At 59.9% G+C, this 230,686-nt stretch carries 172 protein-coding genes, 2 tRNA genes and 1 pseudogene (2 of these 175 running past the window's edge); 93 read left to right on the forward strand and 82 right to left on the reverse strand.

Going from position 1 to position 230,686, the window contains the following annotated elements; genetic code table 11:
* Both ACYQ6J_RS01525 and ACYQ6J_RS01530 read left to right on the forward strand, forming a co-directional pair.
* Positions 1-911, forward strand: the end of a protein-coding gene (locus tag ACYQ6J_RS01525; RefSeq protein ID WP_460182425.1) for a DUF1592 domain-containing protein. It extends 1,063 nt beyond the left edge of the window; only the last 911 of its 1,974 coding nucleotides appear in the window; its start codon lies off the left edge, out of view; the stop codon is at positions 909-911.
* A gap of 87 nt (positions 912-998) precedes the next feature.
* Positions 999-2,330 (forward strand): DUF1552 domain-containing protein, encoded by a 1,332-nt coding sequence (locus tag ACYQ6J_RS01530; protein WP_460182426.1) that lies wholly within the window; start codon positions 999-1,001, stop codon positions 2,328-2,330.
* A 13-nt stretch (positions 2,331-2,343) separates the two neighbouring features.
* Here ACYQ6J_RS01530 and ACYQ6J_RS01535 read toward each other — a convergent pair whose 3' ends face one another.
* The 6 genes from ACYQ6J_RS01535 to ACYQ6J_RS01560 all read right to left on the reverse strand — a co-directional run bounded on the left by ACYQ6J_RS01535 (position 2,344) and on the right by ACYQ6J_RS01560 (position 9,715).
* The gene (locus tag ACYQ6J_RS01535; protein WP_460182427.1) at positions 2,344-3,609 is read right to left on the reverse strand and encodes a 4Fe-4S dicluster domain-containing protein; all 1,266 of its coding nucleotides are present in this window, start codon (positions 3,607-3,609) and stop codon (positions 2,344-2,346) included.
* A gap of 121 nt (positions 3,610-3,730) precedes the next feature.
* A complete protein-coding gene (locus ACYQ6J_RS01540; RefSeq protein ID WP_460182428.1) occupies positions 3,731-5,104 on the reverse strand; it encodes an FAD-dependent oxidoreductase in 1,374 nt (457 codons plus the stop codon).
* Between the two features lie 199 nt (positions 5,105-5,303).
* Positions 5,304-6,065, reverse strand: a complete 762-nt coding sequence (locus tag ACYQ6J_RS01545; RefSeq protein WP_460182429.1) for a hypothetical protein — start codon at positions 6,063-6,065, stop codon at positions 5,304-5,306.
* 207 nt (positions 6,066-6,272) lie between these two features.
* Positions 6,273-7,175, reverse strand: a complete 903-nt coding sequence (gene rsmH / locus ACYQ6J_RS01550; RefSeq protein ID WP_460182430.1) for a 16S rRNA (cytosine(1402)-N(4))-methyltransferase RsmH — start codon at positions 7,173-7,175, stop codon at positions 6,273-6,275.
* A gap of 615 nt (positions 7,176-7,790) precedes the next feature.
* Entirely contained in the window at positions 7,791-8,246 is a 456-nt protein-coding gene (mraZ, locus tag ACYQ6J_RS01555) for a division/cell wall cluster transcriptional repressor MraZ (protein ID WP_460182431.1), read from the reverse strand.
* 308 nt (positions 8,247-8,554) lie between these two features.
* The gene (locus ACYQ6J_RS01560; RefSeq protein ID WP_460182432.1) at positions 8,555-9,715 is read right to left on the reverse strand and encodes a glycosyltransferase; all 1,161 of its coding nucleotides are present in this window, start codon (positions 9,713-9,715) and stop codon (positions 8,555-8,557) included.
* 478 nt (positions 9,716-10,193) lie between these two features.
* Here ACYQ6J_RS01560 and queA point away from each other — a divergent pair, with 478 nt between their 5' ends.
* From queA to ACYQ6J_RS01630, 14 genes are all read left to right on the forward strand, one after another.
* Positions 10,194-11,246, forward strand: a complete 1,053-nt coding sequence (gene queA, locus ACYQ6J_RS01565; RefSeq protein ID WP_460182433.1) for a tRNA preQ1(34) S-adenosylmethionine ribosyltransferase-isomerase QueA — start codon at positions 10,194-10,196, stop codon at positions 11,244-11,246.
* 103 nt (positions 11,247-11,349) lie between these two features.
* Complete coding sequence (locus ACYQ6J_RS01570) at positions 11,350-11,961, forward strand: phosphoesterase (protein WP_460182434.1); 612 nt, start codon at positions 11,350-11,352, stop codon at positions 11,959-11,961.
* Positions 11,962-12,028: 67 nt separating this feature from the next.
* Positions 12,029-13,225: a cysteine desulfurase family protein gene (locus ACYQ6J_RS01575; protein ID WP_460182435.1), complete on the forward strand. Its 1,197-nt coding sequence runs from the start codon at positions 12,029-12,031 to the stop codon at positions 13,223-13,225.
* Positions 13,226-13,484: 259 nt separating this feature from the next.
* Positions 13,485-14,303, forward strand: coding sequence for a DUF3047 domain-containing protein (locus ACYQ6J_RS01580; protein ID WP_460182436.1), 819 nt, complete (start codon positions 13,485-13,487; stop codon positions 14,301-14,303).
* Between the two features lie 138 nt (positions 14,304-14,441).
* A complete protein-coding gene (polA, locus tag ACYQ6J_RS01585) occupies positions 14,442-17,237 on the forward strand; it encodes a DNA polymerase I (protein ID WP_460182437.1) in 2,796 nt (931 codons plus the stop codon).
* Positions 17,238-17,362: 125 nt separating this feature from the next.
* Positions 17,363-17,962, forward strand: a complete 600-nt coding sequence (gene coaE / locus ACYQ6J_RS01590) for a dephospho-CoA kinase (RefSeq protein WP_460182438.1) — start codon at positions 17,363-17,365, stop codon at positions 17,960-17,962.
* 360 nt (positions 17,963-18,322) lie between these two features.
* Positions 18,323-19,804 (forward strand): transcription termination factor Rho, encoded by a 1,482-nt coding sequence (rho, locus tag ACYQ6J_RS01595; RefSeq protein WP_460182439.1) that lies wholly within the window; start codon positions 18,323-18,325, stop codon positions 19,802-19,804.
* 201 nt (positions 19,805-20,005) lie between these two features.
* Positions 20,006-20,554 (forward strand): 6,7-dimethyl-8-ribityllumazine synthase, encoded by a 549-nt coding sequence (ribH, locus tag ACYQ6J_RS01600; protein ID WP_460182440.1) that lies wholly within the window; start codon positions 20,006-20,008, stop codon positions 20,552-20,554.
* A 65-nt stretch (positions 20,555-20,619) separates the two neighbouring features.
* Positions 20,620-21,078 (forward strand): transcription antitermination factor NusB, encoded by a 459-nt coding sequence (gene nusB, locus ACYQ6J_RS01605; protein WP_460182441.1) that lies wholly within the window; start codon positions 20,620-20,622, stop codon positions 21,076-21,078.
* Positions 21,079-21,243: 165 nt separating this feature from the next.
* The gene (gene ftsY / locus ACYQ6J_RS01610; RefSeq protein ID WP_460182442.1) at positions 21,244-22,158 is read left to right on the forward strand and encodes a signal recognition particle-docking protein FtsY; all 915 of its coding nucleotides are present in this window, start codon (positions 21,244-21,246) and stop codon (positions 22,156-22,158) included.
* Between the two features lie 159 nt (positions 22,159-22,317).
* Positions 22,318-23,709 (forward strand): Gfo/Idh/MocA family protein, encoded by a 1,392-nt coding sequence (locus ACYQ6J_RS01615; protein WP_460182443.1) that lies wholly within the window; start codon positions 22,318-22,320, stop codon positions 23,707-23,709.
* 835 nt (positions 23,710-24,544) lie between these two features.
* The gene (locus ACYQ6J_RS01620) at positions 24,545-26,212 is read left to right on the forward strand and encodes a porin (protein WP_460182444.1); all 1,668 of its coding nucleotides are present in this window, start codon (positions 24,545-24,547) and stop codon (positions 26,210-26,212) included.
* Positions 26,213-26,502: 290 nt separating this feature from the next.
* Complete coding sequence (locus ACYQ6J_RS01625; protein WP_460182445.1) at positions 26,503-27,846, forward strand: porin; 1,344 nt, start codon at positions 26,503-26,505, stop codon at positions 27,844-27,846.
* Positions 27,847-28,042: 196 nt separating this feature from the next.
* Positions 28,043-28,390: a P-II family nitrogen regulator gene (locus tag ACYQ6J_RS01630; RefSeq protein ID WP_460182446.1), complete on the forward strand. Its 348-nt coding sequence runs from the start codon at positions 28,043-28,045 to the stop codon at positions 28,388-28,390.
* A 46-nt stretch (positions 28,391-28,436) separates the two neighbouring features.
* Here the strand turns inward: ACYQ6J_RS01630 and aroF are convergent, their stop codons facing one another.
* The 5 genes from aroF to ACYQ6J_RS01655 form a co-directional block, all read right to left on the reverse strand.
* A complete protein-coding gene (aroF, locus tag ACYQ6J_RS01635; RefSeq protein WP_460182447.1) occupies positions 28,437-29,492 on the reverse strand; it encodes a 3-deoxy-7-phosphoheptulonate synthase in 1,056 nt (351 codons plus the stop codon).
* Between the two features lie 337 nt (positions 29,493-29,829).
* Positions 29,830-30,861 carry an FAD-dependent thymidylate synthase gene (gene thyX, locus ACYQ6J_RS01640; protein WP_460182448.1) on the reverse strand — a complete coding sequence of 344 codons (1,032 nt, stop codon included), beginning with the start codon at positions 30,859-30,861 and terminating at the stop codon, positions 29,830-29,832.
* Positions 30,858-31,151 carry a hypothetical protein gene (locus ACYQ6J_RS01645; protein WP_460182449.1) on the reverse strand — a complete coding sequence of 98 codons (294 nt, stop codon included), beginning with the start codon at positions 31,149-31,151 and terminating at the stop codon, positions 30,858-30,860. Before ACYQ6J_RS01645 ends, thyX begins: the two co-directional genes overlap by 4 nt.
* A 197-nt stretch (positions 31,152-31,348) precedes the next feature.
* Complete coding sequence (locus ACYQ6J_RS01650; RefSeq protein ID WP_460182450.1) at positions 31,349-32,800, reverse strand: sulfatase; 1,452 nt, start codon at positions 32,798-32,800, stop codon at positions 31,349-31,351.
* Between the two features lie 77 nt (positions 32,801-32,877).
* The gene (locus ACYQ6J_RS01655) at positions 32,878-34,302 is read right to left on the reverse strand and encodes a BNR-4 repeat-containing protein (protein WP_460182451.1); all 1,425 of its coding nucleotides are present in this window, start codon (positions 34,300-34,302) and stop codon (positions 32,878-32,880) included.
* A 157-nt stretch (positions 34,303-34,459) separates the two neighbouring features.
* Between ACYQ6J_RS01655 and ACYQ6J_RS01660 the strand changes: the two genes are divergently transcribed.
* Positions 34,460-35,362: an endonuclease/exonuclease/phosphatase family protein gene (locus tag ACYQ6J_RS01660; protein WP_460182452.1), complete on the forward strand. Its 903-nt coding sequence runs from the start codon at positions 34,460-34,462 to the stop codon at positions 35,360-35,362.
* A gap of 92 nt (positions 35,363-35,454) precedes the next feature.
* Here the strand turns inward: ACYQ6J_RS01660 and ACYQ6J_RS01665 are convergent, their stop codons facing one another.
* The 3 genes from ACYQ6J_RS01665 to ACYQ6J_RS01675 form a co-directional block, all read right to left on the reverse strand.
* Positions 35,455-36,810 carry a BNR repeat-containing protein gene (locus ACYQ6J_RS01665; protein WP_460182453.1) on the reverse strand — a complete coding sequence of 452 codons (1,356 nt, stop codon included), beginning with the start codon at positions 36,808-36,810 and terminating at the stop codon, positions 35,455-35,457.
* A 97-nt stretch (positions 36,811-36,907) separates the two neighbouring features.
* The gene (locus tag ACYQ6J_RS01670; RefSeq protein WP_460182454.1) at positions 36,908-37,531 is read right to left on the reverse strand and encodes a D-sedoheptulose-7-phosphate isomerase; all 624 of its coding nucleotides are present in this window, start codon (positions 37,529-37,531) and stop codon (positions 36,908-36,910) included.
* 133 nt (positions 37,532-37,664) lie between these two features.
* Positions 37,665-38,045 carry a P-II family nitrogen regulator gene (locus tag ACYQ6J_RS01675; protein WP_460182455.1) on the reverse strand — a complete coding sequence of 127 codons (381 nt, stop codon included), beginning with the start codon at positions 38,043-38,045 and terminating at the stop codon, positions 37,665-37,667.
* A gap of 348 nt (positions 38,046-38,393) precedes the next feature.
* Between ACYQ6J_RS01675 and ACYQ6J_RS01680 the strand changes: the two genes are divergently transcribed.
* Positions 38,394-39,839: a sulfatase family protein gene (locus tag ACYQ6J_RS01680; RefSeq protein WP_460182456.1), complete on the forward strand. Its 1,446-nt coding sequence runs from the start codon at positions 38,394-38,396 to the stop codon at positions 39,837-39,839.
* 55 nt (positions 39,840-39,894) lie between these two features.
* On the opposite strand, the gene ACYQ6J_RS01685 is transcribed toward ACYQ6J_RS01680, so the two are convergent.
* The 3 genes from ACYQ6J_RS01685 to ACYQ6J_RS01695 all read right to left on the reverse strand — a co-directional run bounded on the left by ACYQ6J_RS01685 (position 39,895) and on the right by ACYQ6J_RS01695 (position 45,173).
* Positions 39,895-41,469 carry a right-handed parallel beta-helix repeat-containing protein gene (locus tag ACYQ6J_RS01685; RefSeq protein WP_460182457.1) on the reverse strand — a complete coding sequence of 525 codons (1,575 nt, stop codon included), beginning with the start codon at positions 41,467-41,469 and terminating at the stop codon, positions 39,895-39,897.
* A 63-nt stretch (positions 41,470-41,532) separates the two neighbouring features.
* Complete coding sequence (locus tag ACYQ6J_RS01690; RefSeq protein ID WP_460182458.1) at positions 41,533-43,311, reverse strand: M14 family metallopeptidase; 1,779 nt, start codon at positions 43,309-43,311, stop codon at positions 41,533-41,535.
* A 62-nt stretch (positions 43,312-43,373) separates the two neighbouring features.
* Positions 43,374-45,173, reverse strand: coding sequence for a M14 family metallopeptidase (locus ACYQ6J_RS01695; RefSeq protein ID WP_460182459.1), 1,800 nt, complete (start codon positions 45,171-45,173; stop codon positions 43,374-43,376).
* Positions 45,174-45,590: 417 nt separating this feature from the next.
* Between ACYQ6J_RS01695 and ACYQ6J_RS01700 the strand changes: the two genes are divergently transcribed.
* The 3 genes from ACYQ6J_RS01700 to ACYQ6J_RS01710 all read left to right on the forward strand — a co-directional run bounded on the left by ACYQ6J_RS01700 (position 45,591) and on the right by ACYQ6J_RS01710 (position 49,403).
* Positions 45,591-46,709, forward strand: coding sequence for a prepilin peptidase (locus ACYQ6J_RS01700; protein ID WP_460182460.1), 1,119 nt, complete (start codon positions 45,591-45,593; stop codon positions 46,707-46,709).
* 155 nt (positions 46,710-46,864) lie between these two features.
* Complete coding sequence (locus ACYQ6J_RS01705; RefSeq protein ID WP_460182461.1) at positions 46,865-47,773, forward strand: LOG family protein; 909 nt, start codon at positions 46,865-46,867, stop codon at positions 47,771-47,773.
* Between the two features lie 289 nt (positions 47,774-48,062).
* Positions 48,063-49,403: a TlpA family protein disulfide reductase gene (locus tag ACYQ6J_RS01710; protein ID WP_460182462.1), complete on the forward strand. Its 1,341-nt coding sequence runs from the start codon at positions 48,063-48,065 to the stop codon at positions 49,401-49,403.
* A gap of 121 nt (positions 49,404-49,524) precedes the next feature.
* Here the strand turns inward: ACYQ6J_RS01710 and ACYQ6J_RS01715 are convergent, their stop codons facing one another.
* Complete coding sequence (locus ACYQ6J_RS01715; RefSeq protein WP_460182463.1) at positions 49,525-51,045, reverse strand: outer membrane protein assembly factor BamB family protein; 1,521 nt, start codon at positions 51,043-51,045, stop codon at positions 49,525-49,527.
* A gap of 314 nt (positions 51,046-51,359) precedes the next feature.
* On the opposite strand from ACYQ6J_RS01715, the gene ACYQ6J_RS01720 reads away from it, so the two are divergent.
* The gene (locus ACYQ6J_RS01720; protein WP_460182464.1) at positions 51,360-55,391 is read left to right on the forward strand and encodes a hypothetical protein; all 4,032 of its coding nucleotides are present in this window, start codon (positions 51,360-51,362) and stop codon (positions 55,389-55,391) included.
* Positions 55,392-55,444: 53 nt separating this feature from the next.
* Complete coding sequence (locus ACYQ6J_RS01725; protein WP_460182465.1) at positions 55,445-56,314, forward strand: TrmH family RNA methyltransferase; 870 nt, start codon at positions 55,445-55,447, stop codon at positions 56,312-56,314.
* Here the strand turns inward: ACYQ6J_RS01725 and ACYQ6J_RS01730 are convergent.
* The 4 genes from ACYQ6J_RS01730 to ACYQ6J_RS01745 all read right to left on the reverse strand — a co-directional run bounded on the left by ACYQ6J_RS01730 (position 56,311) and on the right by ACYQ6J_RS01745 (position 62,694).
* The gene (locus ACYQ6J_RS01730; protein WP_460182466.1) at positions 56,311-57,312 is read right to left on the reverse strand and encodes a DMT family transporter; all 1,002 of its coding nucleotides are present in this window, start codon (positions 57,310-57,312) and stop codon (positions 56,311-56,313) included. The genes ACYQ6J_RS01725 and ACYQ6J_RS01730 overlap by 4 nt on opposite strands.
* Before the next feature lie 181 nt (positions 57,313-57,493).
* Positions 57,494-58,015, reverse strand: a complete 522-nt coding sequence (locus ACYQ6J_RS01735; RefSeq protein WP_460182467.1) for a hypothetical protein — start codon at positions 58,013-58,015, stop codon at positions 57,494-57,496.
* Positions 58,016-58,219: 204 nt separating this feature from the next.
* On the reverse strand, positions 58,220-59,578 hold the full coding sequence (locus ACYQ6J_RS01740; protein WP_460182468.1) for a nickel-dependent putative hexonate epimerase: 1,359 nt from the start codon (positions 59,576-59,578) through the stop codon (positions 58,220-58,222).
* A complete protein-coding gene (locus tag ACYQ6J_RS01745; RefSeq protein ID WP_460182469.1) occupies positions 59,575-62,694 on the reverse strand; it encodes a hypothetical protein in 3,120 nt (1,039 codons plus the stop codon). Before ACYQ6J_RS01745 ends, ACYQ6J_RS01740 begins: the two co-directional genes overlap by 4 nt.
* 322 nt (positions 62,695-63,016) lie before the next feature.
* Here ACYQ6J_RS01745 and ACYQ6J_RS01750 point away from each other — a divergent pair, with 322 nt between their 5' ends.
* A complete protein-coding gene (locus tag ACYQ6J_RS01750; protein ID WP_460182470.1) occupies positions 63,017-63,310 on the forward strand; it encodes a hypothetical protein in 294 nt (97 codons plus the stop codon).
* Between the two features lie 82 nt (positions 63,311-63,392).
* Here ACYQ6J_RS01750 and ACYQ6J_RS01755 read toward each other — a convergent pair whose 3' ends face one another.
* Together ACYQ6J_RS01755 and ACYQ6J_RS01760 are read right to left on the reverse strand one after the other, a co-directional pair.
* The gene (locus tag ACYQ6J_RS01755) at positions 63,393-64,658 is read right to left on the reverse strand and encodes a DegT/DnrJ/EryC1/StrS family aminotransferase (protein ID WP_460182471.1); all 1,266 of its coding nucleotides are present in this window, start codon (positions 64,656-64,658) and stop codon (positions 63,393-63,395) included.
* A gap of 575 nt (positions 64,659-65,233) precedes the next feature.
* Positions 65,234-67,057 (reverse strand): TIGR03960 family B12-binding radical SAM protein, encoded by a 1,824-nt coding sequence (locus ACYQ6J_RS01760; protein WP_460182472.1) that lies wholly within the window; start codon positions 67,055-67,057, stop codon positions 65,234-65,236.
* Between the two features lie 365 nt (positions 67,058-67,422).
* Here ACYQ6J_RS01760 and ACYQ6J_RS01765 point away from each other — a divergent pair, with 365 nt between their 5' ends.
* The 7 genes from ACYQ6J_RS01765 (at position 67,423) to ACYQ6J_RS01795 (ending at position 75,914) form a co-directional block, all read left to right on the forward strand.
* On the forward strand, positions 67,423-68,682 hold the full coding sequence (locus ACYQ6J_RS01765; RefSeq protein WP_460182473.1) for a protein-L-isoaspartate(D-aspartate) O-methyltransferase: 1,260 nt from the start codon (positions 67,423-67,425) through the stop codon (positions 68,680-68,682).
* A 346-nt stretch (positions 68,683-69,028) separates the two neighbouring features.
* Complete coding sequence (locus ACYQ6J_RS01770) at positions 69,029-69,787, forward strand: TIGR03000 domain-containing protein (RefSeq protein ID WP_460182474.1); 759 nt, start codon at positions 69,029-69,031, stop codon at positions 69,785-69,787.
* Between the two features lie 498 nt (positions 69,788-70,285).
* Positions 70,286-71,305 (forward strand): aspartate-semialdehyde dehydrogenase, encoded by a 1,020-nt coding sequence (locus tag ACYQ6J_RS01775; protein WP_460182475.1) that lies wholly within the window; start codon positions 70,286-70,288, stop codon positions 71,303-71,305.
* Between the two features lie 129 nt (positions 71,306-71,434).
* Positions 71,435-72,253 (forward strand): tRNA pseudouridine(38-40) synthase TruA, encoded by an 819-nt coding sequence (truA, locus tag ACYQ6J_RS01780; RefSeq protein WP_460182476.1) that lies wholly within the window; start codon positions 71,435-71,437, stop codon positions 72,251-72,253.
* A 163-nt stretch (positions 72,254-72,416) separates the two neighbouring features.
* Positions 72,417-73,601, forward strand: a complete 1,185-nt coding sequence (locus ACYQ6J_RS01785; protein ID WP_460182477.1) for a glycosyltransferase family 4 protein — start codon at positions 72,417-72,419, stop codon at positions 73,599-73,601.
* A gap of 308 nt (positions 73,602-73,909) precedes the next feature.
* Positions 73,910-74,788, forward strand: coding sequence for a serine/threonine protein kinase (locus tag ACYQ6J_RS01790; protein ID WP_460182478.1), 879 nt, complete (start codon positions 73,910-73,912; stop codon positions 74,786-74,788).
* Between the two features lie 109 nt (positions 74,789-74,897).
* The gene (locus tag ACYQ6J_RS01795; RefSeq protein ID WP_460182479.1) at positions 74,898-75,914 is read left to right on the forward strand and encodes an acetyl-CoA carboxylase carboxyltransferase subunit alpha; all 1,017 of its coding nucleotides are present in this window, start codon (positions 74,898-74,900) and stop codon (positions 75,912-75,914) included.
* A gap of 332 nt (positions 75,915-76,246) precedes the next feature.
* Here the strand turns inward: ACYQ6J_RS01795 and ACYQ6J_RS01800 are convergent, their stop codons facing one another.
* Entirely contained in the window at positions 76,247-76,927 is a 681-nt protein-coding gene (locus tag ACYQ6J_RS01800) for a CvpA family protein (RefSeq protein WP_460182480.1), read from the reverse strand.
* Between the two features lie 212 nt (positions 76,928-77,139).
* A complete protein-coding gene (dtd, locus tag ACYQ6J_RS01805) occupies positions 77,140-77,607 on the reverse strand; it encodes a D-aminoacyl-tRNA deacylase (protein ID WP_460182481.1) in 468 nt (155 codons plus the stop codon).
* A 280-nt stretch (positions 77,608-77,887) separates the two neighbouring features.
* Between dtd and pdxA the strand changes: the two genes are divergently transcribed.
* The 4 genes from pdxA to ACYQ6J_RS01825 all read left to right on the forward strand — a co-directional run bounded on the left by pdxA (position 77,888) and on the right by ACYQ6J_RS01825 (position 82,897).
* Positions 77,888-78,940 carry a 4-hydroxythreonine-4-phosphate dehydrogenase PdxA gene (gene pdxA, locus ACYQ6J_RS01810; RefSeq protein ID WP_460182482.1) on the forward strand — a complete coding sequence of 351 codons (1,053 nt, stop codon included), beginning with the start codon at positions 77,888-77,890 and terminating at the stop codon, positions 78,938-78,940.
* Positions 78,941-79,451: 511 nt separating this feature from the next.
* Entirely contained in the window at positions 79,452-80,552 is a 1,101-nt protein-coding gene (locus ACYQ6J_RS01815; RefSeq protein WP_460182483.1) for a hypothetical protein, read from the forward strand.
* A 183-nt stretch (positions 80,553-80,735) separates the two neighbouring features.
* Positions 80,736-81,596 carry a hypothetical protein gene (locus ACYQ6J_RS01820; RefSeq protein WP_460182484.1) on the forward strand — a complete coding sequence of 287 codons (861 nt, stop codon included), beginning with the start codon at positions 80,736-80,738 and terminating at the stop codon, positions 81,594-81,596.
* The gene (locus ACYQ6J_RS01825; protein ID WP_460182485.1) at positions 81,593-82,897 is read left to right on the forward strand and encodes a hypothetical protein; all 1,305 of its coding nucleotides are present in this window, start codon (positions 81,593-81,595) and stop codon (positions 82,895-82,897) included. The genes ACYQ6J_RS01820 and ACYQ6J_RS01825 overlap by 4 nt, the downstream gene beginning before the upstream one ends.
* Positions 82,898-82,980: 83 nt before the next feature.
* Here the strand turns inward: ACYQ6J_RS01825 and ACYQ6J_RS01830 are convergent, their stop codons facing one another.
* Together ACYQ6J_RS01830 and ACYQ6J_RS01835 are read right to left on the reverse strand one after the other, a co-directional pair.
* Entirely contained in the window at positions 82,981-85,524 is a 2,544-nt protein-coding gene (locus ACYQ6J_RS01830; protein WP_460182486.1) for a hypothetical protein, read from the reverse strand.
* A 44-nt stretch (positions 85,525-85,568) separates the two neighbouring features.
* Complete coding sequence (locus ACYQ6J_RS01835) at positions 85,569-88,895, reverse strand: GH116 family glycosyl-hydrolase (RefSeq protein ID WP_460182487.1); 3,327 nt, start codon at positions 88,893-88,895, stop codon at positions 85,569-85,571.
* A 232-nt stretch (positions 88,896-89,127) separates the two neighbouring features.
* On the opposite strand from ACYQ6J_RS01835, the gene ACYQ6J_RS01840 reads away from it, so the two are divergent.
* The gene (locus tag ACYQ6J_RS01840) at positions 89,128-89,400 is read left to right on the forward strand and encodes a LapA family protein (RefSeq protein ID WP_460182488.1); all 273 of its coding nucleotides are present in this window, start codon (positions 89,128-89,130) and stop codon (positions 89,398-89,400) included.
* Between the two features lie 33 nt (positions 89,401-89,433).
* On the opposite strand, the gene ACYQ6J_RS01845 is transcribed toward ACYQ6J_RS01840, so the two are convergent.
* The 3 genes from ACYQ6J_RS01845 to ACYQ6J_RS01855 all read right to left on the reverse strand — a co-directional run bounded on the left by ACYQ6J_RS01845 (position 89,434) and on the right by ACYQ6J_RS01855 (position 93,130).
* Positions 89,434-90,543, reverse strand: a complete 1,110-nt coding sequence (locus tag ACYQ6J_RS01845; RefSeq protein WP_460182489.1) for an ABC transporter permease — start codon at positions 90,541-90,543, stop codon at positions 89,434-89,436.
* Entirely contained in the window at positions 90,540-92,069 is a 1,530-nt protein-coding gene (locus tag ACYQ6J_RS01850; RefSeq protein ID WP_460182490.1) for a sugar ABC transporter ATP-binding protein, read from the reverse strand. The genes ACYQ6J_RS01845 and ACYQ6J_RS01850 overlap by 4 nt, the downstream gene beginning before the upstream one ends.
* Positions 92,070-92,140: 71 nt before the next feature.
* Positions 92,141-93,130, reverse strand: coding sequence for a substrate-binding domain-containing protein (locus ACYQ6J_RS01855; protein ID WP_460182491.1), 990 nt, complete (start codon positions 93,128-93,130; stop codon positions 92,141-92,143).
* Between the two features lie 268 nt (positions 93,131-93,398).
* Here ACYQ6J_RS01855 and ACYQ6J_RS01860 point away from each other — a divergent pair, with 268 nt between their 5' ends.
* The 3 genes from ACYQ6J_RS01860 (at position 93,399) to ACYQ6J_RS01870 (ending at position 97,980) form a co-directional block, all read left to right on the forward strand.
* Positions 93,399-94,481: an Sb-PDE family phosphodiesterase gene (locus ACYQ6J_RS01860; protein ID WP_460182492.1), complete on the forward strand. Its 1,083-nt coding sequence runs from the start codon at positions 93,399-93,401 to the stop codon at positions 94,479-94,481.
* 396 nt (positions 94,482-94,877) lie between these two features.
* Positions 94,878-97,268 carry a DEAD/DEAH box helicase gene (locus ACYQ6J_RS01865; protein ID WP_460182493.1) on the forward strand — a complete coding sequence of 797 codons (2,391 nt, stop codon included), beginning with the start codon at positions 94,878-94,880 and terminating at the stop codon, positions 97,266-97,268.
* A gap of 256 nt (positions 97,269-97,524) precedes the next feature.
* Positions 97,525-97,980: a peroxiredoxin gene (locus ACYQ6J_RS01870; RefSeq protein ID WP_460182494.1), complete on the forward strand. Its 456-nt coding sequence runs from the start codon at positions 97,525-97,527 to the stop codon at positions 97,978-97,980.
* A 21-nt stretch (positions 97,981-98,001) separates the two neighbouring features.
* Here ACYQ6J_RS01870 and ACYQ6J_RS01875 read toward each other — a convergent pair whose 3' ends face one another.
* Complete coding sequence (locus ACYQ6J_RS01875) at positions 98,002-99,492, reverse strand: sulfatase family protein (protein WP_460182495.1); 1,491 nt, start codon at positions 99,490-99,492, stop codon at positions 98,002-98,004.
* A gap of 304 nt (positions 99,493-99,796) precedes the next feature.
* Between ACYQ6J_RS01875 and ACYQ6J_RS01880 the strand changes: the two genes are divergently transcribed.
* Both ACYQ6J_RS01880 and ACYQ6J_RS01885 read left to right on the forward strand, forming a co-directional pair.
* Complete coding sequence (locus ACYQ6J_RS01880; RefSeq protein WP_460182496.1) at positions 99,797-101,218, forward strand: glucose-6-phosphate isomerase; 1,422 nt, start codon at positions 99,797-99,799, stop codon at positions 101,216-101,218.
* Positions 101,219-101,398: 180 nt separating this feature from the next.
* The gene (locus tag ACYQ6J_RS01885; RefSeq protein ID WP_460182497.1) at positions 101,399-102,085 is read left to right on the forward strand and encodes a metal-dependent hydrolase; all 687 of its coding nucleotides are present in this window, start codon (positions 101,399-101,401) and stop codon (positions 102,083-102,085) included.
* 48 nt (positions 102,086-102,133) lie between these two features.
* On the opposite strand, the gene ACYQ6J_RS01890 is transcribed toward ACYQ6J_RS01885, so the two are convergent.
* Positions 102,134-102,520, reverse strand: a complete 387-nt coding sequence (locus ACYQ6J_RS01890) for a Rieske (2Fe-2S) protein (RefSeq protein WP_460182498.1) — start codon at positions 102,518-102,520, stop codon at positions 102,134-102,136.
* Between the two features lie 205 nt (positions 102,521-102,725).
* Between ACYQ6J_RS01890 and ACYQ6J_RS01895 the strand changes: the two genes are divergently transcribed.
* Positions 102,726-103,517 (forward strand): HpcH/HpaI aldolase family protein, encoded by a 792-nt coding sequence (locus ACYQ6J_RS01895; protein WP_460182499.1) that lies wholly within the window; start codon positions 102,726-102,728, stop codon positions 103,515-103,517.
* Between the two features lie 64 nt (positions 103,518-103,581).
* Here the strand turns inward: ACYQ6J_RS01895 and ACYQ6J_RS01900 are convergent, their stop codons facing one another.
* From ACYQ6J_RS01900 to ACYQ6J_RS01915, 4 genes are all read right to left on the reverse strand, one after another.
* A complete protein-coding gene (locus ACYQ6J_RS01900) occupies positions 103,582-104,580 on the reverse strand; it encodes an ABC transporter ATP-binding protein (RefSeq protein WP_460182500.1) in 999 nt (332 codons plus the stop codon).
* A gap of 81 nt (positions 104,581-104,661) precedes the next feature.
* Entirely contained in the window at positions 104,662-106,875 is a 2,214-nt protein-coding gene (locus ACYQ6J_RS01905) for a hypothetical protein (protein ID WP_460182501.1), read from the reverse strand.
* 267 nt (positions 106,876-107,142) lie between these two features.
* Positions 107,143-107,493, reverse strand: a complete 351-nt coding sequence (locus ACYQ6J_RS01910) for a MazG nucleotide pyrophosphohydrolase domain-containing protein (protein ID WP_460182502.1) — start codon at positions 107,491-107,493, stop codon at positions 107,143-107,145.
* A 117-nt stretch (positions 107,494-107,610) separates the two neighbouring features.
* Positions 107,611-108,483, reverse strand: coding sequence for a Cof-type HAD-IIB family hydrolase (locus ACYQ6J_RS01915; RefSeq protein ID WP_460182503.1), 873 nt, complete (start codon positions 108,481-108,483; stop codon positions 107,611-107,613).
* A gap of 504 nt (positions 108,484-108,987) precedes the next feature.
* Here ACYQ6J_RS01915 and ACYQ6J_RS01920 point away from each other — a divergent pair.
* The 6 genes from ACYQ6J_RS01920 to prmC all read left to right on the forward strand — a co-directional run bounded on the left by ACYQ6J_RS01920 (position 108,988) and on the right by prmC (position 115,661).
* Positions 108,988-109,977, forward strand: coding sequence for a diacylglycerol/lipid kinase family protein (locus ACYQ6J_RS01920; RefSeq protein ID WP_460182504.1), 990 nt, complete (start codon positions 108,988-108,990; stop codon positions 109,975-109,977).
* A 147-nt stretch (positions 109,978-110,124) separates the two neighbouring features.
* The gene (gene kdsA / locus ACYQ6J_RS01925) at positions 110,125-110,970 is read left to right on the forward strand and encodes a 3-deoxy-8-phosphooctulonate synthase (protein WP_460182505.1); all 846 of its coding nucleotides are present in this window, start codon (positions 110,125-110,127) and stop codon (positions 110,968-110,970) included.
* A 170-nt stretch (positions 110,971-111,140) separates the two neighbouring features.
* Entirely contained in the window at positions 111,141-112,838 is a 1,698-nt protein-coding gene (locus tag ACYQ6J_RS01930; protein WP_460182506.1) for a tetratricopeptide repeat protein, read from the forward strand.
* A 348-nt stretch (positions 112,839-113,186) separates the two neighbouring features.
* Positions 113,187-113,450 carry a 50S ribosomal protein L31 gene (gene rpmE / locus ACYQ6J_RS01935; RefSeq protein ID WP_460182507.1) on the forward strand — a complete coding sequence of 88 codons (264 nt, stop codon included), beginning with the start codon at positions 113,187-113,189 and terminating at the stop codon, positions 113,448-113,450.
* Between the two features lie 154 nt (positions 113,451-113,604).
* Complete coding sequence (prfA, locus tag ACYQ6J_RS01940; protein WP_460182508.1) at positions 113,605-114,681, forward strand: peptide chain release factor 1; 1,077 nt, start codon at positions 113,605-113,607, stop codon at positions 114,679-114,681.
* A 101-nt stretch (positions 114,682-114,782) separates the two neighbouring features.
* Entirely contained in the window at positions 114,783-115,661 is an 879-nt protein-coding gene (gene prmC / locus ACYQ6J_RS01945) for a peptide chain release factor N(5)-glutamine methyltransferase (protein ID WP_460182509.1), read from the forward strand.
* Positions 115,662-115,776: 115 nt separating this feature from the next.
* Here the strand turns inward: prmC and ACYQ6J_RS01950 are convergent, their stop codons facing one another.
* A complete protein-coding gene (locus ACYQ6J_RS01950) occupies positions 115,777-116,790 on the reverse strand; it encodes a 3'-5' exoribonuclease YhaM family protein (RefSeq protein WP_460182510.1) in 1,014 nt (337 codons plus the stop codon).
* A 168-nt stretch (positions 116,791-116,958) separates the two neighbouring features.
* Here ACYQ6J_RS01950 and xerD point away from each other — a divergent pair, with 168 nt between their 5' ends.
* Positions 116,959-117,897 carry a site-specific tyrosine recombinase XerD gene (xerD, locus tag ACYQ6J_RS01955; RefSeq protein ID WP_460182511.1) on the forward strand — a complete coding sequence of 313 codons (939 nt, stop codon included), beginning with the start codon at positions 116,959-116,961 and terminating at the stop codon, positions 117,895-117,897.
* Positions 117,898-117,933: 36 nt separating this feature from the next.
* Here xerD and ACYQ6J_RS01960 read toward each other — a convergent pair whose 3' ends face one another.
* The 5 genes from ACYQ6J_RS01960 to ACYQ6J_RS01980 all read right to left on the reverse strand — a co-directional run bounded on the left by ACYQ6J_RS01960 (position 117,934) and on the right by ACYQ6J_RS01980 (position 124,272).
* The gene (locus tag ACYQ6J_RS01960; RefSeq protein ID WP_460182512.1) at positions 117,934-118,422 is read right to left on the reverse strand and encodes an ExbD/TolR family protein; all 489 of its coding nucleotides are present in this window, start codon (positions 118,420-118,422) and stop codon (positions 117,934-117,936) included.
* Positions 118,423-118,425: 3 nt separating this feature from the next.
* Positions 118,426-118,866, reverse strand: coding sequence for an ExbD/TolR family protein (locus ACYQ6J_RS01965; protein WP_460182513.1), 441 nt, complete (start codon positions 118,864-118,866; stop codon positions 118,426-118,428).
* An 88-nt stretch (positions 118,867-118,954) separates the two neighbouring features.
* Complete coding sequence (locus ACYQ6J_RS01970) at positions 118,955-119,800, reverse strand: MotA/TolQ/ExbB proton channel family protein (protein WP_460182514.1); 846 nt, start codon at positions 119,798-119,800, stop codon at positions 118,955-118,957.
* A 286-nt stretch (positions 119,801-120,086) separates the two neighbouring features.
* Positions 120,087-121,106 carry a tetratricopeptide repeat protein gene (locus ACYQ6J_RS01975; protein ID WP_460182515.1) on the reverse strand — a complete coding sequence of 340 codons (1,020 nt, stop codon included), beginning with the start codon at positions 121,104-121,106 and terminating at the stop codon, positions 120,087-120,089.
* Positions 121,107-121,191: 85 nt separating this feature from the next.
* Entirely contained in the window at positions 121,192-124,272 is a 3,081-nt protein-coding gene (locus tag ACYQ6J_RS01980) for a hypothetical protein (RefSeq protein ID WP_460182516.1), read from the reverse strand.
* A gap of 276 nt (positions 124,273-124,548) precedes the next feature.
* On the opposite strand from ACYQ6J_RS01980, the gene ACYQ6J_RS01985 reads away from it, so the two are divergent.
* Positions 124,549-125,577: a hypothetical protein gene (locus ACYQ6J_RS01985; RefSeq protein ID WP_460182517.1), complete on the forward strand. Its 1,029-nt coding sequence runs from the start codon at positions 124,549-124,551 to the stop codon at positions 125,575-125,577.
* A gap of 51 nt (positions 125,578-125,628) precedes the next feature.
* Here the strand turns inward: ACYQ6J_RS01985 and ACYQ6J_RS01990 are convergent, their stop codons facing one another.
* Positions 125,629-127,014 carry a Gfo/Idh/MocA family protein gene (locus ACYQ6J_RS01990; protein WP_460182518.1) on the reverse strand — a complete coding sequence of 462 codons (1,386 nt, stop codon included), beginning with the start codon at positions 127,012-127,014 and terminating at the stop codon, positions 125,629-125,631.
* 431 nt (positions 127,015-127,445) lie between these two features.
* On the opposite strand from ACYQ6J_RS01990, the gene ACYQ6J_RS01995 reads away from it, so the two are divergent.
* From ACYQ6J_RS01995 to ACYQ6J_RS02025, 7 genes are all read left to right on the forward strand, one after another.
* Positions 127,446-129,236: an arylsulfatase gene (locus ACYQ6J_RS01995; protein ID WP_460182519.1), complete on the forward strand. Its 1,791-nt coding sequence runs from the start codon at positions 127,446-127,448 to the stop codon at positions 129,234-129,236.
* Positions 129,237-129,400: 164 nt separating this feature from the next.
* Entirely contained in the window at positions 129,401-130,867 is a 1,467-nt protein-coding gene (locus ACYQ6J_RS02000; RefSeq protein ID WP_460182520.1) for a DUF4832 domain-containing protein, read from the forward strand.
* Between the two features lie 45 nt (positions 130,868-130,912).
* Positions 130,913-131,938: a creatininase family protein gene (locus tag ACYQ6J_RS02005; protein ID WP_460182521.1), complete on the forward strand. Its 1,026-nt coding sequence runs from the start codon at positions 130,913-130,915 to the stop codon at positions 131,936-131,938.
* A gap of 137 nt (positions 131,939-132,075) precedes the next feature.
* On the forward strand, positions 132,076-133,479 hold the full coding sequence (locus ACYQ6J_RS02010) for a hypothetical protein (protein ID WP_460182522.1): 1,404 nt from the start codon (positions 132,076-132,078) through the stop codon (positions 133,477-133,479).
* 587 nt (positions 133,480-134,066) lie between these two features.
* A complete protein-coding gene (locus ACYQ6J_RS02015) occupies positions 134,067-135,266 on the forward strand; it encodes a BBP7 family outer membrane beta-barrel protein (RefSeq protein WP_460182523.1) in 1,200 nt (399 codons plus the stop codon).
* Positions 135,267-135,759: 493 nt separating this feature from the next.
* Positions 135,760-136,299: a DUF2617 family protein gene (locus ACYQ6J_RS02020; protein WP_460182524.1), complete on the forward strand. Its 540-nt coding sequence runs from the start codon at positions 135,760-135,762 to the stop codon at positions 136,297-136,299.
* 185 nt (positions 136,300-136,484) lie between these two features.
* Positions 136,485-137,699 carry an argininosuccinate synthase gene (locus ACYQ6J_RS02025; RefSeq protein ID WP_460182525.1) on the forward strand — a complete coding sequence of 405 codons (1,215 nt, stop codon included), beginning with the start codon at positions 136,485-136,487 and terminating at the stop codon, positions 137,697-137,699.
* Between the two features lie 142 nt (positions 137,700-137,841).
* Here the strand turns inward: ACYQ6J_RS02025 and trpA are convergent, their stop codons facing one another.
* Complete coding sequence (trpA, locus tag ACYQ6J_RS02030) at positions 137,842-138,654, reverse strand: tryptophan synthase subunit alpha (protein WP_460182526.1); 813 nt, start codon at positions 138,652-138,654, stop codon at positions 137,842-137,844.
* Positions 138,655-138,734: 80 nt separating this feature from the next.
* Positions 138,735-139,937 carry a tryptophan synthase subunit beta gene (gene trpB, locus ACYQ6J_RS02035; RefSeq protein ID WP_460182527.1) on the reverse strand — a complete coding sequence of 401 codons (1,203 nt, stop codon included), beginning with the start codon at positions 139,935-139,937 and terminating at the stop codon, positions 138,735-138,737.
* A 489-nt stretch (positions 139,938-140,426) separates the two neighbouring features.
* Here trpB and ACYQ6J_RS02040 point away from each other — a divergent pair, with 489 nt between their 5' ends.
* A complete protein-coding gene (locus tag ACYQ6J_RS02040; RefSeq protein WP_460182528.1) occupies positions 140,427-140,699 on the forward strand; it encodes an SHOCT domain-containing protein in 273 nt (90 codons plus the stop codon).
* Between the two features lie 377 nt (positions 140,700-141,076).
* Positions 141,077-142,381 (forward strand): ATP-dependent Clp protease ATP-binding subunit ClpX, encoded by a 1,305-nt coding sequence (gene clpX, locus ACYQ6J_RS02045; protein ID WP_460182529.1) that lies wholly within the window; start codon positions 141,077-141,079, stop codon positions 142,379-142,381.
* A gap of 205 nt (positions 142,382-142,586) precedes the next feature.
* Here clpX and ACYQ6J_RS02050 read toward each other — a convergent pair whose 3' ends face one another.
* Positions 142,587-143,705, reverse strand: coding sequence for a pyridoxal phosphate-dependent aminotransferase (locus ACYQ6J_RS02050; RefSeq protein ID WP_460182530.1), 1,119 nt, complete (start codon positions 143,703-143,705; stop codon positions 142,587-142,589).
* A gap of 461 nt (positions 143,706-144,166) precedes the next feature.
* Here ACYQ6J_RS02050 and ACYQ6J_RS02055 point away from each other — a divergent pair, with 461 nt between their 5' ends.
* On the forward strand, positions 144,167-146,050 hold the full coding sequence (locus ACYQ6J_RS02055; RefSeq protein ID WP_460182531.1) for a sulfatase-like hydrolase/transferase: 1,884 nt from the start codon (positions 144,167-144,169) through the stop codon (positions 146,048-146,050).
* Between the two features lie 200 nt (positions 146,051-146,250).
* Here the strand turns inward: ACYQ6J_RS02055 and ACYQ6J_RS02060 are convergent, their stop codons facing one another.
* Positions 146,251-146,628, reverse strand: coding sequence for a zinc ribbon domain-containing protein (locus tag ACYQ6J_RS02060; RefSeq protein WP_460182532.1), 378 nt, complete (start codon positions 146,626-146,628; stop codon positions 146,251-146,253).
* A gap of 917 nt (positions 146,629-147,545) precedes the next feature.
* Between ACYQ6J_RS02060 and glgX the strand changes: the two genes are divergently transcribed.
* From glgX to ACYQ6J_RS02080, 4 genes are all read left to right on the forward strand, one after another.
* On the forward strand, positions 147,546-149,738 hold the full coding sequence (gene glgX, locus ACYQ6J_RS02065; protein WP_460182533.1) for a glycogen debranching protein GlgX: 2,193 nt from the start codon (positions 147,546-147,548) through the stop codon (positions 149,736-149,738).
* Between the two features lie 168 nt (positions 149,739-149,906).
* Entirely contained in the window at positions 149,907-150,704 is a 798-nt protein-coding gene (locus tag ACYQ6J_RS02070; RefSeq protein ID WP_460182534.1) for an alpha/beta fold hydrolase, read from the forward strand.
* A gap of 248 nt (positions 150,705-150,952) precedes the next feature.
* Positions 150,953-151,035: transfer RNA gene (locus ACYQ6J_RS02075), tRNA-Ser, on the forward strand.
* Positions 151,036-151,907: 872 nt separating this feature from the next.
* The gene (locus ACYQ6J_RS02080) at positions 151,908-152,984 is read left to right on the forward strand and encodes a hypothetical protein (protein WP_460182535.1); all 1,077 of its coding nucleotides are present in this window, start codon (positions 151,908-151,910) and stop codon (positions 152,982-152,984) included.
* A gap of 45 nt (positions 152,985-153,029) precedes the next feature.
* Here the strand turns inward: ACYQ6J_RS02080 and lpxA are convergent, their stop codons facing one another.
* Positions 153,030-153,908: an acyl-ACP--UDP-N-acetylglucosamine O-acyltransferase gene (gene lpxA / locus ACYQ6J_RS02085; protein ID WP_460182536.1), complete on the reverse strand. Its 879-nt coding sequence runs from the start codon at positions 153,906-153,908 to the stop codon at positions 153,030-153,032.
* A 325-nt stretch (positions 153,909-154,233) separates the two neighbouring features.
* Positions 154,234-154,304, reverse strand: a tRNA-Gln gene (locus tag ACYQ6J_RS02090).
* Between the two features lie 642 nt (positions 154,305-154,946).
* Here ACYQ6J_RS02090 and ACYQ6J_RS02095 point away from each other — a divergent pair.
* Positions 154,947-156,629, forward strand: a complete 1,683-nt coding sequence (locus ACYQ6J_RS02095) for a SpoIIE family protein phosphatase (protein WP_460182537.1) — start codon at positions 154,947-154,949, stop codon at positions 156,627-156,629.
* A 12-nt stretch (positions 156,630-156,641) separates the two neighbouring features.
* On the opposite strand, the gene ACYQ6J_RS02100 is transcribed toward ACYQ6J_RS02095, so the two are convergent.
* Positions 156,642-157,427, reverse strand: coding sequence for a 2-phosphosulfolactate phosphatase (locus ACYQ6J_RS02100; RefSeq protein ID WP_460182538.1), 786 nt, complete (start codon positions 157,425-157,427; stop codon positions 156,642-156,644).
* A 342-nt stretch (positions 157,428-157,769) separates the two neighbouring features.
* Here ACYQ6J_RS02100 and ubiE point away from each other — a divergent pair, with 342 nt between their 5' ends.
* The 5 genes from ubiE (at position 157,770) to recG (ending at position 163,487) form a co-directional block, all read left to right on the forward strand.
* Entirely contained in the window at positions 157,770-158,441 is a 672-nt protein-coding gene (gene ubiE, locus ACYQ6J_RS02105; RefSeq protein ID WP_460182539.1) for a bifunctional demethylmenaquinone methyltransferase/2-methoxy-6-polyprenyl-1,4-benzoquinol methylase UbiE, read from the forward strand.
* A complete protein-coding gene (locus ACYQ6J_RS02110; RefSeq protein ID WP_460182540.1) occupies positions 158,438-159,133 on the forward strand; it encodes a UbiX family flavin prenyltransferase in 696 nt (231 codons plus the stop codon). Before ubiE ends, ACYQ6J_RS02110 begins: the two co-directional genes overlap by 4 nt.
* An 83-nt stretch (positions 159,134-159,216) precedes the next feature.
* Complete coding sequence (locus ACYQ6J_RS02115; protein ID WP_460182541.1) at positions 159,217-160,146, forward strand: UbiA-like polyprenyltransferase; 930 nt, start codon at positions 159,217-159,219, stop codon at positions 160,144-160,146.
* A 53-nt stretch (positions 160,147-160,199) separates the two neighbouring features.
* The gene (gene mqnE / locus ACYQ6J_RS02120) at positions 160,200-161,360 is read left to right on the forward strand and encodes an aminofutalosine synthase MqnE (protein ID WP_460182542.1); all 1,161 of its coding nucleotides are present in this window, start codon (positions 160,200-160,202) and stop codon (positions 161,358-161,360) included.
* A 42-nt stretch (positions 161,361-161,402) separates the two neighbouring features.
* Positions 161,403-163,487: an ATP-dependent DNA helicase RecG gene (gene recG / locus ACYQ6J_RS02125; RefSeq protein WP_460182543.1), complete on the forward strand. Its 2,085-nt coding sequence runs from the start codon at positions 161,403-161,405 to the stop codon at positions 163,485-163,487.
* 92 nt (positions 163,488-163,579) lie between these two features.
* Here recG and rnhA read toward each other — a convergent pair whose 3' ends face one another.
* The 3 genes from rnhA to priA form a co-directional block, all read right to left on the reverse strand.
* Complete coding sequence (rnhA, locus tag ACYQ6J_RS02130) at positions 163,580-164,113, reverse strand: ribonuclease HI (RefSeq protein WP_460182544.1); 534 nt, start codon at positions 164,111-164,113, stop codon at positions 163,580-163,582.
* A gap of 172 nt (positions 164,114-164,285) precedes the next feature.
* Positions 164,286-166,067, reverse strand: coding sequence for a HAMP domain-containing sensor histidine kinase (locus ACYQ6J_RS02135; RefSeq protein ID WP_460182545.1), 1,782 nt, complete (start codon positions 166,065-166,067; stop codon positions 164,286-164,288).
* Between the two features lie 257 nt (positions 166,068-166,324).
* Positions 166,325-168,670, reverse strand: a complete 2,346-nt coding sequence (gene priA, locus ACYQ6J_RS02140; RefSeq protein ID WP_460182546.1) for a replication restart helicase PriA — start codon at positions 168,668-168,670, stop codon at positions 166,325-166,327.
* Between the two features lie 333 nt (positions 168,671-169,003).
* On the opposite strand from priA, the gene nadD reads away from it, so the two are divergent.
* Entirely contained in the window at positions 169,004-169,606 is a 603-nt protein-coding gene (nadD, locus tag ACYQ6J_RS02145) for a nicotinate-nucleotide adenylyltransferase (RefSeq protein WP_460182547.1), read from the forward strand.
* Positions 169,607-169,754: 148 nt separating this feature from the next.
* On the opposite strand, the gene ACYQ6J_RS02150 is transcribed toward nadD, so the two are convergent.
* Positions 169,755-169,970, reverse strand: a complete 216-nt coding sequence (locus tag ACYQ6J_RS02150) for a hypothetical protein (protein WP_460182548.1) — start codon at positions 169,968-169,970, stop codon at positions 169,755-169,757.
* 337 nt (positions 169,971-170,307) lie between these two features.
* Here ACYQ6J_RS02150 and ACYQ6J_RS02155 point away from each other — a divergent pair, with 337 nt between their 5' ends.
* The gene (locus ACYQ6J_RS02155; protein ID WP_460182549.1) at positions 170,308-171,231 is read left to right on the forward strand and encodes a sensor histidine kinase; all 924 of its coding nucleotides are present in this window, start codon (positions 170,308-170,310) and stop codon (positions 171,229-171,231) included.
* Positions 171,232-171,326: 95 nt separating this feature from the next.
* Here ACYQ6J_RS02155 and ACYQ6J_RS02160 read toward each other — a convergent pair whose 3' ends face one another.
* Together ACYQ6J_RS02160 and ACYQ6J_RS02165 are read right to left on the reverse strand one after the other, a co-directional pair.
* Positions 171,327-171,977 carry a hypothetical protein gene (locus ACYQ6J_RS02160; protein WP_460182550.1) on the reverse strand — a complete coding sequence of 217 codons (651 nt, stop codon included), beginning with the start codon at positions 171,975-171,977 and terminating at the stop codon, positions 171,327-171,329.
* A 229-nt stretch (positions 171,978-172,206) separates the two neighbouring features.
* Positions 172,207-172,662, reverse strand: a complete 456-nt coding sequence (locus ACYQ6J_RS02165; protein WP_460182551.1) for a hypothetical protein — start codon at positions 172,660-172,662, stop codon at positions 172,207-172,209.
* A gap of 769 nt (positions 172,663-173,431) precedes the next feature.
* Between ACYQ6J_RS02165 and ACYQ6J_RS02170 the strand changes: the two genes are divergently transcribed.
* Positions 173,432-175,822, forward strand: coding sequence for a VIT domain-containing protein (locus tag ACYQ6J_RS02170; protein WP_460182552.1), 2,391 nt, complete (start codon positions 173,432-173,434; stop codon positions 175,820-175,822).
* 185 nt (positions 175,823-176,007) lie between these two features.
* Here ACYQ6J_RS02170 and ACYQ6J_RS02175 read toward each other — a convergent pair whose 3' ends face one another.
* The gene (locus tag ACYQ6J_RS02175) at positions 176,008-176,670 is read right to left on the reverse strand and encodes a hypothetical protein (protein ID WP_460182553.1); all 663 of its coding nucleotides are present in this window, start codon (positions 176,668-176,670) and stop codon (positions 176,008-176,010) included.
* Between the two features lie 977 nt (positions 176,671-177,647).
* On the opposite strand from ACYQ6J_RS02175, the gene ACYQ6J_RS02180 reads away from it, so the two are divergent.
* The 3 genes from ACYQ6J_RS02180 to ACYQ6J_RS02190 all read left to right on the forward strand — a co-directional run bounded on the left by ACYQ6J_RS02180 (position 177,648) and on the right by ACYQ6J_RS02190 (position 182,011).
* Complete coding sequence (locus ACYQ6J_RS02180) at positions 177,648-179,048, forward strand: arylsulfatase (protein WP_460182554.1); 1,401 nt, start codon at positions 177,648-177,650, stop codon at positions 179,046-179,048.
* Positions 179,049-179,168: 120 nt separating this feature from the next.
* A complete protein-coding gene (locus ACYQ6J_RS02185; RefSeq protein WP_460182555.1) occupies positions 179,169-180,683 on the forward strand; it encodes a transglutaminase-like domain-containing protein in 1,515 nt (504 codons plus the stop codon).
* A 290-nt stretch (positions 180,684-180,973) separates the two neighbouring features.
* The gene (locus tag ACYQ6J_RS02190) at positions 180,974-182,011 is read left to right on the forward strand and encodes an alpha/beta fold hydrolase (protein ID WP_460182556.1); all 1,038 of its coding nucleotides are present in this window, start codon (positions 180,974-180,976) and stop codon (positions 182,009-182,011) included.
* 18 nt (positions 182,012-182,029) lie between these two features.
* Here the strand turns inward: ACYQ6J_RS02190 and ACYQ6J_RS02195 are convergent, their stop codons facing one another.
* From ACYQ6J_RS02195 to ACYQ6J_RS02220, 6 genes are all read right to left on the reverse strand, one after another.
* Positions 182,030-182,824 carry a LysM peptidoglycan-binding domain-containing protein gene (locus ACYQ6J_RS02195; RefSeq protein ID WP_460182557.1) on the reverse strand — a complete coding sequence of 265 codons (795 nt, stop codon included), beginning with the start codon at positions 182,822-182,824 and terminating at the stop codon, positions 182,030-182,032.
* 345 nt (positions 182,825-183,169) lie between these two features.
* Entirely contained in the window at positions 183,170-186,736 is a 3,567-nt protein-coding gene (gene secD, locus ACYQ6J_RS02200) for a protein translocase subunit SecD (RefSeq protein WP_460182558.1), read from the reverse strand.
* A 188-nt stretch (positions 186,737-186,924) separates the two neighbouring features.
* A complete protein-coding gene (gene yajC, locus ACYQ6J_RS02205) occupies positions 186,925-187,302 on the reverse strand; it encodes a preprotein translocase subunit YajC (RefSeq protein WP_460182559.1) in 378 nt (125 codons plus the stop codon).
* A gap of 338 nt (positions 187,303-187,640) precedes the next feature.
* Positions 187,641-189,149 (reverse strand): Gfo/Idh/MocA family protein, encoded by a 1,509-nt coding sequence (locus tag ACYQ6J_RS02210; protein ID WP_460182560.1) that lies wholly within the window; start codon positions 189,147-189,149, stop codon positions 187,641-187,643.
* Between the two features lie 246 nt (positions 189,150-189,395).
* Positions 189,396-190,463 (reverse strand): DNA polymerase III subunit delta, encoded by a 1,068-nt coding sequence (gene holA / locus ACYQ6J_RS02215; protein WP_460182561.1) that lies wholly within the window; start codon positions 190,461-190,463, stop codon positions 189,396-189,398.
* 84 nt (positions 190,464-190,547) lie between these two features.
* Positions 190,548-191,210: a bifunctional 4-hydroxy-2-oxoglutarate aldolase/2-dehydro-3-deoxy-phosphogluconate aldolase gene (locus ACYQ6J_RS02220; protein WP_460182562.1), complete on the reverse strand. Its 663-nt coding sequence runs from the start codon at positions 191,208-191,210 to the stop codon at positions 190,548-190,550.
* A 481-nt stretch (positions 191,211-191,691) separates the two neighbouring features.
* Here ACYQ6J_RS02220 and ACYQ6J_RS02225 point away from each other — a divergent pair, with 481 nt between their 5' ends.
* Positions 191,692-192,207: a hypothetical protein gene (locus tag ACYQ6J_RS02225; RefSeq protein ID WP_460182563.1), complete on the forward strand. Its 516-nt coding sequence runs from the start codon at positions 191,692-191,694 to the stop codon at positions 192,205-192,207.
* On the opposite strand, the gene glnD is transcribed toward ACYQ6J_RS02225, so the two are convergent.
* The 4 genes from glnD to ACYQ6J_RS02245 form a co-directional block, all read right to left on the reverse strand.
* Positions 192,188-194,734: a [protein-PII] uridylyltransferase gene (gene glnD / locus ACYQ6J_RS02230; protein WP_460182564.1), complete on the reverse strand. Its 2,547-nt coding sequence runs from the start codon at positions 194,732-194,734 to the stop codon at positions 192,188-192,190. The genes ACYQ6J_RS02225 and glnD overlap by 20 nt on opposite strands.
* A gap of 119 nt (positions 194,735-194,853) precedes the next feature.
* Positions 194,854-195,195 carry a P-II family nitrogen regulator gene (locus ACYQ6J_RS02235; RefSeq protein ID WP_460182565.1) on the reverse strand — a complete coding sequence of 114 codons (342 nt, stop codon included), beginning with the start codon at positions 195,193-195,195 and terminating at the stop codon, positions 194,854-194,856.
* A 189-nt stretch (positions 195,196-195,384) separates the two neighbouring features.
* The gene (locus ACYQ6J_RS02240) at positions 195,385-196,902 is read right to left on the reverse strand and encodes an ammonium transporter (RefSeq protein WP_460182566.1); all 1,518 of its coding nucleotides are present in this window, start codon (positions 196,900-196,902) and stop codon (positions 195,385-195,387) included.
* Positions 196,903-197,255: 353 nt separating this feature from the next.
* On the reverse strand, positions 197,256-197,843 hold the full coding sequence (locus tag ACYQ6J_RS02245; RefSeq protein WP_460182567.1) for a cob(I)yrinic acid a,c-diamide adenosyltransferase: 588 nt from the start codon (positions 197,841-197,843) through the stop codon (positions 197,256-197,258).
* 658 nt (positions 197,844-198,501) lie between these two features.
* Here ACYQ6J_RS02245 and ACYQ6J_RS02250 point away from each other — a divergent pair.
* The 4 genes and pseudogenes from ACYQ6J_RS02250 to ACYQ6J_RS02265 all read left to right on the forward strand — a co-directional run bounded on the left by ACYQ6J_RS02250 (position 198,502) and on the right by ACYQ6J_RS02265 (position 202,244).
* Entirely contained in the window at positions 198,502-199,344 is an 843-nt protein-coding gene (locus ACYQ6J_RS02250) for a glycosyltransferase family 2 protein (RefSeq protein ID WP_460182568.1), read from the forward strand.
* A pseudogene (locus ACYQ6J_RS02255) lies at positions 199,241-200,484 on the forward strand (IS256 family transposase). The gene ACYQ6J_RS02250 and the pseudogene ACYQ6J_RS02255 overlap by 104 nt, the downstream one beginning before the upstream one ends.
* Positions 200,485-200,803: 319 nt before the next feature.
* Positions 200,804-200,980, forward strand: coding sequence for a hypothetical protein (locus ACYQ6J_RS02260; protein WP_460182569.1), 177 nt, complete (start codon positions 200,804-200,806; stop codon positions 200,978-200,980).
* Positions 200,981-201,092: 112 nt separating this feature from the next.
* Positions 201,093-202,244, forward strand: coding sequence for a hypothetical protein (locus tag ACYQ6J_RS02265; protein ID WP_460182570.1), 1,152 nt, complete (start codon positions 201,093-201,095; stop codon positions 202,242-202,244).
* Positions 202,245-202,591: 347 nt separating this feature from the next.
* On the opposite strand, the gene ACYQ6J_RS02270 is transcribed toward ACYQ6J_RS02265, so the two are convergent.
* Positions 202,592-203,692, reverse strand: a complete 1,101-nt coding sequence (locus ACYQ6J_RS02270) for a DUF3179 domain-containing protein (RefSeq protein WP_460182571.1) — start codon at positions 203,690-203,692, stop codon at positions 202,592-202,594.
* 224 nt (positions 203,693-203,916) lie between these two features.
* Between ACYQ6J_RS02270 and ACYQ6J_RS02275 the strand changes: the two genes are divergently transcribed.
* A complete protein-coding gene (locus ACYQ6J_RS02275) occupies positions 203,917-204,447 on the forward strand; it encodes a carboxymuconolactone decarboxylase family protein (RefSeq protein ID WP_460182572.1) in 531 nt (176 codons plus the stop codon).
* A gap of 92 nt (positions 204,448-204,539) precedes the next feature.
* Here the strand turns inward: ACYQ6J_RS02275 and ACYQ6J_RS02280 are convergent, their stop codons facing one another.
* A complete protein-coding gene (locus tag ACYQ6J_RS02280; protein ID WP_460182573.1) occupies positions 204,540-204,983 on the reverse strand; it encodes a DsrE family protein in 444 nt (147 codons plus the stop codon).
* A 49-nt stretch (positions 204,984-205,032) separates the two neighbouring features.
* A complete protein-coding gene (locus tag ACYQ6J_RS02285; protein WP_460182574.1) occupies positions 205,033-205,620 on the reverse strand; it encodes a TetR/AcrR family transcriptional regulator in 588 nt (195 codons plus the stop codon).
* 133 nt (positions 205,621-205,753) lie between these two features.
* On the opposite strand from ACYQ6J_RS02285, the gene ACYQ6J_RS02290 reads away from it, so the two are divergent.
* The 9 genes from ACYQ6J_RS02290 to ACYQ6J_RS02330 all read left to right on the forward strand — a co-directional run bounded on the left by ACYQ6J_RS02290 (position 205,754) and on the right by ACYQ6J_RS02330 (position 214,504).
* A complete protein-coding gene (locus ACYQ6J_RS02290; protein WP_460182575.1) occupies positions 205,754-206,344 on the forward strand; it encodes a sigma-70 family RNA polymerase sigma factor in 591 nt (196 codons plus the stop codon).
* Between the two features lie 2 nt (positions 206,345-206,346).
* Positions 206,347-206,607, forward strand: a complete 261-nt coding sequence (locus tag ACYQ6J_RS02295; RefSeq protein WP_460182576.1) for a zf-HC2 domain-containing protein — start codon at positions 206,347-206,349, stop codon at positions 206,605-206,607.
* Between the two features lie 279 nt (positions 206,608-206,886).
* The gene (locus ACYQ6J_RS02300; protein ID WP_460182577.1) at positions 206,887-207,651 is read left to right on the forward strand and encodes a hypothetical protein; all 765 of its coding nucleotides are present in this window, start codon (positions 206,887-206,889) and stop codon (positions 207,649-207,651) included.
* A gap of 58 nt (positions 207,652-207,709) precedes the next feature.
* Positions 207,710-208,555 carry a DUF547 domain-containing protein gene (locus tag ACYQ6J_RS02305; protein WP_460182578.1) on the forward strand — a complete coding sequence of 282 codons (846 nt, stop codon included), beginning with the start codon at positions 207,710-207,712 and terminating at the stop codon, positions 208,553-208,555.
* Positions 208,552-209,319, forward strand: a complete 768-nt coding sequence (locus ACYQ6J_RS02310; RefSeq protein WP_460182579.1) for a TVP38/TMEM64 family protein — start codon at positions 208,552-208,554, stop codon at positions 209,317-209,319. The genes ACYQ6J_RS02305 and ACYQ6J_RS02310 overlap by 4 nt, the downstream gene beginning before the upstream one ends.
* 25 nt (positions 209,320-209,344) lie before the next feature.
* Positions 209,345-210,871: a mercuric reductase gene (locus tag ACYQ6J_RS02315; protein WP_460182580.1), complete on the forward strand. Its 1,527-nt coding sequence runs from the start codon at positions 209,345-209,347 to the stop codon at positions 210,869-210,871.
* A gap of 27 nt (positions 210,872-210,898) precedes the next feature.
* The gene (locus ACYQ6J_RS02320) at positions 210,899-212,071 is read left to right on the forward strand and encodes a methyltransferase domain-containing protein (RefSeq protein WP_460182581.1); all 1,173 of its coding nucleotides are present in this window, start codon (positions 210,899-210,901) and stop codon (positions 212,069-212,071) included.
* Positions 212,019-213,029: a radical SAM protein gene (locus tag ACYQ6J_RS02325; protein WP_460182582.1), complete on the forward strand. Its 1,011-nt coding sequence runs from the start codon at positions 212,019-212,021 to the stop codon at positions 213,027-213,029. Before ACYQ6J_RS02320 ends, ACYQ6J_RS02325 begins: the two co-directional genes overlap by 53 nt.
* Positions 213,030-213,112: 83 nt before the next feature.
* The gene (locus ACYQ6J_RS02330; RefSeq protein WP_460182583.1) at positions 213,113-214,504 is read left to right on the forward strand and encodes a TIGR04283 family arsenosugar biosynthesis glycosyltransferase; all 1,392 of its coding nucleotides are present in this window, start codon (positions 213,113-213,115) and stop codon (positions 214,502-214,504) included.
* Between the two features lie 259 nt (positions 214,505-214,763).
* Here the strand turns inward: ACYQ6J_RS02330 and ACYQ6J_RS02335 are convergent, their stop codons facing one another.
* The 4 genes from ACYQ6J_RS02335 to rny form a co-directional block, all read right to left on the reverse strand.
* Positions 214,764-215,414 carry a hypothetical protein gene (locus tag ACYQ6J_RS02335; protein WP_460182584.1) on the reverse strand — a complete coding sequence of 217 codons (651 nt, stop codon included), beginning with the start codon at positions 215,412-215,414 and terminating at the stop codon, positions 214,764-214,766.
* A gap of 74 nt (positions 215,415-215,488) precedes the next feature.
* The gene (locus tag ACYQ6J_RS02340) at positions 215,489-216,025 is read right to left on the reverse strand and encodes a DUF2752 domain-containing protein (protein WP_460182585.1); all 537 of its coding nucleotides are present in this window, start codon (positions 216,023-216,025) and stop codon (positions 215,489-215,491) included.
* Entirely contained in the window at positions 216,018-216,875 is an 858-nt protein-coding gene (locus tag ACYQ6J_RS02345; RefSeq protein WP_460182586.1) for a TIGR00282 family metallophosphoesterase, read from the reverse strand. The genes ACYQ6J_RS02340 and ACYQ6J_RS02345 overlap by 8 nt, the downstream gene beginning before the upstream one ends.
* A gap of 104 nt (positions 216,876-216,979) precedes the next feature.
* Positions 216,980-218,539 carry a ribonuclease Y gene (rny, locus tag ACYQ6J_RS02350; protein ID WP_460182587.1) on the reverse strand — a complete coding sequence of 520 codons (1,560 nt, stop codon included), beginning with the start codon at positions 218,537-218,539 and terminating at the stop codon, positions 216,980-216,982.
* 961 nt (positions 218,540-219,500) lie between these two features.
* On the opposite strand from rny, the gene tilS reads away from it, so the two are divergent.
* Positions 219,501-220,565 carry a tRNA lysidine(34) synthetase TilS gene (gene tilS, locus ACYQ6J_RS02355; RefSeq protein ID WP_460182588.1) on the forward strand — a complete coding sequence of 355 codons (1,065 nt, stop codon included), beginning with the start codon at positions 219,501-219,503 and terminating at the stop codon, positions 220,563-220,565.
* A gap of 37 nt (positions 220,566-220,602) precedes the next feature.
* Positions 220,603-220,815 (forward strand): FmdB family zinc ribbon protein, encoded by a 213-nt coding sequence (locus tag ACYQ6J_RS02360; protein ID WP_460182589.1) that lies wholly within the window; start codon positions 220,603-220,605, stop codon positions 220,813-220,815.
* Between the two features lie 98 nt (positions 220,816-220,913).
* On the opposite strand, the gene ACYQ6J_RS02365 is transcribed toward ACYQ6J_RS02360, so the two are convergent.
* From ACYQ6J_RS02365 to ACYQ6J_RS02395, 7 genes are all read right to left on the reverse strand, one after another.
* Positions 220,914-222,179 carry a hypothetical protein gene (locus tag ACYQ6J_RS02365; RefSeq protein ID WP_460182590.1) on the reverse strand — a complete coding sequence of 422 codons (1,266 nt, stop codon included), beginning with the start codon at positions 222,177-222,179 and terminating at the stop codon, positions 220,914-220,916.
* A complete protein-coding gene (gene guaB / locus ACYQ6J_RS02370; RefSeq protein ID WP_460182591.1) occupies positions 222,151-223,626 on the reverse strand; it encodes an IMP dehydrogenase in 1,476 nt (491 codons plus the stop codon). The genes ACYQ6J_RS02365 and guaB overlap by 29 nt, the downstream gene beginning before the upstream one ends.
* 185 nt (positions 223,627-223,811) lie before the next feature.
* Positions 223,812-224,705: a hypothetical protein gene (locus ACYQ6J_RS02375; RefSeq protein WP_460182592.1), complete on the reverse strand. Its 894-nt coding sequence runs from the start codon at positions 224,703-224,705 to the stop codon at positions 223,812-223,814.
* A 456-nt stretch (positions 224,706-225,161) separates the two neighbouring features.
* Positions 225,162-226,997: a CRTAC1 family protein gene (locus ACYQ6J_RS02380; protein ID WP_460182593.1), complete on the reverse strand. Its 1,836-nt coding sequence runs from the start codon at positions 226,995-226,997 to the stop codon at positions 225,162-225,164.
* 29 nt (positions 226,998-227,026) lie between these two features.
* Positions 227,027-229,885: a multiheme c-type cytochrome gene (locus ACYQ6J_RS02385; RefSeq protein ID WP_460182594.1), complete on the reverse strand. Its 2,859-nt coding sequence runs from the start codon at positions 229,883-229,885 to the stop codon at positions 227,027-227,029.
* A 389-nt stretch (positions 229,886-230,274) separates the two neighbouring features.
* Positions 230,275-230,505, reverse strand: coding sequence for a hypothetical protein (locus tag ACYQ6J_RS02390; RefSeq protein WP_460182595.1), 231 nt, complete (start codon positions 230,503-230,505; stop codon positions 230,275-230,277).
* A gap of 97 nt (positions 230,506-230,602) precedes the next feature.
* A protein-coding gene (locus ACYQ6J_RS02395; protein WP_460182596.1) for a hypothetical protein crosses the window boundary here: on the reverse strand, positions 230,603-230,686 show its 3' portion. Its footprint extends 75 nt past the window's final position; the window shows 84 of its 159 coding nt (coding positions 76-159); its start codon lies beyond the right edge, outside the window — the gene reads right to left on this strand; its stop codon occupies positions 230,603-230,605.

The following is a 230,686-nucleotide window of genomic DNA, read 5'->3' on the forward strand; positions in this document are numbered from 1 at the left end:
GGCTACAACTCCGCAACTTGGATCAGTTCCAGCCCGACTCGAATCGCTTTCCCGGCGTGGATGACTCCCTCAAAGCGGCGATGCGCACGGAGGCCGTCCTTCTTTTCGAAACGGTACTCCGCGATCAATTGCCTGCCATCCGTTTGTTGGACGCCGATTTTACCTTCGTCAATCGACGACTTGCTGAGCACTACGGTTTGCCGGGTGATTTCGACGAGACCTTCCAACGCGTTTCGCTCAAGAATTCCCATCGCGGGGGCGTGATTACGCTGGCAGGCGTGCTGGCGGTCACTTCGGTGCCGACGCGAACTTCGCCGGTAAAGCGGGGAAAGTGGATCATGGAAACGATTCTCGGCACGCCTCCCGCCGATCCGCCGCCGGGTGTTCCCCTGCTCCCCGACGACACGGAACCCAACGTGACCGGCACGCTGCGGGAGCGGACGGAGAGGCATCGAAAGGACCCCAATTGCGCGGTCTGCCACCAAGTCATGGACCCCCTCGGTTTTGCTCTCGAGCATTTCGACGCTGTGGGAAGGTGGCGGGACCAAGACGGCGGATTGCCCATCGACGCATCCGGAGAGCTCCCCGACGGCAGGAGTTTTCGAGACGCCGACGATCTCAAACAACTGCTCGCCCAAACATCCAACGCCGAATTCATTGGCTGTCTGACGGAAAAGCTCATGATTTACGCACTGGGCCGGGGAATGACGGACTCCGATCATTGTTGGGTGCGGCAGTTCGTCGCATCCTGCAACACCGAGACGGCAAGCATTCGAGAAATAATCTTGGCGATCGTGGAGAGTGACGCCTTCCAAAAGACCGTGACCGCCGGTTCGCCCGCCGATCCGGAAAAACAGCAAGCTTCGACGGTCTTCCGATCGACAACCGTCGCGGGATTTGCCAACCGCTAACGACCGTAGGAAACGCCAAACCGATCGGATCGTCAAGCTGTCAAAAAAGACTTTCCGAAAAACTCACATTGTCGGAGGGAAGTAAAGATGACGGGTCACCGGATTTCGCGTCGTACGATGCTGCGAGGATTGGGAACCGCAGCGGCCTTGCCGTGGTTGAGCGCGATGGCTCGGCCTGCCGCAGCAGCGTCACAATCCGCGCCTCTGCGCATGCTGTTCATGTACGTTCCGAACGGCGTCCGCATGCAAGCATGGCGCCCCACGCAAGAGGGTGCTTTGACCGAATTGCCCCCCATTCTTAAGCCGCTGGAGCCTCATCGCGAATATGCGTCGGTCTTGAGCGAACTGACGTTGAACGGAGCGCGTCCGTTGGGTGACGGACCGGGCGATCACGCACGCGCGGCAGCGGCATTCTTAACGGGGGCTCATCCTAAGAAGACGGGCGGCGCCGACATTCACAACGGCGTATCGGTCGATCAAGTTGCGGCAAAGACCTTGGGCAAAGAAACGCGATTCGCCTCCCTCGAATTGGGCGTCGATCCGAGTGCCCAAGCCGGAGCGTGCGATTCCGGATACAGTTGCGTCTATTCGTCCACGCTTTCCTGGCGATCCCCTTCCTCACCGTTAGCCAAAGAGACCAACCCTCGCGCCGTTTTCAATCGCCTCTTCGGCGACGCCCAAGCCCGGGATGCCGGAAACCAACCGCTTTTGGCGAGGAGAAAAAGCATCCTCGATTTCCTGGCCGACGACGCAGCATCGCTTCGGCGCGAACTCGGCCCCGGAGACCGCAGGAAACTGGATGAATACCTGTACGCGGTACGGCAGGTCGAGCAACGCCTCGAGCGTGTGGAAAAAGAGAATCGACTATTCGCCGCGGGCATCGAACCGCCGCCCGAAGTCAGTCGCCGTGCGTTCAGCGACCGTCTGAAGCTGTTGATGGACATGATCGTTCTGGCGCTGCAAACGGATTCCACTCGCGTGATCACGTGCATGTTCGCCAACGAGGGCAGTAACCGCAGTTATCCAGAGGTCGGCGCCACGGAAGGACATCACAGCCTCTCGCATCACGAAAGGAATCCCGCCAAACTCGATCTGATCCAAAAGATCGATACGTTCCACGTCGAGCATCTTCAGTATTTTCTGGACAAACTGTTCGCCGCCGAAGACGGTGAGGGGCGCCTGCTCGATCATTGCCTGATCGTCTATGGAAGCGGAATCAGCGACGGCAACCGCCACAATCATGACGATTTGCCGATCTTATTGGCGGGGAAGGGCGGGGGGCATCGTGGAGGCCGACACCTGGTTTACCCGAAGGAAACCCCGCTGGCGAATCTGTACCTGGCAGTCCTGAATCTGGCTGGGATACCGGAGACGAAGTTCGCTGACAGTACCGGTCCGCTGGAGGGACTCATCGGTTAACCGCCTCGCGGCGTCAAATCGACTGAGGACGCTGCCTAGAAGAAGAGATCACCGACGGCCCCGGCGGTCCATTCGGGATGCGGACCACTCGAATCGCCTTGCGCGGCGAGGTCGGACAAATCGCCTCGCATGCCCCGCAGCCGGGACAGCGATCCAAGTCCACTATCGGCAGCACCGAGTAGGTTTCCTCGTTGAATTCCAAGCGAATGGCTACATAGGGACAGTGACTCCGGCAAATACCACATTCGCGATCTTCGGCCAGCAAACAAAGGTCTTGATCCAATACGGCCTTGCCGATCAGGGTGACGGGTTTTTCCGTCAGGGAAAACGGGACCAACGCGCCGGAGGGACACACTTCGCCGCACCGATTGCACTCGGGCAGGCAATAATCGTTTGCGAACGTTACCTGGGGCGCGAGCCAAGTCGTCACCGGCCCTGAAAACAATTGCGGCCGAACGATTCCCGTGGGGCATGCCCGGGCGCAATTCCCGCAGCGGACGCAGAGCGAGAGGAATTTCCGATCATCGAGAAAAGCGCCCGGCGGTCGCAAGGGTGGGATTTGTGCGGTCCCAAATCGCGGCGAAACCCAGGACCAGGCCGCGCCGCCGACCAAGACCAACGCGGCACGGCGACCCAGACGAAGAGTCTCCGTCAACGATGCGGTCGAAGTCCCCCGGCATCCTAGCGGGGCATCGTCAATAGACGCCTTTGCGAACCGGCGCGACATCCAAACCGTCAGCCCCCGCCGCCCTGAGAAAAGAATCTCTTGCAACCCTCCCAGCGGGCAAATTCGGTTGCACCACAACCCCGGCAGAAAGAAGCTGATCACCACGGCGGCACCGATGCCCGATAGCCCGACCGCCCAATGCCCCGCTCCTGCGGCCCAACGCTGCCCCAATCCGCTGAACAACGCAAGGGGATCGAGCCACAGCAGGATCGGACTCCCCAACAGAGCGCCGCCGAGGGTCAGAAATACCAGGTCGCGTCCGAGGCGAGGAAAAGCGGGAGACCGCAGTCCCACCCGTTTCCCCAACCGGGTCGATAACTCGTTGCAACTTCCCAGAGGACAGGCCCACCGACAAAACCATCGCAGCCGAAAAGCGGAAACCACCGCTATGAGCAGGGCCGCTAAACCAAATAGCGATAAGCTGCCGGCGAAGAGCAAGCCAAAGATCGCCGCGTACGGACTCAATCCGGCGGGGAGCGCGGCAAGCGGAGAGTCTTGTGCAACTTCGCCTAAAAGGATGAACACCGCGGCGGCTAACAGAGTCAGACGCACCGCCCACCGCAAAACCTCCGAAGCGAGGGCGGACGAGCGTCGAAGCTTCGGCGAATCGTCGACTCGCTCACCGCTCATCTCAAGCCCTGGCAGCGCATCGACGCGTTCGAGGGACTGCGGTTCAACCAAGATAGGCGCCTTGTTCTCGCAATATCTTCTGGATCTTGGGCACTTCCGCGGCGCGGACCGGGCAGCGGTCTTGAACCGCCACCGCCGCGGCGACTCCCGCCGCGTGACCGGTGGCGAAGCAGTTGGGAATCAGGCGAACCAGATCCGCCATCTGCATTTCGGCGCTGATGCAGCGACCGCACGCCAGTACGTTGTCGACACCTTTCGGCACCAGCGCCCCGTACGGGACTTGCCATTCCCCGTGCTGGCCGTTGGTTGATCCGCCGACGGCCACGACATCGTCAAACCGCCGCCCGGCCCGCAAATCCGCGTAGCGCACCGTCGCCATTCCGTTCAGCACGCGGGTGATGCGAACTCCCAACTGGGGGGCCGTTTCCACCAAGTAAAGCGACTCGTAGCCCGGCGTCTGTCTCGCTCGCTGGATGTTTCGCCAAATGAACTTTCGATGGGAGAGTTCCATCCGAGTCAGCGTCCGCACGTCCAGTCCGTCCACCTCGGGACCGGTCAAATTGATCCAATTCACGCCGGGGGCGGGCGTCGGAGCGCCTAATCGCTTGGGCCGCTCCGATTCCGAAGTTCGAGACGGATCAACCCGATCCAAATTGCCCACCCGCGATACCAAGCCCACATTGTGGGATCGGTGTTCAAACTCCGCTCCCGCCGCGGCGAAGATGTCTCCGTCGCCCGTCGCATCGATCACCACATCGGCCAAAATCGCCAGACGACCGGACTTGCTTTCGAAAACCGCACCCCGAACGGCGTTTTTGTCCAGGATGGCATCGACGCCCCAAGCGTGCAGAAAGACCTCGACGCCCGCCTCTTCTATCATTTCGACCATCACGTACTTCAATGCCTCGGCGTCAACGGTGGGGTTCCGCCCGGGTTGGCGGTTGATGATGCCGCCGGGGAGTTTTTCCAACCGTTGCATCATCTCTTCCCCGATCCCCATGCACACCTGCTTGCCGCCCGAGACGATATGGCCCAAGACCAACAACACCAGGCCGCCCGTCCAAAGGCCGCCGAAATGCCCGTAGCGTTCCACGACTGTTACCGCGGCGCCTGCTCGTCGCGCGGCAATGGCAGCGGAAACACCTGCCGGGCCGCCCCCAACGACTAAGACCTGACACCGAGAGAGCAATTCCAGTTCTCTCTGAGGTTGAATCACGCGACCGTCGACGAAGCGCGCACTGTATTGCGTATCCTGAACTTTGTGGGGATGGATCACGCTGCTCGTAAAACCCGACGACTCGCCAACGGGCGCCGTCGCGGGGCTTTCGGATCGGGCAGTATGCCAGGCGCCCATCCCGCCCATCGCCCCCAAAGCCCCCATCGCCCGCAGCCAAGTTCGCCGATTCATGCCGCTCATGGGTCGCGCCTTTCGTCGTCTCGCTTCCGTAATACGGTGTCAGCTGTGAACAACGTCCGCATCATAGAATGCAAAAACCCCTCATTGCAAGCCAAGCGTGCAACGAGGGGTATGGAATCATTCCACTTGCCGAGCAGACCGCTGTGGGGCCGCCCACCGATCGTTCGAGCCTCCCCCCATGTGGAACGGCGGCAGCGATCTATTTCTGCATCGTAGGAGCGGTCGGCACACGATCCGGCAGCGCCGCGGCGGGCGTATATTGAAGCTCGGTCGGTTGCGACGCCTCGCCGCCCGCAAAGTCGTCCCGCGATACGGCCTCGCCGGTCCCCTCGCTAGCGTCCTGACCTACGGCGGGAGGATTGCCGGTTTGCCGTCGCTCCAATTCCTCCGCAAGCAACTCGACCTTGCGCAATGTCTCTTTCATGTTTTCGAAATCCAAAAGCAGGGGCGGTTCTCCCGGAAAAATCACCGCCGCCATGCCGGCGATGCGCCAACCGTCCGCCTCTTTTCGCAACATCCACATGATATCGTCCGACCGCGGTTTGCCGTCGGCCCCGAGGTCCGTCCACGTGCTCATCACACGAGCCCCATCCTCCGCCACGAATTCGACCTTGTCCGAGACCTCGTAGCGTGCCGTATCGCTGCCCACCGGCGCGAATTGGCGATTCAATTCTCCCGCCTGCTGCCTGGCCAATTCCGTGAACATGGCCACCACTTTTTCGTCGTCCCCCGTGCGAACGGCCTCCAAAAACACCTTCGTCGCGGACACCGGGTCGCCGGTATTGTCGGCAGCCGAGTCGGTCACGTTGGCGGTCGCCCCCGACTGCCGATCGCCCGCCTTACGGTTACCTTCTTCCGCCGGCTTTTCCGCATTCTGAGGTCCGCCGCAACCCGGCAACCCCATCCAGCAAGTCATCAGGAAAAAACCGCAGATCGCCCAACCCGCCGATAATCTCGTCATCTTGTCCTCCCTGACCGTCTCTGCCGCCCATCGAGGCGATATCTCTCACGATCTTTCGAGCAAAGGGTCATCCACGCAGAAAGCCGTCGGCCCTCGCGACCCGGACGGAGTTAGTGTCGCGATCCCTCCCAATTTCGTCAATACGAACATTCGCCGGTACCGCACTTGCCCCCCGTTTGCCGGTCCTCCGGACGGCGGGCCGAGCCGTCATGTCCGGGCGGCGGCACGCAGTTTTGCACTGCGACTGCGCGGATTGGCGGCCAACTCCTCTTCGGAAGGTGTGACGGGCTTCTTGGTGAGAGAAGAGTAACGCGGATCGTTGCGAAAGGCCTCTTTGACGATGCGGTCCTCGAGCGAGTGGAAACTGATGATAACGAGTCGCCCGCCGGGACGCAGAACGTCGGGCATCCGCTTCAAAGCCGACTCCAACGCCTCCAATTCTCTGTTTACGGCGATCCGCAATGCCTGAAATGTCCGAGTGGCGGAATCGATGCCGCCGAACCGCGGACGGGGTACCACGCGATGGATGATGGCCGTCAGTTCCGTCGCCGTCTTGATCTCTCGAAATCGGCGCTCTTCCGCAATCGCTCGGGCAATGCGTCGAGCAAAGCGTTCTTCACCGAAAGCATGAATCAAATCCGCCAAGGCTTTTTCGTTCAAGCGGTTGATCAGACGCCAAGCCGGTTCCCCCTCTTCCGGATTGAAACGCATGTCGAGCGGACCGTCCGAGGAAAAGCTGAACCCTCTGTCGCGGTCCGCAAGCTGATCGCTCGATAACCCTAAGTCCAAAACGATGCCGTCAACGCACTCCCAACCAAGCTCATCGAGCACTTCCGGCAGGTCGCGGAAGTCGGCCTGCACAATAAGGACCGATTCGCCGAAGCGGCGCCGCGCTCGCGCCACCGCGTAAGGATCGCGGTCCAGCGCCAACACCCTTCCGCCCGGTAACACAGCGCGGACCAGGGCCTCGGTGTGCCCTCCGCCTCCAAGCGTCCCATCCACGATGGTCTGCCCGGGTTGCGGGGCCATCCATCTCAAGACTTCACGCAGCATGACGGGCGTATGGCACGTCGCTGCGTCGGGAAGAGGGGCGTGACCTTCATGTTCCATGGCAGGTGTTCGAAACTCAGGACGGAATTGAGGCCGATCGCGTTCCGCCGTTCGGCCTTGCGAACGGCACATCGCGCTTACGACGTGCTCCGTGCCGCAACCGCACTCACGGTAACACGCTGTAGCGGGAAAGACAAAAAAAGACCCACCCTCGAACACATCCTATGTTCATACGAGGGTGGGTCTCTGAACCCCGCGCACCCATGCGCCTCTGGGGTTCGCGTGCCGCCTGAGACCACTTCCCTGTGATCCGTCGGTGAGGAATGCACCGGTACGTGGCAACCGGTAAGGAACGTCGATCGGTGGCCGCTAATCGACGTTCGCATCCACACGCAAGGCGACATGCACGGACGGACGTCGCTCTTTATCCGCTTTCCATCGCTTCCTGGAGTCACCGGCATTTTCGCCCGGGCACATCCAGCGGCGATGGTATTCGCAAACGTGATTCGTCTTCCTAGGCGAGCCTTCCCTTCCGGCAAATCGGCCAATAATCATCTTTGCAACTCGGAATCGCGCAGTCAAACGATTCCGCCAAACATACCCCTCTATCTTACTGGTATTCACCACCATTCATAGCGAATCGGTAATTGCACCAGTTACCACCATTTCGCGAGGTCAGATCGAACCACTGTCACGCAACGCCGCCTCAGCAACGCGCTCGTATTCCGCCCGATTCCGTTGCCAGTACTGTTCCCAGCGTTGTTTCCCCCAAATCTCAAGGTGGTCCATCGCGCCGATGACGACAATCTCGGATTCCATCCCCACCTCCTCCAACAACGATGCAGGCAACCGGATGCGACCCTGGCGATCGATTTCGCATTCCTCGCTGAGCGAGAAGAAAAGCCGGGTGAAGGCACGCACGTCGGCCTGTGTGGGCGACGCTTGCCGCACCCGCGCGGCGAATCCGTGAAACGCGCCCTCCGTGTAAACGGCCAAACAGCCGTCCAGGCCCAATGTTACGAACACTTTGCTGCCCGGTGGACAGCCCAAGGATTCGCGGTGAGATTTTGGCAGGGCAAGACGCAGTTTGGCGTCCAAGGACCGCAAAAACCTCCCGGTCAGCACCGCCATATGTCACCCACTTTTCTCCACAAATCCCCACCGGCATTCCAAGATATCCCCTTCCGGCATTCCGTCAAGACAGCATTCCGACGCAAAGAGACTTCCGACCTTTCCTGCGGACGGAAGTCTCTTTCAGATAATGAGAAACAGGATTTAGAAAAGCCGTAAATCGAAAAGAAACGGCCCTAGTGTGGCATCTCAAACGGCCGATAATTCACTGGAAGGTCAAATTGAGAAGTTTGGATAAAAATAAACGCGAAGTTCACGTGGACCGATCGCTGCTCGAAACACCATTTTGAGCCGATCAGCCCACCCCTTCAGAATGGACATGACCCAGTAAGGGTCTCCTCCCAAAGCGATTCGTACATCTCCACGACCCGATCCCACCGGAAGTGTTCCGCCACATGTCGGAAATTGCGGTTGCCTAGTTCTGCGGCATGATTCGGATCGGCAAGCATCCGCATGATGGCACGACTCAAAGCCGCAACATTTTCGGGCGGCACCATTTGCTCACGGCCGCAGTCGCCTAGCGTTTCTGCAACGCCTTCCACGTCGGTTGTCACGACGGGACACCCTGCCGCCATCGCCTCCAAGAGTGCGTTGGGCATCCCCTCCCAACGCGACGGCAAGACGAAAAGGTCCGTGGTCTTCAAAATCTCGGACACATCCGACCGATGCCCGAGCCAGGCAACGCGACCGTCGATTCCCAAGCGGTCGGCCATGTCCCGAAGGAGCGCCTTTTGCGGTCCATCGCCCACGATTTGGAGTGTGGTATCCGGAAACGCCCGCAACCACGTCGCGGCACTCTCCAAGAGCACGTCCACCCCCTTTTGCGGAACCAGTCGCCCGACAAAGGTCACGCATCGCATCTTTCTCACAACGTCTTCCGATCCCACACGGAAAGACTCAACGGGTTGTGGGCGGATTCGGCTTCTCGGGCAGTCGCTGTCCACTTCCACCCCGTTGGGAATCACGACGATTTTTCTCGGGGAAAGCAGCCCTGCGGTCGCGGAGAAGTCGGCAACGGAACGACTGACACACACGTAGCGGTCCACCCAACCCGATGTTGCCGCGTCCAGCAATAAATGCCATTTAGCCGACCGCTCCGCGACGCGAATCCCCGAAATCACGACAGGCACGCCCGCCACACGCCCGACAATTCGCCCGACAAAATTCGCGTGGAATAAAAACGTCTGTAAAATGTCGGGCCGAAAATGCCGTATCCGCTTAGACCAACCTATCAGCGCCTTGGACAAATCCCTTAGCCCCCGACAATCGAGGAAAAAAAGCGGGATACCCCGTTCGGCGATCCTCCGGACCAGTCGATCGTCGCCTCGCGGTCGCGGCGCCAACGAGACTACCGATAACCGAAAACGGAGGGAATCCACGCGGCAAGCCAGTTCCGATAGGCATTTCTCGGCACCGCCGACGTCGAGGTCCGTAATCCCGAGCATGACGCGAATCGGAGCACGAGCCATTCCACGCTTCCAATCTATTCATCGTGGGTTACCGTCCACCTCGGTACCAGTAACGGCCGGCGTCGGTAGGCTTCAAGCCTTCGCCATGCGTCTCATTCTATCACGACCGGTAACACTCAGACTCGGCGCGACCGTCGCCTTTGAGGTGCGACTGCATGCCTGGTAGCAGCGGCTACTTGCGGCATTTTCGCTTGGAATCGGCCGTAAACCCGTTCAACATGCTCACCAGGAGCGCCACTTTCTACCTCCCGTCGAAGGCGTCAAATCCGGGATCATGGACGCAACCGCCGAACCGCCGTAGAATCGGGTTTTGAAGCATTCTCTCAAAAGCAAAAAGGGCAAACCGCAAGCAGATTCCGCGTTCTCTTGCGGATCTGGGCAATTGCGTTTTGGGCGGGTCGGGCGGACTGGGAAGGGTGCATCGACACCAATTCCATAGCAATACTTTTTTGAAACGAAACCTCATGGACGCAGCGGCATGACGGATCTCTCGGCTTACGATTACACGCTGCCCAAGCATCTGATCGCGCAGAATCCGCTGCCCAATCGTGCTGACGCTCGACTGATGGTGGTTCGTCGACGAACGGACGAAATCGAGCACTATCACGTCCGCGATCTCCCGGAGTTGTTGAACGAAGGCGACGTCCTCGTCCTGAATGACACCCGGGTTATCCCCGCTCGACTGGTGGGATACCGTACCGAGACCGGCGGGCGATGGGAGGGCCTGTTTTTAGAATCCGACGGCACCGGAATCTGGCGCGTTTTGGCTCACACGCGCGGAAAACCGCAACCCGGCGAAACCATTCGGCTCATCAACGCGCAAGGCGAAGAGGACACGCTGCTGCGGTTGGTCGCCAAATTGCCGGCGGGATCCGGAGAATGGTTGGCGATTCCCGACTCCGATGAAGATGCCTTGGCCCTGCTGGACCGCGTTGGTCGCGTGCCGCTCCCGCCCTACATTCGCGACGGAGAAATGATCGAAACGGATCGGCAGCACTATCAAACCGTGTTCGCGCGAGTCCCCGGCGCCGTGGCCGCACCGACGGCAGGTTTGCACTTCACCAAGAAACTGCTGGACGAGATTCGCCGCAAAGGGATCGGGATCGAATACGTCACCCTCCATGTCGGTCTTGGGACCTTCCAACCCATCAAGCAAGAGCGCATCGAACAGCACCGAATGCACAGCGAGTGGGGACGGGTGACGACCGCTACGGCGGAAAGACTTCGCGAAGCGCAATCGCAGGGCCGCCGCATCATCGCGGTCGGCACGACCGTCGTCCGACTCTTGGAAACCGCTGCGGCGGATGGCGAATTGCAGCCTTATTCGGGAGAAACCGACCTTTTCATAAAACCTCCCTACCGATTCCGGGCGATCTCCGCGATGATGACGAATTTCCACCTCCCGAAGACGACCTTGCTGGTGCTTGTGCGGACGTTCGGGGGCGACGAGTTGATCCGCCGTGCGTATGAAGAGGCCGTCCGCGAAGAATACCGTTTTTACAGTTACGGCGATGCCATGCTCATCGTCTAGCCGAATCCCCGGGAGATCGGGCGCACAACGTCGAAAATGGAGAATAGTACCGACCGAGTCTATCAAGCTGGTACGAGCGGTTGGCCGCCCAAGGAGCACCACGGTGAGTCAAGTTTCCGAAGAGCGGGTATTGGTCATTCCTGCGGCGGTGTTCCGCGAGGTGGGACACTTTCAAGGCTTCTCCCGCGAAGTGGAACGCTACCTGCCTCTCCTTCTCGAACCGCGACACCTTTCTTTTCTCCCGCGGCACGAGGTGGAGAACGATCCAAGCTTCAAACAATTGATTCCCTACGTCGTTCTGACTCATGATACCGCCAAGTCGGTAAAAGTATTTCACTACACGCGAGGCAAAGGACAAGGCGAATCGCGACTTCATCTGAAACGGAGCATCGGTATCGGCGGACACATCGCCCAGGGCGACGCGAGCGTCGCGACGGATGCCGCCTTCGACGAAGGGCTGAAACGCGAACTCTTCGAAGAGGTAGCAATCGAAAGTCCGCTCACCATTACGCCGGTAGGCCTCATCAACGATGACGAGACCGACGTGGGGCGCGTACACCTGGGTGTCGTTTGCCTGGGTCGGCTTGAGGAGCCTAAGGTGAGCGCCCGCGAGGCCGATATCCTAAATTGCGGATTTGCCCCGCCGCACGAATTGCGAAACAATTGGGATGAATTCGAAAGTTGGTCGCAACTGGCCTTGGCCCACTTGTTCTGAATCGCACATGCGACCGCGACGGGGGCCGCAACGTTGCCGCGCGAACCTCGCTCCTTCCGCTCGCCCAATGACCGCCTCGCTACCCATCTACCTCGACAATCACTCGACCACGCGATGCGATCCGCGAGTCGTAGAGGCCATGTTGCCCTATTTCGGTGAATTGTTCGGTAACGCGGCGTCAACCACGCACTCGCACGGGGCCTTGGCGCGGCAAGCGGTCGACGACGCTCGCGAGCGAATCGCAGATGCATTGAAGACTCCTTCCCAGGCAATCTATTTCACCAGCGGCGCGACGGAGAGCAACAATCTTGCCATCCAGGGGTTCCTGCGTCGCCTGAAAAATCCGGGGCATATTATTACCACGGGCATCGAACACACGTCCGTACTCGAGCCTATTGCGGCCATGCGGTCCCTGGGCCACGAGGTGACGATACTTCCACCGACCCAACGCGATTCGCCCGACGCCGGAGTGATTTCGCCCGAAGCGTTTCGCGATGCAATTCGACCCAATACGGTGTTCGCCTCGGTCGGCCTGGCGAATAATGAGATCGGCGTCATTCAGCCCTTGCGGCAAATTGCCGAAGTCTGCCGCTCCCAAGGGATCGTTTTGCACACCGACGCGACGCAAGCGGTCGGCAAGATTCCCGTGGACGTCAGAGAACTGGACGTCGACCTCGTGAGTTTTTCCGCTCACAAACTCTACGGGCCGAAGGGCGTGGGGGTGCTTGTGGTAGCCAAGCGAACACCGCCCCTTCGCTTGGCTCCGGTGATTCTCGGGGGAGGGCACGAACGAGGGCTTCGCAGTGGAACGCTGAACGTGCCCGGCATTGTGGGATTGGCCGCCGCCGTCGAATTGTGTTGCCGCGATCTCGAGTCCGAATCGGATCGACTCCGCTCGCTCCGCGATCGCCTGTTCAACCTCTTGAAACAGGGGTTGGGCGATGAAATCACCCTCAATGGTCCCAGTTTGGAGCGACCCGGCTTACGTTTGCCGGGAAACCTCAACGTCCGCTTTCGGCGTGTGGATGGAGAAACCCTGCTCCTCCACCTCCCCCAACTCGCGATGAGCAGCGGTTCGGCTTGCAGTTCGGCAACCGCAAAACCCAGCCACGTCCTATTGGCGCTGGGCTTATCGGAACTGGAAGCCAGGGCATCGATCCGCATCGGCCTCGGTCGCTTCAACACGGAGGAGGACATCCAGACTGCCGCGACGGCCATCATCGCCGCCGCGAAAACCCTTGCGGACACCGCCGGAAATCCTTGACCGACCGGTTAAGACCGGGCTCGCCTTTTCCCGTCTCAGGGGAGGTGCCGTCGCCCGTTCGTCGTCGGCGAAACCGGCGATCAGGGGCTTGTTACCCTCGCGAAGCCTTCGGCAACGAGCGTTCTTTGTTTCGGAAGCCCTTGGCAAAGCGACTGATTGCGACGTCCCTGACCGAGTCGTACAATCACTAACGAAAGCCGAAGGAAGGCCCCAATATAACCCCGGCGCCCACCGGCGAACGTCGAAAAGGGGATCGGGCATGGAAAACACCGCGACAAGCCATGTCGGCAACCTGACTTCGGGTCCGCGAGGGCTGAATCGGCGGCAATGGCTGCTCACCCTGGCCTGGGCGTTAACGCCGAGCTCCTCGAACCATGCCCGAGCCTTGGCGTTCGCCGATTCCAAAGACTTGAGGTTCGACTTCAGCGGACCGCTTATGTCCAAACGCGGAGGGCGCACGGTGTGGCCCAATCCGTGGAGCGTATGGTCCGGGCTAAGAGGTCAGGCCACCCTTCGCATCGAGGACGGCCCGGCGGAAATCGGCCGGGTTGCCCATTTCCAAACCTTCGGCGGATCGGTCGTCCTGTATCGCGACATGCGAAGTCGTCCCGCCGATATCCGCGCCTTGCCTTGGCTGTCTTGGAATTGGGCCGCCGAAAAACTGCCCGCGGGTGGAAGCGTCTTTCGTGCTGATCGCAACGATCAAGTGCTGCAAGTGTACTTGGCCTTTCGCCGAAGCAACGGGTACGACATCCTCGGCTACGTTTGGGACACCGCGACCGACGAGCGAGCCGAATCCGTTTCCCGGCAGTCATTCCGCTCGGTTATCTTCGGCCGGATCGATGCCGCCGTCCGAGTCGTGCGAAAGGGCCCGACGGAAGGCTGGTTGCGGGAAATTCAAAACGTCGGCGAAGATCACGCCAAGTATTTTTCCGCCTCTCCGCCGACCTTGGCGGCGCTGGGGATCTGGTCCGACAGCGATCATACGGGATCTTCGTCGGATGGAAGGATCGGTCCGCTTGTTTTCTCGGCCGACAAACCGCAAGATAGTGTGACGGCGGAGCATACGCCGACCTGAGTGGCAACCGCGAACGTGAAGGACGCTTCCGGCTCGCGGCATACGCATTGGGAGGCGGGCCATTGACAGGATGCCGACCCCCAGTGACATTGAGCGACGATCGCCGTCTTGTCCAAAACGTAAGTAGGGTCTGACATTATGCCGAAGCCGCGTGCCGGCTCTCCCCGCGAAACGCCGTTGTTCACGCAAGAAATCCACGCGGACCCCGCCCCGAGCGACGCGGATCCCCCCGCGGGTCGCAAGGTTTTCGTCGTGGATGCCCACTCACTCATCCATCAACTTTTTCACGCGATTGCGCCCTTGACGGCCCCCGACGGTCGCCCCGTCAACGCCGTATTCGGATTCGTCCGCGATATCTTGAATCTTCTGCGGCAATACCGACCGGACTATCTGATTTGTGCGTTCGAATCGGCGGAACCCACGTTTCGAAAGGAGATGTACGCGGAATACAAGGCCCAAAGACCTCGTCTTGACGACGACCTCCGCTCCCAGTTCGAACTGATACGCCGGTTCATGGATGCTCTCGGAATTCTGTGTCTCGCCGTTCCCGGGTATGAAGCCGACGATATCTTGGCTACCATTGCTCGGCAAGTCGAGCGCGAGGGCGGCGAATGCGTGTTGGTGACAAGCGACAAAGACTGCCGCCAATTGCTCTCCGATAGGATTCGCTTGCTGAATCTTCGCAAGCGGACTTTTTTGGATGCGGCGGGCTTGGAGAACGAGTGGGGAATCCGACCCGATCAAGCTGCCGACTTTCAGATTCTGGTAGGCGATACCACGGACAACATCCCCGGGGTCCCCGGGGTGGGACCGAAAACGGCGGCCAAGTGGCTTCAGCAGTACGGCAGACTGGACGACATCCTAACTCAGGCCGATCAAATCCAACCCGAAAAACTTCGGCGCAGCCTGCTGGAAAGTCGCGATCGAATCCTGAGCGCTCGACCGCTGGTCAAATTGCGCACGGACGTACCGCTGTCCTTTTCATGGGATGAGGCGAGTCCCGGGCCGATCCAATCGGACGCCGTTCGGGGTTTGTGCGAGGAACTCGGCTTTCGCACGCTATTGCCCGAAATCGAACAATTGCCGGCCGCCGGCGGCCAAAGGCGGCAAACTCCCTCGATTGCCGTCAACGCCCACATCGTCGACGACCCTCGCAAGTTGCGGGAACTCGCGGACCGCTTGAAGGCGGCCCCGTGCATCTGTTTCGACACGGAAACGACCGACATTCGGCCCCGTTGGGCCTCGCTCGTGGGTATCGCCGTATCCCTGAATCGCGAGGCGGCCTACTACATTCCCGTACGTGGTCCCGAAGGAGCAAGGACGCTGCCTGAGGCGGAAGTCATCGCCGCGTTGCAACCTGTTTTGGAAGACGCCCAAATCGCCAAACTGGGGCAAAACCTGAAATACGACTCCATCGTCCTTCGCAACGTGAGCGTGTCGCTACGAGGAATCGAATTCGACACCCTCATCGCCGCCTACTTGTTGGATGCCGGTTCCCGCTCTCACAGCCTGGATGAACTCGCCAAGCGTTACTTGGACTACGAAACCACGAAAATCGACGAGTTGATCGGCAAAGGCAGGCAACAACGGCAAATCGACTCCGTCGAGGTTCCCCGAGTTGCGGCATATGCCGGTCAAGACGTCACGCTGCCGTGGCACCTTCGCGAGCGATTGGAACCTCAACTCCGGAACGAGGGCCTTCAGGGTATCTTCGAAGACCTGGAAATCCCGCTGATCTCCGTGCTCGCGGACATGGAGTATCGGGGCATTCGCATTAATACGGAGTATCTAAGCCGCCTAAGTCGGCAGTTCGCGCAGCGGATGGAGGAACTGGAACAGGAAATCCATCAGTTGGCCGGCACAACCTTCAACATCAGTTCTCCGAAGCAACTTCAAGAGGTGCTATTCGATCGCTTGCGTCTTCCCGCCGTCAAGCGGACCAAGACCGGCATGAGCACGGATTCGGAGGTTCTCGAGGAACTGGCGTCGCTCCATCCGCTGCCGCAAAAAATCCTCGAATTTCGTCAATATTCCAAACTCAAGGGCACGTACGTGGATGCCCTGCCTCAAATGGTTTGCCCCCGTACCGGTCGAATTCACGCATCATTCCACCAGGCCGTCACCGCCACCGGCAGACTAAGCTCCAGCGATCCCAATCTGCAAAATATTCCCATTCGGACCGAGGAAGGGCGAGCGATTCGCACCGCTTTTGTCGCGGACGAAGGCTGGGTCTTGCTTTCCGCCGACTACTCGCAAATCGAGTTGCGTATCTTGGCCCACCTCTCGAACGACGAGCAACTCTGCCGGGCCTTCAGCGAGGACCGAGACATCCATTCCGCCGTGGCGGCCGAAGTATTCGGTATTCCGCCGGACGCGGTCACTTCCGAGATGCGACGCCGGGCCAAGGCTGTCAACTTTGGAGTCATCTACGGCCAAACTCCCTTCGGATTGGCTAAACAGCTACGAATATCCCAAGACGAGGCGGCCCAGTTCATCGACTCCTATTTTGCCCGGTATCCGGGCATCAATCGATTCTTCGAAAAAGTCCTCGCCGATTGCCGTGAGCATGGGTTCGTTCAGACCATCCTGGGCCGAAAGCGGAAAGTCAGCGGAATCCGCGAGAACCCCAATCGGCAACGAAACCTACCCGAACGCACGGCGATCAACACCGTTATTCAAGGTTCCGCCGCCGATCTGATCAAAAAGGCCATGATTCAGGTACATGGCCGATTGCGAAAAGAGCGGCTTCAATCCGCGCTCTTAGTTCAAATTCACGACGAACTGTTACTGGAGTGCCCCGGCATCGAACTTCCGGTCGCAGCCGAACTACTGCGTGAAGAGATGCAGCATGCCTTCTCGTTGAACGTACCGCTGAAGGTGGACGTCCGAAGCGGTCCCAACTGGGGAGAATTGGAGACGTTGCCAACGAATTGAGCCGACGCTTTCAATCCGGTGGGCCGAGTTGAGCCGGGCAGACGTACGCCGGACCGCAGACCCGTTCGGGACGCGGATAAGTTGCTGGACAATGAATTCTCTTCCGAGGAATTGCGAGAAAAGACATGTGGATCATCGGCATCGTTGGGGGAATCTGTGCGGGCAAGACGGTCGTTGCCCATGAGTTCACCGTGCTGGGCGCCCGCCATTTCGACGCGGACAAGGTCGCCCATCGCCTCTTGACGAAACCGACGGTGGCTGAGGATCTAACCGCCATCTTCGGGCGGGAAATACTCTCTGCGGACGGAGGAATCGACCGAAGAAAGCTGGCGGAGATCGTCTTCCAAGAGGGCCCGAAAGCGGATCAAGCGCTGCGAAGACTGGAATCGGTCTTGCACCCTTTGGTCCTGGTCGAGTTCTACGCCGAGGCCCGCCAAGCGGCGAGAGAAGGAATTCCCGCCGTGGTCCTCGATGCGCCATTGCTCTTGGAGGCGAAATGGGCTAAACTATGCCATAGAATTATTTATGTTGACGCGTCTCCGACCGTTCGCGCGGAGCGTGCTCGTTTTCGCGGGTTCGACGCGGAAAGTCTTTCGCGGCGCGAGCGCCGACAGAAATCGCTGGAGTTCAAGCGACTTCGGGCCGATTTCATGATTGACAACGCTGCGTCGCGCGAACACGTACAGGCTCAAGTGAAACGGTTTTGGGGCCTGCTTTTCGGCTAGCTTCCCGCCTTCGGCTTACCGCTTGTTTGAGCAAGTAATCCTTCTCGTTGCAGGAATTGCGCGACTGTGGTACGACCCTCGCCCATTCGGGTCCGCACCCCAGAAGCCTTTCCGGGCGTCGAGTTGTGGTTTTCGGTCGTCCCTTGGCGGTGCGACCGCGCCGAAAGCGGTGCCCGGACGACGGGAACATGCCGATGTTCGGCGGACCGATACGATCCGAAAGCGGAATCGGCGCTCCCCCGCGGCGGGCTATCGCGCCGGCAGCGTCCCTATGTTCGAAACGCGTTGATACCGTTGAAATGCGCCCCCTCCACGGCACCGATCGCGTGCCCATCGTCGGCTTATCAGGAGCCTCGCCCCATGTCGCAATCGCACGACGCCAATCCGCATGATGCCGCATCCCCGCCCCCTCGGCGGTTCAATCGGGAGAGCGGCGACGGTTCTCCGCGCGGCGGATATCGCCCCCGCCGTCGCCCCGATAAGGAAAAGGAACCCCTTTCCATTGCGGAACAACTGGTCGAGGGTCGTCTCGACGCCGAGGATGACGACCGCGAACTGGAAAAAATCAAACAATCGGGCGACACGAATATCACCGTTCTACAACGGATGTCGATGGCCGAATTGATCGAGGAGGCTCGCAAGGACAACCTCACCGACATCGCCGGAATCAACCGCCAAGAGTTGATCTTTCGCATTCTCAAGGAGCGCATCAAACTCAGCGGATTGATGTACGGCGAAGGAACGCTCGAAATTCTCCCGGACGGTTTCGGCTTTCTTCGCAGCCCGGATTATCATTATCTTGCATGTCCCGATGATATTTATGTTTCTCCCAGTCAAATTCGTCGATTTGGACTGCGGACGGGCATGACCGTATCGGGACAGATTCGCCCTCCCAAGGAGAACGAGCGCTATTTCGCACTGTTGCGGGTGGAGGCGGTCAACTACGAAGATCCGAACTCCGCCGCAAAGAGGATCGCTTTCGACGACCTGACGCCGTGCCACCCCGATCAGCGGATCATGCTCGAGACGACGAGCGACGAGATCGAGTGCCGCGTCGTGGATCTGATTGCGCCGGTCGGTTTCGGCCAGCGAGGTCTCATCGTTAGCCCTCCGAGGGCCGGCAAAACGATCCTGCTGCAAAAAATGGCCAAGGCCGTCTTGCACAATTACCCGGACAGCTATGTCTTCATGCTTTTGATCGACGAGCGTCCGGAGGAAGTGACCGACATGGAGCGTCAGGTCAAAGGCTCCAACTGCGAAGTCATCAGTTCCACGTTCGACGAGGCCCCCGCGCGGCACATTCAAGTCTCCGAAATGGTGCTGGAAAAGGCCAAGCGAATGGTAGAGTACGGTCGCGACGTCGTGATCTTCCTGGATTCCATCACGCGATTGGCGCGAGCCTGGAACGCGGAATGCCCGCACTCCGGTAAGATCCTCAGCGGCGGCGTCGACGCCAACGCCCTCCAGCGGCCCAAGCGGTTCTTCGGCTCGGCACGCAAAATCGACGAAGGCGGATCCTTGACCATTGTCGCCACGGCCTTGATCGACACGGGCAGCAAAATGGACGAGGTGATCTTCGAGGAGTTCAAGGGCACGGGCAACATGGAAATCGTGTTGGACCGCAAGTTGGTGGATAAGCGGATCTGGCCCGCCATCGACATCAATCGTTCCGGCACGCGGCGTGAGGAGATGCTGCTGGATCGCGAGGAATACCGTAGGATTTGCGTCTTGCGCCGGGTGTTGAACGAGATGAACGCCCCGGACGCCATGGAGTTTTTGGTGGGACGCCTCGCCAAGACCAAGACCAACGCCGAATTCCTCATGAGCATGAACGTGCGATAAGCCGCCCCGACGGAGTTTCGTGGGCGTTCAACCCGATCTTAAGGCACGGCATGCCGCAATCCGATAGGTTGCACGCCCCCGCGACGCCGGCCATCACCGCGATTGCAACCGTCGGCGACCCGCTGTTGGGAAAAGCGAAGACTTCAAGGACCGGCGCGTGCATCGAGTGACCAACTCCTTAGCAGACATAAGAATCCGACCATGACAGGCCATACATCCAAGCCGACTTCGCACCGCGAATGGGAGACCCAAGCCTCTGCGGAATACGGCAAAATGGCGATCGTCGTCGCCCGTTTCAATGAGACCATCACCCGGGGCCTTTTGGACGGCGCCGTGGGCGTTTTGCGGCAAGCTGGGATGCAGCCCGACGATCTCCACGTCTTTTGGGTGCCGGGCGCTTTCGAGATCCCGACCGCCGCCGCCCTTGCCGCCCGATCCGGCGTCTACTCGGCGGTTCTATGCCTGGGTGCCGTGATTAAAGGCGAGACTTCGCACGATACGCACATCAATCGGGCGGTGAGTCTGTCGCTCGCGAATCTGGGAATGGAAACCGGCGTTCCGGTTCTCTTCGGGGTCTTGACATGCGAAACGTTGGATCAGGCGATCGCCCGTTCCGCCGCCGCCCCCGCGGTACATGGCAAGGACGGATCGGGTCCCAAGACCGGCAACAAGGGTGCCGAATGTGCGGAAGCGGCTTTACAAATGGTATCCATCCTCCGCCAAATGAGAGAGGTCGTGTCGTCCGCATGATAGAGGGTGTTGCAAGCTCGTTAGGATCCCCGCAAACAGTCCGGTGTCCCCATGGAGCGTAATCCGTGACGACTCGTCCCTCGCCTGATCGTCGCCAAGCCCGCGTCTTGGTCTTACAACTTCTGTTCCAAGACGACCTCAATCCCCGCAATAACCCGGCCAAGGGCGAGGAGATGCTCCAAACCGGTCTCCGCCAACCGGATCTGGTTCGGTTCGCGAAGGAACTTTTGGCCGGAGTGAGGCGTAACCGCCGGGAATTGGACGAGTGCTTGCAGAGAGTGGCGGAAAATTGGACGCTGGACCGCATGGCCGCCGTGGATAGGAACGTATTGCGACTGGGAGCGTTTGAATTGCTTCACACCGATACCCCGCCGGGCGTGGTCATCGATGAGGCCGTCGAACTGGCCAAGTCGTTTGGTACCGAACATTCCGGTGCTTTCGTCAACGGAATCCTCGATCGACTGCTCCGTGAATGCAAGACTGCCTCGGCCGGTCGCCGCGGGGTCCCGGAGGTTTCCCCTTGACGGGCTCGCCACCGGGTTCGGCATGACGCGGTCGCCCCATTGTGGTTACGATCTCCCCGGCGCGACCCGTCGAGACGGGATAGGATACCGCCGCCCGGCACACACGGCAGCGTTGTTTGTTGTTTCGCAACACGCGTCAAGGCACTGAGAAAGAGACGTCATATCATGGGACTCTTCGACAGGATCAAGCAAGGTCTCAAGAAAACCGCACAAATCCTGCAAACGGATATTCGCGATCTCTTCAAGGCGAAGGGGCGGTTGGTCGATCAGGCCTTCCTTGACGAGATATTCGAAGTTTTGGTCCGCACCGACATGGGGGTGCAAGCCTCGCGCCAAATCGTAGATCGCATCGCGGACAAGTATCGGAATCGCGTTATCGAGTGGGAAGACGCCGTCGCGGAGATCAAATCCCAATTGAAGGAACTTCTCCGGCAACCTGCCTCTCCGTTAAACTTGGCCGCCAACGGACTGACGGTCTTGATGGTCTGCGGGGTCAACGGTTGCGGCAAGACCACGACCATCGCCAAGCTGGCGCACATGCTGAAGGGTCAAGGCAAGAGAGTCGTACTGGGGGCGGCCGACACTTTCCGCGCCGCCGCCGTGCAACAACTTCGCACTTGGGCTGAACGGTTGGGCGTGGAAATCGTGACGGGAGCGGAAGGAAGCGATCCCGCCGCCGTGGGACACAGGGCGGTCGCCGCCGCGATCGAGCAGGCCGCCGACATTTGCATCGTAGACACTGCGGGAAGGCTTCAGACGCATCAGAACCTAATGCGAGAATTGTCGAAGATTCATCGCGTGTTGGGGAAACAAGTGGAGGGAGCCCCGCATGAAGTACTCCTGGTCCTCGATGCGACGACGGGGCAGAACGGCATCAGCCAGGCCAAACATTTCACCGACGCCGTGAACTGTACTGGCCTCGTGTTGGCCAAACTCGACGGCACGGCCAAGGGAGGCGTTGTGGTCGCCATCCGTCAGCAAGTCGGTCTCCCGGTAAAATTCGTCGGTGTCGGTGAACGCCCCGAAGACCTTCTTCCTTTCGATGCCGAAGTCTTCGTAAACGGGCTTTTCGACGAGTGAACTCTTCAGTGACCGCGGGCAGAATAATACCCCTTTTCCCGCTTGCGACGCTTGCAGACGGAACGCTCTTGTTGCAAAATACCAGCGGTGTGCAAATCGGGTCCCCGAGCGCCCCCGTGTCACGATTCGCGATTCCATGTCTCGAAAAGGAGAGGCTCCATGTCATCGTCGCAATTCTCGCGTCGTTCCATGCTCAAGGCGAGCGCCGCGTTGACCGTGCCGCTTTTTGTGTCGGGCAAAGTGTTGGGCTTGGAGGGCGGTGCACCGGCCTCGGAGCGTGTTAAGGTCGGCATCATAGGGTTGGGTGGACGCGCGCGCCAGATCGTCGCGGAATCCCAGGAATTGAAGAACCTGGAAATCGTCGACGTGAGCGATTGTTTCCGCCCTGCCGTAGACCGGTTTATCAGCGAGAAAGCCGCTGGTCGCAACTGGGCCGGATACGAAGATTTTCGCAAGATGATTGAGGAAAAGAAGCCGGACGGGGTGATGGTCGAAACCACGACCCACGCTCGCGCCTGGATCGCGGTCACCGCCATGCAGATGGGCATGGATGCCTATATCGAGAAGCCTATGTGCCTCACGATCCAGGAGGGACGGTACATGGTGAACGCAGCCCGCCGCTACAAGCGGGTGACGCAAGTCGGCACGCAGCAGCGCTCCATGCCGTACAACAACTGGGCCAGCGACTTGGTCAAGAATGGGGCCATCGGAAAGATTAAGACGGTGTTGGCTCCCAATTTCGTCGGGCCCGAGAAATGGCCGGGCAAACCGGAGATGCCTCTCCCTCAGGGCGGCAAAGACGGTTGGTGGGACGTGTGGACGAATCAAGCCGAGTTGCGCCCCTATCACCCCGAACTGCACCACGGTTGGGAACGTTGGTGGGATTACGACGGCGGCGGGCTGTGCTTCGGCGTCACCGGATGGGGTACGCACTCCTACGACCAGATTCAGCGCGCGTTGGGAACCGATGAGACCGGCCCTGTCGAGATGGTACTGGAAGAACCGGTGTACACCGGCCCGTGCGGACAATTCGAGCGGGTTCCGGAAGACGATCCTACCTACCTCGAATACCTGAATCAATTGGCGCGCCCGGTCGCCGGTCCACGGGCAAAAGTACGCATGTGGTACGCCAACGGTGTCGAATTGCGTTTGCACTTGGACGGCGATTGGGGTCCCGGCTTGGGCGCCATCTTCATCGGCGAAAACGGGAAGATCGAGATCAATCGCGACAAGATCGCCACGAATCCCAAAGAACTGCTTCAGCGCCCGGACAATCCCGGACCAATCACCCGACCCGAGACCGAATACCACATCGCCAACTGGCTGGATTGCATTAAGACTCGGGGCAAGTGCAACGCCGACATTGAATACGGGCTGCGATCCACGACGCTTTGCTATCTCGTGAATATCGTGCGCGAGGTGGGTGAGGTCGGATTCAGGCTGAAATGGGATCCGGCAACCGAAAAATTCACCAATCACGAAGGCGCCAACCAGTCCTCCTACATTACGCGTCAGCGACGAAAGGGTTACGAACTGCCGGCCCTAACGTGACCGGATCGGTGCCCCAGGCCTGCGAGGTCGCGATCGCAAGACCGTAACGGTTGCGACAACTATAGGGGTTTTGCCGCGACGACATGTTGAGCCGGATGGCCGAAGTCGGCTTTTGATGCGGCTCGGTTGTCTTCAATCAAACTGAGGCCCTCGTTTTCCCCCAAAAAATCGAGGGCCTTTTTCTATTCCGTACGGATCCGTCCGACAATCTTTCGTCGAGGAATCGCCCGAAAATCCGGCACAATCGATACGACCGGAGCGACGGACACCTCAAATACCATCGTAGCCGTCGTTGAAGGCGTTGCAGGCTGAATCCTCGCTATTCTCCTCACCGATACCAAAACTGATCCTTCCGTTATCTTGAGTGTTACCCGCACCGGGCATAAAGCCGAACAGTCGCATAGTTGCAACGGAAGGGGGCAACTTTCTGACATGGTACCGGGTTTGTTACCCAATTCCCATTTTCAGGACGTCCAGCATGAATCCCGCCGGAATTCCGCCCTCGCACAAGTTGCTTGCACTGACAATTGGATTCGCCTTGGGTATCGGGCTGATAGCGGTGCAGGATCGTCGACAGGCCATCCGATCCGCCGCAGTCGGCGCCGCTCTGCCGCATTCCACCGTTGCGAGTGCAGCAGTTCCTCAACGCGTTAAGGCCTCCAATGCCGCCGTTTCTTCCGGCAATCCGGAGTCTTCCGTCGGGATTCCCGAAACGCCACGCTCCAGTGACACCCAAGTCGGCCCTGTTACCTCCTTGTCCTCCGCCGACACGCCTCCAAGAGAAGAAAATCTCGTCGAAGGTATCGTCGCCGCCTTTCGCGAGGAAAACCCGAAGGTGAAGCTTCGACAACCAATGTCGCTGGAGCTTTCCACTCGCGATGAACGGTTCGGTCACGAATGGTACACCGAACCGGGATTCGAGAAACGCGATGTCGGCCAAGCCTCGACTGCATGGGGAGTTGCCGCTTCGGAATCAGCGGACGATCTCCAAACCGCGGCGTCCCGGTTGAGGACCGCTTTGGCAGGCAACATACCCTCCGATCTCGTGCAACAACCAAGTGCGATTCAACGGACGGCTTTTTGGGACGACCGCCCCGTCCTCTGGGCGCCCCAGAGCGAGGATCTTTCGGCCGATACGCCGGACGACGCCAAGACCGTCTCGCAGTTGCCCGTACGAACCATCTCTATGCCGGATCACATAAGCCCGACCCAAATCGCCTCCGCAACGCGAACCGCCGACTCGGTCTCGTCGGGTCTTGCCCCGATCCCCGAGAGCGGCTTGATGACGGAGACGGCGGTCCGGGAAGAACGGACGCAGCCCGTCGCGGCGGAAAGCTGCGCCGCTTGCCCGCGGGGCTTGTTCTCGGATTGGTTACCGTGTGATCCTTGCCGGTCGGATACTCCCTACGAACTGCCGACGCCCTCGTTCCTCGCCTGCCGCGGCATCGACTTCGGCGGATGGATCGAGGCCGGCGCCGCCGTCGTCGCCAATCGGCCCGTCGACCGCTACAACGGCGTCGTCACCTTCGCCGATCGCAACGCCGAACCCCAACTCAACCAACTCTGGTTCTTCCTCGATAAACCCGCCGACAATCAAGGCTGCGGTTGGGCCTGGGGCGGGCACGTCGATTTCCTCTACGGCACCGACGCCCGTTTCACCCAAGCCACCGACGGCCTCGAATCCGACTGGGGACAAACCAGCCGCTTCTATCAGGTCGCCCTCCCGCAGTTCTACGTCGATCTCGCCTACAACGACTGGAACCTCCGCATGGGACACTTCTACACCATCCTCGGTTACGAAGTCGTCCAAGCTCCCAAGAACTTCTTCTACACCCACGCCTATTCGCACCATTACGGTGAACCCTTCACCCACACCGGGCTTCTCCTTTCCCGCAAACTCAACGACCAGTGGGCTTTCTCCGCCGGTCTCCATCGCGGCAACGATCAATTCGACGACACCGACGGACAGGATGCCCTCGGCTTCCTCGGCGGCGTCAACTGGACCAGTCGCGATGAACGAGTGGCCCTCGCCTTCGCCCTCTCCGCCGACGAGTTCGGGCCCCAAACCCAGCGCGTCATCTTCTCCACCGTCGCCACCTGGAATATCAGTTCCCGCAGCCAGTACGTCTTCCAATGGGATTGGGGGAACGCCGAAGATGCCCAGGGCGTCGACAGCCAGTGGTACGGCATCAACCAATACTTCTTCTACACCATCAACCCCTGCTGGAAGTTCGGCTCACGCATCGAATGGTTCCGCGATACCGACGGTACCCGCGTCACCGGGATCGGCGATGGCAACCTCGTCGCCGGAGCCTCCTTCCCCGGCGATTTCTATGAAATCACCGTCGGACTCAACTGGTCCCCGCGACCCAACATCCTCGTCCGCCCCGAACTCCGTTGGGATTGGTACGAACCCAGAGGAAACGTCGCCACGCTGCCCTACGACTCCGGTGACCGCGACGATCAGTTCCTCTTCGGATGCGATTTCATCCTCACCTTCTGACGGGGGCGACTCGCTCGCTGCACGGGAAAATACCAAAGAGGCGCCATACAACAACCACAGTGCACCCGCAGCAGCATCGTTACACAACGCGTCTTATCTATCTTTACGCTTCTGACGAGGAAAATCAGTTTTCCTGATAAACCGCGAGGTCCTGGATGACCGATAGAACACAAGGAAGGGCATTTGCCCTTGCTGCGACTTATCCGGCACCGTGAGAGATCGCCGCTTCCCGTAGCAGCGCGGTCTGTATCACCGGCACAGAACGGTTCTTCAGGAAAGGGAGTCCCAGGATGTTTCTGAAGCACAACGCATGGAAGCTCGCCATGGCGGGCGTTTTCTTGGTCGGAACTGCCGCCCAGACCTTGGCCCAATCCGGCGGCGTCTATCCCACATCCTTTACCGGAAACTATTTCGGGGGTCAATCCGCGGCGGCTTGCGGTTGCGGAACCGCGGGCGGTTACAATGGATGCGACTCGTGCCGCGGCGGCTTTTTCTCGGATTGGTTACCGTGTGATCCTTGCCGGTCGGATACTCCCTACGAACTGCCGACGCCCTCGTTCCTCGCCTGCCGCGGCATCGACTTCGGCGGATGGATCGAGGCCGGCGCCGCCGTCGTCGCCAATCGGCCCGTCGACCGCTACAACGGCGTCGTCACCTTCGCCGACCGCAACGCCGAACCCCAACTCAACCAACTCTGGTTCTTCCTCGATAAACCCGCCGACAATCAAGGCTGCGGTTGGGCCTGGGGCGGGCACGTCGATTTCCTCTACGGCACCGACGCCCGTTTCACCCAAGCCACCGACGGCCTCGAATCCGACTGGGGACAAACCAGCCGCTTCTATCAGGTCGCCCTCCCGCAGTTCTACGTCGATCTCGCCTACAACGACTGGAACCTCCGCATGGGACACTTCTACACCATCCTCGGTTACGAAGTCGTCCAAGCTCCCAAGAACTTCTTCTACACCCACGCCTATTCGCACCATTACGGTGAACCCTTCACCCACACCGGGCTTCTCCTTTCCCGCAAACTCAACGACCAGTGGGCTTTCTCCGCCGGTCTCCATCGCGGCAACGATCAATTCGACGACACCGACGGACAGGATGCCCTCGGCTTCCTCGGCGGCGTCAACTGGACCAGTCGCGATGAACGAGTGGCCCTCGCCTTCGCCCTCTCCGCCGACGAGTTCGGGCCCCAAACCCAGCGCGTCATCTTCTCCACCGTCGCCACCTGGAATATCAGTTCCCGCAGCCAGTACGTCTTCCAATGGGATTGGGGGAACGCCGAAGATGCCCAGGGCGTCGACAGCCAGTGGTACGGCATCAACCAATACTTCTTCTACACCATCAACCCCTGCTGGAAGTTCGGCTCACGCATCGAATGGTTCCGCGATACCGACGGTACCCGCGTCACCGGGATCGGCGATGGCAACCTCGTCGCCGGAGCCTCCTTCCCCGGCGATTTCTATGAAATCACCGTCGGACTCAACTGGTCCCCGCGACCCAACATCCTCGTCCGCCCCGAACTCCGTTGGGATTGGTACGAACCCAGAGGAAACGTCGCCACGCTGCCCTACGACTCCGGTGACCGCGACGATCAGTTCCTCTTCGGATGCGATTTCATCCTCACCTTCTGAGAGGTTGACCGCGACAGGATAATCCCCGTCACGGTGCCAATCAGGTAAGCCATGATCAACGACGAGGGCCGACCCACGGGGCGGCCCTCGCTCGCTTTCTTAAGTGTGGCCTCGTCGCCGACTCGCCCGCCGCCTACTTGCGATTACCGCCACCGTGCGCTAATATCAATCCAAGAAAGGCACACGGGAATCGCGTATGAAACTCATCATCGCCATCATTCAGCCCCACCGCCTGGAGGCCGTCAAACAAGCCCTCGCGGAAGTCGAAGTCTTCCGCTTGACGGTGATGGACGTGCAGGGTTTTGGGCGGGAGCGCGTTCAGTCCGAAACGTACCGCTCGCAAGAGTTCGCGATTAACCTTGCGCGGAAAGTCCAAGTCATGATCGGCGTCAATGATGAATTCGTCGACCGGACCGTGGACGCCATCATCCGAGGCGCACGCTCTGGCAACGAGGGACAAATCGGCGACGGCAAAATTTTCATCCTGCCTCTCGAAGATTGCGTCCGCATTCGCACCGGCGAGCGAGGGGGCGAAGCGATCTAGTCCAACCGGTTTGATCCCGCAAGTTCGGCGAAACCACCGTGGGAGTTCATTGTGCCGGCGAAAGTTCGCGGGCGGGTTCCCACGCCGGATCGATCGTCCGCCCGACTGCGTCGGCGATTTTCCTACACAATGCCATCAATTCATCGAACTGCTCGAACGTCAGGGATTGGAAACCGTCGCTCATGGCGCGTTCCGGGGTAGGATGGACTTCCACGATCAGACCATCGGCCCCGGCGGCCACCGCAGCAGCGGCCATGCGTCCTACCAGAACGCTGTGTCCGGTGCCGTGGCTGGGATCGACGACCACCGGCAAGTGCGTTCGCTCGTGCAACCATACGACGGTGGCCAGCGACAGAGTGAAACGCGTATGCGTTTCGAAGGTGCGAATGCCGCGTTCGCAAAGAATGACGTTGTGATTCCCGGTGTTCAAAACATACTCAGCGGCCAGGAGCAATTCCTCCGCGGAAGCGGCAGGTCCTCTCTTAAGCAAGACGGGCTTGCCAGCTTGTCCTACCTCTTCGAGCAGGCGGTAGTTCTGCATGTTTCTCGCGCCGATTTGCAAGACGTCGGCATAGGCCGCCACGACCTCCACGTCGGCAGGCGTGATCACCTCCGTCACGATGGGCAAACCGGTCTCGGCCCTGGCGGCCGCTAGAATTTTCAGCCCGTCCTCTTTCAAACCCTGGAAAGCGTAGGGACTTGTTCGGGGCTTGAAGGCACCGCCCCGCAAGGCTGCTGCACCCGACGCCTTCACCGCCCGCGCGGTGGCCAAAGTCTGTTCCTCGTTCTCCACGGAACACGGACCGGCGATGACGCCGACGTGGGAATTGCCGAGGACCAACGGACCGACGCGAACCACCGTCCGGTCGGGGCGAACTTCCAGACTGGCGACCTTGTAGGGGGCCAAAATCGGGATGATCTCCGCGACGCCCGGGCACGACTCCAGCGATTGCCGATGTTCGTCGCGTTTGTTTCCGATCGCCGCGATGACCGTCCGCTCCGTCCCCATAATGACGTGAGGCTTCAAACCGAGCTCTCTCACTCGATTCACCACCCCGCGGATCTGTTCATCCGTAGCACCGTTTTTCATCACTACAATCATGACCGAATCCTCCACTTGGAACTGTGCCGCTGAAAAACGTCTTGCGGCGGCTACCGATACCCGACACGAAGTCCACTTACGACGAAAAAGCCCTGACAATCGGTCGCGATTGCCAGGGCTTTCAGGGTTTCGATCTGTCTTGCGTTATACTCTACAGACCGCCTCCCGCCCCGCAATCGCGGGGGCGATAAAACCCGAAATAGGCGGCCCACAGAAGATACATCGACAAAGCCTTTTGATTCAGATTTCCGAGTTCCGAACCTTCGATCGAACTCGATACATCAACTATCGAAAATATAAGCCCTCCCAATCACAAAATCAATCCCGCCAATCGAGTTTAACCGACGGCCGGGAAAACATCCGCTTGATCGCCGTTCTCCCGGACCAAACCCAAGAGTCGCAGTTTCTCGAGGCACTCCTCCCGTTCGCGACACCTCTCCAACCCCGCCCAACTGGGATCTTGCGCCGCCGCGAACGTCGTTAAGTCGACCGGAAATCGGCCTTGGGCGACCAACCTGCGGATCACCTCGACGTCCAACCGAGTCAGTAACACGGAATGCAACCGGTAGTCCCGGAACGCCTCCCAAGTGATCGGGAACAGCGGAGCCACGATCTCCTCCCCCAGGACCCGCGCGTATTGGCGAATCTCCAACTGCGCGGTGGGATCCAATCGCAACTCCAGAAAATGCAACAAGTTATGCAAATCAATCTTCCAATAGGCCTCGGTGTACGTGGACAGGGGCAAGTCCTTGCGGGCCTGTTCCCGGGCGACTCCCAAGGACAAACGGCGCTGATAGACCTCTCTCGCTCGGTCTTGCAGTTCCCGTTCCTCCGCAGACAGATCCGCCCCCAAGGCCTCCGGCAACTCACCCTGGCTTCCCTGTCGATTGACCTTCGATTGCATGCGCCACTGATCGGGGTCCGTACGATGAGCGGCGTCGATCGCCACGGAATAGCGAGTGCTGTATTCGTTCACCGAGGCCGTGCGATGCCGGATCCATTGTCGCCAGATGTCCATCGGCACCCGGACCAAAAATTTCAACTCCGCCATCTCAAAGGGCGTGGTGTGACGGTGCCGCATCAAGTAACGAATCAAGGTGCGATCGTCGGACACGCGTTTGGTGCCCTCGCCGTAACTCACCCGAGCGGCTTGCACTACCGCCGCGTCGCTCCCCATCACGTCCACCAGGCAGACGAATCCGTCGTCCAGCACGGGGAACTTTTTCCAGCGCAATGATTCCAAGGTTTCCACGTAGTTGGCCATGGCGGTTTTCAGTACCAAGGAGAGGGCGACCTGCCGATTGCCTGGAGATTTGCGGTGGCAACCGATGACTTCAAAAACCGGAACGCACGAAACGGCGCCCGTCACGTCTTTCCGCCGCCGCCTTGCAATTCCTGAAGGAGATTGGCCAAATAGGTTGGATTGTCGCTCTCGATGAGATGCTGAATCCGATCGGGCGGAACCGACAAGTTCTTCAGGGCGGTCGCCACTCGTACCCACAAACGATCTCGAGCCTTGCCCTCAGCCAGGTACAGATCGCCCACCAAGTCCCCCAACTTTTGGAGCATCAAGGTGTCGCGGTGCTCATAATACCGCCGGATGATACCCTGTTGATACTTGGTTCGCGCTTGTCCGGAAGCTGAAGCCTTCTTCGCCACGCCGCGTTCTCCCTAATCTTGCCCCGCTTCGACGATCATAGACCGGGAGTCTCCATCTGTCGAGGACGGGCACGGCACGTCCCCAGCGACCCGGGTGCAATGGATGAGCACCGTCCGACTGATGGGAAGATGGTAACCCGTAAGGGGAGAAAACGATCCGAACGCAGACCAAGGTCCTTACTTTTGGGATGCCTCATTCAGTTGGCTTGGGGGTGTGGAATCAGCTTTTTTAACTCGGCGCGGACGTCGGCATACCGTGGATCGCCGCCCAGATTGTGCATTTCCGCAGGGTCGTTGTCGTGGTCGTACAACTCCACACCGCGGGCGCCGCCGTCCCATTCCGTGTAGCGCCACCTCGCCGTGCGAACGCTATAGCCGTGAAAAACGTTCTTCCCGGCCCCGCGGGTAACTTGGGTCACCGCGAAAGGCTTGCCGGGGTGGTCCGGGTTTTCGAGCAAAGGTCTCATGCTCGTTCCGTCGAGGTGCGGCGGCATCGCAAGGCCGCACAGATCGACCAGGGTGGGATAGATATCCACCATCTCCACGATCCCGGCAGTAGCTTTGCCGGCGTCCTTCATCCCCGGCACCGCAACGATCAACGGCACCCTGGCTGACTCCTCAAAAAGAGAACGCTTTTGCCAGAGACCGTGCTCGTGCATGTGATAGCCGTGATCGCTCGTCATTACGATTACGGTATCGTCCGCCAAACCAAGGCGATCCAGCGAATCCAAAACCTTCCCGACTTGCGCATCCATGAAGGTGATGCTCGCCAGGTACGCCTGCACCGCCTGTCGTCTCAGGCCGTCGTCCATTTCACGTTCTTCGCGTTTGAGGGTAACCGCCGCCGCGGGTATGGTATCGAAATAACCGGGCGGAATTTGAGGCAACGGCACCTGATCCACCGGGTACATTTGAAAATAATGGTGCGGCGCAACATAGGGGGTGTGGGGGCGATAAAACCCCACCGCCAAGAAGAATCGCTCGGTTCGGTGCTCCTCCAGCAGTCGCACGGCCTCCGCCGCGCCAATCCCGTCCGTTTGTTCTTCGTCAACGCCGTCGGCGGAGAGCCAACTCAACGTGCCGCCGAACTGTCCCTTGACTAGGGTGAAGATTTTGTCCTCTTCGTCCTTGTCGCGACCTCGCGGGTTGACGACCACATCCCACGATTGCGGGTCGTCCATGCCGCTCGTGCCGATCTGTCCCGGGACCCCGTAATGGAACAGCTTTCCCACTCGGGCGACGAAATAGCCGTGTTTGCGGAAACACTCCGGCATCGTCACAACGTCGGGCACATTCTCGCGAAAATGAACGGCGTTATCGTAAACCCGCGTATGATCCGGGCGTAAGCCGGTCAAGAACGATGCACGACTCGGATTGCACAGGGGAAACTGCGTGTACGCGCGATCGAATTTCCTCCCTCGAGCGGCCAGACGATCGATATTCGGTGTTCGCACCATGGGATGTTGATAGCACGACAGGGCATTGTTCAAATCGTCGGCGATCAGAAACAAGACGTTGAATCGCCCCTTAGGAGAAGGCGTCTCCGCCGCCGCAGCGTTCGATGCCGCACACCCAATCCCAAATACGCTCACGAGTAATACCGCCACCGCAAGGTGAATCCGGACCGCCGCAATCCTCGGATGATCCATGGTCGTTTTCCTGATGCAAGAGAATTCCAGCCATTAACTCGGGCATCCCATCGAAAACGCCCGACTACATCGTCACCTCATTTTTCGAGGCCGTCGGGGCCTAAGCACGTCGGCGGCAAGACCTCCGGAAAGGCCTCGTCGCCCTCCATATCATAGGGCAACCGGAACACGGTGTCGCCGGCCTCGTTCGTAAAGTAAAGCCGGGATTCGGAAAAGTCATCCGGGTTCCCGTCCGCCCAGAGGGCGAAAAAGTCGGGCTGTGCGTTCACCGGTCGTCGTACATAGTTGTGATTGAACTCGCTCCGGCAGGTGACGTTCCGCTCCTTTTTCCAGTTTTCGCCTTCGTCCGTGCTGACCCAAATCGCAATCTCTCCGCCCGAGCCGATCGGCTGCGGACCTGGCTCCGTGGGACCGATCACCCGCCACATTCCGGGCCGAACGTCGATCATGCCCGTCGAGTAGTTGTGATTGGCGGACGTGATTTCATGGAATGCCCACTCGTCTCCCAGCCAATGCGCCACGGTCCACCAACGCGGATCGCCCTCCGGGCCGGGCTTGTAGCTCGCTGAAGTAATGTAAAGGATGACGGGCCGACCCTGCTCGTCCCAATCCAAATCGTGAATGTAGACCAGGCGCTTCTCGGCTTCGTAATCCCGAACCAAAGCGGGATTGTGCGGGTCGGAGAGGGGCAGCTCCAGAACCTCGCCGCGGACATTGCGCCACGTCCTTCCCATGTCGTCCGTGTGAATGTAATACAAGTTCGTGCGACGATCGACGTTTCCGCCCGGGTGATAATTGAAGGCCGTAAACACGGTCTTGCCGTTCTGCCAGCTTGTCTGGTAGTGCCCTCCCATGCCGGCGAACTTGCGATCGGGGGCCCAATCGCGACCGTCCGGGCTGGTGCTGAAGTAAAGCTCCCGCCCGTTCGTGTACTTGGTAAACAGATGCAAGAAACCTTCACCCTGAAACCATCGCGGTTGCGGATAGGTGATTTCTCGCTCGCTGATCAGCTCGAAATCTTCGATTGAATACGGTTCCTTGCTTCGATAAATAAAGCCGGGGCGAATCCGCCCCCGTCCGCTGATGAACACCCACAGGTGGCCGTCCCCGTCCACCCACAGCGCGGCGTTGTCGTGCGGATCATCGACGCCTTGCTTGTCGTGGACGATGGTAGGTTTAGGCACCGTCTTCCGCGTGTGATCGTAGTACGAAATCATGTTGAGGAGGTGACGTTTGCCTTCCTTGGCCCCTCCGTACACGAAAAAGGTCTTATTGACGGCGGGACAGAAAACCGCGATCGGTACGTGGTTGGCCGTGTACGTTCCCAACCCGCCGGAATACTTGTCGCCGTACTCCGTGAACTGCCCCAATGTGAACCAAATACCCCGGTAGCCGTTGTCCTTTTCGGAGGCCGCAGCGAAGGAGTCAACCGGGCACCACGCACCCGCCGGAAGTACCGCCACCATTAAAAGCATCGCAAGAAAACGGATTCGCGACCGCATCCTCTCGCTCCACGCTGGAAAACGGATCATTACCGGGCACCGTCTTTTCCCAAGCAACTCGTTGAGAAACGGCACCAGCCAACATATTATGAGAACTGATTCCGGCGTGCAAGAAAGTAACCACTTCCGACCGACTCACAGCGCAGAGGATGACGCCATGACGTTCCTGACACGATGCAAACCCTCGCTTGGGTTCGCCGCCATTGCGATGTTACTGATCTCGGCCGTTTCCACGACTCGGGGAGAGGAGTCACCGCTCCGCGCCAAGGTGCTGACATTCAACATTCGCTACGGCACGGCACCGGACGGACCGAATCACTGGTCCAACCGAAAGGATATGGTCATCGATCTCATCCGTCGCGGTGAGTACGACTTCGTCGGGCTTCAAGAGGCGCTGCGCTTTCAGATCGATGAGATTCGGCAAGCCATAGGACACCTCCAGGAAATCGGAGTCGGTCGTGAGGACGGAAAGCAAGCCGGCGAATATTCCGCGATTCTTTACGATAGTCGCCGATGGCGCGTCGTCGATCAGGGCACGTTTTGGCTCTCCGACACGCCGACGGTGCCGGGGTCGAAGACATGGGGCAACAACATTCCCCGAATCGTGACCTGGGCAAGATTCGCCGAATCATCGAGCGACCGGGAGTTGTACGTCTTCAATACCCATTTCGACCATCAATCCCAACCATCCCGTGAAAGAAGCGCCGACTTGCTCGCGCGTCGTCTTGCCCAACGCGAACCCATGCGTCCGGTCGTGGTGACGGGAGATTTCAACGCTGCGGAAGACAACCCCGCGATCAGGCTCCTGAAGGGGGAGACGGCAGGTTCTCCGATTCGGCTGCACGACACGTTTCGTCTTCTTCACCCTGACGCCAGAGACGTCGGCACGTTCCACGGGTTTCAAGGCGGCACGTCGGGCGGCAAGATCGATTACGTCTTCGTCGAGTCGGGAGCGAAAGTGCTACGGGCCGAAATACTCCACGACTCAAAGGACGGAAAATATCCGTCCGATCACTATCCCGTCATGGCCGAGATCGAGTGGCCCTTGACGACGAACTGATCCGGCGGCGAAAAGCTTACTCAACCAATCCCAAGGGCGGCGGATGGAGTCTTCTCCCTCGCCCGCCTCGTCGGGAATCGACGCTCCGGATACTATTCTGCGTTTCCCAGCAGAATCACCTCCAACCGCGACGGGGGAGGGTAGGGGGGATCGCGCGGGCGATCGCGGTTCGGCGGCAACGTCTCCCAGCGAAGGATGTAGCGCCCGCGCGGGGCGCTGCCCGCGTCGGACGCGATGCGAACCTGCATACCGGGGAAGGATGATTCCACCTTTCGCAAAGCGTCCGGCAATCCGGAGGTGATCCGGCGGACTTCTCGAACCGCCAAAGTCTCTTCATCCAGAAGCCACATCCCGCTGCCGTAACGGCTATGGTGGAATTCCTGCTGCAACAATCCGGGACCGTCCGGGCGTATCGGACCGGCGCTGATTTCACCGCCGATGGATCCGCCGCCGCTGAATTCCCAGCGGTAGTCCCAGTCGCTGAGGGCACGAATTTTCCATGCCCCCGCCTCCCAGCGTGCCGCGAAGATTTGGCTCCGCCCCGCATCGTCGTAGCGGTGGTAGGAAAGGATCGGTCTTCGCTCGTGATCGAAACCGACGTGATGCCCCATGTTGATCATCCCTCCGCCCACCGGCGTTCCATCGACGATGACATCCGGACTGTCGGGAGTGATCGGCAAGGCGATCGCTCGACCGGAAACGGTTTCCCAATGCTCCAAATCCGGGGATCGCGCGTAGCAAAGGGTGTGGTTCGTGGCGCAATCGGGGGTATCGCGCCACATCCAGCAGACATGCCACCAACCGTCCGGTCCGAGAATCGGTCCCGAGGGATAAGCGCTCTTTTCCTCGCCGCCGTCCCACATCGGTTCATCGAACAGACGCCGCCAGGTTTGAGATGCGGCCTCGTATACATTGAAAAACTGGCGCCCGCGCCCGCTGGCACCATCCCGGTAGAAAAAGATCAACGTGCCGTCAGGGCGGGAAATGAACCGCGGGTAGGTGCATCGCTGCTCGTCCCGCCCCACCATGCGGTGGATCGCCTGAAACGTGGTGATGTCGTCCGGTTCCGCGGTGCGAAAATACACCAAGGGTTGGACGTGCACGTTGCCTGCCAAGTGCAGTCGCCCGTCGGTATCCCGCGCCATCACGATTCCATTGTGGCTGTCCCAGCCCACTTTCGAATCCAGCTTTTGCCGGGTCCATACCTCTTGCGATAGCTCGCGCGAGGCCACCGTCATCACGCGGTCGGCGTCGTAATAGGCCACGTATTGACGCTGCCCGGCGGTGAGCAGGAAAAATCCCACGGGATGGCCCGCCCAAACGCGGTCCACTTCCCAGCGTCCCAAGACTCCGCTGCTCGTATCGGCATCGCTCTCAGCAACGATCGGACGGCACACGCCGCTGACGACCAGAATGACGGCGAGAATCAACAGACGGGAGAAAGTCATGGCCGGGACACCTTTTGCTTGGGAATGGCGGGGAGGGAGAAAGCCGCGGGGGACAACATGACAACGGAGGGGTGAACTACGGGGTTGATCGCACGGTCTACTCCGAAACCACACCCGCACTGTAAAGTCCTTGCCGATAAATTCGCGCCCGAACGTCATCGACAACCCAATGACACACGCAGGAGTGAATGCTTTCCACCATTTCCATGTCGTTGAGAGCCACGTGCAGGCCCTTTTTCTGTAAACGTTTCAAGGCCCCGCCGTCGAAACCGGTCATGCCGTAGGTATCCAAACCGTGCTCGTTGGCCCATTCGACGGCACGAATGATGTTCGGACTGTTTCCGGAACCGCTGATCGCGATCAGAAGGTCGCCGGCTTGGGCATAATTCGCCAGTTGCTGCACAAAGACCTGTTCATATCCCAGGTCGTTGGCCAAGGCCGTCAACCACGCCATGTTGGCCGTCAGACTGATGGAGCGGATCCTGCGCATGGAACCGCTCACCAGATCGCTTTCACGAATGACTCCCTTGGCCAGGTCCTGGGCCAGATGCGACCCCGTCGCCGCAGACCCGCCGTTACCGCAAACAAAGACGTTCCTCCCATGTTCCCAAGCCGAAACAATCATGCCGGAGAAGTCGTTCAACGCTCGTTCATCGAGCTTACGCAACTCGCTCGCCAATCGGTCCATGTACTCTTGCAAGCTGCAATGACCGCCCAACATACCAACCCGCCTTTCTCATCGACAAAAATCACGACCAACGTCTCACTTCGGCCAACTCTTTGCACGAGGACCGCGCCGGATTCGCAACACGCCTCATCCGACATTCGGCGACGATTCAGCTACGCGAAGACGGTTATCCGTCATCTTCCTTAGCGTGGGGGTGTTTCGGGTCCGCCGCGTCGGTCCCGCCGCATTCGGGCGCTGCGAGGTCGACGACGACCGCCTCGGAAGCCACGACGAAAACCTTACCGTCCCCCATTCGGCCGCTCCGGGCCTGCTGCACCACCATGCGCATCACCTCTTCCGCTCGCAAGTCATCGACCCATAACGTGATCTCCACCTTGGGCAGGAAGGCAAATGCGTAGACTCCGCCGCGATACTCCTCGAGGTAGTGCTTTTGCCGTCCGAATCCCTTCACCTCGCAAACCGTAATGGCTTCCACCGGAGCGTTTCTGAGCGATTCCAGAACCCGTTCCGCGACGAAGGGGCGAACAATGGCAACGATTTGCCTCATCGGCGTCGTTCTCTTTGAACCGACACGGCGGTCCGCTGCCGACCTTCTTGGCCGGCGGAGACGCAGCATCCGCAACTCGCGAAAGCCGACCGCGCCGTTCTTTTGATAATGTGACGCGAAACAACGCTCCAACATAATCGGTCTTCCGCACGGTAATCAACCACCATCACGGCGCCGCCAGCGAGCACGAGAGCTCCACGAACCGTCTTGTTTCCGGGCTGAGCGAGGTTCATACTGTGAAAAGCAAAGGCGGCTCTGGGGAATTACTTCCGGCGAACTCCGCCTAAATACGCAATCAAGCCCGCCCGCGGTGATTGATACATTTTTCTCGAAAAGGAGAATCCCACCATGTCGGCTTGGATGCGCACCTTGCCCTTGATTTCGACTTTGGTCGCGTGCCTGACCTGGACACCATTGGTTTTCGCGTCAGGAAATGAGCCGCCTGCCGAGGTTCCCAGTCAACATCGCCCTCCGAATCTTATCATCATTTTCGCGGATGACATGGGATACGGAGATATCGCCAGTTGGGGTCACCCCTCGATCAACACCCCCAACTTGGATCGGATGGCCGCCGAGGGACAAAAATGGACCAGCTTTTATGTGGCGGCATCGGTTTGTACTCCCAGTCGGGCGGGATTGATGACGGGCAGGCTTCCGATCCGCAGCGGTATGTGCTCCGACACCCGCCGGGTGCTCTTCCCCGACTCGGCCGGCGGTTTGCCCGACGATGAAATCACCGTGGCGGAGATTCTTTCCGGGCGGGGGTATGCCACCGCCTGCGTCGGAAAATGGCATCTCGGCCATCTTCCCGAATACATCCCGACGCGACAGGGGTTCGATCAATACTTCGGTCTCCCCTATTCCAACGACATGGATCGCGTCGCCTCGGCCCCGCCCGGTCGCAAAGCCTTCCTGGACCCTCAGGTCTCTTTCTGGAACGTGCCGTTGATGAGAAACACGGAAATCATCGAACGCCCCGCCGACCAGACGACGTTGACGCGGCGATACACCGAAGAAGCCGTGCGATTCATTCAGGCCAACCGTGATCGGCCGTTCTTTCTCTATCTCGCTCACACGATGCCTCATGTCCCCCTGTTTCGGTCTTCCGAATTCGTCAATCGCAGTCTACGCGGCCTGTACGGCGATGTGATCGAGGAGATCGATCGGTCCGTAGGGACGATATTGACAACTCTTCGCGAGGCGGAGTTGGCGGAGGATACGTGGGTCGTATTCACCTCGGACAACGGCCCGTGGCTCGTCTTCGAGGAACAAGGCGGTTCGGCCGGAGTCCTGCGGAACGGCAAGGGCAGCACTTGGGAAGGAGGTATGCGGGTGCCCTGCGTGATGTGGTGGCCCGGACGCATTCCCGCCGGTTCCGTCGTCCGCGAGATGGGCAGCACGCTCGACATTTTGCCCACCGCCGCACATTTGGCCGGGGCGGAGGTCCCGCGGGATCGCGTCTTGGACGGCTACGATATCAGCCCCGCCATGTTCGGGACCGGCCCCAGCCCGAGAACTCACATGTTCTTTTACCGCGGTACCCAACTCTACGCGGTACGCCAGGGACCGTACAAGGCGCACTTCATTACCGAAGAACCGTACGGCAGCAACACCAACCGGCAGGTCCACGAACCGCCGCTGCTGTTCAATTTGGAAATGGATCCTGGGGAGCAGAGGGACGTCGCTTCCGCGCACCCGGAGGTAATCGCGAGTATTCGGGAACTCGTCGCGCGGCATCAGGCGGAACTGCAACCGGGCAAGCCGCAACTCGACAAGACAATTTCCCGGCAATGAGTTTGGGTTGCCGTTGGAGCGTCAACGAAGCCGGTTTCAAGAGTCTGTGTGTCGTTTACTCGAAGATCGGTTGCGCGCCGAAGATCGGTTGTCGGCGGTCTGATCGCGCTTCACCCGATGCCGGATGCACGTAGCGCCACGCCGCCGGTTCCGCCTGCGATTCTTCACCCAAGAACGCCGGGATGACGATCTTGTCCGAAGGATAGGCGGGAAGGTCCGGCGGTACGGACCGGCGGATAAGACGAAAGTCGCCCCCCGCCGAATCGGCGAAAAGCGGCCACGCCCACGCAAAGGAGTTGTCCTCCCGGGATGCGAGGGAATCCCAGCGGACGGCGAAGCTTCCGGTAAACCAATTATCGACCGCCAGGCAACCGACAGGCTCGGCACCGCCCCGCATTGCGATCAAGCTTTGTCCGGACTGCCGCGAACCGCCGTCGCTGACCAGGTTTCCGATCATCCGGGCTTTGGCCTCGGGCGTGGAAAGCTCGATCACCGGCGAAATGAACGGCGTGACGATCGTGTTGAAATACAAGAAGAGCGTACCGTTCCGGCCTTTTCCGCCGTCTTGCCCAAAATGGATGACGCCCCGATTGCCGGAACATCGGGGGTTCTTCGCGATGATGTTCCCCCAAAGCACGGCATGGCTTTCCGGAATGGTCGTCTCCGCTGCGTCCACCAAGTCCAGTTCCCTGTTGGCGGAATCGTGGATGTAGCAGCATTCCACCCATGTGTGATGGGCACGACTCTTGACGTTGTGCCCGGTCAGACTCCCATAAATCTCACAGAAGCGTAAGCGAACGCTCGCCCCACCGAGGTAGAGATTGTGATTGTAGCCGGGATCCGCCGGATCACCGTTTCCATAAATAATGCATTTCTCGATCCTTTGATCCACGCCCGCTGCCGGCGAACCGTCACCGTTAGACATGATGCCCATGTCGTTTCCGTGGATGCGACAACCGCGGATGACCACGGAGTCGGCCTGATTGATGCGGACGCCGGCCCCGTTGTGCGAGTCATTATGGGCACCGAAGATCTCGAAGCCCTCCAGTACACACCCGTCCGCCTCGGGGTCGAACTGGAAGACGGCCCGCGGCGTCCTGCCTCGACCGCTGTAGTCGAAGCCCTTCCCCGAAACGCGAACTAAGCTCTGCGAGTTTCCGCCCACCGAAGCCGAAATAACCTGCGTCACTCCCCGAAACGTCAATCGCGGCTTCTTTACCAAGAGCGCCGTCGTCTCATACGGTTCTCCGCCTTCCCGCGGATAGACCAAGATCACGTCGCCCGGCGCGGCTGCCGCATAGGCATCCTCAATCCTGGCAAAGTCTTTGCCCGGCCCCACGGTGCGTTCAGCCGCCGCCGCCCAACAACCCGCTGCCAGGAACCCCCACAGCGCGGCTCGCTTCACAATTCGCAGGGATTGCAGAACACCGAACCCCGGAACGTCAGGCTCTCGCGTTCGTCGGCACGCCGGCGCAACCGATTGTCGCAACATATGCGGACTCCTCACGACCAACATCTTCGGGCGCACGGCGGCGACCGCCATCACAAGATCGAACCAAACGACCGACAGCGCTTCGCGGACCCAAGAGCCATCGGCTTGGTCGGCGCGGGAATCGCCGATGGGCGACACTCCTTTGACGCCTTCCCGGAGCGCCAATCCGCCCCGCCGCGAGACGACATCTTTGTATCGCCGTCAGCGAGACAAGTCCAGTTCTCGGCGGTCGATTCCGCCCTTGTGCGACTGTACGCGTACCGCCAGCGGCCCCCGACCTTGCAGATACCAACGGACATAGACAGCCGACATCCCCGGCACGAAATCGACCTTTAATTCACCCGGATTCTCCTTTTGTTCCCGGGCATTCTCAAAGAAGGGGCTATCGCTGATTAGTCCGAGGATGACCTTGTCGGCTCCCTCTATGGCTACTCGATCCGGCGGCGTGATTCGGCGCTGTCGATCTACGACTGAACGCGTCGGCATCAAACGCCGATTCTCGATGGCGGCGGTGATGCGCAAGATTCCGTTCGCTTCGCGCCGCACTTCCGTGTCTCCCACCCGCAACAAGGGCATCTGATCGGCATGATATAAGACGAAGGCCATATTCCGATGACATTCCTCCTCCAGCATGAACGCCGGAGGTTGGCGCCCCCAAGATTTCACCGCTCCGCCGACCTCGATCTTGCCGTATTGCGGATGGCGCACTTCTTTCCATGGCACATAACCTTGTCCCAGCAAGAGATACCGGTCGAATTCCCGCATCTGCTCCTCGCGCAAGTTGACCGTTCGATCCGTCGGGTCACCGAAGTAATTGCGCGGGGTGAACAATTCCGTGGTGAAACAGAAAATCCCTCGCATCTGATAGAGCCAATCCAACTCTCCGCCGTACACGGTGTACAAGTCTTTGTGAATGACCAAGTAACGATAGCCCGGCAGAATCTTCTCGCCCTTTTGCGCCAAGGCATCGAAGACCTCGATGTCGTCTCCCGGGTACGAATCTTCGGCGGAACCCGGTCCCCGCAAGATCATCCCACCGAAATTGTGAAAGGATTGAGCGCCCACGATATTCGGGTGTCGCAGAATGAACTCCGCCGCGGCGCGATTCTCCGGCAAAGCCAACGGATACAGGATCGCACCGCCTTGCACGTATTGCGGTTGCCACTGCCAGGGCCAATTGCGGTTGGGGTCGTAATTGCCGGGCGGATCCTCGTTGATCTTGCCATCTCCGTCGTTGTCGTAGCCCTCCGGTCCGAGAATGCGGTATTGCCCGGGTTCATCCGGTTCGGCCGGCACCATCCACTCCGAAAAGCGGGGATGCGGTTTGTATCGACCGTTGGGATCGGCGACCCGCATCAGTGTGATGTTGCCGTCGCCGTCCAAATCATCCCAACCGTCCTCGTCCACCGTGCCATCGCGGTCGTCGTCGAACGGGACTTGCCCGCCCCGCGGCGTATGCGTGGATTGCGGGGTATGAAGATGGGCGTCGCGACTATCCGGGCTCAACATCGGCATGATGTAAAACACGCGATCCTTCAACACACGCGTGATCTTCTCGTTCCGGCCGAAGGACTCCAACAGGAACCACGCGGTATAAAGGGCCACCTCCGTCCCCTGGATTTCGTTGGCGTGAATGCCGGCATCCAGCCAAAAGCCCGGCTTCGCGGAGTCGGAAACGTCGCCCTGCTCGGTAACAGTCAATAGCCACAGTTCACGCCCCTGGTACGATTGCCCTAGAGACTCCAATCGGCACAGCCCGGGATAGGTGTCCGCCATTTGCCGCAGCAATGCCGTGGCTTCCTCGTAATCGTGATAACGATTCCACGCGGTGGGGATGCGAGGCGAGACCGGAGTCCCCATGACCGGATAAGGAAGCTCTTCGGCGGGGCAGGGGAGAGACACGGCAAACGCCGCTAATAAAGCAAGACCGCCGACAAAACGTGTATCCGTGAAATAGGCTCCCGACAATAGTCTCGGCATTCGAGCGACTCCGTATGACATCACAAAAGTTGGGGAATAACTCTTTCGATGATCCAACGCCCTCATTCCGCGGGCAACTCCAGCGTTTTAGCCACCCGCCCAACCTGGGGGGCAGCGACCGTAACTTGCACTCGAAGGCGCGCGGAGTCATCTCGCCGCCGCAGAATCCATCGCAATTCCTTGCGACCGCCATGTCCGGGCAATGGTTCGATGAGAGTTTTGCGAAATCCTTGGACCAACTCCCAGCCCTCGCCCGACAACTCCACCCGCACAGGATACGGTTGCCGGTTGATCTCTCCCATCTTGGGCATGGTGGGCCATTCCCCCGTGTTTTCCACTTCCGCCGTAAGGCGAAACAGACCGCCGCCCAAAGGCTCCAGCGATGACCTCGAAATGCGGAGTCGCGGCAACGCCTCCACGACTCGGGCGAGAAATTGTTCGTGCTTTGTCGCCAGGTCTTCCACCGCCTCCGGAGGCGGATTCCATTGCAAAGTCGGAACGAAGCCGCCGATTTCGACACGGCGGCCGGGATAGTCGGGATGGTCGAAGCGATGCCAATTGACGAACGGGCGAACTCCTCTTGCCTCCCAATAAGCCAACACGTCCCTCGCAAACCGACCCCGTTGGTCCTCTTTTCCGTCAACCGCACCTTTCTTGTCCGATTCCGGCTGCTTATCCTCGCGGGAATCGCGCGAGCCATCCTCCGGGCTGGGATCAGTCGAAGTCTTGCCCTCTACGGTGGGGACCCACATCCTGGCCGCGAAGCTCCAGCGGCCTGCTCCAAAATATGCCCATGCGAAAAAGGAACCGCCTTCCGGTCGGGACTCCGCTCGATCCGAAAACCCCGTCGTATCTCTGTAAAACTTCGCCAAAGGATCGAAAAAGATTGCGTCCGACGCCAAGATTCTCTTTTTGATGCGGGCGGACTCGGCCGATGAATCCGGCGTCCAGGGCTTGAGTATGTTGTCGCACGTCCCAAGCACCATCACGGCGGCGATGTTCCCCTGACGCAGCAAGAGATCCGCCGCCGCTTGCGTTTCGGGTTCGCTCACCTGCCACGGGCCCGCTTCCGAGGCGAAAAAGGGATACTCGAACGGAAAATTGCGGTTGAAGGCCGTCCCGCCGGCGGGATCCTCGTTGACAACCCCGTCATGGTCGTTGTCGATTCCTTCGCTGACGACCCGATACCGGGTTCGGCCGACGTCGGCAGGTTCAAACGGCACCAGCACACGTTCATCCTGCGGGTGAGAAACCCATTCACCCTCAGAATCCACGATCCGCATCGTCAATATTTTGCCGTCGCCATCGACGTCCTCCGGGCCGTCTTCATCGACAAGCCCATCCCCGTCCTCGTCCCAGGGTCGTGCGTTTCGATTTCGCTCCCAAAGTGGGTTCTCCCAAATGCCCGCGTAGGCATCCGGGGAGGCGACCGGCAACAGATAGACGGTGCATCGTTCCAAAAGACTCTTCTTGCCGCCGCGGGATTCGGCATCGGCAATCAATCGCTCCGCCAGTCGCAAAGAGACCGCGACTGAGGAGAATTGCTCGGCATCCGCCCCGGCCACCAAAAGAATCGCCGGCTTGTCTTTGGCTCTCCCGGTTCCCAATTCCATCAACCAAATCGTGCGATCACCTTGCGTCTTCCCTAAGCTTGAAACCCGGCAAAAAGACGACGCCGCCCCAATTTCCTCGACGCGTCGGCAGACCTCGTTCCAGTCGGGAAACCCGGCGCGCGGGTCCCAGTCTTCCGCAAGCAACGGAAACGGTCCAATCGCACAGGCGACGCAAGACGCCGCAACCAAGAACGAGCAGCTTCGCCAAACCCGACTTCGGGCACTGTTTCCAGGTCTTTCGTAAATCAACGGCCTATCTCCGCTTGGTTTGCGATTTCAAAACAAGTTCCGCTCAGAAAAAACGGCTGTCGTCGCAACGGTCTTGTCAGAAATGCTGTTCCCGTCAAAACCTCTTCTAACCAAGATTAACACACGTCCCGGTCCGTGTAACCCAACTCGATTAGCTAATCCGCCAATTCCGCTGGGCCGCCGTGATCGTGATGGGCCACCAAGCTGTGCTCGAGAACCGAAGACGCGGAACAGCCGTTCCCACATCGCGAATGTGTCTTCCCGGCGGAGGCATCTCCCGGATGCCGCGATCGGATACCGGCGGTGACGGCGCTGCAGTACAATGGGTTGCTCCCTTGCCCTCGCCAGGCTGTGCGATAGGGCGATCATTTTCCCGAGAATTTACCGCAGTGTGAGGTTCGACCTCGCCGAAAGCTCGTGGCCGATCTGGGCGAAATCGTCATCTTGACTTGGTTTTTTGTAACGGGAAGCGTTCTCGGAAGCTTCCTGAACGTGGTAATTTACCGCCTTCCACGAGGATTGAGCCTCGTCCACCCGCCGTCACGCTGTCCGATCTGCTTGCACCCCATAAGGTGGCACGACAATATCCCGGTTTTCGGCTGGTTCCTGCTCCGAGGGCGATGCCGGGACTGCGGCGCTCCCATCGCAAAGCGTTATCCCCTGGTCGAGGCCTTGGCCGGTGTGGACGCATTGCTCATCGCGCTTAGCAGCGGAGAATGGCGCTGGGTGCCCATACTGGATTCTCTGCTCCAGATGGGGGTCGTCCATCCCGCTCTGATTCCAACCGGCGTCTACATCGGCGTGAGTCTTAGCTTGTTGGCCGCCGCCCTCATCCTTTTTGACGGCGGGCGCGTGCCCATGTCCTTTTGGACAACGGCCATTCTGCTTGTGATTGTGGGCAGCGTCGCCCCTCATCGCTCGGCGGATGACGCTGTAACCCCGGTACACGGCCCAATCTCGCGCCGATCGACGCCGGCATCACCCCAATTGACTACAAAGAGGCAGGTTGATCAGACCGAAAGCGTATCATCGAAAAAGAATCCTGACCGCTGGGCTGCCATTATACTAGCCATTGTAGGGGGATTAGGTTTAGATCTTTGGTTTGGTTTTACTGTGCAGAGAAGCACCAGCTCGCCTCTAAAACCCCACCGCGGATGGGCTGGTATTGTGCAGAAAGGCGGTAAGGCTCCCCGCTCAGAGAAGTCAGAAGAGCAAGATTTCGGTGCAGCCAATTCGGCCCCCGCCTCAAATCCCCCCCGTTCAGGCTGGGAGTATTCGTTTGCGTGCGGCATTTGCGGCTGGACCCTTGCCTCAACGACGGAAGTCGGAGTTTTCATCGCGTTTCTCGCGGCAGTGGCCGCCGGCGCAGTACTGCTCAGCAAACTATCCCCGCATCCGTCTTGGCGGCTTGGGACATTGTTGTGGCCCGACTCGGCGGAAGCGACGCCCAAAAACAACGGCATCCCGAAGCGAATTCGATCTATTCCAATGTTTGTTCTTTGGCTACTCTTCCTGGGCTGGGTTGTCATCCGATGATGTGTCGCATCCACCTTGCCCCGCGCTCCGATCGCCGTATGGTGACTTCGGAGTCCGCTGTGCCGAACACTGTAGTCCCCCCTGACGCGTGAGCTAAGCTTTGGCAGGGAGTGATACTGCGGCGACTTTGCCCCATAAGCCCACGTCACGAAAAGATGGAAGAACTCGAACGAGCAGCCAACCTGAAACGAATCCTGGAATCGCCCAGCTATCGGGTAGCGTATCAGGATCTGGATTTCCTCACCGACCCGAAGCTCCGCCCGACTCGCATGGAGTTGGAGTTGCTGAAGCCGGAACTGGCGTTCGAACGCCTGAACATCACCGCCACCATTGTCGTGTTCGGCGGGACCCGAATCGTAGAACGCGCCGAGGCTGAGCGACATCTTCGAGATATTGAGACAAGGCTCGAACGCGAACCCGGTAATCCCATCCTACAGCGGCAGGTGGTCGTCGCTAAAAGGCTCGTGGCCAAGAGCCATTATTACGACATCGCCAGGGAATTCGCCCATATCGTATCGCGAGCTTGCAACACCGAGGGGCGCTGCAATTACGTGATTTGCACGGGCGGCGGTCCCGGAATTATGGAGGCAGCCAATCGCGGCGCCTATGACGCGGGAGCCCCGTCCATCGGCTTGAACATTCGCCTGCCGCTCGAGCAACAACCCAATCCCTACATCACGCCGGAACTGTGTTTTCAATTTCGCTATTTCGCGCTACGCAAGTTTCACTTTCTCTTGCGAGCCAAGGCCCTGGTCGTATTCCCCGGCGGATTCGGCACGCTGGATGAACTGACCGACGCCCTGACTTTGCGCCAGACCAGGCGGATGCAACCGATCCCCATCATCATTTTCGGCAAAGAGTACTGGGAACGAGTCTTGGATTTCCAGTACCTCGCCGATGAGGGAGTGATCGACGACGCGGACCTCAATCTTTTCGAGTACGCCGAGACGGCTCAAGAGGCATGGGACAGTATCTGTCGCTTTCACGAGTCGGCCTCTCAATCGACGGTCCGACCCGGCATTCATTTGGACAACGGCGAAAGCCACCGTGGCAACGACCGTTGACCTGATCTCAGCGGCCCGATCGCCCGTCTCATCTAACCTCGCACTCGCGGTTCCCGAAGAACGCGGGGGCATTGCTCCCAGCGGACCGCTCCCATATCCTTCATCGTGGTGAGAGCAAGGCGTCGCGAAGCGCGCCGTCGACACGCAAGGCGATTCGGGCCGGCCGAACGCCGCTCAAGGGCCGATTTTCCATGACGATGGCAAGCGTCGCTGGAAGGATTCTCCAGGTCGCCGCGGACAGATGTTTCGTTCGTTGTTTTCGTTTCCAATTCAAAAAGAGAGGTGTCTCGTGAAAAGGCTGATTTTTAAGGGTGTTGCGGGCGTTCTCGGCCTGATCGGCTTGATGGCGATCTGTTGCCAATCTTCGCTGGCGGTCGAAGAAAACGACTCCGCAAAACCGGATGCCCAACAGGCAACCGCACAGGAGCCGATTCAAGTTCCGGATGGGGACTTCAATCAAATCACGGCTTTTCTTGAAAAACTGGCCCAGCAACCGGTTCCCACCAACCCACAGGAGGCCGTCGAGTTACGAAAATCTCAGGCAGCGGCGATGCGTACGGGGGCCGACAAGTTGCTGTCTCAGAAGTTGTCCGTCACCCAAACCGACGAAGCCTTTCAGTGGAAGTTCCGCGGCATACTCTTTGGATTGCAATCGGGAGACGCAAGCGTCCGGCAAGAGTTACCCCAACTTGCAGAAAGCTTGATCACCAGGGCATCCGAGCACCTCGGTTCGGCGTCGGAAGACGACCTTCCCGTTCTCGTGCAATGGGCGGTGATGGCGGTCCGGATTGCCGGTCCTGCCGTGGTCGAAAAGGCTCAAGACTTTTCCGCAAAGCTGCGGGAAAAGCAAAAGCCCGGGCTGTCGCTGCAATTGGATGCCGTTCTGCTGCCGATCCTCGCGCGATCGGATACCCGCGACGAATTGGCCCAGCGGATGGATAAGTTTTTCGGCGACGCAAAAAAGGCCCTGAGTCAGGAATCGCCGGAATTGGAGACCGTTCAAGCGGTGACATCGCTGTTGGGGCAATTGGAAGGCCTCGGCCTCAATGAAGCGGCGAGTCGGCATTACAAGGAAATCGGCGAGTTGCTTGTCAAATCCCCGGACGAGCAAATCGCTCGCCTCGGTCGTCGGCTGGAAGGGGTGGGACGCCGTCTGGGGTTGGTTGGCAACCAACTGGAATTGGTCGGCAAGACCGTTGACGGCAAGGATTTCGACTGGTCGCAGTATCGAGGCAAAGTGGTCCTGGTAGACTTCTTCGCCACGTGGTGCGGACCGTGTCGGGCCGAGATGCCGAATGTGAAGAAGAACTACGAGCTTTACCACGACAAGGGCTTCGACGTCGTCGCGATCAGCCTGGATCAAGATCGGCAGGCACTGGAATCCTATCTTGAGGATACCAAACTGCCGTGGACCGTCCTGCACAATCAAGACCCTGAAGCAAGCGGTCCGGCAAACCCGGCCGACTACTACGGGATCATGGCCATACCAACGGTCATGCTGGTGGACAAGGACGGCAAGGTGTTGACCTTCGATGCGAGGGGCGAGAAACTCGGCGAGCGTCTTGCGCAATTACTCGGTCCCGCCGAAAAGGCCGATGATTCGGCTCCCGAAGACTCGGCACATAATTGAGACGTCCGAAAAGGACGATGGAATCGGCATTCCTCAGCTTCACCTCGCACCGCGGTCCGCGGCCGTCGGTGCGAGGTGTCCCAATGCGTCGGCTCATCCCGAACGCCGATCCGGAAACAAATCAACGGAAGGGATTATCCACATCTGGAGCCGGAGGTGTGGTAGGAGGCGTGGTCGTTTTTTCCGCCGCCGTCGGTTTCTTCGTCGGTGGGGCCGGTTTTTCGATTTCCGTCACGATGGGGACGTGATACAGCGGTTGCTCCGACTCGATTTCGCGCAAGCACTGAATCAGACCGGACTTGTCGGCAAGATAAATCCGGTCGGTTTCGCCGTTGGTGATTTGGAAATCGAACTTCGCAATATCCAATTGCCCTAATAATGATCCGGTTTCCTTGTCGAGATACATCATTTGGCCCAACCCATCCCGGGCGTAGACGCGCTTGGCGCTTGCGGCGATGAACTTCGTCGGTCCGTCCGTGCGCCAAAGGATATCACCGGTATCGGCGTTGAGGCGGTATATGCCGCCGAAGCGCGTGGCCACATAAAGCGAATCCTCAATGAGCACTGGGGATTCTCCTATCGGCTCGCCCGTCGACAATCGCCAAAGCAGTTTTCCATCTCGTTCGTTCAGGCAGAAAATGTAGCCGTCGGCCGCGGCGGCCCAAAGTTTGCCGGGTATCCCCTTGGAGGCGTCGCCGAACCTCACGCAAGGAGGCGCCACAATCTCGGCCGTCGCACGCAATTGGTACACCAGCGAAAACTGATTCGCCGAGAAGAGATTGATTTCTCCGACAAACAACGAACCGCGATCGGTGGGCCAAGCAACCCTCTCGGATCCTTGATCGGAATAGGTAATTTTCGGCTCCACGAAGATACGCCCGAACGATTGAAGAAACAGGCCGCGATCATTGGTTTGCGCGAGGCGGAGGCCGGCGCCCGTCAATTCCGCTGCTGCGGCGTCTGCAACGGATTGGGCGGCCTGTTCGGCGACCGCAAGTTCCGTCGCATCAGCATCGGCGGCGGGACCCGCGGCAGGCTGGGCGGTCGTACTTGCCGCGGATGCTTCGGTCCGCGGGGCGTTCTCGGCGGCACCCGGTGCCGCTGCCACCGTCTTCCACGCGTACTCCCGCATTTCGGGGGTCGCCCATTCGAAGGCGTACGACTCCACTTTTCCGCCGACCAAGGGAACGTAGACTCGGCTCGGGCTGATGGCGGGCCCCGCGCCCGGCGCACCGTCCACCGTATGCGTCCATAGGATTTGACCGTTGTGACGATTCAGGACATAAATGGTACTACCGTTGGTGACGGCGATGAGATGAATGCCGGACGTCGGCTTCAGACTCATCAGTCGCGGATCGCCCACCTGAACGGTCCACAGTGTTTTTCCGGTCTCGGCATCGATGGCGGTCAAGACGGACCGACTGGAGAGGGCGAACACGGTACCTCGGTCTAGCAGAAGGTATTCCAACCGACCGGTTCCCGCGTCGACGCCGGCCACATTGAACCAAGGTGCGGCCAAACCGTGGGCCCGCGCCCGCGGTTCCGAAATCAAATCCGCCCCCGTCGCCGCCCGCGAAAACGGCCCGACTATCCCAATTACGGTCGCAATCAGCACGAATCGGCGGAGCTGAAGAATTGCCATCGAATCCTCGCACCCAATGCAGGACGTTCTCCGATCCGGACGGGCGCGAACACAACCGCCCGCGATCGTCCGAGTACCGGACCCAATACGCAATGATCCGGGAAACAGCCTAACCCTATGATAATTGAGAATTGCGGCGACTAGAAACCTTTTTCCTCTTTCTCGCCCGCCGAGCAAATTTTGGTACACTATCAGGCATCCTTTGCAAATCGCCGCCGCATCGGTCAGGCCGGGACACGAGCGCCTTGGGAATAGTGCGACACCAAGCTCGACGAAAATCTCATCAAATGAAGGGATTGACAGAAATAATTGACATGTCAACAGATCCGGAACAACATGCCCAAGCAAGGGAAGAGAATCTACCTCCTCCTGAGGAAGTCGTGCTGGGTTACCTCAACTACTCCGATGGAACGCGCGATCCGCGTTTTTTCGCCGCCATGAACCGCCTCTTCGTCCAGGTGTTCGGCGGGACCGGAGATTGCTATGGCAAGATAGGCGAGGCTGCCGGCGCGACGCCTTGGTCACCGATCGTCGGGCACTTGCGGGACGCCATCCCGGGGCTTCGGACGCGCGGAGAGGCCTTTTCCAACGTGGACCGCGCTCAATCCGCACTGGAAATGGTTTTCGACGGACTCATCCCCGCCTATTTGGACTTTCACGGGGATCTTCTAGGACGCGGATTCGCGACCTCGCTGTGCAGCCCCTTTCTGCTGGCTCGATTCTGCGAGGCGATCCTCCAATCGCGTGCCGAGGACGAAGAAGCCCCGCCCTCATCCACCATCCGCGCGGCGCTGGCCAAGGTCAATGATTACGTAGGATATCGCCCGACGGCGGTGTTGGAGGGCAACCGGGCGACGAAACCGTACGATCACGAGTACGTCTGTCCCATCCCTCTTTATGTGCGAGGCGCCGGTACGGCCTTCGGCAGGTATCATGCTCTTGTGGAACGTGCCGTGCAAATCCTCGACAACACCGACGTGGCTCTCCGCGAACGATTTTACTTTCAACTGGAAAACCTCGAGGAAATCGCGCTGGACCCACGCGGATTGGACCAAGAGCATCCCGCTTCTTTCCGCCCCAACTACCAGTTCGGCCTGTGGGATCCGCACAGTTTGAACGAACGGGGTTGCTACCGGAGGCTGATCCTGCACGATCTACCCCTGGAAATCGCACTGAGGTGGGCAACCCGTCCCAACCCGCCCGAGGATACCGACCTTTGGTTCGAAGCCGCCGCCGTGCTTGCCGGGACGATGCTGATGGGCGCGGCCGTCTGGGGACCGTACCCTGGGGCCTTGATGTCCACGACCAATATCTCTCGATTGCTCGCGCAGATCGCCGCCGCGCGCGACGACTTCTACCTTGAACTGCTGATGCACCGAACCAAGATGCATCCCTCGGCCTCGTCAAGCGAGTTCATGGCACAAGGACGTCCCTTCGAGGCCGTGCGGCAGTTTCTGAACACCACGTTGGCGGAGTACCGGTCATCGCAGGTGCACGCCTCCGGTTTGACTCGCATCATGGCCCAGTTGGGAGCGATTGACGCGGCCCGCACCGCCGCGTCGCGACTGCGATCCGCCACTGCCGGTTTGCGTGCCGAAATCACCATTGGGTTGGGATCAGCGGAATCATTCTTGCGAGAAAAGCAGCCTCGCGACTGCCTGACGGCATTGAACGAATCCGTGCGAAAGATCCGTTCCGCCGTGGAATGCGGAGCGTTGGGCGATCCGTGGAATATTCTGGGACTGGGCGGCCACTTCCCGATCTTCGAATGGAGCTTGGAAGGCCCCATCGACCCTCGTCTGACTCTCTTAATCTACCTCATGGATAGGGTCTTCAAGCTCTTCGCCTCCCTGCGGCGCTATGCCGCCGCGGCGGATGAAAGCGACATCGAGCAAGAGGTTACGCGACGAATGGAAGAGCTTGCGGAATGGTGGGACCAATTTGCCGCGGCCGAAGTCTCCGACCTGAACGGCTTTCGCGGGCAAGACGTTTGCGACGCCGCGCAACAGGTCGCGGAGGTAATCCACACATGGCGTGGAGAACGCCAGTCCGCCGGCGACGCCGCCTTCTGGAAACGCCACGTCTCCCGCATCCGATCCGCCGACAGCATCTCACTGTTGGTCGACACGCTGCTCGATCAAAACGATCGCGACGCCGCCAAGGCGCTGCTGGTACACTGGATCAGCCGCGCGAACGAATTGGGATTGCAAGGCACCCTCAATTCCTTCCCAGCGCTGGCCTACCGCTGGTTTCGGCCGCTGTGGCTGGCGGACGACCCAGCCACCGGAAACCGGCGCGAACGCTGGCTCGAAGTCCGCAAGTTCCTCGATTACCTGGAAGCCAACGCAGATGCACTGTGGGAGGTTCCATCGCTAAAGGAATTGCTGGGTACGACCGGCGAGGGCTTGTCCGACAACTCCGCCGCCACGGAGTCGCCGCATGAAGACTCTCTTTGGCAGGCCGCCTACGAAGGCGTCGTGTTCCGCGACAGTGCCGACGACGGTGTGGACGGTTTCTTGGAGGAAACCGGCGAACCGCTGGAAAACTTCGAATTGAGCAGAGTATCCGAAGATCTCCGCAATCGTATCGGCTTTCTGTTCACGGTTCTTATTCTAAGACAGTTGGCCGCGGCGGCGTTTCGCGGCTTGCAATACGAAGACTCCGAGGTCAGCGAGGTTTTCGTCGAGTGGTATCGACACGTCTTCCGTGTCGAAGAGTCGCTGCTCCGTCTGGCGGAGGACCTGCGGCGCTATCCCCTGGGAGAACCCGGCGCAACTCCGCAACGCCTGGCGGAATACGACAACCGACGCAGACTCCGCGATACACTGGTGGAGCGCGTCGCTTTAGCGGCAATCCAGGCCGGCGATACCCGCCGGTTTTTGGCGGCAGCCTTGCCGGAATCCCTGGGCGAGACCGTCGCCCTACGATTGGCAGGCGATTGGGCGTGGGAAGAGGCTTTCGTCGGCTTGTTGCGAACTCTGCTGCACAATCAACTGGAATCGCTGGAGTCGGCTTGGGCGGACTTTCTGATCTCGGTGCGGATCAGCGAACCCCTCTACACACCGGTCTGGCGCGGCGGCCATCCCCGGCAGTATGTTGCCGGAAAATCGCTTTATCGTTCCCTGGCGACGGCCTCTGCGATGGTATTACGTCGCGGGTTGGCCGCCCCCGCCTTGAGCGCTTTGAGCCTGCTGCGCGATACCGAGAAGCAAGTCGCCGGTCGCGGCGGTCGGGTGTCCGAAATGGAGCAAGTCATCCGTGCAATCACCGAGAGTGTCGCCAAGTCGCTCCTTATCGCCGGACGCGACGCGGACCTGGAAGCAAGCGCGGGCGGGAAACGCCGGCCCGGTCTATTCCAGTCGCTGTGGCGGGCCGCTTCACGCCTGCAACGGGCTTGGCCGGAACTCACCGCCGAGATCTATATCTCCGTCGTCGAAACCGTAGGATCCGTCAGGGATTGGGAGGAAATCACCCGATTCATTCGAACTTACGGCGGAGAAATCTTTACCCAAGAGTTCTTGGATTACAACCATTTGCGGGGACTCGCCCTAACGGGAGCCGACCGCTTCCTGCAAGAATTGGAGCGCAACGGAGACCGCAACGAATGGCGATTGGTGCGAGATATCCGAAAAGGGCAGATTGCAATCGCTAAGGCGGCGAAGAATTTGCAATTCATCGCCGAAATCATCCTCGAGAACTACGACGAATACGTAGACTATAACAGCCTCACCACGCATTCCGATTACGGCGAGAACCTGCATTGCCTCCTCGATTTCCTCGCCTTGAAGGAACGTTTCACACGCATGGAGTGGAATCTAACGCCCTACATGGTCTTCTACGACCAACTCCTGCAAAAGGGCTTGTGGCATCTCGCCGACCTTTGGGAGACGAGCGTGGTGGAAGAGACCGCGTCGGCGGTTTCGCAACTGCACGAGGCCTATCATCAACTGTCGCGACACCACGGTATGCATTTGCCCGTCTTGCAGGAGTTGCTTCGCGACGGCTTTCGCGGCATTCTTCTGCGACGCCGCATGGCCGCCCTGGTCCGGCAGGCCGTTCCATCTCAAGTCGCCGCACGGCGCCGCGAGTCGCTCGACGAGTTATGGCGGGTCATCGAGGAATACGGAGTTCGCCACACCGTCATGGGAGCATCGGCCCCGTCGTGGCTATTGGAGTTGGAGGAACATTTGAATCGGGCGGCGCATTTCAGCGACGAGATCGAAGGCGGATGGTTCCAACTGCTGGAGGAAAACGGCACCGGAGCGCGACACGTCCTCTCCGCCGACGAGATTTTGTCGGCGCTTGACGCCTGGGAAATCGGCAAGCGACGTCCGCGGCGGCGTTGAGGACCGATCGCGGATTCGAAGGCGGCCAATGCCTGAACTCGGAGGCGCGGTACGTGGCGGCACACGATCGGATCACAAGCCTTCACAACCCGAAGATCAAAGCCGTTCGCGCGTTACGCGACGGACGCAAGCGAGTCAAATCCGGTCGGATGATCGTCCACGGTCTGCGGGAGATTTCCCGCGCCGCTGCCTCCGGCGTCGCTTTCGATCAGGTGTTCTTTTGCCCGGCCTTGATGAACGATACGGCGCGGCGCCTGCTTAGAGAATTGGAAGCAAGCGGTGCGCCGCTGGTCGAGGTGACGCAACCGATCATCGAAGGATTGGCTTTCGGGGATCGCACGGAGGCCGTCGTGGCGGTCGCCGCGTCGCCGCGTCGCGATTTGAAAGACTTCAAAATAACTCGTCCGGGTGAACCTCCATTGATCGCGGTCGTTGAAGGCGTTGAAAAGCCGGGGAACTTGGGGGCGGTGATACGTTCGGCGGACGGTGCTGGGGCAGGGGGAGTCATTGCCGCGGACTTGCGGACCGATCTTTTCAACCCCAACGTGATCCGGGCCAGCCTCGGAACCGTCTTCGCGCTGCCGATCGCCGTCGCCTCGGGCGCCGAGACGCTCGATTGGCTCCGCTCGCGAGGAATCGCGGCCTACGCCGCCCGCGTAGATGCGGCAAAGGAATACTGGCAGGTCGATTTCACGGCACCCTGCGCCGTCGTCCTCGGTAACGAAGCAACGGGACTGAGCGGATGCTGGTCCGGACCGGGCGTGGAATCCGTGCGATTGCCCATGCTGGGATTGGCCGACAGCCTAAACGTCTCGGTTACCGCCGCGGTCTTGCTCTACGAGGCACGCCGACAAAGGAGTCGGGCGGAGATGCATCCTCCAAGTCGGCCCGACGGACGGCAGCGGTCCGCGGACGAATCTTAGCCGCGATCCGTGAAAAAGAGGGCGGCCAAAGTCAAGCCGAATCCCAGCAGAACGGGCGGATTGACTTTTTCTTGGAAGAGAATCCAACCCGCCAGCGCGGCAATCGCCACCTGCGACGCCGTGAGGATGTTGGCTCGTGCCACCGGCGTCAGTTGCAGCCCCTTGCTCAGCGACACGAATCCCAGCAAATTGAGGACGCCGGAAATCCCCATCCAGAAAAGATGTTCGCCGGGTGTCGCCGCCAAGACCGCCGTGCCGAATCTGGCCCAACTCAAAACACCGAGGCACACCGTGCCGCAACCCGTCACCACCAGCACCACGACCCAGACCGAGGTATCGCGTCTGGCGACGTGGCGTATGGCAATGGTCAGTAGGCCGTAGGTGATTCCCGCCACGCAAGCCACCAGCATGGCGACGACTACCCTCCAGGCGGGGGCGTGGATTCCCTGCAACCCGCCGCCGGCGCCGGCACGCAAGCACACGATTCCGGCGATCAGCAAGCCGATCCCCACCATGACCCGCCAAGTGAGAGACTCCCCCAGAAGGATCGCTCCCAGCAACGCGGCACTAATCAGGCTGACCGCCAGAGCGATGGGCAAAGCGATGGCCAAGCCCACGATCCCCATTGCCCACAGCAAGCCGACGTTGCCGATCAATTGGACCGCAATCCCCGCCGCAACCAAGATCATTAGGCTGCGGTGCGAGGGAATGCTTGCCCGACCGCGGAACCATTGGAACAACAGTAGCGGTCCCACAACGAGAACCGTTACCGTCTCTTTGACGAAGATCGTCCACATCGGATCGGTCGCGCGACTGGGATCCGCCAACATCCGCAGCGCAATGTTCGCTCCCGCATAAAAGAAGGCCGCCAAAAGACATAGAACCGAGCCTAGAATCCCGGCGGATCGAGCAACATGTGCGGTAGCATCCCGCCGTTCGCGTCGATCCGACGATTCCTCGGACTCGGTTAGGAGGGGCGTCTCAGCGGCAGGTTCCATACGCGGATCAAGGAAAGGGAAGCGGACCGAGGCAGTCTTACGGAGCCGAACAGGAATGGTGCGGTAGGCTCCGAGCCTTAGTCCGATTCACGATACTCGATGCACGCGGGGTTGGGTAGGATGGGTCAAAACGCTGGGCTTGAGTGGAATGCGCGCCGACATGGTTCCGGCAGGCAACCGGTCACGATCCTTCCGGGCGTTCATTCTCAGAACTGGTAAATTCGCTAATGGACAGATCGGTAATCCGAACCTCGCGCAACACCTGGCGTCCCAAGAGACGATTGACGCGCGTGACGACCTTTTTGCCGAGGTAATCCTCGTTCCTCCGTTCGGCGGCGGTACTCGACCGCACGGTCACCAGAAGCTCATCCTGAATGGTATGCCCCAAACGAGTCATGAAGGCGTCGAATTGTTGTTTCTCCGGGAAGACCGTGACCGCCTCCATCTTGAATTGAACGGCGGTGCTTACCCGAGTCACGGGATCGTAATCGAGTAACTTGATCCTGCCGAAATCAGCGACTCCGTCGCCTTTCCAAACCGCCGGCGAGCGGGAGGACGAGGCTTTTCCGAGTGAAATATTTCCGCTCAGGCGATCCAGCCAGCGAGTCCAGTGCCGTTCTCCGCTGAAAGATGCCAATCCGCCGATCAAGAAACAGGGGACGATGGCAACCAACACCAGCACCCCTTGCAACCAGCGGGACAAGACGCCGCGATTCCACCGATCGCGTCTGCGAAGGCACTCTGATCGCCCGGCAACGCGAGATGCCCGTTCATTCGGAGTGGGAGCAGAATTCGGCATCGAGCGAGCGCAATAAGGAGGAGAAAAGCTTGTCGATGGAGCGGCGCGCGCCGCTCCCCTAGCGCAAGTCTACTACATATCTCGCCCGCTGATGCCGGTTTTTCGCAGTTAACACTCGAATCCCGCAGGGCGCTCGTACAGTTTTTTCCGCGTACTCCATAATCCGGCCGACGGCGTGGGAATAAAGTAGACTTCCTCGCCGCTGGGGGTAGTATTCCACCCCTCTTTCATACGATCCGGCGGGTAGCGGCGGAGCGTTTCTCCAAGGTCGGCATAGCCGAAGTTAACGCCCTCGATCTCTTCTCGGGTGAGGTGCCCCGGCGCGTACGTGATTGTGAAGCGGCCTTCCGACGACCCGTGAATCAAATGAGCGGCGGCGTGGGCCAAGTCTTGCAAATCGGCGTTCTTGCGATACAGTTCCATGACGCGCGGGGTGCCGACGTATCCGTACTTGCGGATCAAACGATCGACCTCCTCCTGCTCGCCGAATCGTTTCAGGCCGGGCGCGATGATCACCAGTTCGCCGCCGTCCGCCATCACCATCCTTGTGCGGTAAACGGCCTTGTTCGCCACCCAGGTGCTGACGAACTCGTCCTCCTGCATCACGCACACGACCTTGGGAATCGGTTCTTCGAAAACCTTGATATTTTGCTCGCGGGATTGCCGTGCCGCCGCCGTGTACGTCTCCAAGTCGTCGCCCACATAAATTCCCGTGTGAACGAGACGATCTTCGGCGTTCCGGGCCATGACGATCTGAATGTAAAAATCGGGCAGATCGCTCAAAAAGTCCTGCTCGGCCTTGTTGTAACAGGCGCGAATCGGCGTCGTCAGCGTGCCCAAATTATTCTCGATGCCGCAGCAGGCCGCCGCGATGTGAGAAGCGCAAATCGTGGACTTGCCGGCCAATCCAATGAAATAGTTCTTGTTGTGGTTCGCGAATCCCAACACTTCGTGCGGGACCACGTGTCCCACGTTGATGACCAGGTCCCACGGTTCCTTCATCAGCATCGTATTCAGTTCGATGGGAATGGCCCAATCCGCCGCCCCGTGCGTGGCCTCGCGGACGAAATCGGCCGATATCTCTCCCACCGGCACCACCGTCTCGATCCAATGATGGGCGTGAATCCGCTCATTGGGAATCGAACCGAACATGAGGCGATTCTGCTGCGGCGTGTGCGGTTCGTGCTGCCCGAGCGTCGGAATTACGTGAACATCGCAATCCTTGTGCAAAATCTCGTACAGAATCTCGGTCATTCGGCCCGCACCGGAGTGCATTCGCGTGATGTCCGGGGGCAGCAACAATACCCGCTTTGGATGCGGACAAATCCGCGACTTGGCCTCGCTTACCGCTTGTTCCATCAACTCGCGGATCCGATTGGGGGTAATCTCTTCACTACGTTCGACAAACCAAGGCATCTTTTCGGCTTTCTCTTCCAAACGACCACGACTCACCGACGGGCGTCTCACGGTGCCGCCTCTTCCTGCGTTCCACCGCCGGAATCAGCGACGGTTCCTTTATTATGCAACTGCGTGCCCGACGCGGCGAGACGTCGCTTACCGGAAAAAAGGGGAGAACCTTCGCCCCCAACAGTCCGCTGCATCCATCCGACTACGACGAAAACGACCGATAAACCACCGGCCACGAGCCAACCATAGCCCCAGGCGCCCGCGTAGCCTACAATCACTTCGCGAGCGCCGGCGGGAATCCGGACCGTCAGTCGTCCCCGTTCGTCCGCGGTCGGCGCGGCCGGGCGTCCATCGATCCACACTCGCATGCGCGGCCGATGCAGATAATTGACCGTCACGTCACCGCCCTCAGTCAAGGCCGCGGTCTCAACAATGACCCGAGTCTCTTCGACGCGAACCGGAAGCGCGACTCTCGAACGCATGCTCTCCTTTCCCGCGGGGGATTCAAGACCACCGATCGATTCCAGTACGTCCCAGAGTGGAGTACCGAAAGCTCGAGGGGTCGCTCCATCAAGGGCGAAGATCGCCACGGATTCGTTGTGAAACACCGGATCAGCGTCGCGGAACCAATCCTGACCGCTCAAATCGCCGAAAAGCGTCTCGGTCTCTGCCCGCCGCGCTTCCCGCGAACCGCTCAAACATGGCTCCACTGCACAGCGATGCAGGACGAGATGGGTCACACCATACGCACGCAAGGCATCCGGAGGATTACGCCGGACTTGCATCTCGACTTCTCGGTTTTCCACCGTTTGGCGGACGAATTCGCCATACCCGTCGATCGATTCCAAGCGATAAACGATCGGAAAGTTCAGCCCCAATCCCCATACGAAATGATGCGCCGGAGAGCGGAAAGGGGATATCGGCGTGACGCGGGCAGGCTCCGTCCCCGGATGAAGAATCTCCGCCATACGCGGCGGCAACGCAACGTAATCGGTATCCCCAAACGTGTAGAACGTGGTATCCGCGTGGAGAACATGCCAAGTCAGGAGCAAGGAGGACGCGGCGAAGAGCGCCATCGCACGCCTTTGCGCCGCGAAAAAGGGCAGGGGGGCGGTCGCCGCTGCTTTCCGAGCGTAAGACAGGACCCCGACGGCACCGCTTTCATCTGCGAACGTGGACCCGTCGTCGTGTCGGCGGCGCGGTTCGTCCGATCGTTCGAACAAGAGTCGATGCACTACCCGCGCCCCAACGAAAAACATTGCCAAATGAAGCAACGGCAGATACTTGAAGGGATGGTAAACCGCGCCGAACACCGGCAGGCGGGACTGAAGCCACCAAAGGCCGCCTTCGTTGCCCATGGCCAACCACAGGGCCGCCAAACCGACCGGGACCCACGGGTCCGTCGACCATTTTCGACGAAAGCCGCGGGTACCCATCGCCGCCGCGGATGATAGGAGCCACGCGACGGCGAAGAGCGTGCCCGAGAAGTAGAAATGTCCCGCGTACTTCTTCGACGGGTCGGCCCAGTCGCTGGGACCGGGGCACGCGGCAAAAGGGTAGGGGAGGAGCATTGCGCCAACCGCATCTTCAATGCCATGGTCGGGTCCCGGTGGGCGATCCGCCGAGCGAACGGCGAGGAATTGCGGGATCAGAAGAGGCGCAGCGATCGCCAAGCCCAACAGCGTACCGCGGACAAGACGCATCGCCTCACGGGCGCCGATCAGACCCCGATAGCCGGCCCACGCCGCCCACAAGGCGAACAGCTCGATCGAGTACAGCCACATCTGGGCGTTGCCGGCATGAAAGAACAACCCCCAAACAATTGCCCAGCGCAAAACCCAAGTTCGCTCCAACAAAGAGTTTCGCGGAGGGCCTTCCATCTTTTGCCTCACCAGCGAATGAAGCATTCCGCCGATGCAGGGCAGATAAGTGAAGACCGGCGTCATGTAGTACCACGAGCGCCCGGCAATCAGAGCGAAGCCGCACAGCGCCCAGGACATCCCCGCCGCGGCCGCCACGGAAGGATGAATTCCATCACGCCGCAACACACAAAAGCAAGCCGCGAAACCGCACGCCAGATGGCCCCAACAAAACAGGTCGATCGCCCAAATGGGGCTACCGAAAAGGAGATCGGAAATCGCGTACGAGATCCATGTGCCGGGATAAGTCGCGGCGAACACGCCCAACTCGGCTATCGGCATGCCGAGGAAGACACGCGGCGTCCACTCCGGAAATTGTCCCGCCGACAAGGCCCGCCCCACAGACAAAATGCCGGGGAAGAAGATGGAAAAATTGTCATCGCGCAGGAAGTACCGCGGTTGTCGCCATTCGAGATAAACCGCCGCCGCCAATATCACGGCCAAACCCGCTGAGAAAAAGAACCAAGCACCACGTCTCGTGGAATGAACCGCATCGTTCCCGCCAAGACCGAGACGATCGCTTCCGCAGAGGATGTCCAGAAGCCGTTTTCGCCGCGAAGGATTCCGCAGTCGCCACGATGCAAAAAATACGCCGGCCGCCAGCCAGATCGCCGTAACCCAAGTGAACGGATGGCTCAGCCATTCGCGGAGCCACCACCTTGCAAAACTCCAATCGCCCGGGTAGTTGAGCAGGCCGTCAAACCACGGAAAGGCGGACCGCGTCGCGTGCACGAGTGCGCTCGCCCGAACGGTTTTCTCGGCGGAAGAAACCGACGGCGGCAACCGGGAACGCGTCGTTTCAGTGACCGTTTGGCCCTCTCCCGGCGGCAGGTGACGAATCGTGCCGCCGATCCGTACGTAGCCGCCGCGAAAAAAAGGGGCTGAGGCGTCCGTAATCTCAATCAGGAAGTCCCGAGCCCATCGCCGGGAGACAACCCAACGAATCTGTCGTCCCGCGGGCGGCGTTCTCCACCACGCGGCGTCGGCATCCTGCCCGCCCGCCGTTTTTCGCCACGAAGCCGGGAATACCTCTTCGGAGAATCCACTGCGATACACCTGAATCAAACGGACGCTCCGAATCGGTATATCGCGGTCGAAGGCTACCTCGACCTCGACGTCTTGTGCAGCGTTTCCCTTGGCGCCCCTAAAAGCCAGGACGCCGCCGATCCAGGCAAACAAGACGACTGCGACAGCCAGAGCGGGGAGGGGCAAGACCCGCCTGAAGTTCAATGCGGTAATGCGATGTCGGCGAGCCATTGCGATGAAATCCGGACTGCGAAGTATGCGACATCTCCCATGACCACACTCGCCCTCAAGCGATTGACCACGACGTTCCGCCGAATCGGCCGATCTTGCCCCGTTTCCAGCGGTACGGTGTTCCGGGGGAAGTTATGAACGCCCGGTCGACTATGCCTTTCCCAGAAAGACAAGGCTGTCGCACATACACGGACGGATTCACTTGATTTACAATAACGGATGAGAAACGTTGATCCAACGATCGGGGACCGAAGTATGTTCCAACCCATTCGGTAACCGTGGAGACTCCGGTGTCAAATCGTTTTCCTTTGTGAGGCCGACCGTGGATACCGTGCTTCTTGCCAATTTGGCGTCTTTGCTGATTTACGCCGAAGAATCGACCGGGGCCTCCGGTTCCGCTTGGGCGCCGGGCTACCTCGTGGTCATCCTGACCGTGCTATTGGCTCTGATGGTAGCCTTGGCTCCCAGTCGACGCCGCAGCGCGCCTCGCAACCTGGAGTTCGAGGGCACGACCTGGGGTAAGGTCCTGTCGGAAGAGGGACGGAAGAAGGAAGCGGCTCCAACCCCGCCGGGCGTCTTCAACCCCGCACAGGCGGCCAAGCAAGGTCGCAAGTAGGGCCGTCTCGCTGATTCGTGGAGAACGGCCTCTCGACAAATTGCACTGCCCCGAGGGTGGTGCCGCCGGGACCGACACGCCGTCACTCCGACAGCGGTGAGGAAACTCGATTGGCGGATCGGGACAAGAACACGGGCGCCGCCACTTGGTTACGGGATTGGGCCGAGCGGTAGAATTCCGCGATCCGCGCCACCACGACGTATTGCTCGTCCACCGTTAGCCCGGGGAATATCGGCAGGGCGAGCACCTCTCGGGCCGCCGCGAACGTCTCGGGCAGGTCGGTGGGAGCGTATCCCAAATGGCTGAAGCACGCTTGTTCGTGCAGTCCCAGCGGATAGTAGATCTCGGAACCGACTTTACGCTCGGAAAGATACTTCCGCAAGGCGTCGCGACGACCTTCCCGAACGCGGATTACGAACTGGTTCCAGACGTGCCTCCCTTGCGATGCGGTGACCGGTAACCCCACCGCGTTTTCCAAACCGAATTCCCGAAACAGTCCGCAATAGGTGTCAGCCTGCCGGGACCGTTCGGCCGTCCAGGCCTCCAGCAACTCGAATTTGATGTTCAGCACCGCCGCTTGAAAGGCGTCCATGCGACCGTTGATGCCGACGAGCGAGTGATAGTATCGCGGGTGCATGCCGTGAACGCGGAGAAGCCGCAGCGTTTCCGCCGTCTCCGCCGAGGAAGCGGTGACCATCCCCGCGTCCCCCATGGAGCCGAGGTTCTTCGTGGGATAGAAGCTGAAACAGCCGATGCAGCCCAGGCTCCCCACACGCCTTCCTTGGTACTCTGCGCCGATGGCTTGAGCGGCATCCTCCACCACGGCGATCTTGAATCGTTGCGCCAGCGAGAGGATCGGGCCCATATCGGCCGCTTGACCGAACAAGTGCACCGGCAGAACGGCCTTGGTGGCTCGATGGATCAATCGCGCGACTTCCAGCGGAGAGATGTTGAACGTCTTGGGGTCGATATCCGCGAAGACGGGGGTCGCGCCCAGTCGGGTCACGGCACTGGCGGTCGCAAAAAACGTAAAGCTGGGGACGATCACCTCATCGCCGGAACCGACGCCCAAGGCCATCAGCGCCAAAAGCAGGGCCTCGCTTCCCGAGGAACATGCGATTGCGTATGGGACTTGGCAATAGTCGGCCAAAGCTTGTTCCAACCGCTCGACTTCCGGTCCCAAGACGAACGCTCCCGAATCGCAGACATCCGCCAAAGCGGCCACGATACGATCTCGCAGCGGTTCGTGAATCCTCTTGAGATCGAGGAACGGCACCGGGCGTTCGAGATTTACGGAGCCGATTCTGGGAGGAAGAGAAGAACCCGGCACGCGAGATGATTCGTTCATTCCGGAAGCATCCATGCTGAAAGCACCTAGGCCGTCCGTGACCTGCTTTACACTGCGGCGGCAGGCCGATCACCGCAGCGTCGACACGCTAGAAACCTAAGGTCCGACGGAAAAACCGTCAAGACCAACTCCCAATTATCCACCGGCAAAGCGAAATTCTCGTGGACCAATGGCCTGCCGAGAAAAGAAAAAAGGGGGTTCCGACGAGCCACCTCCGCAGTGGCTTGGTCACGTGGCAAGGGCAAGGAAACCACGCGCCCAACGCTCCGCCGGAAACCCCACGGGCCAGCCTCATTCAAGCTATCCCTTCGTTTGCAAAACCTGTTCCTAAAACCTGGCCGGCCAGGAAACATAACGCAAAACCAAATTGGCAAACGATTTACAAATTCACGGCGGACCGGCGCCAAAGTGCCGACGGCGACGGTCGGAAAAATTGCTGTATCAAGCCGAGCCAAGATGAACGATTCGGCCGCAATTTGGCATGCCCCGTGGCAGGACAAGTGCGCTGAACTGCATCAGAATTGAACACTCTTTGGGGTTGGTGCAATCCACCTGAAAGACAGTATATGATGGGTCTAGTTTCCGTTGAGCACCGCGATGGCTTCATCCGAGGCCCGTTGGCGCTCCCGTTCCAGATAGCTGCGGCCTTGGCGAATTCCGATATGGTCCCAAGGCAACAAGGCTCCGGCGTCCCGCTCTCGATGCAAAATCTCAGCGACGTCCACTTCCGTTTCTCGAAGCACGCGCCACCACGTTTGGGAATCCAGTTGGTCGCTCCAGCCATCGAAGCGGCAACCCTGCCGCCAAGCTAGCTCAATGGCATCGGCCAAACGATGGTCGCCCCGGGCCATGACCCCCTCAAGCAGACTCGATTCCACCGGGTGGCATTTCACCTGAACGCTCCGCATGCGACGTCGCGTCTTCAAGAAGCGATGAGCCGACTCGAAGTAATCCCGAGTTTGCATGGCGTGCCATTGGCACGGCGTGTGCGGCTTGGGGACGAAGTTCGAGACGCTCGCCGTGACCTCCGCCGGTCTCCCTCGCACATCGCGACCGATACGCGAAATCTCCTCCGCCAATTCGATGATCCCCGCCAAATCCGCTTCCCTCTCGCCCGGCAGGCCGCACAAGAAGTACAACTTTACGCGGGAAAAACCTTGCTGAAAGGCACGCCGACAACCCTCCAAAAGATCGTCATTGCGGATTCGCTTATTGATTTGCCGGCGCATATCATCAAGCGCCGCCTCGGGTGCCATCGTCAGGCCCGAGTGCCTCTCGCTCGTCAGCAACTCCGTCAAGGTGCGGAGTTGCTCGTTCACCCGCAAGCTCGGCACCGAGATGGCAACGCCGTGCGGTACTAACGTATCTCGCAGGTTACGGATCAACAAATCGAACTGCGGGTAGTCGCTGGAGGACAGCGAGAGCAGAGAAATCTCGTTGATGCCGGTGTTTCGATATGCCTCCCATGCGGCCTCCACGATGGTTTCGGCGCGTCGGTAGCGCAACGGGCGTTTGATCGTGGTGCTTTGGCAAAATCGACATCGCCACGGGCATCCCCGCATGATCTCGATCGCGATTCGGTCTTGGACGACCTCCACATTCGGCACAATGGGTCGAGTAACAACGGGAAAGGCTTCCAGGTCGGCCAAGACGGCAGGGGAAACGACGCCGGCGACGGAATCATCGCTGGGTACGCGGACGACACCACCGTCCGGCGAGCCAGCGACTCGATAGCATCGCGGAACGTAGGCAAACGAGAATTCGCGCGCCATCACACGGAGCCAGTCTTCGCGGCGTCCCCCCTGTGACCGCAACTCCAGCCACCGCCGGCAGATCGCCGGCAGCGTCTCTTCCCCGTCGCCGATCACGAATACGTCGATGAATTCGCTCAATGGCTCGGGATTCTGTGCACACGGTCCGCCCGCCACGACCAGAGGGTCGCTTTCCTCTCGATCCCGTGAGCGGAGGGGAATCCGCCCCAAATCCAGGATCGTCAGCACATTGGTGTAACAGAGTTCATATTGCAGCGAAAAGCCGACGACATCGAACTCATTCAGAGGCGTAAAACTCTCTAAGGAGTAAAGCGGCAGACCCTCCCGACGCAAGGCCTCCTCCATGTCGCGCCACGGAGCAAATACCCGTTCGCAAACCCAGTCCGGCAACCGATTCACGGCCTGATACAAAACTTGCATGCCGTGATTGCTCATCCCGATCGCGTAGGTATCCGGCGAGGCGAAGCACAGCTTTCCGCGAACTTGCCGATGGTCCTTCGCCACCGCGTGCAGTTCCCCCCCGACGTACTGACCCGGAGTCTGAATTCGGGGCAAGATGCGGCGCAAAACGGCATCCTTGAGTTGCGTGTTCATCATGACCGCTGCACTCTCCTTGGAATCAAGCACAAAATCGCCCTCCGTCACGGAGCGGCAACTCCCTTCATTATTCGCCCGACTCGAACGCGAGAGAACACTTGCGCCGGCGTTTCAGCGGGGACTTCGACTCGGCTTGCTATCGCAAATCCGAATCGCCCAACGCCAATCAGGAGGGGCGGCAGCGAACGTTCTCGCCGCGCCAACGGGTGATTGGATTCGCGAAATCGACCCGGCTGTGTAGTAAAATCCAAGATGTCCTCCCGAACTCGGGATCGTCATGACCGGGTCACGTCGATCGGCGTTCATCCGGGTCATTCCGGGCTACGGAATCCGCTCGCCAATCGAAGCGGGGGAGTCGCAGCCTCCTTTCGGCAGCCTCAAAAGGAACCGCCGCCATGTCGCCTTTCAAGCGTGCTCGGTCGCGCGTTGCGAAGACCGCGACCCTTGTACTGCTGCTGGGGATGCTTACCGTGTCCGCTTCCGTCCAGACGGCACGGGCACAGGATATCATGACCGCCATGCGGGAAGAGATGGTGCGCCGGGACCTCATCGACTCCGGCATTCGCAATCCACGAGTCTTGGAGGCCATGCGGACCGTGCCGAGGCACGAGTTCGTGCCGCCCGCCCATCGCAGGTCGGCCTACTACGACATGGCGCTGCCGATCGGATTCGGACAGACGATCTCCGCCACCTTTATCGTGGCCTACATGACCGAGCAACTCGATCCACAGCCTCAGGACAAGGTTTTGGAAATCGGCACCGGAAGCGGCTATCAAGCCGCCGTGCTCAGCGGCTTGGTCCGCGAGGTTTATTCGATCGAAATCGTGGAACCTTTGGCGATCCAAGCGGCCGAAACACTTCGGCGACTCGGTTACAAGAATGTCTTCGTGAAGGCGGGGGACGGTTTCCTCGGTTGGCCCGAGCACGCCCCCTACGACAAAATCATTGTCACCTGTTCGCCGGAAGACATCCCTCAACCACTCGTGGATCAACTGAACGAGGGCGGGAGGATGGTGATTCCCCTCGGCGAACGATACCGCCAAACCCTCTACCTAATGCGAAAGACGAACGGTCGTATGGTTCAAGAGGCGTTGCGACCCACATTATTCGTGCCGATGACCGGAGAGGCCGAAGCTCGCCGGAAAATCCAGCCTGATCCGCGTAACCCGACAATCGTCAACGGGGACTTCGAAGAAGCTGCCAATGAGCGTCGGGAACCGGATGGATGGTACTATTTTCGGCAGTTTGAATTACGATCCGATAATTCCGCGCCGAGCGGCAAGAATTACGCGCACTTCAGCAACACGGTCCCAGGAAGGCCGGCGAGAGCTTTGCAAGGCTTCCCGTTGGATGGGCGTTACGTCCGACGCATCAACTTGAGCTTTTGGGTCCGAGGCGAAATGATCCGACCGGGCGCGACGCCGCAAGAGTCGGCGACCGTTACGATTACCTTCTATGATGCCCAGCGGGCAACGGTCGGGGAGTGGTCGATCGGGCCGCTCTTGGGCACGTTTCCGTGGCAGAAACGGACGGTCGTCGTGGAAGTCCCCCTCGCCGGTCGGGAAGCAATCCTCGGAATCGGCATGCTCGGCGCCGTCGGAACCGTATCCTTCGACGCGATCGAGATTACGCCCGTCACGCGATCGGGAAAGTAGGATTGTGCCGAAGCCGATGCCATCGGCCAATATCTCCCGCGATCGGCTCCGATGTTGTACAAAGATATGCAGCCAAGCGAGATTGATGCCGCGAGCGATGGTGGCGGGATTGGGGCGCGAGTCCGTCGTTACGCGGTCGCGGTGCAGAAGGCCTACGCCGCCAAGAGCTTCGTCTCGTACCCCTTTTTGCTGTTTGACAAACAAACAACCTTCCCAGGCCCTCCAGCCTACTTGATCGGAAAACCCTCGCGAAGCTATCGTAGATAAAAGACGCGGTTTCGTCCGGCATTATCACCCGGGTATTCCACCGGATGAGCGCAAGTCGCTAACCACAAGGAGACTCCCCATGCCGCGTAAGACTTTGTTGTTTTCAGTGCTCACGGGCGCCGTTGTGTCCCTCGCGTCGGTGTCCGATGCTCAGGGTTATTGGCACTGGCGCGTTTGGGATCCGTGCTGTCCGACGTACGTATCGGCTTGGACCTGCTGCGATCCGTGCTGGACTCCCTGCGATCCTTGCTGCGGACCGGTCGTGGGGGCTTGGTACGTGGGCATCCGCCCGGGTCCGATCCGCCGGTTGATCCTCGGTCCGTACCGTTGGTATCGGGCGCCGTATGTTGGGTGCTGTGACATCTGCGGATGCGACGTATGCGACTGCGAGCCTTCCTGGGGAACCGCTCCCAGCGGTCCGCAAATGCCGACGCCGGCACCGGCCCAGAATCCTCCCGCCCAGCCTTCCCCTCAACCGGCGCCGCCAAGCGCGCCGGGAGCACCGATGACGATTCCCGAGCCTCCCATGTCCTCTCCGGTCAATCCGACCAGCTACGAAGTGCCGACTCGCAACGACAGCGGTTTGCTGACAATCTACGTCCCGGCGGACGCTACGGTCACGATCAACGGTCTCCCGACCAAGAGCCTCGGTACGCGCCGTGAATACGTGTCTTACGGTCTGCAAAACGGGTTGCAGTATCGCTACACGGTCACCGCCGTGGTCGAACGCGACGGCAAGGCCTACGAGGAAACCCGTGAAGTAATTCTGACGGCGGGCGACAAGAAGGGCGTCGCGTTCTCCTTCCAACTGCCCACGGAAAACGTGGCGGGGATATAAAACGCCGCCCGCGCGACGACGGCGCTGGATTCCGTCGCTCGAATATCCGGTCCGGGCGAAGGCCTGGGCTGTCTTGGGCGGCAACCGCAATCACGCACGTACGGGGGCGACCGGGATGCCGGGTCGCCCCTCGCGTGTTTCTGAGGTAATCCGTCGGACTGGTATCCTTTGGGGCGTTTCTCGCCGGCGCTTCCACGCACGCGGGCAGGGGCGGCGTACAGCGGCAAGAAGGCGCCGGCGTTATACGCGTGGTTTTTCCCAATGCCGCGCGAACCAGTGGCGAGGGGTCGTTGTCTAAGCCCCCAATGCCCGATACACTTGCTGGATTCCGCAGCGGTAATTCCCTGCCGGATTACAAATTCTCGATCGTCCCTTGCCGAAGGACTGCGAAATCGCCGCTGGTCGGCAGGTCCCTTTCGGCCGCGTTGGTTTTGTTGGAGCCTCGCCCCCTAGAACCACGTCGATCCCACAGATTTGTGATATCTAGGAGTGTCGGTTATGTTTAAGTCGCTTGCCGTAGTCGGGGCCACAGGCGCCGTCGGCCGGATCATGTGTCGTTTGCTGGAATCGAGTTCCGTAGTTTTCGAGGAATACCGCTTCTTAGCTTCGGCGCGTTCCGTCGGACGAACGATTGAATTTCGCGGTCGCAATTATCCGGTCCTGGAGCTTAATCCGGAGAATCTGAAGGGCGTCGACTTGGTGGTTAGCAGCACGCCGGACGACGTCGCCCGAGACTTCATTCCCAAGGCGGTGGAGATGGGCTGCGTGGTCGTGGATGAGAGCGCTGCATGGAGGATGGATCCCAACGTCCCGCTGGTCATCCCTGAAGTCAACCCGCACGCCGCTTTTCGGCATCAAGGCATCATCGCCAGCCCGAATTGTTCTACAACGCAAATGGTTGTGGCCCTGAAACCCCTCCACGACTTCGGCCGCATTCGGCGCGTGATTGTCAGCACGTACCAAGCCGCTAGCGGGGCAGGGGTGGGGGGGACCCACGACTTGATCGAGGGCACCAAGGCCGCTCTCGAAGGCCGAGATTTCGCCTATACCACCTTTGCCCACCCCTTGGCCTTCAATTTGATTCCGCAAATCGGATCTCCCAAGCAGCAGGGCTACACCTCCGAAGAATTGAAGATGGTCTTCGAGACCCACAAGATTTTGGAAGACGATTCGATCCAAATCTGTCCTACGTGCGTTCGCGTTCCGGTCGCCAATTGCCATAGCGAGGCCATCTTGGTCGAAACCGAGAAAAAGATCACTGCGGAAAAGGCTCGTGAACTGTTCGCTGCCTTCCCCGGCATGGTGGTAGTGGATGATCTGAACGCTAAGCAATACCCCATGCCGAAGGACTGCTCCGATCGGGACGAAGTCTTCGTCGGCCGCATTCGCGAGGACATCTCCTCGTCCAACGGCATCACCTTTTGGTGCGTCAGCGACAACCTGCGAAAGGGAGCGGCCACGAACGCGGTGCAGATCGTCGAACTGCTGCGGCGGGGCGAGCCTTCCGGTAAGAAATAGCCGGGAACGAATCGCGCCGCGGAAACGTGGAACGAAAGAGCAGGGGAGGGCAATGACGTCGCGGCGGTCATCGGCTTTCGGTCGGCTTTTCAACGCGTCCGTCTTCCCGGCATTCACGCGAACGGCGGTATGCGCTGCATTCGATTGCGACTAGCGTATGACGGAACCGACTACGACGGATGGCAAAGCCAGAAGTCCGGACGCAGCATCCAAGATGCCGTGGAGGCGGCGGCGGCCCGATTGATCGGGCACCAAGTTCGCGTATTGGCAAGCGGCAGGACCGATGCCGGCGTCCACGCGCTGGGGCAGGTGGCGGCTTTTCGGACCGAGAAAACGTTTTCGCCGGAAGTTATCCGTAAGGCCCTAAACGCTCGGCTCCCGGACGATATCGTCATTCTCTCCGCCGAAGAGGTGTCGGCCGAATTCCACCCCATTCGCGACGCGAAGCGGAAGCATTACCGCTATCTTCTCTCGGATGCCGCGTTTCCAAATGTCTTCTTACGACGCTATGTCTGGCGTTATCCCCGCCCTCTGGACGCGACGGCCATGGAACGAGCGGCGGAAGCCCTTTGCGGCACCCACGATTTTTCCGCTTTCCAAAGCGCTGGGTCTCAGCGTGCCACGACGGTTCGCACTATTTACGATTTGCGCGTCGCTCGCAGTCGCTCCATCCCGCATCTCATCACCATCGACGTGACTGCGAACGGCTTTCTTTACAACATGATGCGCAACATCGTGGGCAGCTTGGTCGATGTGGGACGCGGCACCAGGCCCCCTTCCTGGATCGCCGAGGTTCTGGAACAGCGAGACCGAAGACGGGCGGGAGCAACGGCACCGCCCCACGGATTGTTCCTCATTTCGGTAACTTATCCCGACGACGCGGCGCCCGCCTGTGACGCGCACCTGCCCTGGAGCGGAGGCTCCTATCCGGAGTTTCCACTCGTATGAACCGGAAACAGGCCTGACTTGGCAACAGTCGGCGACCTCTTTCGGCCTGCGGCACGTAGTCGTCTTGAATCGGGGTCCGACTGTCGCTCAAGTCCTCGTTGCGACATCATAGACGAATATTCCGGCGGATACTTCGGTACCCGGTTCCAGATGAATCCCTCTCATGCGCCTCCTTCACGTCATCACTCGACTCATTCTCGGCGGTGCTCAAGAGAACACCGTATTGTGCTGTGAAGAGTTGCGCAATCGCTTTGGGGATGACGTCCTCTTGGTAACAGGACCGCCGTTGGGACCTGAAGGAAGTCTCTTGGCTCGGGCCCAGGCCGCGGGCATACCGACGGAAATCGTTCCCTCGTTACGGCGTGAGATTCACCCCTGGCGGGACACCTCGGCTTATTTCGCGCTACGCCGCATCATTAAACGATTTCGCCCCGACGTCGTCCACACTCACAGCGCCAAGGCCGGCATCCTGGGGCGCGTTGCCGCCTGGCAACTCGGCGTGCCCGCGGTCGTCCACACGGTCCACGGCGCGCCCTTTCATCCCTATCAAGTCGCTCCGGCGCGGTGGGTCTCCATCTTATGCGAGCGCTGGGCGGCGCGGCGGTGTCACGCCCTGATCGGCGTCGCAGATGCCATGATCGACCTGCTCGTCAATGCCGGCGTGGCCGAGCCAAACAAGTGCGTCACGATCTATAGCGGCATGGAGATCGAACCCTTTCTGCATGCCGACGAGCAACGCGCCGTTACTCGACGAGAATTGGGCTATTCCGATGAGCACTGCGTGGTCGGCAAAATCGCGCGGCTGTTCCATTTGAAAGGTCACCGCGACGTCATTGCCATGGCCCGTCGTCTGATACCCCGGAATCCCCACGTCCGTTTTCTTTGGGTCGGCGACGGCATTTTGCGCTCCGCCCTGGAGCGCGAAATCGCGGATGCCGGGCTGACGCCTTACTTTCGCCTTACCGGACTGGTCGATCCCGCCCGACTTCCCAACCTGTTGGGTGCCATGGACATCTTGGTCCATGCCAGCCTCCGCGAAGGCCTCGCCCGGGTTCTTCCCCAGGCCCTGTTGGCTGGGAAACCCGTCGTCAGCTACGACATCGACGGCGCCCGTGAGGTCTGCATCGACGATCAGACGGGCTTTCTCGTCCCGCCGCGGAATGTGGAGTCCCTCACACACGCGGTCCAGAAACTGATCGATTCACCTGATCTCCGCCGACGTCTGGGCAGGGCAGGGCAGGGGAGGTGCTCTCAACTATTCTCCCACGTCGCCATGACCGAACGGATTCGCTCCCTGTACTGCCGGGTGCTGACGGAGCGGCAAATCTCACCTACCGGCGGTTTATAGCACGGAATACGCGCGGAGCACGCCCCATCGTGCCGGTTCGCCCCGGAGTCCCTCAACTAAACTCAGATTGGAAGGCCAAACTAATTCTCGCGGAATTCACCTGCAGTCAGCGTGAAAACAAGACGTTGATGAACTTTCTCATTTCTACGATTGCGTTAGCTGTACCGCAAAAGCCTCGATTCGTCGTTGTGACGAATGGGGTTTTTCGGTAAGATAGACGATCCAAGCTGGTGCCGCGTCATTCTGATTACTGGAATTTCCCTCCTAAACGGGAATAGCACTCACGTCTCTGTCTGCGCAGGTTTGTTGTGAGCACGGGAATCGTCTTCATTGGCCGCTATCGGCTCATTAACCCCATCTATATGGGTGCTACTACCCAACTGTGGCAGGGCATCTATGACGGGACTGGGGAACAATTCGCCGTAAAATTTCTCCAGGAGAAATTCCGCAAGGATCGTGCCCAAATCGGATACCTCAAATGGGAGTACACGGTCGGCTCGCAGCTCAACGATGAGCACGTGATTCGCGTCGTGGAATTCGGCAATCATCGCGGTATCCCGTTTCTCGCCATGGAGTGGTTCCCGGGCAACAACATGAAAGTGCTCATCCGCCAGGGAATCGATACCTACGCCCATCTTGCAAAGCGAATCATATTCCAAGCAGTGGAGGCGGTCGCATACCTGCATCGGCAGGGTTACGTCCATCGCGACATCAAGCCCGAGAACTTTCTGGTGGGGCAGAGCGGCGAGGTCAAACTGATCGACTTCGCATTGTGTCGCCGGATCTCGAACCCTTTGGTTTGGCTGCTGTCGCCCAAGACCAAGATCCAGGGCACGTGCAGTTATATCTCGCCGGAGCAGATTCAAAATCGCCGCCTCGACGGCCGCGCCGACCTTTACAGCCTGGCTTGCACCATCTATGAACTCCTGAGCGGCAGGCCGCCCTTCACCGGGATCAATCAAACCGAACTGCTGAATCGACATCTCAAGGCCGCCCCACCGCCTATCGAATCGATCAACCCCAATATCACCCCGCAGTTTTCGCAACTCCTGCAACAGGCCCTGGCCAAACGCCCCGCCGATCGTTTTCGTAGCGTGGCGGAGTTCTACGGCCTGTTGCACGATGTGGAGATTTTCAAGGAGAAACCCGCAGGCGAGGTGTCTCCCTTGATGCTCCCGGGAACGTGAACATGGGACCGCGAAGAACGAATCGAAGTTTTTTTTAGTAAGGATGCTCGCCGCGAGAAAGCGTGGAGCGACTATCCCTCATAAACACCGACACGAGAGATCGTAGACCATGCCGGCAACGGACTATCGCTTGGCGTTCGAACGCCCGATTTACGAACTTGAGGCCCGCGTCGAAAAGTTGGAAAAGCTTTCTCAAGAGGACCCCCAAGTCCGCGAGGAACTCCAACAGAAGCGGATCGAGTTGGCGGAACTGAAAAAACGCATCTACGAGAACCTTAAACCCTGGGAGGTGGTGGAAGTCGCACGGCACCCGGAACGCCCGAAGACCGCGGACTACCTGCAAATGGTGTTCGAGGAATTCGTGGAATTGCACGGCGACAAATGCTACGGCGACGATCGGGCGGTGCGAACGGGCTGGGTCAAACTGGATGACTTCAAGGCCATGTTCGTGGGCCACGACAAAGGAAAAAACACCAAGGAGCGACTGGCCTGCAATTACGGTTGCGCTCATCCCGAAGGCTATCGCAAGGCCATGGCCAAGATGCGATTAGCCGCTAAGTTCTCGAAACCCATCATCTGCTTCATCGATACGCCGGGCGCCTATCCCGGTATCGCCGCCGAGGAGCGCGGCCAGGCTCAGGTCATCGCCGAGTCGATGTTCCTCATGTCCCAACTGCCGACACCGATCATTTGCGTCGTCATCGGCGAGGGCGGATCCGGCGGGGCCCTCGGCATCGGCGTCGGCGACCGGATTGCGATGTTGGAGCACGCCTATTATTCGGTCATCAGTCCGGAGGGCTGCGCAGGGATACTTTGGAAGGACCGCCAATACAAAGAGAACGCCGCCGAAGCCCTGAAGATGACCTCCAAGGACCTGATCCGACTCGGCATCATCGACGCGGTCATCTCCGAACCGCTCGGGGGCGCTCACCGCGACCCCTTCCAAACGGCGTCACGACTGAAGACCTATCTTCGCAACACGCTCAAGGAGTTGAGCGCTATCCCCATCCCCGAGTTGGTGCAGAGCCGCTACGAGAAGTTTCGCCGCATGGGGATCTTCCTGGAGGGCGGGGCGGAGATTCGCAACGGCGTGCCGGCCACGTGCGATCCCCCTGCCAACACGTAATGCGCTTGCGAACGCTTCGTTACCGGGCGGCGACGTTGGAACCCCGTTCCACGACGTCGTGACTCCTGGCTTTCCTGTCCTCGGCGCCCCTTCCCAAATCGCAGCAGGCGCCCGGCAAGCTCCCTCACGCGAGGCCCGTTTGCGACCGCGGACAACGATTCCGAGGACGCGCCGACAGGGATGCGACGACGAACCAAGACGGGACTCAAGGCAACGGAGACGGTTTCGATTCGCCCACCCGCAACGTCCGATAATGTTTCTTATGTTCGGTCAGAGGTCGAGGCTTTTCCGCGTTTCCCAAAGATCCGGCGACCGTGGTTCGGGAATCCCAATCATCGCTTCGGCAATCCCGGTGTTTCGGTCTCCGCGCCGATCTCGCGGGACCCATCGTCCCGAAATCCCTTGAGAATTTCCTGCGGCGCGCCGGAGAAGTCTGCCGGATCCGGCCAAGAGAAGTCGCCGGCGTCGAGGTCGGGCCATGCCTGCTTCATGGACCTCTCTCTTTGAAAATCCTCGAGGTACCCCCCTATCTGCCTGCGGACCTCCGGCGGCAGGACCGCGGATGCGCGTTCGATCAATCTCGCTAGCACCGGTCCCGACCTCGAAGACAGGACAACCTGCCGCAACCCCTCCGAGAGGGTGACTCCGAAGAACGCAACAATTCCTGCCAAGAACAGACCCTTGACTGCGCCGAAAACTGCTCCGAGTTGGCGATCGAAGTCCTTCAGCTTCATGCGATCGATCGCGGAAGAGACCCAACGAAACAGCAACCAGATGAGCAGCGCCGACGCCGCAAAGACGACAAACATGCCCAGGTATTGATTCCAAGGTGCCTGGGCGCTCAATCGCTCGCCGACCCTCGCCCCGAACCGCAGCGCGGCAACGGTTCCCAAGATGAGCGACGCCAGGGATGCCGCCTGCCACGCAAAGCCTCGCCACGCTCCCCGTATCATCGAAAAGCCGACGAGGATCAACACGATCAAATCGAATGTCGCAATGGGCAGGGTATTCACCCCGTGCTCCTTGTTATTGTCACTACTGCTGTCTTGCGTCCGTTCATACGACTCTCTGGCCGGATGAGAGTCGCTCGAATAACCGCCTATTCTTGTTTATTCGCTTCGCGATGACATTGCTTGGACGTCGACGCCGTCTTCCTCGCCCACCGGGCGTTCGGTCGGGCAGGGCGTGGGGCCAAGAAATTGTAGCTTTTGCCGGAATCCAACCCTCAGGTCCCGCGTCGCGGACGTCGCAATTCCTCCGAATCGAGCAGGATCGTCACGGGACCGTCATTCAGAAGTTCCACCTCCATATGCTGCCGAAAACGCCCCTCCGCCGTGGGCAGTCCCAGATTTCTCATGGCTTCGGTATATACCCGGTAAAGTCGCTCGGCCTGTTCGGGAGGAGCAGCATCGGTGAAACTCGGGCGGCGTCCTTTGCGGCAATCCGCCAACAAAGTGAACTGGCTAACGACCAAAACGGCCCCGCCGATTTCTCCCACAGCCAAATTCATCTTTCCTTCATGATCCTCGAAGATGCGAAGGCCGACCGTCTTTTGTGCGAGCAACTCGGCATCGCCGTCGTCGTCACTCTCGGCGACGCCGAGCAGGACCACCAGGCCGCGACCGATCTCGCCGACCACATCGCCGGCCACACGCACCCGGGCAAATCCGACCCGTTGTATGCACGCTTTCATTCCGCTGCTCCGGATTCATGCTCCAAGTTCACCGCATGCCGCGGGGCGATCCGACCATGCCGGGCGAGTCCCCAGGCATGCTAAGATGATAAGATTCCGATTCGCGGCGGAAAACGGCAAAACGTGGCGCGCAATACACTTTCGCCGGTCGCCGTGGCAGATCGCCCAAAACGGCGAAGAATCAAAAACCGATTTGCAACCGTCGGCGCCGGATTCCTACAATGAGTCACGAAGGGAAACACGGCGATCGCCCGTCCGACCGTTCGAGGGAGATTCCGTCATGACCGTCGCCAACGCCAAACCGCTCGTTGCCATCACACAGGGAGACCCCGCCGGTATCGGTCCTGAAATCATTGCCGCCGCCTGGCCTTCCCAGGAATTGCATCAGTGGTGCCGTCCGGTTGTGGTGGGATACGCGGACTATCTGCGGCGCGCCGCCGCCATTCGCAAACTGCAATTAGACGTGCGCGATGTCGCTAACATAGAGGACGCACATCCCTCGCCGTGCTGCATCCCCTGCCTAACTCTGGGCGACGGACACGCCCCGGACATCCCGCCCGGGCGAATCGATGCCCGCGCCGGAGAGGCTGCGCATTGGGCCATCCTCTTGGCCACGGAGTTGGCCCTGTCCGGCAAAGTGCAAGCCGTCGTCACCGCACCTATTAATAAAGAGGCGTTGCAAAAGGCGGGCCACAACTACCCGGGCCACACGGAGTTGTTCGCGGAATTGTGCCGCACGCGGGAATTCGCCATGCTGCTTTACTTGGCGCCGGGGGCCCCGCTGCGGAATCCCGTCGGGTTATCCGTTATTCACGTAACGTTGCACACGGCCCTGCGCAAGGTCTTCTCGGCGCTGACCGTCGATGAAATCCACAGCAAAATCCGGTTGGTCGACGGCTTCGTCACGCTGCTGAAAGAGGGCAAACCTCGCATCGGCGTGTGCGCTTTGAATCCGCACGGCGGCGAGGGAGGCCTGTTCGGCACGGAGGAGGCCACCATCATCGCGCCTGCCGTCCGTCGCGCGCAAAGCGAGGGAATCAACGCGGACGGCCCCTTGCCCGCGGATTCCGTGATGGTCCACGCTCGAGACGGGCGTTTCGACGCCGTCGTGGCGATGTATCACGACCAAGGTCACATCGCCCTGAAATTGCTGGGGATGAAACGAGCGGTCAATGTTACGGTCGGTTTGCCGATTGTTCGGACCAGCGTCGCCCACGGTACCGCGTTCGACATTGCTTGGAAAGGCATCGCCGATCCCGGCAGCCTGCTGGAAGCGACCCGCGTTGCCGCCTTGCTTGCCGCCAAGAGAACGACCTCGGCGCCTGCCGCTTAGCTTTCGGCGCGACAAAGCCTTCTCTTTACCCAGTCTGCTCCGATGACGGAAGTTCCGTCATCCACCGATCGTCTCACGCTCGCTATTCCTTTAGACCTTCCCGGGTTTTCGTGCGTTCGCACGAATGGCGGCACGTGGTGTCCGCGCTTTCCTTTTGCGGAAGTGTTGAGCGGGCGGCGGATTTTGACGGCACTTCCGCCCTAATTGTGACGATAAAAACCAATGCTCGGTCTATTCGGAGAAAACGCGAGCTTCCGCTTGGGTTTAGGATGCGCAGGTTGATGATTTTGCCGGATTTACCAAAGAATCGACGCAAAATCGGCCGACGATAACCCTGAAGGAGGCTAACGGCTCTCCCGCACCGGGTCCTTGGAGGTTCGGTCGCAAATGGTCTGGTGAGGTGTTCCCGGGTCGGTTCGGACGGAGAGACGGAGAAATACTGTCACCGGCGTTGGATGCGATGTCGCCGATGACTGCCCGCCGAGCGGATTCCATTTAGGGGGGATGTCTGATGAGATACGGAAGTTTGGTGTGCGTCGCTTTGCTGACCCTGGTGGGCTGCAAAGGTCCCTTTCAACAGAACCTGCCGCCGGCCCAACAATTGATGGAGCCGGGTCCCGGCGTCGGCGGTCCCGGCCCGGGAGTTCAAACGGCCTACATGCCCATGTTGGCGCCCGCGCAAGTGCCGGTGTCCCAGATTCTTTTCGCGGGTCCGGAGGGCATGCAAGTATCTTGGGATGTCACCGCTCCCGGAGCGTTCGATTCCGACCCGCTAATTTGCCCCGGACGGTACAACTTTCCGCAGGGTGCAATGTATCGCTTGAAGCTCACGAATATTCCGGGCCGCCCCGGCGTCGAGTTGTACCCGACTCTGGAAGTCGGTCCGGCGATGCCCCGCACGGAGGCTTTCATTGCCCATAACGCCATTCCCGTGCAGATTACCGAGGAAGACCTCGACCAAGTGCTCAGCGGCAATTTCGTGACCAAGGTGATTTATCTGCCGGACCCGAATTACCAAGAGTTGGCCTTGGCCGGCGTGGAGACCTTGGTTAGCACGCGACTGGATCCGGGCGTCGATCCCATCGTGGAGGCCGATCGTCGCGGTTCGATCCTCGCCATCGTGCGAATCGGCAACCGTGACCTCGAGGTGCCGGGAGAGGCGATCGGACCGCAGGACGTGGTTCCCGCCGGCTATCCCAACGGTCTGCAAGGCACCCCCTTCGCTCCGCAAGCGATGGGCGTCCCGGGCGGTACGGTCCCGCAGAACTACATCTCCGGGGTGAATGCCCCGCAATACGGAATGCCGATCAGCGGAACGCCGATCGGGCTGCCCGGTCCGCCGCACGTTCCCTTGGGCGGCCAGGCCGGTCTGCAACGCCACGTCATGGTGAATCACACGCGAGTCCACATGCCCGCACCGACCGAACGCTTCCGCGTCGATGTCAAGCAAAGCCCGGGCATGAGCTATCCTAAGCCGGCCAACCACGTGTTCATTAACGAGCAGACGCTGCCGGGACCGACCGTCTATCGGCAACCCATGTCCTACGGGAATGAAGTCGTCGGCCAGTCGATGCCGGCCGAGGCTTGCCCCACGGACGCGACGCCGCAGTGAAATAGCGGCATGCTTAAGGCAACCGGGCGCAAGGGCCGTATGAACCTTTCGCCGACGCACCCAAGACGGCCGTCCCTCGTCGAAGAGTCACGACTTCCACGACGGGATGGCCGTTTTTCATGGTCGATTCGAATCGAGCCAAGCGGAAACCTTCAGTCGCTCCAAGATGCGAAGACCAACGCGATGTTTGAATATCACTTATCCCAGGATCACCACGAACTCGAAACGGGCGGGCGACCGTCGGCTTCGGTCCCGTTCCTAGGAACTCACGGCGGCGGTAGCGTTCATGGAATCATCTTCCTATGCCTCGTCGCCATCCTGTGGTCGCCGCGCGTCATGGCGCAGCCGTCTTCGCCGCACCTCTATTTCAACGCACGAACTCCGCCGGGTTTGATTGGAACGACACGCATCCATCGCGGAGGCCCGGTGGAAAACTATTTCCAACCGGTCGAGATTCGCGGTCCGGCGGGCCTCAACGTATCCTTGGCTGAAAACGGCGTGTTCTCCGATCCTCGCCCCGTGCCTTTCACGGCGGGATTGCTGATCGGCCGAGTGTATCGCCTGCGATTGACGGAAATCCCCTTGGTGAATCAAGAGGGGATGGAGCTGTTTCCCACCTTGGAGATCGTGGATCGCACCTATCCTCCTCCCGGTCGGGAAGTCCAATTTCCCATCATCGCGGAGCTTACCATTGACGACCTTCGATTGGCATTGGAAGGCAAATTCGTTACGCGCGTCATCTACCTAGAGGACCCCACCCAAGCCGTACCTGCCGCGGCAACCGGCCCGGAACAACCTTGGTTCGACGTACCGCCGAATCAAGACCCGTTGGCGACGGCGGACGTCTTGGGGCGTCCGGTGGCGATCTTTCGCCTCGGCGGAAGGCTCCCCATGCCGGAGGAACAGGCGGACCCGGCGTTTCTGTTTGGGTGTCCGCCGTTTGTGCCGTACCCGGCGAAGGTCAAGCTCCTCCCGCGTCCGCCGCGAACCGAATCGGCCTCCCTTTCGCCTGCGCTCCCGGAAGTTGCTGGAGGCGTACGATGAAAACTCTCAACGCGTCACGGCCAAGCCGCCGCGATTTGCTTCAACCGGTCTTACGTTGGATTCCTGCGGCCGGGTGCCTGCTGATTCTCTGCTCCTGCCGTCCGCTGGGAACGACGTTGAACCACTCCCCGGTAGCCGGTCCCCCCCTGCCCTCCCCTGCCCTTTCGCAGATGAACGGCGTCCCACCGGGGCCTTATTCCGGTCTGCCGGCCGCCCGTCCGGGAAGCCCGATCGTTCCCGCGCAGAATATCGTTCCTGTAGAGAATGCACGGAATATCGAAACGACGACGCCGGCAACCGCCGTCCAAGACGCGCCTTTTGCTCCGCTTCCCCTGGGTATGCCTCCCGGCATGCCGCAAACGAACTGGACGCCGCCCGGCGTGGCCGCCCCTTGGCCTCAGGATGAATTCCTGGCCGACGGCGGGGACCTCCCCCCCTTCGCAGCCTCTTCACAAAACGGCGTGATCGGTTTGAATCCCGAAGACGCAGTCGCGCAGTACACTTCCGCCGACGGCAGGACCGTCGTTCAGCCGTTCAATCGTGCCTTCATCTACAGTCCCCGATTCGCCGCGGTGCGACAGGTCGTCGGCGTTCAGCAGAACGATCAAGCGGAAAGCACGGCGGGCGTCCACCTGCCCACGCATCTAGCACAGCGGGAAGAAATGCTGGAACCCGGCGTGGGAACGCAACGGTACCAGCCATTGGGAACCACGGGCCGACGCGGCGCCGGTTTGTTCCTATCTCGCCAAGGCGACGGCGCGGTTTCTCAATCGCTCGACCTGCGAGGCTTCAGCGACGCCTTCAAGCCTTACGAAAACTTCCGCACGATCGTGAGCGGTACGCTGGATTCGGAGGAAATCCCGACGCTCTCGGCAAGCGTCCAAGCCGCCATGGCTTGGTCCTCCGATCAGGCCGTCCAGATCATACTCGACGGCACGGCGGCGGCCGAAGCGGTCGCGACGACCAAATTGCACGCGATCTACACGGTCAAGAGCGAGCAGGGCGAGGTCAAACTGCGACTGATCAAAGTGGCTTCCACCGACGCCGCGCAACCCGGCGATTTCGTGGACTTCACTCTCAGATTCGACAACGTGGGCACCGCGACCATCCAGCGTGCGGTCATCATCGATAATCTCGGTCCGCGATTGGAGTACGAACCCGACTCCGCGCAGGCCAGCGTGGATGCCGCCTTCTCCGCCCAGGCCAACGAAGCCGGTTCCTCGCTCCTGCAATGGGAACTGGATCAGCCTCTCAAGCCGGGCGAAGGGGGCATCATCCGGTTCCGCGTCAAAGTGCGCTGAGAACTCGGAACTGCCGTTCGCAATCCAAACCGGAACGCCCCAACGCGATTCCCTTGCAACGGCTTTGCTGCCGCAACAGGCAGCTACGGCTTGGCCCCGAAGTCCAGCAGGGCCACGTCCTCGGCGTCCAGCGTGATTTCCAGTCGACCGTCTTGAACGATGAATTGCCGCCCGGTGACTAGGTCGCGAGCGGTCGTCGCCGACCGCCACCCGTCGGCCAATTCGAGGACCGCCGTCTCCTTCGCTTCGCCGAAGTTGAATACCGTAAGATAACGTTCGCCGAAACGCTCCAAGTGGATACCCCGACCGTTGGTCCGTGCCCGAGTCACCGGTTCCCATCCGGCTTCAGAAAGCAGGCGGCACAGGGGGACATACTTGCGAAAGAGGTGCCGATCCCGCTCATATAGTTCGGCCCTGCGGAAATAATGCCCGGTCGAGGCGTCGGCGCTGAAAAAGCCGGGAAACATCCCGAAGGCCAACGATCGCTTCATGTACTTCTCCACCAAGTCCGGTCCAAACTTCTCGAACTCGGTGTTTTGGAGAAAACAATACGGCTTGGGACCGCATAAGGCCCGGCGATACAGCAACTCCCCGACGGCCATCGGACGCCACCGTCCGCCTGGATTCCAGTTGGTTTCCGTTCCGGCCACGTCCAAAAGAGGCGCCAGCCAGCACAAATGGTGCGGCGTCCCATTGGCCATCATGAACTTACCCATGCGGTGCACGTCTTGAGCGATGGCGCGAACGTATTCGTAGACGATCAACCCACGGAAAACCGCCGGATGGAAACCTTGAGAATCAAACGTCAGCGGTCGGTCGCCCACGAAATGATTCCGACGGAAATCCAACTCATCGGTCACGTAACCTTCGCTGGAGTCGATGTACTCTCCGTCCAAATCGGCTGTGCGATTCGGGCCGTATAGACGATCCCGCAGTCCGTCGTTCCATTTCAGCCGGAAATCGGTGGCATCGCCCGGGATTTGCGGCAAGGAACACATGCTCCAAACCGCCCCGTTGCACCAAGGCGTATCGAGCAAACGCACGGGAATCCGTCCGTCGGCGTCGCGAAAGCTGCTGCTCCGCCATGCCAATGCCCGCACATCACCCCGCTCCGCCATGTTCTCCGCGTATGCCGTCGCCGCGTCATAGGTCCTGGGAACGTCCGACGGCATGGACATCCACCAGGTCATGGGTTCGGTATACCGAAACGTGACGATGCCGTTGGCGTCATCCCAAGCCGTTTCGTTGTCGCCCTCCTTAAAGGCGAAACCGAAATCTTGCCACTCCCGCACCTCGCTGATTTTGGCGAAGGGCATCCAAAGACCGTGCCGAGAAAGACGCGCAGCGAACGCTTCGGGAAACAACGTCCGGTACCTGTCCCATGCCGCCCGAAAGCCCCACTCCGAATCGAAGGCGAACTTCACCAATCGCAGCGTTGCCTCGGGTTTCTCTTTGGTAAGAGCCAAATCGAAGGCTGCGTAAAGCTCGCCCGAACCCGAGTTGTACCCGCAACGGTAGACGGCAGGGTAAGCCATATCGATGCCCAAGGCCAACCCCCGCCCGTCGCCGACGATCGCCGCCAAGGGCCAACGAGACAGCCCCCGACCCGTTCCCGCTTGGGTCGGTGAAACGATCAAGTATTCCCGACCGGACTCCGTCGCTTCGGCCGTATCCGGACCTCCGCACCACTTCACCCGCCCCTCGCCGTTTTGGTGAACCCGCGCATCCGGGAGCGAAAACACCAAAGTCACCGCGCGATCCCGCCCCGTAGTATCCTTGAGCCTGACGTCGTAGAACGCGGCTTCCTCGGACGGTTGTGCCGATGCGTCCCTCGGTTCGGAACGGCGAACATCCAATTCCAATCCCAAGGCGGTCCGGTCGATGGCCACGAAGTCCGAATCGGCGGCGACGTCTCTCACGCTGAAACCCTCTTGCGGGGGCTGCGAAAGCAAGCAAGGTATGCCGTCGAATCGGACGACTGCTCCTGCGGTCTTCAGTTCGTGCAAGCGTGCATTGCGAAACGATGCCCGCCCGGTATGTCCCCGAAAGAGCAGGTACACCGAAACCCGCTTGATCGGCTTGTCGGGAAAGACCAGTACCTTGGCCGACTCCCAGTCGTGACTGCCTGGGGAAAACGCGAAGGATTGGCCCCACAGCGGCGTGCCGTCCTGATAGACCAGATCCAGATACAACGAATAGTTGGCGTCTTTGCCGCCGCCCACCTCTTCGGCCGCGCTCTCGGCAAATGCCGCGATCGGCATCGGTCGGGTCTGGTTCAGTTCCACTGTTTGTACGGCGCCTCGCTGGACCGCTTCGTTGCCGTTGTCGCAGATGAAGCTCCCGCCGTCACCCTGCACATAACCCTTGCCGTAAGGGCGCCAAGCATCCGGCTTGAGCAGATTCTCGCCGTGCGATTGATCGCGGAATATCCGGCGAACGACCGACGGTCCACTGGTCTCGCCCGACACCGCCCGGGAATCGGAAACGCCCGCTGCCCCGATTAACGCGGCGGTCAGACACGCCGCAATCAGGCTCCGCCCGTTGAGACGCGCACGCCCCGATTCGTCTCCCGCCTGAATCGCCGGGGGCATGCGTCGGCGATCACGGTGTGTCAGGGACGGCGGCATCTTTCGCGTCTCCGTATGCCTCTTCACGATTTCCCACGCACCCGCTATCGCCCTGCTTCTCCAAGCCGCACTGTGACATCTAATCGTTGATTCGCTTCCAACCGGAGCGGTTCCGGGAACAGCAAAACCAGCCGTCCATCCGTGTCGGAAACGGTCGTGGGCGTTTCCTGATCGTCCACAGTCGCGCGGACCGCCGCGGCCCGGGTTCCCGGCGGCAATGCCCCAATGAAACGACCGACATCCAGGACACCGTATCGCATCTCGATCCGGAAGGTCCATTCTGCCTCTTTTCGCGTTTGTCGATAGAGCCCCCAACCCTCCGGCCCTGTAAAGAAAGAGACGTGATCTTCAGGTCGCCAGACCGGCAGGAATCCCACGGTCTTGGCGGGCCCGTCCATGATCAGGCCTTGGCAGGCCGTCAACAGGGACCACGAACTCATGGCTCTGGCATAAAACTTACCGCACTCGTCATCGCCGAAGGGATTCCCCGAATAACCCCAACTCGTGTAATTCCCCGGCGACAAGCCCTGCCGCAATTTGCCGTCGTATCTCAACGCGATCGCCCGCGTCACGGTAAACCCTTCTTGCAGCAAGCCGCCTCGTACCATAGCGGCGGCGGCGGAGTACTCGAAACCGCTCATGACCTCGTCGGCGTATTGGATCGGCTTGGCCGGGCGCGCGGTTCCCGCCGGCCATACGAACATCTGCATTCCCGCGTCTTCATCGGCCACGAACTTCCTCGGGCGCTGCGGCAAACCCTCCATGCGGCCGCGAAAGTTGTAGAGGAAAAGCCGGCTCAATGCCGATCGCACATGGTCCTCCGGATAGACCGCGCCCAAATCCAATTGCCAGGCCCACCATTGTCCCAACACTTGGTCGATACCGCAGGCGTCGCCGTAATCCTGATAGGGCGTCGCCTCGGGAATCTGGATGTAATAGTGACCGTTGAACAAGGTGCGATCCTGCTCGGCGGCCCCCACGCGGAATATCCGCCGATAGCGTTCCACGGAATCCCCGTCGCCGACCCTTCGAGCCATTTCCTCTGCGGCACGCAATGCCGCCAAGTAGAGGCTGCCCAACCAAGAGGAACTACCGCCCAACTCGCCATCCAGCGTATTCCACTGCGGACCGGAGGGAACCCCGTTTTCGTCGGAATCCCAACGGTGAATCAGGTACTCCATCGCCGAGCGGATATGGCTCCAATGCTGTTGCAACCAAGCGTCATCGGGCGACATGAGATGCTCGCGGTAGGAATTCAACACCGCGCCGCACTGGCCGTCAAAGGCCGGGAACGAGTCGGGCTGGCGATGCGGAACCGCCCCGTCCGGCTTTTGAAATCGAAATTCCTGCTGCCGCATCAATCGGGCGATGGATGGGAACAATCGTGCATGAGCCTGGGCATAATGCCAAACGTGATTGCAATTACCCTTGCAGCAGCCCGCGTCCAAATTGCAGCCCTCCCAACCGCCGAAGTAGTCGTCCTTGGTCCAAAACACGGTCCCGCTGCGAAGGATGGCCGTCTGATTCGCAATCCGATCCAAAAGCCAGTAGGGCAGATTTGAGTCGTACAACGTATCGACGTACAAACGGGTACCGGCGTAAAGTTCCTCCTCCTTAGCCAGCACCTGGTCCGTCACTTCTACGGCGTTTCGCCACACCGACTCGTACTTGCGGCCTTTGCCTCCCCAATTCCCCTGCCCTGCCGGAAGGTCCGGGAAATACCAGGCCAAGATCACGGTAAGCGTTTTGGTCTCGCCGGGGGCCAAGTTCAGACCGGCGGCGATGGCCCCTCGCAAGGTCCGCCCCTCGGGAGACGGCCCTGCCCTGCCCTCCCCCTCCATCCCGCGGATAGTACCTTGACCGAATTGCGAGGCCAATTCATTCAAGTCGTTCCAAGCCGGAACGCCTGCGGCTTCAGGATCGTTGACGGCGAGAACCATGTCCCCGCCCGAGCCTCCCTCGCGATCCATGACCAGCCACGTCGCCCCCGCGCGGCGAAGGATGCGGTTGACGTTCCCTCCCAACGACGGATGACGATCCTCTTCGATGGGACCGTCGCCACGATATCCCACCGCGTTCAATTGCGTCGCCAAGAGATCGATTTCCACGGGCACCGACCCGGGATTGCGAAAATGAAAACGGTGTATCGCACAGGGAATGGCGGAATCCCCGGCATTCAGAGGGATGAACGGACCGTACACTTCCATGCTGACGTGACACGGGACTTCGTCGTCCTCGAAAACGTATTCCGCCAAGGGGTATCGAGCGTGCAATCTTACTGATTTCATGCCGGGCAGCGGACCCTCGCCAATCGTTTGCAAAGCGCGCACGGCATAGGTTTCCCCGACTTTGGCTCGCACCGCAAAAAAGCTGTTCGGTATTGAGCGGTAGGCTACATTGCCGAAGATTTGCCACGCGTGCCGCCGACCGGTACCGTCAAAGTGTACCGCCCCCACGCCGATGCCTCCCACCGGTAGATCGATGGCCGTCAAGTGTTCACCCTCGTAGACGGTCGGCTCGCCGCGTGCAAAAAGGGCCGGATCCTGCATCAACTCTTGCCGCCGCTTTTCCCGAGCTTCCTCCAGTGCCGCCTCCTTGGCTGCGGCTTCCGCCAACATCCGACGCCGCGATTCCTCGCCCGCCAAGCGGGTCTCCCGCAAACCCAAGGCATCGGTATGGGCGGCAATCTCGTCCTGTTTGAGGATGCCCGCGTACACTGCCGCATGAGCCACCCCGCCTGTGAATCGCTCCGCTCCGGAAGGCTGAGACGAAGCAAGGTTCAGCGGACAATCCCGCTGTTCCGTGTTCACCGTCCAGGGCGTTTGGTCGTTTACGCAGGGCACACCGTTAAGGTAAACGACCGTCCCTTCCTTCCCCGACGTCACGGCCAAATGGTACCACTTGCCTTTCTGCAATTCCCCCGTCACGGGACGATATTGCGCCACGGAACGCCCATTCCACAGGTCGATCGCGGAACGATCGCCGTGGAGATGGATACTCCATCGCGTGAGCTGATGGTTTCCGTCCTTTCGCATGGCGATGAGACAGGGGTTGTACGGCATCGCGTCGAAGCCCGGTGAAAACCACAATTCCACCGTGACTTCGTCGCCTCCCAAATCCGGTCGCGGCCCCCAAGTAAGATGGTCGGTCCCATCGAAGATTGTCGCCTTCTGTCCGTCCGGCCCCGGTCCCCAAGTCGGCGCCCCGCCACGCACCACGGCTCCCGAAAGCGAATCCGCGTCTTGAAGCGGCGCATACCACTTGAGTGTCGGATTCCGCTGAATCAAGGCATCGTAGTCGGAAGCAGCGGCGACGCCGCCGAACGCTCCTACGAGGATCACGGCAAGGATCGTTCCCAGGATTGCAAGCACAGCGGCACCTCAGAATCAAGTTAGCGGGGAAAGGGAACAACGCAGTACGAAGGCGACGCGAGTACTCGCGCGGCTCAACCCGGCGTCTCCCGGCACACTCGGCTTTCGGCGGGATCGCATAAGAGCGCCGGGCTGACAAGCCCGAGTCTTGTCGCTCTTCAGTCGGGAGTGTAATCTAACGACCGAATGAGCACGCCGTCAATCCAAGGGATCGTCGTGACGAGAACTCCGCTTGAGCAAGGAAAACCCCGTGCAGCGACTCAAACTGATCATCATGTTGGGGCTTACAGCCGTGTTAGTGGTCTTCGTGGTCCAAAACGCGGCGGCCTATGATGTGCAATTCTTGTTCTGGAATCTGTCGATTTCGGGAGCGGCGCTCGTCTTCGTCTCGGCGGCGGCGGGATTTCTGGCGGGAATCTTGGTCGGCGGCCGCATCTCAATTTCCGGCAAGAGGCACAACCCTGCGGTAAAACCGCACGATAATGAACCCGCACCAAGCTCGTGATGGTGCGTCTCAGCGGATCGCCGAACTGTCACATCAAGTCGCCTCTCTCTGCCGCAAGCGATCAATCACGACCGCCAGAATGATGATCAGCCCGATCACGGTCTCTTGGACCCACTTGGGCCAACCCATTTGCTGTCCGCCCATGTACAGAATCGTGATGATCAAGGCGCCGATCACGCTGCCCAAGATCGACCCCTGCCCGCCCATCAAGCTTCCTCCGCCGATCACGACGGCCGCAATGATGAACAGTTCGTACGACACGGCCGAGGTGGGTTGACCGATCCCGCCGATGAAAGAAAACTGCATCAAGCCCGCCAATCCCGCGAACAGCCCGGCCAGGGTGTACGTCAAAATCTTGATGCGGGCCACGGGAACACCGCACAGCCGGGCGGTCTCTTCGTTCGACCCGATGGCGTACATGTATCTCCCGGGGCGGGTGTAACGAAGAAACAGGGCGGCAGCGATGGCAGCCACGACCAGGACCCACACGCCGGGCGGAAGAATCCACATGCGCCATGTGGGATCCTGCGAGGTCAACGTTGGATCCATCAGTTGCGTGAGCCACGTGTCCTTGTGCGGATAGATATCCTTTTCGTCGGCAAGCCCTTTGGCCAAGCCGCGAAAGATCCCCATCGTCCCCAACGTAACGATGAAGGGTACGACGCGCAGACCGACGACGGCGGCCCCGTTGCACAACCCGGCCAACACGCTCACCAAAACGCCGCACAAAAGGGCCAGCCATGGGATCAGCAGCGGATACTGCTCGGCAAGGTAAATCGTCTTCGTCGTTCCCGCCGCAGTCGTCGCGGTTACGTGCAGGTCCAAGACCCAGGCCACGGTGACGACCGTCAAGGCGATCATCGAACCTACGGACAGGTCGATGCCGGCCGAGATGATGATCATCGTCATGCCCAGCGACGCGGTGGCGTAAACGGCGCTCTGCCGCAAGATGTTTTCCAAATTTCGCGGAGAGTAGAACTTGCCGCCTTCCACCCAGAACGCAAAGAATCCGAAGACGACGGCCAACGCCAAGAAGCGTCCCAAGGAATGAATCCAGGGACTCTGCCGCCATTCTCGAACACGACTGCCCCAAGTCTTCGGTAACGCCGACGGTGACGTTCGATTTCGCGATGAACTCTTCATAGCGGTCCCTCTTGTCCCGTGGCCGCCAACATGAGGCGATGCTCCGTCCATTCGGAAACGGGGCGCGGCGGCCCCAAAACACCTCGGCACATAACCGCGATCGAGTGGCAGACGCCCAGCAATTCCGGCAGATAGCTGGAAACCAGCAAAATCCCCTTCGCACGTCTGCCCGCCGCATGGTCCCCTTGCGCCGCGTTGACGATCATGCGATAGATCTGAGCCTTCGAGCCGACATCGATGCCTCGCGTCGGTTCATCCAAGAGCAGGATATCGACATCCGCATAGAGCAAGCGCGCAAGCGCGACTTTTTGCTGGGTGCCGCCGGAAAGCGTACCAACGCTCTGCCACGGCGAACGGCACTTGATCGCCAGGGCATCGATCCAACGGCGACAAGCAGCGGCCTGTCGCGAGGGCAAGACCACTCCCGGCGGGCCCAAGTCGTCGAGCTTGGGAAGTGTGAGGTTGTCGGCAATGGATAACCCCAGCGCCAGCCCCTCCTTCTTACGATCCTCGCTCAACAGACCCATCCCTTGCCGCCAGCGCTGTTGGGGTGATGCCGGACCCTGGTACGTCCCCACGCGAATTCTTCCCGACCTGACGGCGTCCAAACCGAAAATCGCGCGCAGAAGTTCCGTTCTTCCCGCACCGACGAGTCCGGCAATACCAAGGATTTCGCCCCGCCGCAACGTGAGCGAGGCGGATTGCGGCTTTTTGCGCCCCGCCAGTCCTCGGACCTCTAGAATCTCCTCACCGAATCGCGGTTCGGCGGAAGGGTAGAGTTCCGCGACCTCCCTCCCCACCATCATGGCCGCGATTTCGCGGGGCTGTGTCCGCGCGGTTTCGCCGCCCCCCACCGTCTCGCCGTCCCGCAACACCGTAAAACGGTCGCTAATCTCTTGGACCTCTTCCAGAAAATGGGAAATATACACAATGGATATACCCTGCGCCTTCAGTCGTCGAATCAGGGCGAAAAGCTTTTCGGAATCCTTGCCCGATAGACTGCTCGTGGGCTCGTCCAATACCACGACTCGCGCTTGCACGGCCAGCGCCCGGGCAATCTCGACCATTTGGCGCTCGCCGGGCGACAAACGCCGCACCTCGACATCCGGCGAGATATCGACTCCAAGCTGCCGCAGTGCCGCCGCGGACGCCGCCCGCATCCGTTTCCGCGACAACCATGGGCCGCGGTGAGGTTCCACGCCCAGCAAGATGTTCTCCGCCACGGTAAGATGCGGCGCCAGGGACAATTCCTGGTAGATCATGGCCACGCCATGCCGTCTCGCATCGAGCGGGTTGATCGGGCGGTACGGCCTGCCGTCCAGTTCCATCCGGCCTGCATCCGCGCTCAACGCCCCGGAAAGCACCTTCATGAGGGTGCTTTTGCCCGCGCCGTTCTCCCCTACCAAGGCATGAACCTCGCCGGGCCGAATTTGGAAACGGACGCCGCGCAAGGCCGACGTGGCGCCGAAACGCTTCTCGATGCCTTCCATCACGAGTCGCGGAGGGGTATCGCCTGCCAACGCCATCCAAGAAACCTCACGACCTTTGCCTTTGCCGACGACTTGCGGAAAGTTGCGCTACGCTTTCGATCGCGGCGTCATTCCTTCAGGCCGACCAGGCGTCGGACGTCTGCGTCGGAGGCCAGTTTTTCCTTCGTCACCACGACAACGCCCGTGTCGATGAACGGTTCCACCTTTTCCCCACGCAGGTGCGCCACCAACGTTTCCACGGCCAACCGTCCCATCTTTCTCGGATTCTGAGCCACCAATGCGTCGACGGCACCGTTTTGCAAGGCCTCGATCAGCCGCGGCGTGAAATCGAATCCTATGAAACGCGTTTCGACTTTGACGCCGCTTTTTCGCAGGTCTTCCAGCGCGGCCAGCATCCCCAACGTGGAGCGGTCATTGCACGCAAAGATGCCGTCCAGTTTCAAAGCACCGTCCTCGACGAATTGTTCTAATGTATTTGCGGCGGTCTTCTTGCAACCGGCCACCGTGGCATCCTCGGGATAGGGATCGCCGGCCAACTCCAAGCCGGCTTCTTTGGCCGCAGAGATGAACCCCTCGGCCCGCGCCTCGGTGCTGCCCGTCCCTTGCACGAATCGCAATACGAGCACACGTCCCTTCTTGTCCCCGAGCAATTCCGCCATGTGCCGGGCGGCTAGAACGCCGCCTTGGGTGTTGTTCGTCGCCACAAAACTCGTGTGCGCGTTGCCGTCGATCTCCGAGTCGAAGATCACCACCGGGATTCCCGCTTGAACGGCGTTTTCCACGGTCCGCCGTTGGGCCGCACGGTTGAGCGGCGCCAAAGCAATACCGTCCACTTGCAGACTGATCATGTTCTCGATGATCTTGTTCTGCTCGGCCAACTCGGTCTCGGTCAACGGCCCTTCCCACTTCATTTCCACGTTCAAGGCCTTGGCCGCATCCTCCGCGCCCTCTTTGACGGTTTCCCAGAACTCCGCTCCCGTGCTCTTGGGTATCACGGCGATGACGAGCTTATCGCTTTGTCGCCGACACCCCCCGAAAAGCGGCCAAAGGACCGACACTGCCACAACGACCGCCGCGACCTTTTTCGCACGCTTCATTTGGTTTCCTCCTAAGGCATGCCCTCGGCTTGTCGCATGAGATGGAAAGAGCATTCGTGTAACGCTCCAGTTTAACCCCGCCCTAACCTATTTGCATGACGGCGGCGTATCCGGCGAGCCCAACAAAGCCGTGTTGCGGACCGGCGCCGGTTCAAACGCTGCTCTCAAAAACGAAGTGGTTGACTTTTCGGGCGGTCGGAACAAAAATGTCACCAGTTTTCGCCCGCAGGTTTTCCAGTCCCCCGGTCCGTTTCATTGAGGTCCCACCATGCGACGATTCTTGCTATCGCTAACGACATGTTTCCTGCTTGTGCTGCCGCAATTCGCGACCGCACAGGTCCGCAATGAAATCGCCTTTCCGGACATCCCGGGCTACGTCACGCTCAAGTGCGATTTCCACATGCATACCGTCTTCTCGGATGGCTTGGTCTGGCCGACCGTCCGCGTCGACGAGGCGTTTCGAACGGGTTTGGATGCCATCGCTTTGTCGGATCACATCGAATATCAACCGCACAAGGACGACGTCCCGACCAAGCACAATCGGCCGTACGAAATTGCGGCGGGAAAGGCCCGGGAATTTGGGATCCTTCTAATTCGCGGGGCCGAAATCACGCGAGATACCCCGCCCGGCCACTTCAACGCAATTTTCCTGAAGGATGTCGCCCCCGTGGAACAAGCCGAATTCCTGGATGCCGTCAAGGCCGCCAACGAGCAAGGGGCCTTCGTGTTTTGGAACCACCAAGCTTGGCAGGGCGAAGAACGAGGACGTTGGCTCGACGTGCATACCACCCTATACGAAAACAAATGGTTTCACGCGATGGAAGTCTGCAACGGAAGTTCCTACTATCCCACGGCACATCGCTGGGCCTTGGAAAAGAATTTGACCATGGTCGGGAACTCCGATATCCACGCGCCGGACTTGTTGCAAAAGAACACGTCCGCCGAACATCGCACCATCACGTTGGTGTTTGCGTCGGAGCGAAGCGTTGACGCGATTCACGAAGCCCTACGAGCAGGCCGCACCGCCGTTTGGTGGAAAGACAAGCTGATCGGTCGTCCCGAATGGTTGGAAGCGATGGCCGAAGCCGTGATTCAAATCGATCCCCCGCATCTGCGTTCGAAAAACGCCGTCTGGCTCCGCGTTCGCAACCTCTCCGAAATGGATCTCACATTGGATCGGACAGGCAGCGTCGGGCCGACGCAGGTCGTTCTGCCGGCACGGAGCACTGTCGGCGTGCGAATCAACGTACCGGACGCATCCCAACCGATTACATTGGAGTACACCATCAGCAACTTCCTGATCGCGCCCGATACCGGTCTGTCGGTGAGCTACACGATCCCCGCTCCCTGACCGCCTCCTTGGCCCAAGACCGCGACCCTGCGCAACGGCGTTGAGCCTTGCCGCGAAACAGGTCCGGTGTCTCGCTCGGACGCTCATCGCCGACGCCCTATGGGCGCAACAAAGGCAACAAAACGCCTGAACACTGCCGCCCGCGTCGCACCACTCAGGTGTGCGCCGCGGGCTTTTGCGTGGAGTTGCGTCTGAGCCGAGGAAACGAAAACTGCCGTGCAATGCGGCACGCCACGGAACCCGGCGGAGCGACCGCTACCGCGGCTTTACTCGCGGCCTTATATTGGCGAGATTGAATGCGGGCAGGTCATTTGTGCCAGCCCTGCGCCTATCCCGTGGTTTTGCGCCTGGGCGTACAGCGGTCTTTGAGTCTCCAAGCGTATTTCAGGGAGTATTGTGAGCAGTTCATCCAGCGCCGACATTCCAAGCCGAGAAGAGATCGCGGAGCGATACTTCGCGCAACTCCCCTACCCTCCCTATCCCATGCAAGAGGATGCCCTGCTGGCTTGGTTCTCCAGTTCCCAAGGCGTCCTTGTGTGTGCCCCGACCGGAACCGGCAAGACGCTCATCGCCGAAGCCGCTCTCTTCGAAGCACTTCACACCAATACCGTCGCCTATTACACGACGCCGCTGATCGCGCTCACGGAGCAAAAGTACTACGAGATGCAACAGGCGGCAGAGCGATGGGGTTTTCGGCGACAAGACGTCGGACTGGTCACGGGCAATCGGCGAGAAAATCCCGACGCCCAAATCCTCGTCGTCGTCGCGGAAATCCTTTTCAACCGCCTACTTCACCCCGAAGCCTGGGACTTCCAGTACGTCAGTTCGGTGGTGATGGACGAATTTCACAGTTTTAACGATCCGGAGCGCGGCATCGTTTGGGAATTCACGCTGGGATTACTCCCGCCGCACGTCCGCACGCTGCTGCTATCTGCGACCGTGGGTAACGCCCCCGATTTCCTTTATTGGCTTCGCACCTCCCACGGGCGCGATCTGGAACTGGTCACCAGCACCGACCGCAAAGTGCCGTTGGCGTTTCAATGGGTGGGCGACAACCTGCTGAACGAACAGATTGAATCCATGGCGGCGGGTGACGAGGACGATCGCCTCTGCCCCGCTCTGATCTTCTGCTTCAATCGGGAGGAGTGCTGGACCATCGCGGAACAACTCAAAGGGCGAGGACTGGTCACCAAATCGCAACAGACGGTCTTGACGGAATACCTCGATCAACAGGATTTGTCACGCGGCGCCGGTCCCAAATTGCGGCAGTTGTTGATGCGAGGAGTGGGTGTCCACCACGCCGGAGTCTTGCCCAAATACCGCCGCTTGGTGGAGGACTTGTTCCAGCGCAAACTCTTGTCGGTAGTGGTGTGTACGGAGACTTTGGCGGCGGGAATCAATCTTCCCGCTCGTTCCGTCGTGCTGCCGTCGTTGGTCAAGGGACCGCGCGACCGACGGCGACTGATCGACGCCAGTTCGGCGCATCAAATGTTCGGGCGAGCGGGTCGACCCCAGTTCGACAGCCAGGGGTATGTCTTCGTGTTGGCCCACGAGGACGACGTCAAAATCGCACGCTGGAAGGAAAAATTCGACCGGATTCCGGACGACGCCAAAGACCCGCAACTCTTGCGGATGAAAAAGGAATTGAAACGCAAGATGCCGCAACGGCGTCCGGACGAAACCTACTGGAATGAGGCCCAGTTTTGGAAGCTGAAAAACTCCCCGCCCGCGCGTCTGGTAAGCCGCGGCCACCTGCCCTGGCGTCTCTTGGCGTACATGCTGCAAGCGTCGCCCGAGGTGGAACCGATTCGCCGATTGATCGATAAGCGTCTTCTCGATAGCTCGCACCGGGAGGCCGAATTGCGGTATTTGGACCGGATGCTGCTCACCCTTTGGCGAGCGGGTTACGTGCGTCTGGAACCGCCTCCGCCGGTCGAAGCGGCGGAACCGCCGCGACCGAAGAAGATCGACGCGGACCGAACTTCCTGGGATTTTTCCGCAAAAGGGGAAAGTGCCGACGCCGACAACGGCAACGACGATTCGACACCGGTCGCATACTCGCCCACCGCCGCCTTCCCGACGGAGACGTTGGCACATTTAACGATGTTTCGCAGCGTGCATCCGTTATACGGCACCTTTCTGATCCACCAATTAGGCATCGCCGACGATGCGGAATTGCTCCAGGCCGTGGAAAGCGTATTGGAATTGCCGCGTTCCATGCGGAGCTACGTACGCGTCCCGTCCTACGACGATTTGCCCCCCGGCACGCTAGCCGTTCAGCGTCTCGATCCGCTGCTTCTCCATTTGGGACTGGCGTTGCCCGATCAATTGACCGGACGGAGGGACGACGAAGACGAGGACGACAAGGAAGAGCGGCGACGACGTCAGCGACGCGGATTCGAAGAAGAGGCGCCGCGCGTCTTCACTCTGGCCGAAAAGTTGGAACTCCTTTTCCGCCACGACTATCCCGACGTCCAGGACCTGCACATCACTCCCGTATGGATCGCCGGGGAGTTGCTCGAATTCGGCGGCGAATTCCACAAGTACATCTCGGCCAAGAGTCTTCAGAAACAAGAGGGCATCATCTTTCGCCACCTCTTGCGGTTGATTCTGCTGCTGGGTGAATTCAAGCAACTTTGTCCGGCCGAAGTGACCGCGGACGCATGGGCGGCGCGTCTGGACGGGTTTATCTCCGCGTTGACTGCGACCTGTCGCGACGTCGATCCCACCAGCACGGAAAAGGTCGTGGAGCAGATCGAGGGAGAAGAAATCCGGAGCGACGTCTAAACGCTTGGAACCGCTGCGAAAGGAAACGACTGCGCCGAACGGTCGACCGGCGACCGGCACGCGCTGTCCTCGTACCGTGATCCGCGCCCTTGGCTCCTTCGCTGCGTAGAATGTGATTGGCTCAACTGATCCCGGGAGGAATCCTTTCCCCCCACCTTAATGCGGCGGAATCGTGCCCGCGCACGTCGCTCGATGGGTGGCCGCATCGGCGACGATCCCGAAGCAAACCTTCAAGACAATTGGGACGGCGAACCCAATGAACAAACTGTCGGTCGGCGACAAGGTTCCGGACTTCCAGACTACCGATCACAACGGTCAAGACGTGCGGCTTTCCGACTACCGAGGCCGCTGGGTGGTCCTATTCTTCTACCCTAAGGACAACACGCCCATTTGCACCCGAGAGGCCTGTAGCTTCCGCGATGCCTACGACGAGTTCCAGGAGATCGGCGCGGTCGTGCTGGGTGTCAGCGCGGATCCCCCGGAGAGCCACGCTCGTTTCGCGGAGAAACACCGATTAACCTTCCCGCTGTTGACGGACGACGGTTCGTTGAGTCGTCTTTTCGGCGTGCGGAAACTGCTCGGAATCCTGCCGCGTCGGGCGACCTTCGTGATCGACCCGGAGGGCACGGTGGCCATGGTGTTCTACGCGGATATGTTCGCAGCGGCGCACGTCAAACGGGCCATGCAGGTGATTCGCCGGGCATCGGGCTGAAGGTCCGATTCGTCAAGCCGGTCATTCCGCTCGATTCGACTGCTTCTTGGGTTGCGGCGCGATCGGTCCGCCGCCGTCGCGCAAAAGGATGGATTCCCATTCGCGGAGCTTTTCCCGCCAATCCTCCAAGCTCTTGGCCGGATAATCGGCAGGCCACCCGCCCTTGCGAAACTCTTCGCTCACTCCGGTGTCACCGATCCCCCGACGCCATTCGGCCAACGCCTCGCGCATCCGCCGCAGCACATCGGCGTAGCGAGGATCGCCCGCCAAGTTCCGAGTCTCGTAAGGATCCTCTTGCAGGTCGTACAATTCCTCTTCCGGCTTGGTCGGCTGCATGAACGCATCCTGCACAGGCGATAGCTTTCCCTCCAAGTGCATCACATTCAGCAAAGCCAGAATGGGATACTGCTTTTCCTTGTATTCGTTGTATTGGCAGTAAGCCCGCTCCGGCATGAGGTTCAGGATGTATTTGAACCTCGCGTCTTGGCAGGCTCTCATCGCGTCATGGGTGTCGTCCATCTTGTCGCGCGCCGTGAAGACGAATTCGCGCGGCTTGTGCTGGGGATTCAAGAGGTCGCGCCCTTGCATCCAGGACGGGACGCCCACGCCGGCGACCGCCGTGATGGTAGCCGTAACGTCGATCGCGCTCACCAGTTCGTCACTCACCTTTCCCGGCGGAATCCTTCCCGGCCAACGCATAATCAAGGGCACGTGGGTACCCTGTTGATACAAGAATTGCTTGCCGCGCACCTCGCACCGACCGTTGTCGCCCAGGAATATGACGAGCGTCCCGTCGAGCAACCCTTCCCGACGCAAGCGATCCAGGATCTCCCCCACCGAATCGTCCATCCGCTGAATTTCCTCCAGTCCGTTGGCGATGTCGCGTCGGACTAGCGGAGTGTCGGGATAATAGGGCGGCACCGTCACTTTTTCAGGGTCCACGGGTCGATCCGGGTAATGATGCCAAGGGCGATGCGTGTTGGCCAGAGTTATCTGCACGAAAAACGGTCGCTCCCCCGCTTCCGACCAATCCTTGCCCGGAAACAACTCCGCCGGATCATGCTCGAAATTGAGGTCCAGCTTGTTGCTCTTCATCAAGGCGGTGAAATAGCCCGCTTGTTGCAGCAAAATGGGAAAAGGCGTGACGGGCGAGGGCAAAGGCTTCTTATCAACCGTGCGATGCTGCTGCGAGCCGATCGCATTTTGGTACATCCCGGTCATCATGGCGCTCCGAGAAGTGGAACAGACGGGCGCCGTGGTATGGGCATTTCGGTACAGAATCCCCTCAGCGGCCAAGCGATTCAAATTGGGCGTATCGACGTATTCGACGCCGTAACATCCCACATCGGGGCCGATGTCCTCGGCAAGAATCAAGACGATATTAGGGCGAGCCTCTCCCGCCGCCGATTCCACCGCACCGACCGCCGCGCCAAGCACGGCAAAGCCCGCGATAAAGCGCAACCCCAATCGCCGCACCGCTTGGGAGTTGCAGCTAGCGACCATCGAAAACATGGCATGGCCTCCTCATATTGATTTCGGACTCACGGGACCGCACTGCAATCAACCGTTGCGTGCCGCTCGGGGTGGATTGGCACGGAATACAACACTCTTCCGCAAGGGGTCGATCGGTCCATCCGGCCCCCTCTCCCAGGGCATCCGCCGCCTCGACCGCGGAAACCGCATGCGTTATCTTAGACTTTTTGCATGACCTTGGCACGACGGGGTCGTAATTCCGTCGGGCGTTGACGGCATGGCCCATGCTCGACCTTCCACACTCGACCGTGCGGATCCACGCAGACGCTTGGGAGTGAAAATCATGGCAGAGGGAAACTCGGTAATTCGTTATGACGCATCGGGCGTAATCCTCGGTTCCACCGCGGCGGGAACTTGGGACAAAGAAACCGGCCTATTACCCGACGACGTCCGATGGATTTGGCCGCGTCTCCTCTCATGCCGAGACGAAGTCCTGGCCGACGTCGAGACGAAGGTTCAGGGCAGGCCCGTGCCGCCGGAAAAGGACCCGCTCGATTCCCGATTCGTCGATCTCCCGGAACGTCTGCTCGGTTCCGAAAGCCGACTCGTCGAACAATGGATCGCGACGGCGGACCGCTTCGCGTCCAAAATGGATCGCATCGTCGTGCTGGGGATCGGCGGTTCCTACATGGGCGCCCGGGCCATGTTCGAGGCGTGCTGCCACCCCTACCATAACGAACTTTCGCGCGACAAACGCAACGGGCGACCGCGGATCTACTTTGAGGGCAACAACGTCGATAGCGACGGCATGCGCAGCCTGCTTCAATTGCTGGAAGAAGGCGGATCCGATTGGGGAATCCTGGTGATTAGCAAGAGCGGTTCCACGCTGGAAACCGCCGTCGCCTTTCGGGTATTCGTGGACGCCCTGCGGTCCGCCGCCGGCGATCGGTTCGCCGAACGAATCGCGGCAGTCAGCCAGCAAGGCAGTCGCCTCTGGCGTTTGTGCCAAGCACTCGGCGTCCCGCGCGATCAACTTTTCGAGTTTCCCGAGGACGTGGGAGGCAGATTCTCCGTTCTGACTGCCGTCGGCCTGCTTCCGGCGGCCATCTTGGGTCTAGACGTTCGCGGCCTGCTCCAAGGCGCGGCCGCCGCCAACGCCGCCTTTCGACGGGATGCCTTCGAGGAGAATCCCGTCTTGGCCTACACGGCGGTGTGTCATCTGATGGAGATGCGACGCCAAGCCTGCATTCGCGTCCTGTCCACATGGGGAAAGCGATTGGAGGCGGTCGGTCTGTGGTACGATCAACTCCTTTCGGAGAGTCTGGGGAAGAACGGCCAAGGTGCGACGCCGCTGACCGTGGTAAATACACGGGATCTTCATTCGCGCGGACAACAGCACCAGGAAGGACGTCGCGACAAGTTATTCACCAACCTCTACGTCCAGACCCCCTCCTTCCCCCCCCTGCCCTTGCCGCAATGGGAGCACGATCACGATGAGCTGAACTCGCTTACGGGCAAGACGGTTTCGGACGTGCTCACCGCAGCCAGACTCGGAACCAAAGACGCCTACGCCCAAGATCGCCGGCGAACCGCCGAGATCGTCGTGCCGCGTTTGGACGAGCGGGCCATCGGAGAACTATTCCAGATGCTCATGCTTGCCACTGCGGTCGAGGGACGATTGATCGGCATCAATCCTTACGGCCAACCGGGCGTCGAGGCCTACAAGCGCTGCATGCGTGCCTACCTCCAGAAAAACGACGCCTGAGATCGGGAGGTCGTCACCGCCGCGCCGACAACGCCGTGCGACCGAACAGACTGCCGATCGGAAGGTTGCCCCGTGCTATAGGATTCCATGATGGATTTTCGATTCGCATTTCGCCGCCCCCAAGAGAGCGACGATTCGTGAAGGATTTGGCAACGGCGTCCGTTTGCAGAGGAGGAAATCATGGCTTCGGAACTGCGCTGGCTGGGACACGGCACTTGGCTGATCCGCACCGGAACGACGCACATCCTTCTCGATCCCTTTCTCGACGACTCGCCCGTATCGCCCGTAAAATCGAGCGACGTTCCGGCCGACTTTATCCTTGTCTCCCACGGGCATTTTGATCATGTCGCCGACGTGGAAAAAATCGCTAAGCGAACGCAGGCCACGGTCGTCGCCAATTTTGAAATCTGTCAGTGGTTGGAAGCCAAGGGAGTGGCCAAGACGCACGCCATGAACGTCGGCGGCGGCTACGACTTTTCTTTCGGGCGCGTCTACCAAACGATCGCCCAACACACGTCGATGCTTCCCGACGGTGCGAACGGCGGGCAACCTTGCGGCTATCTTGTGACGCTGCCGGAAGGCAATGTCTATTTTGCCTGCGACACGGGCCTATTCTTGGACATGCAACTGATCGGAAACCGCGGTATCGCCTTGGCCGCTCTTCCCATCGGCGACAACTTCACGATGGGACCGGACGATGCCCTCGAGGCGGTCCGCCTGCTGCGACCGCGGCGAGTCGTGCCGGTGCACGCGAATACCTGGCCCCTTATTGCGCAAGATCCGCATGCCTGGGCGGATAGAGTCCGCCGAGAGGGCCTCGCGGAACCCATCGTGCTGGAACCTGGCGAAAGCATCACGCTGGAGTAATCCCCGCGGGATCAGCGTCGCCGGCAACGACACGCCTATCTGCCGCCTTTACCGGTCGCGGTGGCAATCGCCGCAGTCTCCCGGTTCGGCGGAAAGCGGCGGTTCGGACGGCAGAGCGACCTGGATTTCGCCGTCCACAACGCGAACCTCGTATAAGGAGGCACGTAGATTCGGCACGTCCTCGCAAGAACCGTCTTTCAAGCGAAAGGCCCACATGTGACGGGGGCAAATGATCGTTCCCTCCCACAACTGGCCAGCGCTGAGCGAATCGCCCATATGAGGACACAGGTCGCTCATGGCGTAAACCTCGCCTCGAAAATGAAATAGGGCGATATCATGGCCGTCCTTTTGCACGAGGAGGCTTCCGCCCTCGGGCAGATCATCCAGGCGTGCGATCGTAATAAAACGTGTGCCGGACTTGCTATGTGATTCCATTTCGTCCACCATGAGCCTTGGCAACAGGGCACCGCTTGGGCGACCGTATCACCGTCCTTCTTGATCCCGTCGCTTGGTCGCGCCGATCATCGTCGCCGAGCAATCGCCGAGAATCCGCCCTACCGGTTTCCCGGACTTGGATTCGGTTCGCCCCCTTCTCGGAATTCTATTGAAAAATCAGTCGCAGAAAAACGGAGAGAACTCCGTGCGTGCTAACCCGCTCAAAAAGAAGCTATTGCAAGGCAAGCCAGCCTTCGGAACCTGGTTGACGCTGGCCGACGAATACGTAACGCGCACCCTCGCGAAACGTGCTTTCGACTGGCTGACCGTCGATTTGGAACACTCCGCCGTCGATTGGAAGACCGCCGGTTCGCTGGTGGGTTGGATCGCGGAAGCCGGATCGGTTCCCCTGGTCCGCGTACCCTGGAATGATCCCGTCCATATTAAACGCGCATTGGATTTGGGGGCTTTCGGCTTGATCATTCCAATGGTCAACACGCCGGAAGAGGCCGCTGCCGCCGTCCGGGCTGCCAAGTATCCGCCCCTTGGCGACCGCAGCGCAGGCCGAGGGATGCAAACTTTGACCTTCGACGCCTCTTTCCAAGAATACCTGAACCAGGCCGACGATGCGATTTTCATCGCGGCCCAAATCGAAAGTCGTCAGGCAGTAGAAAACGCCGCCGCCATCGCCGCGGTTGCCGGCATCGACGCACTCTTCGTCGGCCCCAACGACTTGCGTCTGCGACTGTCCGAACCGGAGCGCCACGCCTTGCAAGAAGACTTCGACGCGGCGATACGACGGGTGATCGACGCGGCACGAAAGGCCGGGTGCGCCGCCGGCATTCACGCCGCCGATGCTGAAGAGGCGAGGCACTACGCGGATCAGGGCATGACCTTCATCGCGGTGGCCAGCGATCTGGCAATGCTGGAGGCCGAAGCCGACCGCAGGTTACGCATCCTGACCCAGGACCGTGGGATTCACAACCCTGCTTCCTAGGCGAAGAGGGCAATTATCGTACGCCGACAAACACTGTCGGCCAGAGCCGCTTGCCGCGGCAGACTCAGGCGGTGATTCCCCGCGTCAACACCATGAACGCCGTCTCGAGATTGATCTCCTCCTCACGGAATAACGTCAGTCGAAATCCGGCTTGCACCAAGATGCCCGCCAGTTCGCTGTAATCGACGTCGTTGGACTTCAACACTACCCGCAATCGTCCGTCCGCCACGCCTAGCGATTCGATGGCGGGGTACCCGTCCAGGAGGCGCGCGGCCCCGTCCACGTCGTCACGTACGCCGATCCAAAGGACGATCTTTTCTCGCACCCGGCGCAGCACTTCCTGAACATCCGCGCAAACCACCAGTTTGCCCAACTCGATCATACCGACCTTGTTGCAAATGTCCGCCAACTCCGGCAGGATATGGCTGGAGACCATGATGGTCTTGCCCATCTCGCGCAGTCGTTTGAGAAGGGCGCGAATCTCGATCCGTGCGCGGGGATCCAAGCCGCTCGCCGGTTCATCCAGAATCAACACCTGCGGATCGTGCAACAACACACGAGCCAGCCCCAGCCTTTGGGTCATGCCGCGCGAAAGACTGGTGACGAAGGCGTCGCGCTTGTAGGACAGGTCCACCAATTCGAGCATCTCTTCACAAACCTTCCGCCGCCGCGGTCCGTGAATCCGATAAGCGGACGCGAAGAACTCCAGATACTCGATGACCTTCATGTCGTCGTACACGCCGAAGAAGTCCGGCATGTAGCCGATCAGGCGGCGAATTTCCTTGGGCTGCGTGTAGATGGAGCGATCGCAGACGTAGGCCTCGCCCCATGTCGGTTGCAGCAACGTGGCCAACATCCGCATGGTCGTCGTCTTGCCCGACCCGTTGGGACCGATGAAACCGAAGAGATCTCCCCGGCGAAGCTCCAGGGTCAATCGGTCGACGGCCCGCTTCTCGCCGTAGATCTTGGTCAAATCGACCGTCTTGACGACCACCGGTTTGATGTTTTCCTCGTCGCGGCGACCGGGAGGGGCAACCGCCGACTGAGCGTGCGAAGGAATCATTTAAGGTAAGACCTGTCTTTCGAGAAGGGTTCCACTCTCTTCGGCAATCCGATGCGGTCGGGTACGACGCTCCCCCGAACTCTATTCGACGGCGGGCGCAACGGAGTCGTTTTCAGCCCGAAGGACCGGCAGGACCGCGCGAACGAAGGTCAACGACTCCCGCCGCGGCGATTCCCCTCCAAGGGCGCCGCGAGGGCGAAACTCGATCGCCCCGCGTGAAGCCTCCAGATCGGCCCGAGCTAGGACAATGGCACGGCCATTCTCTAACCAATCCGTCGCATCGAGGTGCGCGTATTGGGCATTCCACAGTTTGACGTACCCCTCGCTCCCCGCCGCGCGATAGAACAGCATCATCCGTAGGATGTACCAAAGATCACGACTCGACTGATCGTAGGGTGCCACTACCTGTCTGGCTTGCTGCTGAACGCCTTCCCCCACCGTCTCCACGCGACGATCGTTGAGCCAAGATCGCAGTTCTCGCCGGTCTTCGCCGACGCGGGGATGCCAAGAAGCCCCAGGCTCCAGTCGTCCCATGAAATAGACCCACCCCCGATAAATGATGACGGCATCGTCCAGGGCGAACGGAGACGTATTCGTCACGGTTCCGCTCAACAACTGCCGTCTATCCGAGAGATTCGATTGAAGCACAGGCTTCTTCGGTCGTCCTTCCACACTAGCGGCGACTGCACGGGTCGACTTGGCCGCCACCGGCAACCCCAACAATTCCGCCTCCGGCCCTTCCGTGCGAACCGAGTATTTTCCCACCGATTCGCCGAACTCCAGCGAAGCCCCCTCCATACCTCCAAGCCCTCGGCCCGGTGAGGCAAACCATCCCACCGATGCGGACACGGTCTGCACCCCCAATGCGTCGAAGTAGTCCGCATTCGGACGCACGTCGAAGAGACTCGCCCTAGGTGAGAATAGATTGACCCAGACCATACCCCGGGCCTGATCGGCCTCAACATCCACATCCAAGAGGTTTACTTCGTTGACCTGAACGCCGCGTCCCTTCCACGTCTCTCCCAAGTGCCACGCAAGGACACACACGAGGACGAGGATGAGGGGAAAGGTCAGCCAGGTCCATCTTCGATCGGGAAAATACTTTCCCAGCACCAAATAGTCCAATGGGCCGACCACCAGGAGGTAAACGCCTAACAGAATGGCCACCGTCGAGAAAGGAACGAACATGACGCCGGGAAACTGTTCGAGCGCCGCGTGCAATTGTCCCGACAAATCGTTGAAACCGTGATGCATCAACGTTCGCTGCTCGCCGACCTGTCCGCCGTGCGTTTCCGCACGGTCCAGCAAACGCTCCAGCAAACGATCCTTTTGCGACCACTCGCGGATCGCCCGGTGCGATAGATCGACCGTACACAGGATGATCGTGCCGAACCCGTACTGTCTTCGCAGCACCAAGGGGATATTCCCCTCCTTCGCCACAACGATGCCTTGAAAGTCCGGCACCTGCACCGCTCTAAGGAAGGGCTCCCCGCGGCGCACGACTAGAGGTCGCGGGCTTTCGGCATAGGTCTCCAGGGCTGCCGTCTTCCGTAGTTGGATACTTTCGCCCAGACCTCCCGGGACGACCCACTCCAACGCTCCTCCGGGAGAAAAGAGCGGGGCGGCGGATTCGTCGACGCTCAAGACCAGACGCCCGCCCGACACCACCCATTCGCGAAGGCCCTGCCACGCCTCGCCGCACGAAGCCAATCTTCCGCGAAACTCGGGATTCGTCCCAGTGGTAAGAACGACAGCGGAAGCTGTTTGATAGGCCTGCGGTCGACGCGGCAAAGATCGGGGATCGGTGACCGTCACCCAATAAAGGCCCGAGACCGCCCCCTGCCGATTCTCGCCGATGGGCTGACTCCCTATCTGGATGACCACCGGTTGTTCCAGCGACGGACCGCCCACCGGCTCGGCGATCGACCGGCTATCCGAACCCAAGCTGCGGCGTAAAGTGGGACCGCCGTCCAACCGCCATTCAATGGCAATCGCGGCACCAGCCCGGCCCAAGCGCACAAGCGACTCCACGGTTCGTGTGCTTCCGGCTTCTACGTTCACTCGGCCGACCGGGTATTCGCAAACGGCCCCTTCGCTATCCGGGGCGGAAACGATCAATTCACCGCTCCCGCCCTTCATTCCGCCGGAAAGCGTAATCCACACCGGCGTCCAGAATCCCGGCTTCCAGACCCCGTTCCACCCAAGCCGTACCGCATCGATCCGGACGTCGGCCGCCCTCCCGGCAAGGCTGCTAGCGTTCGACGAGCCATCCCCCCCCAATGTCGTTGCCCACACGGAATGCGATCCAGCCCCCCCAAAGACAAGGGCAAGTACGGCAAGTGCGATAAGTATTTTTACACGATTCACCAGATTCACGTAGGGCATGACCGCTTTCGGCTAATAGATTACTCCCCAATAGAGAAAGAAGACAAGTAAAGCGACTTTCAAAAATTTAATAACACCCGGGCGGAATCCCCCTCGGGGACCAGCCAATTCAACTCTACGCAACCTCTGCCTCGAGGTTCGGTTCAAGCCTCCGCTTCAAGCCACCTAAAAGCGCAGCTATGGTTTGCCGCTGTCGGGGCATATGCACACGAATTTCCCACATCCCGGACAACCGCACCCGTACTTTTTCCTCAGCGCTTTCGTCAAATCAATCTCGGCGACGTTGGCAATCGTGGTCAACCAGGCGATCACGTCTGCGAACTCGGCCTCGCGTTCCTCTTGGGTACCGTTCCGCAGTGCCGCCGCCAACTCTCCGACCTCCTCCATCAACCACATGAAGGTGCCGTCGATGCCGCGCGCAACATCCTTGGTATAGTACATTCGGCGTATCAACGATTGAAAATCCGAAAAGTTGATCGGCGGTTCTGCCGAAGGCTGAGTCTCGTTGTCGCTTTCTTCTTGCGGCACAGCATTCTCCCTCACATTTCGCTCCATGTAGCTCTACCACGCTTGGCGGTTTCGACGTTTGGCCTAGGGCTCGTAGGACTCTCCGAAGTTCGGCGTCTTCACTCGAGGTCCGGTGGTTCACTGCCGCTCGGCGGCCATTTTCGGAAACGGTCGTTCCCCGAGCAACCAGCCCACCACGTCCGCCAACCCCTCTTCGTCGTGGGTGGGAGCAACGTAATCCGCCGCCTCTTTCACGACGGGCAAGGCATTCCCCATCGCCACTCCCAACCCGGCCTCCCGGATCATCGGCAGATCGTTCACGTCGTCTCCCACCGCGCAAATCGCCTCCAACGGCACCCCAAACATGGCCGCCACCCTTCGAACAGCCGACCATTTGTCGACACCCGCCGGGGCAATTTCACAAAAGAAACCTTCATAGCGCGGACTTCTCAAGACGTGCGTCACGTATTGCCCGGGAAACACCTTGTGAAGTTCCTGCTCCACGATCAGCATTTGATCCCGGTCCCCGATGGTAAACGCCGCGAAGACATCAGGCGGCGGAGTCGCTTCCAATCGCGCCTGGTACCGCTCGCAACCCGGATTCGCTCGAAGATAGCTTTCCAATTGGGGGTTGGGCCTATCCAGCGGATCCAAGTAGTAGTCGAATCCCTGATCGAAGGTGTCGCCAAGTAGAATGGGCTGAAACCCGAGCCTTCGAATGAGAAAGATCAATCGTCGCAGACCATTTTCGGGAAACTCCGCTCTAAAAAGCGTTTGATGGCTCAACGGGTTTTTGACGATCGCCCCGCTGGAGGCGATGACCGGCACCTCCAAGCTGAGCGATTCCACCAGAGGCAAAGCTCGGCTGTATCTTCGACCGGTCGCCAAGACCACGCGCAGCCCTGCCGCTCCCGCGCGGCGGATCGCCCGGCAAGTAGTTTCCGTGAGATGGTCTTGACTGTTGACCAGCGTACCGTCAATGTCCACGGCCAACAGGCGATAATCCAACATAGACAACACAAAATTGGCAAAGGGAGCCCCGCAGGCCGTTTCCGTCGCGGCGCGACTACAAAGGGATTGGTCAACTCGACTGCGGCGAGTACGCCCGACCGTCGTTTTTCGAGGTTCGTGAACTCAACAAATCCCAGGGGATACGGCTTTGCTTTCAATTTACGACATGCAACCCATTGGCGAAACGCCCCTGCCGCCGTACCGAGGCCCTTCCCCGCTTCGATCCCGGCGCTCGCCCGACGCCGCCCCTTACCCTGTACTTCAATCGTGAGTCCGTCACCCGCGTCCGCGTCCGGCGCTTGTACCGACAACGCAAATCGCTTACGCTTTGAAGGTCGGGAATCCCACGCATGCGCCGCATGATGTCGTAAATTGGCGGCACGTAAGGCTCTGAAGCCGTTAACGACCGGCCATCGTCCGAGACCGTCGGCGCAGGCTCCATGGTCCCGAGAGTCTTTCATCAGCACGAAGGCGGATCGAAACCGAGCACCGAAATCGAAACACATGGATCAAGCGTTGCCCCCGCAATCCCTGCCCTCGGACGCAGATTTCGTGATGGTCTTGCACAACCCGAGAGCGGGAAGACGCTCTTCGCAACGGCGATTGGAGAGCCTTCTTAAGGCGATCGAGACCTACGGTTACCGCGTCGAGGTATCCACGGATTTGGCTCAGGCCACGGATGCCGCCAATCGGCGATACGAGCGAGGCGATCTGCGTTGTCTGATCGGCATCGGGGGCGACGGCACCGCCTTGGAATTGATCAACCGCTGCTCACCGACGGTGCCTTTGCTGCTTTTTCCGGCCGGAACGTCGAATCTCGCGGCTTCGCACCTCGGTATCAGCAAAAGCCCCGAAGCGGCCGCTCGCCTCGTTCACGACGGGCGAGTCCTGCGTCTCGATGCCGGTTCCGCCAACGGTCGATTATTTCTGGTGATGGCCAGTTGCGGTTTCGACGCAGCCGCCGTGGAAATGGTCCATCGCCGCCGCATGGAGGGTTATCGCGGCGGGCACGGCAGCTTCCTTAGCTTCTTCGGTCCTATCGTCCAATTGATGCGAACCTATCCGTTTCCCGAGCTTTCGGTCCGCTTCAGCCTCGACGATCAGACCGAGGAGGAACTGCTCGGGCCGGTGGCGTGGGCGTTCGTTTTCAACCTGCCCAAGTACGGCTGGGGGCTTCCGCTCACACCGAAAGCCGACGGTACCGATGGTCAATTGGATATCTGTACGTTTGCCCGGGGTGGCGTTGCTCGCGGCCTTTGGTACACCGCCGTCAGCCAACTCGCGATCCACTCCACCCTTCCCGATTGCCGTTTGGCCCGGGCTAGACGGGTTCGCATTACGTCTTCGGAAAGGGTAGCGTACCAACTGGACGGCGACCCGGGAGGCGTCCTACCGCTGGAAATCGGGGTGGAGGCGGGGCGAGTCCCCGTGGTGGTCTCGGCCCGCACGGCCGCCAAATGGACGTCACACAACGCGGATAGTGAATGTAGGTAGATAGTAGCAGAGCGGGCAAGAAAGGCCGGCCAACAGGCCCGCCTAAAGCTGCCGAACGGAAACAAGGACGTAATTTCGCTCACAGATATCGTGTGCCCCGTCATTCGCGGCGATCACAAGTGTGGTTTTGGAATGGGAGATATCGAGGTGCTGCGGCTTCCCGCCGAAATCGGCCCCTATCGTTGCGGTCCCGGCCAACCCCTGCTGATCATCGCCGGTCCCTGCGTCATCGAGTCCCGCGAACTGACGCTTCAGGTCGCCGAGTTCCTTCGCCGTACGGCCGACCGCCATCGTTGGCAAATCGTCTTCAAGGCCTCGTTCGACAAAGCGAATCGCACCAGCCTCCGCTCGTACCGTGGGCCGGGTTTGGAACAGGGGCTGCAAATCCTGGCCGAAGTCCGAGAGACCCAGGGCTTGCCAGTCACCACCGACATTCACCTACCGGAACAAGCCGCTACTGCTGCGCAGGTTTGCGATTTACTCCAGATTCCGGCTTTTCTGTGCCGCCAAACCGATCTGTTGGTCGCCGCCGGAGCCACGGGCAAGCCTGTACATGTGAAGAAAGGGCAATTTCTGGCCCCAACGGACATGCGGCATGTCGTCACGAAGCTGGCCGAGGCCGGTTGTCGGGACATACTCCTCGGGGAGCGCGGCACCTTTTTCGGCTACGGACGGCTTGTGAACGACATGCGGAGCATCCCGCTGATGCAATCCTTGGGCGCCCCGGTGATCTTTGATGCGACCCACAGCGTACAGGAACCCGGCGGACAGGGGGAACGATCCGGCGGCGATCGCCGTATGGTTCCTACGTTGGCGCGCGCGGCCGTGGCGGCGGGGGCCGACGGCGTCTTCCTCGAAACGCATCCCGATCCCGACAACGCCCTTAGCGACGGCCCGAACATGGTTCGCCTGGAAGACTTGCCCCAATTATTGAGCCAACTTACCGCCATCCGCGCTCTGTGTGTGCGCGATTTCGCGGAGGACTCGGCATGAAGGACGAGAAGCGTCGGACTTCCGCTTCAGCACCGATCGTTCGGCACTCAGCAGCACCCTTCACTAGAGGGGTTTTGTTGAGTGTTCAGGATCGTGTCGTCCAAGCGGAAGGCTCGGATATTGACCAGTGCTCGGCCTCTATTAAATTATCTAGCTTGCGCAGATTTTCCATGCATCTCATCCTCTTTATAACGCTCTGCGTCTTGGTACTCCCGATGATCCTCGGCTGCCCCAAACCGGCAACCAAGTCGGAACAGCCCCAGACCACAAACGCGGGCCAAACAGCCACGCTGCATCGGGACGAACTATTCGAAATCGCCATCGACACGCTCAACCGTCTTTATCAATTCGACGGTACCGATATGGCGATTCAAGTCGCGGATCGCTTGGACCAATGGATTCGCACGCAGCGACCACTGGAAGACTGGCGTCCCGACCCGCTGCTCGAGACTCTTCCCCCGGAAATGCGAGAATTGCCGGAGGTGAAGAACTTGGGCGAGTTGCACTTCACACGCGATGACGCCTTCTCGCTGCAAACCGCGGTCTGGATTCGCGACATCGCAATCTGGGCAAGGGGTGACGGCGCCGACGAGCTATCACGGGCGCAATCGCTTTTCGACTGGGTCGTCTTCCACATTCAACTCGACCCTCTAAACGACTCGCCGCAACTCTCCAATGGAGAACTTTTCGTCCGTAATCCTTGGCAGACGCTGCTTTTGGGCCACGGTTCGGCCACCGCAAGGGCCTGGGTCTACCTGTTGCTTTGCCGCCAGGAAGGTCTGGACGCAGGCATGCTCGCAGTCAACGTTGCCGCAGAAGACGAAGAGCCACGATGGGAACCCTGGGCGGTGGGCGTCGCGATCGAGGGTGAGATTTACGTCTTCGAGCCGAGTTTGGGATTCCCGATCCCCGCCGAAAACGGCCTCACAATACTTCCCGGTCAAGGTTTGCAAATCCGGCCCGCAACACTTCGAGAGTTGGCGGAAAACGAATCCCTGCTCCGCCGACTGGATGCCGATCCACGGAATCCCTACCGCGTCCAATCCTCTATGCTCCGATCGGTTCAGGTGTTGCTAGAAGGCTCCGCCCCGTACCTGTCGCAACGGATGGAAATGGTCACCCGGATGCTGGCGGGCGGCGAATCGCTCGTTCTGACGGCGCACCCCAGCGACGAGGCCGCCCGGTTCAAAGAATTATTCGGCGTCCAAAACGTGTCGCTATGGACGCTGCCGTATCGAGCATCTCTCCAACGTCAAGCGTTCTCCGCCGAAGTCAATCGTTACCAAGCCATGGATATGCTGCCGTTCATGGTACAAACGGAAAGCGTGATGCCACTATGGCGGGGGCGGATCCTCCATCTGAAAGGTGATCTTGTGGGGGAGGAAAGCGCGACGACCTACTACCAGGCCGCGCGTCCATCGCAGCGATTATTGGATTCCTCGGGCATGAATTCCGCCCAAGAGATGATGTACATTCAGGCCAAACTCAACGCCTCGTACTGGCTCGGGCTCATTTCCGTGTGGACGGGGAATCGCAAGTCCGCCGAGGACCTTCTGATCAACCGAACCGCTTTGTCCGTCCCCGGACAACCTTGGGAACCGGGCGTCGCCTACGCCCTCGGACGGTTGAATGAAAAACTGGGCGACTACCCGCGAGCCATCACCGCCTATCGCGCAGACGTGCATCTTCCGAGCCGATTCGGGAATCTGGTTCGGGCAAGGTGGATCGAGGAGTTGACCGGCGCCAAGCCACTCGAAATCGGCGAAACGCCCAAAAACGACAGCAAACCCGCGGAGTCATCAAGCGAGAGCGAAGGCCGGTCCGAGCAAACGGACGACGCAACCTCAAAGGATTCAACGAATCCCTGAAACCGGCTTGAAACCGTCCGAACTCCTCCGACGGACAATCGCGAAACCGACTTGTTACGCGACAAATACACAAATACCGGGCTATAAGCACCGGGTTGTCGGGGGAGTGTCGTAAATCGGCCCGCCGCAATGATGGGCGAACGGGTCGTGGGGCCGATTGAGAAAACTCCAGTCGGTCGCTATACTTCAAGGTTTGATCCGCTCAGGCGAGTTCGCGCTCCCAAAGCTCCGCGCTTGATTGCCGCGCGAGTTCCCTTTATGGGACTGCGCACCACCACACGCTGATGGGGGATTTACGACCCAAGGTCCGCCGATTCCGATCACGCCCGATATTCCCGGAGTTTTGCCATGAAAGACGGCATTCACCCGAACTATGTGGAGACCAAAGTCACCTGCGGATGCGGGAACACGTTTGTCACCCGAAGCACCAAGTCCGAGCTGAAGATCGACATCTGCAACGCTTGCCATCCCTTTTTTACCGGCAAGCTGAAATATGTCGATACGACCGGTCGGATCGAAAAATTCCGCAATCGCTTCGCCGGTGGTTATTCCAGCGTGACCAAGGGGCGCAAGAAGGGCCAACAACAAGACTCGCAAGATGCCGCCGGTTGACGATTCCGCGGTCGGTCACTTCGACCACCGTGACGGGTAAAGCCTTCCCGCCGTGTCCGCCTGGGCCCCACCGTCGTGATTCGTTTCCGGTTCTTCTCGACATGCGTGGACATCCGATGCTTTCCGAAGCGGTCGGTTGCCGTGTGATTTTCCCATGCGCAAACAACTGGACGAAAAACTCGCCCGGTTCGAAGAATTGGAGCGGAGCCTTCATGATCCCGAAGTGCTCGCCAATCCCGCTCGGATGTCCGCAGTTTTGCGCGAGCATGGATCGCTCGCCAAATTGGCGACCCGCTATCGCCGCTTTCGGCAGATTTCCCAGCAAATCCTCGAGGCCCGCGAACTGGCGGAGGAGTCTCCCGACCCCGAATTGCGAGAACTTGCCGAATCCGAGTTGGAAACACTCCGCCGCGAACGTGAGGAATTGTGGGACGAGTTGCTGGCCCTGACCGTGGGCGGCGAGGACGCGGAGCGGCCCCGCTGCATCATGGAGATTCGCGCCGGGACGGGCGGCGAAGAGGCCGCTCTCTTCGCCCGCGATCTTTTCGAAATGTATCGCCGCTATGCCGAACAGCGCGGCTGGAAACTCGAAATCCTCGAGATGAATCCCACTGAATTGGGCGGCTTCAAGGAAATCTCCTTCGGACTGGAGGGCGAAGAGGTATTTCGCCGCATGCAGTACGAGAGCGGCGGTCACCGCGTGCAACGGGTTCCCGAAACCGAAGCCAAAGGTCGTATTCACACGTCTCTGGCCACGGTGGCGGTGCTTCGCGAACCGGACGATATCGAGATCGAATTGAAACCGGAGGACTACCGTCGCGACACCTACCACGCCAGCGGTCCCGGCGGTCAGCACGTCAACAAGACTTCTTCCGCGATTCGTCTGACGCACTACGAGACGGGAATCGTGGTTCAGTGCCAGGACGAGAAAAGCCAGCACAAGAATTTTGCCAAGGCGCTGCGGGTGCTGAAGAGTCGCATTTACGAACATTATCAACGCGCGAAGGACGCTCAGCGGGCGGAAGAGCGGCGGACGCTGATCGGCTCCGGAGACCGCAGTCAAAAAATCCGCACCTACAATTTCCCCGAAAACCGCGTCACCGATCACCGCATCAACTTGACGCTGTACCAATTGAACAACATTCTGGCGGGCAACCTGGATCCATTGATTGAAGCCATACTGGACCACGAGCGGGCGGAACTCCGCAGTACGTTCGGCCAACTCGACTAGGACGCCGATTTGTGCCTTGCTCCCGGTTCGGCAACGAATTCCCGCCGAACGATCCGGCTTGAAGGTCTGGGCAAAGATTCGTTGGCAGAGGTAACCGATCCATGCCCGAAACTGAAGTTTGGACGATCGGGCGACTCTTGGCATGGACGACCGAATACCTCGGGCGACATGGCTCGGAGTCCCCGCGTCTGGACGCCGAGGTTCTGTTAGCTGCGGCAAAGGGATGTCGTCGCATCGACCTTTATGCGGCCTTCGAAGAGATTGCCTCCGATGAGGTCCGGGCCAAGTTCCGATCCATGGTCCGCGAGCGAGCGGATGGTACGCCGGTAGCGTATTTGGTGGGCCGGCGTGAGTTCTTCTCGCTCAGCTTTCACGTCACGCCAGCCGTCCTGATCCCTCGACCGGAGACCGAAGACCTGGTCGTCCGCATGTTGGACCTGGCTAAGGAATTCACGTCCGAATCTCCCGTCCGCGTCTGCGACGTGGGTACCGGCAGCGGAGTTTTAGCCGTTTGTGCCGCCAAACATCTGCCGCAAGCTGAAATCACCGCCGTGGATGTGAGCAAAGAGGCCCTTCGGGTCGCCGAAGAAAACGCTGAGCGACTGGGCCTCGCGGAGCGGATTCGATTCCTGCAAAGCGATCTCTTGGATGCCCTGCCTCCGCAGGAATCGTTTCATCTCATCTGTTCCAACCCGCCGTACGTCAGCGAAGAGGAATTTGCCCGTCTTCCGCGTGATGTGCGAGAGCACGAACCGTATCAGGCCTTGGTGGCCGGACCTCGCGGAACGGAGATTATCGCCCGTCTGGTTCCGCAGGCTGCCGAGCGGCTGGTACCGGGCGGGTGGCTTCTGATCGAAATCAGCCCCATGATTCGCGAGGCGGTTGAAGCCATCTTGGCCGCCGAACCTCGCCTCGAACCCGGTCCCATCTTGAAAGACTCCGCGAGACGTTGGCGAATTGCGCAAGCCCGGCGGACCTGACGAAAATCGCGTTTAGCCCCGACCGTGGCCGAAATCGTCGATGGACGAGCGGCCGTCCGCCGCCTTCTTCGCTCTCGCTCCGATACCGCGGCAACTGCCACAGACGGCAACGCTTTCACTCCGGCGGTTCTCCGGTACCGCGAAACAGCGCATGCCGCAGGAGATTACGGTCGGAGGTCAAAGGCCCGTCGCCGCGATCTTCCGTAAAGACACGTCGCATGATCGCGAATCGGGTGTCGATGACGTCGGCATAGTGAACCAGGAGCGCCTCCGGAAACATGGGCGGCTTAGAGGCCCCATTCTCCCCCATCTCTTGATGCGAAACGATGATATGTTCCAACTTCAGCAACCGTTCACCCGAAAATCCCACCGCTTCAGCAGCTTCACGAACCAGGTCACGCCCCAGAATCATATGGCCGAGCAGGGCGCCGTCCGCGGAATAGCAGGTTTGCAGCGGCGAACAAGCCAACTCTCGCACCTTGCCGATGTCATGCAGAATGCCGCCGGCAAGAACCAGATCGCGATCGAGCGGCGGTTGCATGTCAGGATATTGCCGGTCGTAAAGATCGGCGAGGAAAAGACAGGTCTCGGCCACGGATCGAGTGTGCTCCAGCCAGCCTCCCGGATACATATGATGGTGGGATCGTGAACCCGGAAGCGACAAAAGCGAATCCCTCTCGTGCTCCAAAATGTGCTCGGTGAGGTTTCGCAAGAGGGAAGGCTCCATGCTCTCCGCTACCAACTTGCGCAATTCCTCAAAGAGTTGCTCTTGAGGGACCGGCGAAGGAGGCATGAACTTGGCGGGATCGAATCCGGCTTCTCGGTCGCTCTCCTGGACATGTCGGATTTTGCGGACATCCAGCGTCGGTCCCCACTGGGAATCCTTCAGCGTCGCTCTGACCTTGAAGAAGTCCCCGGGCTTCCATTCCTTTTGGCACATCGCGAAAAACGGCGAGTCCGCCCAAACCGCAACCTCAATCTCTCGCGACTCGTCACGAAACGTCAACAACCAGAACGGTTGACCGGTCCGAGTCGTCATGCTCTTTTTGACGGTCAGCAACAGAAACAGATCCGCCTCGTCTCCGAGGGATAATTCGCCGAGGGTGCGTAATCCTTGCGTTGGGGACATACCTAATCCGTGAGGTTATCGGGGTTCGCCGCGATTGCGACCGGAACAATGTCCGATAAGAGATAGGGGGCAAAAGTCGCATGTTTCCCTATCCATGACGACCGCCCGAGATTTTAGCCCGGAATCCGACTAGAAGAAAGTCATCCGGCGATAGGTTCCGAAATCGACATGAGTCCTCCGCGACGCAAACTGCGACCGCAAAGCGTCTCTTCCGGTCAAGTCTCCCGCAACTGGGAGGCGGACTTTTCGCACTATCTTTCGGCGGAGTGCCACCTTTCGGAAAACACCGTGGCCGCCTACCGTCGAGATTTGCGTCGCTTTCTGCAATGGTTGGGCAACCGCTCACCGACCCGACTCGAGATTCAAGACCTGTCCGACTACGCCGCCTGGTTGCACGGCCTGAACCTGGCCCCGGCATCCCTCGCCCGGCACATCGTTTCGCTGCGACTTTTCCTGCGATATCTCCAATTGGAGGGGCTTGTCAGCCGAAATCAGGCGGAGTTACTGGGCGGTCCCAAGCTGTGGGAGCGCGTGCCGCACGTCCTGACGCCGAATCAAGTGGACGCCTTGCTGCAAAGCCCTCGCCCCTACGATCGCTGTTGCCACCGCAATCGGGCGCTGCTGGAGTTTCTCTATGCGACGGGATGCCGCGCGAGTGAAGCGGCCAACCTGCGGATGGACGATCTCCATTTGGACGAGGCTTATTGCACGTGCCGCGGCAAAGGCAACAAAGAGCGGATCGTGCCGCTCGGGAAACGGGCGGTCCAGGCATTTCGTACTTACCTGGCCGAAGAGCGATCGATCTTGTCCGCCGCGTCGGGCGGCCATTCCCCTTACGTCTTTCTCTCCTATCGCGGCAAGCGGATACGCAGAGAACGGATTTGGGAGCTATTGAAATTTCACGCCATCCGCGCGGGGATTCCCCCCGACATCAGCCCTCACACGCTTCGACACAGTTTCGCCACCCACCTTTTGGCGGGTGGAGCGGACCTGAGGCACGTTCAAGAGATGCTCGGCCACGCGGGTATCGCCACCACGCAAATCTACACCCACGTGGACTACGCCCGACTGAAGTCCGTACACAAGCGATTTCACCCGCGCGGATGAAACCCTGAGCGGCCCGAAGACGCCGAAGGAAAAGCGTCACTCCTTTCGAGGAGGAGCGAATTTGATCTTCTCCACAAGACGGATAATGCGACCGTCGGGAGCCACGTAACCGGAAACCGCCGTGATGGCCTTCATGACGTTTTCGTAATTGAGATCGTAATCGCAATCGAATTCCACCTCGGCATCCCCGGCGCCCCCCGGACCGGCCTGATCTCCGACCAGCAGTCGCACCTGCTGACGAAGCTCCTCGAAGCTGCCCAGGCGGCGTTCCGACAAGTAAATCCCCGAAAGACGCCCACCCGCGGCGGCAGTCAAACGGACTTTGATCGGCGGCATTTGGGAGTCGGTAGGGACGCCCGCGCTTGGCGCCGCCAACGGCATCTTGATGAAGAAATCCCCTTCCGGCGATACGATCTTGAACGTCATGATGAAGAAAGTCAAAAGCTGGAAGACGACGTCGATCATCGGCGTCATCATCAGCTCGATTTTGCCGCCCGTCCGGGTACCCGAGCCGCGAAACTTCATCGTCTAAGTGCTCTCTTGCTTAGCCCGCAGGGTAAACTTTTCGAATCCTACCGACTGACACATTCGTATCAGTTCTTGCACTCGTCCGGTCTTCGCGTAGCGATCGGCGCGGATGATGACGGTTGTATCGCGGTAGTCGCCGCCGCGTCGCTCCACCAACTGTTTTTCCACTTGGAGGATCGGCACGATGCCGTCCAGCGTGTATTCCTCAACGCCGTAAAAGACGGTCCCCTTGGACGTCATCTGCAAGGTGATGGGGTAGGCGGGAGCTGTGTCGGGCGGTTTGGCCAATTCGCTGGCGGGAAGCCGAATGAGCTGGTTTTGATCACCTTCCGAAAAATTGATCAGAATCATGAAGAAGGCGATCAACTGAAACGTCATGTCGATCATCGGCGTCATATCGCCTTCGGCGTCGGGAATCTGTCGACCACGCCCGTAACGCATTTGCGTCCACTCCTCAGCCTAGGAATCAACCGCGACACTCGGGGCCTGAAGCCGCCGGTTCCGTGCGGCAACGGCTCCCGAGAAGGATTCAGGCCTTCTTGGCGCCAACGCTGGAGAATCGCGACATCAAGCCTTCGCTCACGATTCCCACTTCCAGAACCAGTCGGGCGATTCGATTGCGGAGAAACCCGTACACGATGATGGCCGGAATGGCGATAATCAACCCCACCAACGTCGTAATCAAGGCGGTGGAAATACCGCGGGCGAGGTCCGCCGGCTTGGGAGTCGTCGTACTGTTGGCGATCACACTGAAGGACCGCACCATGCCGTCCACCGTTCCCAGCAATCCCACCATGGGGCTCACGGTACCGATCAGTCCGATGTAGCTCAAACGGTGCTCCATCCGCATGGCCTGTTCCTCGCCGACCTCTTGCATGGCCTCGACAGCCTGCGCGTATCCCGCCGAAAGCTTGGCCAAGCCTGCTGACAACACCTGCCCCAGGAAGGACTCGTCGTTCTTCGCCAATTCGTAGGCTTCCTGATACCGCTTTTCGTTGAAATGGGCCTCGAATCCGTCGATCAACGCCGAGGGGATGACGGTCTCGCGACGGCAACCGACCAGATTCATCACCAAAAGCGCCACGAACGAGAACGAAATCGTCAAGAAGGCCAAGGTATAGGTCCAACCTAACGACTCAAAGAACCAACGCAGGACCGATTTCTCTTGAGGGCGGGCCGCCTCCGCAGCCGCAGGCGCCGTTTCGGGCGCCGCTGCATCGGCCGCCGGCAACGTATCGTCGGTCGCCGCTTCCTCCGCATGAACGGCGGTTGCGGAAGCCGGAATCCACCTCGGCAAAGCACCGAGCGTCACCAACAACATCACGAGTGAAGCCGCTATCGAGCCGCTCCAGGTCGACAAGAAGCCTCGACGCATGGAAACCTCCTGATTGAAGGTCAAAACCCTAGAATTGAATCGGCGTCCGGTACCCTGTTCCGCAATTTGATAAGCCCCCAGCCAAGCACCGCCTCATACCACGGCGGAATTCCCTTCCGGTTCTCCCTTGGGCGGCATCCCTTTGCCTTCGAGACGCGTTCGGTCCGCTGTGAACCATCTAATATACCTTCGTCCGGCGGTAAACGTAAACTCCCAACCGTCGACGAAGAGAAAGCCGCGCATCGGCCGGTCGATCAGGACGCGAGCAGCCGGCCGCGCTTTACGGCTACCCGCCCGAGACGTTGACCTTGTACTGCTCTTTCAGCACGTCGACGGCCTCGGCCGCCCGCTCCGGATGTTGCAGTTGCGGCCAAAGTTCCGCGAGGTTCCGCAAGGCGTCGATATGAGAGGGAGCATGGCTGAAGTACAGCAGATCGACGTGCAAGTAGGCGATGACGGCGTCCTTGATCCTGCCGGCTTTGCGATACGCCGCGCCCAATGTGCCGTACAACCTGCCTAGCACTTCGCTGTTTTCCGTCAGGTCGGGACGTTCCAGGATGGGCTGGAGCATGGCGATGGCTTCGTCGGCCTGCCCCTTTTCCACCATGGTTCGCGCTTTGCCGATGGTGGCCAGCAATTTCGGCGTATCATCACCGCTCAAGGGGACGGCCAAAGCCTTGTCGAACGCCGCCTCCGCCTCCGCGAATTTCCCGGCTACGATATAAGTCCAGCCCGACTTTTGCAGACCCTCCACCTTGTATTCGGGCCAAGGGGCCTCGGCGACCTTGCCGAAGTATTCGACCGCTTTGTCGTAGTTTTTCACGGCGATCAACAACTCAGCGATCATGCGACAGGCATCCCAATAGTGAAAGGAGTTGGGAGCCGAGGCGAGAAAATTGATCATCGCCCCGCCTGCCTCCTGGGGCGATCCGGTCCCCCCCAGCGCGATCTTTCCGCGGCAATAAGCCCGGTAGAATTCAACGTCTTGAGCGATCTCAGGCCGCCGTAAGCTGTCCGCCGTGATGCGATCCAGAGCGGTCAGGGCATCCTCGAAACGCGAGGTCTCCACGTTCGACCGGGCGGTACCCAAGGCCGCCGGTTCCGCGTCGTACGTGATGCGAATAATCTGGTTGACCGGCACCGTCTTCGGGCCGGCCGCCGTCTCCACCGTCACCTCCAGGGGCGACATCTGCGTGATCCGCCCGCGAACCTGTTCCGAGGACGTGACCACGGTGTCCACGGCCAGCGCCGTTACTTGCCACATTCCCGCCGCCGCGAAGACGACTCCCAACCAACGCATGTTCATGATCGCCAGTCTCCCTGCGTTGTTACGCTTTCCTCACATGGCATCCAACGGAACGCCGACGCTTGCCAAATCGCACGCCTTCACCTCAAGAACGTGAGGCGCCGGCCTGGCTTCCCGCTCGCTGATCAAAGGCCCGCAATCCTTGGGGGGACCGCTGGCCTTGTAATTGCTGGATGGTCCTCACGAGTTTGTCGTACTTTTCGTACCAGTCCTTGCCCCCTAAAGACGGGTACAGCAGATAGGTGCGACGGATATCCAGCAACGCTTCGTCCAGCAGGCGAGAGCGTTCCTCTCCGGTCTTTTTCTGTGCCAATTTGAAGCGGCACAGTGCCAAGTTGTAACGGGCTTGGTGGAAGATCGATTCGAACTTCTGATAAGAAGCAGCGACGCGTTTGGCGATGCCGCCCCACCCCCAAATCAAGTATCGGCCGCCCTTTTCGTAGCCGCCGCGAATCGCGTTGATGTAATAGTCTTCCTTGCCCGGTTGCTCGGCCCATTCCTGATAGATGTTCGCCGCTTCGATCTGCACGTCGATTCGATTCTCTTTGCCGGCCTTGTCGATCACATACAGCACCGCCTCCAGGGCTTTATCGTAGATTCTGAGACCGCGTAGGACGCCCGCCAACCGTACCCGCAGGAAGATCGGTGCGTCTTCCGGGGCAAAGCCCGGTTCCTGCTCGCTCCGCTTAATGAGGGTCACGTAATTGGCAAGCGCCTGCTTGTAGAACGCCGCAGCCTTCTCCGGAACCTCGGGCCCGCCGGGATCCAAACCCTTGCCAAGGCTGAAGTACGTTTCGGCCACCCAATTCAGGGAGCGAAAATCGGCGCCTTGGGCGCGTTGCGAGATGCGAGCTAAAAGCGACGTGAAACCGGTCAGCACGGTCTCCAATTGATCCGTCTTATTTTCGCTGCGGAGTTGTTGTAGTTGTTGCTCCAATTGCCGTCCCAGGCTGACATAAACGGCCGTTAAATTTTTGCCCCCGGCACTCGCGTCTCCCGCCGTCACCAAGGACTCCAGACGATCCAAATACTTCATGGCCTCGTCCACTTGCTGCGCCATGACGTAGGCGCGTAAAGCCAGTTTCAGCACTTCCTCTTGAAACGCTTGGCGATCGACGGCGGGGTTCCGGCGATCCATCAGCGTGAGCGGCCCGATCGCTTGGTCGTTCAGCAGGGCAATCGTTTTGTCGGGCTCCCCCATCGTCAAATGTGCTTGGGCCAAAAGGAGCACCGAATACTCCACGAAATAGTCGACGGCTTGCCCGCCGCCGACGGCCGTGCGAACGATTTCCAATCCCTTTTCCAGATGATCACGGGCGTCGTCGCGCAAGGCGGTCAATTGCTCGGCGGGCGGAGGATTGGCCTCCGCAGCGGTCTTGACGTAATCCGCCCAAAGCGCCTGCCCCAACCGCAACTCCGCCCTACCCCGCCCCCAAGAGTTCTCGGGCAATTTGGCGACGTACGCCTTGGCCTCGTCCATTCGCCCCAAATCAATCGCGGAATCCATCACGGACAGAACGGCTTCGGCGGCCTCGTTTTGATCCGGCCAACGTTGGACGAGATAATCCGCCAAGCGCGTCATCCATTGCAACTCCCACTCGCCGTCGCCGCCCTGCTTCGTCGTATCCAAGAACAGCTTGCGGATAGCTTTGACCGCCACCTCGCCCGCCTTGTTCGATCCCGCCGCCTGCGGATAGCGACGCGCCAAGAATTCGCCCAGGACGGCGCACTCGGCGAGCCGATCGGCGTCCCAAAGCAGGTACACCAGTTTGAAGCGTATCGCGTTCACCTGATCCATCACGTCCGGCGATGCATATCGTAGTGCCGCCCGATAGAGACTGATGGCGGCGTCCCTCGCGGTGTCGGCATCACGGCGGGCCTGATCGGCGCTAAGGCTCTGTTGCAATTGGCCCATCGCGGCGATAAAGCGATCCCACGCCATATCGCCTCGTTCCACCGCGTCGGCGAATCCCTGAACCGGGCCCTCCGCTTGCACTTCCCCCGTCAAACCGGCCAGGGCTGCTTGGGCTTCGCCGCGATTGGGGTTGGGAAGTCGGGCGGCGGATTCCAAAAAGCGACGGGCCGTCGCGCGCAACTGCTGCGCCAAACGGGCATCTTTGTTCTGCTCCGCGGTCTTGGCCGACTCCACCGCCGACATGCCCGCCAAAAACTGCACACGCAGACCCGCCTCCCCGTTGCGAATGTTCGGTCGCGCGGCGTCCAACCACTCTTCCGCACGTGCCACCACGGCCTGGTGATTTCCCTGCTTGCGCAGAATCTCACACAGTCGGGCCAGGGCTTCGGTTCGCAAGGGCTGCGTGGCCGGATCATCCGCGGGAAGCGTCAACGTCTCTTCAAAGATGGCCGCGGCTTCCTTATCCTTACCCAATTCCTGAAGACAAACGCCCTGCTGTAGTCTCGCCACCAATCCGGCGCCGTAGTCCTGGTACTTGTCGTAAATCTTGCCGTATTCATCGGCCGCCTCCTGCAACAGTTTTTTGCGTGTCTCGTCTTCGGGCGGATAGGTTTGGGCCAATTGATACTGTGCGCCCACGCTGTACAACCTCGCCCGCAAGTAATCGCGATAGGCGGCCTCTCGTTCCCGACCTTCACGGGAATTGCTGTCGATTACCCGTCCTTGATACGACTCCGCTCGTTTTCGGGCGGAGTCGAGGAAGACCGCGAACGCCTTTTGGGCCTCCTGGATGGCGGATCGTGCCTCCTCTCGCAACCTAGCAACTTCCGCATCCGGCTTACCTTCGGTCGATGCGAGCGTGGTTTTCGCCCGTTCCACAAGGACTTGGGCCAATTGCGCATTCGCGTCGCCCACCAGAGGATGTTGCGGGTGTTCCTGGACGAATTTCTTGAGTCGGTCCATGGCCCGACTCAAGTACTGCTCGCGGGTCAGAGAGACTCGCGTTTGAGCGGCGGCCAGAATCCACGTGGTCCCCGCCTGGTAGTCGATTTCGTCTTTAAGATCCGGCGGGCATGTCGGATCCGCCGCCAAACCGTCGAGGTAATCCACCGCGGTGTCGAAATATCCGCGCTCTCGCAAGACTTCGAGAAACTTGCGTTGATTATCCACAGCCCAAAGGCCGGACGAACAGGCGAACCACAATCCCGCGGCCAAAAGGAGAAGACACAAAGGCCGGCATGAATCTCTCATCGATATCGATCTCCATCCCGAGTCTCGGAATGCCCTCGGCCCTGCACCGATTACGGCTTCAATTATGGTCGGAACCGAGTCGAATCCGCAACACCGGGCGACACCGCTGCTCGTCCGTTCCATTTCGACACGTCTGATTCTACCGCATTGGCTGCGTGTTCCGGGCGAGTGTCCTGGACGGGAAAATCGGCCCGGTCGGATCATGGCAATCGCCGCTTACGCACTACAATGAAAGATAGCCGGCGCGTTCGATCCGGTGCCTTTGGGAGAAACGGCGTGCGAATCAGGACAGGCATATCACGTTCCTACACCCATCCGCGAGAACAGCGGCGGCTTATGCTGCTGGTCTTTGTCATCGGAGGCGCGGTGATCCTGGTCACATCCGCCCGTGAATGGCTGCCGCAGGCAGATCAACTTCTCCGATTTTTGCGCGAACCGGCGGATCGACAAGCGTTGCAAACCGGCCCGGCGAAGAATTCTGCGATTGATACGCGGCTGACACCCGACTCATCGGAGCACACTTCCCGGCCAACGGTGTCTCAATCCGCCGTGAATGAGTCCGGCGTCTCATCGCCCGGCGAAGCGGCCTCACCTACCGCCGAATCTTCCCTTCTCAGAACGGGCACAGCGGAAACCGCTTCCCCACGCAGCGTGTTTACCACTTCCGACATCGATTTCTCGACTGTTCAAGACGACCAACCGTTTCGCATGGCGGAGGCCGGCCCTTGGTTCGCGGTCCTCGCACGCCTGCGAAAAACGGACGAAGAGGGGATCGCCGCCGCGTCGCAGGGCTGGGTGACCTTCTCCCAACTCTACCGGCGATCCCAAGATCGGCGAGGCCGAGTCGTAACGGTCAAGGGCCACGTCGTCCAGGCGATGCGGATGAAAGCCCCGAAAAACGGCGAGGAAATCGCGGGCTATTACCAGCTTTGGATACGCCCGTCGGACGAAAACAATCCCGTGGTCGTCTACGCTTTGTCGCTGCCTTCGGATTTTCCGTTGGGAAACCGTCTGGAAGAACCTGTGGAGGTCCACGGCGTGTTTTTCAAACGCTGGGCCTACCAAGCTCGCGACGCGCTCCGAGCCGCGCCCGTCTTGCTGGCGAAGCAAATCCACTGGCAACGGCATCCCTCAGTAAGCGACGCTTCGACATCGCCGGACCTCGTCACCGCCGTGCTCCTTGCAGCGCTGTTCGCCGCCGGATTCGTTTGGTACGTTTATCAAAAGACTCGCCCGAAAACGCAAAGCGATGCCCCGAGAGAAGTCTCCCAGGGGGCATCTGCCTCCTCGTCGCAGGAAATCTGAGAGCATCGGGGCGGTCCCGCGAACATGCGTCCGGGGAATCGCAACGCGAGCTCAGATTTCGTTCCACTGACCGGGGACGGGTACCGGATACATTCCCCGTTCGTCCGGCAGAATCGGGGGCGGAGTTTCCGGCGTCATCCGATCCACGTCGGGACAGAACTGGAATTGCGAGGCCGAAGCGTCGTCCCAACCAATGACTTGCCCGCTATGCACGGCCGCACGCCCCATGATGGCTGCCAGATTGGAAAGCGCGGCACGTTTCGCTTCGTTGTGCGGCAAATCCTCGCGAATAGCCCGCAACAAGGCCTTCCACTCGGCTTGCCAAGGCGTCAACTGCTCCTTCGGGGCCTCCCATGCCACGTTGTCTTCTGCGATTCGTTGATCTTTGAAGATACGTACCGTCCCGGCGTGGACGGCGCCGGAAAACTGCGCAGCACGCTTGGTCCCGTGAATGTACGTCGCGAAGTGGTTGTAGCAGTTGGAGGCATAGCGGACCACGTCCAATCCTTGCGTTCCGTCGGGAAAGGTCCACTCGGCGAAATAGGCATCCAGATTTTGACTGTGATCGAGGCTGTTCACCGCCCGACCGCCCACGCCGTGCGCGGATACCGGCAGCGCATCCTTGATCCAGCAGATCTCATCGATTTGATGGATGTCCATCTCCGAGAAAAGGCCGCCCGACACCCAAAAGAAGCGGAAGAAATTCCGGATTTGCCAGAACAACTCCGGGACGTCGGCGGGCTTCGGCCCGAGCGGTCCCACCGCTTCCATGCGGTACGCACGTACGAGCGTGATGTCGCCCAACTCTCCGTCGCGAATACGCTTGATCAACTCTTGGCGATTCACGGAATGTCGGCACATCAAGCCGGCAGCAATTTTCAGGTTCTTTTTCTCCGCCTCCTCGCCCGCCTGAATCACACGACGGCAACCCGGCGGATCGGCGGCGAAGGACTTTTCCATGAAAACGTGAATTCCCTTCGAAACGGCATACTCCAGTTGCCCCGGTCGAAAGACCGCGTAACCGGTCAACATCGCCACATCGCCCGGCCTAAGCGCATCGATCGCATGGCGGTACGAATCCAGTCCCACGAATCGCCGCTCGGGCGGGACTTGCACCTGATCGGGAAACATGTCCGAGAGGTTTTTATGAGAAGCCTCCAAGCGGCTCTCGAAGATGTCCGCCATGGCGTAAAGCTCGATCGGTGCGTCGCTCACGGAGAATGCGTCTCGCACCGCACCGCTGCCCCGACCGCCGCAGCCGATCAGGGCCAGTCGAATTTTCCCGGTCTCGGCGGCATGTACGGCGGGCGTCCCCGCCATCAAACCGGTTCCCATGACCGCCAGGACGGAAGTCCCCGCCAATATGGTTCGTCGATCCAGTGCAGGCCCCTTCGTTGAGTTTTCGCCAGTTCTCTTCTCACTGTTTTTTTCCGCCATTCGATCGACTCCTTCTAGATACAAGGGGGACAAACTCGACTGAACGTGTGCGCGTCCCGACGCCCGTCACAATTAACGACCGCGGGGGGAGCGCACCGCTCCACCGTCGCTCCAGCATATCCCCTCACAGACCTGAATCAAGCATTTCGACACGGCCTGGGTTGCAACCGCATCCGAATGGCCAACGAGTGGACCGCCATCGGACCGGTGTGAGCCTGCTCACGGTTCCCAAAACCGAAGCTCCTTGCCACATTATTTCGTGCTGTTCGGTCGGTAGTTTTCCGCACACCGCGACGGTATCCTTAAATGCGCCTCGCTCGGGTGAAGCACGTTCCAGACCCTTAACGACGGGCGAACTCGGCTTCCGTTCGCGTTGCCGTGTCGGCCGTCAATCGATGTTCTCAATCCTGGCTGCGGCAGGAGGATGCACCATGTTGACCTTCCCATGTATTTCCGGCCCGCAGGACCGCGCCGCACGGATCGTTTTTACAGCGGTTCTTCTTTCGGCAACTTGGCCCCAGTTCGTTGCTCGAAGCGCGGAAACCGCCCCGGAGCAGAGCTCGTCGTCCGCGTCTCGACCCAACGTGATTCTGATCGTCACGGATGACCAAGGCTACGGCGACATCGGCTTTCACGGAAACTCGATTGTCAAAACGCCCAACCTGGATCGCCTCGCTTCGCAGAGCCTTCGGCTGATCGATTTCCACGTGGATCCCACGTGTTCGCCCACGCGGGCGGCCTTGATGACCGGCCGGTATTCATGCCGAACCGGCGTTTGGCACACCATTATGGGGCGATCCATCCTGCGCGGCGACGAGACCACCATGGCCGAGTATTTCGCCAGGGCCGGTTACGCCACGGCTATGTTCGGAAAATGGCACCTCGGCGACAATGCGCCGTACCGCCCCATCGACCGCGGCTTTCAGCATGCGCTTTGTCACGGCGGCGGCGGGATCGGGCAAACTCCCGACTACTGGGGAAATACCTATTTTTCCCCCATGCTACGGAACGACGGAAACTGGGAGCCGAGCCAAGGGTATTGCACGGACGTCTTTTTCGCCGGCGCCCGCGAATTCATCGCTCAACACCGCGATCACCCCTTCTTCGTCTATTTGCCGACCAACGTACCACACGGCCCTTGGCAAGTCGATGATCGTTACGCCGCACCGTATCGGGCGGCCGGCGTCTCCAAGGACTTGGCGAACTTCTACGGCATGTTGACCAACTTCGATGAAAACCTGGGTGGATTCTTGGCCTCCCTTGACGAATGGGACCTTGCTCGCAATACGCTTGTCATCTTCATGACCGACAACGGTACCGCCGGCAACGGCTTTAACGCCGGCATGCGAGGACGCAAAGGCTCTCCCTACGACGGCGGGCACCGAGTCCCCTGCTTCTTGCGGTGGCCCGACCGCTGGTCCCAACCGCGCGACGTCCCCGGTTTGACCGCTCACATCGACCTCTTGCCTACCTTGATCGAGTTGTGCAACCTGCCTAAAGAGGGCGGAATGCCGCTGGACGGCGTCAGCCTATGCCCCATTCTCGATGGCAAGTCCGGCGGAGACCCGGATCGGACGATCTTCGTTCAGGTCAACCGTATTGAGCATCCCGTTCCGTGGCGATTGTCGTCCGTGCTTACACCCCGCTATCGGTTGATCAACGGCAACGAACTCTACGACATCGTCGAAGATCCCGGCCAGAACCACGACATTGCCTCTGCTCAGCCTGATGTGGTGCAAGAGTTGCGTTCGCGCTACGAACGCTGGTACCGAGACGTCTCCTCACGCTTTGGGGAATACGTTCCGTTGGTCCTCGGAACGGCGCAAGAGAATCCCGCTTTACTGACTTGCCACGACTGGCACGGCGAAAAAATACCCTGGGATCAGACCATGATCTCCCGCGGGGCGGCCGGCAACGGCTTTTGGGCCGTCGAATTTTCCCGGTCGGGCGAGTATCGGATCACACTGCGAGATCGTCCGCCGTATGTCAGCCATCCCCTTGCCGGGCGACGGGCACGGTTGGTCATCGGCGATCAAGAGTGGGTCCGGGACATCCCTCCGGGCGCCCAGGCCGTGGAATTCCGTGTGAATCAAACTGCGGGCCCGACTCGACTTCAGACCTTCTTAATGGACGGCGATACCGAGTTGCGAGGGGCCTATTTCGTTGAAGTCGCCTACCTGGATGGAGCGGCATCCTCCGAAGCCGAACCGCAGTCCCCATGAACGTCGGCCTGCGAGGTGGGATCATGGCACTCCGGGAATCGGAGCCTGGAACGCATCGCGGCGGCGTTAGATTAGCGCGGTTTCGCTGCCGAACACGTCACGGAATGCCGGAGGAACCACGCACGTTTCACGAAACGCGATGAATCCGGAGGGAGGTTTTTGAGATGGGCCACCGATTCGCCCCATTCCGTTTCTACCCGATGCTATGCGTCCTCGTGCTCGCCTGCTGCGTTGCCACCATAGGTTGGGCGGCAGAGCCAAACCGAATCCGCGTTATCCCGAGAGAAATCGACGACATCCTTCCCAACCCCGGAATGGGCTGGGAAACCTTCCATCACACGGCGGACCGCGACCGCAATCTTCCCCATTGGATACCCTCCACCGTGCACTATGTCCGATGGGGGTGGCGCGACCTGGAGCCGCGACCGGGCTCTCTCAACGAAGAGCTTCTGGATGATGTGCTGCGTCAAACTCGCGAGGCCGGGCAGCGTTTGGCGTTCCGTGTCATGTGCTGCTCCACGACCCCGGCCAATCCTTACCACCCCGAGTGGTTGAGAGAGATCGGCGGCAGGATTGTCGCGGTCCGCTACCAGGGTCGCGGACCGCTGGAAATCCCGGATCTCGACGACCCCGCAACGCTTCAGGCCCATCTCGACTTCATCCGCCGCCTCGGAAAGAAGTACGACGGCAATCCTGACATAGATCACATCGACCTCGGCTCGGTTGGCTGGTGGGGCGAATGGCACTTGAGCGCCACGGAGGGACTTTCGATGCCATCCCCTGAGAACCTGCGGAAAGTCATCGACACCTATCTCGAGGCGTTTCGGAACACGCCGCTGCTCATGCTCATGGACGGACCGGAGATGCTCGGCTATGCGGTTGGTAAAGGGACCGGGTGGAGGGCCGACTGCCTGGGCGACATGGGAGGGTTCACGCGGAATTGGTGTCACATGCGTAACGCTTACCCGCAAACGCTCACCGGGGCGAAGGCTTTGGAAGCCTGGAAGACCGCGCCCGTGGCATGGGAAACCTGCTGGGACATTCGCAAATGGGTCCAGGAGGGCTGGTCCCTCCGCTACATCTTCGATTATGCCCTGGCGCTGCACGCTTCGTACATCAACAATAAGTCCGCCCCTTTGCCGGACGATCCTGCGGTCCACGAGGAGATTCGCCGCTTCTTGCGACGCTTGGGTTACCGTTTGGTACTTCGCGAATGGGTACACGCGAGCACGGCAATCGCCGGAGATTCCGTCACAATCCGCATGACGTGGCAGAACGTGGGCTCCGCCCCGTGCTACCGGCCTTATCCCGTCGCCATCCGCTTACGCAACGAACAAGGCGTGCAGCACATCTGCGTGACGGAGTTTACGGTCAACTGTTTGATGCCGGGCACCGTCGTACCATTCACCGACGATTTCATGAAACAACCGCCTGAACTTCCGCCCGGCGAACCGCTGACCATGGAAATCGGCATCCCCCTGCCCGCCACACTACCACCGGGCGATTACGAGGTCTCCGCCGCCGTGCTTGATGAACAGAGCCGAGTCCCTACCGTACGTCTTGCCATTGCCGGTCGCGAGAGCGACGGATGGTACCCCCTGAGCCGACTCTCCGTGCGGCAGGGACGCTGAGCTCTGGCTTCGTCCCGCACCCGGACGATCCAAGGAAGTGTTACGATGTCCGAACCCGTGAAACGACGCGTGTTCGTGCAAGGCTTCGCCGCCGCAACCGCTGGAGCCGTTTCGGGAGTAGCCGCCCCCTCGGTCGCCGACGCCGACGGAGTCGCTACGGACGGGACCATACCGCCTCCCTCTCTCGTAACGAACTTTCAAGTCGGCGATCCTGAAGTCCGCCTGGAACTGCTCCGTCCCAAAGAGATCGAGGACCGCACGAAGGCTTGCGGTACGCTCTTTTTACCCATCGGCACGATCGAATGGCACGGACTCCACAATGTCGTGGGACTGGATGCCGTCAAGGCGCATATGCTGTGCATTCGGGCAGCCCAGCGCGGCGGGGGCCTGGTTGCACCGCCGCTGTTCGGCGGGGTCGGCGGGCTGGATCAACCTCACACCTTCGTCATGGAACCCGAAGATCAAACCTTCTCCGTCCTGCTCCGCCCTTGGCTGGAAAAGCTCGCCATGGAGGCCGCCCGGCAGGGTTTCAAAGCGATAATCATCCTGACGGGCCACTACGGCGCGGCACAACAGATCGTTGTGCGGGAAGTCGGCGCGCGAATGACCCGCTGCTTGGGCATCCCCGTCCTAGGCACGCCCGAGTACATTCTCGCACTGGACGAGGGCTATCTCGGCGACCATGCGGCCTGGGGAGAAACCTCGCTGATGATGTACCTGGATCCGCCGACCGTCGACTTGTCGCGACTCGGCGAAGCCCCCCATCAAGGAGTGGGCGGCAAAGACCCGAAACGGTTCGCGAACGCCGACGACGGGAAACGGATCGCGGACACCATCATTCGACGATTGTCCGCACTCAGTACGGACATGCCTAACTGGGACGGTTCGACCGTGCGTGCCTTCGCCGACGCCGAAGCGGCGATCGTGCGGCGGCAGCAAGAGTTGGCCGCCGAGACCGGCAAAGTCTGGGCGGCTTGGCGAAACATCGGAAACGGCGTGCTCCATCGCTATGCCGAGTGTTTACTGGAAAGACGATTCGACGAGATCCAGTCCATGGCCGCCCAACTATAGCGGCACATTTTTCGGCTGAGCGCCGGAGGGAACCGAGAAGTAAAGGACGACGCAGACCCCGAGCGCCAACGCCGCCCGCGCTCATCGCAGTCCAACGGGAGATTCCCGAACGCCATCCCGCGAGAAGGAGAATGAGCATGTCCCTCCGAACCCGACCACGATTGTTTTGGACCGCGCTACCTGCCCTGCCCTTTCTCCTAGCGTCCGCCCTGCCGGTGTATGCCTGGGGACCGCATCCCGACATCACCCGTGCCGCCCTGAACGTCGTCCCCCAAATGGAGAAGTGGGAGCAAGCATTGGGGCGAGAAAACATCGCGGCGCTGACGCAGTACTGTTTGATGCCCGACTGGCGGGGCCGAGATCTCGGCCCCTATTACGCGGACGATTATCTTCTCGTTCCCCAACTGCCGTATCATGTGTCCCACGTCATGCCGGCGGTCGAACCTGCGTTCGAGGTGTACTTCCGCCGAGCATTGCAGGGACTGCGGACGGAAACTCCCATCAACGCCTGCCGCCAACTCGGTACGCTGGTCCATTTTGTCGAAGACGTGGGAGCACCGCCTCACGCCAAGCCGAATTGTCCCCACCATTCCGAACTGGAGAATTGGGTCGACGCGAAGCAAATCTCCATCGAAGGTTATCAGCCTCAATTGCTGGGAAATACCGACGACGAAGCCTGGCAGGGTCTGAAACGGCGTATCGACGGCCTGATCGTCTTTTCCGCCGAACGGGCGGAGCGGGCGCTGCCGCTCGTATCTTCACCCAACCCGAATCGCGGCGCCGTGGAGCCAATCATCCTGGAATCCGCATTGGAAGCGGCGAGGGTCACCGCCGACATGCTATACACGGTCTTAACGCTAGGACTTGCTCCGACCGACTCCCCTCAAGCCGGGCTGACGGGCACCGTCATCGTCCCTCCCCTGCCCGGCAACGACGACCAAGAGGTACGCATCGTGCTGCTTGGCACGAATTACGCCACCCTGGCAACTTTGACGGAAGGCATCGATCCGGATGCGAAGACCTATCGGTTCTCTTTCCGCAACTTGCCGCCCGGTCTGTACCCCATCTTAGCTTACCGTCCCGGCGCTCAAGCCCAAGTGTTGGAGGCGGTATTGAAGCAAGGGGAATCGGTCGAACTGCATTTTCAATTGCCTCCCACGGACCCGCCGGGCAACCTGGTTTACAATCCGGACTTCCGTCTGGAAAGCCTTCAGCCCGGGCAACCGGGTCGCTGGACCAAATCCGGGGTCGACGCCTGGGCTAGCGCAACCATCGCCCTGCAACCCGGAAAGCGGTACCGCCTCGGTGCCATCTTCAAGAAACCGGAGGCCTCCGTGGAGTTTCTTGCCCCACCCGGCAAACGACCCGGCGAGCAAAATACCCCCGCCGTGCAACGGGTCGTTTTGACTCCGAAAGACGGGAACTCGGCGGAAACCGTTTTTGAAGCCCCGCCGGGCTACCCCCAACTCACCGTAAGAATCTTGACCAAAGACCTCCCCGGTGCGGCGGTCGAGCGAGTCTGGGTGTGCGAGTCGGAGTGACTCCGCTCGCAAGCGCCGCCTCACGGTTGCGAGAACCCGTGGAGTGCTCGGCCTTATCCGAAACATACTCACAAGTATTGCGATCTCCGGTTCCATTCGATGGCGCGGTGGACGTGATTCTCTGCGCCATCCGCCTCTTCGTTCCCGGCAATTCCACGCAAACGGTTGCTAATTCAAGGCGGGACTTCCCGTCGCCGCGCCTACGGAACCAGCACGATCCCGTTCTAACGCCCCACTTTGCCCATCCCACTCTGAAACCCCAAATCTCAGTACCAGCGGGCAGCTCCATGAAGTCGTCATGATGGCGTATGACAGATGTTCGCAAAGCAATGGGAAGATTACGCAGTCTGGGGGATTTTATCAGCCGGATATTGCAACCCCATCTCTCGAATGGCGCGATTATCGACACCGAAACGGGCGACTCCCGCCAAACCGCACGGCATTTTCGTTACGGTTTGCCATTCTTTCTCAACTCGCACGAGCCGTTTGTCCGATATTAACGTCGCAACCCCTTATTGACCGTTCTAGTGAGACGGCACGTAGAGGCGTCAACCGAACACTTGCGCACATCGAGGTGGACAAGAGCCATGCTATTACGACGCAGCAAACTGTGGCTGGCGATCGGCGCGATGGTAGCCCTGGGCGGCATGTCGGCTCACGCCCAAGTTCCCGACATGCAATACTTCGCCCCTGCCAATCCGGGAACTTTCGGAGGCGGCGCTCGGGCCAACGAAGGCTTCTTTATCAGCGGCGAGTATCTACGCTGGAGCATTTCCAAGCCGGACGCCGCCTCGGTCGGTGTGGCTCCGCCCGCCTCCCGAACTGTGTACTACGACACCGACGTCTTCCGCGAACAAACCAGCACGGCCGACAACACCTGGATCGGCAGTCGGTTCACCGACGGTAGTCGCGTGGAAGCCGGCTTCATGGAAGACCATCAAGGTTTGATGTTCAGCGGGTTCTTCATGTCCACGTACGGACGCGTCCACAAACTGCCCAACGCCGACGTCGTCTTCGACGACCCGGAGTTCGGGCCTCCGCCCTTCAAGCGATTGCTGCAAGGCTACGTGGACGACGCCCTCACCGACATCCAGAATCTGCCGGTCACGTTCACGGCCCCCATCGTGCTGGACGACAATGACAACCCTCTGCCGACGTGGGGGCTGGTTATGGACAATGTCGTCAAGACGTGGAACACGGAACTGAACTACGTGTACCGCTTCCACCCCACGCGTCACGGCACCTTCTGGGAAATCTACCTCGGCGTCCGGTACTTCGAATTCAATGAAGAATTCAACGTCGATGCTTTCGGCGGCATCCTCGCCGACAGCTTCTGGTATACCCGAGCGACGAATCACGTGGTCGGTCCCCAGGCGGGCATCCGGTTCTTCCGCACGTTCGATCGCTGGACCTTCGAAAGCACCGCCAAATTCTTCGCCGGTTTCAACTTCCAGAACTACAATCAGTACGGCGTCTTGGGCAGCCAACTCGATCCGCTGGCCGGGCCTCAGGAGGACCTGCCTCTCTACATGGGTCCCACCGCCTTCACCAACTCGGCCACGGAGGAAGAGTGGTCGCCCTCTGCGGAATTGCGAGTGGCGATCAAGTATAACGTCACCCGCAGCATGGCCCTCAGCGTGGGTTGGACCGGCATGTGGATGGACGGCATCGGCCGGGCCTCCAACGCGGTCGTGTATCGCGTGCCGAACATGGGCATCTCGCTCGATCGCAACAACCAAGATCTGTTCATCAACGGCGTGACCGCCGGCGTGGAATTCAACCGCTGATCGACACCCGTCACACACTCGGGCCACAAACGTCGGCGGAACGGAAAGCACCTATCAGTGCGGCAAGTTGCACCTTTGAGAAACAGCCTCGAACATTCGGTCATGGCGTAAGCCGGTGTCACACGGATGTTGACGCCGTTTGCCTCGGGTTAGCGACGGAGGCTGCGAATCGACCGGGAAGGATGCCCGGTCGATCGCGTTTCTTGACGCCCCCTAAACTCGGCAAAGCGATCCCGATACTTGTTTGTCAAGACCGGTTTCGGCCAACCGAGCCGGCTTCGCAAGAACCGGCAACGCCCTCCGAAAACACCCTTTGTCGCCATCAAACGCGAGTTTATAATAGGCCGAAGCAGCGTGGAAATGATGCGATCGGGACGGCGGTGCCCGTCGGCTTGTTCGGTGATTCTTGGGTACCGTACGTCGTCGATCGGCAACCGCGGCATCGCTGCGAAGATGGGACCGAATTTGCGGATTCGCGATAAGGAATATACTCGTGCTGAGTGTTCGACCCAAAGTCGCCGAACTGGCATATGTGCTCTACGGGCGACCGCTGCATCCGGAATTGTTCGAAGTGCACGCCTCCAAGACCGTCGCCCGCGGCGACTACCAGGTCAAGATCGACATCACGAACACCGGCCACGTCGTGACTTGGCAATACGAGGGCTTGACGTGGACTGAGGTCTCCACGGCGGTCAATCATCCCTTGCCGATTCGCCGCCGCTTGATGTTTCATCAACTTAAAGCCAAGCACCACGACGAATTCATCGGCCGCGGCGGGGTCTCGTACTCGATCGACATCCAGATCGAGAGCGTGCAACCCGAAATCTTTTGGATGTTCCAACACGAACTCAGCCGCGAAGGTCCGGGACAGGGGTTGTTTTTTCAATTCAATTCCAGCGGTCGCATGCCTTTGGGCGCGATCAGCTTCATCGCCCATCAAACTCGCAACAAAAGCCTTCGCATCCAGGCCTTCCATACCTTTCCCGACGATTGTGCGCTAGTGCGCAGTACCACGGTTTTCCGCCTCCCGTAACGACTCGTGGGCCGACCGGTTGCCGGCGAATTTGTGCGTCCGACCCTCCCTCCAAAGCCCCATGCGTCGCCTTGTCAGTCTGACGGCGGCGATGCAGAATGAAGGTTTCCGCGACCGTTGCGGGATTGTTCGTCTTCTCGGCCGTTTTTACCAGCATCCTCTTTCCTGCCGTCAGGGAGCATCTCATGGCGAAATGCGTTTTGGCATATTCGGGCGGGTTGGATACATCGGTCATCCTGAGTTGGTTGATCGAGCAAGGCTACGACGTAGACGCCGTGTACGTGGACCTCGGCCAACCCTGTGAGGATCGCGAAGCCATCCTCGCCAAGGCCCGCCTGATCGGCGCTCGGTCCGCGGAAATCGTCGATGCCAAGGAAGAACTTTGCCGTGATTTCGCCTTCCCGGTCATGCAATGGCAGGCGATGTACGAAGGCATGTATCTCTTGGGGACGTCCATTGCCAGGCCGCTCATTTCCAAAGTCTGCTTGCAGGTGGCGAAAAAACGCGGATGCGATGTTTTCGCCCATGGTGCGACGGGCAAGGGAAACGACCAATGCCGCTTCCAATTGGCCGCGGAAGCCCTGCAACCGGGGATCCGCGTTCTGGCCCCGTGGCGACGCGAAGACTTTCGCCGACGCTTTCCCGGTCGCAAGGAGATGATCGCCTATTGCGAGGAAAGAAAAATCCCGGTCAAGGCGACGACCGCCAAGCCGTACAGTTCGGACGAGAATTGTCTGCACATCAGCTATGAGGCGGGCAAACTGGAAGATCTTGCCGTCAACGGCGTGGAGTTGGTCGAGTTCGGCATGACCACGTCGCCCCGTCAAGCCCCGGAAGAGGGTGAGAAGGTCACGATCGCCTTCGAATCGGGCGTCCCGGTGCGGGTCAACGGCGAGCCTTGCTCTGCCTACGAAGTCGTGCAACGACTCAACGCCGTCGGCGGCCGTAACGGCATCGGCCGCATCGATATGGTGGAAAACCGTTTCGTCGGCATGAAGAGTCGCGGCGTTTACGAATCGCCTGGCATGACCTTGCTCTATTTTGCTCACCGTCAAGTCGAGCAGTTGACGCTGGACCGCGACGTGATGCACCTCCGCGACCGCCTCGCACCCGAAGTGGCCGAGATGGTCTACTACGGCTTCTGGTACTGCGCCAAAATGGATGCCCTCCTGGCCATGATTCGGGAAATTCAGCGACCGGTCACCGGAGAGGTGCGATTGTCGTTGTATAAGGGCAATATCGCCGTGGACGGTCGTTGGAGTCCCAACAGCTTGTACGACGAAGGGATCGCAACCATGGAGGGCGGCGGGAAATACGATCAAACCGACGCCGAAGGGTTTCTGCGCATCCAGGGCCTGCCGCTCCGTGTTCAGGCCCGACTTCGGCCGCGAGAGTTCTGATCGACGCGGGACTCCGCTGCGTCAACGCCCCTGAACGAATCGTAGAAAGAGAAGAGAACGCGATCCTCCGATCCAATGCGTCGAGTTCGCGTAACACCGGAGTTTGCGTCGATTCCGTCGCGATTGCCCAATGGACATCGAATCACTCGGCGGATTTTGGAAGAGCGGCAACCAATTCCGCGACATAATCCCGGATCTCTTCCAAAACGCGCCCGCGTGACTTCTCTCCGATCGCGGCAAGGTGGCGCACAATGGCGGAGCCTACGATGATTCCGTCCACCACCGGCGCCAGTAGTCGCACGTGCTCAGGCCGACTGATTCCGAATCCCACGCAAATAGGCAGAGAGGTCTGCGCCCGCAACCAAGCGAGATTGTCCACCAACTCGCTCGGCAACTCGCGGCGCTCTCCGGTAATACCCGCCACCGACACGTAGTAGAGAAAGCCTCTCCCGGCCTCCGCGATTCGAATCGCCCTCGGACGCGGCGTGGTGGGCGTAATCAGTTGCACCAAATCCATCCCCCGACGATCGCACGCTTCGCGCAACGCCTCGGATTCCTCGATCGGCAAGTCCGGCACGATCAACCCCGCGACGCCGGCCTGCTCGGCCCGGTCCACGAATTCCGGGAGACCGCGGCGAAACACGATGGCGTAACTCACCATCAGGACCACCGGGGCACTCAAGTGCGGCGCGATCGCGGCAATCGTCTTGAGTACTTCCCCGGATCGCACGCCTTGCGCCAACGCACGCGTGTACGACGCCTGGATGACGGGACCGTCCGCGATGGGATCGCTGTACGGGATTCCGACCTCGATCAGGTTGCTGCCGGCGTCGGATAAGGCTTGAATAAGCTCCTTGGTGAACCCAAGATCGGGATCTCCCGCCGTAACAAACGGCATAAAGGCCTTGCGACCCGACTTGCGCAATTCGTCGAAAACCTGTTGAATCCTGGACATCGGAGCCTGTTTCCCTAGCAAATCGCGGGCGGAAGGAGAACGCTGAGTGCGCCGTTGACAACGAACCTGAGTCGCCACGTCTAATCGTTCATTTCCAACAACCGCGCCACTTCTTGTGCGTCCTTGTCGCCGCGACCGGATAGACAAACGACGATGATCTCTTCCGGGGACCGCTGCGAGGCCAACTCCATCGCCTTGGCTATGGCATGGGCGCTTTCCAACGCCGGCAGAATCCCTTCCATTCGGGCCAGTGTCTGGAACGCCTCCAAAGCCTGCCGGTCGCTGACGTTCGTGTAGATGACCCGCCCGGTCTCTTTCCAGTAGCTATGCTCGGGGCCGACGCCGGGATAATCCAACCCGGCGGAGATGGAGTGGACGTCGGCGGTTTGACCGTCCTCATCTTGCAACACGTACGAGTACGTACCGTGCAAGACGCCCGGACTGCCGTACGAAAGCGTCGATGCGTGATCGCCAAGACGACCGGAACGTCCGCCCGCCTCCACCCCCACCATCGCCACCGCCTCGTCTCCAATGAAGGGATAGAACATTCCCGCCGCGTTGCTCCCTCCGCCCACGCACGCCACGATCAAGTCCGGCAACCGCTGGAACTGCTCCAAGCACTGGCGTCGGGTTTCCCTCCCGATGACCGATTGGAAATCGCGAACGATCCGCGGAAAAGGGTGCGGTCCCGTGACGGAACCGAGGCAATAATGGCTGAACTGCACCGAACTCATCCAGTCCCGCATAGCCTCGTTGATGGCATCGCGGAGAGTCTTCGAACCGCTCACCACCGGCACGACTTGCGCGCCCAAAAGCCGCATGTTGAAAACGTTGGGGCGCTGCCGGCGGATATCCTCCTCCCCCATGTATACCACGCATTCCAGACCGAACCGGGCACAAGCGGTGGCAGTCGCCACTCCATGCTGACCGGCGCCCGTCTCGGCTATGACTCTCCGCTTGCCCATCCGGACCGTCAGAAGAGCTTGCCCTAACGAGTTGTTGATCTTGTGCGCGCCGGTATGGTTCAAATCCTCCCGCTTCAAGAACAACCGAGCGCCCCCGCAAAACTCCGTCAACCGTTCTGCATAATACAGAGGAGATGGTCTCCCCACGTAATGGGTATACAGGGCGTTCAGAGCAGCCCCAAATTCGGGGTCGGCAATAGCTTCGACGTATTCGCGGTCCAACTCCTCCAGTGCCTGAACGAGGGTTTCAGGGACATATCTTCCACCAAAATTTCCAAATCGGCCCAAAGCATCGGGCACGTCGGTCAGAGAAGCCATCTGAGCAAGCCTTGCGTCTTGTTGAACCAATCAGCTGTCGCAACTTGTCGCGAATCTAAAAAAACTTGACCCACCTGCGAAGGACCGCACACGCCTGATCGTTGTTCGCGCGAATCGCCCTGCTGAAACGAAAACGTCACTTTGCAAACCCAAAACCTCGCCATTACCCAATGCTTATCGTAAAGCAGCGACCGGGTTTAGGCAAATCCAGGTAGACCCGGAGGATGCCAAGGCCCATAATGTTAAGGTGGTCCGCGGCGACATCGAGTGCCTTGCTTCGCCCCCCCGTAACAGGGGCGCCATACTATCTTGATCAGGTTTTTGATTCCGCGACATCCACAATCATCCTGCTTTTCCGGCAAGATCGGCAGAGACCGGTGCAAAGTGTCGTGTACGATCGAGTGATACCGATGCGGCGAGGCGTTCCGGTTGATGCGATGACGGTTGCCGCGAGCTGATCCGTTCGGTTTCGACGCGAGATTTTCGAAAATGCATAGCATCGCCATCCTCGGTCGCTTGTTTTTCTGGTCGGCGGTGGCGTTGGGTATGATCGGCATCGCAATTTGGCTCGTCCGGCGCATTCGCGGCGATGCTCTGGCCCGACGCGACTCGCAGGACCAGGCTGAGCGCATGCTCCGCGAGTTCGCTTCGATGAAGGCCGATGGGCGATTGAATGATAGCGAATACCGCGCCATACGAGACCGCCTGCGGTCCGCGGAAGGCACACCAACGACATTTCGTTCGGGACCCGGGAAAAAATAGAGCGCGCCCCCGCTGCCGCCGGCGCCGTTTTGGAGTACCGGACACGACGGTGCGAATTTGACGCGGGCCGAAGCTACGAGAGGTAGACTTTAACGTACGGATGCGTCTTGATGGTTATTCGGTTGATTTGCGGAAATGCCCATTATCCGCAGCAGATTCATCCCAGCGTCCGATGACGTTTTTAGCTCTTGTGCTTCACGCGGTCCTGCTGGGAATACCTTTGGGAAGATAAGGGTTTTACGGCGAACTTTTGACAACGTGTCGGAGGGTCGTCGTCCTCCGCCGCCGAAACCCAACCAAAGCCGCCGCCGCATGAACCGGGAACGAGATCCGATTCCGTAACACAACCGCCCGCGAGACTTTCAGGACGATTGATCATGCCGACAGGACGGGATTTCACATCCGGACGCCGTGGTACCGGTAGCACCAAGAAGAACGCATTCTGCTCCTTTTGTCGCAAGAGCTACCGCGACGTCGGACCGCTCGTCGAAGGTCCCGGTGATGTTTACATTTGCGGAGAGTGTATCGACCTGTGCCAATCCATCTTGGACCAGGAACGCAAGCGACGGGGTACGACAAGACCCCTCTTCGGAAGAGTTCCCTCGCCGCGCGAAATCGTCGAAAAACTGAACGAGTTCGTCATCGGCCAGGAGGAAGCCAAGAAAGTCTTGGCCGTGGCGGTTTATACGCACTACCGCCGATTGATGCATCACGGTTCCTCCGACGTGATGATCGATAAGTCCAATATCCTGCTGATCGGGCCGACGGGATCGGGCAAGACGCTTTTGGCTCAGACCCTCGCCCGCATGCTGGACGTTCCCTTCGCGATCGGCGATGCCACCACCCTGACCGAAGCCGGATACGTCGGCGAAGACGTCGAGAACCTCCTGCTCAAACTCCTGCACGCCGCCGATTTCGACGTCGAGGCGGCACAGCGAGGGATCATCTACATCGACGAGATCGACAAAGTCCGCAAGACGGGCCACAACGTCTCCATCACACGCGATGTCTCCGGCGAAGGCGTTCAACAAGCGCTCTTGAAAATGCTCGAGGGTACCGTTTCCAACGTCCCCCCTCAAGGCGGTCGCAAGCACCCGGAGCAACAGTATATCCAGGTCGATACATCCAACATCCTCTTCATCTGCGGGGGAACTTTTGTCGGACTGGAAGACATCATCGCGCGGCGATTAGGCAAGCGCGCCATCGGTTTCAGTTCCACCATGTCGGTGTCGCCTTCGGGCGAGTCGGCGAGCGATGAGGAACGCAACCGCTTCCTCATGGCACACGTGACGAGCGAGGACCTGGTGGAGTTCGGTTTGATCCCCGAGTTCATCGGGCGACTCCCGGTTCTCAGCACTTTGCGTCCGCTTAATGTGGAGGCGCTGATTCGCGTTCTCACCGAACCGAAGAACGCCCTGGTCAAACAGTACCAGGAACTGTTCGCCATGGAGAACGCGGAATTGGAGTTCACCGAAGCGGCCTTGAAGCTGATCGCTCGAAAAGCCTACGATCGCGGGACGGGTGCGAGGGGCTTGCGGTCCATCGTGGAGGGGATCATGATCGACGCCCTCTATACACTGCCCGATCAACCGCCCGGACTCCGCTACGTCGTGGACACGGAGGTTGTGGAGGGTCGGATGCCCCTGGTGGGTCAACCCACCGCTCAACAAAAAAGTGCATAAACCGCTTTCCCGATCGCGCGGAACCGGCCGCAAATTTCTCGAGGGAATGCCGCAACGATCCCGGCGACTCGTCCGCGACCCCCGTCAATCGGCGACCGAACATTTGGGCGACTACCACTCGGTCGCCGTCGTGTTGAGCGGACTCAGTCGGAGCCGGCAATCAAGGCTCGATCCGGATGCGGCGCGGCGTCTTCCGCCGGACCATTCATCTCCGCGCCAACTTTCGCAAGACTTCGATCCCCCGGCTGATCGTCTCATCGGAGGCGGCGTACGAGATGCGAAAATGGGTATCGCGTCGACTGAATACCGCGCCTGGAATGATCAACAATCCATGCCGCTCGATGGCCTCCGTGACGAACTCCGTCGCCGTCCCCCAAGGGGCTCGCGGGAACGCATAGAAGGCCCCACCCGGCGTCACCAGGTCGTAGTAGTCGCGCAACCCGGCGACCAATAGATCTCGCTTACGCCTGTAGGCATCGTAAGCCGGTCGCATATCGTAATCGATGGCCTTCAGCCCGGCCCATTGCAGGGGATGCGGTGCACAGACGAAGCTGTATTGCTGCAACTTCAGCATCTGCTGCATGATTTCTCGCGGACCGTGCGCGAAGCCCAGACGCCAACCGGGCATGCCGTGACTCTTGCTGAAACCCGCCACCACGATGGTTTGCGGATTGTACTCCGCGGGTGATACGAACGGTTCGTCGTAGCAAAAATCACAGTAGATTTCATCGCTGAGCAGCGCCACGTTCCGCCGTCGCGCAAGCTCCGCCAAATCGCGCAGTGACTGAGAATTCAGAACGACTCCGGTGGGGTTGGCCGGACTGTTGACGATGATCATCTTCGTCTTGGCCGTCAACGCCGCCTCCACGCGACCGACGTCGATTTGAAAATCCGGGTAGGTATCGACATAGACGGGAACGCCGCCCGCCACATGGACCAAGGCATCGTACATCACGAAGAGCGGGTCGAAGACGATCACCTCGTCGCCGGGATCGACCAGCGTCAATACGGCCAGCATCAAGCCGCCGCTGGTACCGCTGGTGATGAATACCTCTCGCTCCGGGTCGTTGTACCGCTTCGCAATCTCGCTTTGAAGACGCTCGCGAAATGCCGGCACGCCTTGCGTCAAGGAATAGCCGTTCTTGCCCTGCCGAACGGCCTCCGCGGCACACTCTTTGATTTCGTCGGGGACGTCGAAATCAGGTTGTCCTATGGAAAGATTGATGGGATCCTTCAATTTGGCTCCCAATTCAAAGACCTTACGAATGCCTGACGCATCGAAGCGAGTCATGCGCCGAGCAAGCCACGGATGTGCTTCCGTCATCGCGAAGATCCCCAACAACGTCAGAGTAGGCCGGACCGACAGGCCTCCGATTCACCTTTTATCGGCCAAGGGATTTTCTTCTCCCGCAACACGCGTCTAGAACGCTACGCACCCTCACACGATAATTCTTCCGTGCAAGCCGTCGAATACGTCAGTTTCGCGCACCCAAGCGAATCATGCAACGGGGTGGGTGCGCTTTCTTCGTTCGGCGACACCCGCTCGAATTCCACCTACCACAGACGGCATGGAAACCTTTGGAGGTTGATTGCTTCGCGACGCCCCCGGAACATCCTTGCCCGCTTGCACGTTGTGCGCCGAGTTCCGCGTACCTATACTGATCGGTGTTTGACAGCGTCTAGGAGCAATCCGGCACCAGTGCTGACGCACCGACCGGACGGCCGTCAACAACGCCCGTTGACGTACGGATCGGTTCACAAACGGTTTCATGAGCGTGGGAGGCCATGATGAGAACTTGGATCGCGGCACCTTTCCTTGCGGCATTGCTTTTTCCCGCGGCGGCGACGGCATTGGAACCGGCGGTTGCCCCCGCCGCCCGTCCGAACATCCTTTGGCTCACGTGCGAAGATACCGGCCCGCACTTAGGCTGCTACGGCGACGCCTATTCCAATACGCCCAACTTGGACGCACTGGCGCAACGGGGAGTGATTTATCTGCACGCTTGGTCCACGGCCCCCGTATGCGCTCCGGCACGAACGGCGATTATTTCGGGCATGTATCCCAGTTCCACCGGCGCCGAACATATGCGGAGTTGGGTCCCTTTTCCCCAGCGGTTTTCGTTCTACCCACAAATATTGCGGGGAGCGGGCTACTACTGCACCAATAATTCCAAGGAGGATTACAACCTGATCAACGAAGGACGAATTTGGGACGAATCCTCGGGAAAAGCCCATTGGAAGAACCGCCCGGCAGGGAAACCCTTTTTCGCGATCTTCAACTTCACCATCACGCATGAGAGCCAGATTCGCAACCGACCGCACGATCTGATCCACGATCCGGCCAAGGTCCGCGTACCCGCCTACCATCCGGATACCCCTGAAGTCCGTCGTGATTGGGCTCAATACTACGACCGAATCACGGAAATGGACGCCATGGCAGGTGAAAAGATCCGAGAAGTGGAAGAGGCGGGTTTGGCCGACGACACGATCGTCTTCTTTTACGGCGACCACGGTTCGGGGATGCCGCGCAGCAAACGCTGCCCATACAACTCCGGATTGCAAGTACCGTTGATCGTGTACATCCCACCGAAGTTTCGCCACTTGGCACCGCCCGACTATCAACCGGGCGGCAAGACGGAGCGATTGGTGGGCTTCGTAGATTTGGCCCCCACCGTTCTCAGCCTCGCCGGGGTTCGACCGCCGGAATGGATGGAAGGACACGCCTTCTTGGGGCCTTACGCATCCGAACCGCAACCCTTTCTCTTCGGCCTGCGGGGAAGAATGGATGAACGTTACGACCTGATCCGTTCCGTGACCGACGGTCGCTTTGTCTACATCCGCAACTACATGCCTTATTTTCCGTTGGGACAGCATGTGACGTACATGTTCCAAACACCCACGACCCAAGTGTGGCGACAATTATTCGATGAGGGCAAGCTCTCGCAACAACAGGCGTACTTTTGGCAACGTCCGCGTGCTCCGGAGGAGCTATACGATCTCGAAACCGACCCCGACGAAGTCAACAACCTAGCCGGTCGTCCCGAATATCGCGAGGTTCAATCTCGCCTGGAAAGGGCGCTTCGCGATCATATTCTGGCTACGCGCGACCTCGGCTTCCTGCCCGAACCCGAAATTCACAGTCGAGCGGGGACGCGCACCCCGTACGACTACGGTCACGGTCGAGGCTATCCGCTGCCCCGTATTCTCCTAGCCGCCGAAAGAGCCTCCTATCTCAACCCACAAGATGTGCAGGCCCTGATCGGTTACCTCGACGATCAAGACTCCGCCGTTCGCTACTGGGGCGCTTTGGGCCTGTTGATGCACGGCGAGCAAGCGGTGCAACAGGCTGAAAGGAAATTGGCGGAGATGCTGAACGATCCATCTCCGTCCGCACGAATTGCCGCGGCCTGGGCCTTGGGGCGATTCGGCAACGACGCCCAACGCGAGCAAGCCCTGAAAACGTTAGCGACGCTGATTTCCTACGAGAATAATGGGCCTTACGTCGCAATGCTGGCCTTGACGGTTGCCGACGACCTCGGCCCCTTGGCCGCCGGTTTGAGAGATGTTGTCGAGAAGTATGTACACCCGGAAGTCGCGCCCGTTCACAATCGGTTCAAGGACGGCATTCCGCGATTAGCTGAACATTTCCTTCAGACGGTTGCGCCGTAATTGCGGCGCCATCGGATCCGGTCCGAAAGGGCGGAGAATGACAACCCCTAATCGCTGAGACCGCCGCAAGCTAACGCTGATCTCGGCGAGCGCGCGTGTCGCCGTACCATCCAGTGAGCAATGACCATGACAAAGGGCGGTTCACCATGGAGTGAACCGCCCTAACTTTCTTGTCGCGCAAGTCGGCGCCGCCCCTCGCGTCATTGCTGGATGTTCGCCAAAATCTTGCCCAAACGTTGCAACTCGCTTTGGATCATTTCTACATCCAGGCCGCTCTCGGTCTTCAGCCGCAATACGTCTTCGACCAACTGCGTGGCCGACTTCAACCCGCCGTGCTGATTGGCGAACTCGATGACTTTATCTTCCGCGTCGGGAGCGGGAACCGCGCGAGCCTTGACGTTTGGTCGATGGAAAGCGCGGACCGCAACGCGACGTACCCGGCGCCCCCTCTTGGCAACGAACTGATGCCCGCAATGCTCGCACTGATTTGCCCTAGCGGCGACGACTTTTCCACAATCGGGACAAAGCTTGCGCCCACGACCCAACACCACGTTACCGGCCAATGCCTTCTTCGCCATGATTCGACTCCCAAAAAAAGAACCGAGGAGCAAAAGGTGCTTGGGGCGTCGCCGAATTCCGTCGCACGGGACGATCGCAACCCGGCATCACTCCGCCTCCAACCGCTACATAACCGAGTCCCCAACGCCTACCCCGATTCGAAATCGCACCAAAGCTTGGACGACATCCCGCGGTCATACGTTCATATTGCAACTCGCACCGCCGCCCCGACATCGCCTGAAGAAATTACACGATCCTCCGTATATCACAGTCAAATCGCGAAAACATTTACTACTAACGATATTTCTAGCAAAGTCCGAATGCGGCGACAAGTAGTTGCACCCGAGAAATTGAATTTCTTTTTGCCAGAACAAGCATTTTCTCAGAAGATCACACCAATGCGAGCATCCGTGCAATGATTCGTGTAATGAGTGACTCCTCCAAACGACCGCCAAGTTTCCCATCAATAAGGCATCGTTCACCGCGGTTTCAGCTTTTTACCGACCGGCGAAGCGCGAGCATCAAGATCGCTCCCATTTGCAAGAGTAGGAAATCCTGGATCATGGCTCGGCAACCCATCCGAACCGTGTCACGGATTCCGCCGAAAACCTCGGTCATCGAAACTCTTCGGAATGCTCCGATCGGTGGGTGGCAGGCCGATGCATTCTTGCCCCGCACCTCCGATTGCCGATCGGGAGAAGATAGGAGTCCATGCTCGCGTTTCCAAGCAGGGTCTCCGTATTCCGCCGCGACGGACAATACCCCGTCCATCGCCCGGCAATGCCTAGGCAATGTGTGACGGATGTGCCGCCAAAACGCCGGCATCTCCGGTTCCACGCCGGCTCGCATGAGACGCACACCATCGCCGTTTCGCCGCATCTGAGCGCCGCCGAACTTAATTTTTCCGCAAAGTTTCCGCAATCGAAGAGCTGACAACATGGCAACAGACACGCATCAATGGTACCCTGGAGAGATTGATTACTTTCCGGGGCAGAGCGATCAGCGGTTGACTTTATCCATGTTGGCACGACCGACGGCGCTGCGATTCGCGCATTCTCTCCCTTACGGCGCCATCCTGCACGAGGACGGCGTCCAGTTCGTCGTCTTCAGTCGATCGGCCTCCGCGCTGCGAGTTTTGCTCTACCGTCACGTCGACGACCGCGAGCCTTTCGACATCGTCCACCTGAACGGCGAGGATCACCGCTGGGGCGACGTTTGGAGCGTCTTCGTCCCCGGCTTGAAGGCCGGACAACTCTATCATCTTCAAGCCGATGGGCCGTGGATTCCCGAAGCGGGCCAACGGTTCGACTCCAAAGCCCGACTCATTGATCCGTACGCCAAGGCATTGGCCGGCGACTTTCTCCCCGCGGTCGACGGCATCATCCGGCCTCCCAAATGCGTGGTCGTAGACGATGATTTCGACTGGCAGGGCACGCGGCACATCCGCCGCGACATCTCGGAGACCGTCATCTACGAGATGCATGTGCGAGGCTTCACTCGCTCTCGGACCAGCGGCGTCAAATTTCCCGGCTCCTACCTCGGCATCATCGAAAAGATCCCGTACTTGAAGTCGTTGGGCGTCACTGCCGTAGAGCTGATGCCGGTCCACGAGTTCCCCATCCTGGATTGTTTCGGCCGCATGCCGGGTCGCCGCAATTACTGGGGCTACGATCCCCTGGCATTTTTCTCGCCCCATCGCGGATACGCCGTCAGCAAGGAACCGGGCGCCCAGGTTCGCGAATTCAAGGAGATGGTCCGCGAACTCCACAAGGCCGGAATCGAAGTCATTCTCGACGTTGTTTTCAATCACACCGCCGAAGGAAACGAGCATGGCCCAATCCTCAGTTTCAAGGGCCTGGAAAACCGCGTCTATTACATGTTGGAGAACGGCGGTGGAAAGTACCGCAACTACACGGGCTGCGGGAACACGGTCAACGGAAATCATCCCATCGTTCGGGAGATGATCTTCCACTGCCTCCGCTATTGGGTCCACAATTACCACGTGGATGGCTTCCGCTTCGACCTCGCCTCCATCCTCAGTCGCGATCGCGCCGGTAACTTGGTGCCCAATCCGCCGGTCGTGGAAACGATTGCAGAGGACCCGCTGCTGGCCGATACCAAGATCATTGCCGAGGCTTGGGACGCTGCGGGCGCCTATCAAGTCGGCACTTTCGCCAGCCTTTGCTGGCCCGACGGTTTCGCCCACTGCCGCTGGGCGGAATGGAACGGTCACTATCGCGACGACGTCCGCAGATTCTGGCGGGGAGATCCGGGCATGATGCCCGCCTTCGCCACACGCCTGGCAGGCTCCAGCGATCTTTATCAACCGGGAGGCCGCTACCCTTACCACAGCATCAATTTCATCACCTCCCACGACGGATTCACCCTCAACGACCTGGTCAGCTACAACCACAAGCACAACGAAGCCAACGGCGAGGAGAACCGCGACGGCGACAACAACAATAACAGCTACAACTACGGCGTGGAGGGACCTACCCGCGACCGCGGCATCGAACTGGTCCGCATCCGCCAAATCAAGAATCTGCTGGCCACGCTATTCCTGAGCCAAGGCGTGCCCATGCTCCTTTTCGGAGACGAGTGCCGACGCACGCAACGCGGCAACAACAACGCATACTGCCAAGACAACTCGGTATCGTGGTTCAATTGGAAGCGCGTTCCGCGACACCGAGAGGTGTGGCGTTTCTGCCAAGCCCTTATCCGATTCCGCCGCCGAGAACCCACCGTGCGCCGCCGGGATTTTCTCACCGGTCTGCCGGTTCGGCCTGGAGGATTGCCGGACGTCAGCTGGTTCAACACGCAGGGCGGACCGGTGGATTGGTCGAACGGAGAGCGAACCCTCGGTTGTCTGCTGGCGGCATTCCCGCATCGCGAAGAGCCCAAACGCCCCAACCATCACATTCTGATGTTCTTTCACCCTGCTCCGGAACCGACTCGCTTCGTGTTTCCGCCCTATGCACGCAGCTTCGCCTGGCGACTCTTCTTGGACACCGGGCGTTTCCCGCCGGAGGATATCTACCCCGACCTGGACGGCCCTCCGCCGCCGGCAGATTGGACCCTGAAACTCCCCGGTCGCACTCTGGTGGTCTACGTCTCGCCGGACCTCTTGTAGAATACGTGTAGAGACGCGTCCACGGCACGGTCGCGGGCATCGCGAACGAGAGATCACGCCTTCCAGCAAAACCCACTGAAGGCGCAGGATTCCAAACCTCGGCGACGTCCCGCGCGTGATCGTTCTATCAGAGCAACGGGTATCGTTTCGACACGAATGGGGTGACGCATGCAACGCCGTCATATAGCCGGGGTCGATTTAGCCGTCGAGATTCAAGGTCGAGGTCTGCCGGTCGTCTTCGTGCACGGCTTTCCCTTGGACTACACCATGTGGGATGCCCAAATAGCCGAGTTTTCCGGCGATTGCCAGGTCTTAGCCCCAGATTTGCGGGGATTCGGCGCCAGCGGTGTCACGCCCGGGATCGTCACCATGGAGAGGTTTGCCGACGACCTGGCCGAATTGGCGGACGGCGTCGGAATCGCGTCGCAGGGTGTCGTCTTGTGCGGCCTATCGATGGGCGGATACATAGCCTTCCAATTCCTGCGAAAATACGCGGGGCTTCTTCGAGGATTGGTGTTGTGCAATACCCGCGCCACCGCCGACTCCGACGAGGTCCGCGAAAATCGCTATCGCTTGGCCGCCGCCGTTCGACAAGACGGCTCCGAAGTCGTGATTCGCCAAATGTTGCCCAAACTGCTTGCCGAGCAAACTCGAAAAGAGCGGCCCGATTGCGTGACTCGCCTGGAGGACATGATGCGCCGCGCGTCTCCGGAAGGCATTGCCGCCGCTGCATTGGGCATGGCCGAGCGTCCCGATTCCACGGCCTTGCTCTCGAGTGTTCCTTGTCCGACATTGGTCGTGGCGGGCGAGTTCGACGTGCTCTCGCCACCATCCGAAATGCGAATGATGGCAAACGCCATCCCCGGTGCCCGCTTTGAAGTCATCCCCGGTGCCGGACACATGACGCCGATGGAAAGGCCCGACGAATTCAACGCGATCCTGCGCGACTATTTGAAGTCGCTTTGAAGTCGCTGAAGTCGTAGTCGGCTTGGCGTCGCGATCGGCCCACCCTTAAGACGATACCCCCTTAAGACGATAACTGTACATCCTTACCTTCCTGAACGTGGGAGGGGTGGACTGCCCCCGCGGGATAGGCGAGGACCGCCACTTACCCAAAACCGCCGATCATCCCGTGCGGTAAGCAGAACATGGGAGCCTTGTCATCCCGAAAGCTATGTGCTATTATGGCGCCAACTGGGGCGCAATCCCCACTCGGAGGGTATGCGAATTGGTGAGCAGCCTGACTCGAAATCAGGTGCCCCTCACGGGGTTGCGGGTTCGAGTCCCGTGCCCTCCGCTAATGTCTTGACAAGAGATCAACTTCTCTTTCATCTTTCCTTTGCGCCGACTGCGCGGGTAAATCCGCGACTCTCCTCCTGATCAAGCCCCATCGCGACGCGGGCCCTCTTCCGCTCGCTGCGGTTATCGTCTCTATTCGATCGCTGCCCGACTTTCAGCGATTGTGCTGAAACCCTACAGCCGAAACCGGTTACCTCTTCCCTGCCCTGCGTTCTCACCGGGCCCCGACGAACTCGCTCCTTGATCGCCCTGCCCTCCCAGCGATCGCCAACGCGCCATTCGACATGATCGGCGCCCACCCGGCATATTTAAAGCGGCACACCGCACCGGTGCAGCACATCTTTGATATGTATTTATTTCTATTACAGCACACTGATATATGACCATGTTTCTATTGTTATTTCTGTATTACAAACTCTCCATAGGCACACCGACAGGCATATGCATACTATCACGCAGGTAGACTATTGACACTGTGCATCATCCGTATAGAATAGACCGCAATGGATTCCACAACAGCCAATACACTCATACACACCAACACATTCGATCGAGACTACACGCATTAAACTGAGAATGCCGCGTGCAACGGCGTTGCCGCGGGCATCATACACAACTTGCGCGAGCATTGACCGCGCCATAATAGCACTCTTTACACATCTTCTTTTTCTGCATTGTAGCACGCATGTTATTCCACGATATCTTCATAATAATACCTTCGCGACAACTAACAAAGCAAACCAACAACAAGCCACACCCACATAACGCACTGTCGCCGCTACACACTCATTCGAGGAGTCAACTCTCGCATCGCAGCTTTAGTGTTTTGTTGCATCACTAATCTAAGCACTTCACAGAAGGGAGGGGTTTATGTCTCAACGAAACGCCGCGGAGCAATCTTCGGGATGTCGTGTTAACTTCAATTTTCAGCGTCGCGACGCGACCGCCGGATGCCTGCCGGTCTGGTGGGATGCGGAACGGGAAAGCGTCGTGGTGGGGTGTGGGGAATCGGTAGAGGCCGTGTCATCACTAGAGCGACTCGGATTTCTCTGCGAGCAGGCCGCCGTGGTCGCCGTGTTGCCGTATTTGGATCAGGCGCTAGCGCGTGCAGCCTTGGGCGAGGTCTGTCCGCCGGGCAAGATCAGCGTGGTGTACGGTGGTACGCCGTGCTTTCTTTCCTTGACGGATGCCTTGAGGAAGGGCCCGACCGTGCTGCAACGACCCTTCATTCCCCGATACGACCACTCGTTAAGCCGACTGCAAACCGCCGTGCTTCGAGACGAAAATGACAGAATCCTGAGCCTCTTCAAGGCGACGTTGGCCGGAGAGTTTCACGAGTATTGGGCCATTCCCCACACGCTTGAGGCCGCCAAGTTGTGGGTCCGGGTGGGCGATCTCTTCGCTTGGAAACTGCCGCGGTTCATGATACCGACCGAGTTCGACCGCAAGATACCGAAACGAACCCTTGCCGAAATCAGGCCGAACCGCCCGCATTCGGTCCTGATGTTCAAGAAAGCCGTACAAGCCGAGTTTATCTGCCGATGGCTGAGCAAACGGGGAACACGCCGCGCCTGTCGCATTCAACGTGCCGCTCGGGAAATCGCGGCGAAAATATTCTGCCGTCATTTGCTTCCGCAAGCGTGGGCGGGCGAGTCCGCCGTGGAGAATCAGTTGCGGATCATGGCTGCAAAGGGGAAAAATTCCCCGCTCCGCGATCCGCGACAATGGCTTTGGCGGGCCTTGCTTCGCGCTCCCTTGCCGCAGGTCAATTTCGCATACCTCGAAGCTTGCCTCGCCTGGACGCTCGCACAACTATTGCACCCTGAGCTTTTCCCACCAAGCAATCCGCTCTTCGACGAACCCGCTCGGCGGCACCTGACTGAAACCAAGTTGCCGTCGCGGGCACAAGAGAAACAGGATCCCGCCGCGTCGAAGGGGACGGCGTAGTAGGAATCTCAATCGTGCACTGGGATCGCGCAGGACTGGGCAAAATTACCCCGTTACCCGCACACGCCGCGGTCCTTCTTCATCTTCCGCGCCGTCGCTACTCCCGTCGGCGCGGCGAAGTTTAAGGGTTGCCCCGGGCGGTAACCTGCGTTCCGGGATGATTCCGCGGGTGGTCGTCGAAAGGAACTGATAGAACAGCGAGGCGGGAGGTTCCGAAAACTCGGTACGCAGTTGCTCCAATATCTCATTCCACATGAGGCCGCTACGATAAACAACGCGGTACGCCGCCTTCAAAATGTCAATGGTTTCCGTCGAGTATCCGGCCCGGCGAAGACCGATTTGATTCAACCCCACCACATGGCTGCTGAGACCGTCGATGGTGACGAAAGGCGGCACGTCGCGCGTGATATGGGCTTGACCGCCCACCATGGCGAGCGACCCGATGCGACAGAACTGATGCACCGCCACGGCACCCGATACGTAGGCTCGGTCCGCCACCGTCACGTGTCCGGCCAACAACGCGTTGTTGGCGAAGATGGTGTTGTTACCGACGCGGCAATCGTGGGCAATGTGTACGTTGGCCATCAAGAGGTTGTTGTCCCCCACCAACGTGGCATCCTCTTCATCCAGCGCGCGATGAATCGTGCAATTCTCGCGAATCACATTTCCGGACCCGATGATCACCTTGCCCGGCCTCTCCGGCATGTGCACGTGCTGCGGCATGCCGCCCAAAACGGCGCCTTCGAAGATCCAATTGTTTTCTCCCAACACGGTACCCGTCTTGATGACCGCGCGACTCTCCAGACGGCACCGATCGCCAATGACCGTTTCCGGTTCGATGACGCAAAAGGGACCGATCACTACGTCATCACCAATGGCAGCCAGAGAACTGACGACCGCCGACGGATGGATTTTTACGGCCATGGCGTAACCTCCGTGTTTCTCGCCAAGGAAAAGCGAATTTTTAGCTGAATGCCGCGCGAAGGCGAAACGGCAAACGCCTCGCTGACCACTGTTTTGCCCTTGGAGCATTGCGAATCGCCGCCGAATCTAGCGATTTGTAACGCCAAGTCGCCTCGAAGGCAAGAGCAATCAGGAAGCTCGCCAAAACGCTCTTGAGATTCCCCAGCCCGAAACCGACCTTAAGAAAAGCCGGACGTTTTGAGAAGCAGGCCGGAAAAACAACGCGCGGCCGGGAACCACCGGTCGGCGCAACAATCTACGCGATCACACTCGGTCGCCTGCCAAACTGGGGTACTAGGATTCGAACCTAGACTAGCTGATCCAGAGTCAGCCGTGCTGCCGTTACACCATACCCCAAAAATATCGCGGGCCACGGACCGCAAAAACCTAACTGCGTCTGGCAGACGTCTTGTCAGTGGTTTTCCAGCCACCGCCCGGAGGGCCTCTTTACCAACTTCCAAGGCCTTGCTGCCGATTTCGCAGTCCCGACGTCCCTGATGGCAATCAGCCACCACGTTCCTGATTGGTTAACATATTCCCTGCCGCGCCGAGCGTCAAGAGCAGGCGTCGCGGTCGGAGCGTCGCAACGTGGTCGATACGCCCCAGCGAGCATGGGCCGGCCTTTCGGCGTCAAATCGCTCACGCTTGCACATTGTTTCCCTGCCGTGTTTCCCTGCCGCCTTTTCAAGCATCGCGGCGAGGTGCATCCATCCATCTGCGGGTAGACGGAACAACGCCTCATCGGACCCAGTCGCGCAGACCGAATGGAACGGGTATCTCGAAATCGAATACCGTTCTTGGGACAGCGATTTGTGACTATAATGGCGGCAGATCGGGCGCGTGGAACCGCGCAAGACCGAAAACGGTCACGGCCGAGCGTCAGGTCATTAGGGCGAGGCGGCGGCAAGGCTCTCCACGCGGGCGGTGACTTGCATATACTCTCAAAGGGTTGCCTTGTAATCCTACGTGGCCGACCCGGCACTCTAGGCTACTTGACAAATGGCGCAACTCAGGCTGATTCAAGGCGCGGCTCAGGAAGCGGTGTACCCACTGGTCAAGGATTGTACGATCCTGGGACGCCACCCGAACTGCGACATCGTCTTGGAGGTCGGCGCCGTCAGTCGCCAACACGCCCGCATCATCAGGAACGAAAGCGGATATTACCTGGAGGATTTGAACAGCCGTAACGGCACCTATCTCAACGACCAACGGGTGATCGGTCGACAACCCCTCCGGGACGGGGATCACATACGGATGTGCGATCTGTTGTTCGAGTTCAGCGATCCCGCAACGGGAGAAGCGTTGGACGAGGAGGGCGCCACCCGGGCGGCTTGGGTAGACGATGAGGCCGTTCTGCGATCCGCCTCCACGGTGATGTCCAAATTGGACGTGTCCTCGGGTGCGGCGGGGGTGCGACTGCGGGTCAATCCCGAGGCGAAACTTCGCGCACTCTTGGAGATCAGCCAGAACCTCGGTCAAGCCGTCTCGCCCGACGAAGTTTTGGCGAGGATTCTCAAGAGCCTGTTTAACGTCTTTCTACAAGCGGATCGCGGGTTCGTCGTGTTGAAGGACCCTCGCACAGGGCGGTTGATGCCGCGGGTCGTCCACTCGCGTCGCCCGAACGCCGGCGAAGTCCGCATGAGCAAGACCATCATTCAAGCGGTGATGGAAAGCAAGCAAGCGATCCTGTCGGCGGACGCTGCGACCGATTCCCGATTCGATTTGAGCCAGAGCATCGCCGACTTTCCGATCCACTCGATGATGTGCGCCCCGCTAATCACGAGCGACGGCACGGTGTTGGGCGCGATCCAAATCGATACCAGCGATCGCAAATTGCGGTTTACGCCCGAGGATTTGGAAGTGCTGGCTGCCGCGGCGGGTCAGGCCGCCGTGGCCCTGGAAAACGCCTTACTGCATGAGGCCTCTTTGCGGGAAGAGGTGCTGCGTCGAGAGCTTTCTCTGGCGCACAAGGTGCAGCAAGGATTCTTGCCCTCTTCGCCGCCGGAGGTGCCGGGCTATTATTTCTTTGACCTTTACGATCCCGCTCACGAAGTCGGAGGCGACTACTTCGATTACATCACCCTGCCGGCCAACCGCCTGGCGGTGGCACTGGGGGACGTCTCCGGCAAGGGAATCGCCGCGGCGCTGCTGATGGCGAAGCTTTCGGCCGAAATCCGTTATTGCCTGGCCAGCGAAACATCCCCCACCGAGGCCATGGCCAAACTGAATCGAGCTTTCTGCGTCAGTCGCTGGGAGGATCGGTTTATCACGCTTCTGTTGGCCGTGCTCGACCCCGTCGCTCACCGCGTAACCTTTGTGAATGCGGGCCACTGCCCCGGGTTTCTCCGCCGGGCGGATGGCTCCGTGACCGTCGTCGGCGAGAAGATTGCGGGACCTCCCTTGGGAATCGATGTGGCGACGAAGTACGCCGCCGAAACCGTTGCCGTGCAAGAGGGAGACCTGCTTCTCTTGTATACGGACGGCCTTCCGGATGCGATGAACGTCCGCGAAGAGTTCTTCGGACAGGATCGCATTTTGGAGGTATTGGCCAAGGCCCCGCCATGTGCCGAGGAGGCAGGCAAGATGCTCATGGCGGCAGTCCAGCAGTTCACGGGACATCACGAACAGATGGACGACATCTGCATGGTCCTCATGAACCGGAAGACCGCCCTGAGCCGCTAATTGCTTGTGCCTTTATGTCCGAGTAATCCATCCGGTTTCGCGGCGGTAGCGGGGCACGCAGTCGAAGCGATCGAAAACTGCGGCGTCGAGGATGTCTCTTTCTAATTTCGCGGCGACCAGCTTTTGTGCCGCCGTGCTCTTGCTCAATTCCTGCGCCAAAAGGTCCTGGGGAATCGGTTCGGCGCCGAGTGCGTACGGTTCGGCGAAGGCCGCTCGCCAGTTCTCCCTTGCAGTCAATGCTTGGGCGTTCAGTTCGTAGCGCAGGCCGCCTGCCCGTTCCAGACGATCGACCAAAAAACCGGCGAAAAGGGTGTCATCGCGTCCGTATTCGCCGTCCGTCCCGCTGCATAGCAAGTGCACGATGGAGCGTTCCGCGACCAATTGGCGGAATACGGCGGATGCGTTGACGAAGGCCCCCACCAGGACCACTTCCGCTTCGCGGCATCGCTTGAACGCTGCGGTTCCGTTCGTCGTAGTAAAAAGAATCCATGCGTCGGCCACGCGCGTCTCGGAGAATTCCGACGGCGAATTCCCCAAATCAAAGCCGTCGATGGGCAAACAGTTCCGTTCCCCGGCAAGAAGGACCGACTCGCCGGGCCTGGATTTCCTCAGTTCCGCGGCAATTGCCTCGGCCTCCGCTACTTCTTCGCAGGGGTAGACGGCCTTTGCCCCGGCGCCGAAGGCATGCACAATGGAAGTCGTGGCCCGGAGGACATCGATCACCACGACCGTGCCGACCGTCAACTCCTCCGGTTCCACAAGGCGGGGCAAAGCGTGAACGAAGATTTTGGGTTGCATGTTCGCGGACAATCGCTGGAAGTGGGAAGTAGAAAGAACTCGTCCGGGCGAGGCCGGGGCCGCGGAAAACCGCTGCAAGCCGGTTCCCGCCGCGACGCACGTGTGCGCCCTCACCGACCGAAAAACCGAGGGGTTGCCGATCCACACGGCACCTTCGGCATAGTGTCCCCATGGTAGTGAAAGAATCTCTTGAATACCACCCCGAGTGAGACCACGATTGCCGTGAGTGAATCGATCGATCCGGATCGCACAAGTTCGATTCCACCTCAAACTTCGGGCGAAGTTGCGACGCCCGCATCGCAACCGCCGTCGGTCGACAAGCAGTCCTCACGGATTCGAACGATGTTTGCGGAAATCGCCCCGCGGTACGATTTCCTTAACCATCTTCTTTCCTTGGGCATCGATATCCGCTGGCGGCGAAAGGCGGTCCGTTTGGCGGGAGATCCCGCGGGAGGGCCGATCCTGGATGTTTGTTGCGGGACGGGAGACCTCGCATTGGCCTTTCAACGTGCTCACCGCAAAGGCATCGCGATCGTCGCGTCGGACTTCTGCCGTCCCATGCTGATCATCGGGAAAGAAAAAGCCGCCCGATTGCGAGGAAGCTCCATTCGCTTTGTCGAGGCCGACGCCTTGAATTTGCCTTTCCCCGACGACGCGTTCAGTCTGGTTTCGGTGGCGTTCGGCCTGCGAAACGTTGCCGATACCGATCGCGGTCTCCGCGAGATGGCTCGGGTGTGTCGTCCGGGCGGGCGCGTGATGGTCTTGGAGTTCACCCTGCCCAGAGTTCCCTTCATCGGCACACTGTATCGCTGGTATTTTCATCACGTCCTACCGCGGATCGGGCAGACGTTGGCTCGGAATCGGCACTCGGCCTACAATTACTTGCCCGCCAGCGTGGAGGAATTCCCGCAGGGGAGCGCCCTCTTGCAAAGGATGACCGCCGCGGGACTCCGCGACGCAAAAGCATTTCCCATGACCTTCGGTATTGCGACGCTGTATCTGGGGACCAAATGAAACGGCAAATCGTGGTGGCGATCACCGGCGGCAGCGGCGTCGTGTACGCCGTTCGGCTGATTGAAGTCTTGCTCTCTGCCGCCTGCGACGTCCACTTGACCATTAGCGGAGCGGGGGCCACGGTACTGGAAGAGGAGTTGGACCTTTCCGTCAATCTCGAAGACTTCCAACCCAACATGCTGCTGCTGGGCGACACCCACGCCCTTGAAGACTCCAAGCTGCAATTGGTGCGTTCTCTGGCGGGATTGTCCAGCGAATCGAGCAACGTCTTGTCGGTCGCCACCGGCGAACCCGGCACACTGCACTATTACCATTTCCGCCGCCTCACGGCGCCGATCGCAAGCGGCTCCTTCTTGACGGACGGGATGGTGATTTGCCCCTGCTCGATGAGCACGCTGGCTAACATCGTCCACGGCGGAGGAACGAACTTGATTCATCGTGCGGCCGAAGTTCACCTAAAAGAACGGCGGAAACTGATCGTTGTGCCGCGCGAGACGCCGCTGTCCACAGCGCATTTACGAAACATGCTGATGGCGTCGGAATACGGCGCCGTTGTGCTGCCGGCTATGCCGGGCTTTTATCACGGGGTGGTGGGAGTGCGCGATCTCATCGACTTCATCGTGGCCCGGATCGCCGATCAGTTGGGAATCGAAAATGCGCTTATTTCGCGCTGGAGCGGCAAAGCCCCGTAAACGGCGTCGCGGTGACGGTCTGGGGTATATTAGGGGGTGTCGTTGCGAGCGATATATCGAGTAGTCATCAGGACTCAAGATTGGTGGTCGGATTCGTCATGCCTTTCGCCAAGATCGGAGACGGCGAGATCGTCGCCCCGAATCTATTAACGAGGAAGATTCGGCTTTATTTCGAGCTGATTCGATTCAGCCACACGCTGTTCGCCTTGCCTTTCGCGCTGCTGGGCGCCGCAATGGCCTGGGCTGAAGTACCTTTCCGCTTGCAACACTTGGCGGGCATTTTGCTGTGCATGGTCTTCGCGCGGAGCGCAGCCATGGCTTTCAATCGCCTGGCCGACGCTCGTTACGATGCTTTAAATCCCCGCACGGCAGGGCGGCATCTGCCGCGCGGCATTTTGAGTCGGGCATCCGTGGCGGCATTTACCGCGGTCTCGTCGCTCGGTTTTATCGCATCCACGCTTCTATTCCTGCCGAACCGGTGGCCGATTTGGGCCGCCGTGCCGGTACTGCTGTTTCTGTTGGGATACAGCTTCGCCAAGCGATTCACCTCGGCCTCGCACATCTGGCTCGGCCTTGCCTTGGCGCTATCCCCGCTTGCGGCCTACGTTGCGATCGCCGGGACGTTCGCCTTGCCGCCGATCTTGCTCAGCCTGGCGGTCGTCTTTTGGGTCACGGGATTCGACATCATTTATGCCTGCCAAGATACCGATTTCGATCGTCGCGTCGGCCTGCATAGCCTGCCTGCTCGTTTGGGCGTTTCGGCGGCCCTTCGGGTCTCGGCGCTGAGCCACGTCCTGTTTTGGGCTGTGTTGGCGGTTCTCGCTTTTATTTACTCGCCCTTCGGCATTGTTTATCGCTGCGGTTTGATCGGCGTCGGCCTGATCCTGGCGTACGAACATGTCCTCGTTCGCCCGGAAGATCTGAGCCGGCTCAATCAAGCCTTTTTCGCGGCCAACGCCGTTATCAGCATTGGACTGTTTTCGGTCGGCACGGCCGACATCTTTCTAACGTGATACCTGCGCGGAGGTAGGCACAATATTCAGGTTTATCCATAAAGAGGAAATTCATGTACTACGCCTTGGTGGACGATATTCGCGATACGGCTGTTGAGCGCGGCCTGGACGCCATTCACGACAAGCTCGCCGCAGGCCGACGCTTGTCGGCGGAAGACGGTCTACTGCTCTTTCAGCCGGAAACCTCGCTCCATGTTGTGGGACAATTGGCGGCGCAGCGCTGCCGGGAAAAACACGGGCGGGTCGTTTTCTACAACCTCAATAGTCATCTCAACCCAACCAATGTGTGCGTATATCGCTGCAAACTCTGTGCTTTTTATCGTCCCGACGGCCATGCCGAGGGCTACTTTTTGTCCTTCGATGAGATTCTCCGGCGAGGACAAGAGGCTTGGGATGCCGGTTGCACCGAAATGCACATCGTGGGGGGCCTACCGCCGGATAAACCCTTCGACTGGTACGTGGAAATCCTCCGAGTTCTGCACCAGGCTTTTCCCAAATTACATCTCAAGGCATGGACGGCGGTCGAGATCGCCTGGTTCAGCCGAATCAGCGGCCAATCCACAGGCCAGGTCCTCGAAACATTGATGGAAGCCGGCCTCGGGAGCTTACCGGGCGGCGGAGCCGAAATCTTTCATCCGGAAGTGCGATCCAAGATTTCGGCGGGCAAGGCCGATGCCGACCTTTGGTTGGAGATCCACCGCACGGCACACCGCCTCGGCCTGCGTAGCAACGCAACGATGCTTTTCGGTCACGTCGAGGAACCCCGGCACCGCGTCGACCATCTGTTGCGGTTGCGTGAGCTGCAAGACGAGACGGACGGTTTCCAGGCTTTCGTCCCCCTGCCCTTCCATCCGCACGCCACCGCTCTGGCGCATTTGCCGAAACCCTCCGCCATGGACAATCTGAGAACCCTCGCCGTGTCCCGCCTGTTGCTGGACAACTTCGACCACATCAAGGCCTACTGGATTTCGCTCGGGGTGGGCGTGGCGCAAACGGCGCTGGCCTACGGGGCCAACGACCTGGACGGCACGGTTCGACAAGAAAGCATCTACCACGAGGCAGGCTCCGAGGCCCCCGAGGTATTGACGGTGGACGAGCTTTGCGGTCTGATCCGGGAAGCAGGCCGGGAACCCGTGGAAAGAGACAGCCTGTATCGCCGCGTTCGCCGAAACGGCCGAGAATGGGAAATCGAACGCGATTCGCATGGAAGCTGAAGGAAGCTTCGTCGGTGTTCCGACCGACGGTGCCGTATTTCCATGACCGAAAAGAAGAGCGCCGCGGAGATACTGAGGCAGTCGATTCAGTACGTGCCGGGCGTTGGTCCTCGCCGTGCCGACGTTCTCGCGCGCCTGGATATCCGTACCGTAGCCGACGTTCTCTTCTTTTTCCCTCGCGACTATGAGAATCCGGGCGAAGTTCGGCGAATCTCGCAATTGCAAGAAGACGCCGTGCAATCCGTCATCGGCGAAATCCGTGAGGTCGAAGCCCGTTCCTCCGCCGCCGGGCGATTGGTGGTAGGAGTCCTCGTCAGCGACGGGCAATCCTTTCTGCGGGCCTTGTGGTTCGATCAACCGTACCGGCAAGACATGTTTCGCCGCGGTCAACGCGTGATGTTGACCGGCCGCGCCCGTTACAAGGGCATGATGTGGGTCATGGCTCACCCCAAGGCCCAGATCCTGGCCGACGACGAACCGCCTCGCACTGCCCCACTGCCGATTTATCCTTTGACGGAGGGAATTCGACAGTGGGAACTTCGCCGCATCGTGCGACGGGTCGTAAACGAATACGCCGACTATTTGGAGGACGTTTTTCCCGACGAATTTCGCGGGGCGCACGACTTGATGCCTTTGCCGGAAGCGGCAAGGACGATTCATTTTCCACCCGATCCGGCGACGGCGGAACAGGCACGCCGCCGGTTCGTCTATCAAGAACTGTTCATCTTGCAACTGGCTCTGGCGATACGGCGTGCGCGGCAAATGGAATCCGCCACAGCGCCCTGCCTGCCGCGGACGGCCAAGATCGATGCCCGTATTCGCCGTCTGCTCCCCTTTTCCCTGACACCTGCTCAAGAACGGGCTATTGAGGAGATTACGGCGGACATGGCCCGCCCTGTGCCCATGAACCGCCTATTGCAGGGCGACGTGGGCAGCGGCAAGACGGTGGTCGCCGTCTATGCGGTACTGGTTGCGGTGGCTCATCAACATCAAACCGTGCTGATGGCGCCGACGGAAATCCTCGCGCGACAGCACTTTCAAACCGTGGATCGCTTGTTGTCCCACAGTCGCGTGCGGCGCGCCCTTTTGGTCGGCGGGTTGCCCCCCGCCGAGCGAACCCGATTGCTGGAGCGATTGGCCGCCGGTGAACTGGACCTGGTAGTGGGCACGCAAGCCGTCGTGCAGGAAGGCGTCCGTTTCCACCGCCTCGGTCTGGTCGTGATCGACGAGCAACACAAATTCGGGGTCCGACAAAGGGCTGCTCTGAAAGAGGCCGGCAAAGAACCGCACTACCTGGTGATGACCGCCACCCCCATCCCGCGAACCCTAACCATGACGCTGTTCGGCGACCTGGACGTTTCGGTCATCAACGAGCTTCCGCCCGGCAGAAAGCCGGTCAAGACTTACTTAGCGTCGCCCGACCAACGCGCCCAATGGTGGGAGTTCTTTCGTCGCAAGCTGCTTCAGGGTCGGCAGGGTTACGTCGTCGTTCCCCTAGTGGAGGAAGCCGATTCCGCCGCCCTCCGCAGCGTGGAGACGGCCTACCGCGAACTGCAAGAGGGAGAGTTGCGAGACTTTCGCTTGGCAACGGTCCACGGTCGCATGCCCGCCGACGAAAAAGACGCCGTCATGCAACGCTTCCGCCGCCATGAGATCGACGTCCTTGTTTGCACTTCCGTGGTCGAAGTCGGCGTCGACATCCCCAACGCCACGATCATGACCATCGAAAACGCCGAACGATTCGGGTTGGCGCAACTCCACCAACTGCGCGGCCGAGTCTCGCGCGGGAAGTCCGTCGGCCACTGCTGCGTGTTCACGGACGCCGCATCCGAGGAATCGCGACGTCGCTTGGAGGCCTTTCGCAGCACGACGGATGGTTTCGAGTTGGCTGAAATCGATTTTTCGATTCGGGGACCGGGAGAGATTTTCGGTACCCGACAACACGGCCTGCCGCCGTTCCGCATCGCCGATCTTCTTCACGACCGCGCGATCGCGGAAGAAGCCCGCCGCGACGCATGGCAATTGGTGCAGAGCGATCCCGGTTTGCGCCGTCCGGAACACACCCGGTTGCGGGCAATGGTTCTGAAGCGATACGGGAAAACGCTCGATTTGGGGGATGTAGGGTAGCTTTCGGCCGCGCCCATCCAAGCCGCCGTCCACCTGAGACGTCCACCGGAAGGCTCTCCACGCATGCGAAAAAGCGACGCCCGCGATGCCTTCTATTCCCCTCGCATCAGCTTTCGATAGGCTTCCACGGCCAATTGATCGCAGCGTTCATTCTCGGCGTGACCGGTGTGGCCGTAGACGTGTTGAAATACAACTTCGTGCTTGTCCAACAATTCGGCCAAGCGCCGCCATAGGTCATCGTTCTTGACGGGAACCAACTTGCCTTTTTCTTTCCGCATCCATCCGTTGGCACGCCACCCCGGCAGCCATTCCGACAACCCTTTTCCGACGTACTGGCTGTCGGTAACGACGGTCACGCGACTCCGCCGTCGCAGCGCCTCCAGGCCGCGGATCACGGCCATCAATTCCATGCGATTATTGGTAGTCTCCGGTTCCGCACCGGACTGAACCAACTCCTTGCCGCTGGCGGGATGCCGCAGGATGAAGGCCCAACCGCCCGGGCCCGGGTTGCCCGAGCAAGCCCCGTCGGAATACAGGACGACCTGGGGCAAGTTCGCCGCTGATGGCCGCCCGCCTTCCCTGCGCCGCGCCGTTGCATTCGATTCGACCGCCCTCGATCCGTCCATAAGCTTGCACCTTGCGCATGTATAGAACTTCCCGCTGCGGGAACCGCTGACCGGATTGCCGTCTGCGTTCGCGCCGGTCTACTTCGGATTAGGCCGAGCAGCGATGGCTCGCAGACCGTATATAGCCATCGCCCTTTCGTCCCTGCCGTAACCACTCGCAGCGATCCCGCCATCATCGGCCCCCGCCGGTCGTACTGCGGCGCAGAACGGCGGAATCCGAAGCCGCAGGACGATCGCGATCGAATCGCATCCGCGAAAAATCGGAGAATTCGTCTCCGACCGATCGATCCTCGAGGTGGGAAAGTTCCAATCGCCAAGGCAGTCGGACCGTAAACACGCTCCCCCGCCCCAACTCGCTCTGCACGCTCACTTCGCCGCCCAATAAACGGCACAACTCCTTCACGATCGAGAGACCCAACCCGGAGCCTGGGTATTCCCGTTTCAAAGGGTCTCCGTCGGGCATGGCAGTCCGACCTTGCCGGAACTTTTCGAAGATGATCTGACGATCCTCCTCGGCGATCCCAACGCCCGTATCGGCGACACGCATGACCATGCAACCCTGCTGATCCGGATACACCGAGATGCGAATCGATCCGCCCTCCGGCGTAAACTTGATCGCATTGGACAGCAGATTGTTGAGAATCTGGGCCACCCGATTCTGATCTTGAAACATCGGGGGGAGGTTCGGCTCAATGTCCACGCTCAGATCAATATTCTTCTTTTCGGTCAGCGGCCTGGCCATGTCGCATTGAGAATGTACGACCAGTTCGATGGCGAATTCCGTAGGTCGCACCTCCATCCGCCCGGCCTCCATCTTGGCCAAATCGAGAATGTTGTTGATCATTTCCAACAGCATCCGTCCCGACTTTTGGATGTTCTGCACGTACCGCCGTTGCTTCTCATCCAGGGATTCGATGGAACTGAGTACCTCGCTAAAGCCCAAAATACTATTCAGCGGCGTACGCAACTCGTGGCTCATGGTGGCCATGAAGTCGCTTTTCACCCGGTTCATTTCGTACAGTTGCATATTGAGTTGCGCCACCTCGTCCAGCTTGGCGTCCAACTCGGCGTTCAAATCGCGGAGTTGGTCCTGCACCGCCACCAAATGGCTCAACATGCGGTTGAAGGCATTCGCGAGCAATTCGAATTCATCTCGGGTATGAATCCTGGCCCGCAGCGCCGTGTTGCCCTCCGTGATGGCCTCACTCACCGCCCTCAGGTGCCGCAACGGTCGGACGATCACGTAGCGAATCGTCACATAAAAGGCAATCATCGCCAGAAACGTGGTGATGATGGCCACGGCCAGGAGCATGCTCCAGTACTTCATCACTGCGGCCTGAGTGGGACCGTTGGGGATCGTCACTTGCAACACCGCCATCAAGTCGCCTTCGCGGATGGGAACCGAGGCGGCGCTCGTCGCCCCCGGCGTATATCCCTCGCCTTCCAGCAGGCGATGGCAGTCCACGCAGGAGCGCTCGGCCCAGATCGGTTGGTAGTATTGGTACTCCCGTCCGCCGGCAACCAAACGCTCGGCAAACAATACCGCGTCCTCTTGCTTGCGATCCTCGTCCGTCAAGCGGGCAAATCGCTGCAACAGTTCCGATTCCAAGGCGTCTTGCGGCGGACCTCCCTCCGCCGTCTCCTGAAATCGCCGTTCCGGAGGGCGGACGAAGCGCCATCGGTAACCCTGCAATTCCCGATTACGAATCACGCCCGTCAGGTACTCCACGAAGTCTTTTCGCGGTTCCATCGCGCGATAGTGCGTGGTCAGCATCACCTGATCGACGAGCAAACGGGCCGTATCCGGGTTCTGCCGGGTTACCACCTCGCCCGTCACCCGCCAATATAACAGCACGCTGACCGCGATGACCAAGACGAGAAACAAGCCGAAGAGGGCAAGGCACTTGACCTCCAAGCTGGTTTCGATAAGAGCGCGATCCAGGCGGCGACTCATGATCCGGCTGATCCCGCATTACCCGACGGATTATTCGATCGCATCCAACTTACGTCCCGCATGTCGCAACCCCGTCCCAGCGAAGCGAAAGGCAACTCGGTCCCCTTCCCAAAAGCGCAATACGAATTTCCCCGAGTCGTCGCTAAGCCCCTCTATGATAAGCGGTCGGCACATCCCCCGAAAAGCGGCTGCCTCCGCCATCCGACCGGCGCCCTAGCGCGTCCCACCACCTTAACCCCAAAGCGTTGAACGAATGGTTAGAGCATATCGATCGGATCGACATCCACCGTCCACGCGATTTCCTCCGGCAACTTCACATCGTTCATGACCGCGCGGATTACCTCTCGGAGGCGTTCTCCGTGCGAGGTTTGAATCTGGAAGTGATAGCGAAACCTGCCCCGCAACTTGGCCAAAGGGGCGGGCGCCGGACCAAGCAGCCGAAACAACGCCTCTCCGTCGGACGCCTGCGACCACCCTTGTCGAATCCGTTCAGAAAGATTCTGGGCCGCCAAGCGTGCCGACTGTTCGCGGACCGCTTGAACGACGAATCGGACAACCTGCGCGAACGGCGGATAGTGCATCAACTGCCGATTGGGTAATTCCCACCCGGCGAATTGCTCGTAATCGTGCCGGACCGCCGCCAAAATAGCCGGGTTTTCCGGATCGAAGGTCTGCACCCACACTTCGCCGCCCTGGTCGCCCCTTCCCGTCCGTCCCGCCACTTGCGTGACCAACTGGAAGGTTCGTTCGGCGGCACGGAAATCGGGAAAGTGCAGCGCTGTGTCGGCGTTGATCACGCCCACCAGTGTAACGTTGGGAAAATCCAACCCTTTCGCGATCATTTGCGTACCCAGTAGGATACGAACCTCACCGCGGCGAAAGGCATCCAACGCCTTTTCGTGCGACCCGCGACTCCGCATCGTATCGGCGTCCATTCTCAAACATGCCACGCCCGGATATCGGGCACGAATCTCGGCCTCCAACCGCTCCGTACCCAACCCGCTGAAGCGGATGCCATCGAAATGACATTCGGGACAGCAACTCGGGGCGGGTACGCGATAGTCGCAGTAATGACACACAACCGCAGCGTCCGATCGGTGATGGGTCAGGGCGATGTCGCAATCGGGACATCGCACCACATGTCCGCACCGAGCGCACTGGATGTGGGTCGCGAAGCCGCGCCGGTTCAGCAGCAGGATTACCTGTCCGCCTCGCGCCAAGGCTTCCCGCACGGCGGCATCCAATCGTCGCGTAATTGCTCCCTTGTCTCCCCGCTTGCCTCGCGGCGCGCGCAAGTCGATGGTGCGTACCGCCGGCAAGGGGCGATCCTCGATCCGCCGCGAAAGTTTGACCAATCGGTATTTGCCCGACTGCGCCCCGTGCCAGCTTTCCAACGACGGCGTTGCCGACCCCAGAACCAAGGGGATGTTTTCCAGCATGGCTCGTTGCAGGGCCACGTCCCGAGCGTGGTAACGCGGCGTTTCCTCCTGCTTGAACGAGGTCTCGTGCTCCTCGTCGAGGACGATCAACCCCAAGTGCGGCGTCGGGGCAAAGACGGCGCTGCGTGCTCCCACGACGACCTGAACGCGACCCGAGGCAATCCATTCCCACTGCCGCGCCCGTTCCACATCGGTCAAGTGACTGTGAAGAACCGCCACGTGAGCAAAACGCGAGCGAAACCGATGCAGCGTCTGCGGGGTGAGGCTGATTTCCGGCACCAAGACCACCGCCTGCCTACCGTACGAAACCACCTCCTCGATGGCCTGGACGTAGACCTCCGTCTTTCCGCTGCCCGTCACTCCCTGGATCAATATCGTCCCGTGTTTCCCGGAACGTAGTACCTCCAGGATGGCATCGCGGGCGGCACGCTGCTCGTCCGTTAAAGCCAAGGGCGATTGCCGGGCAAAGACCTCCGGTTTCAATTCCTGATCTCGTACGCGAATCGACTCCTTGCGCACCCAACCGCGACGGACCAGAGGTTGCAGCACGCCTTCCTTGCACCCCGAGGCCGCCGCCAACTCCCGCGGATCCCAACTTCGGTCTTCCCGCGTCAGTATCTCCAAGACCTTCCGTTGCTTCGCGGTCAGTTTGAGACTCGCAAGATCGGCCTCGCCGACTGCTGCGCGAAGAAAGATTCGCCAACGGGAACCGGCCTGCCGCCGAACGCCGGCAGGTACCACGGCATCCAACACCTGGCCCCAATCGCACAGGTAGCGGTCGGCGATCCATGCCGTCAATTGCAACATGGCAGGAGAGAGCAGAGCACGCTCATCCAGCACGCGGCGGACGCTTTTCAACGGTCGACCGGAAACGCGCTGCCAAAGCACTTCCACACAGTACCCGACCTGCGTCCGATTACCACGACCGAAGGGAACTTCAAGCCGCTTTCCAGGACCGACGGCGTCGAGCAAATCCTCCGGTATCAGATAATGAAAGGTGCCGCGCACCCCTTTGCCAAACACGATTGACGCCACGGCAGACTCGCCTGGGTCGTCCCAAGGCATCTCCGTGACCGCGTCATCAAAAAGCGTTCTTTGTTGTTCCTTCATGTCGTCGTTGCGGCGGAGTCGTTCCGGTGAGATCGACGGTGATTGCTTCGGCATGAGCGCCGACTCCCCTTTCGCCCTTCCGTCTTAGCGGCGAAAGGTCGATGACGACGGATACAAATGCAGGGGCATTTTCTCGGTCCGCTGAGGCGATACAATAGCCTTGCGGGCCGATTCGGCGGACGGTGTCACCCTCTTATTCTGAGCGTCCTTACCGCGGCGCACCAGGCAAAACCCGCGTGATTCTCGTCTTCGCCTTTCCCGCCCGCGGATTTCGACCGTGGTCGTTACGCTTTTTCCAACTGGATATGGATTCTCCGCCTGTTCGGCGAGAAAAGCGAAACCGGCCATCTACCATTGCACGGCCATCCTAGCTCGACTCGATATCCCATGCGCATCGGCATCTACGGCGGAACCTTCGATCCGGTACATCTCGGTCACCTGTTGCTGGCCGAGAGTTGCCGCGAGCAGATTCCGCTAGATAAAGTCTTTTTCGTTCCCGCCGGTAAACCGCCACACAAACGCGGGACCGCGGTATCCCCCGCCGTAGATCGTCTTGCCATGCTGGAACTTGCGATATTCGGTGAAGATGCCTTCGCGGTGTGTCGGTACGAAATCGATCGCGAAGAGGTGAGCTACACCGTGGACACCCTCCGGTGGTTCCGCGATTCTTGGCCGGAAGCGGAACTTTTTTTAATGATGGGTGCCGACATGTGGCACGACCTGCCACACTGGCGAGAACCTCGCGAGATATGTCGCCTGGCGACGCCGGTTGCCGTCTGCCGCCCGGGAATTCCGGAACCCGATCCCCATTGCTTGCTGCCGCTGCTCCCGCAAGAGGATCCCGAGCGGCGTATTTGCCGCGTGGAAATGCCGGCCATAGGGATCTCGTCTTCCGATATTCGTGCTCGGGTTGCGGAGGGCAAGAGCATTCGCTTCCGCGTGCCCCGGGCGGTCGAAGCCTATATTGCGACTCACGGGCTATACCGGTAAACCTTCGCGGGTAATCGACGGTCGGACGAGTCCAGGGCCGGGCACCCCTCGGCCACATTCTTTCCACTCAAGGCCGAGCAAGCGACTCCGCACGGAACCCCGGCACAGTCCGGCGAAACCTCACCGGGTTGCCCATTCTTACCGGGAATCACGTCCGGAGGACGGAATCGTCGCGCAGCCCCAAAACCTCTCGCAATTGCTCCCATTGCTCCTGAGCCGAGCAAGCGGCGTCGACAAAAACCACGGACTTTCCACGCAATTGGCAAACGGAACATCCAGCCCCACCGAGCCATTCCTCTCTAACTTCGTAGCCCATCCTTTTTGCCGATTCAACCAATTCTCTTACGGCGTCGACCGCGTTCATCCTTGAACTCCTACTCCATTTTGCCCAGACCATCCGACGCAAGGATTTGCGGCGTGCGGACAAATCTTGCTGATTGTAGCATTCGCAAGTTGAGAGCAGAAGGTGAAATCGTCGATACGAAAGTTAGGTGCTGAAAGCTCTCTCCGACGCGATTATTTTGCGGCAATTAACCAGAGAGAATGTTCCGAATTGTTCCCGTCGCGAAGTACCGGGAATATCGGCACTCTGGGAAAGATCAGCAAGCTCTCACTGATTGCGAATTGTTTCGCCCGGTGTCCGTCTTGGAGTGCCGCGGCGCCCCGTGCCGACATTTGTGATCATCATCGAGGAATCCTCCGTGGCAGACACAACTCCCGAAACGACCGACGTCAGTTTGGAAGAACAAATCCGCATCTTGCAAGAGCGGTTGCAACGCGCGGAACGATTGACTGCGCTGGGTGAATTGGTCGGAACCACCACGCACGAATTCAACAACGTCCTGACCACCATCCTGAATTGGGCACGCCACGGATTGCGGCACAAGGACGACGCGACCCGCGAGAAGGCCCTGGAAACCATTATCAGCGCGGCCAACCGCGGCAGCAGGATTACTCAAACGATTTTGGGATTGGCTCGTAACCGATCCGGAGAACTCGAGCCCACCGATCTTCGACGGTTGCTCACGGACACGCTGCTGCTGCTGGAGCGGGAAATGAACAAGTATCATGTGCGGGTGGAGGTGCAAATGGATGCCGTTCCTCCCGTCATGGCCGACGGCAACCAGATTCAGCAGGTGTTGCTCAACCTCCTAGTCAACGCCCGTCAGGCGATGCCGCGGGGAGGTCGCCTGACAATCCGCTTGAAGCACGATCCGGAATCCCAAACCGTGGACTTGCAGGTTCGCGATTACGGAACGGGGATTCCGCCCGAAGTGCTGCCCCGCATCTTCGACCCGTATTTCACGACCAAGAGAGGCCCCGACGCCAGCGGCAAGGGCGGCAGCGGCCTGGGATTGTCGGCCTGTCGCGACATCATCGAGGCCCATCACGGACGTATTCGCGTGGAGAGCGCGCTGGGAAAAGGCACCTGCTTTACCATCCGGTTGCCCGTCGCCAAGCAAGCGGCGACCTACGCTCCCCGTGACGCCGGGACGGAATCATCTCCCGACTCGCCCGACGAAAAACCGAAATTGCGACCGAGCGGACGCGCTGCACCCGCCCCCCCATTCAGTCGCTCGATCAGCCCCACGCAATCGCCACGTTCGTCATGCGGTGAAACCTGACGCTCCCCGGACGATCCCGATATCCCACACCCACACGACGGCAACTTCGGCGCTGTGATATCCTTTACGAGGCAATATTGCCCCCCCAAAGTTCGCTATGTTCCCACTTGGGGTGGGATCTCGCTGGATTCGGAAGTCGTTACGGCAACGCCGAAGCGTCCGCCGATTTCTTCCACGATCCGCTGTTCCAAAGCGGTGTCGCGTCCCAACGGAATCCACCCGGCATGAGTTTCCGCTTCACCGATCGGACTCTCCACCCGATTCAAAGAACTATCGTTGCGGAAGGTGGCCGAAGATGCCGTCGCCCCCGATGGCATGGCCAAGTCCTCCAACTCCTTGAATACTTGCACCGAGATCCAGTACCCGCCGTCGCGCGGGGAGACGCGTATCTCCGCTCGCCGGCGAACAGTCTGCAACGTGGCCTCCAAACGCGAATATCGATCCGCCGAATCCCGGTGCCACGGTTCCAGCAACGTAGCTCCAATCTTTGGCCGAGTCTCAAGCCTTCCTTCCGTCACGACTCCGCCGAAATCGCGAACCGGCGATTCCGAGGCGATTTCGAAATAATTGTCCACCACATCGACCAAGTTTTCCCACAATATGAGGGGATCGCGAGCCTGCACAAAGACCGGATTCGGATAGTACGGGGTGAGGATCGGCGGCGGCGCATCGATCATCCACGGGCGAGTGCAGCCCGCGCAAACGGCACATAGCAACAAGATTTCGCGCAGACCCCGATCCAACACGCTCGTCGTCCAAGTTCGGCTGTTTGCTCAAGTCTTCGACCAACCGATTGACCGGCCGAATTCCCAAGCCGTTATCATGCTCGGCGCGAAGTTTCCCCAAACTGCCCATTCGAAGCAAGGGCAATTCGCGCGAGCAGTGGTGCAGCAAGAGGAGACTCCGGCGCCGCGGAGGTTCGCGGTCCGAAATCGCGAGACCGCTTCGAATAAAGCTAAATCCTTTAGAAAGTGCTTAACGAGCGTAAACCGGTCGGCGAACGGAGGTCTTTTGTTTGCCCGCCGTATCGTTCGCCGAGAGCGCCCGTTGGGCCTTGCTGAGATCGTTCACTTTGATTACCGCGACGCCGCCCCCTTTGGCGCCGGTTTCCGTGCCGAAAGAATGATAAGCGTAGTCGATGTTCAGCCTCTGTTCGGCCAATCGCTCACAAATCTTGCGAAAGCCGCCGGGCTGCTTGGGCACGTCCACCAGCAGGACATCGGCCAACTCGTGCGGTAGATTTAACTTCGCCAGCACGGCAGCGGCCTTATCGGCATCTTTAGGCACAAAACGTACCGTGCCGCGATCCCCTGAATCCATGACCACTAACGCTCGGTAGCCCACCTTGGCCTTCGCCATGGCATCCAAGAGTTGGGCCAGTCGCCCAGGCTTATTGATCAACCGTACGGAAACTTGCTTGGCCGTCTCCATCGGCTTCTCCTTTGCAAACGTGAGAAGTATGGAACAACTGGGCACCATCACCGACCTGTTTCAGATAGCAAGCCACGCCTCGTCGTTTCTTCCACCTCCTTTCCACAGCTTTGCCTGAGCATTCAGCGGACCGTTTTGTTCTCGGTTCCGCTCTTTGATCTGAAGCCGATCCCCGGGGTGGCGTCCGTTGCCAAAATCCGGCGCAGTGGGGCCGGCAACGGAGGTCCGGATAACACCGTCAACTGTCTCGCTCCCACAACAAGCATACGAAGCTTGCACGGAAGGTCAACCGGATATCGCCTTTTCGAGTCGTGCTTGTGGCGCCTCCAGCAGAAGATCGACCGCGACGAAGCAATACCTACGAGTTGCCGACGCGCCCCGCCCGACTGTTCCTATCGGAATTCGGTGCGTCGGTGAAGGGAACTCCGCACCCCGTTGCGTCGTCTAAGGTTGCGACGGCAGGCAATTCGGGCACAACTTCATTCCAGCTTATTTGCCGTGCTCCCGACCCGTCCGGTCTTCCGTGCGGAATCCGGTTCCGTATCCGCAACGTGGAGAGTACCTGAGCCTCTGAAAGAGCCGGAGAAGCGACTCACGGCGACGCACTCTTAATGGCATGGGTTTCGTGATTCTGCCGCAAAATCCGCAATTCCGCCCGTTCCACGGCAAATTGGTACGGCTGTCTGTTGGACATGGTAGTCAAGACTCCGACACGGCGATTCAGCCCCTTCCACTTCTTCCGCAAAGGTCGTTTCAAGGAGGTAGCGTCATGAACCGAAGTCCAAGGTGTCAAGCCTTCCGATGGCTGGTGCCGTTGACGGTCGCCGCGGCGGTTGTGACTGCGTCCACGGCGAGCGGACAAGGATTTTTGATCATCTCGGATGATGGGGCGAGACTGCCGCGTCCCATCATCATTTGGCCGCCCTATCCCCCTCCGCCGCCGCGTCCGCCGGTTCCGCCGCCACCTCCTCCGCCGGCGGTCAGTTACAGCGTGGACTCCATCTCGGTGCAAGGAAGAATCGACCGTCAAGTGGCCCAGGTCGAGGTAGCTCAAACATTCCTGAATACCGGGAGTCGTATCCTGGAAGCCTCCTTCGTGTTTCCCCTGCCGTATGACGGCGCGGTGGATCGCATGACGTTCATGGTGGACGGAAAGGAAATCCCCTCCCGGCTATTAAAAGCGGACGAGGCCCGGCGGGAATACGAGCAAATCGTTCGGCGGAATCGCGATCCGGCTTTGCTGGAGTGGGTCGGGACCGGCATGTTCAAAACGAGCGTCTTTCCAATTCCCCCGGGCCAAAAGAGGACCGTCTCGATCCACTACACGCAACTGTGCCGCAAACAGGAATCCATGGTGGACTTCATTTTCCCCTTGAGCGCGGCGAAATACACCTCCAAGCCGCTGCGCGAACTGTCCGTGCGACTCAGCTTGCGTGCCGAACGCGCCATCAAGAACATCTATTGCCCGAACCACGACGCCCAGGTCAAGCGACTCGACGAAAAGTCGGTCACCGTGGAATACTCGGCCCGCGACACGGTGCCCTTGACCGATTTTCGTCTCATGTACGACGTCTCGAGCGATCCCTTGGCCGCCACCCTGCTGAGCTACAAATCGCCGGACGAAGAGGATGGATTCTTTCTGCTGTTGGTGTCGCCGGCCATTCCCAAAGCAGACGACCCCATCCCCAAGACGGTCGTTTTCGTGGCCGACCGTTCCGGCAGCATGAGCGGCAAAAAGATCGAGCAACTTCGCGAGGCGATGAAATTCGTGATTCAAAACCTTCGCGAGGGGGACTTATTCAACATCGTGGCCTACGACAGCGAAGTCGAGTTGTTTCGTCCCGAGCTTCAACGTTACAACGATCAGACTCGGCGCGAGGCATTGGCCTTCGCGGAGGGTTTGGTCGCGGGCGGAAGCACCAACATCGACGCGGCGTTGCGGACCGCGCTTTCGCAACTACAGGACGCGGAACGCCCCAACTATATCCTGTTCCTGACCGACGGTCTGCCCACAACCGGCGTGACCAATGAGATGCAGATCGTGGAGAACATGAGCAAGGCCAACCAGGTCAAGGCCCGGGTCTACACATTCGGGGTCGGCTACGACGTGAATAGCCGTCTGCTGGATCGAGTCGCCCGGGTCGGCCGCGGTTACACCGCGTATGTTCGACCGGATGAATCCATCGAAGATCATGTAGCGCGGTTGTACCGGCGGATCGAGGCCCCGGTTCTAACGGACGTGGAATTGGAGTGGGAATTCGACGGCGACTCCGGTCCCCCGCCCGTCTATCGCCTCAATCCCAACCCGCCTTTCGACATTTCGGCCGGCGAGCAGTTAGTGCTGACCGGTCGCTACCGGCGATCCGGCGCCGCCAAGGTCGTGCTCCGCGGGCGGATCGGCCGGGAAGAGCGACGATTCACCTTTCCCGTCGAGTTCACGTCCCGATCCGGCGACGAATCGACCGCCTTCGTGGAACGCGTTTGGGCAATTCGTCGAGTGGGCGACCTACTCGACGAGATCGACCTGCACGGGCGCAACGACGAGTTGATCGAGGAACTCACGAAACTGGCCCTGAAACACGGTATCGTCACGCCCTACACCTCGTTCTTCGCGGACGAAAACGTCCCTCTCCAAGACTCGGCAGCCAACACGCGCCGTGCGGCGGAGAGACTCCGCCAACTGGAGGCGGCGGAGGGTGCCGCCGGCTTTGCGCAGCGCAGGGCCAAGGCCGCCCTTCAGCAAATGGGCCGAGCCGATGCTGCGGCGGGAGCCTATGCGTTTGCCATACCGGACCTCGCCGCCGCCCCCGCAGGCCCCGGCGGAGCCATGGGAGGATTCGGCGGCGGTCTTGCCGGATCGCCGGCAAGGCCGTCGGCTCAGGCAGCCGTTCCTTCGCCTGCCGCCCGAGAGATGGCTCAGGCCGCTACCGGCGAAACCATGCGGCAGATCGGCAACCGCACGTTCTACCGACGCCAAGGCCAGTGGATCGACTCCACGCTCACGGAACGGCAGCAGCAGACGCCGCGACGCATCAAGCAATTCAGCGACGAATACTTCGAGTTGGCTCGCAAGTATGGTCGTCAGATCAGCCAATACCTCGTTTTCGATGAGCCGGTATTACTGAATGTCGACCAAGAGGCGGTCCTAATCGAACCGTAGGGCAGCCGAATCCGCGTGGAGCGGGACTCCCCGGAACCGAACGAAGAAGAAGGACGCGGCGGTGCGAAAACATCACCGCCCGCCCTTCATTAGTTCCACATGCGAACGCGTCTTGACCCTTGGGGATAGGCTCGGCTGCGGCGACATCATGAATGGGACGCGACCGCCGGCAGCACCGCGATGCGTCAATCGTAGTACCCGCCGTCCATGCCCAAGCATGTCTTCAGCTCCTCGAATCGCCGAGCATATTGGTCGGTCGAAGAGTGCACGTGCTCGGCCTCGGTGATGAAGCGAATCTGCTCATTGCATGGAATGCCGCGGGCTTTGAGTATCCGCTCGAACGGTCGCAAATCCGAACCATAGGCAATCAGCAGCTTGTGCTCGTCAAACTGCACCTCCACCGGCACGTCCGGATTGAGAACGGCGATTCCGGCGCAACCGTCGTTCAACAGCAGGTCCTCAAATTCCCAAAGAGTGCTCTTCAGTACCGGCAAATCGATGTGTTCGCGATACAGGTCGTTATGGCCGGGGCGATCCCGATGGTGGCTCGTTTCCAGCACGACGTCCACTTCGGTGCCCATGGGATCGAGCATCTCTAGAAAAACGTCAAACAATTGCTCCTTGGAAACGGAGGCCATCAGGACCGGTATCGAGGTCCGGCTATCTTCATCCCGGTACACGTCGTGCCGGAACCCTTGGCACGGCACGACCTGGAGATCGTAGGAAGGGCGAACGGCGTCGGTCAGCACGAAGCTGCCGTACCGGGCAATCCGCAAGTGGGCTTCTAGTTCCTCTTCGCTGAGGTTCTCGAAGCTGCCGGCGGTGGTCGCCGCTTCCCCTTCCCTCATGACATTTCGGATGAATTTCTTCAGGAAGCCCATCGGTGCTCTCAAGTCCTGCTGCCTGCGATGTGTAAGCTTGCCGGTAATCGGTTTCGCGCCGCCGCTCGGCCCTTCCTCCACTAACCGGGGGACTGCGACTTCTATGTTCTCCCGCCGACGTTCCGAAGGACTGCTTGCCTATCCTTGGGTCAACCGTGCGTCGGTCTCACTTCTAAACAAAGGTACGTCACGGTTTTGAAAGGCGCCGATTATTTTCGCATCGTCGGACATGCCGCCCGAAATCCTGGAACGACCGTCACAACCGGCGTCTCCGGCCGCCGTACCGTTCGACGGGCACGGGAAAACCCGCTTGGATGCGTGGTCAGGCAACACCGCGACCGCCGTGATTCACACACGTTCCTTAGTGTTACTCTAGCACCGGATTCGATGCGGTGAGCAAAGGAACGACAAAAAACTCGCTCGGAATACCATCCTCGGAGATGCGATTTTCTTTTTCCGGCGACTCTGCCACGCACGCAAAGTATTCCCGCCGCCGAACCATCCCCGAATCCGAAGCTTCCGTCCGCCCGCCGTAACGTTGAAGCCCGTATCGTGAATTGCTACAACAAAATCAGATCGCCACCGCGTAAGCCGCGACCCCGATTTTGCGGAATCGAGCCATGTTCTCCGCGACCGATTCACTCGCTTCGCTCCCTTCACGATCCCCATATCGACCAACCGTAACGATTCATGCGTTGCCGGACGTTTCCGGCAAGCGTACTCCTTCACCGGTCGCCCAAAGCGGTTTGGCCGCCTGGAAGTCGCTCGCCTGCGTTCTCACGCTGAGCGTCTTGTGCCTTTTTGCCGGCTTGACTGGCGTCGCGGCCTCCGCTGATGCGTCCGCTCCTCGATCCGTCCCTGAACCCACGATGCGTCCTCGGGTTGAAGTAGCCGAAAGAAGCGGCGTCGCGCCGGCGAATTCCAATCAGAAACCGCCAAACATCGTGTTTATCCTTGCGGACGATCTGGGTTACGGAGATTTGGGCTGCTACGGCCAAGAGAAGATTCACACGCCGAACATCGATCACTTGGCTGCCGAAGGGATGCGTTTTACCCAGTTCTATTGCGGGGCGCCGGTCTGCGCGCCCTCACGTTGCGTCCTGTTGACCGGTAAGCACTTGGGTCATGCCGCCATCCGCGACAACTCCGAAGTTCAGCCCGAGGGCCAGTTGCCACTACCGGGGGACGAAATCACGTTGGGCGAATTGCTTCAGATGGCAGGTTACCGAACGGCAGCTATCGGCAAATGGGGACTGGGCGCGCCCGGCAGCAGCGGCGATCCCAACCGTCAAGGATTCGACCTCTTTTTCGGCTATAACTGCCAGCGTCACGCCCACAATTACTATCCCACCTATCTCTACCGCAACGCCGAAAGGATCACGCTCGACAACCCACCCTTTGCCGCTCACCAAAAGTTTCCCGCGGATGCCGATCCTCAGGATCCTCACGTCATTGCCCAATACGCCGGGAAAGACTATGCCCCAGACTTCATGCTGGACGAGGCGATCCGCTTCATTCGCGACAACCGCGATGGCCCGTTTTTCCTCTATTTCGCGTCGCCTATCCCCCACCTCGCACTCCAGGTGCCGGAAAGCTCCTTGGCGGAATACCTCGGCCGTTTTCCCGAGACGCCTTACCTGGGAGCTAAGGGGTACTTGCCGCACCGTACGCCTCGGGCGTGCTTGGCGGCCATGATCAGCCACTTAGACCGCCAGGTCGGCCGAATCATGGAAACCTTAGAGGACTTAGGACTGGCCGACGACACGCTCGTCATGTTCTCCTCGGACAACGGTCCACCGGAAGACGTCGGAGGCGCGGACACGCAGTTCTTTGCCAGTAACCGCCCGTGGCGAGGTTTCAAGGGGAGCGTCTTTGAAGGCGGCGTGCGCGTACCCTTCATCGCCCGTTGGCCGGGTCGCGTCCCAGCGGGCAGCGTCAGCGACCAAGTCGGGATCTTCTACGACGTTTTGCCGACTCTGATGGAGCTGACGCACCAACCCCGGCCGTCGGATTGCGACGGCATCAGCTTTCTTCCCACCCTGCTCGGCCAAGAGTCGCCGCAACAACACGAGTTCATCTTGTACGAATTCTACGGCTATGGCGGCCAGCAAGCCGTGCGCATGGGCCGCTGGAAAGGCATCCGCCTGAATTGCTACCAAAAGCCGGATGGGCCGCTCATGCTGTTCGACCTGGAAACCGATCCGAAGGAAACGACCGACATTGCCTCGGCGCACCCCGACATCGTGGCGAGCATCGAGGATATTTTGCGCCGGGAACATCGCGACCATCCGTACTGGGACTTCCAAGAGAAGAGACGTCCACCCCGCCCGGCGGTCGCACGTTAGGGAACAGGCAGACTGTTGAAAGTGAAATCGCCGTCGCACTCATTGTCGCCGCCTCGGTCACACTCGATCATCGGAAAATCGCCGCCCCGAGCCGCGCCGAATATTTTTCGGACAACGGCCATGGCGGGTCTGCTCGCGATGGCATTGGCCGCCATGAGTTGTCGCCCGGGGAACCCTCTCGCTGTCGGTACGCCGGACCGCTCCAACGCCGCGAACCCCGCCTCCGAGACTCCGCCGCAGGCCGAGTTGTGGTACATGCAATCGGTCTTCGGCCGACACGTCGGCTACGAGCACCAAAGCATCGAGCCGATCTCCACGCCTGAGGGAACCCTGTGGCGAATCCAGGGCGAAAACCGCCTCACCATCAATCGTTCCGGTACCACGATCGACATCGTGATGAAATACCGCAGTACGGAAACGCCGTCTGGAGAACTGCAAGATTTTGAACTCGACATGATTCAAGGCCCGCTTCAGACTCGCCAACGGGGGCGACGAGAAAACGATCAATTGCTTTTGGAAATCGAAACGGCAGGTCGTCCCGTGAACACGACGGTGCCGATCCCGCCGCATTGCGGCGGCATGCTGGGCATCCAAGCCGACTTGTGGCGTCGCCCCATGCAACCCGGCGAGGAACGAACATTGAGCCTGTTCTTACCCGGTCTCAACGAAGTCGGCGAAGCGCGGCTTGCGGCGGAGGATTGGGAATCGGTGACCACGCCGGACGGTCCGATCCGCCTCCTGCGAATCCGCGTTACGAACAAGATCGGAAGCGCTCCGCCCCTCAACTCCGTCCTTTGGTGCGACGCATCCGGCCTGGTGCGGCGGCAGCGCCTCGAGGCTCTTAATCTGGTGTCGGAACTGACTGACAAGGACAGGGCGATGGCCGATCCGACCGCCATGTTGGACCTGGTGGATGACATTCGCATCCCCGTCAAGCCCGCGCCCGAAAACCTTGCGTCCGCCCGTACGGCGGTCTATCGCGTCATCTTTCCCGGCAGCGGAATCGAGATTCCGTCCTTCACCGATTCGCGACAGTCCGCCCGCTTACTGGACGATCACACCGTGGAAATCGAAGTCCAGGCTCGACGCGTGCGCGAGGCGGCAACACGAAACTGCGGCGAAACGGCGACCGACGAGGATCGAAACCCGAATGCGTACATCCAGTCCGACGCCCCTGAAATTCGCGACATGGCTGAGGCGGCGATCGCGGAGGCCCGGGCCGACTCTCCCCGACTGGAGATCGCGGCCATGGAGGCCTACGTCCATCGCGCGATGGTCAACCGCAACTATCGCAACGCGTTCGGCACGGCGCTGGATGCCGCCCGTAAACTCGAAGGCGACTGCACGGAACACGCCGTTCTTTTGGCGGCGCTGGCACGGGCGCGCGGCTTTCCGGCGCGCGTTGCGATGGGGCTTTTGTACCACGAAGGTGCGTTCTACTATCACATGTGGACCGAAGTGTGGTTGGAGGGCTGTTGGATTCCGCTGGACGCCACTCTCGGATCGGGCGGCGTCGGTGTCGGACACATCACGCTGACGCGTAGCAGTCTAGGCTCTTCGGCTGCATTCACCGATTTCCTCCCTCTCATGCAGGTCATCGGTCGCATCAAGATCGAAGTCGTCCGCGTGGAATAGCCGCGAGATGCCCGGCGCTTTCCGTTGTTCCGCACCGCGTTGACCGTCGCCGACCCGCGGTGAGACGGATCAGCAACCCGGCCTGCCGAGAGGCGTTAACATCACGTTCGGTGACGGCGTTTTCGTTCGTTGACGGCATTCCATCGCCAAGTTACGATTCGATTAGAGAAAACGGCGGACTCCAAGACCGCGCGGGATATCCCGATCGCCGTTAGGCGGAGGCGGAATGACGCGGCATTTCGGGGCGAATCGAGAGACATCACAAGACTATTTCTGCACGGAGTCGAATCATGCGACTGCAAGGTCGGTGCATTGGCCGGATCGTGGAGTTGAGGCTACCGGGACCGGTAGTCGCGGGTATCGCGGCGATTGCGGTATCCATCAGCTTGACGCCGTGGAGCGGTGCCGCGGGGCAGCAACCGCCCGCCCCGCCCGCGCCGCCCGCTGCGGCACCCCCGGCGCCCGCTCAGGCGCCGACGCGCCAACGTCTGCCTGCACCGATCGAGGTCGGCGGAAGCGACCTTTTAACCAAGGACGGCGTGCAGATTCGCGCAACGTTTTACCCCTCGACCTTGGGCAAAGAGGCCGTACCGGTCATTCTGCTGCACGGTTGGAAAGGCAGTCGACGCGATTTCGCCCGGTTGGCCCCCGTCCTGCAAGCGGCGGGACACGCCGTACTGGTCCCGGACCTGCGCGGTCACGGCGACAGCACGCAGCGAGCGGCCGGCGGCAGCACGGTGACCATTACGGTCGATCGCATGCCCCCCGCGGAGGTCGCCCGCATGGTGCAGTTCGACCTCGAAACCTGCAAGGCCTTCCTGAAACAAAAACACAACGCCGGCGAATTGAATATCGAAAAGCTGAGCCTCATCGGGTTGGACGTCGGGGCTACGGTGGCGCTGGATTGGGCGCGTTTGGACTGGAGTTGGCCGATCTATCCTGGCCTGAAGCAGGGTCAGGACGTCAAGGCCCTGGTTTTGATCTCGCCGCGGTGGTCCGTCCCCGGTTTGTCCGTCCAGGCGGCCCTGAATCATCCGGGCGTGCGTCAGCAGATTTCCGTCTATATCATCGTGGGGCAAGAGTCCTCGCGGGACTCGGGCGACGCGCAACGCATATACAACTTGCTCGCGCGCTTTCACCGGGTGCCCGACCCCGGCCAGACCGTGGAAGGTCAGGATTTGTTTTTCGTGAAGTTTGCGACCTCTCTGCAAGGGCGCGAATTGATGGCCCGCTTTGAACAGCCTATTTTCGATTCGATCCTGAGCTTCTTGGACGATCGTGCCGCCCAATTGCCCGTCCCGTGGCAGGAACGGACCGGTCGCAAATGATCGACCGCGAACGAACGCTCAGGGCATTTTCCTTGAATCAGCCGGATCCACGAACCTGCTCGTATCGACCGATTCCAGCGGCGGCAGATCATCCTTTAGGCCGGGCACGGCTTGAGGGAACACAGTTCTTCCGTGCTCAGCGCCAGCGGCGCGGGCAGGATCCACGATCAACGGAGCCCCCAACGGTAGCAGGTCGGGAGACGAGATTCGATCGCGGTTCAGCTCAAAGAGAACCGGCCACAGAGATGCGTCGCCCAGATAGCGGGCCGCGAGGTCCGGCAGCGTGTCGCCGTCCTGCACGCGATGCACAACCGGCGGAGTCGTGGAAGGCATTTCGACCGGAACGTCCCTAACCCCCGAACGTTCGTCTTGGGTCCGGGTACGGTCGGCCCAACCGGAGCCCCCAATCTCCGCCGCCTCCCCTGCCCCGCTCGTTCGCTTTGCCGCGTCTTTTCCGATTGTCGTCACGTCGGACAAACCGCTCGCGGCGGAACGACTCGTTCGCCCGGGAAAGATGGAAATGAGTCGCGGAGCCGCCTTCTCGTCCCCCAAATGCCTACCGATCGACTGAATCTCGCGTCGTAATTCATCGGTCGCTGGGAGAATCCCGCGCGTCGTCAAGATCGCATCCTCAGACGCGGATGCCGCCGGTATGGACAGCAGAGAGGCCGAAGCGGGCGATGCGGCGACAAGCTCACTTGCCGCCAAGGGATTCGGTTCTTCCCGAAGGCCGCGAGGGTGCATCAAGACGGCCCATACCGTCACCCAAGACATGACGGCGAAAATCAGAAACACCCATAGGCCGCGATCCACGGGGAGATCCTCGAACGGTTGTCGTTGACGACAAGCGTCTATCGGCAAACCATCCGTGAAACTCCGAAACGCCGAGTCGCTCCTTCCGGCGTCGTAGCGTCGAAACAAGCAGAAGGCCGACTCATGTCGCCGGCCTTCATTCCTTGAATCGGATCTCCCATCATCCGGAATGCAGACCGACTCATCACGCCGGCGCATTCGCGCCGACCGCTAGCGTTTCGCCAACCCCGACGCGATTCCCCAAAATCGACGCTTACTCATGGATGGGACAGGTGCGATCGGCAAAACCATCCCATTCGTCACAAGTCCGCGACACCGACGACCGCGATTCTTTGGGATCGATTTTCACGAAACGTATTGCGGCGCCTTCACCTTCTTGACCTGAGACTCCGGTACCGCCGTCATCCACATCAGGATGGGTGACGCGATGAAAATTGAGCTGTAGGTCCCAATCGTGACGCCCACCAAAAGCGTGAAGGCGAAACCATGGATACCGGCACCCCCGCCGATATACAGAACCACGATAACGAACAGGGTCGTCAATGCCGTGATCAACGTCCGACTGAGCGTCTGATTGATGCTCGTGTTGATCATTCCAACGGTCAGGTTGGGATTCTTTCCTTTGACCTCTCGGATGCGGTCGAATACCACGATCGTATCGTTGACCGAATAGCCTACGATGGTCAGAAGGGCCGCCAGGACGGACAAACCGATCTTGAATTCCTGGATGAGCAGAAATTGCAGAAATCCCGTCAAATACGCGCTGAGTGCGATTAGCCCCACCGTGACCAAGACGTCGTGCAATAGGGCCACGGCGGCGGCTAAACCGAAACTGAATCGCGTGAACCGGACCCAAAGGTAAACGATGATCCCGATGACGCTCAACAGCAGGGCGTAACCGGCCCGTACTCGGGTGCTACCCGCCACCTTTCCACCAATCGTGTTGGAGGACGGGAAGTACGGGATGGCTTCGAATTCCGCCCGCACTTGCTCAACCACTTTCATGCCCGTTTCGGGCGGCAACGCGATTCGGACTTCCCATTCGTTGTAGCCCGCCGTATCGCCGCGACGATACTCACGATTATAGATTTCGTAATCCGCCTTGTTGTCCGGTTCGGGAAGCTTCGCCAATTGCCGGGCGACCAGGTCGTTCACGGTGTCGTAGTCGATCTTGTGATCGAAGAGGAGTTTCACCCGGGTCGGCCAGGAACGCACAGCCGGCGCCGCCGAGCGATTAGTCCGTGCCGATCCCTCTGCGGCGGCGGCCTTGGTATCGCCCGCGCTACCTTCTGCGCTTGCGGGCGCCGGCGAGACGGGAACCGATGATTCGACCTTGCCGTCCGCGTTTCCCGCCGTAGACTCCGACGCAGAACCGGCGACTGCGCCCTCGGACCCCGCGGTCGCAGACGAGTCGCTTGCCGCCCCCGCGTTCTCCGCCTGTCCAAAAATCCACGGGGAAAGAGCCGGCCACCCCGTCCCAGCCAAGCCGCCCACGCGGTTACGGGAGGACATGGCGCCGGTCTCCGTCACCGGTTGCAACTCCAGCGAGTAGTGCACCAACTCATCGCCGAAGATGTCGGCAATCTTCTTTTTGACTTGATTGAGATAGTCCTGAGCTTCCACGCCGGGTTCCGCCGCCGTATTGATGACAAACCGTCGATGCGGTTCTTCGCCTTCCAATCGCACATCGCTGACGGCCAAATCTCGCAACTCTCGCAAACGGTGCCGCACCTCGCCGATATCCTTCGGCTCTTTGAACAACAGTTCCACGGCCACGCCGCCCGTGAAGTCGATATCCAGCACCCCCTGCCCTCGCATAAACAGGGCCCCCATCCCCACGGCGATGAGTATCAGAGATCCGGTGATCGCATAACGTGCCGCACCCATGAAGTCGTAATTGGTCGACGAAATGACCTGCATCATGGTCAACTTCTTGATCCAGCGCTTTCTTTCGAATATCTCGAAAGCTATTCGAGCCAAGAACACGGCAGTGTACAAGTTCAAAACCAGACCCAGGAAAAGGGTCACGGCAAAGCCCCGCACTTGGTCGGTGCCGACCGCGTATAGAACGGCGGCGGTGAGCATCGTCGTGAGGTTGGAGTCCACAATGGCGCTCATGGCGCGTTCGAATCCGTTGCGAATCGCCATCCGCAGTGTGGCCTGACGACTCAACTCCTCACGAATGCGTTCATAGATCAGGACGTTGGCGTCCACGGCCATACCGACGGTCAACGTCAAGCCGGCCAAGCCCGGCAGCGTAAACGCCGCCTTCACCATGATCATGACGGCCACCAACATTACGAGGTTGAGCACCACCGCCACGCAGGCGATCACGCCCGCGAAACGGTAGTAGGCGATCATGAAGGCGAACACCAAAATACCCGCGATGACCATGGATGTCACGCTTTGCCGGATGGTATCGCGCCCCAATTGGGGCCCCGTGATCAACCGACTGATGGGTTGCGGGCTGAGCATGGCCGGAAGGCTTCCCGCTTCCAGCACCTGCAATAGAGACCGCACCTCCTCCTGCGTGAAGTTGCCCGTAATCTGTCCCTGGGCCGAGATCGTCGAGCGGATTGTGGGAGCGGAATAGAGATAGCCGTCCAATACGATGCCCAATCGACGCTCGAAGCCCGTATTGGGATCCGGGCGATTCTCGCTGGTCAACGTGGCGAATCGTTGCTGCGCACTGCCGACTCGCAGGACGAAGGAGACGCAGGGACGACCGCCCTCGTCTACGCTCTCGCGGACCCTCAGCAGGTCCGCGCCCGTGACATCCTGAGGGTCCTTGACCACCAAGACCTGCAACCAAGGCTCGCCGCGGTATTGACCCTGGCGGACCGCTACCTCGCCGAAAGACCCAATGCTTTGCTCTTGGCCCTTGGCGACGGGTACCCACCATGCCAAGAGATTCCCTTGATCGTCATACAATTCCAGTTCATCAGGACCCAGAGTCTGAGCACGCTCGATGATGCGGCGATGATCCCGCGCATTGGCCAAGATGCGAAATTCCAGCGTACCCACGCTGCTGATCACGCGTTCCAGACGGTTGACCTCGTCCTCGTCGACCTCGGGCACGATGATCTCGATCTGCCGCGGGCCGAATCGCCGGATAGTGACCTCCTTCACGCCCGACGGATTCACACGCTTGTTCAAAGCGGCGATTAGTTGATCCATATTGACTTCGGACGTCTCGCCGCCCGCGGGCGTCCGCCCGGCCCCGGCCTGCCGTACCGTGCCTTCCACCTCATACACCAAAGTCACACCGCCGCTGAGGTCGATGCCAAGTTTGGGCGGCCAACGGGTCAGCAGCACGAAAACGGCCACGGCCACCGTGAGGAAGAAAATCGCGAGTTTCCCCCCGTAGTCGGGCAACCGCATTTGTTTCGCCACGAAGTACCCCAAAACGATGGGGACCACCAAGACCAACGCCAGAGTCCCGAAAAAGACGATTGCGTTCAGCACTCGTGCCACGAACCCCGGTTGCGATGGCTGCTCCCCTCCCGCGGCCTCCGTCGCCGATTGAGGCGTGGCACCGGAGGAAGGCGGACTCGTTTCGCCGCCGGTCGACGGAGGCACCGCCGCACCTTGATCCGCCGGTGTCTCCGTACCGGATTGAACGTTTTCGGACGAAGCGGGTGATCCCTCCGCGCTTGGCGGGGTCGATTCCGCGGGCTGCGCGGCGCTTTCCTTGGTCGCCTCTTGCTGGGTTAGCTGTGAGGGCACATCCAACCCCGGCATAGCGGGTTCCGCCGAAGCATCGGAAGACGGTGCGCTCGGTTGCGTCGCCGCCGGCGGGGACTCCTCGCCGAAGACGATCCCCCGACGATCCGCCAGAGTATCCGGCACCAAAACCGCCAGCGTCGCGAAAACCCAAAGCGTGATACACGAACTCAAACGTGCTTGCCGCATTTGTGGATTCTCTTCCAGGCTCAATCCTCGGTCTCACTCTTCCGAAGTCCGAAGTCTTTACCCGTCGGAGTTCGCAGAGTGACTCAATCAGGACGATTCTCGGTTCTCTCTAGAGTTCTCGCACGATCGTCGCTTCAAAGAAGAACGCCGATATCGGCGGGACCACACTCCGTTGTATCGAACTCCGATCAACTCTTGGACGGCGTCTCCGTCGCCTGCTCGGCATTGAACACACGAGCAATCGCCGAGAGCGCCACGCGAATCTTGACGTTGTTGGATTCATCCACGCGAAGGGTCACCGACGCCTCCTGCCCGTCTCGGTTGACGTTGGTCACTACGCCATAGATGCCGCCGATGGTGAGGACGCGGTCATCTTTCTTGATGCCGGCCAGCATGGCCTCCCGTCGCTGCCTTTCCCGACGCTGAGGGCGTATGAGGATGAAATAGAAGATCACGATCAGCGGCAACCAGAGGCTCAACAGCGTCAACCACGCTCCGGCACCGTCACCCCCCGGCGCGTTCGCCGCTTCGGCAAAAACCATGAAGGCATTCGGATCAAACATCATTGGCTCTCTTGAGAAGCCTGCGGGCGAGAAAAAACGACGCGACAACCCCGTACTCGCCGGGCGAGGAAATGGTCCGAAATACAGTCACGTCCGCTGGTCAAGACTTCCACCAAAGTCCTCAAGCGGACGTCACGAGGTTCCCGGAGACCCCACCGAAAGAGTACGCCTAGCATATCCGCAAGGGCGACCCCTGCTCCGGAGGCCGCCCTTCGGAAAACTTCAGCCCAGTATCATAAATCTTCCGTTACCAACCAACAAGGGGAGAAATACCCCGCAGGGTGGAACCGGAACCAGGTCCGCCCCGGCCCTCTCGGGTCATGGCCCCTCGTCCTACGGCGTCAGACCTTGTCGGCAGTGGGGCACTCGAACCCTTCCCGGTACTCGCGATGGAGCAGCGCGTTTGCCTCCGAAGACTCCAGGAATACTTCCTTTTCGGGATCGAACTTCAATTGAGGACCGACGGATATGGGATACTTTTCCAAGTCGACGCCGTTATCGGTCAAGTGGCGGAGAGTGCGTTCCAGAGTGGCCACATTGTCGTCCAGACTCTTCACATCCGCCAAAATCTTCTTTGCCTCCGCGGCAGAGACCTTGTTGCCCTCGCCGAGGTAGTAGGAGATATTCCCCAAATGACTGATCGCGGCGGAAAGGTGTCCCTCTAGGGCCTGAGCGTTCAATTTGCCGGAGTCTTCGGCCAACACGGCGTCGATGAAGTTCCGATAATGATTGCCGCCCCCGCCGAACTGCTTGATGGGCTTCATATTCTTGTCGAAGGCCACGCAGCGCGTGTAGGTCTGCTGGGCCAAGTAACCCTCGGTACCGTAGAATATGACGCCGATGCGGCCTTCGCCCGTAGTCTGGAATAACGTGTTGATTTCTTCATCCGCACAATTCTCGACGGAGAGACCTCGGGTCTCGAAGACGATGCATTTGTCGCCGTAATCGTAGATCGAGACCTCCGTGTTGGCGGTGTCGCCCGCGTCCACGTAGGAATCGTCCTTGCGTTCGGCCTGATAACCCAAACGCCCCCCGTAGCTGATGACGGAAACGGGATGAGATGTGATGCCCAACCCCCACCGGGCGATATCGGTTTGATGAGGCCCCTGGTTGCCCAGGTCGCCGTTTCCGTACAGGCGCTGCCAGTGCCAATCGTAGTGGAATTGGGGCCGCGTGCACTTCGGATTCGTGTACGGCGCCGGACCGCTCCAAAGGTTGAAATCGACCTCGTCGGGAATCGGGTAATCCCCTTTGGGACCGATCGACTTGCGACGCTTGTAGCACAGTCCCCGCGCGAATTTGACCTCGCCGATGCCGCCCTGCCGCAAAAACTCCACGGCCTCGATGATAGCCGGATTGGAGCGACACTGCGTGCCGACTTGGCACACACGGTTGTATTTCTTGGCCGCCGCCACGAGGGCCGATCCCTCCGGGATATCGTGACAAATCGGCTTTTCGATATACGCGTGTTTTCCCGCCTGCATGGCCCAAACGCCGCACAACGCGTGCCAGTGATTGGGCGTTGCCGTGCTGATGGCATCCACCGCCGGATCGGCGAAAGCTTCCCGCATATCCTGAACGAGCTTGGGACGATAACCCTTTTGTTTGACCAGGCTTTCCAGGCGAGCTTCGCCCACCTTGCGGTCGGCGTCCACCAAATAGAGGATTTGAACTCGCGGATCGTCGGCGAAAGCGCTGATGTGCTCACCTCCCCGACCGCGGATGCCGATGATGGCCATGCCCACCTTCTCGTTGGGGTTTTGCGTTCTCGCAATCCGAGGCACTGCCACCGTGGCGGCTAAGGCTCCCATCGACATGCCTACAAAACGACGGCGACTGACGCGTTGCATTTCGTACCTCCGCAAATCGGACGGCTTGGCTGGAACAGTCGGGACAACATTCTTCGACGGGAAAGCCGACGACTTCGCCCATCGTGCCGAGTTCCCCCCGATTATACTCGCGGCGGCACCTGCACGAAACAACCGCCGGTCACCGAACGCGCAGGACCGGCAAGGCATCGTCTTCGCGTTGGGACGCACGACCGATGGAAGGCAAGAGGCCGCCAGCCCCGTTGCCGTCATCCACCGCTTAGGATCTCATATCGGCAAGAATCGACCCTGGAAGTCCGCCAGTTCGGTTTGGCCGAGCAGACAAACGAAGCGTTCCAAGAGGACTCGGGGGTCCGTTGCCGCTCCCCCTTTCATGGCCAGATCGAGTTCGCACAACCAATCCGGCAGTTGTTCCGCCCTCTTGCGACCGAGTCGCCGTAATCGCGCTTCTTCATTTTTCAGGGCGAAAGGCGGGACGCCGGCCTCCTTTAGCGCCTGCTGGAGTGAAGGGCGCGGTCGTCCGGGTTGTGCGCGCGCCACTTGATGTGCAGCAGTCGCGTAACGCCGGAGCGTCGACGACATCATCCCCAAGACGCCAAGAGGCGTCTCGCCTGCCTGGAAAAGCAGGCTCAGTTCCTGCAAGGCATCCGCGGTGCGGCCATCCAAGGCTGCGTTCAGGATGTCCCAGACCGCCTTGGTTCGCCAAGTCCCGGTAATGCGGCTCACCATTTGCGGGGTAACGGACTTGGCGGTTCCTGTCTGGGAGAGCTTCTGAAGCTCTTGATCGAGGGCGCCGGGGTTCGCCCCCACCAGTTCCACCAGCATGTCAGCGGCGGCTTTTTGAAGCCGTAATCCGTGGACGGCGGTCGCCCAATCCGTAAGCCACGCGGCAATTTCGGCCGGCTTTCTTTTGGAGACGCCGCAGTCCACGAGGATGCCCGACTTGGCCGCCGCATTATAAAACCGCGTGTTGGCGGGAAACTGATCCACCAGCAACACAAGCACGCCCGACGCCGGCGGCGATTCCGCCAGTCGCTCCAACTGCGAACGGAATTGACTGACGAACTTGTCCGCCTCCGTGACAACGACCATCCGAGGACCGTCGGCGAACATGCTCAAAGTACTCAGCTCCATCTCCACTTCGGCAAAGCCGGTCTGGCCTCCTTCAAAAGCACGGTAGCTGAGATCGGCGTCTTCCTCGCCGAGTGTTGCGCTGCGGATCTTTTCTAAGCAAAGTCGCTTCAAGTACTCGTCGTCGCCAAAAAAGACGTACAGCGGCGCCCGCGGCACTCGCTCCTGAAGAACGAAATCAAATGCGACGAGGGCTTTGCTCATGGATACCGGCGTCAAGGCCTTCCGGTTGTTGCTCTGGACGGTGTTTTGCCGAGTTTTTCGCGTCGGCGGCCTAACAAGCGGTGATCACTTGCCGCCCTTCATTTCCTCCCGGGTGCGACGGACGATTTCGACGTACTGCCGGGCCAGGGTGGTGATCCGGGCAAAGTCGCGGTCCTGGATCGCCTTGGCATCGACCAAAGCCCCGCCCACACCCAAGGCGCACGCTCCGGCCTTGAGAAAATCCGCGGCGGTCAGCAGGTTGACCCCGCCGGTCGGCATGACGCGGACCTGGGGAAGCGGGCCGCGCAAAGCCTTCAGATAGGCTGGGCCTGTGATCTCGGAAGGGAATATCTTGACAATATCCGCCCCGGCCTGCCAAGCGTTCAAGACCTCCGTCGGCGTCAACGCGCCCGGCATCACGGCTTTGTCATAGCGACGGCACAACTCAATCACGCCGAGATGGACCGTTGGGGAGACCACGAACTCCGCTCCCGACAATATCGCGACTCTCGCGGTCTCGGGATCCAGGACCGTTCCCGCCCCCACAACCACCCGACCGCCGAGGCGGCTTGTCAGATCTTCGAGCACGCGATGGGCGGCGGGTACCGTAAACGTAACCTCCAAGCAGAGAACGCCCCCCTCCGCCAGCGCAGCAGCCACATCCGCCAAGACCTCTCCGCTGGAGGCTCGGATCACCGCGACAACGCCGCCATCCAGAATACGACTGAGCGTCTGCTCTTTGGGCATGAATCACTCCCCTCGAATCATTGGCCGGCGGGCCATCATCCGGCATCCGCCGGTCGGTGCGACGCGTCGGTAAGACGCCGAATGAAGATTCACTTTAGTGGCCGGTAGCGAGAAACGTCAAGCCGCGAGCCAAAGACTACCTGCCGGCAAAGCCGTGCAATGGCCCGGCGACGTGCACGGCAGGCGACGCACCTGCCGTGTCCAAGCTCAATAATGGAACGGCAACATCAGACCGCCGACCATGCCTGGCCCACCCCTCCGATAGAAGGGATTTGTCGCGACGGCAAATCATGAGCTATAAGACTTCAGAGGGGTCGCGCGTCGACTACGTCCTCATCGAGGGCGTGGGGGAGAAATATAATCTTGCGCCCGGGACTCGAAACGAAGCATGTGCCGGTTCCGTAATCGCCCCTCGGCTACGATTTTCGACGGTTTGCGCAGACCGCGTTTATGATGCCACCGCGGAATTGGGACGGAAACGATGCCCACCGTTGAAGCGGCCGGCGATGCCGGTTTCTACGAACTCATTCATCGCATCGTGCGGCAATCCCACGGCGGATTGCTGGAAAACCGCCGTATACGCCGCCGCATTTCGTTCGAAATGACCCAACGCATTGCCCCGGTCGTGGACGAAGCGACCTGCCGAATCGGGGACTTCATCTCCGTCCCGTGCTACGACCTGAACGGTGGGGGAATTGCCTTTTTTTTGCCCGATTCCCCCCAATTCCAAAGTTTGATCGTGGAGCTTTGCTGCCCTCGAAAAAAAATCTATCTGCTCGCTGAGGTTGTGCACGCGGTGGCGGTTTACGTCTATCCCAACGGAGATATCATGCCCGAAGAAATGGACATCGGCGACGAAGGCGGATTGCAGCAACTACCGCAGCAAGCTGAGCGACGGATTCTGGTCGGATGCCGATTTCTCGGTCGATGGAGCGAGCATGAACGCGCCGCGGACGCCGGCGCGGAGACGCAAGGGACTACTCTTCCCTCCGATTGATAACGTCGAGCAGGCGGTTCTTGATTCGGGCCAATATCGCCGGGTCGGAAAGCGGCGTCCCGTCGCGATCCGTAACATAAAACACGTCCACCACCTGGTCGAGATACGTCCCGACTTTGGCCCGCCAGACCGAACATCCTTCCTCGAACAAGGTCCGGGCGATGCGGTAGAGCAACCCCGCGCGATCGTTAGCGAAGACCTCGATAATCGTGAATTCGGGCAGCGAAACGTTGTCGATTTCCACCCGAACGGCGGCCCGCGGCAAGTCACCCAGCGCCTGATGGGACGGTTTCCATCGCTCTCGGAAGACAGGCTCGAATCGGCTCGAAGCGGCCAGCGATCGCAAGAGGCCTTCGCGAACCTGTTGCAATCGATCGGGCGGAGGTTCCCCGCGATAGAACGGATCCCGCACCCAAAAGCGATCGAGAATCAGGCCGCCGGGGAGCGTATGGATTTGGGCCGACAGAATGGACAGACCGTGGCTGGTAAATGCCCCGGTCAATCGATGGAACACGCCCTCGGCGATCCTTTCCCGCGTCGCCACGGTCCATACCATGCTTTCCGCGGCGGGCACGAATTCCGCGGCGATTTCGACGGACTGATCGCCTAACCCCGCCATCAGCTTGAGATCCTCGGCTATCCGTTCCGGATCGGCCGAAAGTAGATACCCCTCCGGCAACGCCGCTACCAGGCGTTGCAACCGTGAATCGAGTTCCCGCACCGCCGGTTGAGCCAAGATTTCTCGGCGACGCTCTTCCAGAATTCGGCCTCCCATGGCCACGATATCGCCCGAGTCGGAGATGCAACGCATCGCGCGCTGGTACAACTCGGCCAAGAGATCGGCCTTCCATCCCGTCCAATTGTCCGGGCCCACCGCCATTAAGTCCACCGCCGTCAGCACGTACAACATCCGCAACAACTCGGGCGAACCGACTTCCACGGCGAAATCGACCACCAGTTTATCGTCGCTCAAATCCCGCCGAAGCGCCAAATGATTCATCCGCAGATGATTTTTGACGAGATACACCAATTGCTCGGCACGCTTCTCCGACAAACGGAATCGTCGCGCGGTCTCTTCCGCGATCCTCGCCCCCACAATGCAGTGATCTTCGTCGTAGCCCTTGCCGAGATCGTGCAAGAGGATGGCCGCGTGCAAAATCGCTTTGTCGGCGACGGCGGAATACGTGCGGCCGAGTAGGCCCGAATCACGCGACATATTGACGGCGTGCTCCAGGGCGATGAGGCTGTGCTGATCCACGGTGAACTTGTGGTACTGATTGAACTGCAACAGTCCTCGGGCGTGGCCGAAAGCCGTAATAAACCGCTCAAGCAACCGCAGCGCGTGAAGATGCCGCAGCAGGCTGGGAAGCCGAGTCGTCCCGTCCAACAACCGGAGAAAGCGTTCCCGCTCGCGTTCCGACGGTTCCTCCGGCAGGGCGTCCCGATGCAAAGCCAGCCAGTGCCAGACATCCGGCGAAATTTCCGCGTCGTGCTTAAGCGCGGCTTCCATCAAGGACAGCAGCGGAAGATAGCTCCGCGGCACTTGATTCCTCGCCGATCGCGTCAAAACGATCTCGCTGCCGGCGAGACGCGCGATCGGCCCCACCTTTCGCGCAACGACTCTTCCCCACGCGCGGCGAAAACGCCGTCGCGGATCAACATGTGCGAAGACCCGGGCGCGAACCGCATCCACCTGTTCCGTAAGGCGAAAATACTCGCGCATAAACTTCTCAACGCCCAACAATCCGCCGCCGTCCGAAAACCCCCATGCCTCGGCCAACGACCACTGGGCGGCGCGAGAGAGTATGTCCTCCGCCTTTCCCGCCTTAACGTGCAACCTTTGTCGGACTCGTAGGAGAAAGTCCTCCGCCTCGCGAATGGCGGCAGCCTCTTGCTCCGTCACCGCATCGAATTGAGACAGTTTCTCCAGTGCCGTCTCTTGAAACCGCAAGGCGGCCATCCATTCGATAAACTGGACGTCCCGCAGCGCACCGGGAGAGCGTTTTACGTTCGGTTGGAGGAGATACACGGTGTCGCCGAACTCGGCCCTCTCGCGATTCCGAGCCTGACTCACGTCGAGAATGAGTCGGGCGGAGTGTCGTCGCAGGAAGCGCCGGAACCGCGCTCGCCAATCTTGCAGCAAGCTTTCATCGCCCCAAAGCAGGCGAACTTGCAACAAGCTGGTGCAAAAAAGCGGATCCTGGATCGCCGTTTCCCATGTCCGCTCGACCTCGCGCACACTGAAGCCCACATCCAATCCGACGTCGTACAAATCACGGAAAAATGGTTCGCAAGACTTGGCCGCCGGCGTCGGATCTCGATCGGCGACGATCAGCAACAAGTCCACGTCGGAACAAGGGCACAAGCGTCGTTTCGCGTATCCGCCCACGGCAAGCAGACAGGCCCGAGTCGAGATTGCGTGCTCCATCTCGCCCGCGCAGCGATTCCACAGCGCAAGAACGACCTCATCCCGCATCGCCGTGACCGCCTCGGCAACCTCGAGACCGGGACGGCCATCTTGTACCATCCTTGCAATGTCAGCCGATTGCTCGGCGAGCCGCTCCCTCAATGCTTCGATATAAGACGCGATGCGCGTGATCATTCCAAAGGTCGACCGTCCGGTTTCATCATTGGCGGCGATCCCGTTTACTTCAACGCTTGATCGTCGGTTTCGCGGGTGCGAATTCGGACCGCTCCGATGATGTCGCTGATGAAGACTTTGCCGTCGCCGACCTGGCCGGTGTAGGCGGATTCTACGATCGCCTCCACCACGCCGTTCACGTCTTCGTCCGGAACGACGACCTCGATCTTGATCTTGGGGACCAGGTCCACGCTGTACTCCGTCCCTCGATAGACCTCGGTATGGCCTCGCTGACGGCCAAACCCCCGGACCTCGACCACGGTCAACCCTTGGACGCCGCGTTTGGTCAGCGCGGCTTTGACATCCTCCAACTTGAAGTGCCGAATGACGGCTTCAATCTTTTTCATACCGTTGCTCCTTGTGAGCGGAAATGCGAAGCCAATGGATCACGCCTACGCCTTGCCCGCGGCAATTCCGTGCGGCGCTCGGCCCCCTCCTCGAATCGCATCGAAAACGGCCGAGTCCGCCGGGTTTCCTCTCGATCGCGGTCGGTCCAAGCAATTCTAACCGGAATATCGACCGGAGTTGCCCGAGCGTCAAGAGTGACGCGCCATCGAGTACGATGCCGCACCCGAGGCCGAAGGTCCCGACTCCACCACGAACACTTCCGGATAGGCAAGCATGCCGTGTTCGGTAATGTCCATACCCGCCAATTCTTGTTCCGGCGAGACGCGGAGACCGACGGTGAACTTGATCCCGTAAAACAGCAGCAAGGCAAGTCCGAATGCCCAAACAAACGCCACGCCGACTCCCAGGGCTTGAACCGCCAAGAGCGCGACGCCTCCTCCGGTGAACAGGCCGCCGTCGCGACTGAAAAGCCCCACCGCCAGCGTACCCAGCGCCCCGCAGACACCATGGACCGAAACCGCCCCGACCGGATCGTCGATGCGGATGCGATCAATGAACAGGACGGAGAAGACGACGGCAACACCGGCCAAGGCGCCCGTAAGAACGGCGTAGGGGACCGGCAGAACATCGCAACCGGCGGTGATGGCAACCAGTCCGGCCAAGGCTCCGTTCAGCGCGAAAGTCGGGTCCGGCTTTCGGAACAAGACCCAGGAAGCGATCAGCGCCGCAATAGAACCGGCGGCCGCCGCCATGTTCGTGGTGACGGCGATGTACGCGAAGTCGCCGCCGCCGACGGCCGTGGTGCTACCGGGGTTGAAACCGAACCACCCCAGCCAGAGGATGAAAACGCCCAGACCGGCCAAGGGAATATTGTGCCCCGGGATGGGATTGATCTTGCCGTCGCGGAACTTTCCAATACGAGGCCCGAGAGCAATCGCACCGGCCAGGGCCGCCCACCCTCCGATCGAGTGCACGACAGTAGACCCGGCGAAATCGTGAAAACCCAAGTTTTCCAGCCAACCGAACCCCTCCCAGAGGCTTCCCCAAGCCCAGCTCCCGAAGATCGGATAGACCAGAGCGCTGATCACTGCGGAGTAGATCAGATACGCATGGAAGTGAATGCGTTCCGCAACGGCACCGCTCACGATGGTCGCCGCCGTGGCACAGAAAACCGTCTGAAAGATCAAGAACGCCCAGCCCCAATTGTCCTCCCCTCCATTATTGAACAGAAAGTCGGTCGTCCCGAAGAGGCCGTTCGTGACGCCGAACATCAACCCGAATCCCACCATCCAGAAGAGGAGGCTTCCGATGGAAAAATCGAGCAGATTTTTCATTAGGATGTTGCAGGCGTTTTTGGCTCGGGTGAAGCCGATCTCGACGGCCGCGAAGCCCGCTTGCATGAAAAAGACCATAAACGCCGCAAGGCAGGTCCAAAGGATGTTGACATCCTTGAAAAGCCAACCATGCGCGACGCCCCCGGCGTCATCCAGCTCCAGCGCGGAGGCGGCCAGAACATCCAGTCTCTCCTCAGCGCTCATCTCGGCAAAAGGCTTGACGGTTTCGACCGTCGCGGATTCCGGCGACCCGGCCTCGCTAACCGTCGCCTCCTCCGCGATCGCGTGAGGCATCCAACCCAAAAGCATCACGGCCGCAAACACGGTGCCTGCTCGGATGCTTCTTCCGCAGCTCGCAGGTAGCACTTTCATCGCTTTGCAATTCCCCTTCGATGGAACGGTTGTTGGGAGTCACACGCGAAGACGCCTTCACGCAACTCCGGGGCCAACGTAGAACATCGACGGGAAGTAGCAAACGCGATTCCGCAATATGAGAAAGACATCAAAACGCACGCGATTTGCGCTTTAATGCCTACAAAACAGACAAGCCATCATCTAATCCATCGATATTGATCAAATATGTGAACGAAAATTATTGGCAAAATGACTACCTGCACCCGGAACACGCAAAACGAGCACACTTAAAAACTGAAAATCTCAACTGTGGGGAAACGCCCCTGTCTTACGTGCTTACGATGCGCGCGTACACGCCGACACAATAGGCATTACAAGTCTTTGCCAGATGCAGTCCTCGCCGGAGGATTCCAAGGGCTTTCCAGCTTGCCCTCCTTCTTATTCAGCCAACGGGCCAAGACAAAAAGCAAGTCGCTAAGACGGTTCAGGTAAGCCAGCGACGTCGGAGACAGGGGCGTACCCAGCGCCAGCGTCTCCCGGATCAAGGCCACCAAGCGCCTTTCCGCACGCCGGCAAACGGTTCTCGCTACGTGCGCAAGCGCCCCGGCACGGGTCCCGCTCGGCAGGATGAATCGTGTCAGCGGCTCCAAATCGGCATCGAAACGGTCGATGGCCTCCTCTAATTCGCGGACATGATCCGCACGGATGTAACGCGTCCCGTGACGTTCGGCGTCGGGAGTGGCGAGTTCTGCGCCCAGTTCGAACAACCGATTCTGGATTGCCTCCAACAGTTGATCGATTTCTTCGGGAATCGGCTCCGCACGCAGCAACCCTATGGAAGAATTCAGCTCGTCCACCGTACCGTAGGCCTCGATACGCAGACAGTCCTTACCGACACGGGGACCGCGATATAACCCCGTCTCCCCAGAATCTCCCGCTCGCGTATAGATCTTTGCCATCACTCCGGCACCTCCGATTCGTTGTCTTCACACTTGGTAGGCGGCAAACCGAATGTCTCCGCGCGACCGCCCAATAGACGGGCCCGGCTTGTTACGCAGGAGCCAAGCTCGAACTCTTCGGCAACAGCACGGAAACGTTCGACGTGTCGCCGCAATCACTCTTCGGCCCGCAGGCCCCTTTTTTTGGGAAAGCCGCGACGCAATCGTCTCATTATGCACGACGCGGTCAAGTAGACGAACGCCCTACCCTACTGTTGAGGACGATCTTCACCCCGACCGACCGGCGAGCATCCGAAAGAGGTCACCGCCGGGACGACACTTTCTGCCGGATTGACCGTCACAATGAATTGGCTCTCAATTTCCCGCCGCTCGGTCGCAGTCGCCAATCCCGCGTTTCCAACGCAGTGACATCCCGCCCGTTGGTTGTGCCCGATTCCAACCGGGCTCGCCGATCGGGATAAGCAGGTGTAAGGATTGCACGGTTGCGCCGTCAACGCCATGCAACGAGTATTTTCGCCCGCACTCCGCGGACATCGACCGGGCAAACCACTGCCGCAGGTAAGATTAACAAGCGAGGGCTCCGAACCTCGCGGAGTGAGTGCCGCCGAGAGCGAACCGGGCGTGCAAGCCGGAAAGCATAAACGACCGCGTTCATTTCGTGTCAGATCCGTACGCGGTCTCGACCCAAACGTACTCGCAAGGGCTGTCGATGCTGGAGAGAGTCACGGTTGTCATTCCCGCCTACAACGAGGAGAAATCGCTCCCGTTGGTGTTGGAAGCCCTCCCACAGGTCGGTCGAGTCATCGTCGTGAACAACGCCTCCTCCGATAACACTGCGGCCGTCGCGGCTTCCCACGGAGCGACGGTTGTGGATGAGCCGAGACGCGGCTATGGATCGGCCTGCATGCGAGGATTGACCGCCGTTCAAGAATCGATCGAGGCGGGCCAACAACCGCCCAGTGTCGTGGTCTTCCTCGATGCGGACTACAGCGATCACCCCGAGTTATTGCCCGACTTGGTAATGCCCATTTTGCATGGCACCGCGGACTTCGTGCTCGGTTCGCGACTGCAAGGTCTTCGGGAACCCGGCGCGATGCCGATCGTAAGCGTACTCGGCAACCGCCTGGCTTGTTTTCTGATGCAACTCCTTTTCAAAGCTCGCTACACGGATTTGGGCCCGTTTCGGGCCATGGATTACACCGCTCTCAGCCGACTCGGCATGTCCGATCGTTCCTTTGGATGGACGATCGAGATGCAAATCAAGGCCGTGCGAGCGGGACTGCGAATCCTGGAAAGAGATATCACCGAAAGTTGTGGCCGGGGAGGCGTTGAAAGAGGCGGTGTGCTTGGCGAGAAAGGTGTTTCCGAAGCATCCTTTTTCCCCGGAGCACACCACCATGCGAGAAGTTACTGCATCGACGATTACGTTGCCAGAGGCGAGGCTTTCCTTGGACGAGATTCTTCGCCAGGGAGCCCAGCGACTGCTAGCCCAGACCATTGAAACGGAAGTCGCCCAGTGGATCGACGAGCATCAGCACGTGACCGACGACCGTGGCCGTCGCCGGGTGGTCCGCAACGGCTACCTGCCCGAGCGGAAGCTGGTCACCGCCGCGGGCGAAGTGGCGGTGCAGCAGCCTCGCGTGCGAGATCGCCGGCCGGAAGAGCAGCGGGAGAAGTTCAACTCCAAGCTGCTCCCACCGTACCTGCGGAAGACCAAGAGCATGGAGGAGTTGATCCCCTACTTGCACCTCAAAGGCGTCAGCACGGGTGACTTCCAGGAGACGCTCTCGGCGCTGCTGGGGCCGGATTGTCCGGGCCTATCCGCGACCACGATCACGCGGCTCAAGAGCGTCTGGGAGCAGGAGTACCGGGAGTGGTCCTCCCGCTCTTTGGAAGGCAAGGAGTATGGGTACGTGTGGGCGGACGGCATCCACGTCAACATCCGCTTGGAAGAAGATCGGCAATGCATCCTGGTGCTAATGGGCGCCGCGAAAGACGGCCAAAAGGAACTGATCGCCATGACCGACGGCTACCGGGAGACCGCTCAGTCCTGGCGGGAGTTGCTCTTGGATGTGAAGCGTCGCGGTTTGACGATCGATCCCAAGCCGGCTGTGGGCGACGGAGCGTTAGGCTTCTGGAAGGCGGTCGCCGAAGTCTTTCCCTCGACCAGGGAGCAGCGCTGTTGGGTGCACAAGACGGCCAACGTGCTGGACAAGCCCCCCAAGGGGAAGCAAGCCCAGGCCCAAGCGATGCACCAGAGATCTGGATGGCCGACACGCGCCGAGCTGCGAACCAGGCATTCGACGCCTTCTTGGAGACGTACCAGGCGAAGTATCCCAAGGCCACCGAATGCCTGGCCAAGGACCGCGAAGAGCTGCTAGCGTTTTACGACTTCCCCGCCGAGCACTGGAATCACCTGCGGACGACCAACCCCATCGAGTCCACCTTCGCCACGATCCGCCTGCGGCATCGCCGCACCAAAGGAAGCGGCAGCCGCCTGGCTTCCTTGACCATGATGTTCAAACCGGCCGAAAGCGCCGCCCGCCGCCGGCGACTGCTGGACGGCCACAAGTTGCTGCCCGACGTCATTCGCGGAGTCGTCTTCCAAGCCGGCCTCCGCCTCGACCAAGCCGCCGCCTAATTCAATTCATCATCCACAAGTATTGACCATATCTCGTGGTCGGGCAGCGGCCGGAGCACGGTGGCAACGTCCTGGACCAACTCGGCAGTTCCTTGGGCGGGCCGCGGCCAATGGCCGGTCCGTTTGCCCGGCTGGGTGTCGGGAAGGGTTTCGCCGAACTCCGTGCGGCTGCTCTCCCCGTCCTGGATGGGACGTTCGAGCGACCCTCCTCGCGCTTGGGCAAGCGCATCTCGGCACGCCGACGCTCCAGGAGCGTGGCCAGGCAGTTCTCGCACACCACGACCACGAAGGCCTCCCAGGTTCCGGAGCGGGGGTCGAAGTGCTTGCGACGCTCGAGCAGGTCGAGGACGAACTCCTGAATCAGGTCCTCGCGGTCCGCCTCGGTGAATCCGGCTCGACCGATGACCTGGCGGACCTTGCTGAGAATGAAACGGAGGGAGAACCGCTCCCAACAGCCGAGAAAGGGTTAGCCCTCGCGATTGAAACCCTTGTTTGACTGCAATTTTGGTTTGGAGAAGATGTTGACTGATTGCTGCCCTTGCCATATCCTATTGCTGGAATGGAATTTGCGGCATATCGTTGGTGGCGGAGAGTAAAAGGAATGACAGATGGAGAAGCTGATTCAGACCATTCTGGCCATACGGCAGAAGCTGCCCGCGCTTCGCACTCAGGGGCTTAAGGAGACCCCAACGCGGACAATCCTTATCGACCCGTTGCTGCAAGCTCTGGGCTGGGACGTGCGCGACCCGGACGAGGTGGAGTTGGAGTATCCTACAGTCGATGGCAAGTCGGTGGATTACGCACTGAAGCTCAACAAGAATCCGGTGCTGCTCGTAGAAGCCAAGGCGCTCGGGGACGCCCTCGAGTACGTGAAGGCAGTCACCCAGGTGGTCGGTTATGCGGCCAACAATGGTATCGCCTGGTGTATTTTGACCAATGGTATCTTGTGGCGGGTTTATCGGAGCATGGAGCAGTGCCCGGCGCCAGAGAAGCTGATGTTTGAAGTTAATATCGCTCCTGACACTTCCGAAGCCATGAGCGTTGAGCAAATCGCCCGACTAATGTGGCGGTTCTCGCGCGAGGAAATGGCGCGCGGAACGCTGGACGCCTTGGGGGAACAGACGTTCACCGACGGGAAAGTGCGCAAGGCGTTGGAGTGCCTGATGCTTAATCCGCCCAACAAGCTTCTCAAGCTGCTCCGTGATGCGATCGGCGATACTACGCTGTCGCCTCCTCGCATCAAGGATAGTCTTGCACGGATTTTGGGACAGTTGCCGCCAATGGGCGGAACAGCGGTTAGCACGACGCCGCAGGTTGCCGAAGCACCGAGGCCGGGCCGGTCAGCCGCGGCGAAAAGGGCGTGGAAGACCAGAAAGGCGACACGAGGCGAGAGCCCCTACGACGAGGCGCATCACTTATCAGGGAAGCCTCAAGAAGCGGTCTCGCTTTATCGGACGATCGACCAGCTTTGCGTGTCCCTGGAGCCTTCTGGGGTGACCCGGCGTTACCTTGCAAAGAGCGTCAACTACGAGTACGCCAACCAATGCTTTTGTAGTGTTCACGTGCTTCAGAGCGGCTTGAGGGTCTGGGTCCCGCTAAGGTATAAGGATGTCAAGGAGCCGCCGGCGTTCGCCCGCGACGTTGCCCACGTGGGCCATTGGGGAGTGGGGGACACGGAACTGCGTATCAGCAATCGGTCTGAATTAGAGCAAGCGGCAGTGCTGATCAGGCAATCGTTTACACAAGTCAAGACATCGTAATTGTTGCACGGCCCTTGATTGTCTGTCGATGGTGCGGGACGCGCATCGCTTATGATAGCGCGGCGCGCTGCGGCGGGCACGGCAACGGCGGCTGGTACCGCCGCCGGTGGCCTTCGAATCTTCGGCGCCCAACGTCCTTCGCTTCGCCCTCTATTGTAGGCGAGCAAAAAATCGACGCGATGTTTCTTCACGTCCGACGTTCTTGAGACGCGGTTGCTCTATGCCAGACACCGCCGCGGAGATTGCGGCCAGGTCATCTGGCCGACCGCCGTAAACAGTCGCTCCGGAAAAAATCCCGAAAACCTCACCTGGGCGAGTTGCCGGCACGTTGGAACGCGCGATGACGCCTACTTCGGTGGACCGTACACTTCGGTATAGGGGCGAAAGGCGTACCAGGCAAACCAAAATGCGTACATCCACTGGATGCCGTCATCCGCCGTCGCGACTCTCAGCGACTGATTCCGGCCGTCGTAAACGAGTTGGAATCGCTTGCCGCCCAACTCCTGCTCCAACGTCTCGCCTGAAGGATGAAAGGCCGAGACCGGATAAGCCCGCGCCAGGTCGCCGATCCACACGCCCAGAACAGGAGTCTTGAGAGGGAGGCGGTTGCTCAGGGGTCGGGCTGGGAACATTAGGTTGCGACTGGAGAAATACGACGCATACGGGCTGACTCGGTAGTCGCGGGGGTAGCCGGTTTGCTCCGAGAGCACGGTGGTAGCAGGAAACCGCTCGCGCCAGTCGGCCCAGGCGGTCAATTCAACGGGGAGCGTTTTCAATGCGGTTTTCACCTCGGGTCCGGAAATCCCAATGGCGGCAACTTGCGACCATAGACTCTCCGGTTGGCCGCCGCGATCGTACATCAGCACATTGCTGTTGTACAGCAACCCGGAAACGCCGAATTCGAGCACCCTCCCGTCCACGCGGCGATCGAAGACCACGACCGAATCGCATAAAGGACAGTACGTGACGGCTATCGGCACGCCGCCGAGTCGATCGTTCACGACCTCGTGATAATTGAGGATTCTGATCGGGTAGGCCCGCGCTTCCCCGCCCATGGCGACGCCGATCACACGATCCGCGGCCTTCAAATACGTCGCCTGTCCGGCATCCACCGTTGCCGGATCAGTCAGCGCCGGGATGCCGTCCTTGGGCGGACCGCCGGAGCGAATCTCGTTTCCGGGTATCACGGCGTTATGAAGATCGAACCCGGAACCGGCGCGGTACTGGACGAATTGCGGACCGGAAATTGCGAATTCCCTTTCTCCGGCGGGGCAAGGCCCCAACAAACCGCCGGCGATTACGACGGATGCCGATGCCGCGACCGCTCCCCCAACCAAGCCGAACCACTTACGCATCCGCTGACCACGCCACCCGACCCCGGTCGAGGAATCCTTCCCCCACAGCACATCCTGCGGCAACGCCGAGCAATGATTCTCTCCGTGACGCATGTTTCCGGTCCCTCGCGATGAGATTGAAAACCTCGACTCTCATGAGCTATGACGCCCGCGACTGCCGGTGCTTACACACTTTCTCGAGAAACTCCGAAGTTCAGCCAATGCGGTGCCGAATCGGAGAAAAATACGGCCGGCCGACTTGCCTTATCGCCGCTTCCGTCCCTACGATGCCTTATCCCGCCGTCCCTGCAATCTTCGAAAAACACCGGAGACGTTCCATGTCACGAATTCCGCTGACGGATGAAGCTTCCGACGACCCGATCGTGGCCGCGGTATTCACGGAGATTTGCGCCGCATTCGGCCGCATCCCCAACATCTTTCGCGCCTATGCTGCGTACCCACCGCTGCTTCGTGCGAACTGGGAGAAGGTCAAGACGATTATGATGGGCGGTACGCTGCGAAGGGAAGTCAAGGAGGCGATCGCCGTTCTTGTTTCCAAGGATAACGGTTGCGCGTATTGCGTCGCGGCCCACACGGCCGCGCTTCGCGCGATGGGGATGACATACGAGCGAATCGAATCTCTGGCCGCCGACCTTGGAGCAACCGATTTTTCGGCCAAGGAGCAGGCGCTCATCACGATGGCCCGAGACGCCAATCGCCATCCGCTACACGTGTCCGACGTCGTATTCTCGTCGCTTCACGAGGCGGGGGCGAGTGGCGCCGAGATCGTGGAGGCCCTCGGCGTGATGGAACTCTTCACGGCGTTCAACAAATTCCTGGACACGCTTCGAATCGAAATCGACTTTTGAAACGCCGTACCCCGCCAAAGGAAACCGCTTTTCGATTCACCGAAGCCCCCCCGCCTGAGGGCGATGTCTGCGTGGGCACCCTAATCTCGCCGTCAAAAAGTCAACACATGGTAGCCGCCCTGAAGCATGTCCGTCAGCGGTCGCCCCATGGGCTTGACCTCGATTCCCAAGCCGCGCAGGGTATCAGCCACGCCGTAAGAGTCGGCGCATACGATGCACGCCTGGACCTCGACACCGTCCTTCATCATGGCCTGCACTTTGGCCTGAAGGTCCTTGTCTCCCGCCAATAACCGGGCTGAAGGCCCCCATACGATCAACCGCACCTCGCCGAACCAATGATTCGTCGCCGCGGCATGGGTATACATCAGGCAGACACGGTGAGCAACATCGGGGTCGCCGCTGCTCCATAGGACGGCCAAGCGAGACGCATTCGAAGCCGTATCGGCGGTCGGTTCCGTGCCCCGAGCCAAGAATGCCGTGCAGCACGCGGTCAGCGCGATCACGCCGGAAAGCCACAATAATAATCGCGTTTGCATCCAATCACCTCATTCCTGCAAAAAAGCCGGAACAACAGGCCTTCCAAACTCAGGAAACATTCAGACCGAGGAGCACTTTCAGGCCGTCCAAGCAGGCCTTGAGCGGACCTTCCTTCTTTTGAAGGCGGGCCAACATGATTCCGCCTTCGATCGTGGACACCAACATCAGCGCCAACATTCGAGGCGAGACATCCGCTCGCACTTCGCCGTTCTTCTGCGCGGCTCCGATCACCTTTTCCATCCGACCGATCCACTCGCGGAACAACTGCTCCACGGACTGGACAAAGCGCTGATCGGCATCGCTCATTTCCAGTGCGGTGTTCCCGAACAAACACCCGCCGACGAACCCGCGCCGGCGATGGATTTGCAACACGAAATCGAAAAACCTCGCAAGCGCGCGGCCCGGCGAAGGTGCATCAAGAACGCGGTCCAGAGTCGCCACAAAATCCGATTTCGCTCGTTCCAAAACGATCAAACCCAGTTCGTCCTTGCCCGGGAAATAGTGATATAGCGTTCCCTTCGTCACTTCCGCGGCGGCCAAGAGGTGCTGAAGAGAGGTCGCGTGAAAACCGTGCTTCTGAAAGAGCGATGCGGCCCGGGCTAGAATGCGCTCTTTCGTAGCGTTCGAAGTTTCCATAACGTGCTCCTTGTCTACCGACCGGTCGGTATATTATAATGCTGCGTGCCCGGGCGACAATACGGCGTTCAGCGATGGAGTGCCGACGAAAGTTTCGCGCGATGGCCGGGCTAATCTCGTCTTGGAGGATGGTATGACCCACCCGGACGCTCGACCTTCCGCCGCGATCAATCCTTCAGAGTGGGTGGATCGCCACGGAGACATGTTGTACCGCTTCACCCTGTCCCGTCTGCGAAACCCCGATGCGGCCGAAGAAGTCGTCCAGGAAACCCTCGTCGCCGCATGGTGTGCGCGAGAGCAGTATTCCGGCCGAGGTTCCGAAGGGGCGTGGTTGCTGAGCATTTGCAGACGGAAAGTCGTCGAGTACGTGCGCCGCCGCAATCGTCCGGATGCCGCCTCGGGAGGGGACTGGGGCGGTGATCCGTCGGCTGACTTCTTCGATTCCAAAGGAAATTGGCGATTCGACCCCCGATTCACCAAGGACCGCCCCGATGCGGCGATGGAAAGCGAGGAATTTTGGCGGGCCTTTCGCGGTTGCCTGGACGGCCTTCCGCCGCGGCAATCCTCCGTTTTCGTCTTGCGCGAGATTGACGGCATGTCCAGCCCGGAGATTTGTAAGGAACTGGAAATCACCACGTCCAATCTTTGGGTCCTTCTACACCGTGCGCGTCTGCATTTGATACGGTGTATGAAAGGACATCTTGAAAAGGGGGAAGCGGCCTGACAATGCTCCGCTGTCGTGAAGTCTCCAAGTTGGTCTCGGAGTCGCTCGATCACGAGCTTCCCCTCCGCATTCGCCTGCAAGTCTGGTTGCACCTGGCGATGTGCCGCCTCTGCTCCGCGTTCGCTCGGCAAGTGCGACTCTTCCGCCGCGCGGCTCGGAACCATCCGGACCGATTGATGCCAGACGACCGCGATCCCCGCGCAACACTCTCCCCCGAGGCGCGGGCAAGGATCAAATCGGCACTCCAAGGACGGGAAAACTGATCCGGTTCCGGATCGGCGCCTTTCCGTCGCCCGCCGTGCGAAGGTGGTGATTCTTCACATCACCATCCAGCTAGGCTGCACGACTCATCTTCACCGCGGGTCCCGATCTACTCCAACCGCCCTACATCTCACGCGGCATCGCAAGCCACGCACGCCCCCTTCGAAACTTTTTTGCAACGATCGACTGTAAGTTTTCTCTCACGTCCGCGTCAACCGTGCGTAGTCGCCAACGGGCGGCACGGGTTGAACATCGGTTCTTGTGAGAAGGAGAGTTGAGACATGATGCGTCGCACTTGGGTTCTTGGACCGTTCGCGGCCTTGACCGTGTTTGCAGTTCTGAACGGAGCGGGTCTGTCCGCGATGGCCCAGAGCGGAAGCCGATCCGGACCGCCGTCCGCTTCCCGTACCGGAACGATTCCATTGGCAGGCTCGAATACCCGTGAAGCAAGGCAAGCCCCGTTGGCTCTGCAAGGCTACTGCGCGGTGAGCCTCTTGGAGATGCGCAAGTGGGTCAAGGGCAATCCCGCCTTCGGCGCCGTGTATGACGGACGCACCTACCTGTTCGCCGACGAGCAGGGCCGACAAATGTTCCTCCAAAACCCCGTCAAATACATCCCGGCTTTGGGTGGAGACGACGTGGTGGCTTGGGTTAAAACGAACAAGCGCGTCGCCGGCGACATCCGTTACGCCGCAATTCACGAGGGAAGGCTTTTCCTATTCGCGGGGGACAACGCCAAGCAATCCTTTTTGGATAACCCGTCCGCGTTTGCCAACGCGGATCTGGCTTACGGGGGGAAATGCGTCGTGTGCCTTGTCGGCATGCAGCAAGACGTACCCGGTAGGCCGGAGTTCACGGTCATTCACAAAGGGTTGCGATACCTTTTCGCCTCCGCCGCTCAAAGGGACGCTTTCCTCGCCAATCCAGCCAAGTACGAAGTGCCGGCCACGTCGCCCGGCCTCGCAACTCCGGGATCGGGCGTCCGGTCGTCTTCCGCGGGATCGGCAACTCGCCCATCCACGGGTTCCGGTTCGGGCAGTCGTTGATTCATGGATTCCGCCGCGAGCTAAACAGCCTTTCTCCACCGAAACTGGGAGGGATCTCATGTCCAAGTTCACCTGGCTGAGTGCCGGCGCCTTGGTACTCACCGGTTTAACGACGTTTTTCGCATGTTCATTGCAAAACCCCCAGGTGGTCGTGGGCGCCGCGGCACGGCCCGTAGGAGAGAGCAGCGGTGGAAGCCCTTCTTTTGACGCCGTGGACCACGCCACTTGGGATCGTTTGCTCCATCGCTACGTCAATGAAGACGGCATGGTCGATTACGCCGCTTGGAAGGGCAATCGTGACGATCGTGCCGCCCTGGAAGGTTACTTGGCGAAGTTGAGTTCAGCGAATCCCGAGGCCCCATCGTCGAAGGAGGGCAAGTTGGCCTTCTGGATCAACGCCTACAATGCCCTCACCATCCACGGGATTCTAGCCGTCTATCCGACCAGCAGTATTCGAAACCACACGGCGAAACTCTTCGGTTACAACATATGGGACGACCTCCTTTTGCCGGTAGGCGGCGAAAAATACTCGCTCAACGATATGGAGCACAAGATACTGCGCAAGCTCGGTGAACCTCGCATTCACTTCGCGATCGTCTGCGCCTCGATCGGGTGTCCAAGACTACGCAACGAAGCTTACGTCCCGGAAAAGCTCGAACAACAACTCGCGGACAACACCAGAGACTTTTTCTCCAGACGCAAGAATCTGCAAGTGGACCGGGCCTCCCACGTCGTCCGTGTATCCGCGATTTTGGACTGGTTTGGGTCCGACTTCGGTCCGACGCCGCAAGCGGCCCTAGCGAGTCTTTCGGATTACATGCCCGCCGACGCTAAGCAACTTATTAGCAGCGCCGACTATTCCGTTGCCTTTCTCGATTACGATTGGAACCTTAACAAGCAATGAAGCCCGGGACCGCCGCACGAATTTTCATCGCACTGGCGCTGGTCGCAATGATCGCCGCCATGCCGATGTTGCCGTCCATTGGAGAGTACCTCACGAAAGTGCTCGAGACAGCCCGTTCGCTCGGTCCGTGGGGGCCTGTCGCCTTGGCGGGAGCCTACGTCTTGGCATGCGTGCTGTTCATCCCCGGATCCATCCTCACCCTCGGCGCGGGCTTTTTGTTCGGCGTAATTCCGGGTACGATCGCGGTCTCCGTGGGAAGCGTGCTGGGCGCCGCGGCGGCCTTTCTGATCGGCAGGACCCTGCTCCGCAATTGGATCGAACGAAGCATCGTAGCCTATCCACGATTCCAAGCGATCGACCGCGCGGTCGGGCGCGAAGGCTTCAAAATCGTATTGCTGGTGCGGCTTTCGCCGATCTTTCCCTTCAACCTGCTCAATTACGCCTTCGGCTTGACGAACGTCCGGCTTTGGCAATACGTTACCGCCTCGTGGATAGGGATGCTCCCCGGTACCTTGATGTACGTCTATTTAGGCTCCGCCCTGAAGAGCTTGACCGAGGTGGCGGCGGGCAAAGTGCAAGGCGGTCCATTACAGACGGCCTTCTTCGTCCTAGGGTTGGTGATGACCGTCGCCGCCACGGTGGTCATCACGCGCGCCGCACGACGCTCTCTAACGGACGCAGTCGAAAAGCCGGCCCTTGAACCGTCCTCGGAGACCGAAGCACCCCCGCCGCCACTCGCGTCCAAGCCTTTAGGAGCGTCGTAGCGTGACCGCCATCAGGGAGAAACCCATGCCCACAGCGACAGCGGAAACCGTCCTTCCCCAGGACGCATACAACCGAATTCTGCTGGACAATGCGCATCCGACCGACTGGACTAATCCTCGACCGGAAGGCCGGTACAACTTGGTGGTGGTCGGAGGCGGTACGGCGGGATTGGTGGCGGCTGCGGGTGCCGCCGGACTGGGGGCCAAGGTCGCCCTGGTCGAAAGTCATCTGTTGGGCGGCGACTGCCTCAACTTCGGCTGCGTACCGTCCAAGGCCGTCATCAGCGCATCCCGGGTCGCCGCCGTCGTGCGAGACGCCGACCGTTTCGGCGTGTGTGTTCCCGTAGAGCGGCAAGTGGACTTTGCGGCCGTCATGGAACGGATGCGGCGCCTCCGCGCCGACATCAGTCACCACGATTCCGCCGCCCGATTCCGAGAACTGGGAGTCGACGTCTTTCTCGGAGAAGGCCGATTCTCAGGACCGGATCAATTGGAGGTCGAAGGCGCAACACTCCGCTTCAGCAAAGCCCTCATCGCAACGGGAGCGCGGGCAGCCGTTCCCCGAATCCCCGGTCTGGAACAGGTCGAATACCTCACCAACGAGACGGTTTTTTCGCTCACGGAACCGCCGCGGCGGTTGGGGATCGTCGGCGCGGGTCCGATCGGCTGCGAACTGGCTCAAGCATTTGCGCGTCTTGGTAGCCGAGTGGTGCTCGTGGAAAACGCCCACGGCATTCTGCCGCGCGAAGACCCCGAAGCCGCCGAGATCGTCAAGCGTGCGATTCTGAAAGACGGCGTACAACTGTTGTGCTGCGGCCGGAACCTCGAACTTCGCCGCCGCGACGACGGCATCGCCATGAGCGTCGAGTCGCACGGCAAGCGCTTGGAAGAAACCGTCGATCGACTGCTCATCGCAGCGGGTCGCACCCCCAACGTGGAAACCTTGAAACTGGAAGCCGCCGGCGTCGCGTACGACGCCGAAAAGGGCGTTCACGTCGATGATCGTCTCCGCACGACGAACCCTCGGATCTTTGCGGCGGGCGACGTCTGTTCGCGATTCAAGTTCACGCACGCCGCCGACTTCATGGCCAGAATCGTCCTGCGAAACGCCCTCTTCCTGGGACGAGCCAAGGCCGGCGATCTCGTCATGCCGTGGTGCACGTACACGTCGCCTGAAATCGCCCACGTCGGATTACACCCGCGAGAAGCGGAAACCCGCGGCATCGCCCTGGATACTTTCACCCAGCAGTGGAGCGATGTGGATCGCGCCGTCTTGGACGGTGAAACCGACGGTTTCGTCCGCATCCACACGAAAAAGGGGACCGACGTCATTGTCGGGGCCACGATCGTGGCTCCGAATGCGGGCGACTTGATCTCGGAAATCACCTTGGCGATGACCCACGGCCTTGGGCTGCGAAAAATTGCGACTACCATTCATCCCTATCCCACGCGGGCCGAGGCTATCCGAAAGATAGGCGACCTTTACAACCGATCGCGTTTGACTCCCCGAGTGCGGTGGATATTTTTTAATTGGCTCGCTTGGAACCGGTAACTCCCAGAGAATGCGAGAGATGATTCAATGACAAGCCAAATTCAGACAAACCAAGACGGCCTGGAGGTCTCGGTGGCCAAACGATATTCCGCGGCGGCTAGAGCTACGGAACCGGCCCTCTGCTGCCCCGTGCAATACCGCAGTGAATTCCTGGAGGCGATTCCGCAAGAGATTCTGGAAAGGGACTACGGATGCGGCGATCCCACGCCCTATGTGCAACACGGCGAGACCGTGCTGGACTTGGGATCAGGCGGAGGCAAGGTGTGCTATATCGCTTCCCAAGCGGTCGGACCGAATGGAAAGGTCATCGGCGTGGATTGCAACCGGGAGATGCTCGAATTGGCACGCCGCCATCGCCAGACCGTCGCCCAGCGCATCGGTTACGCCAACGTCGAATTCCGCTACGGCTTGATCCAAGACCTCGCTCTCGACCTGGAACTGCTCGCTGAGGAAGCCCGGGGACTGTCTCTCGACAGTCCCGAAGGGTGGCTGACACTCAGGCGAATCGAGCAGACTTTGCGTCGGGAGCGGCCCATGATTCCCGATGAGTCGGTCGACTGCGTGGTTTCCAATTGCGTTCTCAACCTTGTCCGTCCCGAAGATCGGCGGCAACTTTTCGCCGAAATCTTCCGCGTGCTGAAACCCGGCGGGCGCGCCGCCGTCAGCGATATCGTTTCCGACGAGGACGTGCCCGAGCACCTAAGAAGCGACCCCGAGCTTTGGTCCGGTTGCATTTCCGGGGCCTTTCGCGAGGACGCCTTCCTCAAGGCATTCGCGGATGCCGGATTCTACGGAATGCACATTGCGGCCCGGCAGTCCGAGCCGTGGCGAACCGTCGAGGGAATCGAGTTCCGTTCGCTGACGGTCGTGGCCTACAAGGGAAAACAAGGGCCGTGCTGGGAACGCAACCAGGCCGTTGTCTATCGAGGTCCCTTCAAGATGGTCGAAGACGACGACAACCACGTCTATTACCGCGGCGAGCGGATGGCGGTGTGCGACAAGACATTCCAATTGCTCCGCAAAGCTCCCTACGTGGGGCATTTCGAGTTCATCGAACCGCTGGAACCGGTGGGGGTGGAAGCCCGACCGTTCGATTGCAGCAGGCCCAAGCATCGCCACCCGCGTGAAACGAAAGGACACGACTACCATGTCACCACCGAATCCTCCGGCACCTGCACGGACGGCGGCACGTGCTGCTGACATAAAGGCGTCCGAGCGGGTTTCTCGACGCGAGAAAAGCCGTGATCCGAATTGGCTCTTCACGCCCGAGGGGCACTTCCGCGGATACATCGACGCCGCCAAACTCTCCGAGTTGTGGTTCCACACGGGCACGAACTGCAATTTGTCCTGTCCGTTTTGTTTCGAGGGATCCAAGCCCCGCGATAACCGCATCGAGTTCCTTACGCTCGACGACGTAAGGCCGTTCGTCACCGAGGCTCTCGACCTAGATGTGGAACGGTTCTCCTTCACGGGCGGCGAGCCTTTCGTCAATCCTCATTTTCTGCGGATATTGGAGTTCGCGCTGGAATACCGCCCGTGCTTCGTCTTGACCAACGGCACGGAACCCGTGCGCAACCGTATGCGAGAGGTGAGCCGACTGAAGGACAAGCCGCACCCCCTGGCTTTCCGCATCAGTTTGGATCATCCCGACCCCGAGAAGCACGACGCGGGCCGCGGTCAAGGCAACTTCCGCAAGGCCTTGGGTACGCTGGGTATGCTGCACGCGGAGGGTTTCGGCGTGTCCATTGCCCGCCTGATGGGACAAGGCGAGAATGTGGCGGAAGTCGACGAGCGTTACGGGCCTCTTCTCGAGGAAGCAGGCCTTCCAAGCGATACGCCGATCGTAAAATTCCCCGACTTCCTGCCGCCCGGTGCGATCGCCGACGTTCCCCACATCACCGAGAGTTGCATGACCTTGTACCTTACCGCCGAACGGCGTGCCGCGTTCATGTGCGGTTACAGCCGAATGATCGTCAAACGGAACGGTCGTTGCGGCGTGTATGCTTGCACGCTGGTTGACGACGACGCGGATTTCGATCTTGGCAATACGCTGCGGGAAAGCCTCGCCGTGCGCGTGCGACTAAAGCACCACCGCTGCTATTCCTGCTTTGCCTGCGGCGCGTCCTGCAGCGAGGTTGTCTCGAAGGAGCGCCTGTGACGCATCGGCCGCGCGGAAAAGTATCGAGGCACGGATTGTCTCGTCTTACGAGTGATGCTCCGAAGAACCGGCGATTCACCCATATGACAACGAAACTCGTCATCTTCGCGCGATTTCCCGAGCCTTACCGATCGAAGACTCGGCTCATTCCGGCTTTGGGACCGGAAGGGGCCGCCAAGCTCGGGCGAGAGATGACGCGGTATACATTCGCGCAGGCCCGCAAGTTGACCGCGGAGTTCCACCTGCCTGCCGAGGTTCGATTCGCCGGCGGCGACGCGGTGAGCATGGAGAAGCTTTTTGGAAACGGTTTTCCCTACCGTCCGCAAGGCATCGGCGATCTCGGACAAAAAATGGAACGTGCCTTCGCGGACGCGTTCCGGGAGGGCGCGGACCGCGTCGTCATCATCGGCACGGACTGCCCGGAATTAACACCCGAACTGATCCGCGAAGCCTTCGACCGCCTTGCGGACTACGACCTTGTGCTCGGACCCGCCGTTGACGGCGGCTATTATCTGATCGGTCTACGCCGTCACCTGCCCCAACTCTTCACGGATATCCCATGGGGGACCGAACGGGTACGGGAGCAGACGCTTCGCCGTGCCGAGGAACTGTCCCTCAGGACCGTTCAACTCGCCACCCTCTCGGACGTGGATCGCCCGGACGATCTGGCCGTGTGGTATCGCGTCCAAGAATCGACTCCCCAGGCCGCGCTCGAACTGATTTCGGTGATCATTCCTACGTTGAACGAGGCGGAACACCTTCCAAGTACTCTGCAAAGTGTGAAGGACGCGTCGGGCGTGGAGGTGATCGTGGCGGATGGCGGAAGCTCCGACGACACGCGGCGAATCGCCGAACAGGATGGTTGCCGGATCTTGGTCTCCCCGCCGGGGCGTGCGCGTCAAATGAACGCCGGAGCGCGGGCCGCCCGAGGCTCCATCCTCCTATTTCTCCACGCCGACACGCGCCTGCCGAAGCATTTTCAGGAGGCTGTTCGGCAAGCACTCGCTGAAGATACCGTTTCCGTTCAGCCACCGGCGGCGGGCGCATTCCGCCTTCGCATCGACGGTCCTGAACCGCCGCTTCGCTGGATCGAATGGGGAGCCAATCTCCGCTCTCGCAAGCTCCAAATGCCCTACGGTGATCAAGGGCTGTTCGTGAGGACGGAGACCTTCCACAAAGTCGGCGGCTTCCCCGATCTCCCGATCATGGAAGATTTCGAATTGATCCGCCGCTTACGTAGAATCGGTCGCATCGTCATCCTGCATTCGGCGGTCATCACGTCGGCCCGTCGCTGGCATGCGATCGGACCTTGGCGAACGACGTGGATCCACCAAAAGATGATCTTGGGATATTACTTGGGAATCCCTCCCCGCCGCCTGGCCGAATGGTACGCGGCAAATCACCGCCGATGTTCTCGCAGGCCGATGCGGCGTCTTGATTCGGGGACCAATCGCGCCGGAAACTTCTGCGAATGAGGCAAACGGCGAAGTCCGACTCTCGGCGCGGCGTCGGCCCCATGCGCCCGGCGTCTCGGCGACCGCCGCCACGTGAGATGATTCGATCGAAAAAAGCGCAACGCGACCTGCGATCACCGCCGAAGCTCTGGATGGGCAATCGAACGTCGAAGAGTCTTTGAGAGGGCTGGACGCATCTTCGGCGTTTCAGCAGAGGACTTGCCGACGTTGAGCAACGGGATCGCACCCTCCGTTTGCGCAAAACGCAGAACCTCGCCGCTCAACGGTTCAGAGACCTGGCGTCCAAGGCCACGTCCTCGTTGGGATCCCAAGCGTGGAATGGTCGCGCAGCGAATTCGGCCAAGACGGTAACGAACTCGCGACGGAAGTCCGGTTCCAAAACCTCCGCGGTGGGAACGACGCCGTTGGGGGGATACTGAATGTTGTGCAATCGCTTCTCATAGACGCGGTCGCCCGTCGCACAATCGAAAGCCTGAACCAACAGCGAGGCCGTGCCCTGATAAACGGTTTGCCCCTTGTACAAACCGAACTCCTCGATATCCACGCCGATCACGTAGTCGGCCCCAACCGCCTTGCCTACATCGCTGTAGTTTTCCCACGAGTTTTCATCCAGCCATCGCTCCACCTTTTGCTGGTCGATGAATTGCACCTTGGGCAACTCCCGGGCGAGAATGGCTCGGACGCGTCGGGCCAAGTCTTTGTCGACGTGGGCGTCACGATAGGTCAGCGTCACCATGGGACGGGCAACCACGGCGACCTTCTTCTCCTTTGCGATGGGAAACTCGGCTTGGTTCTTATAGGCTCCCGTCACCCACATGGCCGTGGCCAGGGCGCTGCATCCGGTGGTCAGCATCAACAGAGAGATCATGCCGCCCAACAAAGACACCTTCGGCATCCGTGCGTATTGCATGGCGTTTCCTTGCGTTGTGAAATGCTCGCTGTCCGCCTGGTTTGGCGTTTGCCGGAGCCTTCCATTCGCGGCCTTCAGATTCCCATCCCAAGGCGAATGATCCATTCCGCCAAAGCCGCGGCGATGAATGTCAACTGGGCCGCCAAAACGAGTTTCGGAGTCGGTCTCAGCAACCGCCAGCGGCCCTCCACGGCGGCCAAACATAACCATATCCCGACCGGAACGGAGGCGACGGCCAGGACCAAGCCCGTGACATTGGCATGCATGGCCGACCACCAACGTCCCCGCACGAAATTGGCCCAGGCGGTAGACATGCCGCAGGTGGGACACCGAATTCCCAAAAGCGTGACACTGGTGCAGGCCGGTAAACCCAATGACCGATGACTGCCGTAGCCGCATTCCGCTGGAACCATGATCCGAGCAATTAGGAAAAGGCCGGCGATAAGCGCCGCCCCCAGCGCCGCAGTCCACCTCTCCGACCGACGCAATTTGCAGGGAGAGTCGCAGGGCACGACGTCGGCGAGGACCACGCCGTCATCGCGCGATTCGCTCCGCCGCGGAGCGGCTAGCGATTCCGAGGCCGGTGGACGCGTTGGGGAGGACTCATGCATGTCCTTTTCCCATCAGCGCGGGAAGGATATCGTTCTCGACCCTTCTTGACAAGGTCGTTTCCCGGAGCTCGTCGGCCGACAGGCCCAGGCGGCAAATCGCCTTGGCCTTGCCCGTGCCGGAATCGATTTCCACAACCGCCCCATTCAATCGCACGTCGTCCGACGCGACGTCGAACGGAGTGGGTTCGAACGTCCGGGTGGTGTGCAAAACCCGGTCGATTCTTCGGCCGATGATGCTTTCATGAGGGCCGGTCATGCCCAGGTCACACTGGAACGCGGTGCCGCCCGGCAGGATTTGGGAATCGGCGGTGGGGACATGGGTGTGCGTTCCCAGGACGGCCGAGACGCGTCCGTCCAGGTAGCGAGCCAGAACTTGCTTATCGCTGGTGGCTTCGGCGTGAAAATCGACGAGGATCACGCGAATCCTACCGCTGAGTTGTTCCAAGACGCGGTCCGCGGCGGCGAGATAGCAGTCCACGGGTTTCATAAAAACCCGCCCCAGCAAGCTGATCACCGCCACAGGCTCTCCGTTGGCCGCGGCCAGGATCGTGTAGTCGCGACCGGGGGCCTCCGGCGGATAGTTGGCGGGGCGAACGATCCGAGAATCCGCGGTCAATACGGCCTCGATCTGTTTTCGAGCATAGACGTGGTCCCCCATGGTGATGCAATTGGCGCCCGCCTCCACGATTTCGTAATGGATTTCCGGCGTCAGGCCGGAACCCCCGGCGGCGTTTTCCGCGTTCACCACAACGAAATCGAGTTTGAGGAACCGTCGCAATAGCGGCAGCGCGGTGCGAACGATATATCGCCCCGGTTTCCCCACCACATCCCCGACCATCAGTACGCGCACGGACAGGCCTTTCCCTTCGTACCGATCACCATCCCGAACGAGGCCGAACAGAGCAACCGGATCAAGAGTCCTTCCTTCCGTCACCGGTCGCAGAATCGCGCACCTCAACGCGCGATGTCGGTATGCCGCACCTCGCGCAACACCGTCACTTTGATTTCGCCGGGATAATTCAGTCGCTCTTCGAAGGCCCGCGCGATGTCGCGGCAAATCTTGGCGGCCGTTTCATCCGTGGTTTCCTTGGCGTTGACCATGACCCGCAATTCGCGTCCGGCTTGGATCGCGTAGGCCTGCTCCACGCCCGGAAAACTCCCCGCGATTCCCTCCAATTCCTCCATCCGTTTGATATAGCGTTCCAAGGTCTCGCGCCGAGCGCCCGGACGCGCCGCGCTGCAAGCGTCGGCCGCCGCAACCATCACGGTGTAGGGATTCTCCACCCGAAGGTCATCATGATGCCCGACCGCGGCGTGCACGACCTCGGCGGGTTCACCGTAACGTTTGAGCAACTCCGCCCCGATCTTGGGATGCCCGCCCTCCGCCTCATGATCGGCGGCCTTGCCGATGTCGTGCAGCAAGCCGCACCGGCGGGCCAGGGCCGCGTCGAAACCCAATTCATCGGCGATCATTCCCGCCAAGAACGCCACTTCGATGCTGTGCCTCAGCACATTCTGGCTGTAACTGGTGCGGAAATGCAACCGCCCAAGCAAATAGATCAGGCGCTCGTGCAGGCCGCGGACGTCCACCTCTTGAACCGCCGCCTCGCCCATGCTGCGTATGTACTGATCCAACTCCTGCTGGGTTTCCAGTACGATCTCCTCGATCCGGGAGGGATGAATCCTCCCGTCGGCGATGAGCTTGTTCAGGGCCAGCCTGGCCACCTCGCGACGAACCGTGTCGAAGGCACTGACGATCACCACGCCGGGGGTATCGTCGATAATCACATCCACACCGGTCGCCTTTTCGAAGGCCCGGATATTGCGTCCCTCACGCCCGATGATTCGCCCCTTCATCTCGTCATTGGGGATATCGACCGTGCTGGTCGTAGTCTCCGCCGTGTGAGCCGCCGCGTAGCGCTGGATGGCCGTCAAGAGAATCTCACGACTTTTCTCCCGGCACATCTCCTGCAATCGCTGCTCGTAGCGGAGAATCAGAGCGCCAGTTTCCTGTTGCAACTGCATCTCCAAGACGTCCATCAATCGCTTGGTGGCCTCTTCTCGACTCAATCCGCTGACTTCGTGCAGGACCTGTCGCTGCATGTCCAAGAGTTTCTGAAGCTCCTCTTTGCGCCGACTGACCTCCTCCAGACGGTCCGCTAGTTTTCGCTGCGTCGTCTCGACGATCCGCTCCTGCTTTCGCAGTTGCTCCGACTGGGCATCCAACTCGTCTTCCCGCTTTGCCAGAGCGCGTTCTTTTTGATACAGCTCATCCCGCACTTTCTGGAATTCGGCCTCGCGCTGGGCGCGCTGCTGAATATCCTTTTCCTTGATTTCCAGTTCCGCCTCGCGCCGAACGTTGTCGGCTTCCAGCTTGGCTTGATCCAAGATACGCCGGGCTTCGGATTCGGCGTCTTTCCGCCGCAAATAATCGAGCAGCTTGACGAGCGTTACCGTCAGGCCTGCCACCAAAACGCACAGAACGGCAACGAAAATGGTTTGTCCCGGTGTCACGGCTACGTCCTCGCAAAGCTATCGGGACGAGAACACAGGCAAGGACCGGGGCAAGATTGCGGACGCGAGCCGACTTCGTCCGATTTCGTCGGACAATGCCGAAGAATCCCCTTACCTCGTCGGGAAAACCTTCGAGTGAAAAGGTTTGCGCGCTCCGTTTCCTTATGACCGACAAAGACCGAGAGAGAGGTTACGAAGTGCGAGCGGGTACGGCGTCGATCCCCCGCGAGGCGGAAGCACCAAGGTTCCCCAACTCCACCGGCGGAGTGCCGGCCCTCGCACACCTACACGGTCGTCTGAGCATGACGCCCACTGGGACGTGGCGGTTCGGTTCGCCGTCAAAAGAAAACCCGTCGGCGAGGCCCGAGAAAATCGAGCCCAGGACCGACGCCGAACTGAATCCAGCGGAGCCGATGAACGATGGACCGTAAGCGAAGGAAGCTTGTTCGGGGCGTGAACGACACCCGCACGGCGGCGCAACGCCCGCCATAGGATCGCCGCTACGCCCAACAGAATCTGAAGCAAGCCCATTGTGTTCGCCGCCGTCCTCAACGTCGCGCCGCAGGATTCAACGTCAGCAAGCCAAATGCCTAATCAACCGTAATTCGTAGCGTCCGACTCGTCTCGGTTTCCCGGTCGATCCCCGGAAACCGCCGTGGTTCCCGCCGCCGTTGAAACAACGATACAGCGGTCCAATCAATCCACGCGACAAAAATCCCCGGGGATGACGCCCAAGACGCAACCTCGGGTTACCTTTTATAATAAAGCTTGCTCCATTCAACAGCAACACCGTTTGCTAGCAAAAAGCGTACCACATTTTCCGCGATGATACGTGGAGTCACGACCGCGGGCGACTTGGCAATCTACGATGGAGATCCTAATTTCGAGATCGCTTGCCCTGCAAGCAACCTCAGTCTCCGCCGGTCGCAGCGTCGCGACAGTCGAATTCGAATGACGCGTGATGAGACACCCGGTCCAAATCAGATTCGAGCAGGCCTTCCCAAGGGACGAGTGGCAGGGGCGGCCAATGATTTTGGCGGTATCGGGTGGGCCGGACAGCACGGCGTTGCTTCGTCTCACCGCCGACGCAACCTCACCAAGCGATCGCGACCGCATCCTCGTGGTCCATGTTAATCATCATCTTCGTGACGGCGACTCTGATGAAGACGCCCAATTCACCGACGAGATCGCTCGACGCCACGGCTTCCCGTGCCGAATCGTCGATTGTCCTCTGCTCCCCACGGACAGCAGGCAGCGCGGCCTGGAGGATGCGGCCCGAAAGAGACGCTACGCCGCGCTCCTGGAACAGGCCGAGTCATGGGGCGCGCGTTACGTCCTCACCGGTCACACGGCGGACGATCAGGCGGAAACCGTCCTATTCCGCCTCGTCCGAGGTTCCGGGCTTCGGGGTCTGGCGGGAATCCCGCGCGTTCGGCCTTTCGGCCCGGCGGCGCTGACTCGCCCACTCCTCTCGTGCTATCGCCACGAGATTCTCGACTACCTGGAAAGCATCGGTCAAAGCTATCGCCTGGATCGCTCCAACCACGACCAACGATTTCGCCGCAACGCCCTAAGACACCGGGTGTTGCCGATTTTGCAAACTCGCGTCTCGGGAGGCACAACGATTCACCTCAATCGGTTGGCCGATCTGGCCCGGGAATATGACGATTTTGTGCAATCCCAAGTAATGGCCGCTTGGCCCCGAATCGTCGCTGAAGCGACGGACGACTTGCTGCGTCTTCGTGTAACCGAACTGCGTACACTTCATCCATTCTTGATAAAGGAGGTTTTGCGTGCCGCTTGGCGGCAACAAGCCTGGCCGCTTCGGGAAATGGGATATCGGCGATGGTCGCAGCTATTGGAAATGGTCCACGAAATCGTCCCGGGTCGCGCAAGTCATTCGCCTACCCGGTCCTTTCCCGGAAACGTGCTGGCGCAAAGAGTGGGAGACTGTCTCGTGCTGAAGCGTGCAACCGCCCGAGCGGGGCGACCCCAATGCCGTGCAGACGCCACAGCAAAAGACTGATCGAGTTCAACAGTAACTTGCAAAGGAGAGACCGTCCATGCCCTTGTACGAGTACGAATGTCCCAACTGCGGAGAAAAATTCGAACACCTGACCCGGGGCGATGAACCGCCCGAGTGCCCGAAGTGTGGAAACCGCCGATTGACCAAACTACTCAGCGTCGCTTCGGCGCGCGTGGGCAAGTCACAAGATTTACCCCCATGCGGCAATAACTTCGGATGCTGCGGGGGCGGAGCCTGCGGGCTGAATTGAAGCGACCGTTGATGGGCTTGCAAACCACCGACAGGCCGGGCGTCGATTTTCACCCGGCCTGTCATTTTGTCCTACCGCATTACTAATCCTTGCTTGGGTCACGGGATCAGGAACGCCATGCCGGTCCAAACTCCGCCTTCCGCCAGGGCGGCACGGACGCTGAGCGGCAAGGGGTCGAGTATCCACGGGGCACAACTGCCGGGACGGTAGTAGCCCAGGGTGTACACGCATTCGTCGGGCGGTTCCAGCCCCATTTTGTACGGCAAGATCGGAACCGTCAGGAAGAAGTGCGCACCCGACGCAAACGGTTGCAAAATCGGTCCCAGGTTGTGGCCGTAACGCTCCACGCCCACCTGCTCAAAGTACAAGGGCTTGTGGCACAATCCCGAGGCCTTCCAAGTGAATACCAGCGGTTGCCAACGACGGCCCTCGAAGGCCGTGGCGGGAAGAGGGCATTCCGTGGGAAACTTGTCACCCTGAGGACGGATATTGTTGGTAATATCCGAGAGGGGTTTGATTCTCTCTTGCGGCGGACATTCGTCGGCGGGCAGTGCCGTCTTCTGCGTGAGTTGCTCCTCTAACGGTCGCTCATCTTTCTGCCCCGGCGGCAACTGTTCCATCAATTCCTGAAGCGACTTTTCGTCCGGACTGGGTTGACCGGACTCGGCCTGCTGCTGTGAGGCGGTACTCCCGAGGGGGACGGGAGGGGGAATCACTTCCGGTTGCGCGTTGACCGAGGACTGTGACACGGATTGCCGCGGCAATAAGGCGGGCGGAAGGGTCGGCCCCGGTTGAACCGCGTCGCCAAACGGGTCCGACAAAGGATCCACCGACGCCGCGCCGCCCAACTCGGCAGGAGAAGGCACCACGAATTGCAAAGGCACCAAAGCGGAGGACGACTCGGTCCCCTCCGTTATCTCCGCGCCGTGATCCGCCGTCCCAATCGGCGGCTTTTGGACACTGGCGGCATTATTCACCGCCTCGTTCGGTCCGATCGCCTTTGGGCGCACAGGCAACCAACGCAACTGCGGGGTCGGTTCCATGCCCGCATAACCTGCCGGTACGACCGCGCTATCCACTTTCCTGCCGGAGATCCGCGGTTTTGCACCGCCGTCAACGTCGTCGATCGGGCTGAGGTGTCGCGCCGCGGCAACGGCGGAATCACCCTCCTTCGCCGCAACGGCAATCGCCTGCTCGCCTTGTGCGGAACCCGTGGATGCCGTCTCGTATCGGGATCGCCATTCGTCGCCTGGAACGGGACCGATCCACAACCAAGCCAGTATTAGAGCAAGAACTGGAATCCCACGAACCCGAGGACGGGCCTCGTCAACAACATTACCGATCTTCTTCAGCGTACTCCACACTGTAATTGGGCGCTTCGTGCGTGATGGTAATGTCATGGGGATGGCTCTCCCGAACTCCCGCAGCGGATACCTGTAGAAACTTGGTCTTGGTTCGTAGTTCGGTGATATTTCGCGTACCGCAGTAGCCCATGCCAGCCTTGAGCCCGCCCACCAATTGGTAAACGAACGGCCCAAGCGGACCGCGATAGGGCACGCGGCCTTCGACGCCTTCGGGAACAAGCTTGTCGGGTTGATGGCCGGGGTCCTGGCGATAGCGCTCGCTGGATCCCTTGACCATCGCCCCCAACGAACCCATTCCGCGATACACCTTGTACACGCGACCGTGATACAGGATGCGATCACCGGGGCTCTCGTCAAGCCCGGCGAACAGCCCACCCAACATCACGGCATGGGCCCCCGCCGCTATCGCCTTGGTGATGTCGCCGGAGTAGCGGATTCCGCCATCGGCGATAACCGGGATCCCCTGCTCTTCGGCGGCTTCCGTAACGGCCATGACGGCTGTCACCTGGGGGACGCCGACCCCGCTAATCACCCGCGTCGTACAAATCGACCCGGGGCCGATACCGACCTTGACCGCGTCCACGCCGGCACGGATGAGAGCCTCGGCCCCCTCCCGCGTCGCGACGTTTCCCGCTATGACATCGATATCCCATTGCCGTTTGATTTCCCGAACCGTCTCCAACACGTTCGCAGAGTGGCCATGTGCGCTATCGACGACAATCACGTCGACGCCTTTGCCGATCAGGCTTTCCACGCGTTGATAATCGTGGACGCCGACCGCGGCCCCCACCCGAAGCCTACCCAAATGATCCTTGCACGCGTTCGGAAATCGCCGCTGGTTATCGATGTCCTTGATCGTAATCAGGCCGGTCAGTCTGAAATCTTCGTCAACCAGCAAAAGTTTCTCCACCTTTTTTTCCATCAGAATCCGTTCGGCCTGCGCCAGCGATACAGTCCCCGTAGCCGTTACAAGGTGATCCCTGGTCATGACCTCACGGACCGGGACGTCGAAATCCCCCAAAAACCGCAAATCCCGCCGCGTTACAATTCCCACTAGCTTGCCGGACGATTCCACGATCGGCACGCCGGAGACATTCAACTGATCCATCAACTCCTTGGCACGACGTGCCGTGGCATCCGGAGACAACGTGGCCGGGCTGTCGATGATGCCATTCGCGCTCCGTTTTACCTTTTCCACCTCCTCGGTCTGTCGCTCAATCGACATGTTTTTGTGGATGATACCTATTCCCCCCTCTTGAGCTAGCGCAATCGCCATCGCGCTTTCAGTAACCGTATCCATCGGCGAGCTGAGAATCGGGATACGAAGTTCGATTCGGGCGGTCAGGCGGGTCGAGACATCCACCTCACTCGGCACGACCTCGCTGTAAGCCGGTTCCAACAGAACGTCGTCAAACGTGATGGCCGGCGTAATCGACTTCTTGGCCATTCGCCGTACTCCTTCTACGGTCACAAGAGAGATAGGGGGCAGGAAAACTTCATTATCGGGCAGGGCCGCGCAAATTCAATGCGATGCGGCAAACCGTCCCGAAATATGCTGCCGGTCAGAAGATTACCTCGCAGCCGGAATTGAAAAGTCCGCACGAGGCACGGGAAAGACACGTGGAATCAAGCTCAAGGCATCAGCGATGTGCCCGTATCGGGCAAAAGACCAGGCTCAATCCAGTCGGGAGGCAGGCGATAGATGCGCCTTCCGGCGAAAGGCCACCTCCAGGGGACGCCCCTGCGCAGAGATCCCCGCAACCCATAGTCCACCAACTCCAAACTGGTCCTGCGAACCAGACGCCCTCCTTCGTCGAATTCCTTGGTGGTTTGGCATACAATGCCGCCGGGAATCTCGCGAACGAATACAGCCAGCGTGGTGGAGTTTCCCGAAGGAAATATCTGCACCGTACGAATCTGGCAACCGGAAAACATCGCCGACCCGACCTTGCAGGGGATGTCCACGCTCACCGTCTCGGCGGTCAATTCCTCGAGGACGCGTCCCTCCAGATCGGTCTTCCTGCTTTCCCGTCGCAAAATCATCGCCGATCCGTCAGTCGTGTAGAAAAGCTTCGAATTGAGTCGAGCGGCGGCGATTTGTACACGCACCTCCGCAACGCGGCATGGAAACTCTCGCCCTTGGATCGTCAGCTTTTGCTCCCCCAACTCGATCACCTGGGCTTGATCTCCCAGCGGTTCGCCATAAATCCCCTGGCGAATGGTCTGCGGTTCGGCGCGAAACCGCTTGCCCGCCACCTCCGCCACGACTTCCAGACGCAGGGTGACGCCCTTATCGTCCACACCCTCCAGCGTGGTTCGAGAATCGGTCGTGAGCACTTCCCCGGTGCCTACCAAGGACTCGCTCAAAGACTCACTGGTACCTCGGACGATCTTCCACGCCCCCGTCTCGAATCGCCCCCAGGGGTGAATCTCGCGCGGCAGTTCCTGGGCACCGATCGGGCGATCCAGCCCACACGCGAAGATTACGCATGCCGCCCCGAGGTAAGCTGCTGAGGACCACTTCACGGGCAACTCGCTCTCTGTTTCAAGCGACAACCGATCCTTGTAAACAACCACGAATACCGGGACAAAACAACGCCGCGAAGATTCCGTTCAGGCGGGGAAAGGGGATGGGGCGTTACGTAAATCGAAGCTGACATTCCGGCTTTCAACAAAGTCGGCAACCGGACACTATTTCGGGCAAGGAACAAGAACGGGGAATCAGCTTCGTCCCCGCCTCACGTAATGCAAGCCGAACGTCCGTTGTTATCAAGCAAACCTGCGACCATGCGATATCTGTTGCCAAATCATTAGCCACATTATAGATACATCTGAGACTCAATTCCACCCTGGATGGGGGTTTCCCTTTCGCGGCGCCGGTGAGTTTAGGCAATCTGATTCCCGAAATTGATGATCGCGGGCGATGCCATCCGCGTAGGAAATAACACCTACGGCGATGAAAAATACCGCGAACCAAGTGCGCTAATTGCCATGGTCGGGCGGTCGTGTCACAACCCATTCCCCGTTGTCGGGCCAGGAACTCATGGCCTGTGTTTGACCGTCCGGCCAGCGAATGCGCACGCTTTGGATGAGAGCTCCTTCGGGAATGCCGAAGGTGATCGGCAACTCCACTTGAGCAAGATAGCTTCGGGTGGGCATCACGTCACGCAACATCGTCCCGCGGTTCGTTTCGACCTCCACCACCGTGCCGTAACCGTCGCGATTGCCCTGGAAGTCCCGTATCGCGACCCGGAGGCAGCGGTGCGGCGGCGGAAGATCATTTCGCAGCAACATCGGCGGCCCGTCGATCTGGGTTACCAAGACATCCAGATCTCCGTCGCCGTCGATGTCGGCATACGACAAGCTGCGGCCCACGATCGGCTTGAAGGGATCGTCGCCCAAAAGATCGGCGCCCACCGTGGTGAATTCCTCGGTCTGGTCTGGTCCCGCGTTCCAAAACACCCGCATCGGCTGACGGTAGGATTCGCTTTCCTGAACCAAGTGGATGTCCTGCTCCAGATGGCCGTTGGCGCAAATCAAATCCAAGCGGCCATCCAGATCGTAATCCACGAAGAGCGTACCGAAGGTCAGATCCAGTCGCGTGAGAGGACCGAACCCGGCGGCCACCGCTTCGTCGCTGAAAAACTCCCCGCCCGGAAGCGACACGTAAAGTGCCGACATCTCGTTGGCAAAGTTCCCGATCGCGATGCCAAGGCAGGGATCATTGCGATACCAAGCAGCGTCGATCCCCATGGCCCCGCGTGCTCTTCCCGCGGAATCAAACCCGATTCCCACCATGGTGCCCACTTCTTCGAACGTGCCGTCGCGCCGGTTCAGAAAGAGAAAGTTCTGAACCGTGTCGTTGGCCACGATGAAGTCGATCCAACCGTCGCCGTTTACGTCGCACGGTCGCAATCCCAGGCTTTTCGCCATGGGTTCGCCCGTGGCGGGATTGCGAACCCTAATTCCAGCCTCTTCCGACACGTCGCGAAACGTGCCGTCGCCCTGATTCAAGAGAAGCCGACAAAACGTACCTGCAAAGGAATGCGGCGGGCCGTATGCCCGGCCCAAGCCGGTCAGCACGAAACCCTGTGCCAAGTCGATATCCCGCGACCACTCCACATATTGGCACACCCAAAGATCGAGATCGCCGTCCCGGTCCACATCCGCAAAGGCCGCCGCCGTGCTCCAATCCGCGGAATCCCCGGCCGTCCCGGTCTCGTCGGTAACGTCACGGAAGACGCCGTTTTCGTTGCGGAAAAGATGATTCGGGCCCACGGCGGTCACGTACAGATCGCGCCACGCGTCGTTATCGTAATCCCCGACCGCCACACCCATGCCGTAGAAACTCAGGCCCCCCAAGCCGGCCGCCTCCGTGTAATCCATAAAGCGGCCGTCTCCCAGGTTGCGGTACAACGTCAAAGTGCCCTGAAACGCGGCCAATTCCTCTTCTTCGTAGCGGTGCCACGGCCAAGGGCAACCGCTGACAAAAAGGATGTCTTGCAAGCCGTCGTTATCGAAATCAAAAAACGCGCACCCTCCGCCCAGGGTCTCCGGTAACAGCTTCTCTCCGTAGGCGCCGCTGAAATGCCGGTATCGTATTCCCGCCTGCTCGGTGATGTCAGTGAAAGGGACTTTCGGCGGACGGACGTGGGATGCGGCGCGGAAACTCGGCGCGGCAACTGCTTGGCGTACTACCGGTTCGGGGCGGCGCGGCCAAAACCAATATGCCGCCGTCGCCAACAGCAATACGACCACCACCGCCGTAAAGACGGATCGAAAACCAAATGCCGATTTCGTCGAACGCGAAGATTTCAATTTCAGCTCGCCGGAACAATCGTCGATCGTCAGTTTTCGTTTAAGGCGGAAAAGGCCGCGGATTGTTGGCCGGCGGCATCCGAGACTTTCACGCCCCCAACGTTATGCAGAGGATAAATCACCACGGCCTCCGCCGCCCGATCGGCCTCCGGATATCGCGATCGCGCGGCGGCCACAGCGCGATCGCGCGCATTGTCGTCCACTCGATACTTGGCGTGCAGTTCGCGATGCCGCTGCGAGGTCTCCGCATCTCCGAGGTAGGCGTAGATCAGGCTCAAGTTGTAATGAGCGGTCACGTTTTCCGGATCCAGCGTCAGCGTTCGCTGAAACCAATCCGCCGCCTCGCGCAACAACGCCGTCCGCTCGTTTTGCCGCCGGCTGCTTCGCAAGCGTTTCGCCATGTCAAAAAGGGTTTCACCCAATAGATTGATCACTTCGTAGTCGCGGCGAAAATCGAATCCTCGAGATCGAAGATAGGCATCCGGCGGGGCGAGCACCTTCCGCAAAGACTCGGCGGCTGCTTCCAGGTTTCCTTGCTGGCGATCGATCTGCGCGGAAAGCCATGCGGCCGTCCACCAGGGAAAATCAGGTTCCTGCGACTCGACGGCCCGCCGAAGCGCCGCGACGGCCTGATCCAAGTTGCCCTCCGCAAAGTACGTTCTGCCCAAATTGATCGCCCCGTCGAACCGTCCCAAGGCCTCCACTCTTCGAAAGGCCTCGGCCGCCTGCCGCAATTGCGTCTTACCACGCAAAAACAGCCCGATGCCGTAGTCGTTCCAGCGCTCCCATTCTTCGACGGTGGATACTCCGCCGGAGTCCTCCCAGACATGCGGATCCGCATCCGGAGCGACGACGGTCATTTCGAGGGAGTCCTCGGCCAACACGGTAATCGGCAGATTGTTGCGGTACGTTTGACCCGGCTCTTGGCCCGGTAACAAGGGTTCGCCCGGTTTCATTTGCCCGGTGACGAACTCCATGAGATCGGCGTCGAACTTGCGGTAAAGAACCTCCGCCCGAACGGTCAGCGTTCGCCCCGCCCACTGCTCGGGCAACGGGAGTCGATAGTGGACGGTCGCCGCCGCCCCCGGCGGAATTTGATTGTCGTACAGCGGAATGAAGATGTCTTGAGGATTGCGCCTCGCGATTCGGTACCCTTGACGATCGAGCATGAAGACGTTGACGAAATGGGCCGCGGGATCGACCCGACCGTCCTCGTCGATGCCGCCGCTTTCCAGCAGAGTCCCCTCCGAATCGTCCACGCGGAGGTGCAGCCAAACCTCATTCGAGTCCGTCGTACCTTGCGTGAAGTGGTGCCCAACCGTCAACGTCCGAACCACGACCTCCAGCAGATAGGTCTCCCCGGCGACGAGCCTGGGAACCCGAGGCCGCAACGGAGCCAATAATTCGCCGTCGATGGCATCGCCCCTTCTGAGACCGAAAATATCGACGCGCAAGCAGCCTCGCAGAAACTCTTGATGCGTTCGCACAATATCCTCTCGTCGGCGGAAGAACGGCAAAGCCGTGTTGGCGCCGCGGAAGAGATGATCTCTCACGGCCAAGCCCGACAGCCCCTCATAATGCTTGGCCCCGAAATCAGCGGACGGTTCCGGAGGCATGTGGCACTCGGCACAATTCTCTTTGGCCGCGGGGGGATAGTAGAAGCTGCGGGCACCGTGTCCGGATACGCCGCTCAGCAGGAAGGAATCGTAGTGGTTTTGTCCGCGTAGAAACTTGTAGTCGTTCAAAGCCTCCGGAATGTGGACTTTGTGGCAGACCGAGCAGAATTCGGCGGTCTTGTGAAAAGGCTTCAGGAACGTCCGCTTGTGAAATTCCGGCTTGGCGCGGATGAGTTGATGGTTCACCCATTTCAGCACGGGGTCGTCGCTGAAAGCGAAGGGGTAATGGAGCGGTTCCTCGATCACGTAGTCTCCGTTACCCCGAACGGAATTGATCTCCACGATTCCGTGGCAAGCCGTACAAGTCAGACCGGCGTGGGCCGTCGGGTGCGACACGTCGTCATAGTTCGGGTCATCGAACAGACCGCTGAAAAAGGGGACCGGATCGTGACAACCGGCGCACCACCTCGCCCGACGCGGCGATCCCTCGCGTTCCATTGAAAACTGCCGCGTTTCTCGCACCGCCGCCAAGTACACCGGATTGTTGAAAGAACTGAACCGATGAGCGCTTTCCGACCACTGGCGATGGACGTCGCCGTGGCAATCTCGACAATAGCGATCATCCATGAGAACGTCGGCCCGTATGAAACCTCCGCTCGCCGTCCTCGCCAGAGAAGGCTCGAAAAAAGCCTCACCCTCCTGCGGCCGAACGACCCGCCACCCGCGAGGATCGAATGAGTGAGCCAGGACGAAAAGTAGCAAGAAGCCAAGCGAAGCCCCGGCCCAAGCGTAATGCCCGCGTCGTCCGCTCCGCCGACCGGCCCTTCGATGGAGCCAATAGCCGCCGAGCAGGGCCGCCGAACCAATCACATGAGCCCAATGGACGACCGTGCGGACTTCGGGTCCGCGGATAACCAGAACGGCGGGTCGCCAAAGCAAAAGCCCGCTAACGATGACCAAAATACAAAGGATTGCGGAGGCGTAACCAAAACGGACCGCGAGTGTGTTGCGACTCTTCCTGCCCCTCCTGTTGTGCACAAACATGAACACAGCAAGAGGGACCAGGAGAAGCAACCCCGCGGCCAAATGGAACAAAAAGGCAAATTGGTAAAAGAAGTTTTGCAGGGATTCTCCGGTGGACCACTCCAAAAGGGTGATTCCTAAGAGATACACGCTGTTCCCGGCCAGGAAGGCGAAAAGCCCGGCAACCACAAGGAATACGACACCGAGCCAGCCGTAATTGACACCCTGACCGCTAAATCTTCGGATCATAAGAGAGGTTTTGGCTTAACTCGTGAACGGAACACCATCCGTGGCGATTTATGACTGTCTATAATTACCATTATTCCCACTGAAAGCCAGGATGCAACAAATTGGCACGAGGCGTACCCCCGCGATCGTGCCCTCTTTGTCGGGGCTGCCCCCCGACAAACCGAGCGAGAGGCTTGGGAACGCTTAACGCCGGGATTTATCCGTAAATCTCTTACAATGGCCCCTGGCGCGCGGCATTTTACGGGAAGTCGGGATGGTGGAGGCGGCGACGGACTATCACAAATGCTGAAGCTGCTGCGAGAAGAGGGGCAACCGGCGTGCGGTCACGTGCGATTGGCCGTCTCGCCGTCGCTCACGTATCACCGCCGCAGAGATCAGCAACAGCCCCATCAACGCGGCTCGGAGGAGTTCGGCGTTTTCAGCCCCACTTGCTCGGCCCGCGGAAAGGGATCGTTCTCCACCATCTTCTCAAAGTCGTCGTCGGCCGCGAAAAACCGGAGGCGACTGGAGGGCGTGAGAAACTGACCGCTGAAGAACCCGGTACAACCGGTTGCAAAAATCAGGGCGATGACGGCCAACCCAGGCCAAACCATTCGGCGGACAAGCGAGCTCATGGCCATGGTCCCTTTCCCGTCTTCACTTCGGTCGGCGTCGTACCCCCAAGGGCGAGAAGCTCGGACTACTGCGGCGATGGCCCCCAAACCAATCTACGAGCCATTACGGTTGAGGACTTTCCAGTTTCATCCAATCCTGGACCGTCTGCACTTTGCCCTGCGACGTTTGCGGAGGCGTTGCACAACC

This window comes from Thermopirellula anaerolimosa, from assembly GCF_054657335.1.

Excerpts from the sequence above, each read along its gene's own strand:
- ACYQ6J_RS01530 (WP_460182426.1), top strand. The coding sequence starts at position 999 with ATGACGGGTCACCGGATTTCGCGTCGTACGATGCTGCGAGGATTGGGA.
- ACYQ6J_RS01540 (WP_460182428.1), bottom strand. The coding sequence starts at position 5,104 with ATGAGCGGCATGAATCGGCGAACTTGGCTGCGGGCGATGGGGGCTTTG.
- ACYQ6J_RS01545 (WP_460182429.1), bottom strand. The coding sequence starts at position 6,065 with ATGACGAGATTATCGGCGGGTTGGGCGATCTGCGGTTTTTTCCTGATG.
- rsmH (WP_460182430.1), bottom strand. The coding sequence starts at position 7,175 with ATGGAACATGAAGGTCACGCCCCTCTTCCCGACGCAGCGACGTGCCAT.
- mraZ (WP_460182431.1), bottom strand. The coding sequence starts at position 8,246 with ATGGCGGTGCTGACCGGGAGGTTTTTGCGGTCCTTGGACGCCAAACTG.
- ACYQ6J_RS01560 (WP_460182432.1), bottom strand. The coding sequence starts at position 9,715 with ATGGCTCGTGCTCCGATTCGCGTCATGCTCGGGATTACGGACCTCGAC.
- queA (WP_460182433.1), top strand. The coding sequence starts at position 10,194 with ATGACGGATCTCTCGGCTTACGATTACACGCTGCCCAAGCATCTGATC.
- ACYQ6J_RS01575 (WP_460182435.1), top strand. The coding sequence starts at position 12,029 with ATGACCGCCTCGCTACCCATCTACCTCGACAATCACTCGACCACGCGA.
- ACYQ6J_RS01580 (WP_460182436.1), top strand. The coding sequence starts at position 13,485 with ATGGAAAACACCGCGACAAGCCATGTCGGCAACCTGACTTCGGGTCCG.
- polA (WP_460182437.1), top strand. The coding sequence starts at position 14,442 with ATGCCGAAGCCGCGTGCCGGCTCTCCCCGCGAAACGCCGTTGTTCACG.
- coaE (WP_460182438.1), top strand. The coding sequence starts at position 17,363 with ATGTGGATCATCGGCATCGTTGGGGGAATCTGTGCGGGCAAGACGGTC.
- rho (WP_460182439.1), top strand. The coding sequence starts at position 18,323 with ATGTCGCAATCGCACGACGCCAATCCGCATGATGCCGCATCCCCGCCC.
- ribH (WP_460182440.1), top strand. The coding sequence starts at position 20,006 with ATGACAGGCCATACATCCAAGCCGACTTCGCACCGCGAATGGGAGACC.
- ftsY (WP_460182442.1), top strand. The coding sequence starts at position 21,244 with ATGGGACTCTTCGACAGGATCAAGCAAGGTCTCAAGAAAACCGCACAA.
- ACYQ6J_RS01615 (WP_460182443.1), top strand. The coding sequence starts at position 22,318 with ATGTCATCGTCGCAATTCTCGCGTCGTTCCATGCTCAAGGCGAGCGCC.
- ACYQ6J_RS01625 (WP_460182445.1), top strand. The coding sequence starts at position 26,503 with ATGTTTCTGAAGCACAACGCATGGAAGCTCGCCATGGCGGGCGTTTTC.
- ACYQ6J_RS01630 (WP_460182446.1), top strand. The coding sequence starts at position 28,043 with ATGAAACTCATCATCGCCATCATTCAGCCCCACCGCCTGGAGGCCGTC.
- aroF (WP_460182447.1), bottom strand. The coding sequence starts at position 29,492 with ATGATTGTAGTGATGAAAAACGGTGCTACGGATGAACAGATCCGCGGG.
- ACYQ6J_RS01650 (WP_460182450.1), bottom strand. The coding sequence starts at position 32,800 with ATGGATCATCCGAGGATTGCGGCGGTCCGGATTCACCTTGCGGTGGCG.
- ACYQ6J_RS01655 (WP_460182451.1), bottom strand. The coding sequence starts at position 34,302 with ATGCGGTCGCGAATCCGTTTTCTTGCGATGCTTTTAATGGTGGCGGTA.
- ACYQ6J_RS01660 (WP_460182452.1), top strand. The coding sequence starts at position 34,460 with ATGACGTTCCTGACACGATGCAAACCCTCGCTTGGGTTCGCCGCCATT.
- ACYQ6J_RS01665 (WP_460182453.1), bottom strand. The coding sequence starts at position 36,810 with ATGACTTTCTCCCGTCTGTTGATTCTCGCCGTCATTCTGGTCGTCAGC.
- ACYQ6J_RS01670 (WP_460182454.1), bottom strand. The coding sequence starts at position 37,531 with ATGTTGGGCGGTCATTGCAGCTTGCAAGAGTACATGGACCGATTGGCG.
- ACYQ6J_RS01675 (WP_460182455.1), bottom strand. The coding sequence starts at position 38,045 with ATGAGGCAAATCGTTGCCATTGTTCGCCCCTTCGTCGCGGAACGGGTT.
- ACYQ6J_RS01680 (WP_460182456.1), top strand. The coding sequence starts at position 38,394 with ATGTCGGCTTGGATGCGCACCTTGCCCTTGATTTCGACTTTGGTCGCG.
- ACYQ6J_RS01690 (WP_460182458.1), bottom strand. The coding sequence starts at position 43,311 with ATGCCGAGACTATTGTCGGGAGCCTATTTCACGGATACACGTTTTGTC.
- ACYQ6J_RS01705 (WP_460182461.1), top strand. The coding sequence starts at position 46,865 with ATGGAAGAACTCGAACGAGCAGCCAACCTGAAACGAATCCTGGAATCG.
- ACYQ6J_RS01715 (WP_460182463.1), bottom strand. The coding sequence starts at position 51,045 with ATGGCAATTCTTCAGCTCCGCCGATTCGTGCTGATTGCGACCGTAATT.
- ACYQ6J_RS01720 (WP_460182464.1), top strand. The coding sequence starts at position 51,360 with ATGTCAACAGATCCGGAACAACATGCCCAAGCAAGGGAAGAGAATCTA.
- ACYQ6J_RS01730 (WP_460182466.1), bottom strand. The coding sequence starts at position 57,312 with ATGGAACCTGCCGCTGAGACGCCCCTCCTAACCGAGTCCGAGGAATCG.
- ACYQ6J_RS01745 (WP_460182469.1), bottom strand. The coding sequence starts at position 62,694 with ATGGCTCGCCGACATCGCATTACCGCATTGAACTTCAGGCGGGTCTTG.
- ACYQ6J_RS01755 (WP_460182471.1), bottom strand. The coding sequence starts at position 64,658 with ATGAACGAATCATCTCGCGTGCCGGGTTCTTCTCTTCCTCCCAGAATC.
- ACYQ6J_RS01765 (WP_460182473.1), top strand. The coding sequence starts at position 67,423 with ATGTCGCCTTTCAAGCGTGCTCGGTCGCGCGTTGCGAAGACCGCGACC.
- ACYQ6J_RS01770 (WP_460182474.1), top strand. The coding sequence starts at position 69,029 with ATGCCGCGTAAGACTTTGTTGTTTTCAGTGCTCACGGGCGCCGTTGTG.
- ACYQ6J_RS01775 (WP_460182475.1), top strand. The coding sequence starts at position 70,286 with ATGTTTAAGTCGCTTGCCGTAGTCGGGGCCACAGGCGCCGTCGGCCGG.
- truA (WP_460182476.1), top strand. The coding sequence starts at position 71,435 with ATGCGCTGCATTCGATTGCGACTAGCGTATGACGGAACCGACTACGAC.
- ACYQ6J_RS01785 (WP_460182477.1), top strand. The coding sequence starts at position 72,417 with ATGCGCCTCCTTCACGTCATCACTCGACTCATTCTCGGCGGTGCTCAA.
- ACYQ6J_RS01795 (WP_460182479.1), top strand. The coding sequence starts at position 74,898 with ATGCCGGCAACGGACTATCGCTTGGCGTTCGAACGCCCGATTTACGAA.
- dtd (WP_460182481.1), bottom strand. The coding sequence starts at position 77,607 with ATGAAAGCGTGCATACAACGGGTCGGATTTGCCCGGGTGCGTGTGGCC.
- pdxA (WP_460182482.1), top strand. The coding sequence starts at position 77,888 with ATGACCGTCGCCAACGCCAAACCGCTCGTTGCCATCACACAGGGAGAC.
- ACYQ6J_RS01815 (WP_460182483.1), top strand. The coding sequence starts at position 79,452 with ATGAGATACGGAAGTTTGGTGTGCGTCGCTTTGCTGACCCTGGTGGGC.
- ACYQ6J_RS01820 (WP_460182484.1), top strand. The coding sequence starts at position 80,736 with ATGTTTGAATATCACTTATCCCAGGATCACCACGAACTCGAAACGGGC.
- ACYQ6J_RS01825 (WP_460182485.1), top strand. The coding sequence starts at position 81,593 with ATGAAAACTCTCAACGCGTCACGGCCAAGCCGCCGCGATTTGCTTCAA.
- ACYQ6J_RS01830 (WP_460182486.1), bottom strand. The coding sequence starts at position 85,524 with ATGCCGCCGTCCCTGACACACCGTGATCGCCGACGCATGCCCCCGGCG.
- ACYQ6J_RS01845 (WP_460182489.1), bottom strand. The coding sequence starts at position 90,543 with ATGAAGAGTTCATCGCGAAATCGAACGTCACCGTCGGCGTTACCGAAG.
- ACYQ6J_RS01850 (WP_460182490.1), bottom strand. The coding sequence starts at position 92,069 with ATGGCGTTGGCAGGCGATACCCCTCCGCGACTCGTGATGGAAGGCATC.
- ACYQ6J_RS01855 (WP_460182491.1), bottom strand. The coding sequence starts at position 93,130 with ATGAAGCGTGCGAAAAAGGTCGCGGCGGTCGTTGTGGCAGTGTCGGTC.
- ACYQ6J_RS01860 (WP_460182492.1), top strand. The coding sequence starts at position 93,399 with ATGCGACGATTCTTGCTATCGCTAACGACATGTTTCCTGCTTGTGCTG.
- ACYQ6J_RS01870 (WP_460182494.1), top strand. The coding sequence starts at position 97,525 with ATGAACAAACTGTCGGTCGGCGACAAGGTTCCGGACTTCCAGACTACC.
- ACYQ6J_RS01875 (WP_460182495.1), bottom strand. The coding sequence starts at position 99,492 with ATGTTTTCGATGGTCGCTAGCTGCAACTCCCAAGCGGTGCGGCGATTG.
- ACYQ6J_RS01880 (WP_460182496.1), top strand. The coding sequence starts at position 99,797 with ATGGCAGAGGGAAACTCGGTAATTCGTTATGACGCATCGGGCGTAATC.
- ACYQ6J_RS01885 (WP_460182497.1), top strand. The coding sequence starts at position 101,399 with ATGGCTTCGGAACTGCGCTGGCTGGGACACGGCACTTGGCTGATCCGC.
- ACYQ6J_RS01890 (WP_460182498.1), bottom strand. The coding sequence starts at position 102,520 with ATGGAATCACATAGCAAGTCCGGCACACGTTTTATTACGATCGCACGC.
- ACYQ6J_RS01900 (WP_460182500.1), bottom strand. The coding sequence starts at position 104,580 with ATGATTCCTTCGCACGCTCAGTCGGCGGTTGCCCCTCCCGGTCGCCGC.
- ACYQ6J_RS01915 (WP_460182503.1), bottom strand. The coding sequence starts at position 108,483 with ATGTTGGATTATCGCCTGTTGGCCGTGGACATTGACGGTACGCTGGTC.
- ACYQ6J_RS01920 (WP_460182504.1), top strand. The coding sequence starts at position 108,988 with ATGGATCAAGCGTTGCCCCCGCAATCCCTGCCCTCGGACGCAGATTTC.
- ACYQ6J_RS01930 (WP_460182506.1), top strand. The coding sequence starts at position 111,141 with ATGCATCTCATCCTCTTTATAACGCTCTGCGTCTTGGTACTCCCGATG.
- rpmE (WP_460182507.1), top strand. The coding sequence starts at position 113,187 with ATGAAAGACGGCATTCACCCGAACTATGTGGAGACCAAAGTCACCTGC.
- prfA (WP_460182508.1), top strand. The coding sequence starts at position 113,605 with ATGCGCAAACAACTGGACGAAAAACTCGCCCGGTTCGAAGAATTGGAG.
- prmC (WP_460182509.1), top strand. The coding sequence starts at position 114,783 with ATGCCCGAAACTGAAGTTTGGACGATCGGGCGACTCTTGGCATGGACG.
- ACYQ6J_RS01950 (WP_460182510.1), bottom strand. The coding sequence starts at position 116,790 with ATGTCCCCAACGCAAGGATTACGCACCCTCGGCGAATTATCCCTCGGA.
- xerD (WP_460182511.1), top strand. The coding sequence starts at position 116,959 with ATGAGTCCTCCGCGACGCAAACTGCGACCGCAAAGCGTCTCTTCCGGT.
- ACYQ6J_RS01960 (WP_460182512.1), bottom strand. The coding sequence starts at position 118,422 with ATGAAGTTTCGCGGCTCGGGTACCCGGACGGGCGGCAAAATCGAGCTG.
- ACYQ6J_RS01965 (WP_460182513.1), bottom strand. The coding sequence starts at position 118,866 with ATGCGTTACGGGCGTGGTCGACAGATTCCCGACGCCGAAGGCGATATG.
- ACYQ6J_RS01970 (WP_460182514.1), bottom strand. The coding sequence starts at position 119,800 with ATGCGTCGAGGCTTCTTGTCGACCTGGAGCGGCTCGATAGCGGCTTCA.
- ACYQ6J_RS01975 (WP_460182515.1), bottom strand. The coding sequence starts at position 121,106 with ATGAACATGCGTTGGTTGGGAGTCGTCTTCGCGGCGGCGGGAATGTGG.
- ACYQ6J_RS01980 (WP_460182516.1), bottom strand. The coding sequence starts at position 124,272 with ATGAGAGATTCATGCCGGCCTTTGTGTCTTCTCCTTTTGGCCGCGGGA.
- ACYQ6J_RS01990 (WP_460182518.1), bottom strand. The coding sequence starts at position 127,014 with ATGGCGGAAAAAAACAGTGAGAAGAGAACTGGCGAAAACTCAACGAAG.
- ACYQ6J_RS01995 (WP_460182519.1), top strand. The coding sequence starts at position 127,446 with ATGTTGACCTTCCCATGTATTTCCGGCCCGCAGGACCGCGCCGCACGG.
- ACYQ6J_RS02000 (WP_460182520.1), top strand. The coding sequence starts at position 129,401 with ATGGGCCACCGATTCGCCCCATTCCGTTTCTACCCGATGCTATGCGTC.
- ACYQ6J_RS02005 (WP_460182521.1), top strand. The coding sequence starts at position 130,913 with ATGTCCGAACCCGTGAAACGACGCGTGTTCGTGCAAGGCTTCGCCGCC.
- ACYQ6J_RS02010 (WP_460182522.1), top strand. The coding sequence starts at position 132,076 with ATGTCCCTCCGAACCCGACCACGATTGTTTTGGACCGCGCTACCTGCC.
- ACYQ6J_RS02015 (WP_460182523.1), top strand. The coding sequence starts at position 134,067 with ATGCTATTACGACGCAGCAAACTGTGGCTGGCGATCGGCGCGATGGTA.
- ACYQ6J_RS02025 (WP_460182525.1), top strand. The coding sequence starts at position 136,485 with ATGGCGAAATGCGTTTTGGCATATTCGGGCGGGTTGGATACATCGGTC.
- trpA (WP_460182526.1), bottom strand. The coding sequence starts at position 138,654 with ATGTCCAGGATTCAACAGGTTTTCGACGAATTGCGCAAGTCGGGTCGC.
- trpB (WP_460182527.1), bottom strand. The coding sequence starts at position 139,937 with ATGGCTTCTCTGACCGACGTGCCCGATGCTTTGGGCCGATTTGGAAAT.
- ACYQ6J_RS02040 (WP_460182528.1), top strand. The coding sequence starts at position 140,427 with ATGCATAGCATCGCCATCCTCGGTCGCTTGTTTTTCTGGTCGGCGGTG.
- clpX (WP_460182529.1), top strand. The coding sequence starts at position 141,077 with ATGCCGACAGGACGGGATTTCACATCCGGACGCCGTGGTACCGGTAGC.
- ACYQ6J_RS02050 (WP_460182530.1), bottom strand. The coding sequence starts at position 143,705 with ATGACGGAAGCACATCCGTGGCTTGCTCGGCGCATGACTCGCTTCGAT.
- ACYQ6J_RS02055 (WP_460182531.1), top strand. The coding sequence starts at position 144,167 with ATGATGAGAACTTGGATCGCGGCACCTTTCCTTGCGGCATTGCTTTTT.
- ACYQ6J_RS02060 (WP_460182532.1), bottom strand. The coding sequence starts at position 146,628 with ATGGCGAAGAAGGCATTGGCCGGTAACGTGGTGTTGGGTCGTGGGCGC.
- glgX (WP_460182533.1), top strand. The coding sequence starts at position 147,546 with ATGGCAACAGACACGCATCAATGGTACCCTGGAGAGATTGATTACTTT.
- ACYQ6J_RS02070 (WP_460182534.1), top strand. The coding sequence starts at position 149,907 with ATGCAACGCCGTCATATAGCCGGGGTCGATTTAGCCGTCGAGATTCAA.
- ACYQ6J_RS02080 (WP_460182535.1), top strand. The coding sequence starts at position 151,908 with ATGTCTCAACGAAACGCCGCGGAGCAATCTTCGGGATGTCGTGTTAAC.
- lpxA (WP_460182536.1), bottom strand. The coding sequence starts at position 153,908 with ATGGCCGTAAAAATCCATCCGTCGGCGGTCGTCAGTTCTCTGGCTGCC.
- ACYQ6J_RS02095 (WP_460182537.1), top strand. The coding sequence starts at position 154,947 with ATGGCGCAACTCAGGCTGATTCAAGGCGCGGCTCAGGAAGCGGTGTAC.
- ACYQ6J_RS02100 (WP_460182538.1), bottom strand. The coding sequence starts at position 157,427 with ATGCAACCCAAAATCTTCGTTCACGCTTTGCCCCGCCTTGTGGAACCG.
- ubiE (WP_460182539.1), top strand. The coding sequence starts at position 157,770 with ATGTTTGCGGAAATCGCCCCGCGGTACGATTTCCTTAACCATCTTCTT.
- ACYQ6J_RS02110 (WP_460182540.1), top strand. The coding sequence starts at position 158,438 with ATGAAACGGCAAATCGTGGTGGCGATCACCGGCGGCAGCGGCGTCGTG.
- mqnE (WP_460182542.1), top strand. The coding sequence starts at position 160,200 with ATGTACTACGCCTTGGTGGACGATATTCGCGATACGGCTGTTGAGCGC.
- recG (WP_460182543.1), top strand. The coding sequence starts at position 161,403 with ATGACCGAAAAGAAGAGCGCCGCGGAGATACTGAGGCAGTCGATTCAG.
- rnhA (WP_460182544.1), bottom strand. The coding sequence starts at position 164,113 with ATGGACGGATCGAGGGCGGTCGAATCGAATGCAACGGCGCGGCGCAGG.
- ACYQ6J_RS02135 (WP_460182545.1), bottom strand. The coding sequence starts at position 166,067 with ATGAGTCGCCGCCTGGATCGCGCTCTTATCGAAACCAGCTTGGAGGTC.
- priA (WP_460182546.1), bottom strand. The coding sequence starts at position 168,670 with ATGCCGAAGCAATCACCGTCGATCTCACCGGAACGACTCCGCCGCAAC.
- nadD (WP_460182547.1), top strand. The coding sequence starts at position 169,004 with ATGCGCATCGGCATCTACGGCGGAACCTTCGATCCGGTACATCTCGGT.
- ACYQ6J_RS02150 (WP_460182548.1), bottom strand. The coding sequence starts at position 169,970 with ATGAACGCGGTCGACGCCGTAAGAGAATTGGTTGAATCGGCAAAAAGG.
- ACYQ6J_RS02165 (WP_460182551.1), bottom strand. The coding sequence starts at position 172,662 with ATGGAGACGGCCAAGCAAGTTTCCGTACGGTTGATCAATAAGCCTGGG.
- ACYQ6J_RS02170 (WP_460182552.1), top strand. The coding sequence starts at position 173,432 with ATGAACCGAAGTCCAAGGTGTCAAGCCTTCCGATGGCTGGTGCCGTTG.
- ACYQ6J_RS02175 (WP_460182553.1), bottom strand. The coding sequence starts at position 176,670 with ATGAGGGAAGGGGAAGCGGCGACCACCGCCGGCAGCTTCGAGAACCTC.
- ACYQ6J_RS02185 (WP_460182555.1), top strand. The coding sequence starts at position 179,169 with ATGGCGGGTCTGCTCGCGATGGCATTGGCCGCCATGAGTTGTCGCCCG.
- ACYQ6J_RS02190 (WP_460182556.1), top strand. The coding sequence starts at position 180,974 with ATGCGACTGCAAGGTCGGTGCATTGGCCGGATCGTGGAGTTGAGGCTA.
- secD (WP_460182558.1), bottom strand. The coding sequence starts at position 186,736 with ATGCGGCAAGCACGTTTGAGTTCGTGTATCACGCTTTGGGTTTTCGCG.
- yajC (WP_460182559.1), bottom strand. The coding sequence starts at position 187,302 with ATGATGTTTGATCCGAATGCCTTCATGGTTTTTGCCGAAGCGGCGAAC.
- ACYQ6J_RS02210 (WP_460182560.1), bottom strand. The coding sequence starts at position 189,149 with ATGCAACGCGTCAGTCGCCGTCGTTTTGTAGGCATGTCGATGGGAGCC.
- holA (WP_460182561.1), bottom strand. The coding sequence starts at position 190,463 with ATGAGCAAAGCCCTCGTCGCATTTGATTTCGTTCTTCAGGAGCGAGTG.
- ACYQ6J_RS02220 (WP_460182562.1), bottom strand. The coding sequence starts at position 191,210 with ATGCCCAAAGAGCAGACGCTCAGTCGTATTCTGGATGGCGGCGTTGTC.
- ACYQ6J_RS02225 (WP_460182563.1), top strand. The coding sequence starts at position 191,692 with ATGCCCACCGTTGAAGCGGCCGGCGATGCCGGTTTCTACGAACTCATT.
- glnD (WP_460182564.1), bottom strand. The coding sequence starts at position 194,734 with ATGGTACAAGATGGCCGTCCCGGTCTCGAGGTTGCCGAGGCGGTCACG.
- ACYQ6J_RS02235 (WP_460182565.1), bottom strand. The coding sequence starts at position 195,195 with ATGAAAAAGATTGAAGCCGTCATTCGGCACTTCAAGTTGGAGGATGTC.
- ACYQ6J_RS02240 (WP_460182566.1), bottom strand. The coding sequence starts at position 196,902 with ATGAAAGTGCTACCTGCGAGCTGCGGAAGAAGCATCCGAGCAGGCACC.
- ACYQ6J_RS02245 (WP_460182567.1), bottom strand. The coding sequence starts at position 197,843 with ATGGCAAAGATCTATACGCGAGCGGGAGATTCTGGGGAGACGGGGTTA.
- ACYQ6J_RS02265 (WP_460182570.1), top strand. The coding sequence starts at position 201,093 with ATGGAGAAGCTGATTCAGACCATTCTGGCCATACGGCAGAAGCTGCCC.
- ACYQ6J_RS02270 (WP_460182571.1), bottom strand. The coding sequence starts at position 203,692 with ATGCGTCACGGAGAGAATCATTGCTCGGCGTTGCCGCAGGATGTGCTG.
- ACYQ6J_RS02275 (WP_460182572.1), top strand. The coding sequence starts at position 203,917 with ATGTCACGAATTCCGCTGACGGATGAAGCTTCCGACGACCCGATCGTG.
- ACYQ6J_RS02280 (WP_460182573.1), bottom strand. The coding sequence starts at position 204,983 with ATGCAAACGCGATTATTATTGTGGCTTTCCGGCGTGATCGCGCTGACC.
- ACYQ6J_RS02285 (WP_460182574.1), bottom strand. The coding sequence starts at position 205,620 with ATGGAAACTTCGAACGCTACGAAAGAGCGCATTCTAGCCCGGGCCGCA.
- ACYQ6J_RS02290 (WP_460182575.1), top strand. The coding sequence starts at position 205,754 with ATGACCCACCCGGACGCTCGACCTTCCGCCGCGATCAATCCTTCAGAG.
- ACYQ6J_RS02295 (WP_460182576.1), top strand. The coding sequence starts at position 206,347 with ATGCTCCGCTGTCGTGAAGTCTCCAAGTTGGTCTCGGAGTCGCTCGAT.
- ACYQ6J_RS02300 (WP_460182577.1), top strand. The coding sequence starts at position 206,887 with ATGATGCGTCGCACTTGGGTTCTTGGACCGTTCGCGGCCTTGACCGTG.
- ACYQ6J_RS02305 (WP_460182578.1), top strand. The coding sequence starts at position 207,710 with ATGTCCAAGTTCACCTGGCTGAGTGCCGGCGCCTTGGTACTCACCGGT.
- ACYQ6J_RS02310 (WP_460182579.1), top strand. The coding sequence starts at position 208,552 with ATGAAGCCCGGGACCGCCGCACGAATTTTCATCGCACTGGCGCTGGTC.
- ACYQ6J_RS02315 (WP_460182580.1), top strand. The coding sequence starts at position 209,345 with ATGCCCACAGCGACAGCGGAAACCGTCCTTCCCCAGGACGCATACAAC.
- ACYQ6J_RS02320 (WP_460182581.1), top strand. The coding sequence starts at position 210,899 with ATGACAAGCCAAATTCAGACAAACCAAGACGGCCTGGAGGTCTCGGTG.
- ACYQ6J_RS02325 (WP_460182582.1), top strand. The coding sequence starts at position 212,019 with ATGTCACCACCGAATCCTCCGGCACCTGCACGGACGGCGGCACGTGCT.
- ACYQ6J_RS02330 (WP_460182583.1), top strand. The coding sequence starts at position 213,113 with ATGACAACGAAACTCGTCATCTTCGCGCGATTTCCCGAGCCTTACCGA.
- ACYQ6J_RS02335 (WP_460182584.1), bottom strand. The coding sequence starts at position 215,414 with ATGCAATACGCACGGATGCCGAAGGTGTCTTTGTTGGGCGGCATGATC.
- ACYQ6J_RS02340 (WP_460182585.1), bottom strand. The coding sequence starts at position 216,025 with ATGCATGAGTCCTCCCCAACGCGTCCACCGGCCTCGGAATCGCTAGCC.
- tilS (WP_460182588.1), top strand. The coding sequence starts at position 219,501 with ATGAGACACCCGGTCCAAATCAGATTCGAGCAGGCCTTCCCAAGGGAC.
- ACYQ6J_RS02360 (WP_460182589.1), top strand. The coding sequence starts at position 220,603 with ATGCCCTTGTACGAGTACGAATGTCCCAACTGCGGAGAAAAATTCGAA.
- guaB (WP_460182591.1), bottom strand. The coding sequence starts at position 223,626 with ATGGCCAAGAAGTCGATTACGCCGGCCATCACGTTTGACGACGTTCTG.
- ACYQ6J_RS02385 (WP_460182594.1), bottom strand. The coding sequence starts at position 229,885 with ATGATCCGAAGATTTAGCGGTCAGGGTGTCAATTACGGCTGGCTCGGT.
- ACYQ6J_RS02390 (WP_460182595.1), bottom strand. The coding sequence starts at position 230,505 with ATGGCCATGAGCTCGCTTGTCCGCCGAATGGTTTGGCCTGGGTTGGCC.